General features: G+C 61.5%; 198 protein-coding genes, 6 tRNA genes and 2 pseudogenes (1 of these 206 cut by a window edge). 135 read left to right on the forward strand and 71 right to left on the reverse strand.

The window, feature by feature from the left end:
* Positions 1-81: 81 nt before the first annotated feature.
* Positions 82-636, reverse strand: a complete 555-nt coding sequence (locus BPRO_RS09465; RefSeq protein WP_011482836.1) for a PAS and helix-turn-helix domain-containing protein — start codon at positions 634-636, stop codon at positions 82-84.
* A 99-nt stretch (positions 637-735) separates the two neighbouring features.
* On the opposite strand from BPRO_RS09465, the gene BPRO_RS09470 reads away from it, so the two are divergent.
* Both BPRO_RS09470 and BPRO_RS09475 read left to right on the forward strand, forming a co-directional pair.
* A complete protein-coding gene (locus BPRO_RS09470; RefSeq protein WP_011482837.1) occupies positions 736-1,443 on the forward strand; it encodes a CoA transferase subunit A in 708 nt (235 codons plus the stop codon).
* 2 nt (positions 1,444-1,445) lie between these two features.
* Positions 1,446-2,081, forward strand: a complete 636-nt coding sequence (locus BPRO_RS09475; RefSeq protein WP_011482838.1) for a 3-oxoacid CoA-transferase subunit B — start codon at positions 1,446-1,448, stop codon at positions 2,079-2,081.
* 48 nt (positions 2,082-2,129) lie between these two features.
* Here BPRO_RS09475 and BPRO_RS09480 read toward each other — a convergent pair whose 3' ends face one another.
* Genes BPRO_RS09480 through BPRO_RS09490 form a run of 3 tightly spaced genes read right to left on the reverse strand, consistent with a single transcriptional unit; the run spans position 2,130 to position 4,902 of the window.
* Entirely contained in the window at positions 2,130-2,711 is a 582-nt protein-coding gene (locus BPRO_RS09480; RefSeq protein WP_011482839.1) for a MarR family winged helix-turn-helix transcriptional regulator, read from the reverse strand.
* Positions 2,708-3,907 carry a Gfo/Idh/MocA family protein gene (locus BPRO_RS09485; protein ID WP_011482840.1) on the reverse strand — a complete coding sequence of 400 codons (1,200 nt, stop codon included), beginning with the start codon at positions 3,905-3,907 and terminating at the stop codon, positions 2,708-2,710. The genes BPRO_RS09480 and BPRO_RS09485 overlap by 4 nt, the downstream gene beginning before the upstream one ends.
* Entirely contained in the window at positions 3,904-4,902 is a 999-nt protein-coding gene (locus BPRO_RS09490) for a PDR/VanB family oxidoreductase (RefSeq protein WP_041388666.1), read from the reverse strand. The genes BPRO_RS09485 and BPRO_RS09490 overlap by 4 nt, the downstream gene beginning before the upstream one ends.
* A 142-nt stretch (positions 4,903-5,044) precedes the next feature.
* Here BPRO_RS09490 and BPRO_RS09495 point away from each other — a divergent pair, with 142 nt between their 5' ends.
* From BPRO_RS09495 to BPRO_RS29285, 6 genes are all read left to right on the forward strand, one after another.
* The gene (locus BPRO_RS09495; RefSeq protein ID WP_011482842.1) at positions 5,045-6,361 is read left to right on the forward strand and encodes a Rieske 2Fe-2S domain-containing protein; all 1,317 of its coding nucleotides are present in this window, start codon (positions 5,045-5,047) and stop codon (positions 6,359-6,361) included.
* A 65-nt stretch (positions 6,362-6,426) separates the two neighbouring features.
* Entirely contained in the window at positions 6,427-7,410 is a 984-nt protein-coding gene (locus BPRO_RS09500; RefSeq protein ID WP_011482843.1) for a Bug family tripartite tricarboxylate transporter substrate binding protein, read from the forward strand.
* A gap of 8 nt (positions 7,411-7,418) precedes the next feature.
* Positions 7,419-8,411 (forward strand): 4,5-dihydroxyphthalate decarboxylase, encoded by a 993-nt coding sequence (locus BPRO_RS09505; protein ID WP_011482844.1) that lies wholly within the window; start codon positions 7,419-7,421, stop codon positions 8,409-8,411.
* 37 nt (positions 8,412-8,448) lie between these two features.
* Complete coding sequence (locus BPRO_RS09510) at positions 8,449-9,414, forward strand: DMT family transporter (RefSeq protein WP_011482845.1); 966 nt, start codon at positions 8,449-8,451, stop codon at positions 9,412-9,414.
* Between the two features lie 8 nt (positions 9,415-9,422).
* Complete coding sequence (locus BPRO_RS09515) at positions 9,423-10,040, forward strand: pyridoxal-phosphate dependent enzyme (protein WP_049764094.1); 618 nt, start codon at positions 9,423-9,425, stop codon at positions 10,038-10,040.
* A gap of 48 nt (positions 10,041-10,088) precedes the next feature.
* Positions 10,089-10,241: an oligopeptide/dipeptide ABC transporter ATP-binding protein gene (locus BPRO_RS29285; RefSeq protein WP_086003090.1), complete on the forward strand. Its 153-nt coding sequence runs from the start codon at positions 10,089-10,091 to the stop codon at positions 10,239-10,241.
* A 60-nt stretch (positions 10,242-10,301) separates the two neighbouring features.
* Here BPRO_RS29285 and BPRO_RS09520 read toward each other — a convergent pair whose 3' ends face one another.
* Positions 10,302-10,937 (reverse strand): class I SAM-dependent methyltransferase, encoded by a 636-nt coding sequence (locus BPRO_RS09520; protein WP_011482846.1) that lies wholly within the window; start codon positions 10,935-10,937, stop codon positions 10,302-10,304.
* Positions 10,938-11,487: 550 nt separating this feature from the next.
* Here BPRO_RS09520 and BPRO_RS09525 point away from each other — a divergent pair.
* The 4 genes from BPRO_RS09525 (at position 11,488) to BPRO_RS09540 (ending at position 16,230) form a co-directional block, all read left to right on the forward strand.
* On the forward strand, positions 11,488-12,024 hold the full coding sequence (locus BPRO_RS09525) for a hypothetical protein (protein ID WP_041388668.1): 537 nt from the start codon (positions 11,488-11,490) through the stop codon (positions 12,022-12,024).
* 81 nt (positions 12,025-12,105) lie between these two features.
* Entirely contained in the window at positions 12,106-13,176 is a 1,071-nt protein-coding gene (locus BPRO_RS09530) for a hypothetical protein (RefSeq protein ID WP_011482848.1), read from the forward strand.
* A gap of 198 nt (positions 13,177-13,374) precedes the next feature.
* On the forward strand, positions 13,375-15,219 hold the full coding sequence (locus BPRO_RS09535) for a hypothetical protein (protein WP_157045768.1): 1,845 nt from the start codon (positions 13,375-13,377) through the stop codon (positions 15,217-15,219).
* A gap of 324 nt (positions 15,220-15,543) precedes the next feature.
* Positions 15,544-16,230, forward strand: coding sequence for a DUF6988 family protein (locus tag BPRO_RS09540; protein WP_198140999.1), 687 nt, complete (start codon positions 15,544-15,546; stop codon positions 16,228-16,230).
* Between the two features lie 345 nt (positions 16,231-16,575).
* Here BPRO_RS09540 and BPRO_RS09545 read toward each other — a convergent pair whose 3' ends face one another.
* Positions 16,576-17,022 (reverse strand): hypothetical protein, encoded by a 447-nt coding sequence (locus BPRO_RS09545; protein ID WP_232291520.1) that lies wholly within the window; start codon positions 17,020-17,022, stop codon positions 16,576-16,578.
* Between the two features lie 243 nt (positions 17,023-17,265).
* On the opposite strand from BPRO_RS09545, the gene BPRO_RS09550 reads away from it, so the two are divergent.
* A complete protein-coding gene (locus BPRO_RS09550; protein ID WP_011482852.1) occupies positions 17,266-17,532 on the forward strand; it encodes a type II toxin-antitoxin system RelB/DinJ family antitoxin in 267 nt (88 codons plus the stop codon).
* A 113-nt stretch (positions 17,533-17,645) separates the two neighbouring features.
* Here the strand turns inward: BPRO_RS09550 and BPRO_RS09555 are convergent, their stop codons facing one another.
* Entirely contained in the window at positions 17,646-19,319 is a 1,674-nt protein-coding gene (locus BPRO_RS09555) for a GIY-YIG nuclease family protein (protein WP_011482853.1), read from the reverse strand.
* A 203-nt stretch (positions 19,320-19,522) separates the two neighbouring features.
* On the opposite strand from BPRO_RS09555, the gene BPRO_RS09560 reads away from it, so the two are divergent.
* Entirely contained in the window at positions 19,523-19,813 is a 291-nt protein-coding gene (locus tag BPRO_RS09560; protein ID WP_011482854.1) for a hypothetical protein, read from the forward strand.
* Between the two features lie 335 nt (positions 19,814-20,148).
* On the opposite strand, the gene BPRO_RS09565 is transcribed toward BPRO_RS09560, so the two are convergent.
* Entirely contained in the window at positions 20,149-20,631 is a 483-nt protein-coding gene (locus BPRO_RS09565) for a hypothetical protein (RefSeq protein WP_011482855.1), read from the reverse strand.
* A 629-nt stretch (positions 20,632-21,260) separates the two neighbouring features.
* On the opposite strand from BPRO_RS09565, the gene BPRO_RS09570 reads away from it, so the two are divergent.
* The 6 genes from BPRO_RS09570 to BPRO_RS29535 all read left to right on the forward strand — a co-directional run bounded on the left by BPRO_RS09570 (position 21,261) and on the right by BPRO_RS29535 (position 27,814).
* Positions 21,261-22,022 carry a 7-cyano-7-deazaguanine synthase gene (locus BPRO_RS09570; protein ID WP_041388670.1) on the forward strand — a complete coding sequence of 254 codons (762 nt, stop codon included), beginning with the start codon at positions 21,261-21,263 and terminating at the stop codon, positions 22,020-22,022.
* An 855-nt stretch (positions 22,023-22,877) separates the two neighbouring features.
* Entirely contained in the window at positions 22,878-23,609 is a 732-nt protein-coding gene (locus tag BPRO_RS09580; RefSeq protein WP_011482858.1) for a hypothetical protein, read from the forward strand.
* Positions 23,610-23,770: 161 nt separating this feature from the next.
* Positions 23,771-24,832, forward strand: a complete 1,062-nt coding sequence (locus tag BPRO_RS09585) for a transposase (RefSeq protein WP_011482859.1) — start codon at positions 23,771-23,773, stop codon at positions 24,830-24,832.
* Positions 24,832-25,374: a phospholipase D family protein gene (locus BPRO_RS09590; protein ID WP_011482860.1), complete on the forward strand. Its 543-nt coding sequence runs from the start codon at positions 24,832-24,834 to the stop codon at positions 25,372-25,374. Before BPRO_RS09585 ends, BPRO_RS09590 begins: the two co-directional genes overlap by 1 nt.
* A gap of 415 nt (positions 25,375-25,789) precedes the next feature.
* Positions 25,790-26,722 (forward strand): DUF6602 domain-containing protein, encoded by a 933-nt coding sequence (locus BPRO_RS09595; protein ID WP_011482861.1) that lies wholly within the window; start codon positions 25,790-25,792, stop codon positions 26,720-26,722.
* A gap of 648 nt (positions 26,723-27,370) precedes the next feature.
* Positions 27,371-27,814, forward strand: coding sequence for a hypothetical protein (locus tag BPRO_RS29535; protein WP_157045769.1), 444 nt, complete (start codon positions 27,371-27,373; stop codon positions 27,812-27,814).
* 292 nt (positions 27,815-28,106) lie between these two features.
* On the opposite strand, the gene BPRO_RS09605 is transcribed toward BPRO_RS29535, so the two are convergent.
* The 4 genes from BPRO_RS09605 to BPRO_RS09620 are packed head-to-tail and all read right to left on the reverse strand — an operon-like array spanning position 28,107 to position 31,813.
* Positions 28,107-28,709, reverse strand: a complete 603-nt coding sequence (locus tag BPRO_RS09605; RefSeq protein ID WP_157045770.1) for a type II toxin-antitoxin system VapC family toxin — start codon at positions 28,707-28,709, stop codon at positions 28,107-28,109.
* Positions 28,693-29,853: a helix-turn-helix domain-containing protein gene (locus tag BPRO_RS09610; protein ID WP_011482864.1), complete on the reverse strand. Its 1,161-nt coding sequence runs from the start codon at positions 29,851-29,853 to the stop codon at positions 28,693-28,695. Before BPRO_RS09610 ends, BPRO_RS09605 begins: the two co-directional genes overlap by 17 nt.
* A gap of 1 nt (position 29,854) precedes the next feature.
* Positions 29,855-31,255: a hypothetical protein gene (locus BPRO_RS09615; RefSeq protein ID WP_011482865.1), complete on the reverse strand. Its 1,401-nt coding sequence runs from the start codon at positions 31,253-31,255 to the stop codon at positions 29,855-29,857.
* A gap of 3 nt (positions 31,256-31,258) precedes the next feature.
* A complete protein-coding gene (locus tag BPRO_RS09620; protein WP_041388677.1) occupies positions 31,259-31,813 on the reverse strand; it encodes a hypothetical protein in 555 nt (184 codons plus the stop codon).
* Between the two features lie 775 nt (positions 31,814-32,588).
* On the opposite strand from BPRO_RS09620, the gene istA reads away from it, so the two are divergent.
* The 8 genes from istA to thpR all read left to right on the forward strand — a co-directional run bounded on the left by istA (position 32,589) and on the right by thpR (position 44,270).
* Complete coding sequence (gene istA, locus BPRO_RS09625; RefSeq protein ID WP_011482868.1) at positions 32,589-34,127, forward strand: IS21 family transposase; 1,539 nt, start codon at positions 32,589-32,591, stop codon at positions 34,125-34,127.
* A 36-nt stretch (positions 34,128-34,163) separates the two neighbouring features.
* Positions 34,164-34,901, forward strand: coding sequence for an IS21-like element helper ATPase IstB (gene istB, locus BPRO_RS09630; RefSeq protein ID WP_011482869.1), 738 nt, complete (start codon positions 34,164-34,166; stop codon positions 34,899-34,901).
* Between the two features lie 742 nt (positions 34,902-35,643).
* On the forward strand, positions 35,644-37,251 hold the full coding sequence (locus tag BPRO_RS09635; protein WP_011482870.1) for a type I restriction-modification system subunit M: 1,608 nt from the start codon (positions 35,644-35,646) through the stop codon (positions 37,249-37,251).
* On the forward strand, positions 37,241-38,596 hold the full coding sequence (locus tag BPRO_RS09640; protein WP_011482871.1) for a restriction endonuclease subunit S: 1,356 nt from the start codon (positions 37,241-37,243) through the stop codon (positions 38,594-38,596). Before BPRO_RS09635 ends, BPRO_RS09640 begins: the two co-directional genes overlap by 11 nt.
* A gap of 44 nt (positions 38,597-38,640) precedes the next feature.
* On the forward strand, positions 38,641-39,567 hold the full coding sequence (locus BPRO_RS09645) for a GIY-YIG nuclease family protein (protein WP_011482872.1): 927 nt from the start codon (positions 38,641-38,643) through the stop codon (positions 39,565-39,567).
* Positions 39,568-39,718: 151 nt separating this feature from the next.
* Positions 39,719-42,823: a type I restriction endonuclease subunit R gene (locus tag BPRO_RS09650; RefSeq protein ID WP_011482874.1), complete on the forward strand. Its 3,105-nt coding sequence runs from the start codon at positions 39,719-39,721 to the stop codon at positions 42,821-42,823.
* A 303-nt stretch (positions 42,824-43,126) separates the two neighbouring features.
* Positions 43,127-43,504, forward strand: coding sequence for a hypothetical protein (locus BPRO_RS09655; RefSeq protein WP_011482875.1), 378 nt, complete (start codon positions 43,127-43,129; stop codon positions 43,502-43,504).
* A 265-nt stretch (positions 43,505-43,769) separates the two neighbouring features.
* Positions 43,770-44,270 carry an RNA 2',3'-cyclic phosphodiesterase gene (thpR, locus tag BPRO_RS27975; RefSeq protein WP_011482876.1) on the forward strand — a complete coding sequence of 167 codons (501 nt, stop codon included), beginning with the start codon at positions 43,770-43,772 and terminating at the stop codon, positions 44,268-44,270.
* A gap of 4 nt (positions 44,271-44,274) precedes the next feature.
* Here thpR and BPRO_RS09665 read toward each other — a convergent pair whose 3' ends face one another.
* Positions 44,275-44,478 (reverse strand): hypothetical protein, encoded by a 204-nt coding sequence (locus tag BPRO_RS09665; protein ID WP_041388679.1) that lies wholly within the window; start codon positions 44,476-44,478, stop codon positions 44,275-44,277.
* A gap of 649 nt (positions 44,479-45,127) precedes the next feature.
* Here BPRO_RS09665 and BPRO_RS09670 point away from each other — a divergent pair.
* From BPRO_RS09670 to BPRO_RS09690, 5 genes are all read left to right on the forward strand, one after another.
* Positions 45,128-45,862 (forward strand): hypothetical protein, encoded by a 735-nt coding sequence (locus BPRO_RS09670; RefSeq protein WP_041388681.1) that lies wholly within the window; start codon positions 45,128-45,130, stop codon positions 45,860-45,862.
* Positions 45,863-46,134: 272 nt separating this feature from the next.
* Entirely contained in the window at positions 46,135-46,413 is a 279-nt protein-coding gene (locus BPRO_RS09675) for a hypothetical protein (RefSeq protein ID WP_041388683.1), read from the forward strand.
* 75 nt (positions 46,414-46,488) lie between these two features.
* Positions 46,489-47,175, forward strand: a complete 687-nt coding sequence (locus tag BPRO_RS09680) for an SOS response-associated peptidase (protein ID WP_232291521.1) — start codon at positions 46,489-46,491, stop codon at positions 47,173-47,175.
* Positions 47,176-47,199: 24 nt separating this feature from the next.
* Positions 47,200-47,664 carry a hypothetical protein gene (locus BPRO_RS09685; RefSeq protein WP_011482881.1) on the forward strand — a complete coding sequence of 155 codons (465 nt, stop codon included), beginning with the start codon at positions 47,200-47,202 and terminating at the stop codon, positions 47,662-47,664.
* 89 nt (positions 47,665-47,753) lie between these two features.
* On the forward strand, positions 47,754-54,044 hold the full coding sequence (locus BPRO_RS09690) for a DUF4011 domain-containing protein (RefSeq protein WP_011482882.1): 6,291 nt from the start codon (positions 47,754-47,756) through the stop codon (positions 54,042-54,044).
* A 30-nt stretch (positions 54,045-54,074) separates the two neighbouring features.
* Here BPRO_RS09690 and BPRO_RS09695 read toward each other — a convergent pair whose 3' ends face one another.
* From BPRO_RS09695 to BPRO_RS29540, 3 genes are all read right to left on the reverse strand, one after another.
* The gene (locus BPRO_RS09695; protein ID WP_011482883.1) at positions 54,075-56,063 is read right to left on the reverse strand and encodes a site-specific integrase; all 1,989 of its coding nucleotides are present in this window, start codon (positions 56,061-56,063) and stop codon (positions 54,075-54,077) included.
* Between the two features lie 84 nt (positions 56,064-56,147).
* Positions 56,148-56,221: transfer RNA gene (locus BPRO_RS09700), tRNA-Gly, on the reverse strand.
* Positions 56,222-56,225: 4 nt separating this feature from the next.
* Positions 56,226-56,594, reverse strand: a complete 369-nt coding sequence (locus tag BPRO_RS29540; RefSeq protein ID WP_157045771.1) for a hypothetical protein — start codon at positions 56,592-56,594, stop codon at positions 56,226-56,228.
* A 152-nt stretch (positions 56,595-56,746) separates the two neighbouring features.
* Between BPRO_RS29540 and BPRO_RS09705 the strand changes: the two genes are divergently transcribed.
* From BPRO_RS09705 to BPRO_RS09720, 4 genes are read left to right on the forward strand one after another with little or no spacing between them, the layout of a single operon-like run.
* On the forward strand, positions 56,747-57,367 hold the full coding sequence (locus BPRO_RS09705; protein WP_011482884.1) for a glycine zipper 2TM domain-containing protein: 621 nt from the start codon (positions 56,747-56,749) through the stop codon (positions 57,365-57,367).
* Between the two features lie 7 nt (positions 57,368-57,374).
* On the forward strand, positions 57,375-57,611 hold the full coding sequence (locus tag BPRO_RS09710; RefSeq protein WP_011482885.1) for a PepSY domain-containing protein: 237 nt from the start codon (positions 57,375-57,377) through the stop codon (positions 57,609-57,611).
* A gap of 25 nt (positions 57,612-57,636) precedes the next feature.
* Positions 57,637-58,308 (forward strand): response regulator transcription factor, encoded by a 672-nt coding sequence (locus BPRO_RS09715; RefSeq protein ID WP_011482886.1) that lies wholly within the window; start codon positions 57,637-57,639, stop codon positions 58,306-58,308.
* Positions 58,305-59,636 carry an ATP-binding protein gene (locus BPRO_RS09720; RefSeq protein WP_011482887.1) on the forward strand — a complete coding sequence of 444 codons (1,332 nt, stop codon included), beginning with the start codon at positions 58,305-58,307 and terminating at the stop codon, positions 59,634-59,636. Before BPRO_RS09715 ends, BPRO_RS09720 begins: the two co-directional genes overlap by 4 nt.
* Positions 59,637-59,670: 34 nt before the next feature.
* On the opposite strand, the pseudogene BPRO_RS09725 reads toward BPRO_RS09720, so the two are convergent.
* A pseudogene (locus tag BPRO_RS09725) lies at positions 59,671-60,057 on the reverse strand (amidohydrolase family protein); the annotation flags it as partial.
* A gap of 97 nt (positions 60,058-60,154) precedes the next feature.
* Between BPRO_RS09725 and BPRO_RS09730 the strand changes: the two are divergent.
* The gene (locus BPRO_RS09730; protein WP_049764098.1) at positions 60,155-61,156 is read left to right on the forward strand and encodes a nucleotidyltransferase family protein; all 1,002 of its coding nucleotides are present in this window, start codon (positions 60,155-60,157) and stop codon (positions 61,154-61,156) included.
* Here BPRO_RS09730 and BPRO_RS09735 read toward each other — a convergent pair.
* From BPRO_RS09735 to BPRO_RS09765, 7 genes are all read right to left on the reverse strand, one after another.
* Positions 61,140-62,417, reverse strand: coding sequence for an amidohydrolase family protein (locus BPRO_RS09735; RefSeq protein ID WP_011482889.1), 1,278 nt, complete (start codon positions 62,415-62,417; stop codon positions 61,140-61,142). The two genes, BPRO_RS09730 and BPRO_RS09735, sit on opposite strands and share 17 nt — an antisense overlap.
* A 210-nt stretch (positions 62,418-62,627) precedes the next feature.
* The gene (locus BPRO_RS09740) at positions 62,628-63,776 is read right to left on the reverse strand and encodes a HupE/UreJ family protein (protein ID WP_011482890.1); all 1,149 of its coding nucleotides are present in this window, start codon (positions 63,774-63,776) and stop codon (positions 62,628-62,630) included.
* Positions 63,773-64,981, reverse strand: coding sequence for a hypothetical protein (locus tag BPRO_RS09745; protein WP_011482891.1), 1,209 nt, complete (start codon positions 64,979-64,981; stop codon positions 63,773-63,775). Before BPRO_RS09745 ends, BPRO_RS09740 begins: the two co-directional genes overlap by 4 nt.
* Positions 64,982-65,040: 59 nt before the next feature.
* Positions 65,041-65,682 carry a uracil phosphoribosyltransferase gene (gene upp, locus BPRO_RS09750; protein ID WP_011482892.1) on the reverse strand — a complete coding sequence of 214 codons (642 nt, stop codon included), beginning with the start codon at positions 65,680-65,682 and terminating at the stop codon, positions 65,041-65,043.
* Between the two features lie 30 nt (positions 65,683-65,712).
* The gene (locus BPRO_RS09755) at positions 65,713-67,029 is read right to left on the reverse strand and encodes a URC4/urg3 family protein (RefSeq protein WP_011482893.1); all 1,317 of its coding nucleotides are present in this window, start codon (positions 67,027-67,029) and stop codon (positions 65,713-65,715) included.
* Between the two features lie 27 nt (positions 67,030-67,056).
* Positions 67,057-68,412, reverse strand: a complete 1,356-nt coding sequence (locus BPRO_RS09760) for a GTP cyclohydrolase II (protein ID WP_011482894.1) — start codon at positions 68,410-68,412, stop codon at positions 67,057-67,059.
* Positions 68,413-68,694: 282 nt separating this feature from the next.
* Positions 68,695-70,212, reverse strand: a complete 1,518-nt coding sequence (locus BPRO_RS09765) for a helicase HerA-like domain-containing protein (protein ID WP_011482895.1) — start codon at positions 70,210-70,212, stop codon at positions 68,695-68,697.
* Positions 70,213-70,342: 130 nt separating this feature from the next.
* Between BPRO_RS09765 and BPRO_RS09770 the strand changes: the two genes are divergently transcribed.
* From BPRO_RS09770 to BPRO_RS09820, 11 genes are all read left to right on the forward strand, one after another.
* Positions 70,343-71,074 carry a YebC/PmpR family DNA-binding transcriptional regulator gene (locus BPRO_RS09770; RefSeq protein ID WP_011482896.1) on the forward strand — a complete coding sequence of 244 codons (732 nt, stop codon included), beginning with the start codon at positions 70,343-70,345 and terminating at the stop codon, positions 71,072-71,074.
* Between the two features lie 2 nt (positions 71,075-71,076).
* Positions 71,077-71,367, forward strand: a complete 291-nt coding sequence (locus BPRO_RS09775) for a hypothetical protein (protein WP_011482897.1) — start codon at positions 71,077-71,079, stop codon at positions 71,365-71,367.
* Entirely contained in the window at positions 71,364-72,665 is a 1,302-nt protein-coding gene (purD, locus tag BPRO_RS09780) for a phosphoribosylamine--glycine ligase (RefSeq protein ID WP_011482898.1), read from the forward strand. Before BPRO_RS09775 ends, purD begins: the two co-directional genes overlap by 4 nt.
* 100 nt (positions 72,666-72,765) lie before the next feature.
* The gene (hemF, locus tag BPRO_RS09785) at positions 72,766-73,692 is read left to right on the forward strand and encodes an oxygen-dependent coproporphyrinogen oxidase (protein ID WP_011482899.1); all 927 of its coding nucleotides are present in this window, start codon (positions 72,766-72,768) and stop codon (positions 73,690-73,692) included.
* A complete protein-coding gene (gene nadD, locus BPRO_RS09790; protein ID WP_011482900.1) occupies positions 73,689-74,345 on the forward strand; it encodes a nicotinate (nicotinamide) nucleotide adenylyltransferase in 657 nt (218 codons plus the stop codon). The genes hemF and nadD overlap by 4 nt, the downstream gene beginning before the upstream one ends.
* A 28-nt stretch (positions 74,346-74,373) precedes the next feature.
* Positions 74,374-75,198: a ribosome silencing factor gene (rsfS, locus tag BPRO_RS09795; RefSeq protein WP_011482901.1), complete on the forward strand. Its 825-nt coding sequence runs from the start codon at positions 74,374-74,376 to the stop codon at positions 75,196-75,198.
* Positions 75,195-75,662, forward strand: a complete 468-nt coding sequence (rlmH, locus tag BPRO_RS09800; RefSeq protein ID WP_011482902.1) for a 23S rRNA (pseudouridine(1915)-N(3))-methyltransferase RlmH — start codon at positions 75,195-75,197, stop codon at positions 75,660-75,662. Before rsfS ends, rlmH begins: the two co-directional genes overlap by 4 nt.
* A gap of 98 nt (positions 75,663-75,760) precedes the next feature.
* Positions 75,761-76,369 carry a Maf family protein gene (locus BPRO_RS09805; RefSeq protein WP_011482903.1) on the forward strand — a complete coding sequence of 203 codons (609 nt, stop codon included), beginning with the start codon at positions 75,761-75,763 and terminating at the stop codon, positions 76,367-76,369.
* A gap of 45 nt (positions 76,370-76,414) precedes the next feature.
* Positions 76,415-77,920 carry a ribonuclease G gene (rng, locus tag BPRO_RS09810; RefSeq protein ID WP_011482904.1) on the forward strand — a complete coding sequence of 502 codons (1,506 nt, stop codon included), beginning with the start codon at positions 76,415-76,417 and terminating at the stop codon, positions 77,918-77,920.
* Positions 77,917-78,690, forward strand: a complete 774-nt coding sequence (locus tag BPRO_RS09815) for a polysaccharide deacetylase family protein (protein ID WP_011482905.1) — start codon at positions 77,917-77,919, stop codon at positions 78,688-78,690. The genes rng and BPRO_RS09815 overlap by 4 nt, the downstream gene beginning before the upstream one ends.
* The gene (locus BPRO_RS09820; RefSeq protein ID WP_011482906.1) at positions 78,687-79,901 is read left to right on the forward strand and encodes a glycosyltransferase family 4 protein; all 1,215 of its coding nucleotides are present in this window, start codon (positions 78,687-78,689) and stop codon (positions 79,899-79,901) included. The genes BPRO_RS09815 and BPRO_RS09820 overlap by 4 nt, the downstream gene beginning before the upstream one ends.
* A 30-nt stretch (positions 79,902-79,931) precedes the next feature.
* Here BPRO_RS09820 and BPRO_RS09825 read toward each other — a convergent pair whose 3' ends face one another.
* The 4 genes from BPRO_RS09825 to BPRO_RS09840 are packed head-to-tail and all read right to left on the reverse strand — an operon-like array spanning position 79,932 to position 85,104.
* Positions 79,932-80,804, reverse strand: a complete 873-nt coding sequence (locus BPRO_RS09825) for a glycosyl transferase (protein ID WP_011482907.1) — start codon at positions 80,802-80,804, stop codon at positions 79,932-79,934.
* A 58-nt stretch (positions 80,805-80,862) separates the two neighbouring features.
* Positions 80,863-82,632 (reverse strand): lipid A export permease/ATP-binding protein MsbA, encoded by a 1,770-nt coding sequence (gene msbA / locus BPRO_RS09830; RefSeq protein WP_011482908.1) that lies wholly within the window; start codon positions 82,630-82,632, stop codon positions 80,863-80,865.
* Positions 82,629-83,930, reverse strand: coding sequence for an O-antigen ligase family protein (locus BPRO_RS09835; RefSeq protein ID WP_232291522.1), 1,302 nt, complete (start codon positions 83,928-83,930; stop codon positions 82,629-82,631). The genes msbA and BPRO_RS09835 overlap by 4 nt, the downstream gene beginning before the upstream one ends.
* 58 nt (positions 83,931-83,988) lie before the next feature.
* Positions 83,989-85,104 carry a glycosyltransferase family 9 protein gene (locus BPRO_RS09840; RefSeq protein ID WP_011482910.1) on the reverse strand — a complete coding sequence of 372 codons (1,116 nt, stop codon included), beginning with the start codon at positions 85,102-85,104 and terminating at the stop codon, positions 83,989-83,991.
* Positions 85,105-85,319: 215 nt separating this feature from the next.
* On the opposite strand from BPRO_RS09840, the gene BPRO_RS09845 reads away from it, so the two are divergent.
* The 10 genes from BPRO_RS09845 to BPRO_RS09885 all read left to right on the forward strand — a co-directional run bounded on the left by BPRO_RS09845 (position 85,320) and on the right by BPRO_RS09885 (position 92,620).
* Positions 85,320-86,090 carry a glycosyltransferase family 2 protein gene (locus tag BPRO_RS09845; RefSeq protein ID WP_011482911.1) on the forward strand — a complete coding sequence of 257 codons (771 nt, stop codon included), beginning with the start codon at positions 85,320-85,322 and terminating at the stop codon, positions 86,088-86,090.
* The gene (locus BPRO_RS29545; RefSeq protein WP_157045772.1) at positions 86,080-86,577 is read left to right on the forward strand and encodes a hypothetical protein; all 498 of its coding nucleotides are present in this window, start codon (positions 86,080-86,082) and stop codon (positions 86,575-86,577) included. The genes BPRO_RS09845 and BPRO_RS29545 overlap by 11 nt, the downstream gene beginning before the upstream one ends.
* A gap of 124 nt (positions 86,578-86,701) precedes the next feature.
* A complete protein-coding gene (gene tolB / locus BPRO_RS09850; protein ID WP_011482913.1) occupies positions 86,702-87,982 on the forward strand; it encodes a Tol-Pal system beta propeller repeat protein TolB in 1,281 nt (426 codons plus the stop codon).
* 50 nt (positions 87,983-88,032) lie between these two features.
* The gene (gene pal, locus BPRO_RS09855) at positions 88,033-88,575 is read left to right on the forward strand and encodes a peptidoglycan-associated lipoprotein Pal (protein ID WP_011482914.1); all 543 of its coding nucleotides are present in this window, start codon (positions 88,033-88,035) and stop codon (positions 88,573-88,575) included.
* 21 nt (positions 88,576-88,596) lie between these two features.
* A complete protein-coding gene (gene ybgF, locus BPRO_RS09860) occupies positions 88,597-89,352 on the forward strand; it encodes a tol-pal system protein YbgF (RefSeq protein WP_049764099.1) in 756 nt (251 codons plus the stop codon).
* A 67-nt stretch (positions 89,353-89,419) separates the two neighbouring features.
* Positions 89,420-90,544 (forward strand): YeeE/YedE family protein, encoded by a 1,125-nt coding sequence (locus BPRO_RS09865; protein ID WP_011482916.1) that lies wholly within the window; start codon positions 89,420-89,422, stop codon positions 90,542-90,544.
* Positions 90,545-90,565: 21 nt separating this feature from the next.
* Positions 90,566-91,420: a tRNA threonylcarbamoyladenosine dehydratase gene (locus BPRO_RS09870; RefSeq protein WP_011482917.1), complete on the forward strand. Its 855-nt coding sequence runs from the start codon at positions 90,566-90,568 to the stop codon at positions 91,418-91,420.
* 77 nt (positions 91,421-91,497) lie between these two features.
* Positions 91,498-91,573 (forward strand) — tRNA-Lys (locus BPRO_RS09875).
* A 367-nt stretch (positions 91,574-91,940) separates the two neighbouring features.
* A complete protein-coding gene (locus tag BPRO_RS09880) occupies positions 91,941-92,237 on the forward strand; it encodes a hypothetical protein (RefSeq protein WP_011482918.1) in 297 nt (98 codons plus the stop codon).
* A gap of 173 nt (positions 92,238-92,410) precedes the next feature.
* Positions 92,411-92,620, forward strand: a complete 210-nt coding sequence (locus BPRO_RS09885) for a DUF1059 domain-containing protein (RefSeq protein ID WP_011482919.1) — start codon at positions 92,411-92,413, stop codon at positions 92,618-92,620.
* Between the two features lie 213 nt (positions 92,621-92,833).
* Here the strand turns inward: BPRO_RS09885 and BPRO_RS09890 are convergent, their stop codons facing one another.
* From BPRO_RS09890 to dapC, 7 genes are all read right to left on the reverse strand, one after another.
* The gene (locus BPRO_RS09890) at positions 92,834-93,376 is read right to left on the reverse strand and encodes a hypothetical protein (RefSeq protein WP_011482920.1); all 543 of its coding nucleotides are present in this window, start codon (positions 93,374-93,376) and stop codon (positions 92,834-92,836) included.
* A gap of 52 nt (positions 93,377-93,428) precedes the next feature.
* A complete protein-coding gene (locus BPRO_RS09895) occupies positions 93,429-95,465 on the reverse strand; it encodes an ABC-F family ATP-binding cassette domain-containing protein (protein ID WP_011482921.1) in 2,037 nt (678 codons plus the stop codon).
* Between the two features lie 96 nt (positions 95,466-95,561).
* Entirely contained in the window at positions 95,562-96,452 is an 891-nt protein-coding gene (gene prmB / locus BPRO_RS09900; protein ID WP_011482922.1) for a 50S ribosomal protein L3 N(5)-glutamine methyltransferase, read from the reverse strand.
* A complete protein-coding gene (gene dapE, locus BPRO_RS09905; RefSeq protein ID WP_011482923.1) occupies positions 96,449-97,726 on the reverse strand; it encodes a succinyl-diaminopimelate desuccinylase in 1,278 nt (425 codons plus the stop codon). The genes prmB and dapE overlap by 4 nt, the downstream gene beginning before the upstream one ends.
* Before the next feature lie 23 nt (positions 97,727-97,749).
* Positions 97,750-98,937, reverse strand: a complete 1,188-nt coding sequence (locus BPRO_RS09910) for a PilT/PilU family type 4a pilus ATPase (protein ID WP_049764100.1) — start codon at positions 98,935-98,937, stop codon at positions 97,750-97,752.
* A gap of 49 nt (positions 98,938-98,986) precedes the next feature.
* The gene (gene dapD, locus BPRO_RS09915) at positions 98,987-99,826 is read right to left on the reverse strand and encodes a 2,3,4,5-tetrahydropyridine-2,6-dicarboxylate N-succinyltransferase (protein WP_011482925.1); all 840 of its coding nucleotides are present in this window, start codon (positions 99,824-99,826) and stop codon (positions 98,987-98,989) included.
* A 24-nt stretch (positions 99,827-99,850) separates the two neighbouring features.
* A complete protein-coding gene (gene dapC / locus BPRO_RS09920) occupies positions 99,851-101,068 on the reverse strand; it encodes a succinyldiaminopimelate transaminase (RefSeq protein ID WP_011482926.1) in 1,218 nt (405 codons plus the stop codon).
* A gap of 157 nt (positions 101,069-101,225) precedes the next feature.
* Here dapC and BPRO_RS09925 point away from each other — a divergent pair, with 157 nt between their 5' ends.
* The gene (locus BPRO_RS09925; protein ID WP_011482927.1) at positions 101,226-102,125 is read left to right on the forward strand and encodes a LysR family transcriptional regulator; all 900 of its coding nucleotides are present in this window, start codon (positions 101,226-101,228) and stop codon (positions 102,123-102,125) included.
* Positions 102,126-102,181: 56 nt separating this feature from the next.
* Here BPRO_RS09925 and BPRO_RS09930 read toward each other — a convergent pair whose 3' ends face one another.
* Positions 102,182-103,393 (reverse strand): D-amino acid dehydrogenase, encoded by a 1,212-nt coding sequence (locus BPRO_RS09930; protein WP_011482928.1) that lies wholly within the window; start codon positions 103,391-103,393, stop codon positions 102,182-102,184.
* A 246-nt stretch (positions 103,394-103,639) separates the two neighbouring features.
* Here BPRO_RS09930 and BPRO_RS09935 point away from each other — a divergent pair, with 246 nt between their 5' ends.
* The 6 genes from BPRO_RS09935 (at position 103,640) to BPRO_RS09960 (ending at position 111,707) form a co-directional block, all read left to right on the forward strand.
* Positions 103,640-104,524, forward strand: coding sequence for a transporter substrate-binding domain-containing protein (locus BPRO_RS09935; RefSeq protein ID WP_011482929.1), 885 nt, complete (start codon positions 103,640-103,642; stop codon positions 104,522-104,524).
* 188 nt (positions 104,525-104,712) lie between these two features.
* Positions 104,713-105,456 (forward strand): aspartate/glutamate racemase family protein, encoded by a 744-nt coding sequence (locus tag BPRO_RS09940; protein WP_041388693.1) that lies wholly within the window; start codon positions 104,713-104,715, stop codon positions 105,454-105,456.
* Positions 105,457-105,665: 209 nt separating this feature from the next.
* Positions 105,666-106,571, forward strand: coding sequence for a MurR/RpiR family transcriptional regulator (locus BPRO_RS09945; protein WP_011482931.1), 906 nt, complete (start codon positions 105,666-105,668; stop codon positions 106,569-106,571).
* Positions 106,572-106,576: 5 nt separating this feature from the next.
* Positions 106,577-107,917, forward strand: a complete 1,341-nt coding sequence (locus tag BPRO_RS09950; RefSeq protein ID WP_011482932.1) for an aspartate aminotransferase family protein — start codon at positions 106,577-106,579, stop codon at positions 107,915-107,917.
* A 109-nt stretch (positions 107,918-108,026) separates the two neighbouring features.
* Positions 108,027-108,962: a TAXI family TRAP transporter solute-binding subunit gene (locus BPRO_RS09955; RefSeq protein ID WP_049764101.1), complete on the forward strand. Its 936-nt coding sequence runs from the start codon at positions 108,027-108,029 to the stop codon at positions 108,960-108,962.
* Between the two features lie 90 nt (positions 108,963-109,052).
* Positions 109,053-111,707 (forward strand): TRAP transporter permease, encoded by a 2,655-nt coding sequence (locus BPRO_RS09960; RefSeq protein WP_011482934.1) that lies wholly within the window; start codon positions 109,053-109,055, stop codon positions 111,705-111,707.
* A gap of 78 nt (positions 111,708-111,785) precedes the next feature.
* On the opposite strand, the gene BPRO_RS09965 is transcribed toward BPRO_RS09960, so the two are convergent.
* The 3 genes from BPRO_RS09965 to BPRO_RS09975 all read right to left on the reverse strand — a co-directional run bounded on the left by BPRO_RS09965 (position 111,786) and on the right by BPRO_RS09975 (position 114,676).
* A complete protein-coding gene (locus BPRO_RS09965; RefSeq protein ID WP_041388695.1) occupies positions 111,786-112,211 on the reverse strand; it encodes an RNA-binding S4 domain-containing protein in 426 nt (141 codons plus the stop codon).
* 144 nt (positions 112,212-112,355) lie between these two features.
* On the reverse strand, positions 112,356-113,744 hold the full coding sequence (locus tag BPRO_RS09970) for a sensor histidine kinase (RefSeq protein ID WP_011482936.1): 1,389 nt from the start codon (positions 113,742-113,744) through the stop codon (positions 112,356-112,358).
* A gap of 251 nt (positions 113,745-113,995) precedes the next feature.
* Complete coding sequence (locus tag BPRO_RS09975) at positions 113,996-114,676, reverse strand: response regulator transcription factor (protein ID WP_041389559.1); 681 nt, start codon at positions 114,674-114,676, stop codon at positions 113,996-113,998.
* Positions 114,677-114,787: 111 nt separating this feature from the next.
* Between BPRO_RS09975 and BPRO_RS09980 the strand changes: the two genes are divergently transcribed.
* From BPRO_RS09980 to BPRO_RS09995, 4 genes are all read left to right on the forward strand, one after another.
* The gene (locus BPRO_RS09980; protein ID WP_011482938.1) at positions 114,788-115,747 is read left to right on the forward strand and encodes a Bug family tripartite tricarboxylate transporter substrate binding protein; all 960 of its coding nucleotides are present in this window, start codon (positions 114,788-114,790) and stop codon (positions 115,745-115,747) included.
* A gap of 91 nt (positions 115,748-115,838) precedes the next feature.
* Complete coding sequence (locus tag BPRO_RS09985; protein WP_011482939.1) at positions 115,839-116,393, forward strand: tripartite tricarboxylate transporter TctB family protein; 555 nt, start codon at positions 115,839-115,841, stop codon at positions 116,391-116,393.
* Between the two features lies 1 nt (position 116,394).
* Complete coding sequence (locus tag BPRO_RS09990; protein WP_011482940.1) at positions 116,395-117,900, forward strand: tripartite tricarboxylate transporter permease; 1,506 nt, start codon at positions 116,395-116,397, stop codon at positions 117,898-117,900.
* Between the two features lie 41 nt (positions 117,901-117,941).
* Positions 117,942-118,967, forward strand: a complete 1,026-nt coding sequence (locus BPRO_RS09995) for a Bug family tripartite tricarboxylate transporter substrate binding protein (RefSeq protein WP_011482941.1) — start codon at positions 117,942-117,944, stop codon at positions 118,965-118,967.
* A gap of 53 nt (positions 118,968-119,020) precedes the next feature.
* Here BPRO_RS09995 and hemH read toward each other — a convergent pair whose 3' ends face one another.
* Entirely contained in the window at positions 119,021-120,124 is a 1,104-nt protein-coding gene (hemH, locus tag BPRO_RS10000) for a ferrochelatase (protein ID WP_011482942.1), read from the reverse strand.
* A 46-nt stretch (positions 120,125-120,170) separates the two neighbouring features.
* Here hemH and BPRO_RS10005 point away from each other — a divergent pair, with 46 nt between their 5' ends.
* A complete protein-coding gene (locus BPRO_RS10005) occupies positions 120,171-120,866 on the forward strand; it encodes an HAD family hydrolase (RefSeq protein ID WP_011482943.1) in 696 nt (231 codons plus the stop codon).
* A 33-nt stretch (positions 120,867-120,899) separates the two neighbouring features.
* On the forward strand, positions 120,900-121,565 hold the full coding sequence (locus BPRO_RS10010; protein WP_011482944.1) for a glutathione S-transferase family protein: 666 nt from the start codon (positions 120,900-120,902) through the stop codon (positions 121,563-121,565).
* A 54-nt stretch (positions 121,566-121,619) separates the two neighbouring features.
* On the opposite strand, the gene hpnE is transcribed toward BPRO_RS10010, so the two are convergent.
* The 4 genes from hpnE to BPRO_RS10030 all read right to left on the reverse strand — a co-directional run bounded on the left by hpnE (position 121,620) and on the right by BPRO_RS10030 (position 125,677).
* On the reverse strand, positions 121,620-122,900 hold the full coding sequence (hpnE, locus tag BPRO_RS10015; protein ID WP_011482945.1) for a hydroxysqualene dehydroxylase HpnE: 1,281 nt from the start codon (positions 122,898-122,900) through the stop codon (positions 121,620-121,622).
* Between the two features lie 95 nt (positions 122,901-122,995).
* Positions 122,996-123,838 carry a presqualene diphosphate synthase HpnD gene (gene hpnD, locus BPRO_RS10020; protein WP_011482946.1) on the reverse strand — a complete coding sequence of 281 codons (843 nt, stop codon included), beginning with the start codon at positions 123,836-123,838 and terminating at the stop codon, positions 122,996-122,998.
* An 85-nt stretch (positions 123,839-123,923) separates the two neighbouring features.
* Entirely contained in the window at positions 123,924-124,814 is an 891-nt protein-coding gene (gene hpnC, locus BPRO_RS10025) for a squalene synthase HpnC (protein ID WP_011482947.1), read from the reverse strand.
* Between the two features lie 5 nt (positions 124,815-124,819).
* Complete coding sequence (locus tag BPRO_RS10030; protein ID WP_011482948.1) at positions 124,820-125,677, reverse strand: LysR substrate-binding domain-containing protein; 858 nt, start codon at positions 125,675-125,677, stop codon at positions 124,820-124,822.
* Between the two features lie 154 nt (positions 125,678-125,831).
* On the opposite strand from BPRO_RS10030, the gene BPRO_RS10035 reads away from it, so the two are divergent.
* The 18 genes from BPRO_RS10035 to BPRO_RS10120 all read left to right on the forward strand — a co-directional run bounded on the left by BPRO_RS10035 (position 125,832) and on the right by BPRO_RS10120 (position 144,928).
* Positions 125,832-126,923 (forward strand): ABC transporter substrate-binding protein, encoded by a 1,092-nt coding sequence (locus BPRO_RS10035; protein WP_011482949.1) that lies wholly within the window; start codon positions 125,832-125,834, stop codon positions 126,921-126,923.
* A gap of 63 nt (positions 126,924-126,986) precedes the next feature.
* Entirely contained in the window at positions 126,987-127,844 is an 858-nt protein-coding gene (locus tag BPRO_RS10040) for an ABC transporter permease (RefSeq protein WP_011482950.1), read from the forward strand.
* A gap of 17 nt (positions 127,845-127,861) precedes the next feature.
* On the forward strand, positions 127,862-128,740 hold the full coding sequence (locus BPRO_RS10045) for an ABC transporter permease (protein ID WP_198141000.1): 879 nt from the start codon (positions 127,862-127,864) through the stop codon (positions 128,738-128,740).
* A gap of 38 nt (positions 128,741-128,778) precedes the next feature.
* On the forward strand, positions 128,779-129,837 hold the full coding sequence (locus tag BPRO_RS10050; RefSeq protein WP_041389565.1) for an ABC transporter ATP-binding protein: 1,059 nt from the start codon (positions 128,779-128,781) through the stop codon (positions 129,835-129,837).
* Positions 129,838-129,851: 14 nt separating this feature from the next.
* Entirely contained in the window at positions 129,852-130,850 is a 999-nt protein-coding gene (locus BPRO_RS10055) for an ornithine cyclodeaminase family protein (RefSeq protein ID WP_011482953.1), read from the forward strand.
* 47 nt (positions 130,851-130,897) lie between these two features.
* Complete coding sequence (gene speB, locus BPRO_RS10060) at positions 130,898-131,959, forward strand: agmatinase (RefSeq protein WP_011482954.1); 1,062 nt, start codon at positions 130,898-130,900, stop codon at positions 131,957-131,959.
* Between the two features lie 89 nt (positions 131,960-132,048).
* Positions 132,049-132,405 (forward strand): RidA family protein, encoded by a 357-nt coding sequence (locus BPRO_RS10065; protein WP_011482955.1) that lies wholly within the window; start codon positions 132,049-132,051, stop codon positions 132,403-132,405.
* 540 nt (positions 132,406-132,945) lie between these two features.
* A complete protein-coding gene (locus tag BPRO_RS10070) occupies positions 132,946-134,118 on the forward strand; it encodes an efflux RND transporter periplasmic adaptor subunit (RefSeq protein ID WP_011482956.1) in 1,173 nt (390 codons plus the stop codon).
* Between the two features lie 7 nt (positions 134,119-134,125).
* The gene (locus tag BPRO_RS10075) at positions 134,126-137,395 is read left to right on the forward strand and encodes an efflux RND transporter permease subunit (protein WP_011482957.1); all 3,270 of its coding nucleotides are present in this window, start codon (positions 134,126-134,128) and stop codon (positions 137,393-137,395) included.
* Positions 137,396-137,513: 118 nt separating this feature from the next.
* Positions 137,514-137,600 (forward strand) — tRNA-Leu (locus BPRO_RS10080).
* A gap of 121 nt (positions 137,601-137,721) precedes the next feature.
* On the forward strand, positions 137,722-139,032 hold the full coding sequence (gene tig, locus BPRO_RS10085; protein ID WP_011482958.1) for a trigger factor: 1,311 nt from the start codon (positions 137,722-137,724) through the stop codon (positions 139,030-139,032).
* A gap of 103 nt (positions 139,033-139,135) precedes the next feature.
* Positions 139,136-139,792, forward strand: coding sequence for an ATP-dependent Clp endopeptidase proteolytic subunit ClpP (gene clpP, locus BPRO_RS10090; RefSeq protein ID WP_011482959.1), 657 nt, complete (start codon positions 139,136-139,138; stop codon positions 139,790-139,792).
* Between the two features lie 134 nt (positions 139,793-139,926).
* On the forward strand, positions 139,927-141,192 hold the full coding sequence (clpX, locus tag BPRO_RS10095) for an ATP-dependent Clp protease ATP-binding subunit ClpX (protein ID WP_011482960.1): 1,266 nt from the start codon (positions 139,927-139,929) through the stop codon (positions 141,190-141,192).
* A gap of 115 nt (positions 141,193-141,307) precedes the next feature.
* Positions 141,308-143,737 (forward strand): endopeptidase La, encoded by a 2,430-nt coding sequence (lon, locus tag BPRO_RS10100; protein ID WP_011482961.1) that lies wholly within the window; start codon positions 141,308-141,310, stop codon positions 143,735-143,737.
* A 75-nt stretch (positions 143,738-143,812) separates the two neighbouring features.
* A tRNA-Gly gene (locus BPRO_RS10105) sits at positions 143,813-143,888 on the forward strand.
* Positions 143,889-143,992: 104 nt separating this feature from the next.
* A tRNA-Cys gene (locus BPRO_RS10110) sits at positions 143,993-144,066 on the forward strand.
* A gap of 73 nt (positions 144,067-144,139) precedes the next feature.
* Positions 144,140-144,232, forward strand: a tRNA-Leu gene (locus BPRO_RS10115).
* Positions 144,233-144,292: 60 nt separating this feature from the next.
* Positions 144,293-144,928 (forward strand): DUF6806 family protein, encoded by a 636-nt coding sequence (locus BPRO_RS10120; RefSeq protein ID WP_011482962.1) that lies wholly within the window; start codon positions 144,293-144,295, stop codon positions 144,926-144,928.
* Here BPRO_RS10120 and BPRO_RS10125 read toward each other — a convergent pair.
* The gene (locus BPRO_RS10125) at positions 144,925-145,611 is read right to left on the reverse strand and encodes a TetR family transcriptional regulator (protein ID WP_011482963.1); all 687 of its coding nucleotides are present in this window, start codon (positions 145,609-145,611) and stop codon (positions 144,925-144,927) included. The genes BPRO_RS10120 and BPRO_RS10125 overlap by 4 nt on opposite strands.
* Before the next feature lie 178 nt (positions 145,612-145,789).
* Here BPRO_RS10125 and BPRO_RS10130 point away from each other — a divergent pair, with 178 nt between their 5' ends.
* From BPRO_RS10130 to BPRO_RS10140, 3 genes are read left to right on the forward strand one after another with little or no spacing between them, the layout of a single operon-like run.
* Positions 145,790-147,082, forward strand: coding sequence for an efflux RND transporter periplasmic adaptor subunit (locus BPRO_RS10130; RefSeq protein WP_011482964.1), 1,293 nt, complete (start codon positions 145,790-145,792; stop codon positions 147,080-147,082).
* Positions 147,083-147,094: 12 nt separating this feature from the next.
* Positions 147,095-150,274, forward strand: coding sequence for an efflux RND transporter permease subunit (locus BPRO_RS10135; protein WP_011482965.1), 3,180 nt, complete (start codon positions 147,095-147,097; stop codon positions 150,272-150,274).
* Positions 150,267-151,736, forward strand: coding sequence for an efflux transporter outer membrane subunit (locus BPRO_RS10140; protein ID WP_011482966.1), 1,470 nt, complete (start codon positions 150,267-150,269; stop codon positions 151,734-151,736). Before BPRO_RS10135 ends, BPRO_RS10140 begins: the two co-directional genes overlap by 8 nt.
* A gap of 22 nt (positions 151,737-151,758) precedes the next feature.
* On the opposite strand, the gene BPRO_RS10145 is transcribed toward BPRO_RS10140, so the two are convergent.
* The 5 genes from BPRO_RS10145 to BPRO_RS10165 all read right to left on the reverse strand — a co-directional run bounded on the left by BPRO_RS10145 (position 151,759) and on the right by BPRO_RS10165 (position 157,401).
* Complete coding sequence (locus BPRO_RS10145) at positions 151,759-152,775, reverse strand: YeiH family protein (protein WP_011482967.1); 1,017 nt, start codon at positions 152,773-152,775, stop codon at positions 151,759-151,761.
* An 82-nt stretch (positions 152,776-152,857) separates the two neighbouring features.
* Positions 152,858-154,066, reverse strand: coding sequence for a cystathionine beta-lyase (metC, locus tag BPRO_RS10150; protein ID WP_041388699.1), 1,209 nt, complete (start codon positions 154,064-154,066; stop codon positions 152,858-152,860).
* Between the two features lie 36 nt (positions 154,067-154,102).
* A complete protein-coding gene (locus BPRO_RS10155) occupies positions 154,103-155,101 on the reverse strand; it encodes a Bug family tripartite tricarboxylate transporter substrate binding protein (RefSeq protein WP_011482969.1) in 999 nt (332 codons plus the stop codon).
* A 57-nt stretch (positions 155,102-155,158) separates the two neighbouring features.
* Positions 155,159-156,760, reverse strand: coding sequence for a rhodanese-like domain-containing protein (locus tag BPRO_RS10160; protein ID WP_041389574.1), 1,602 nt, complete (start codon positions 156,758-156,760; stop codon positions 155,159-155,161).
* A gap of 53 nt (positions 156,761-156,813) precedes the next feature.
* Positions 156,814-157,401, reverse strand: a complete 588-nt coding sequence (locus BPRO_RS10165) for a cysteine dioxygenase family protein (RefSeq protein ID WP_011482971.1) — start codon at positions 157,399-157,401, stop codon at positions 156,814-156,816.
* Between the two features lie 115 nt (positions 157,402-157,516).
* Here BPRO_RS10165 and BPRO_RS10170 point away from each other — a divergent pair, with 115 nt between their 5' ends.
* Together BPRO_RS10170 and BPRO_RS10175 are read left to right on the forward strand one after the other, a co-directional pair.
* Positions 157,517-158,422 (forward strand): LysR substrate-binding domain-containing protein, encoded by a 906-nt coding sequence (locus BPRO_RS10170; RefSeq protein WP_011482972.1) that lies wholly within the window; start codon positions 157,517-157,519, stop codon positions 158,420-158,422.
* A 194-nt stretch (positions 158,423-158,616) separates the two neighbouring features.
* A complete protein-coding gene (locus BPRO_RS10175) occupies positions 158,617-159,927 on the forward strand; it encodes an MFS transporter (RefSeq protein WP_011482973.1) in 1,311 nt (436 codons plus the stop codon).
* 75 nt (positions 159,928-160,002) lie between these two features.
* On the opposite strand, the gene murI is transcribed toward BPRO_RS10175, so the two are convergent.
* Positions 160,003-160,848: a glutamate racemase gene (gene murI / locus BPRO_RS10180; RefSeq protein WP_011482974.1), complete on the reverse strand. Its 846-nt coding sequence runs from the start codon at positions 160,846-160,848 to the stop codon at positions 160,003-160,005.
* Between the two features lie 31 nt (positions 160,849-160,879).
* Positions 160,880-162,433 (reverse strand): fumarate hydratase, encoded by a 1,554-nt coding sequence (locus tag BPRO_RS10185; protein WP_041388704.1) that lies wholly within the window; start codon positions 162,431-162,433, stop codon positions 160,880-160,882.
* 155 nt (positions 162,434-162,588) lie between these two features.
* Here BPRO_RS10185 and fumC point away from each other — a divergent pair, with 155 nt between their 5' ends.
* Positions 162,589-164,013, forward strand: a complete 1,425-nt coding sequence (gene fumC, locus BPRO_RS10190) for a class II fumarate hydratase (RefSeq protein ID WP_011482976.1) — start codon at positions 162,589-162,591, stop codon at positions 164,011-164,013.
* A gap of 69 nt (positions 164,014-164,082) precedes the next feature.
* Here the strand turns inward: fumC and BPRO_RS10195 are convergent, their stop codons facing one another.
* Entirely contained in the window at positions 164,083-164,685 is a 603-nt protein-coding gene (locus BPRO_RS10195; protein ID WP_011482977.1) for a YqhA family protein, read from the reverse strand.
* A 171-nt stretch (positions 164,686-164,856) separates the two neighbouring features.
* Here BPRO_RS10195 and acs point away from each other — a divergent pair, with 171 nt between their 5' ends.
* Positions 164,857-166,854: an acetate--CoA ligase gene (gene acs / locus BPRO_RS10200; protein ID WP_011482978.1), complete on the forward strand. Its 1,998-nt coding sequence runs from the start codon at positions 164,857-164,859 to the stop codon at positions 166,852-166,854.
* A 167-nt stretch (positions 166,855-167,021) separates the two neighbouring features.
* Here acs and BPRO_RS10205 read toward each other — a convergent pair whose 3' ends face one another.
* On the reverse strand, positions 167,022-167,339 hold the full coding sequence (locus BPRO_RS10205; RefSeq protein ID WP_011482979.1) for a c-type cytochrome: 318 nt from the start codon (positions 167,337-167,339) through the stop codon (positions 167,022-167,024).
* A gap of 140 nt (positions 167,340-167,479) precedes the next feature.
* Between BPRO_RS10205 and BPRO_RS10210 the strand changes: the two genes are divergently transcribed.
* Positions 167,480-167,719: a TIGR04438 family Trp-rich protein gene (locus tag BPRO_RS10210; RefSeq protein ID WP_011482980.1), complete on the forward strand. Its 240-nt coding sequence runs from the start codon at positions 167,480-167,482 to the stop codon at positions 167,717-167,719.
* A gap of 99 nt (positions 167,720-167,818) precedes the next feature.
* On the opposite strand, the gene ilvD is transcribed toward BPRO_RS10210, so the two are convergent.
* Positions 167,819-169,513, reverse strand: coding sequence for a dihydroxy-acid dehydratase (ilvD, locus tag BPRO_RS10215; protein WP_011482981.1), 1,695 nt, complete (start codon positions 169,511-169,513; stop codon positions 167,819-167,821).
* Positions 169,514-169,671: 158 nt separating this feature from the next.
* On the opposite strand from ilvD, the gene BPRO_RS10220 reads away from it, so the two are divergent.
* Positions 169,672-170,643: a LysR substrate-binding domain-containing protein gene (locus BPRO_RS10220; protein WP_011482982.1), complete on the forward strand. Its 972-nt coding sequence runs from the start codon at positions 169,672-169,674 to the stop codon at positions 170,641-170,643.
* A 51-nt stretch (positions 170,644-170,694) separates the two neighbouring features.
* Here the strand turns inward: BPRO_RS10220 and BPRO_RS10225 are convergent, their stop codons facing one another.
* From BPRO_RS10225 to BPRO_RS10245, 5 genes are all read right to left on the reverse strand, one after another.
* Positions 170,695-171,375 carry an NUDIX hydrolase gene (locus tag BPRO_RS10225; protein ID WP_011482983.1) on the reverse strand — a complete coding sequence of 227 codons (681 nt, stop codon included), beginning with the start codon at positions 171,373-171,375 and terminating at the stop codon, positions 170,695-170,697.
* Positions 171,376-171,382: 7 nt separating this feature from the next.
* Positions 171,383-172,174 (reverse strand): hydroxyacylglutathione hydrolase, encoded by a 792-nt coding sequence (locus BPRO_RS10230; protein ID WP_011482984.1) that lies wholly within the window; start codon positions 172,172-172,174, stop codon positions 171,383-171,385.
* A 282-nt stretch (positions 172,175-172,456) separates the two neighbouring features.
* Positions 172,457-173,158 (reverse strand): tetratricopeptide repeat protein, encoded by a 702-nt coding sequence (locus BPRO_RS27980; protein WP_011482985.1) that lies wholly within the window; start codon positions 173,156-173,158, stop codon positions 172,457-172,459.
* Positions 173,159-173,195: 37 nt separating this feature from the next.
* Positions 173,196-174,266, reverse strand: a complete 1,071-nt coding sequence (locus tag BPRO_RS10240; protein WP_011482986.1) for a 3-deoxy-7-phosphoheptulonate synthase — start codon at positions 174,264-174,266, stop codon at positions 173,196-173,198.
* A 120-nt stretch (positions 174,267-174,386) separates the two neighbouring features.
* A complete protein-coding gene (locus tag BPRO_RS10245; protein ID WP_232291523.1) occupies positions 174,387-174,917 on the reverse strand; it encodes a MarR family winged helix-turn-helix transcriptional regulator in 531 nt (176 codons plus the stop codon).
* 99 nt (positions 174,918-175,016) lie between these two features.
* Here BPRO_RS10245 and BPRO_RS10250 point away from each other — a divergent pair, with 99 nt between their 5' ends.
* The 6 genes from BPRO_RS10250 (at position 175,017) to BPRO_RS10275 (ending at position 181,197) form a co-directional block, all read left to right on the forward strand.
* Positions 175,017-175,529 (forward strand): flavin reductase family protein, encoded by a 513-nt coding sequence (locus tag BPRO_RS10250; protein ID WP_011482988.1) that lies wholly within the window; start codon positions 175,017-175,019, stop codon positions 175,527-175,529.
* A 41-nt stretch (positions 175,530-175,570) separates the two neighbouring features.
* Positions 175,571-176,818 carry an acyl-CoA dehydrogenase family protein gene (locus tag BPRO_RS10255; RefSeq protein ID WP_011482989.1) on the forward strand — a complete coding sequence of 416 codons (1,248 nt, stop codon included), beginning with the start codon at positions 175,571-175,573 and terminating at the stop codon, positions 176,816-176,818.
* 52 nt (positions 176,819-176,870) lie between these two features.
* Positions 176,871-177,851 (forward strand): gamma-resorcylate decarboxylase, encoded by a 981-nt coding sequence (gene tsdA / locus BPRO_RS10260; RefSeq protein WP_011482990.1) that lies wholly within the window; start codon positions 176,871-176,873, stop codon positions 177,849-177,851.
* 149 nt (positions 177,852-178,000) lie between these two features.
* Complete coding sequence (locus tag BPRO_RS10265; RefSeq protein WP_011482991.1) at positions 178,001-179,245, forward strand: MFS transporter; 1,245 nt, start codon at positions 178,001-178,003, stop codon at positions 179,243-179,245.
* 14 nt (positions 179,246-179,259) lie between these two features.
* Positions 179,260-180,318: a maleylacetate reductase gene (locus BPRO_RS10270; protein ID WP_011482992.1), complete on the forward strand. Its 1,059-nt coding sequence runs from the start codon at positions 179,260-179,262 to the stop codon at positions 180,316-180,318.
* Between the two features lie 39 nt (positions 180,319-180,357).
* Positions 180,358-181,197 (forward strand): intradiol ring-cleavage dioxygenase, encoded by an 840-nt coding sequence (locus BPRO_RS10275; RefSeq protein ID WP_011482993.1) that lies wholly within the window; start codon positions 180,358-180,360, stop codon positions 181,195-181,197.
* Between the two features lie 4 nt (positions 181,198-181,201).
* Here the strand turns inward: BPRO_RS10275 and BPRO_RS10280 are convergent, their stop codons facing one another.
* The 3 genes from BPRO_RS10280 to BPRO_RS10290 all read right to left on the reverse strand — a co-directional run bounded on the left by BPRO_RS10280 (position 181,202) and on the right by BPRO_RS10290 (position 184,481).
* A complete protein-coding gene (locus BPRO_RS10280; RefSeq protein WP_011482994.1) occupies positions 181,202-182,281 on the reverse strand; it encodes an extracellular catalytic domain type 1 short-chain-length polyhydroxyalkanoate depolymerase in 1,080 nt (359 codons plus the stop codon).
* Positions 182,282-182,333: 52 nt separating this feature from the next.
* Positions 182,334-182,759, reverse strand: coding sequence for a CopG family transcriptional regulator (locus BPRO_RS10285; protein WP_011482995.1), 426 nt, complete (start codon positions 182,757-182,759; stop codon positions 182,334-182,336).
* 846 nt (positions 182,760-183,605) lie between these two features.
* On the reverse strand, positions 183,606-184,481 hold the full coding sequence (locus tag BPRO_RS10290) for a LysR family transcriptional regulator (RefSeq protein WP_011482996.1): 876 nt from the start codon (positions 184,479-184,481) through the stop codon (positions 183,606-183,608).
* Positions 184,482-184,629: 148 nt separating this feature from the next.
* On the opposite strand from BPRO_RS10290, the gene BPRO_RS10295 reads away from it, so the two are divergent.
* From BPRO_RS10295 to BPRO_RS10310, 4 genes and pseudogenes are all read left to right on the forward strand, one after another.
* Complete coding sequence (locus tag BPRO_RS10295; protein ID WP_011482997.1) at positions 184,630-185,658, forward strand: Bug family tripartite tricarboxylate transporter substrate binding protein; 1,029 nt, start codon at positions 184,630-184,632, stop codon at positions 185,656-185,658.
* Between the two features lie 58 nt (positions 185,659-185,716).
* Positions 185,717-186,856 (forward strand): threonine aldolase family protein, encoded by a 1,140-nt coding sequence (locus BPRO_RS10300; RefSeq protein ID WP_011482998.1) that lies wholly within the window; start codon positions 185,717-185,719, stop codon positions 186,854-186,856.
* Between the two features lie 157 nt (positions 186,857-187,013).
* The gene (locus tag BPRO_RS10305) at positions 187,014-187,793 is read left to right on the forward strand and encodes a peptidase E (RefSeq protein WP_011482999.1); all 780 of its coding nucleotides are present in this window, start codon (positions 187,014-187,016) and stop codon (positions 187,791-187,793) included.
* Positions 187,794-187,797: 4 nt separating this feature from the next.
* Positions 187,798-189,539: pseudogene (locus BPRO_RS10310) on the forward strand (dipeptidase).
* Positions 189,540-190,073: 534 nt separating this feature from the next.
* On the opposite strand, the gene BPRO_RS10315 reads toward BPRO_RS10310, so the two are convergent.
* On the reverse strand, positions 190,074-193,067 hold the full coding sequence (locus BPRO_RS10315; protein ID WP_011483000.1) for a KAP family NTPase: 2,994 nt from the start codon (positions 193,065-193,067) through the stop codon (positions 190,074-190,076).
* Positions 193,068-193,681: 614 nt separating this feature from the next.
* Here BPRO_RS10315 and BPRO_RS10320 point away from each other — a divergent pair.
* Together BPRO_RS10320 and BPRO_RS10325 are read left to right on the forward strand one after the other, a co-directional pair.
* Positions 193,682-195,280, forward strand: a complete 1,599-nt coding sequence (locus tag BPRO_RS10320; RefSeq protein WP_011483001.1) for a hypothetical protein — start codon at positions 193,682-193,684, stop codon at positions 195,278-195,280.
* Positions 195,277-195,768: a tetratricopeptide repeat protein gene (locus BPRO_RS10325; RefSeq protein ID WP_011483002.1), complete on the forward strand. Its 492-nt coding sequence runs from the start codon at positions 195,277-195,279 to the stop codon at positions 195,766-195,768. The genes BPRO_RS10320 and BPRO_RS10325 overlap by 4 nt, the downstream gene beginning before the upstream one ends.
* Here BPRO_RS10325 and BPRO_RS30105 read toward each other — a convergent pair.
* The 4 genes from BPRO_RS30105 to BPRO_RS10345 form a co-directional block, all read right to left on the reverse strand.
* Positions 195,746-195,919 (reverse strand): hypothetical protein, encoded by a 174-nt coding sequence (locus BPRO_RS30105; protein ID WP_198141001.1) that lies wholly within the window; start codon positions 195,917-195,919, stop codon positions 195,746-195,748. The two genes, BPRO_RS10325 and BPRO_RS30105, sit on opposite strands and share 23 nt — an antisense overlap.
* A gap of 250 nt (positions 195,920-196,169) precedes the next feature.
* Positions 196,170-196,457, reverse strand: coding sequence for a DUF1330 domain-containing protein (locus BPRO_RS10335; RefSeq protein ID WP_011483003.1), 288 nt, complete (start codon positions 196,455-196,457; stop codon positions 196,170-196,172).
* A 182-nt stretch (positions 196,458-196,639) separates the two neighbouring features.
* Positions 196,640-197,299, reverse strand: coding sequence for a YukJ family protein (locus BPRO_RS10340; protein ID WP_011483004.1), 660 nt, complete (start codon positions 197,297-197,299; stop codon positions 196,640-196,642).
* A gap of 96 nt (positions 197,300-197,395) precedes the next feature.
* Complete coding sequence (locus BPRO_RS10345) at positions 197,396-197,719, reverse strand: hypothetical protein (protein ID WP_011483005.1); 324 nt, start codon at positions 197,717-197,719, stop codon at positions 197,396-197,398.
* A gap of 896 nt (positions 197,720-198,615) precedes the next feature.
* Between BPRO_RS10345 and BPRO_RS10350 the strand changes: the two genes are divergently transcribed.
* The 3 genes from BPRO_RS10350 (at position 198,616) to BPRO_RS10360 (ending at position 201,144) form a co-directional block, all read left to right on the forward strand.
* A complete protein-coding gene (locus tag BPRO_RS10350) occupies positions 198,616-199,188 on the forward strand; it encodes a tyrosine-type recombinase/integrase (RefSeq protein ID WP_232291554.1) in 573 nt (190 codons plus the stop codon).
* A 265-nt stretch (positions 199,189-199,453) separates the two neighbouring features.
* A complete protein-coding gene (locus BPRO_RS10355; protein WP_011483006.1) occupies positions 199,454-200,251 on the forward strand; it encodes a class I SAM-dependent methyltransferase in 798 nt (265 codons plus the stop codon).
* Positions 200,252-200,562: 311 nt separating this feature from the next.
* Positions 200,563-201,144, forward strand: a complete 582-nt coding sequence (locus BPRO_RS10360) for a DUF2889 domain-containing protein (protein WP_011483007.1) — start codon at positions 200,563-200,565, stop codon at positions 201,142-201,144.
* A 124-nt stretch (positions 201,145-201,268) separates the two neighbouring features.
* On the opposite strand, the gene BPRO_RS10365 is transcribed toward BPRO_RS10360, so the two are convergent.
* A complete protein-coding gene (locus BPRO_RS10365) occupies positions 201,269-202,969 on the reverse strand; it encodes a SpoIIE family protein phosphatase (protein ID WP_011483008.1) in 1,701 nt (566 codons plus the stop codon).
* A 526-nt stretch (positions 202,970-203,495) separates the two neighbouring features.
* Here BPRO_RS10365 and BPRO_RS10370 point away from each other — a divergent pair.
* From BPRO_RS10370 to lgt, 4 genes are all read left to right on the forward strand, one after another.
* Complete coding sequence (locus tag BPRO_RS10370) at positions 203,496-205,523, forward strand: penicillin-binding protein 1A (RefSeq protein ID WP_011483010.1); 2,028 nt, start codon at positions 203,496-203,498, stop codon at positions 205,521-205,523.
* A 198-nt stretch (positions 205,524-205,721) separates the two neighbouring features.
* Complete coding sequence (locus BPRO_RS10375) at positions 205,722-206,324, forward strand: helix-turn-helix domain-containing protein (protein ID WP_157045775.1); 603 nt, start codon at positions 205,722-205,724, stop codon at positions 206,322-206,324.
* Between the two features lies 1 nt (position 206,325).
* Positions 206,326-206,865, forward strand: coding sequence for a GNAT family N-acetyltransferase (locus BPRO_RS10380; RefSeq protein ID WP_011483012.1), 540 nt, complete (start codon positions 206,326-206,328; stop codon positions 206,863-206,865).
* A gap of 66 nt (positions 206,866-206,931) precedes the next feature.
* Positions 206,932-207,762 carry a prolipoprotein diacylglyceryl transferase gene (gene lgt, locus BPRO_RS10385; RefSeq protein WP_011483013.1) on the forward strand — a complete coding sequence of 277 codons (831 nt, stop codon included), beginning with the start codon at positions 206,932-206,934 and terminating at the stop codon, positions 207,760-207,762.
* A gap of 201 nt (positions 207,763-207,963) precedes the next feature.
* On the opposite strand, the gene BPRO_RS10390 is transcribed toward lgt, so the two are convergent.
* Entirely contained in the window at positions 207,964-208,992 is a 1,029-nt protein-coding gene (locus tag BPRO_RS10390; RefSeq protein ID WP_011483014.1) for an IS630 family transposase, read from the reverse strand.
* Positions 208,993-209,197: 205 nt separating this feature from the next.
* On the opposite strand from BPRO_RS10390, the gene BPRO_RS10395 reads away from it, so the two are divergent.
* The 10 genes from BPRO_RS10395 to BPRO_RS10440 all read left to right on the forward strand — a co-directional run bounded on the left by BPRO_RS10395 (position 209,198) and on the right by BPRO_RS10440 (position 222,429).
* Positions 209,198-211,690 carry a patatin-like protein gene (locus BPRO_RS10395; RefSeq protein WP_011483015.1) on the forward strand — a complete coding sequence of 831 codons (2,493 nt, stop codon included), beginning with the start codon at positions 209,198-209,200 and terminating at the stop codon, positions 211,688-211,690.
* Between the two features lie 287 nt (positions 211,691-211,977).
* A complete protein-coding gene (locus BPRO_RS10400) occupies positions 211,978-212,646 on the forward strand; it encodes a GntR family transcriptional regulator (RefSeq protein WP_011483016.1) in 669 nt (222 codons plus the stop codon).
* Positions 212,643-214,220: a malonyl-CoA decarboxylase gene (locus tag BPRO_RS10405; protein ID WP_011483017.1), complete on the forward strand. Its 1,578-nt coding sequence runs from the start codon at positions 212,643-212,645 to the stop codon at positions 214,218-214,220. The genes BPRO_RS10400 and BPRO_RS10405 overlap by 4 nt, the downstream gene beginning before the upstream one ends.
* A gap of 91 nt (positions 214,221-214,311) precedes the next feature.
* On the forward strand, positions 214,312-215,307 hold the full coding sequence (locus BPRO_RS10410) for a Bug family tripartite tricarboxylate transporter substrate binding protein (RefSeq protein ID WP_011483018.1): 996 nt from the start codon (positions 214,312-214,314) through the stop codon (positions 215,305-215,307).
* Between the two features lie 109 nt (positions 215,308-215,416).
* On the forward strand, positions 215,417-216,286 hold the full coding sequence (locus tag BPRO_RS10415) for an enoyl-CoA hydratase/isomerase family protein (protein ID WP_011483019.1): 870 nt from the start codon (positions 215,417-215,419) through the stop codon (positions 216,284-216,286).
* A complete protein-coding gene (locus BPRO_RS10420; protein ID WP_011483020.1) occupies positions 216,273-217,793 on the forward strand; it encodes a malonate--CoA ligase in 1,521 nt (506 codons plus the stop codon). The genes BPRO_RS10415 and BPRO_RS10420 overlap by 14 nt, the downstream gene beginning before the upstream one ends.
* A gap of 429 nt (positions 217,794-218,222) precedes the next feature.
* Positions 218,223-219,380, forward strand: coding sequence for an extracellular solute-binding protein (locus BPRO_RS10425; RefSeq protein ID WP_011483021.1), 1,158 nt, complete (start codon positions 218,223-218,225; stop codon positions 219,378-219,380).
* Between the two features lie 101 nt (positions 219,381-219,481).
* Positions 219,482-220,597 carry an ABC transporter ATP-binding protein gene (locus BPRO_RS10430; protein ID WP_011483022.1) on the forward strand — a complete coding sequence of 372 codons (1,116 nt, stop codon included), beginning with the start codon at positions 219,482-219,484 and terminating at the stop codon, positions 220,595-220,597.
* A 10-nt stretch (positions 220,598-220,607) separates the two neighbouring features.
* Positions 220,608-221,549 carry an ABC transporter permease subunit gene (locus tag BPRO_RS10435; protein ID WP_011483023.1) on the forward strand — a complete coding sequence of 314 codons (942 nt, stop codon included), beginning with the start codon at positions 220,608-220,610 and terminating at the stop codon, positions 221,547-221,549.
* A gap of 1 nt (position 221,550) precedes the next feature.
* Positions 221,551-222,429, forward strand: coding sequence for an ABC transporter permease (locus BPRO_RS10440; RefSeq protein ID WP_011483024.1), 879 nt, complete (start codon positions 221,551-221,553; stop codon positions 222,427-222,429).
* Here the strand turns inward: BPRO_RS10440 and BPRO_RS10445 are convergent.
* Positions 222,374-223,321 (reverse strand): DMT family transporter, encoded by a 948-nt coding sequence (locus tag BPRO_RS10445; RefSeq protein WP_011483025.1) that lies wholly within the window; start codon positions 223,319-223,321, stop codon positions 222,374-222,376. The genes BPRO_RS10440 and BPRO_RS10445 overlap by 56 nt on opposite strands.
* 137 nt (positions 223,322-223,458) lie before the next feature.
* Between BPRO_RS10445 and BPRO_RS10450 the strand changes: the two genes are divergently transcribed.
* The 7 genes from BPRO_RS10450 to pheS all read left to right on the forward strand — a co-directional run.
* Complete coding sequence (locus tag BPRO_RS10450) at positions 223,459-223,965, forward strand: gamma-glutamylcyclotransferase family protein (RefSeq protein ID WP_011483026.1); 507 nt, start codon at positions 223,459-223,461, stop codon at positions 223,963-223,965.
* A gap of 330 nt (positions 223,966-224,295) precedes the next feature.
* The gene (gene aceA, locus BPRO_RS10455; protein ID WP_011483027.1) at positions 224,296-225,615 is read left to right on the forward strand and encodes an isocitrate lyase; all 1,320 of its coding nucleotides are present in this window, start codon (positions 224,296-224,298) and stop codon (positions 225,613-225,615) included.
* 475 nt (positions 225,616-226,090) lie between these two features.
* Positions 226,091-227,998 (forward strand): threonine--tRNA ligase, encoded by a 1,908-nt coding sequence (thrS, locus tag BPRO_RS10460; RefSeq protein WP_011483028.1) that lies wholly within the window; start codon positions 226,091-226,093, stop codon positions 227,996-227,998.
* A 96-nt stretch (positions 227,999-228,094) separates the two neighbouring features.
* Positions 228,095-228,703 carry a translation initiation factor IF-3 gene (infC, locus tag BPRO_RS10465; protein ID WP_081430509.1) on the forward strand — a complete coding sequence of 203 codons (609 nt, stop codon included), beginning with the start codon at positions 228,095-228,097 and terminating at the stop codon, positions 228,701-228,703.
* 207 nt (positions 228,704-228,910) lie between these two features.
* Positions 228,911-229,114 carry a 50S ribosomal protein L35 gene (gene rpmI / locus BPRO_RS10470; protein ID WP_007870723.1) on the forward strand — a complete coding sequence of 68 codons (204 nt, stop codon included), beginning with the start codon at positions 228,911-228,913 and terminating at the stop codon, positions 229,112-229,114.
* 24 nt (positions 229,115-229,138) lie between these two features.
* Positions 229,139-229,498 carry a 50S ribosomal protein L20 gene (gene rplT, locus BPRO_RS10475; RefSeq protein ID WP_011483030.1) on the forward strand — a complete coding sequence of 120 codons (360 nt, stop codon included), beginning with the start codon at positions 229,139-229,141 and terminating at the stop codon, positions 229,496-229,498.
* 210 nt (positions 229,499-229,708) lie between these two features.
* Positions 229,709-230,686 carry the 5' portion of a phenylalanine--tRNA ligase subunit alpha gene (pheS, locus tag BPRO_RS10480; protein ID WP_011483031.1) on the forward strand. The gene runs 87 nt beyond the window's last position, so 978 of the gene's 1,065 nt are visible here — the first part of the coding sequence; the start codon lies at positions 229,709-229,711; its stop codon lies off the right edge, out of view.

Genomic DNA, 230,686 nt, shown 5'->3' on the forward strand with positions numbered 1-230,686 from the left:
GCCAGGCAGGAAATCCTGCTGACCGGGGTCAGCAGTCCAGGACGCTTGAGCCTTGCGCGCCTGTTGCGGCGCCCGGTGGCCTCAGCCGGCCATCAGTTTGTGCACCAGGTCGGCCGTCGTGGAGGCCTTGTACTTGCGCATCAGGCGCGCCCGGTAAATCTCTACCGTGCGGTGGCTGATGACCAGCGCGCGGCCAATTTCCTTGGAGGTCATGCCGTCCATCAGGTGGGCGGCGACTTCGCGCTCGCGCGCCGTCAGCTCTGCCGTGACGGGGCGGCGCGAACTCAGGTCTTCAAAGGTCCAGATGCCGGCTTCATGCGGTGCGCTGCGGTTCAGCGCGCGCCCGGTCACGTGGCACCAGAAGGTTTCGCCCTTGTTGTGGCCATCCACCCGCTTCATGATGCGATCGTCGGCATACAGGCCCCGGGTGTTGAGTATGGGGATCATCCTGGCGCCGATGCGCTCGTACTCGTCCACGCTCGGGTAAAGCACCAGAAAGGACTGGCCCACCAGCTGCTCGCGCGAGGCGCCAAACATCTCGCACAAATGCTGGTTGCAGTCCACAATGGAGCGGTTTCGGGACAGCACGAGCCCGACGGGTGCCAAATCGAAGGCGAGCTGGTAATCGACTTCCATGGGGGCTAACCTTTACGAAAAACTACGTATCAGAATACGTAGTATCGTACTGGATTGTTCCCCGTTGAACTACCGCTGAATTACATCAGGAGACTATTTGTGAACAAACTTTTCCCCTCCGCGGCCGAGGCCCTCAAGGGCGTGGTCAAGGACGGCCAGCTGATGGCCGTCGGCGGCTTTGGCCTTTGCGGCATTCCCGAGGCCCTGATCGACGCGCTGAAGGGCAGCGGCGTGAAGAACCTCTCGGTGATTTCCAACAATGCCGGCGTGGACGGCTTTGGCCTGGGCAAGCTGCTGGAGACGCGGCAGATCAAAAAAATGATTTCCAGCTATGTGGGCGAGAACAAGGAGTTCGAGCGCCAGTACCTGGCAGGCGAGCTGGAGCTGGAGTTCACGCCCCAGGGCACGCTGGCCGAGAAGCTGCGCGCCGGCGGCGCCGGCATTCCGGCCTTCTTCACCAAGACTGGCGTCGGTACGCTGGTGGCCGAAGGCAAGGAATTGCGCGAATTTGACGGTGAAACCTACGTGATGGAGCGCTCGCTGATGCCCGACGTCTCGCTGGTCAAGGCGCATGTGGCCGATAAGTCCGGGAACCTGCGCTTCAACCTCACGGCCCGTAATTTCAACCCGGCCGCCGCGATGGCCGGCAAGGTCTGCATCGTCGAGGTGGAGAAGGTCGTCGAAGTCGGCGAGCTGGCGCCCGACGACATCCACCTGCCGGGCATTTACGTGCACCGCATCGTGCTCAATGCGCACCCCGAGAAGCGCATTGAAAAGCGGACCATTACCGAGAAAGCAGGAGTTTGACCATGCCTTGGACCCAAGACCAGATGGCGGCACGCGCCGCCCAGGAACTCGAAGACGGTTTTTACGTGAACCTCGGCATCGGCATCCCGACCCTGGTGGCCAATTTCACCGGCGACAAGGAAGTGTGGCTGCAGTCGGAAAACGGCATGCTCGGGATCGGCGCGTTCCCCACCGAAGATCAGGTTGATGCGGACCTGATCAATGCCGGCAAGCAGACGGTTACCACCATCAAGGGGTCGTCGATTTTTGGCAGCCATGAAAGCTTCGCGATGATTCGCGGTGGAAAAATCAACCTGTCCATTCTGGGCGCCATGCAGGTCAGTGAAAAGGGCGACCTGGCCAACTGGATGATTCCGGGCAAGATGGTCAAGGGCATGGGCGGCGCCATGGACCTGGTGGCCGGTGTGAAGCGCGTGATCGTCCTGATGGAGCATGTCGCCCGCAAGAAAGACGGCACCGAGGACATGAAGATCCTGCCGCACTGCACGCTGCCCCTGACGGGTGTGGGCGTGGTCGACCGCATCATCACCGATCTGGCGGTGATGGACGTGACGCCGCAGGGCCTGAAGGTGATGGAGCTTGCGCCAGGCGTGACGAGAGAGTCGCTGCAGGCGAAAACCGGCGTCAAGCTGATTTAATCTGATCTGATCGGGCTCAGCCTGAAAGCCGCCGGCCTCGACGCAACGTCAGGCGGCGGCTTTTTTGCGTTTGACGGGCGCTGCGGTGTTGGCCGGCTTCTTCGATGGGCCGGCTGGTTTGGAGGCCGCAGCCTTTCGTCTGGTGGGCGGGTCTTGCAGGAGCTCATCCGCGGCCAGGTTTTCTATCATGGCGAGCAATACCTTGCGGGCAATCCTGATCTCCTCCGCCGCAATGCCTTCAATGCTCACGTTGTTGGTGTCCTCCGCCAGCGGCACGAGCTTTTTCTTCAGGGCCCGGCCTTCGCCGCTCAGGTAGACATACACGTTCTTCTTGTTGGTAGGCAGCTGCTTGCGAACGATGTAGCCCTGCGCTTCCATGGCTTTCATCGCCGAAAAGGTGGTGGGCTCCATCACGCCGGCACGCTCGCTGAGCTCCTTTTGCGTGAGGCCGTCGGACTCCCACAGGATGCGCAGAAAAGTCCAGTGGCCAAACGGCACCCCATGCTTCGCCAGGCGGACCTGCAAGGCCTTTTGAAAGGCGCGCGAGGCATCGCGGATCAGGTGCGCAAGGCGGTCATTGGGCACGGCTTCGCGCCAGTGGCGGATGATGCTCTGGGTGTCATTGCTCATGAATTGGTATTGTGACCGACTTGGTACCCGGGAGGGCAGTCCCTGCCCGTCCTCGCTGATTCCAGAATGGCCAGGCAGACGGCGGTGGTCGCCCGTGCCCACTCACCGCTGTGAACGGCCGGTCGGCCGTCCATCACGGTTGCAAAGAGCTCGTCAATCACTTCCTGGCGTGCAATGGCGGGGGAAGGCAGGGCTTCAAAAGATTTTTCGCTGTCGGTATAGACGGCGATGCCCAACGGACCGGGGCGCAAGTCCGCCTTGTCGCAACTGACGATGACCTGCCCGAAATGCTGGTGGGCTGCGGCGGGCGACGAGGCCGGTGCCGGCACATAGAGGCTGCCGCCATAGTTGCGCGCCGCTTTCAGCGCAGTTTCCTGGGTTGATGTGGCCGCGCCCTGCAGCCGCTTGCGCGCGGCACCGTAGTCGCTCTGGCTTTTGGCCTGGCCCATCTCGCCGATGTTGCCCATCAGCTCGTCCGAATCGTAATGGCCGTAGCCGCTGTAGGTGGCGGAGGCGAAGGCGCCCCCTTCAAATCCCAGCAGGGCGCTGTAAGCACCCTCGGTCGGGCGGGCAGGGTCCCAGGCGCCGGTATGGGCACGCACACTGTTGACCAGCCCGCCACCCAGCAGGCGGACGATGTCCATCTGGTGCGTTGCCTGGCTGTGAATCACGCCGCCACCGGCCTGGGTGTCGAGCTCTTCCGGGCGGCGCGGCCGGTAGAGGAAGTCGGTGAAGTTCAGCGCTGAAATCATCCGGACGCTGCCGTAAATTCCGCTGTCAATGATTTCCCGGGTGCGCCGGATGGGCGCGTTGAAGCTGTGGCTGTGGCCGACGATGAGATGGACGCCCGCGCTGCGGGTCGCTTCAATCATGCGCGTGCACTCATCGAGGGTGAGCGCCATCGGCTTTTCAACCAGCACGTGCTTGCCGAAGGACGCTGCCAGGCACACGTGGGCCGCATGAAACTGGTGCGGGGAGGCGATGTAGAGCACCTGAACCGCAGGGTTGGCGCACAGGGCTTCCATCGAGTCGTACGTAGGGGCGCCAAAATCCTTTTCAAATTGCGCCCGTGCGGCGGGCAGGGGATCGGTCGCAGCCACCAGCCTGACGCGGCTGTCTTGCACAAACGTGGGCAGCATGAGCGTAAAAGCCCGGCCCAGCCCGACGATGCCGATTTGCAGGGGGCGCTTTTTCATAAGTCCAGTACGAGTTCGGCAGATTTTGCGCGCGACACGCAGACCATGATCTGGTGCGTCTTGTCGTCGTCACTCAAGACCATGTCCCGGTGTTCGGCCTCGCCCGCCAGCAGTGTGGTGCGGCAGGATCCGCAGGTGCCGCTTTCACACGAACTGCTCACATGATGGCCGCAGGCCCGCAGCGCCTGCAAAATGGTTTGCCCCGCGTCCACCGGCACATTGATGCCGGTCTTATGCAGGCGCACGGTGAACGCGGTGTCGGCCGCATAGGTGCTGGCATCCACGCCAAAACTCTCGAAGTGGATCGAGCCGGATGGCCAGTGGCCCGACATGTCGGCCACGGCGTCCATCAGGCCGCGCGGACCGCAGCAATACACATGTGCGGAGCCGGGCGTCTCGAACACAGGCCACAAGTCCAGGGCCTGGCTGGCATCGCCTTGGGTATGGTGCAACTGGACGTGAGCCGCGAATTCGGGCCCGGTCAGCTCTTGCACAAACGCCGTGCTGTCAGCGTCCCGGGTGCAGTAGATCAGCTTGAAGGGGTTGCGCCCCTGCCTTTTGAGATGCCGCATCATGGACAAAACCGGCGTGATGCCGATGCCACCGGCAATGAACAGAAAGCTGGAGGCCCGCGGGTGCAACTCAAAATTGTTGCGCGGAGCGCTGACCGCCAATAACTGGCCCACCTGCACATCGTCGGCCATGCTGATAGAGCCGCCCCGGCCTGCAGCGTCGCGCTTGACGGCAATCTGGTAGCAGCCAGTGTCGGCCGGGTCGCTGCACAGGGAGTAGTTTCGCCGGGCGCCATTGGGCACCTGAACGGTGAGGTGTGACCCGGCGGTGAAAGCCGGCAAATCCAGACCCTCCGGATGGCCCAATTCGAACAGGTAAATGCCTTGCGCCACGGCTTCCTTGCGCACGACCTTGAGATTGAAAAAATCCGGCTCGGCCGGTGTGCCGCCCGCGCTTGCGGTGACGTCAGGGTTAACGCTCATCGTGGCCTTTCGTAAACAGTCTTGACAAATCCGGAAATCGCGAATAATCTTAGGCACCTAAGAATAATCTCCCTGACCGGAGTTTGCAAGCGGTTTTTTGGTTTTTAGTTGACGTCAGTCAATTGACTTGAGGAAATTTGAAATGTTGACCTTTGAAGAAAATGAGTTGTTGTGCCGCGTTGAGGGAAGCGCGCCCATGGGCCAGTTGATGCGCCGCCACTGGACGCCGGTCTGCCTGATCGAAGAGGTTAGCGAGCCCGACGGCACCCCCATCAAGGCCCAGGTGTTTGGCGAAGACCTGGTGGTGTTTCGCGACACCAATGGCCGCGTGGGCGTGATGGACGAATACTGTCCGCATCGGCGCGTGTCGCTGGTGTTCGGCCGCAACGAGGACTGCGGCCTGCGCTGCCTGTACCACGGCTGGAAAATGGACGTCGAGGGCAATGTGCTGGAGATGGTCTCGGAGCCCGCGGCCAGCGGCATGGTGCAAAAGGTCAAGCATCTGGCCTATCCCACGCGGGAGTGGGGCGGTTTTGTGTGGGCCTACATGGGCCCGCCCGACACGCTCCCCGAATTCGAGCCGCCGGCCTGGGCTCCCACTGCAGACACTCAGGTAACGATTGCCAAAGTCATCATTCCCTGCAACTGGGCGCAGATCCTGGAGGGGGCCATTGACTCGGCGCACAGCTCCAGCCTGCATTCATCAGACATGGTGCCCGCCCGCGTTGACACAGCCAAGGCAACCGACACCAACTGGCTGCGGCCGTCCACCGACAAGGCGCCCCGCCTGCAGGTGGAGCGCGGCTCTTATGGTTTCCGGTATGCGGCCATACGCCGGCCCATCAGCAACGCGGCCACGAGCGATTACGTCCGTTCAACCGTCTTCGTGGCACCAGCCACGGCCCTGATTCCGCCCAACAACCTGTACAACGTCGCCAATATCAATGTGCCTATGGACGACACCCACACGGCGTTTTACTTCATCGCCTGGGGTCATCCCTCCCAAACCCCGGAAACCGCCACCTGGCGGAAGTTCCTGGGCCAGCAGATCGGGATTGACCTCGATGAAAACTACATGCCGCTGCGCAACCGCGGCAACCATTTCTGGCAGGACCGCGCCGCCATGAAGGCGGGCAACTTCACCGGCATCACCGGTTTCCCCAACCAGGACATTGCAATGTGGGTGACCATGGGGCCCATTGCCGACCGCACCCATGAGCGGCTGGGCGCCAGCGACCTGGCTGTGGTGGAGTTTCGCAAACAGATGCTGGAGGCGGTGCGTGCATTCCAGGCCGGCGAGACCGCCATCGGTACGGGTGATGCCCGCGTTCCAGCCAGCGTCTGTGCGTTTCAGGCCATCGTTCCCAAAACCACCGATTGGCGCGCATTCCCTGCGACCCATGTCTGGGACTCCAGCGAGCCCGCACTGGAACCTTCCTATTCCACGTCCGCCCAGTAGGGCTGACGTATCCTGACCTTGCCCCTTACCATGACCCTTGCCATAAAACCAAACGGAGACATTTCATGAAACCACGGCGTATTCTTTTGCTCGCCACGGCCCTGCTGGCGGCCTGCGCGCTGGTGTTGCCCCTCGGTGCGCGCGCCCAGGGTGCTTACCCCAACAAACCCATCAAGTTCGTGGTGCCTTATTCGGCGGGCGGGCTGCCTGACACCGTGGCGCGCATTTTTGCGCAGCGCCTGGGAGACAGGCTGGGCCAGTCGGTGGTGGTGGACAACAAGCCCGGTGCCAACGGCGTGGTGGCCGCGCAGGTGCTGGCCACATCGCCCAAAGACGGTTACACCTTCCTGGTCACCGACGGTTCGATGTTCTCCATCAATCCAACGATCTACAAGAATCTGGGCTACGACTATAAGAGGGACTTCATGCCGGTGTCCCTGGCGGCGCGCGCTCCGCTGTACCTGGCGGTGCACCCCAAGGTGCCCGCCAACACCCTGCAGGAGTTCATTGCCCTGGCCAAGGCCAAACCGGGTACGCTGAACTACGGCTCTTCCGGCATCGGCAGCACGCACCACCTGACGATGGAAGCGATGAAGGCCTCGCTCGGCCTGGATATCACACACGTTCCCTTCAAGGGTTCCGGGCAGTCGGTCCCGGCGCTGATTGGCGGCCAGGTGGAGGTGCTGTTTTCGGCGCTGCCTTCACTGTCTGGTTTTGTGAAAGGGGGGCAGGTCAAACTGCTGGCCACCAATGCGGCGCAGCGCTCCAGCCAGGCCGCCGGTGTGCCCGCCATTGCCGAACTCATCCCAGGGTTTGACTTTGCGCCCATCGTGGGTGTGCTGGCCGCCACCGGCACGCCGGCCAGCATCGTTGAGCGCATCAGCGCGGAAATGGCACAGATTGCCAAAATGCCCGAGGTGATGCAGATACTCAACAATGCCGGCATCGATCCGATCGGCGGCGGACCTGCCGACTACAACAAGGCCATCCTGGGCGAAAACGAACGACTGGCCAAAGCCATCATCGCCGCAGGCATCAAATCGGAGTAGCCATCTACATGTCAAAACTCAAACTGAGCTTCGGCTGCTGGAACTATGACCGCACCCGTGCCTTGATGGACGGGAGCGTGCAGCCTGACGGCATTGATTTGAATTACCTCAACATGCCGGTCGAGGAAACCTTCTTTCGCATGCTCAGGCACAGGGAGTTCGAGGTGGCCGAGATGTCGCTGTCTTCCTACACCGTGTCGCTGTTCAGCGAGGCGCGGCCGTTTGTGGCGATTCCTGTCTTCCCTTCGCGGTTTTTCCGTCACTCCTGCATTTATGTGAATGCCAAATCGGGTATCCGCGAAGCCCGGGACCTGATTGGCAAGCGCGTCGGCAACCCCGAATACCAGATGACCGCACCGGTCTGGATTCGCGGCATTTTGTCCGACCACTATGGTGTGCCGGTAGACAGTGTGACCTACTTCACCGGCGGCGAAGAAGAGCCGGGGCGGCCTGAAAAAATCAAGCTTGATTTGCCGCCGAATATAAAAGTGGAACGTATCGGCCCTGATCAGACACTGGCGCAGATGCTGCTCGACGGCGAGATTGATGCGCTCTATACCGCGCGCATGCCTTCGAGCTTTCTGAAGGGCGGCGGCCGGGTCCTGCGCCTGTTTGAAGACTACGAGCAGGTGGAGCGCAACTACTTCAGGGAAACCGGAATATTCCCGATCATGCACACGGTGGCGATTCGTCGCGACGTGTACGAGGCCAACCGCTGGGTTGCGCGCTCCATGATGAAAGCGCTGGAAGAGTCCCAGCGCCGCACGTATGATGACCTGTACGAAACCGCTGCGCTCAAGGTCATGCTTCCCTGGTTGACCTCGCATGTGGAGCAGGTCAGGCGGGAAATGGGTGAAGACTTCTGGCCTTATGGCTTTGAGAAGAACGAGCAGACCTTGCGAACCTTTCTGCGTTATTCGTTTGAGCAGGGCTTGTCAAAGCGCCTGCTGGAGCCGCATGAGCTGTTTGCCCCCGAATCGCTTGAAGCCTTCAAGATCTGACAGGTTGTGAAACCAACACCGTCGGGTCCGGCTGCCGATGTCTGATGCTTTGGTTGGCTACCTGCTGGCGGCCGGTGCGCTGCTGCTGTTCACCACTTCGACATTGGTCACCAAGGCCGCCTCCAGCCGCATCCAGCTTGGCATTGGGTTTTTGATTGCGACGGTGGTGAATGTTGGCTTTTCCGCGCTGGTCTTCGCGGTTCAGCTGGCTGTGCAGGGCCGCAGCGTGCAATGGAACGCGCGGGCTTTCTGGCTGTTTGTGCTGGCGGGGGCGTTCTCCACCTACCTGGGGCGGTGGTTTTTTTATGAATCGGTGGTCCGTTTCGGGCCGGCCCGCGCCAGCATTTTCCAGGTGAGCAGTCCGCTATTTGCGGCCCTGATGGCATGGCTGCTGCTTGGCGAGCGTCTGACGCTGCTGGTCGCCGGTGGCATGGCCATGGCGATTGGCGGGTTGGTGCTGGTGAGTTACAAGCCGGGGTTCTTTTCCCGTCGCCAGGCTGTTGTCAACACGGTGTCCAGCCCGGGTTCGCCTCCCATGACGATCAAGCCGACCGTGCATGAGCGTCTGCTGCAATCAGCCCTGTTGCTTGGCCTGGGCAGTTCGTTGGCCTACGCGATTGGCAATGTGCTGCGTGGCGCAGCCGTGCGCGACTGGAACGAACCCATCCTCGGCGCACTGGCGGGCGCGGTGTGCGGGCTGGTTTTGCACCTGGCCTTCAGCCCCGGCAAGCGTGAGCTTGTGGCCCGCCTGCGCGCAGTCAGCCGCAGCGGCGCATGGCTGTATGCACTGATTGGCGTGTGTACGATTTCTGCGCAGATCTGCGTGATCAGCTCCATGCGCTACATCCCGCTGGCGATTGCCACCCTGGTCACGCTGTGCACTCCGCTCCTGGTCTTTCCGCTCAGCCACCTGCTGTTCAAGGACCAGGAGGAGATCACTGCCACCACGCTGCTGGGCAGTGCCTTGACCTTGCTCGGAATCTTTATCATCGTCATGCGCTGAAGCGCACGATGGCGGCGTTTCCTCCATGCGGCATCGAGCCGAAGTGGCCACCAAGCACCCGCTTCGCGCGCCACGTCGACCACCCTGGGCAGCTGGGCGGCGCTCCGAGCCACGTGTTTTCTCAGGGTGGGGTAGGTGGCCTGGCCGCCGCGGTGTGCGGCTACTTCTGGGAGCGTCTCGGCCATGCCCGACCCTGTGTCGTGGTCGTCGAGCCCGATCGCGCCGACTGCCTCATGCAGAGTGCCCGAAACGGCAAGGTCACGGCGGTGCATGGCGATCTGGATACCCAGATGACGGGACTGGCCTGTGGCGAAGTTTCCCTGCTCGCCTGGCAAATTCTGGAAGCAGGCGCCGATGCCTTCGCGGTGATCTCCGATGACGCCGCGATTGCCGCCATGCGTTTGCTCGCGTCACCGTCACCGTCAGAGGGCGAGTCGGCCGTGGCCGGACTGGCCGCCGCGATCGGTGTGGCGCAGCAGGATGATCAACGGGCCCCACTGGGCCTGAATGCGCAAAGCCGCCTGCTGTTTTTCGGCACCGAGCGCGACACTGATCCGGCGCTGTATACCCGGCTGGTGGGCCGCAGCAGCGAAGACGTGCTGGCGCCATCCAGGGCGCTGGCATGAACCAGGCGCGCACCCCTATACGAAGGCGCTACTTGCAGCGAAAAGACCGTGCTCAAGGGCGACCTGCTGAGCCCGGCCAATCCGCCGTCGGGTTGTACCTTTCGCACGCGCTGCCCGATGGCGCGAAAAGAGTGTGCGGAAAGCTCGCCGGTTCTGAAATCGCAGGGGCGAGAGCACTGGGCTGCCTGCCACTTTATTTAAAGACCGCGTTAACCTGCACGCTGCACGCTGCACGCTGCACGCTAAGGCGGACTGTGTCGCTCAGGACGCCGGCTTGCGCCACACGCTGGCCAGCCAGGGCTGCTGTTCCAGCGGCAGGCCGGCAGGGCGGTAGTAGTGGATGAGTTCGACAAATCCTGCTGCCGACATATAGTTCTGCCACGCCTGCAGGTCATGGTAGGTGCAGTAACGGTCGCCGTTCCAGCCCTCCCGTCCGTCGCCGCGGGGGTTGGAGCTGAAGAGGACACCACCAGGCTTGAGCGTGGCATGCAGCTCCCGCAGTACACGCGGCAAGGCCAGACTGGGGACGTGGAACAGCGCGGCATTGGCAAACACGCCGTCAAAATGCTCGTCTGGTAAATTCAGCTCAAGAAAATTCTGCTCCAGCACTTCACATCCGCTGTGGGCGCGTGCCATCTCGGCGAGCTGGGCCGCGCCTTCCAGGCCGGTGGGGTGGTGTCCGAGTGCCTTGAAGGTCCGGAGATCACGTCCCGGCCCGCAGCCGAAGTCGAGCAGCTCAAATGGCGGTGGTGTCTCAATGTATTGCAGCAGGGCCGCAATGTTCTGGCTGACGTCATGGTCGCGCGTGCCTTCCCAGAAGTCCTGGGCGTGATCATCGTAGTGCGCCAGCGTCAGCGCAGCAATTTGCTTGAGATCTTCATCAGGGGTGGTGTTCATGCCAGGCTGCGCCAGTGCTTGCCCATAGCTCACCACATCGTTGTATGTGCGGGCCTGGGCAGATTTGGTAGAGGATAAGGAATGCTGATTTCCCCTGAGGGAGTCATGCATTTGCAGACATGTGGAGCGGGTGAAGGGAATCGAACCCATAGTTTGCACCGCTCGCAAGTCGTTGATTAAAAAGGCAATCCTATCAAAGTTGCCGCTGCTCGGGTGAGTTTTTTGGACTACCCTTTCGTAGCTTTATTGCAGGCCGTATATTGCATGTGCCTGGGGCAGACCGACACCGCCATCAAAAGTGTGGCGTCCGTAGACAGCCACGGCCAATCAGTGTCGGTTTGAGTCGGTTTCATCGGTGGTGTCAACGAAGCGTCGAGTGAACAAGCCACCGTCACTTGCGGCCCCGGACCCGGGGGGGGGGCGCACATTCCTTTTCACGATAAACGAGCTCGTCCGTCCGGGAGCAGGCGTGTTTCAACCGCTCTGTAGGGTTAATTACAATTCAAAAAATAGAAGAATTTTCATTAAAACAACAAGTGGAAATGTTTGTATGGCGAGAAATCCGTCGGGATGGGAAGCACTGGCTCGGGCGCAGAACGCAATCGAAAATGCCGGGACGGTTGAGGAGCTTCGTGTTGCGCAGGCGGTGCTGCTGCCATTGCAGTGTGGGTTGACTCTGGAGCAGACGGGGCAGGCGGTAGGCCGGACAGCCGCTTGGGTGGCGCGGCAGCGGCATTTGTTCATTGCAGACAAGCCGATCAAGATGCCTGCTGAGCAACGATTACCCCGTGGTGGGCGTCGAAATCAGATCCTCCCCGAGGGCGAGGAAGATGCTTTCATGATTCAGGTTTGTGACGTCTACATTGATCGGCATCGACGTTGGAGGTCTGACGAGATGCGTCGAACTGTTAAATACGACGACGTCTTTCAACCCATGCGTTTTTATGTCCTGGAGGCACTGCAGGCTCGGGTGGGGAGGCCGGTGTCGATGAGCAGCGTTTACAACCTGATGAATCGCACCGGAATGCGCAAATTTGGAAAAAAGGCGCCATATCACTGGGAAAGATTCTGCAATAAATTGATTTAGAAACGCGGGCCTATTCTTAGACTTTCCAATTTCCTTTCGGGTGACGGCAGGGGTCGTGACCAAAAACTACGAAAGGAATTTATGAGCCTGTTTTCTGTGCGATTTAACTCCGTGGCTGACCAGGGGCGGATGGAGGATGCTTCATATCCGGTTGCCGGCAAAAGCGATGCCGTACTGTCGGCTTGTTCGCTGGACAGACTTCTGTTCAGCGCCAAGATCGACTACATCACGATCCACACCCCCGGAAAGTGCAAGTTGCCCGCATTGTCTGGCACGGCCATCTGGCCGCGCAAACACCACGGCAAACTTTTGACAGTCCACGACGCCAGTGCCTCGGATATTCAGGCGCTCATCGCTGTCGTCGGTCCCGCACGCATCAAGGAGCTGGAGATCGCCGTCGATTTGCGGCCAGCAAACCCTGTCCCGTCCGATGAGCGTGAATCGCTGCTTCGGTCCGTGATGGTGAATATTTTTGCGCGTCAACTGGAGCCCAGTGGGGGTGAAGGCATGAGCGAGGACTTCCGAGCCTTCTACCGTAGGCTGGAAGACGGCTACCTGGTTCGCCCATTCAATCATGGGTTGCCGTGGGCAACCGACCAGCAACTGCACGGCGGACGGCACGCTCCTGTCCAGGTCAAAGGCTACTGGAAACGCCGCGATCAGCGGCGCCCGCTGCCGCCTGAAAAACAGGTGGCCCGGGTTGAGGTCCGTTTGGGGAGTGAAGGTTTGTTCACGCACAACCTTGTCACATTGGCCGACCTTAAGGATTTTCGCTTCCGCAAGAAGCTCTTGCCTTACTTCCGGCATGTGCAGGGCACCCGGCGTTTAGTGCGTAGGGCGGACAGGCCCAACATGGAAATGCGCAAGCTGTTGGCCGCCAGGCAGCATGAGATCGATCAAGTGCATTGGCAACGGGTCGGCGCCGGCGCCTTCACGCGGGGTGGCAAGCGCGAGGGGGAAAGGGTGAGTTTCGTCCGCAATAAGCCAGTCAACAACCGCATAGGCCAGGCGCTCACACGGCTGGAGCAACAGTTCCAAAAAACCAAATTCGTGCGTTCCGACGCAGGTTCACTCTCGGGAGAGCCAAGCCTGGCGCGGCTTGTCGTCTCCCCTGAAGGCTGTCGTATGACTAACCAAGTAAGTCACCAGTGACTATCCGGTAGTCCCAACCCCAGGCTGGTCTCTGGCAGACCAGTCCTTCCATATCAGTTTTGTATTTCGCTGCCTCGCTGCATACGAGGCGGTGGGGCTGTGTTCGTTCAATTGAAGCAGCTCGTCGCCCTCCGGGTCGACTTTATGCCCCCATCAGCCAGCAGGGGTCAGTGCTGGTCTGTACTAACTGGAGAAAAAATGTTTGATGAAGTTAATGCCATGCCCATGAATGAAGTTGATTCTTTGATTTCCCCTGTATCTGCCATGGAGGTTGAAGATTCAGTCGCGCCAACCGCAGCCACCATGAAGGAATCTTTGCATGATGCTGGTCATGCCTTTCTTGCGCGGGCTGAGAAAACCGACGAAAGCGACCATGCCGATACTGGCTCCGACGCCACTGTTGATCCCGCCATCGGAGGCGATGCCGGTGCTGATCCAGTTTTTGACATCAAGGATGACCGGCCCATCGTCCACTATAGAACGGGCTACATCCGGAAGGCGCTCGCGGACGCCGAAAGGCACCTGGCTCAAACAGGCAGTTACTTCCAGCGTAGTGGCGCAATCGTGGCAGTTCGGACAGATCCTGCAACAGGGGAGACCGGGGTGCATGATCTCTCCCAGCCCGCATTAGCGCACGCTCTTAATGGGGTGGCCTCCTGGAGGCGGTTCAACCAGGCGAAGGGCACCTGGACGATGGACGATGCCCCGGACCGGATCTGCAACCTCCTGCTCAAGACGGGCGTCTACGGGCATCTGCCCGTATTGGCCGGCCTGGTGCGTCAGCCCTACCTGCGCCCGGACGGTTCCATCTGCGTTGCGTCAGGCCACGACCCGGCTACAGGCTTGTACGGGGTGTTCGAGCCCACGAAGTTCAGTGTTCCCGATCATCCGACCCGTGAACAGGCCGAGCAGGCCGTGGCGCTGCTGGCGGAGCTGGTGAACGAGTTCGCCTTTGCTTCGGAACACGATCGAAGCGCAGCCTTGGCTGCCATGCTGACGGCCGCGGTGCGACCGAGTCTGAGGCTGGCGCCGATGTTTCATGTCCGGGCGCCGCAGATCTCAGCGGGGAAGAGCTTTTTGTGCGCACTGGTCACTGCCTTTGCGACGTCCAGCCCGGGGCAGCCGGTCGGGTTTCCCGTGAGCGACGAAGAATGCACCAAGCTGCTGCTTGCGGAACTGGTGCGCGCGCCCGCGGTCATTGAGTTTGATAACCTGACCTCCGATCTCAAACCATTCAAATCTCTTTGCACCGCCTTGACCAGTGAACGCATGCAGGGCCGGGTTCTTGGCAAGTCGCGGATGTTGGGAGTGAGCACCCGGGTGTTGCTGCTAAGCAGCGGGAACAATGTTGGCCCGACAGCCGACATGACGCGCCGCTGCATCACGATCAACCTTGATCCGGGCTGCGAAACGCCGGCCACACGCTCGTTTCGACGGCCCAATCTGGTCGCCGATGTGATCAAGGACCGTGAGCGCTACGTTAGCGCGGCGCTCACCGTTGTACGGGCGTGGGTCGACGCTGGGCGGCCGATGTCAGCTTGTCAGTCGATAGCGAGCTTTGGTGAATGGTCAGACTTGTGCCGCCAGCCACTGCTTTGGCTCGGGCGTCCCGATCCGGCACATGCTGTCTTTGAGGGTATGGCCAATGATCCTGACCGGGAGCTGCTCGGGCGCGTCTTGGCTGGCTGGCATGCACACTTCGGCAGTAAACCAATGCTTGTGCGTGAAGTCGTGACTCGAACGTCCGCCGGTGGACTTGGATCGGGCCTGGAGGATTTTTACGAGTCGCTACTTGATATTGCTGGAGAACGCGAGCGGGTCAATACACGCAAGCTCGGCAAGTGGATCACCCGTAACGCCGGGCGGATCGTGGATGGGCTTCGGTTGGTAAGGGCTCCCAAGACGCGAAACGCCGAGAACTGGCTTGTCGAGTCGGTTAAGTCGGTTGTGTCGGTCCCTTCCGTGGCTAAGGCACCGAGCGAGGATCCGCATGACCATTCGGCTGAAGCCTCAGCCTCCTGTGAACTGTCCAGCCTAGGCTAGCATGGCCTACCCTACGCTGGCATGGTCCAGGGTAGGGTAGGGCAGCGCAGCATGGCGCAGCACATCACAGCACAGCACAGCACAGCACAGCACAGCACAGCACAGCACAGCACAGCACAGCACAGCATGGGCCAAGGTAGGGTAGCAGCGGCGGACGCATTCCGGGGAAACCTGGAGGCACACAGAGCCCGAAGTGCCGAGTCGGTTATGTCGGTTATGTCGATTGCGTCGGTGTCGGCTGATGCTCTTTTGCCTACTGACGAGGGAACGGTCGGAATCTGCTCCTCTCCTCGTCTTATGGCACGCCCGGCTATGCTTGCGCTTATGAACGCAAATCAGTCGGGACCAACGAACCAAAAGCCGACGGGGCCGCCAGACCTTGAAAGAACGGTCCGGCGATCCGTAGAGCTTGAGCAGGCGGTGTGGGCCATCTTGCGGCCGGAGTCTTACCAGGTCTTCGATGATTCCGACCGAATAGCGGCGAGCTTCAATGCGTGCGAGGTCGCCATCCAGCACGGCCAGGCCCTTAGGGCGCTGATGTCGGAAGGCTTTCACACCACGGCGGCATCGGTGATGCGGCTTCAATTTGAAGTGCTTGTTCGGGCGATGTGGCTGCTCTACGCCGCCGATGAGGTCGAAATCGCCAAGATTCACGCACCTCTTACCCAGGAAGCTGAGCACGCCGCGAGCAAGTTGCCCATGGTCAGCGCGATGATCAAGGCGTTGGACGGGAGGGCACCGCCCCCGGCTTTTCAGATGGTCGATCAGTTCAAGACCACGATGCTGGGGGCGTTGAACTCGTTCGTGCATGGCGGCATCCATCCCCTGAAGCGGCATCAAACTGGGTATCCAGAGCAGATCATGGATCAAATCCTCCGCAGCTCGAATGGCCTCTTCACGATGACCGCCATGATGCTGGCCATCCTGTCGGGCGATGAATCCGTCAGCCGACCCATGCGGACGATCCAGCCCGCTTTCGCCGACTGCTTGCCCGACCTTTTACGGCATTAGGCTCGTCCCCTCTTCTGCGGGCCGATGCGGATATCAAAGTGACTGCCGCAATTAGATACGGGGGTATCAATTGATGAAGGCGATGCAGATACTGTCAGCATCAATCAACTTTCAGTTCCTACAGCCGCGCGATCCGCTGTTGATTCAGGTGACCGATGGACCACCGGCTGTTGTCGCCGAGGCACGATCGGTCTGCGCAGCAGCTGACGATGCAGTCAGCGCCGAAAGTACGAGGGCGTGAATGACGTTGTGCATCTATGGTCAATGCTGAGGTAACTGGCGCCCGGAGGTAAATGGAGCCGCGAAGCGGCGCAACGCCATTTGGCGTCCGCGTTGACTGAGCTTTTAGACCTCAATGCCAGCCTCCACGTATCGCGCAAGGTGCTGCTGAAAAAGCTTACTCGTTGGATCGCTCCAGCTCGTCGGCATGCACCTCTGGAAACCTCTAGAGCAAAGTTTTAAGTCCTCGTCACGAGTAATTTCGACAATCAACAACGATGCCCGGAGGAAGTCTTCTAGCTTCTTCAGATTTTCCTGCGTAATAGGAAGCTCAGACGCTGGGAGGCGAAGCAGCTTTTCAACGATGACGATAACTGGGACCGCGTGATCGTCGACGGTGTCATCGGTTGCCCCATTTGCCACCTTGCGTGAAACAAGACGCCGGTGCCCGTTTTCACGGGTCAGCGGCTCGGAGAACTTCCGCACCAAATGATTCAGCACGACCTTACAGTCGTTTGTCGAACATATCTCTCCGTGGATTGTGTGAGCCTGAACGCTGGAGAGGATTTGCACGCAGATTCCGCGGATGGTTAGAGGCATACGGAGTGTTTATGAGGGTTGACGTCGAAAATCACCGGGCGGAGGATTGGAATTTCAGTAGTCACCGCGGTCGAGTCCCTGATTGTATTTCCACATGGTCTGCAACAACAACATCTAGTCAATCAGCCACCTTACAGCTACTGGTGTGCGGGGCGCAACAGTTCGACCTTGATGAAAGCCGTCATTGTGGCCACAATTGGCGCAAGGAATACACATATGAGCACCAGCACTGACACCTATGTTCGCGCCCGCATTGACAGCGCCAGTAAAGTGCGCGCTGCTGAAGCACTGGGAAAGATGGGATTGACTATCTCCGACGCGATTCGCTTGCTACTGCACCGCGTGGTCGAGGATGGCCGGCTGCCCTTTGACCCCGTTCCCAACGAAGTCACTCGGGCCGCCATGCTGGAGGCACGCCATGCCAAGGGGCCTGGATTTAAAACTGTTGCCGACCTGATGGCGGATTTACGTTCAGACGAGTAGGCCCGACAGGGCGGCTGAGCCTGAATGAGCACCGCGGAAAATGTCGATCTATTCAGCAAGCGGTGGAGTCATCGTTACCAGTGCATTCGCAGCGCAAGGCGCCAGAAACACGTTCACCCTATTTCCTTTTTGACAGTGCCTCCAGCCAATACTGCATTAAGTCTGCTTGATTCGCTTTTGGTCAGCCACACGCAATTCTCTGGGAAGAAGCCCTTGGACTTATCAAGTCTGGTGAAAGCCATGCCTGGCTCGGGGGGCTGACCGACATCTTTAAAGAATGTTTGAAAGTCTCGCCAAGGCTCGAAAAGACCCACGCCAGGGATGTAATCCTTTGCTTTTTGATTCAGCACTCCATGAACGATACGGCTCCAGGCTTTGTACGCAGGGGTCTTGACCAGGCTTTCCCCTTTTTTTGCCGGAGTCTTCACGTCGATGCGGCCGAACCGGAGTCTAGCTTTTGCTGCGTGAAGACTGATGCCGCGGCTCTTAGAGATCTGTATGACAGCTGCCTCAACGCTGGGGAACTGTTGTCCATCGATCGTCACAGGCTTACGGTTAGACCCGCCACTCACACCGCCGGCTGAAATGTTGTACCCGGCTGGGACGAGGGTGCCGTAAGCGTTGATCCAGTGGCGCTCCTTCTGTTCAAGATCCACCTTTGTCGTGCCGCTGTCAATCTGAACCATGGTGAATGCGTTCGATCCGTGCTCACGAATCGCAGCGTGAAGGGAGTCAGCACCCCTGACGTGGCCAGCTCGTGCTTGCTGTAGGTGATAAGTCCATCGGCGCTCCAGCGTCTGTATTGTTAGACCCACATACCGCTTGCCGCTTGCAACATGCGTCACTAGATAAATCAAGCCAGCTGCGTAGCCCGGATTTGGTATCCGTTCAAACGCCTCTTCTGGCGCCATACCACTGCGAATCCAGCGGCCGATCGTCGTTGGATTTGCAGTCGGCAGCAGCACCCTGCAAGCCAACTCAATGTTCGGGTAACTTACTCCGTACACTGTCAGCGCTGTGGGGGTTTCTCGGTCTCCGCGCACGTAGCCTTCCGCAAAGATCTTTTCATCGCTCATCCCTGCTTCACGTCTTTTTAGCGCACGCCAGTAGTCAATGCCTAGTTCTCTGCAACGCTGTTTGAAACTACCGCTGGCCTTCGTCTTCTTCGCACATGCCGGACATTTGGTTCCCCGAAGATGATTACTTGGCGCTTGAAAAAATTCTCCATGAACAGGACAGAGGATTTTTCCTTTCGTGCGCGCTGTCAGATATTTGAACTCGCTATAGTCATAGGCATTGCCGTGAACCTGTTGTGCATCCAGGATGAATTGGTTCGTCAAGTCCTTCTCTGACGTGAGCTGCCCATGGCTTCTCCGGCTACCCGACAGCTTTAGTGACTTGCACTTGGGGCAACCGACATGACCACGACTGTGATTGCGAGGCTCTTGTAGAAAATACAGGTCATGTACCTTGCATTTGATGCGAACCTTCTCGCCAGCAGCAGGCAACTCGTCAATGCTTCCATAGCCAAAGCGATTTCCAAAATGGACTTCAGCACGCGCGATGAAATCTGCTTTAGTGAGTTTTTGCCTATCGAAGTAGCATTTGCTGCATCCGACTCCCCTGAAGTGGTGCTCGGGGGTGACCTCAAAAACGCCATGGCGGGAGCAGACAACCTTGACTTTGCTCCACATGCCCGCATAACTCACCAGTTCATAGCCGTAGCGCTGGCCATGCACATTTCTAAATGCGGAGAGCACTGATTCGGCTGTTTTTCGCTTGGGCATGGGTGAATTTTGTGCCGCAGTTCTGGAAGATGCAAGATGCGTTGCCGCAGATCAACTCCAGGTCAGTCACTACTGAATTACCACTTATTGAATCAGCGCAGCTCGGTCAGTCAGACTGCCACCGCACATCCAAGACTTGCTACCTATCATGAAACTTAACAGTCGCAATTCGCTGACCATTGAACTCACTGAAGGAAGCTCTCATGAATATCACCACACCTGCCATTAATAACCACATGCTGATCAGCCTGATTTCGGAGCGCCAGATCGCATTGGGAAAATCAGATGCCGAACTCTCTACCGCACTGGGATTCGAGCGAAGCACTATCCTGACGATGACGAAATCTGGGGCCATCAAATTTCCATTGAACAAGATCCCGGCATTGGCCGAAGCGCTGGAGCTGGATGCGTCTGATCTGTTAGTGACGGCAATGAAAGAATCTGCACCCGATCTGCTGGAGTTGATTGAACAGGTCTGGGGCCACGCACTTTGACACCTGAAGAGGGACGCCTCATCCAGGCGTGCCGCAAGCTGGCCTCCGGGCGCAAGGTGGCCCCCATGGTGTTTAGTGAAGCCGTCATTGCTGTGGTCACGGTCTAACCAGACACCACCCAATGCATCGGGCCAGGCAGTCTCATCCCCTGAACTGGACGAAACGGCTGACCTTGCACCCCTTATCTGGAAAAACGATTGAGCATGGCCCTTGGTGGCGCTTTTTTCCAGGCGATGACGAAGAGTGCTTATAGGTCGGGGGCTCGCAGGACCTCACGGCCATGCCTGATTCTGACCGAGACACCTACAAGCCTTCCATGACCATGCCATGCTCTGCTACCGCCGGCGTGTCTCAGTCCAGACGGCTGCCATATCTTGCGGACTGGTGGCATCGTGCCAGCCTTCATGCCACACCTGAAAATGAAGTTCGGTCAGTGGAATGATCGCAGTGGTTGCGAACCAGTGCGCAGGGTCTGCCCCCTTTTTCTTGCCTACATTTTCCAGTATTCGTCGTGTTGCCCGTGGTGTACCGGCGACGGTGCAAGCGTCCTTCCAATTCAGCAAGCGCGGGTCGGTCGCAGAAAGGCCAAATCGAATACATCCGAAGCGTTCGGCCTGTTGCTTAAACGTCAGAGAAACCGTAGCCCCGGCATTATTTTGCAACATCTTAGTCGCGGTGGGCTCCCATTGCTGGTTTGCCGAGAACCACAACATCGGCAGTTCCCCAGCGGCACCAGCGTTGCTTCCTCTAAGGCCCCCAGATTCCACTATGGCGGGCAAGTGTGCCCACGGCGCATAGTGCCAAAACATACTCATCATGCTCCCTCATCCATCGCAATTAGGCCGCGTATGGTACCTGGTTTGATCGAGCCACCCGCATGGGCTCCCTGAGTTGTCCCCGCCGCCTGTGGCCTACGCTGTTGATAACTTTTGGGATAAGTCCCCAAAGCATCGCCAGTACTGGGTTGGCGGGCAGTGCTTATTAATTGGGCAATGAGTCCGAGCGATTAACGTCGTAACCTGGGTAGCATCCACGCGCCATTGCGGACCGTCGAATTCGGGGGCAGCCGCTGTAAAGTCGTACACAGCTAGGGCCCATACTCCGTCAAGTTCCATTCCAATTGACCAGCCTAAACCATAGCTATGCCAGGTCAACTCGGTATCGCTTGAGTAACCGAAAAGCGAAAGCGGTCTGTCGGCAGCCCCCTCAAATGGGGGATGTTCAAACCACAACGGTTGGTCGAGAATCGCTCCAATTGTGGAGCAAGCCATTTCTTGCCAGTTGCCGGGTTTGTCGCTATTTTTAATGGAGCAAACAATCCAAGTGAGGCAGGCCTAAATGCCAGTTTTTTTAGGTCAAGTTGCTACGTTATACCGCAGCACCTTGCGGTATACATTACGTAGGGTCTCAATATCCCAGCTTCCACCAACAACATAAGGAGAGAGAAGTGACCAAAGCTATCGTTGTGTTTTCTGGCGGCCCAGACTCCCTTGCGGCAGCTCTCTGGGCGAAATCAAAAAAGTACGACCCGTGGCTGCTGACTTTCCAGTTTAAGCAGAGGGAACAAGGCGGTGAAATGTTTGCTTCTATGCTCCTAGCGAAGACGCTTGGCTTCCCCCAAGAAATCATCGATTTCAAGTCGCCAATGCATTCATTTGAACCAACCGTTCATGTGCTCATGCACGCCGGGACGACAACAACCGCTGACCGTGCCCAACACCACCGCATGGAGTTCGGTGCCGGTATGGTCATGGCGACTGCATGTACGTTCGCGGTTTACCACCAAATCGATGATGTCGTTTGGGGAGCAACCAAAGATGATGTCTTTGGAGGACGGTTTGAGTACAGCCAGGAGTTCGCTGACGCTTTTGCAAATCTCGTTTCCTGTACAACTGGTAGGCCGTTTCGCATCCATGTGCCTTTTGCTTCAAAGAGCAAACACCAAGTCTTGGCTGAGTTTTCAGGGAAAGAAGACCTGTTTGCAATGTCGTGGTCCTGTAAAGTCGGCTCAAGTATCCAGTGCGGCACTTGCACGGCATGTGTCGCACGTCGGGTTGCGGCTCAAGCCTCGGGCGTCAAAGACGCCACTAGCTACCACGAACAGAATTACAAGAGCCCGCTATCCGAGGCGCAGATTGCATCACTGGATACGCTGTCCGATGAAGATCGAGCGCATATCTTCCAAAGCGAGAAGGCTCCAGTTGATTGAGACCCAACCCTGCGTTCCAGCCGACCCGCTACAGCCAGCTTCGCTGGCTTACGCGGTCGGCTGAGCTTGAACGTTATACGGCTGGTGCGTTCCTCACGTGAAACGACCTGCCCAACGCGGACTGCCTGATCAGCCCGGCGCATTCGCCAGGCAGTTCGTGCTGGATCGACTCGCGGGCTTTGAGAAGGACATGGGCATCTGTCTTACCCCTGCGCCGTCGAAAACGAGGGCCGGGCCAACCCATGCTTACTTCCCGGCTCTAGCTGCGTGCTGCGGGACGCTCGAGTATTTGTCGGCCCTGTATCGCGGACGGATCAATGGCGTGGGTTGGCCCGACGTGGCGAGATGGGCAGTGCGTTACCTTCCCCAACCGGACTATGGAGAAGACGCAGTCCGGGTTCTCGTTGATGCCTTCCGCAATGCGGTGGCGCATCGAGGAATAGCGACTGGCGTGTGGGTCGATCGCAACCCCGGGCCGGATCATGGACGCCGGCTGACGTGGAAGGTGTTAGCGGATAGCCGTCGCCCTTCCGTTCGTATCGTTTCTGAGGAGGGTAAATTGCAAAGCGATCCGCCTTGGCCCTGCGCGTACACACATAGAGTGCATATCCATCTGAAGTCTATGTCGGTGGACATCCGTGAGGGCGCCGTTCAGTACGCTGAAGATCTGCTTCGCGAGACTCAACTCTCGGACAGGTTCTACGGATGTATGCGCCAGCTATATCCCCAATGAGCCAAATGAAGGGACCGTGTAACATGTCAGTCAACGCGGACGCCCAGGGGCGTTCGGTCGTCGCGCGGCCTACCTTGAGTGGGCGCCGGTTACTTTTACGTTAGATTCCCAGGGAGACTCCTGTGACTCGTCAAAAACAACCTGATCCGGCTAGCAGCATTCTCGACGGCGCTATTCGGACACTCAAGCACTTAGGTGCGCCGGTAAAAGACTATCTTCTAGCGCAGGTTGGGCTCTCAGCGCATGATCTGCGCATCTTCGTGTCGGGTGCCCACGTTCTCAAGCTGGGCCGTCAAATCTCGCATAACCCCGAGATTCCTTTTGATTATGAATGGTCACGGAAAATGACGCCCCAACCTATTCAGATACTCAACGCTTCGAGCACGTCTCCCGCGCTCTTGGCGTGCCACCTACTAGTTGACTGGCTTGACGCAGGGAAAGACTTCGCTGCGCTGGTCAACTCACCCGGAGGAAATACGCACGGTCTCATTTGGGAAGAGGACTTCCTTTTGCCTGGCATCGAGAACGGAAAGCCGTCGCATGAAGTGCCGGTGCTCACGAAGGGGCATGTACAGACTCTTCGCTTTGCGTCCTCCCAGTACATTTACGACAAAGAGGTGCATGTTTGGGCAAATCACGAAGGCGCATACCGCGGCGAGCTGATCGTGGGAACTGTGCCCGAGCCGTTGTCAGCCCGAGCCAGAAGAGTCCTGTCTGGGTCCGTCGAGAACGCTCGCATCCAACTTCTTGTCATCCTTGACAACGAGGAGGTCTTGCCATTCCTATGGAACAACCAAAGCATGCGCTTTGTGCCGGGATTTAACTCACTTGGCATTACGACGCGTGAGCCATAGGGAATCTAACCAGCCCATGCAGCGGACAGTCGAAAGCGGCGCTTTGCTTGCTTTCTCCTGCCGCTGATGGGCAACGTTGAGGCTGTATTTTTAGTCCCGCCAGGGCGTTGATCTGGCGCGCGACTTGCATGTCCTGATGCACCCAAGCTCAGGACATCGCCATGGCCCGCTACAGACCGGTTGACCGCTCGCCCAGGTTCATCCCCGTTGTGCTGGATGCGCAAATCCAGCCCGGCAGCTTTGAGTACGCACTGGACTACCTGGTCGATCACGAGCTTGATCTGTCTGCCCTGCACGTGCGTTACAGTAACGACGCCACCGGCGCGCCCGCTTATGACCCGGCAGTCCTCCTCAAGATAGTCCTGCTGGCCTACAGCCGGGGCCTCGTCTCCAGCCGCAGCATCGAGCGCGCCTGCCGCGAGAATGTCCTCTTCATGGCCCTGTCGGGAGACAGCGCACCCCAGTTCACCACCATCGCCAGATTCATCCGCGAGTTGGCCCCCCAGATTCAGGCCCTGTTCACCCAGGTGCTGCTCACCTGCGAGGCCCAGGGCCTGATTGGCCGGCAGATGTTCGCCATCGACGGCGTCAAACTTTCCAGCAACGCCAGCAAAGAGCGCAGCGGCAGCTTTGCCGAATTGGCCCACCAGGCTGACCGCATGGAGCGTGCAGTAAAGAAGATGATTGCAGCCCATCAAAACCGTGACAGCACCAGCGTTGACGAAGACGATGTGGGGATAAATACCCAGCGCATGACCTGCCTGCAAACCGAAGCTGCCCGCATCCGCGACTTCCTGGTGCGCCACACCGAGCGCAAAAGCGGCAAAGGCGCTATCCGCAAAAGCAACGTCACCGACAACGACAGCGCCAAGATGGCCACGGCCAAAGGCGTGATCCAGGGCTACACGGCAGTTGCGGCCGTAGACAGCACCCACCAGGTCATCGTGGCGGCCCAGGCCCACGGCTCAGGCTCCGAGCAAAGCACACTGCTGCCCACCGTAGCGCAAACCGATGCGGTGCGCAGCCCCAACACCCTGATCACGGCAGATGCGGGCTATCACAGCGAAGCCAATCTCAAAGCCCTGGATGACCAGGGCATACCGGCCCTGGTGGCCGATGGCCTGATGCGCAGGCGCGATGAGCGTTTCAAAAACCAGGGCAAGTACAAGGGGCTGCCTGATCCGCTTTACGACAAGGGCGAGTCCACCCACTGTGCAAACTGATGCGCCTGCGCCTCCTCTTCGTTCTCGCCCTTGCCGTGCCGGCCGGTTGCGCGATCCAGCCGCCCGCCGTTATTCCAACTGCGCAAATCGAAGTCACATTTTCACCGGAGGCGGGCTCAGAAAAGCTGGTTCTAAAGGTCATTGGCAGCGCACGTCAGTCCATACGTTTGGCTGGTTATTCATTCACCTCTCCGGTGGTGGTCCGTGGCTTGATTGAGGCGAAGCGTCGAGGCGTTGACGTGAGGGTTCTGGTTGACGATAGAGGCAACCGGAGCCAGGCCAGCATCGCCGCGCTTAACCTGCTCCTTGGCGCAGAAATACCAACTCGGGTGATCTCGACCTATGCGATTCACCACGATAAGTACATCGTCGTCGATGGCAGGCATACGCAGACGGGCTCATTTAATTACAGCCAGGCGGCGGCAAAGTCCAACTCCGAAAACGTCTTGACAGTTTGGGACAACCCCAGCGTCGCCAGCCTATATCTTGCTCATTGGGAAAGCAGATGGGCTCAAGGTATTCTGATTGACCGGAAATACTAGCTCCAACGGGTGATGAATTAATGGAATTCTGGGCCTGCCAAGCTACCATGGGAACTGCCGCCGGTTAGCGCTCGACCCAACGGGGTAGGTCGGCGCTAAACCCGTGAATGGCCGAAATGCAGCGTATGCTGCCGATCATCGGTGTCGGCTTACCGGCAACCCCATTAAATTTCAGCCAACTTGTTGCATCGATCGGTTGAATCCGCCACCCAAAGCGGACATTTGCAGCTAGGCGGGTGGGAGCCGCAGTGTCGCTAGTCAATCCAGCCCGTGGAACATCACCCGCTAATATGACAAGCCGTATAAAGCCTGGCAGCACGGAAGAACAGGACCCCAGGTCTTCGCGCAATCGACCTCGCGATATCCAGCTGCGAATCACGGCATGACACCAATATGAGACGAAAGGGATGGATTTATGTCTGATGAAGAAGGGCGGAAGGCGCCTGGCAAGCTGAACATTGTGGGCCTGTTCGAGGCCGAGGCTGCTTCCTTGTTGCATGCTGTCGAACGCGGACGTCTACTCCATAAGACCAGGAACATCAGGGACTCGGGTGCCCTCCTGGAGAGCCGGTTCTGTGAGATCATCGGCAGCAGACTCCCGCCACAAACGCAGCTTGCCCACGGCTACCTGTTCGACGTGGACTCGACCTGCACGCCCCAGATCGATGCAATGCTACTAAGCGCCGCCGACAACCATCCCATGATGGCAGGGGAAGGTGGTGCTATCTATGCTCCTTTCACGAGCTGCAAAGCCTACGTGGAAATCAAGTCAGCCGTCGGTGATGCCGCGAAGCAATTGGGGCAAACCGCAAAGATTGCCGAACGGATCAAGGAGATGAGAACTTCACTTCTGAGTCGGCAGCCCGACTCATTCAGGTTTGAGCGCATTGCTTCAGTGCTGTTATTCGTGCAATCCGAAGGCGCGAAAGCGGCTGACTTCATCAATTGGTACAAGGAATCGCGCTGGCCCCCGACTTTGGTTGTCTTCCTTGACAAGGCACTGGTCATTGCGCAACGCCCAGCCTTGTACAATTTCGTGAAAATGTACAACGAGGAGACACTCACCTTTGAAGAGTCGCTTTCTGGCACGGATGCATGGCTTTATCGGCCCGCAGGTGATGACCCGACTGAGGCGAGAGGGCGCGTTCTTCTATGGCTCTACTATTTCCTGCTCTATTGCGCGACGGAACGTGAGGTCAAAAAAGCGTCGGAAGATGGAAACAACGACCACGGCCAAGCTAGGGCTGAGATTCCTCCGGTCAAGGCATTCATAATCGCTGCAAGTCGGCAGTTCCCCTTAGTTCCTGTTCAGGAGCTGCAAAAGGTAACGGATTTTGGGGGCTCGTGAACGCCGGCTGATGCTACTGGACGACCGGGGTTACCAACTAGACAGCCGGGCGTTTGCCCCTCCCTTTTCTCGGCAATAGGACGATGTCTGCCTCTGGCCGGGTGCGGGTGCCGCAATCATCTCAATCGGCGCCACATTGCCGACACCCAACCTACCGATGTCAACGTCGGGCATGGAGCGAGCAGCTTGGATAACCCTATGTCGTCAGTCAGTCTTTGGCAGAAGATCTCTTTTGAACGATGCGCTCACCCGCCAGCTTGCCGAGGCGACCGGCCAGACCGTAACAGGGCGGGTGCCAAGGGCCGCGTGAGTAAGATCGTTAGCCATCCCGCAGGGTAGACTCAGACAACCTCGACGGTTCAAAATGCCCGGGCTCTTTAACCCCTTTCTGATCAATCCTTGATGCGGAAGTTTAGCGAAAACATGCCCGAACACCCGAACAGCGAAGCCCTTGCTCGTCGTGTTGTGCGACGAAACCACGGAGAGGATGGCGCGGCTTCGGAGATAGCCCCCTCGGAGGGGTCACCGACCCGCTCCGAGCGCTACCCCGTCCAACTGATGAGCTGGGCGACCTCCCCCTACTTCGGGGCGCAGGAGAATGAAGACATGGTTCGGTGCATCCTAGGGGCCAGCAAGCCAGCTCGACGTATGAACTGGGATGCCGAGATCGGCAACTGGCGGGTTGAAATAAAACTCAGTACGGACAGGACGCGTCCCAAATGGAGCGGCCTCCTCAGGAAGGGAAAACTTCCCTGGCATCACATCGTGCTTGTTTGGCGCCGCCCGGTTCCAGCGCCGAACAAAGACCATCCGTTGGACGCTCGTTTCATTTTCATCGTCCTTCGGCGTCAGACGGTCGTCGCGCTGGTAGGGCACCAGACGAATAACAACAAGAATGGCGGCCAGTTCAACATCCCGGCCTACATCCTTCGGGGCGGCATGCCCAGGTTCGGCTGCAGGCCGCCTGGGCGAGAAGTCCCGTACTTGCGAGCAGGGAGGCGCAGCCTGCAGGAGTTGGAGGCGTTCGGCGCTGACCTCGCAGCCACCCCGCCTAAGCCGCCGCTGATGCGTCGTCCGCGCCCCCACCTGTGACGCTGCATCAGCGGCGTTCGACCGCAGATGGCCTCACCACAGTCCAAGAGCCATGGCCGCATGACTCAGCTCCCACGCGAGATCTCATCGAGTTAGGGAGAAATGGCCTGGAACACAAGCAGCGAAGGAGCAAGTCTCGCCCAACTAGGACGAACCACGTCTTCGTCGAAGGGGGCCAGCCCCAGGGCCTTGGCCTGCTGGTGGTCTGAGCTGAAATAGGTGTACTTGCCCATCAACCAAGGACTAGTGGACTGTAACGATTGAATCGAAAGTGCTCTACACAGGGAAAAGTTCACCACTTTCTTCCGTTACAGGTCACTAGAAGGTCTGGCTGCCAAGTAGGCTGAAGTAGGCTGGCCAACAGGGCGGCTTCTTCTTTTGGGGCGGCCATCCTCGAGTGATGAATCGCTTGTTCCACAAGGCTCTTGGCCCGAGCAGCACCCCAGCCAGCGCGATGTGCGCTCGTGAGTACAAGCCGGAGGGTGCTCACAACAATGATGTTGGGAACCGCTGCTGCCGCTCGGCGTCTCGCCCTGCGCTCATCAATGACAACGCAGGCACCGCGGCCAGCCACGGCCAGTGCGGCGCTCTCGCCGTCGTCTAGCCGTGTGCCGAGCGGAGGAGAGACGTAGCTCAAATAGACCTCGTACTCGTCGTCTGTCATCCGGACCACCTCAAGTAGGTCGCGCGATATCAAATCGGCCAGCACCGGCTCCGCGAGTAAGCCGGGAACAGGGTGCCGGCAGACTTCGCGTAACGTTCGCTGCTCGATGAGGCACTTGTGTCCAAGAGCATCGAAAATCGCAACTGGCTCCTTGGTGCCGAGCAAGTTGATGATGACGCTGGCGTCCAGGACCGGCTGGCCGCTCGGCAGATAGTCACTCAGCAAGTTCAAGCACCATCTCCCCATCCCCCTGGTGCTCCTCGAGCGCCTGGCGCACATCGACGAGGTTCAGCTCTAGCATGGAAGCAATTTGCTGCTCGGAAAGGAGTTCGCGCTCGTGGGCAATACTTGCGAGCATAAGTGCCCGAGGCGTAAATGGCCGTCCTTCCTCGATAACGCTCATCTCCTCTGCGACTCGTCGGCGGTGCTCAAGGCCGACCTTCTGCGTGCGAAGCGACTCGAAAGTTCCTAGAGGCAGCATTTCCAAGGTTTCCATGCGTCGCGTTATTGCCTCAATGGAAACGCCAAAAAAGACGGCCAGCATTAACAGCTGCCTGACCGAGAACTCCCCTGACATCTCCTTGAGTTCCTTCGCTTTGCGCCGCAACGCGGCAGCTGGCGTCAGGAAGGCAATGCCCAGGAGGTCGCAGAACCGCTCAGTGCGGTCGGAGGACGGCTGCCCGTCGAAATGAACGGAGATGCCCGTGGTGCGGGTGACAATATGGCCAGCCTCGTGGACGCCAGTTACACGCCGCCTGGGTAAAGGATGCAGTGAGTTCAACAAGACGAAGCCGCCGACCTTCGCGTCAAATGCTACTGCGCCGGAAATCCTTGAGGGTAGAGGGCGCTCGAACACACGAAGGCCCATTTCAAACTCCATCAATGCCCAGAGATTCTGGATGGGGCCCATCCCGATGCCAAAGCGAGAGCGCAAGTTGAGTGCGGCATCCTCTGCGTGCCGTTCAAGTGAACCCGTCTTTGGAACATCTACGGTTGGCAGGTCAACGTTGCGAGGGGCCTGGCCCAGCAATGCCTCAATCTGGAGGGTGGAGTTAGCCAGGCGGTTAAGCATGTTGGCCACTAGAACTTCGTCGTCAGCTTGTTTGGCCGTGGGAGAGCTGCGGAAGTGGACTCCAAGCTCAATGTGGGCTTCCCTCTCGTTGAGGAGCTCGCTCTCCGAGATGTCGTATAGCTCGGAAAACTGCCGAAGCTCTTGGCTCGATACAGGTCGTTTGCCAGCTTCAATTGCGACTAGCGTGGTGCGGGCTAAGTCGAGCTTCGTTGCGGCAACCTCCTGCGTAAGCCTGTGTATCGTGCGGGCATGCCGCAGCTTTGCTCCGAGGGTGTCGGCGCGGATGTTGAGTTCGGTAGCCATGTCAGTTCCTGGCGAGGTCCGCGACCCACGACTGTGGGCCGCATTCATCGAGAAATTGTGACCACTCAGTCTGGTGTTGTTTAAGGAATTTCTCCAACTGTGTTCTCACTTCTTGTATAGGCTCGCCTAGCGCACGAGACAGGCTGGCAGCCTCTGTGGCCACGCGAGTGTTCTGCGGGCTGTTTGCCAGGTCTGCCATACGCTGCATGGCGCGAATGCTGTTGAAAGCTACGTCGTGGTTCGACTTGTGGATGCGCGGCACGATACCTCGGAACGACCCTTCAAAGGTGGTCGCAGTTAAGTCGTCAGCACGATAGTCAGTGGTGTCTTCGATGCCTGTCCACTTCAGGGCAACACGTCGTAAAAGGCAGTTACCACACACGCCGCAGTGCATGCTCCTCTTGTCTTGACTAGAGTGGCGGGCATCGTAAGAGCACGAGCGATGGCCAGCCAGCCATGCCTCACTGGCTGACTTTTGAGAGGCCAGTTGAGCAAGCACTTGGCCTTTCGTCTGAAAGAGTGCAGGGTGCTCGAATCGTACCGTGACGTTGGTCAGCGCATTGACGAGCCTGGTCAGCCGAGAAGTGAAGCCGGGGTGGCAGCTGCGGTGTGGGGCTTCGTCACCCAGAGGCACCAGTGAGCCGCCGAGGCTACCTTGACCGTTTTCCGGGATGACTACCTTCGCAGGCTGAGCCAAGGATGCGCCGTACCCAGCCAACATGTCGTAAATGAAGGGCCTGGACCTGAAGCTCGGTTCGGTGCGATGAGGCTCATTGAAAAAGACGGCTACCTGGACGGCCTGCATGTCTTTGTCACGCGCTCGCCCCAAGTTTTTCCAGTTCGTCAGTCGGTGGGCGGCTTGAACATTGATCAGAATGAGTTCAGTCGTGGAAGAATCTCTCTGAACCTGATTGGCCAGTGCGAAGGAGTCCAGGCCGTTGCTGTACGGCATGAAGACTCGTTCCTGCGCCGGCAGGTCCACAAGGTGTGCTTGCCCAGAGTTGCCGGGGCGTTCCTTACGCTGCTTGAATTCAAAGTGCCACTGGTCGCCGGTCAAGTACCGAAGGGCGTCGGTGAGGCTGCCCATGACCTCTGCCGACTGCCACTTGCAGAGGTCATAGACGGGGACCTCGACGTTCAAGTTCCGGGCCCAGCCTTTGCTGTGCTGGCGGTTGCAGGCTCGGTCGGCCATGCGAACTCCGCTTAGGACAGCAGCGAGGTCATCTTGCAACGGGTCGCCTTCGACGAAGCAGTACCGTTGGATGTGCTCTGCCTTAATACGGACATGGTCTCCGAGCTTCAGTTTGATGGAATTGTTGGCGCGGCGCGGTGCCCTGTGCTCGTAAAGCAGCACCGAGCAGCTAGCCGCGGGTGAATGGGATTCCTGCAGTTGGGTGTTCATGGCTCAGAAGTTAGTTGGTAAGGCCATGTCGAGCGCCTGCTCGACGGACTTGCGTCGCTGGCGCGGCTTCGGTGCAGGGGGCTCCGATAAGTTGCAGCTCGGAAGCTCAGCGCGCATGCGTCGCCGTACTTCCCTTGCTTGATATTCTGGATGTTCTGCCTCGATTCGCGCAGCAACATGCTCGAAGCAGTCCTCGGCGTGGGTCTCAAGAGCGGAGTGGATGACCTGCTTATAGAGGTTGAGACTGGGCTCGGCGTTCAAGATTACCGCTCGAGCAATTTCACAGACTCGCTGTGCAGAATGGTCAGGGCTAGTGTTCTCCAGTTTCACCAGGCTCCTTTCCAGTCTTTCCTGGCCAAACATGTCGAACTCCTTGGCGGTGAGGAGAGCCCTCAGTTCCTGCTCCCATGCGGTGTCCCACCAAGCTGCGCCCGAGGCCCAGACAGCCCGCGTAATGGCATCTCTAAGGGTTCCATCCCAGCCGGGGGAGCAAGCCGCTTTCACGGCGGCTCGCCAGAGACTGGTTTGCGGTAGCGAGTGGTGAAGGTCATCGCGCATAAATGCACTCCTTACGTCGTTGGACGCAAGTTTAGTAGCATTTTCGACATTGTCAAATTTTAATAAACAAATCAATGACATTGTCAATATGCCTGCGAACGGACCAGGTCATCAGCGTGCTGGGAGGCGTCCTCGGCTGGCATTTCGGCGTTGAGAGAGGAGTTGGCTTTGGCGACTGGCAGGCGAATCCGTCGTCTCGTCATCGACTTCGTCGTCATAGGCGCACCATGCCTCGCCATCGTCAGCCTCCCTGCGCAGTGGAATGCCAGACTGGTAGAGGCTGATCTCGTACACCTGCTTCTTGACATCGTGGTCGGGGGGCGGGGCGTCGCTTAGGTACCAAGGTCTCACTGCAGGTAGTTGAGTTACGGTCTTGATTCCTGGCCTGAATCGTGACTCTAGTACCGCCGGAGTGCAGCCGTCTTTCAACATTTACAGGCTCGCTTATGTGACCGGGACGATGGCACCAGAAGCCCCAAACGCAAATTTAATGCTGGCTTTGGAAGGTCAAATTGGCGAAGTGCGTTTTAACGCTATTTTTTGGCAAAAAAGGCGCAAGCGGAGCGCGTTTGTGCGCAAATTCAGGGGTGGTTGCGTATTTCAGCCCATCGTGGACGGCGTTTCAGGCTGATGGTGGACGGCATTTCAGCATGATCGTGGACGGTGTTTCAGACTGATCGTGGACGCTGTTTCAGCGTGATCGTGGACGATTGGGGGGCGCGCAGGTGATTTTTTGAACCGGCATAGGCTTATCGTTTTTTTGCGATGGAAGCCGATGCCCACAAACAGAATCACTATGCGCCGAATCAGAGAGACATTGCGCCTGCACCTGCAGGCAGGGCTGAGCTACAACGAGGTCGGCCGAGCGCTGAAGATTTCCAAGAGCGCGGCGGGCAAGTACGTGTCGCTGGCCCGCGTTGCCGGGGTGGACTGGGCGCTCGCTCAGACCCTCACCGACGAGCAACTGGAAGCCAGGCTGTATCGTCCGGCGCTGCCGCGCTCGAGCCACCAGTTGGCCCCCGACTTTGCGCTGGTGCACCAAGAGCTCAAGCGTGCCGGCGTCACCCTGCAGCTGCTGTGGGAGGAGTACGCCCGGGGCAACGCGCTGGCCTACAAGTACACAAGCTTTTGCGTCAAGTACCGGTTGTTCGCGCAGAGCTTGAAGCTCTCGATGCGCCAGGTCCACATTGGCGGCGAGAAGCTGTTCGTCGATTACGCCGGACAGACCGTGCCGCTGATCAACGCGACCACCGGCGAGATCACCGCCGCGCAGATCTTCGTGGCCACGCTGGGGGCTTCGAACTATACCTACGCCTGTGCCACCGCGCGTCAGACCACCGCTGACTGGATCGGCGCTCAGGTGCGCGCACTCGAGTTCATCGGCGGCGTGGTGCGCCTGATCGTGCCCGACCAGACCCGCGCCTTGATCAAGTACCCCGACCGCTATGACCCCGAGCCCAATCGAACCTACGAGGAGTTTGCCGCCCACTACGGCTGCGCCCTGCTGGCCGCGCGTCCAGGTCATCCCCGTGATAAACCCAAAGTCGAAGGCTCGGTGCTCCTGGTAGAGAGGTGGATTCTGGCGCGCCTGCGCAACCGCCGATTCTTCAGCCTAGGCGAGCTCAACCGCGCCATCGCCGAGCTTCTCATCGATCTGAACCAGCGCCCCTTCAAGAAGCTGCCCGGCTGCAGGAGAAGCGCCTTCGAGGCGCTGGACGCCCCAGCGCTCAAGCCTTTGCCGGCTACCCGCTACGAGGTCAGTCGCTGGAAGAGTGCCAAGGTAAACATCGACTATCACGTCGAGTTCGACGCTCACTACTACAGCGTGCCACACGCCCTGGTGGGCACGACGGTCGAGATGCGCATCACCGACAGCCTGGTGGAGTGCTTTGCGGCCAACCAGCGCGTGGCCTGCCACGCCTTGAGCCACAAGCGTGGCGCCCACACCACGATTGCCGAGCACATGCCGGCGTCCCACCGCGCGCACCTGCAGTGGACGCCCGGCAAGCTGATCGACTGGGGCAAGCGCATCGGCGTGAGCACCGCTGCCGTGGTGACCTGGCAGCTTGAGCACCGCCCGCACCCCGAGCAGGGCTACCGCGCCTGCCTGGGGCTGCAGCGCCTGGCGCGCCAGTACACGCCCGCTCGGCTGGAGGCGGCCTGTACCCGGGCGCTGTCGATCCGCTCACCCACCTACCGCAGCGTGGCCTCGATCCTCAAGAACGGGCTGGACCGCCAGCCCTCGTTGTTCACGCCCGCGACGCCCCCGCTGCCGGTCCACGAGAACGTGCGCGGCCCCGACTACTACCACTGAGCCTTGAACCATCCACCACTGAAAGAGAGAAGACCGATGTTGAATGAACACACCCTCAACCAACTGCGCAGCCTGCGCCTGGACGGCATGGTGCGCGCCATCGAGGAGCAAGCCACCAGCACCGCCGCCACGGCGCTGGGGTTTGATGAGCGGCTGACCCTGTTGGTGCAGCGCGAGGTTGCCTGGCGTGACGACCGGCGCGTCACGCGCCTGCTCAAAGCCGCCAAGCTCAAAGTCAGCACCGCTTGCGTGGAGGACCTCAACTGGCGTGCCAGCCGCGCGCTGGACCGCTCGTTGGTGGCCGCGCTGGCCGGTGGCGACTGGTTGCGCCACGGACAGAATTTGTTGATCACGGGCGCGACCGGTTGCGGCAAGACTTGGCTTGCATGCGCTCTGGCGCATCAGGCAGCAAGATCCGGCTTCTCGGTGCTGTACACCCGCGCTGCGCGTCTGTTTGATGAACTGCAAGTGGCTCATGGCGACGGCAGCTTCGCGCGCCGCCTGACGCAGCTGGCCAAGCTCGATCTGCTGGTCATTGATGACTTTGCAATTTCTCCGATGGGCGCTGCTGAGCGCAACGACCTGCTTGAGGTGCTCGATGACCGCGTGGGAAGCCGCTCAACTTTGATCACGAGCCAGTTGCCGGTGAAGGCCTGGCACACTTACCTGGACGACCCCACACTCGCTGACGCGATCCTTGACCGCGTCGTGCACAGCAGCCACAAGATCGAGCTCAAAGGCAAATCGCTGCGCGACCAAGAGCAAACCCAATGACCCCGAGCACCACCGCCCGGGCGCCGCAGACGACTTATCCACCGCGTCGGCCGGTACGTCGCAAGCGCCGTCCGCCGCCGTGGATAAGTCTGCATCGCGCAGCTCCAACAATCGCTTCGCGACAGAGCGTTTCACACTGATCGTGGACGATTGAGATACATTAAACCCCTCGCTTGCGCGCACCCCCCGCGCGTCCACCATCAGCCTGAAACACCGTCCGCGATCAGCCTGAAACAGGCGTCCACGATCGCTGAAATCCGCAGGTGGTCGCGATTGGTCAATAGCAATGGACCTTGCACCCCCTATGGAGGAATTCGGACTTCGTGGCCCTTGGTTAGAAGTTTTTCCAGGTTTTTTTGATTGGCTCTATAAGCAGGGGCATCTGCTTTAGCCCTTCCTGCAATCAAAAAAGTCGAAGTTTTTCTGAACTTGAATTGGCGTCATGACATTTGCGCGATGCAGCGGGGGATGCCAACGTGGTTTTACCCGTCAGGTGCCCATTTCAGCCGCGGCCCCGAGGGCGCTATGCAGGACCGTAACCTGATCATTGAGGGCGACAATTTCGACGGTCTGCGCCTGCTACGCACCGCTTAAGCTGGCAAAGTGCATGGCCAGCTCGTAAGGGGCATATTTCAGCCATCCCTACATCGGGTTCCGCCAGAGCTCAACACCCTGCTATTTACTAGAACTGCATAATCCGTGGTGATATCAAAACTAGACGAAAAAGGGAGGGCGCCGCTGCATGCTTGACGACATCAAAAAAACACTCTGGGCGACCGCCGACAAGTTGCGCGCCAATATGGACGCCGCCGAATACAAGCACCTGGTGCTGGGCCTGATCTTCGTCAAGTACATCTCCGACACCTTCGCCGCCCGCCGGTCAGAAGTCGCCACCCGGCTGGCAGATCCCAAAGACGAATACTTTTTTGAAGGCGCCACGCCCAAAACCTTGGCTGTTGAGCTAGAAGACCGCGATTACTACAAGTCGGTCAACGTCTTCTGGGTACCCGAAGCTGCCCGCTGGGAAAGCCTGCGCGCCGCGGCCAAACAGCCTGACATCGGCAAGCGCATTGACGAAGCCCTGACGCTGGTCGAAGTGGAAAACCCAAAGCTCAAGGGCATCCTCGACAAGCGTTACGCCCGCGCCCAGTTGCCCGATGGCAAGCTCGGCGAGCTGGTGGACTTGATTTCGACTGTCGGGTTTGGCGACAACCCTTCGGTAGCGCGCGACATCCTGGGCCAAGTGTACGAATACTTCCTCGGCATGTTCGCCAGTGCGGAAGGCAAACGCGGCGGGCAGTTTTACACGCCGGCCAGCATCGTCAAAACCCTGGTCGCCGTGCTCAACCCGCACAGCGGCAAGGTGTACGACCCGTGCTGCGGCTCGGGTGGCATGTTTGTCCAGAGTGAAAAGTTCATTGAAGCGCACGGCGGCAAGCTGGGAGATGCATCCATCTACGGACAAGAGGCCAACCCCACCACCTGGCGCCTGGCCGCTATGAATCTGGCAATTCGCGGCATTGACTTCAACCTGGGACGCGAACCCGCCGACACCTTTGTGCGCAACCAGCACCCCGACCTGCGCGCCGACTTTATCCTGGCCAACCCGCCTTTCAACATCAGCGACTGGTGGCACGCCAGCCTCACGGGTGACGCCCGCTGGCAGTACGGCGACCCGCCGACCGGCAATGCCAACTACGCTTGGCTGCAGCACATGCTGCACCACCTCAAACCCACGGGTCGTGCCGGCATTGTGCTGGCCAATGGCAGCATGAGCTCAAGTCAGAACAGCGAGGGCCAGATCCGCGCCGCGATGGTTGAGGCCGACGTGGTTGAGGTCATGATTGCACTGCCGGGCCAACTGTTCTTCAACACGCAAATTCCTGCCTGCCTGTGGTTTCTGGTCAAGAAGAAAACCCGCAGACAAGGCGAAGTGCTGTTCATTGATGCCCGCAAGCTCGCCACCATGATCAGTCGGGTGCAGAGCGAGTTCACCGACGAGGTCATAGCCCGAATTGCCAACACAGTGGCAGCCTGGCGCGGCGAATCACTCCCTCTCCCCCTGGGACTGGGTGAGGGTGAGGGTGAGGGTGAGGGCTCCCCGGCCCCAGCTCCCTACGCCGACATCCCGGGCTTCTGCCGCAGCGTCAAGCTCAAAGAAATCGCCCAGCACGGCCATGTCCTCACCCCTGGCCGGTACGTAGGTGCAGAAGAGGTGGAAGACAACGATGAAGACTTCGCCACCAAGATGCAGCAGCTCACTGAAAAGCTGGGTGAGCAGATGGCGAAGGGGGCGGAACTGGATCAGTTGATTCGGCAAAAGCTGGGGGGGCTGGGGTATGAGTTCTGACGTTTCTTGGCAACGACAGACGTTGAAGGCGGCGGGAATTAGCCTGATTGACTGTGACCACCGCACGCCACCAGCCGCAAATGAAGGCTACCCATATATCGCCATACCTCAGTTAAAGAACGGGCATGTTTCATTGGATGGCGTCCGACGTATTTCTCCGGAGGACTATCTGGAGTGGACCAAGAAGCTCAAGCCTCAAACGCATGACGTAATTGTTGTTCGGCGATGCAATTCCGGAGATAGTGCGCTTATCCCGCCGGGCCTTGAATGCGCTATTGGTCAAAACCTTGTCATTCTTCGTTCAGATGGAAAAACCGTCCAACCACAGTTTCTGAGGTGGCTTCTCAATGGGCCAGATTGGTGGGAACAGGTCTCGAAATTTATTAACGTTGGCGCTGTTTTTGATAGTCTGCGTTGTAGAGACATTCCTAACTTTGAGCTGACCATCCCGCCGATAGACGATCAGCGAGAAATCGCAATCGTGTTGGATGCCCTCGACGACCGCATCGCTCTCCTACGCGAAATCAACACCACGCTTGAAGCCATCGCCCAGGCGCTGTTCAAGTCGTGGTTTGTCGATTTCGACCCCGTGCGCGCCAAGATGGAAGGCCGCGTCCCCGAAGGCATGGACGAAGCCACAGCGGCGCTATTTCCAGATGGGTTTGAGGAGTCAGAGCTGGGGCTGGTGCCGCGAGGATGGACGGTGGACAGGCTTGATACCTGGCTGAGTGTTCTTGAAACAGGACGGCGACCGAAGGGCGGTGTTGGCGGCATTTCCGACGGCGTACCAAGTATTGGGGCTGAAAGTATTGTGCGTATCGGTCAGTTTGACTTTGGGAAAACCAAGTATGTGTCGCATGATTTTTTTGCCAACATGAAGTCAGGCGCTTTGATTTCTCACGATGTCTTGCTGTACAAAGATGGTGGTAAGCCGGGTGTTTTTTTGCCACGTGTCTCAATGTTTGGTGATGATTTTCCGTTTGAAAGGTGTGGCATTAATGAGCATGTTTTTAGGATGAGACTCAAGGCACCTTTCAATCAACCATTTCTATATTTTTGGCTTTGGAGTGATGCCGTAATGCATGAATTGAAGCATCGGGGGGGGAAGGCGGCAATTCCAGGAATCAACCAGTCTGATGTAAGGGAGCAGGAGCTTTCAGTTCCAAATGCGTCTGTTTTGAACCGATTCGACGAACTAGTTTCTCCATTGGTCGGCCGGATATTCAGCAATGCAAAGCAAGCCCAAACCCTCGCCACCCTCCGCGACACGTTGCTCCCACGCCTGATCTCCGGGCAGTTGCGGCTACTGGAAGTTGAAGACGACATAGTTACTGCTGCCGCCTGAACACCCAGGGTTTACACGGCTCTTCGCTCAACAATAATCTGAACATGAGTCAACGCCCCCGCACCATTCAAATTTTTCTGCCAGCGGGCGATCCGCGAGGTATTCGCGTAGCGGCGCTGACGACAAGTATTGTGCAGGTGATCGAGGTACCCAGGCCGCTACTGCCGGAGTTCCTTCTGATGCCTGAATCACGGCAGGTCGGCGTCTATTACCTGATCGGCGACGACGAAGAAAAAGACCAGTTGTCTGTTTATGTCGGGCAAACTGGGGCCTTGGGCAAGCGGCTCAATGAGCACGACCTTGACCCGAAGCGCGAGTTTTGGAACCGTGCGCTGGTCGCGATATCGCTGACACACAGCCTGACACAGACGCATGCGATGTATCTGGAGTGGCGCAGCATCCTGCAAGCCAACGCGGCTCAGCGTTATTCGGTTGAAAACGGGAACGCCGGGACAAAGCCTCACACGCCAGCCTGGCTGGAAGCGGATTGCCAGGAAATTTTCGACACCATTCGCACGCTGGTCGCGACCATGGGCCAGCCGATCTTTGAGCCGTTTGCTCTTCGGCAGAGCACCCTGGAGGACAGCGGGGCCCCTGTGACTGCCATTGCGCAGGCCGATTCACCGGTTTTGCTTCGATGCAAAGGCGCTGGCAGCGACGCGACGGGCCAATACACCGAAGAGGGAATGGTGGTTCTCAAGGGCTCCCGCGGCCGATTTGAAGTTGCTAAAAGCATGATCCCGATGTCTGCAGGAAAGCACCGGCAGCGCTTGATTGATGCAGGTGATCTTAAGATCGAAGACGAGGCCTACGTGTTTCAGCGGGACGTGCTGTTCCGGTCGCCCAGTGGAGCTTCAGATGTGGTGCTTGGGCGGAGTTCCAACGGCTGGATGGAATGGAAAGACGCAGCTGGGAAAACGCTGGATGAGTTGAAGCGCCAGAAGGTTGTGGCCTCGGGCGCCTTGGCATGAAGTGCAGAAGGTGTTGGAGGATCTGGGCATCGTGACCGAGCTGACTGGACAGAAGAAAAACCGCAGCTTCAGTTATCAGCCATACATCGAACTGATGACGCGTTGACCATCGCAAATGCAACAACCCGACAGGTGACATCAGGGAGGCGTCATGACCGAAGACCAACTTGAACAGGAAACCTTAGCCTGGCTGGCCGATGTGGGATACACCCATCGCTATGGTCCCGACATCGCCCATGATGGTGCTATGCCCGAGCGCAGCAGCTACCGCCAGGTGTTGCTGCCGTTTCGCCTGCGCGAGGCCATCCAGAAGCTCAATCCCGGGATCCCTACTGCCGCCCGTGAAGATGCCCTCAAGCAGGTGCTTGATCTTGGCATACCCGCATTGCTGACGGCCAACCAGCACTTCCACCGGCTGCTGGTGGCCGGTGTGCCGGTGCGGTACCAGAAGGACGGTGAAACTCGGGGCGACTTTGTGCGCCTGATTGACTGGGCTGATCCTGAGCGCAACGAGTGGCTGGCGGTTAACCAGTTCAGCATCAAGGGCCCTCACCACACACGCCGGCCCGACATTGTCTTGTTCGTCAACGGCCTGCCGCTGGTGCTGCTAGAACTGAAGAACCCGGCGGATAAAAACGCCGACATCTGGCGAGCTTACGACCAGATTCAGACGTACAAAGAGCAGATTCCCGACGTATTTCAGACTAATGAGGTGCTGGTCATCACCGACGGTACCGAGGCGTTGATGGGGTCGTTGTCGGCCGATGCCGAGCGTTTCATGGCCTGGCGCACCATCGACGGCGTGACGCTGGATCCCTTGGGCGAGTTCAACGAACTGCAAACCCTGGTGCGCGGCGTGCTGGCGCCGGCCTATTTCCTGGACTTCCTCCGTTACTTTGTGCTGTTCGAGGACGATGGCGCCCTGGTCAAAAAGATCGCCGGTTACCACCAGTTCCACGCTGTGCGTGCTGCCATTCTCCAGGTGGTGGACGCATCGCGTCCGGGAGGCTCCCAAAAAGGCGGTGTGGTCTGGCACACCCAGGGTAGCGGCAAGAGCATCACCATGACCTGCTTTGCCGCCCGCGTCATGCAGGAACCGGCGATGGAGAACCCCACCATCGTCGTCATCACCGACCGCAACGACCTGGACGGGCAGTTGTTTGGCGTGTTCAGCCTGGCACAAGACCTGTTGCGCGAGCAGCCGGTGCAGGTGAGTACCCGTCAGGATCTACGCGCCAAATTGGCCAACCGACCTTCTGGCGGCATCGTATTTGCAACTATCCAGAAATTCATGCCTGGCGAGGACGAGGACACGTTCCCAATGCTGTCCGACAGGCACAACATCGTCGTGATCGCCGATGAGGCTCACCGCACACAATATGGCTTTGAGGCTAAGCTCAAAGGCAAACAAGGGCAGGAAAGTTACCAGGGCGGCTATGCCCAGCACTTGCGCGATGCGTTGCCTAACGCGACCTTTGTTGCATTTACCGGCACTCCCGTCAGCAGCACCGACCGCGACACCCGGGCCGTGTTCGGCGACTACATCCATATCTACGACATGCAACAGGCCAAGGACGATGGCGCCACCGTGGCCATCTACTACGAGTCGCGCCTGGCCAAACTCAGCCTGATTGAGTCCGACCTGTCGCAGATGGACGAGGAGGTCGACGAACTGGCCGAGGACGACGAGGAAAGCCAGCAGGCCGTCCTCAAAAGCCGCTGGGCCGCTCTCGAGAAGGTTGTTGGCGCGGAACCGCGCGTGGCCAGCGTGGCAGCCGATTTGGTAACTCACTTCGAGGAACGCAACAAGGCACAGCCCGGCAAGGCGATGGTTGTGGCCATGAGCCGCGACATCTGCGTCCACCTGTACAACGAGATCGTAAAGCTGCGCCCGGACTGGCACGATGCTGACCCGGAGAAGGGCGCCGTCAAGATCGTCATGACCGGCTCGGCAAGTGACAAACCACTGCTGCGTCCGCACATTTACAGCGCCCAGACCAAGAAGCGGCTGGAAAAGCGCTTCAAGGACCCGGCCGATCCGCTGCGCCTCGTGATCGTGCGTGACATGTGGCTGACTGGCTTTGACGCCCCTTGCGTGCATACCCTGTACGTGGACAAGCCCATGAAGGGCCATAACCTGATGCAGGCCATAGCCCGCGTGAATCGTGTGTTCAAGGACAAGCAAGGCGGCCTGGTGGTGGACTATATCGGCATCGGCAACGAGCTGAAGTCGGCCATGAAGGAATACACCCAATCAAAGGGCCGTGGCCGTCCCACGGTGGACGCGCATGAGGCGTATAGCGTGCTCGCGGAAAAGCTTGATGTGCTGCGCTCCATGCTGCACGGCTTTGATTACACCGGATTCTTGACTGGCGGACACAAAACCCTGGCCGGTGCCGCCAACCATGTGCTGGGCCTCAACACCGGCTCGTCCCGGGACGGCAAGAAGCGATTTGCCGACACTGCGCTGGCCATGAGCCAGGCGTTTACGCTGTGCTGCACGCTTGACGAAGCCAAGGCAGTGCGCGAGGAAGTGGCCTTTATGCAGGGCGTGAAGGTCATCTTGACGAAGAAGGAGCTGACGGCCAAGAGGCGCACGGATGAGGCGCGCGAACTGGCTATCCGGCAGATCATCAGCTCGGCGGTGGTGTCCGAGAGTGTGGTGGACATCTTTGACGCCGTGGGCCTGGACAAGCCCAACATCGGCCTGCTGGATGACGAATTCCTTGCCCAGGTCAAAAACCTGCCGGAAAAGAACCTGGCTGTGGAGCTGCTGGAGCGGCTGCTGGAGGGGGAAATCAAAAGTCGCTTCACAAGCAATGTCGTACAGGACAAGAAGTTCTCGGAGATGCTGGCCAACGTCATCACTCGCTATCAAAACCGCTCGATTGAAACAGCGCAGGTCATGGAAGAGCTGGTGGAAATGGCCAAGAAATTCCGTGAAGCGGCATCCCGCGGAGAGTCGCTGGGGCTGACCGAGGACGAGGTGCGCTTTTACGATGCGCTGGCTAACAACGAGTCAGCGGTACGCGAGCTGACCGACGAAACCCTCAAGAAGATCGCCCACGAGCTGACCGAGAACCTGCGTCAGAACCTGAGCGTGGACTGGTCAGAACGCGAGAGCGTGCGAGCCAAATTGCGCTTGATGGTCAAGCGCATTCTGCGCAAATACAAATACCCACCGGATCTGCAGGACGCTGCTGTGGAGCTGGTGCTGAAGCAGGCGCAGGTGATGGGGGAGAGTTGGTCGGTGTGATGCCAATATGACCGACAGGGACCATGGTTACGGTGCCTACTTGATCCTTGCCCCAGAGGGCACTAGGCAACACTGCGACCAGATCATCACGTGTCACACCTTTGACAGCCTGCGCCTGCCAGGCACCGCATAAGCGGGCAAGGTACGTGTGTCTCAAGTGCCTGATGATTGCCATGTGGGCCATCCACCTTGCCACCCGTTCCGCCCGACTGTGCTCCCTATAGTGAATTGCGAGGTCTGCAACGTTGCAGACCGGTTCCCCAGTTCACAAAGGAGAAAGCATTGTCAACAACCACGCCTACCATGTCAGTTCCCTTGGTCCAGCAAATCGAAGCGCGCCAGGCTGAGCTCGGCCTGACTGACCGGCAGCTTTGCGATGCCCTCGGGTTTGAGCGCGAAATCACCCTCGTGCTGATCAAGCAGGGCACGATGAAGCTACCCATCACCAAGGTGCCGGCCCTGGCCGCGGCACTGTCGCTTGAGCCCGTCGACGTGTTCCGGGCGGCTCTTCAGGGGTCCTCGCCCGACTTGATCTCGGTCATCGAGGAGGTCTTTAACCCACTGCACCTGACCACCAGCGAGATGCGCCTGATCCGCCACCTGCGCGACCTGGCAGGAGACCGACCAGCTGCGCCTATGGTCTTTGATGGCAAGGGCGTGATTGCCTTGGTGACCCCTTGAAACCAGGAGGGCAAGGATATGAGTTGAACTGACGCGGTTTTCCTTAGTGAAACCGAAGGACCCCGGCTGATGCAGGCGCTGCAGCTGTTAATAAGCGCTATGGGCATGGGACGGCCTTGTCGGATGCTGCAGGACTGGCCGGGGAGCGCCGGGTCAACACCTTCTGTCCCGATCGAAATATACGACCCTTAGATCCCAATTAAACTCATTTTGTGCCTATGCTTCTGCATCACGTCATGTTGACTTTAAGCCCTATACAGATCCGATGCCCCGACTCTTTATTGCTGCATGGCCCGACTCCGTAGTGTGCGCTCAGCTCGCTGAGTACTCGGCGAAGTGTGAATGGGCCAACCACGCCAAGCTTGTTGCAGCAACGGATTTCCACCTAACGCTGCGTTTTATTGGCGAGGTGGATTTGCCCATGCTAAACACCATTCGGGAATCCCTGGCGCTGAACTTTGAACCAATCGACATTGAGCTCGGACGCCCTCAACTATGGGAGGAGGTGGCGGTTCTTCGTCCCATCTCGACATCTACTAAGTTGACTGCATTGCACGATTCAATTGAAGAGAAATTGGGTTGCCTCGGTCTTACGGCAGACCGCCGCGGCTACCGCCCCCACGTGACACTTGCACATCGAGCAAAACACTCGCGCCTGCCACAGTCCAGCGTGATAGCCTGGCGCATCAATGCGTTTTGCCTCGTGGAGTCGATCTCTTCACCAGCTGGACGATATCGCATCCTGCAGACCTATTTGGCGCACTAGGGTGCTATGGGTTGGCCTTCGTAAACTCGTCCTTGGCCACCTCGGCGGCATCGCGCGCGCCGTGCGTCGGCCAAAGTTCATAGCCCCAGTCAATCAGGTGATGTATGTCCCCATCGCCCCCTGAGAGAGAAAGGTACATCGTGGCGAATGCCTCCGCCCAGATGATTTCGGGCGTCTGGCCAGGATGGGTGTCGGTGCTGGATTCCATAGCTAAAGTATGACCTAAACCGGGCTGCTTTGATATTCTGCGCAATTGAAGTCGTAGACACGGTTCCAGCATCCATGCGGGTTAGCGGGCCGATGGTTTATCGAGACGGGTTTCTAAAGTGGTCAATATGTGCTCAACCCAGGATGTCGATCGGACGCAATGCAGCTACTTTCGGCACCCTCCTTCAAATGGAGGATGTCCCAACCGTTGAGTTGGGGCGAGAATGTCTCCCAATGTGGAGCTAACCATGCGTCGGCTACAGCCAGCATCGACGACGCGACAGGAAAGAGGCCACAAGGCGACTATTGGCAATTGTCGGAGCCTAACAACCGGTTCAGCGGACGGCGTTCCGCCGCCGCTGAACCGGGGCGTTGAGGCTGTATTTTTAGTCCAAAAACTTGAAATGAATTCTTCAACGAGAATACTGACCTCTCAGAATCGCGCATACGGCGCGATCGGAACCTGGGGAATGGTAAAAGTACTCTCGATTTGCCCTTGTCAGAGTGAATGCGGACTAACAATACGGCCTCGTTGGGCCTCGCAAGTACACGCCTGCAGACCGTCCGAACAGTCGTGCAGAACCCGAGAAAGGAGGAGGTCTGGTTCGGCACCGTTTTTGGTTTCCATTCAAACTTTCTTGGAGCGACAAATGCAGACTTCCTTTGAACATAATCGTTCGTACAACAAACTCCCGACAGTGTTTGATGCAGACTTGGCACTTCGGCAGAGAGACCGCGACTCAGTCATCGAGGAACTTCTAATCGTAATTGAGGACCATGGCCTTCAGAACTCGGTTGGCCTACGCCTCCTACATCGGCACAACGAAATCGCCGAAAGCGAAGTAATGCTGGAGGAAGCTCGCTTCGACGAACATGGTCTTGCGTTGGTCACACTGGCAAGCCCAGTGGCGGCTGTCGATTCAACAGTTGCAGCCAACAGCTGGATGCTCGACGGAGACGAGTTCATTGCCGTCGAGTACTCACGCGCATCCCTGTTGCAGTCCCCTGGAGTTAGCCCGAAGACTCAACCACTATTCTTCAGCGCACTTCAGCGAAAGCTGCGTGAGTTCGATGTTGAAACGTGGGTTGGTCCTGCGCTGATTGAAAGCGACTTCGTATCCTCGCACTCACAAGGCCGTGAGCTACTTCTTGAACAAAGTGCGTTCGATGATCGTGCAAACGTCCTGCGATATGTATCGATCGACGAAATCGCTCCAAGTGGCGTCGTAGAAACTTTTTGGGTAGCCTCCGTAGAGGCCGCAACAAGGAAGTCACCTGCCACCAAAGCCCCAGGCGGGACAAAGACGATAAAAAAGGTCTGCAAACGAATCTGCCCGTCAGTACAGAATCCGCCTGTGCATCAAGGCACATTCATCCACACGTGAGCGAGGCCTAACCCAGCATTCCAGCGGACCGCCTTCGGCGGCCGCTGAATTCAACCGTTGAGGGTGTACTTTTAGTCCCGCCAGGGCGTTGATCTGGCGCGCGACTTCCATGGCTTGATGCACCCAACCGCAGCACATCGACGTCCAATTGAAGGTTCCGAAGATGCTTTTCAGGGTGCCCGTATGGCTGAAACCACCACCTGGGCGAGATCCTACCGACACAAAAGCGTTATGGATTTGTGACTGTAGGTGGCTGGCGTTATCCTGCGGGAATGAGCAAACCTTCAGTCAACCGCCCAGCGGCTTCTCAGCGCTTGCGTCGCATTGCCATTCTTGTCGATGAGCCAGATCCTGGTCAGTTTTACTGGGTGCTGCACGAAAGCACTGAAGATGCAACCGTGTGGCTGGATTTACAGTCGTCTGAAGCGACTTTCCCCAGCTGGCTTGCCGCCCATGATGCTGGCAACAAAGAATTGCTGAGGATGGTCAGGGACAAGAAAACAGGCCCACTTGCAGCTGGTGAAGACGAAAACACCAGCCCGGTCGGCTGACCGCACCGCGCCTACAGGTACGCCATGTGCAACCTTTACGTGCCTCCAGATTACCATCGCTTGGGCACACCCAACATGAAGGGCTTATGGGGCAGCTACGTTGCGCCGCTCAAGCCAGGGCCCTACATGCGCGGCAATGGTGACATCACAGTGGGTCAGTGGGGCATGATCCCGCCGGGCTGCAAGATTCGCGTTCCTACTGCGCCCAATGGCACGCGGCTGAGCACCAACAACGCGCGGCGTGAGGGCCTGGCTGTCGCCAACACCTTCAAGGGGCCGTGGCTGGTCGGTCAGCGCTGCCTGATCCCGGCCGAGAGCTTTCAGGAGCCCTACTACCCACCGGGCAGTGCCAAGAGCATCGCGTGGCAGTTCCAACGTGCCGATGGCGAGCTGTGGGCCTTGGCCGGGCTTTATGCCGAGTGGACAGAGCCGGAAACCGGAGACATCGTGCCCAGCTACACCATGATCACGCAAAACTGCGACGGCCACCCGCTGCTCGCGCTGATGCACAAACCCGAGGTGGACAAGACCACCAAGGGGGTGCTGCCGGCAGATAAGCAGGACAAGCGGGCCGTGGTGCCCATCGAACGGGACCGCTGGGACGAGTGGCTGAACGGTAGCATCGAGCAGGCTGAAGCCCTGATCCAGGTGCCGCCGCTGGAGATTTTCAGGCACGGCGCCGTCGACGGGGCCAAGAACATCCCTCTGCCTGGCGCAGCGCGAAATACCCAGGTTGTGACCTCGGGAGAAGGATTATTCTAGTCAGAATCACTGTATATTAAACCAGTGATTTATGACGTTTACGACCTTGGGCCACCTGGCCCCGACGCTGATCCGGTCAGCGCCCTGAATCGCGGCCGCCGCGGCGATCTGATCATTGCTAAGCGATTCCCGAATTCGCCCTGGGACAACGCGCGCGAAGCACGCCTCTATGAGCCAGGCACGCGCAATGAGTTGCTGCCCCCGCTCCTCTATGTCGACCGCATCCTGATGAACAGCCACAGCATGGTGCTTGAGGGCCAAGTCGTTGTGGCCAGGCGGCAGACTGCGAAGTCAAAAACCGAGACCCACGCCGCTCGCTGGCTGTGCAAGCTACCTGGCACGCCAGCCGTAGTAAACACCGCGAAGTTGCAGGCCCGTCAGGCGAAGCTAAAGGCCGACATGGCCGGTGACGGGTTCCATCCGGCCTATGACGACATCGCCGACCAACAAAGCACCTACGGTCCGCTGGACGATTCCATCAACCCATAGAAAACCTCGCCATACGTACATCGAACGGTGGCGAAGAGGTTGCCGGTTACCATTCTGGAATCAGGAATGTCGGCAAGACAGGGTGGGACATGGAAAACGAAAAAACAAACGGTGAATACCAAGCCAACGACGCGGACGCTCTCGTAGGAGAGCTTTTTTCGGGGGGTATAACCGTCGGTGATGCGATAGAGAGGCTCAGGACGCGCCTGCTGGATCTGTCTGCTCGGAACCGCCTGCTCAACTACCGGCACCCCAAGGGGCGGTGCGTCCAGATCGCCGAGGCGCCGAATGTCGACTTGGTGTTCGACCGCCTCTACATTGACGGCAGGGGCGTCCCCTTCAAGTACGTGCCCGAGCCGCCGCCCGACACCTACGAGGGCAGGCGACCTGAGGCGCGGCTTTACGCCCCCCGCGTTGGTATTTCGACTTCGTTCGAGTTGGCACCAAATCCGGACGGTCCCAACGGGCGCCGGCTCCACGGGATGCAGACCTTGCTCTACCCGGCCGATCTGGAACGCCAACTGCGCAAGATAGCCAGCGAGGCCAAGACGGCCGTCGAGGAAACCGGCTCCAACATGCTATTCCTCGTTTTCGGTTTTCTCGAGTTCTACGATAGCGAGGACTCGGAGCGCCCGATGCTCGCTCCGCTCCTGTCGCTACCGGCCCAACTTGTCCGGGGAGAAATCGACAAAGAAACGCGCACCTACCAGTACACCGTTCAGCACAACGGCGAGGATTTAGCCGAGAACCACACCCTACGCGAGAAACTGCGCCGCGACTTCATGCTTTCCATCCCCGAGTTCGGCGAGGAGGACGAGCCGGAAACCTATTTCGGTCGCATCGAGCAGGCGATAAGAAACAAGCGCCGATGGAAGGTTCGGCGCCAGATCACGCTCGGCATGCTCTCCTTTGGCAAGCTGGCGATATGGGCCGATTTGGACACAAAGAAGAATCCTGGCCTCACGGATCACAAGTTGATCAAGTCCGTCTTCTCCGGGGCATCCGGCGGGGGCGGGGACGGCGGACTGCACGCCGAGGACTACCGAATCGATGAGCGACCTGAGGCCGCGCAGCCGCTCATCTATGACGCCGACTCGTCCCAGCACAGCGCGATCATCGACGTCCTCTCGGGCAAGAACCTCGTGGTCAACGGGCCACCGGGCACCGGTAAGTCCCAGACCATTACGAACATCATCGCGGCGGCCCTTTCCAAGGGCAAGAAGGTCCTGTTCGTATCCGAGAAGCTGGCCGCCCTCGAAGTTGTACGGCACCGCCTAAACCACGCCGGCCTCGGTCACTTCTGCCTCGAATTGCATTCACACAAGACGCAGAAGAAGAAGTTCCTCGAGGACGTCCAAGCCCGCATCGAGGAGCGCTTTCCCGCCCCGGCCCAATTCCAGGCCAAGCTCGCGACGCTTCAGCGGCAGAAGACCGAACTTGGCCGCTACGCCGAACTGATGGGCAGCCGCGTCGGCAATGCTTTGGGGCTGACGGTCAACGAGGTGTTCTGGGCTGCCGAGCGACGCAGACAGGATCTTGGCGAGCTTTCCGCCGAGGTCAACGCCATCGGCTTCCCCGACGCGTCACAGTGGACGCACGACGACATCGAGTCCCGCAGGTCCCGGCTCGCTGGGCTCGCGGAGCTTTACGACGCGACCGGACGGTTCGACTCCGTCCATCCCTGGTGGGGTTTCCGGCCCAATCCCCTGGCCCCTTCGGACGACGAGACGATTGCCAGAACAGTGCAACAGGCCTTGGCGCACGCCCGCAGCGCCGACGCGGCAGCCGACGAGGCTGTTGAGTTCTTCGGATTCACGGAACAGCCGGACACCGCCGCTGCTGGCAAGACCAGGGTGGCGCTGGACCTTGCACCCCCAGTGCCTGAAGGCGCCGATCCGGCTCTGCTGGCCCGAATGTTCGACGCAGAGTCCGACCCGAAGGGGCAGCGCAGTTCGCGACTGCTCTCGGACGTGGCCTCCGGCGTGACCAAAACCAGGAGGCTTTTCGAGTCCGCTGCCCGCGTGCTGGCCGACGGCGAAAGACTCCCTTTGGAAGAAACGGAGGAGGCGCGGAGACTCGCCGAGAAGCGGAATCTGTCCTCCGCAGTGCTCGCCGCCGACATCGGCGACGCACTGGAAACAACGTCTAGGCTCGAGAAGGCCATTGATGTTTTCGAGGCATCGGCTCTTTCCGCCGCAGCCCCCTATGGACCTGCGGGCAAAACCGCATTGGAAGCGTTCCTCTCGAACTGTGGGAAAGCCCCGGCGTCGAGGTTGGCCCCGTTCCTGGTGCGCTCCATAGCCGACCGCGCGTCGGCGGTTCTCGCAACGGCCAAAATTATTTCCGAAGCCGCCGTGCGGGTCGGCGCCATTGCGGCACGCCGCGGCCTGGACTTCGATTCCACGCCGGATTCCGTCGCGAGGCTTGCCGATCCCGACGGTCTCCCCGGCCTCACAAATAAAACACCGATCGACGCCGCGGTGCTGGCCGAAGCCCAGCGCCTCGCCGCGCGGCCACTTGCCGAAAAGCCTACGGCCGAAATCGAGCGGCTCAAATCGCTTCTGGAAGCCGAGACTTCGGCCTGTGCCGACGCTCTGGCACGCTGCCGCCAAGCCACCGAACGACTCGGAATATCCTTCGACCGCACCGAACGAGCAGTGGCAGAGGCCGCGGCCCTCGCCAAGGTCGCCGCGGACGCCCCAGGCGATCTGCTTGATTACCGCCGATCGTCCTTCGGCCACGCGCGTGCGGGTGAACTAGTCGGAAAGATCCGCTCCGCGCTCGCCGTCGAACGGGACGGCAAAGTAGTGTTCGCTCCTCTGTTCTACCTCGATGCCCTGCCGCCCCCCGCGGAAATCAAATCCGCAGTGGCTGCCCTGCGGCGCAAGGAAGGCTTCTTCGCATTTTTCGACGGGGAGTGGCGCAAGGCAAAAAAACTGCATGCGGGTCTCTCCAAGGAAAAGCGCAAGGTTTCCGGTAGGCAGCGCGCCAATGAGTTGGTCGGCCTAGTTTCGTGGATCGAGGCACGGGAGTCCTTCGTCGCATCTCCCGAACTCAAGGAGTGTTTCGGCGGGCTGTTCCGAGGCATGGAAACCGATCCCGACAGGATCGCCCGGCTCAACGACTGGTATCTGGCCAGCCGAGCTGCTTTGGTCGAATGCCCCGGCCTTACCGATAGAGTCGACCTGACAACCATCCCTTCCGACCGGATTTCCGAACTAGCCGCCAAAGCCGCTTCAGTCCGGGCCGACGCCGAAAGGTTGGCCGGCGCAGAGGCGGCCGTGAGGGAAATCCTCGGAGCCGGCGTTGTCGGATTTCGCGAGGCCAAGGGGCGCGGATGGGACGAGGGCTTGGAGTTGCTTGGCAAGGCGGTGGAGAGCCTCGGGACCGTCTCGGGATTCTTCGCGGCCCGAGCCGAGTCGAACCTCTCACCGAAGGATGCCCTGCGTCTTATGGAGGCCCGATCCGAACTTGACGCGGCCGCGTCCGATCTGGCGCTATTGATGTGCGGCGAGAAGACTCTGCGGGACGCAGGCGGGGAGGAACTGGGCTGGCTGGCCGACCTGGCCGGAGGCCGCTGGTCCGATGCCGTTTTCGCCATCTCCGCCCAGGCGTCGCTCGCCGCGGAAACGGCATTACAGGCACTCGTTTTCACCGGGGAGAATCCTCCCCTGTCCGTAGCCGAGGCGTTCGCCAAAGCCAAATCCGGACTCGACGGCGCATGGTCGGCCGTGGCCTCCCTTCCCGCATGGAACCGTTTCGACGGTTGGACCGCGCTGATCGAATTCGCCAAGGAAGACGCGGCGGCCGCTAGGAACATCCTCGAAAAGCTTGCACCGTTTGCCAGAGGCGGGGCCTCGGTAGACGAGGTTTTCGCGGCGTCTGCCGAAGAGTCCGAGGCCCGCTCCATCCTAGAGCGCTTCGCCGTATCGGTCGAGGTGTGCCGGATGCTGGGGGACGTCTTCCAAGGCGCCGACACAAACCTAGACCGCCTTTCGCAGACCCACGGATGGGGCAACGCCGTGTGCGTGCTCGAACTTCCGATGGAGGTGCGCCGGCGCCTGCTGTCGGAAGGCGCCCGGGAAGCGCTGGATGCATCCAAACGACTTTACGGCGCGATTGATCGCGGCTGCAGTGGCGCGAGGCAGCATATGGAAAGCCTCACGTCCTACGGCTCCTTCTCGTGGGAAGAGTGGCAGAAACAGGTGAGAACCGGCTCCGGACGCGACCTGCCTTCCGAAATGGCGGCCCGGCTGAAGGCCGTGGCGGAATCCCCGGGATCGGTCCTGCCATGGTCGAAATATCTCTCGCTCCGGCAGCAGGCGCGGCAGGAGGGGCTGGCCGACTTCGTGTCCGCTCTAGAGTCCGGACGGATGCCTTCAGTGGCTCTAGCCTCGGCCTTTGAATTGGCGGGTTACCAGTCCATCGGGCGTTCCGCCTATCAGGCCTTCCCCGAACTTTCTAGGTTCAATGGTTCCGCCCACGAGAAGACGCGTTCTGACTACAGGGCGCTCGACGCCGAAATCGTGTCGCTGACAGGCAAGGACTTCGCCAGCCAAATCGAAAAGCGCACGCGCGTGCCCGAAGGCCAACGCGGGACGACAGTCGGAGACTTCACGGACATGCACCTGCTACGCCGGGAAATCAACAAGCAGCGCAGGCACATTCCGATCCGCCAGTTAGTGAAACGCGCAGGGAACGCCCTGCAAGAACTCAAACCCTGCTTCATGATGGGGCCGCTGTCCGTGGCCCAGTATCTTGAGCAGGGCGCCCTAAAGTTCGATTTGGTCGTCATGGACGAGGCGTCCCAACTGCGGCCGGAGGAAGCCCTCGGCGCCGTCGCCCGCGGCTCTCAACTGGTCGTGGTTGGCGATCCCAAGCAGCTACCGCCTACTAGCTTCTTCGATCGCATGCTCGACTCGGGGGACGACGAGGACGAAGACGAGGCACCGGCCGCCATCAGCGGCATGGAGAGCATTCTGGACATTTGCCAACAGTTGTTCACGCCTGTGCGGAGCCTTCGCTGGCACTACCGCTCGCACCACGAATCCCTCATCGCGTTCTCAAACCACCACTTCTACAAGAACCTGATCGTCTTCCCATCACCCTATGCCAAGAATCCTGGCCTCGGGGTGAAGTACCGTTACGTCAGGGGCGGCTCGTACAAGGACAGGCAGAACGTGCCCGAGGCCCAGCGTCTGGTCGACGCCGTCCTCGAACACATGATCAAGCGTCCCGACGAATCGCTTGGCGTGGTGACCCTGAACCAGACCCAGCGCGAACTCATCGAAGAACTGCTCGACAAGAAATTCAAGACCTTCGCGGAAGGGGCGGACTTCATGGGCCGCTGGGAGACCGAGGGCTGGCCATTTTTCGTTAAAAACCTCGAGAACGTGCAAGGCGACGAACGTGACGTAATCTTCATCTCCACCACGTTCGGCAAGGCCCCCGGCACGGACAAGGTCCGCCAAAACTTTGGGCCCATAAGCCGGCCGGACGGCTGGCGCCGTCTCAACGTGCTTTTCACTCGTTCCAAACGCCGCATCGAACTCTTCACGTCCATGGCACCGGAGGACATCGTCGTCGACGAACGCACCCCGCTCGGCACCAAGGCGCTACGTGACTATCTCGACTTCGCCAAGCGAGGCGTGCTGGTCACGACGGACGAAGGCGAGCGCGATCCGGACAGCGATTTCGAGGTGTCGGTGGCCAACGTGGTCACGGCCATGGGCTATGGGGTCAAGCCACAATTGGGCGTCGCGGGGTTCTTCATTGACATGGCGGTGCGCAACCCAGACCGGCCCGGCGAATTCCTGGCAGGCATCGAGTGCGATGGGGCGACCTACCACAGCGGCTTCTCGGTCCGCGATCGCGACCGTATCCGCCAGGAGATTCTCGAGTCGCTCGGATGGCGGGGACGCATCCATCGCATCTGGTCAACCGACTGGTTCTACAACCCGCGCAGGGAAATGGAACGCCTCAGAAACTTCCTTGAAGAACGCCGCCGCCTGAGCGCGGCTGAGGATCCGGGGACATGGGAGGAAGAGGACTTCGAGGCGGAAAACGAGGCGGTGGAAAAGGTTTCGGAAGAGTTGGCCGAGGTCCTGTCGGCCGTAGCAGGTGGAAACGAAGACCTGTTCGTGGAAGTCGGGGACCGCGTCACGTACTGCCTGGTAAACGAACCGAACGACAGGCACTGCGTCCTCATTGTGGACAGCCCGAGCAACGCCAAGATGGGCATCGTCAACGAGGAGACTCCGCTGGCACAGGCGCTTCTCGGGCTTTCGCCGGGAGACGTGGGCGAGTTAGAGGTAGCCGGACAGAAGAACAGACAACTGCGCGTCCTCAAAGTTCAGCGACAAGAGGAACTGCTGGCATGACCACCCGCAGGCCTTGACGGCGGCGGCCTTTCAGGACGGATACCTCTTCGTTTTTTTGTGGGATTCCTTTGTCTTCAATGCGTCCTTGATCGCCTGGATTCCGTCTTTGATATTGAAGTGGGCAATGGGCGGCAAGGCGTATTGAATTGCGTCAATGACTTTTTTTCGCTCAAGCAAATCTCCTCCCTTGTCGTAGCGGGCCTCTACCAGTGCAAGCCCGCGGGAATGTCCCATTAGGTCAGACTTTATGGTGGTAGGCGTAGCAGTGGCGCCCAGTGCTGTGGCAAAGTTGTGGCGCATCGAATGAAACGTCTTACGTCCATTTCTTGGGATACCGAGTTCTTTGCCGAGAAAACGCTCGTTGAACCAGCTCCCGGCCGCCTTGCCGTAGCCCTTAGCCTTGTTAAAACGCAACTCCGGGAAAAGTCGCTTGTAGCCGGCGTCCCGCAATGCACTCACATATTCCCGGAAGCCCAGGTCCACCAGGTGCTTGTGCATGGGGACTACGCGCTGCGAACTCACTGTTTTTAATGACTTGTCGGTGGCGGCGCTCCGGTCTGCTTCGTCGACGTCCATCTTGTCTTCGCCCAACAAATTAAAGTCGAGATAAGGAACGCCGCTTTCACTTGTCTTGATGTCGTCGAGGTAGAGTTGTGACAGCTCATTCAGTCGCCCACCGTGATAGATGGCGAGCAAGGGCAGCCAGAAGTAATGCGGCCTGTAGGTGTAGAACTTGCCTTTGGCAGTTTTTAGGCCGCTTCCCGTGGTGAACCAGACTGCAGAAAATATCTTCTGAAGGTCCACGTCGGAGAGCGGGTCGCGTTGCTCATGCGCTTTGACCTTGGTGCTTCCTGAGCGTTTTTTCAGTTCACCGCCGAGCCCCTTGGCTGGATTGCTGGTGATTAGCGTTTCTCGTTCAGCCCACGCGAAAATTTCCGAAATTCCATCGAGCATCCGTTGCTGAGCAGAGACCGTTAACCTGGGCAAGTTGTGTTTTTCGGCCAGCTCGATCAATTCTTGATAGTCTGCGTCGGGGCGCTTGAATTTACGGCGAACGTTATGTCGCTCATCGGGAATTTTTGCGATCTCGTCTGAAAATGTCCGTATCGTGGCCCGGTCTATTTTGGCGAGTTGAAGATCCCCCATCAGTTCAAGAAATGCCTCAAACTGGTCCTGGCGTCGGCGCACCTGGTCGGCCTTCCAGAAGCCCGCGTTGCGTTTCAAATATTCATCGCGGAACACCAAAAAGGTCATACCCGTTGAAGGCGTGGGTAGGGTGGTCGTTGTGTCCGGCTGGGGCAGGGTTGGATGTGCCGAGGCCAGCATATCCGGGGTGAGCTGTGCCGCCAGGTCCAGGCGCATGGCCTCAACATCGATCCGGCGGATCTGCAACATCTGGCTGTCAACCGGCTGGCCTGGTAGGTCGCATACAAAACCACGATCGGGGGATGGCCACAGCAGGAACTGACACAGTCCAGCCGGTTGATTGGTGCGCACCATCGCGATCACTTCTTCAGGAAAGCGGATCCGGAGCAGGCCACTGAACCGACGCTGTGCTGCCGGCCCGCCCATCTTGTTCGCATCGATGACGACCTCGACCTGTCCAAGCTCGTCCTGGATGTGCTCCAGAGACTCGTGGATGTCTTCTACCGCCCAGCCGAGCCAGTCGTTCGCCTCGACAAAGAAATGAGCCTGGCGGATGGTAAGCCGTTGGGCAAGAGATGAGGGGGTGGTGCCTAACGCCTCAGCCGCATCGGTTAACGGGATGTAACCGTCACCAAGCAGCTTGATGGATCCGGCCTTGATCTTCGAGATGTCCATGCGTTCCAGCGCTTGAATCGCCCGGTGCCAGTGTGCGGCAAGTTCGGCTGCCACGATCTTGGCAAGCCGGTAATCCCGGCAGCCCGTGGTTCGATGGATTTCACCTTTGCCGACCGCCACCTTCAAACGCGCTGGCACGCAAAGGCGAATATAGTAAGTGCCGCTGTCGCGGCGATATAGGTACTGAGCTCCCGACACTTTGGTCCCCACTTTCGTAGTAGACCTGCAAGCGGCGTGTCAGCCTCACAGAATCATAAGCAAGATCAATAGCTTACGAAACTATGGAGCGGGTGAAGGGAATCGAACCCTCGTATGAAGCTTGGGAAGCTGCCGTTCTGCCATTGAACTACACCCGCATATTCACTTCCATTGATTCTCAATGGATTTTCTCTGTAAGTGCTTGATTTTAATCATTGAATTTGGGTTATGAGGCTGGTGACCATTCCCATCTGCGCCCAAGATTTCATCAATAACACTTACGCCATCAGCGTAGGTTTTGGCGTGGTTTTTTGAAATCTTACGCCGCCGCCTCACTGGATCGACCTGCCGTGAATGCAGCCGAATCACAGATAGGAGTATATCGGGCATGTTCTTCGATGTGCGCGCCGCCAAGCTTGTTGGTGCCGATCCACTTTTGCCCCATGTGCAGCGTTCGTGCTGACCCATCCACCAGCCTTGCGAACCATGTACAGCATTGGGATTGCAAGGATTTAGCTTGGGCCAGCTCATCGTTGGCGCCGGCGGCCATCAGCTCGGGTACACGGGTCATGCCGCGGCGCTTGGGGTAGGTGTTGCGAAGAACCTTTTATCGATTTCGTTCAGCTTGCGTTCACCTGCCTCTTTGTAAGCTCTGCTCTACATATCAACCAAGGAGCCTCTTCATGAAACGTTCTGCCATTCTTTGCCTGACCACGCTGCTGGCAGCGGGCGCCCAGGCCCAGACCTTCAACGACACGGCCCGCGTGCGCAATGTCAACCCACAGTACGAGAACGTCTCCGTGCCGCGCAACGAGTGCACCAGCCAGTGGGTGACCGAGCAGCAACCCGTGGCGGCTTCGCGCAATTACGGCGGGCTGGCGGTTGGCGGTGTGGCCGGCGCCGTGCTGGGCAACCAGGTCGGCAAGGGGCACGGCCGCGAAGCCGCCACCGCGCTCGGTGCCGTGGTCGGCGCGCTGGCCGGCGAGCACTTTGCCAACCAGAACGGCTGGGGTGGTGGCTACCAGCAGGCAGCGCAGCCGCAGCAGCGCCAGGTGCAAACCTGCAACACCGTCAACGACGTGCAGTCCCGCCTGACGGGCTACCAGGTCGAGTACGAGTACCGCGGTCAGGTCTACAGCACGGTGACCCGCGAGAACCCGGGCCGCACCTTGCCCGTGCGCGTCTCGGTGGCCCCGGTGGAGCCGGTGGCGTCGGTGGGGCGCGAGCTCCAGGGCGCACGCGAATACCAGGGCCGGCGCGATGACCGTGGCGGTCGCGAGTACTATGGTGCTTACAACCGATGAACGCACGATGAACGCATTTGCCAAACTGCTCTGCGCCACCTTGCTGGTGGCGTCCAGCCTGGCCTGGGCCGACCTGAGCCGCGACGACGCGGCCGCGGCGGCCCAGCGGGCCAGTGGCGGCCGCGTGCTGTCCGTCGAAAAGTCCGAGTCTTCGGGCCAGCCGGTATGGCGCGTCAAGGTGGTCACGCCGGCTGGTGAGGTCCGCGTGATCCAGGTGGACGTCGCCACCGGCCAGGTCCGATAGGGCCGGCCTGCGGCAGCTTTAACCCATGCGCCTGTTACTGATCGAGGACGATGCCGCGCTGCGGCTCACACTGGCCCGCCAGCTGGAGGCCGATGGCTACCGGGTCGACCAGGCCAAGGACGGCGAAGAGGGCCTGTTCCTGGCGCGCGAGTACCCGGTCGACCTGGTCATCGTCGACCTGGGGCTGCCCAAGCTGAACGGGCTGACCATCGTGCAGCGCCTGCGCCAGGAGGGGCGTGCCATACCCATCCTGATCCTCACCGCACGCGGCAGCTGGCAAGACAAGGTTGTGGGGCTGGAGGCCGGGGCCGACGACTACCTGGTCAAGCCTTTCGAATACCCGGAGCTGGCGGCGCGGCTCAAGGCCTTGTTGCGGCGCTCGCTCAAGACTGCCTCTGACGTGCTGACGCTCGGCCCCCTCAGCATTGACCTGTCGGCGCAGGCGGCGCGGCTCAATGGCGCGGCGTTGGAGCTCACGGCGTTCGAGTACCGCCTGCTCGAGTATCTGGTGCGCCAGCGCCCGGGCATCGTCACCAAGCAGGCGCTGTCGGACTACCTGTACCCGCACGGGGAAGACCGCGACAGCAACGTGCTGGAGGTGCTGGTGGGTCGGCTGCGGCGCAAGCTCGACCCGGACGGCAGCCTCGGCCCGATCGAGACCGTGCGAGGGCGTGGCTACCGGTTCACCCTGGAATGAGAGCCAGCTATTCCATCCGTGCCCGCCTGCTTCTGGGGGCTGCGCTGGTACTGCTGGCCTTTATGGCCGGCGCCGGGCTGGCGGTGCAGCGCGCCCATGAGGACAGTGTGCGCACGGTCCACTTCGGCCGGCTGCAGAGCACTATCTACCTGCTACTGGCTGCTGCCGAACTCGATGTCGGCGGTGCGCTGGTGATGCCGCCGGAGTTTGCCGAGCCGCGCCTGTCGCTGCCGGGTTCCGGCCTGTACGCGGGTATCCATAACGTGTTGCGGGGGGAGCAGTGGCAGTCGGCCTCGACCCTGGGCTTTCAGCCACCCTTTCGGCGCAGCCTGCAACCCGGTCAATGGCGCAACGAGACGGTGGACGGGACCGGCGGGTCCTTCCTGTCGGTCAGCTATGCCGTCACCTGGAAGGCCTCCTCGCGTGAGGTACCGCTGGTGCTCACAGTGCTGGAAGACCGCGCGGCCTTCGACCGCGAGGTCGGCGCCTTTACCCGCACCCTGTGGCTCTGGCTGGGCGGCGCCGCCGTGCTGCTGTTGCTGGCCCAGCTGTGGCTGTTGCGATGGGGCCTGGCGCCGCTGCGGCACGTGGCCAGCGAGATCCGGCGTATCGAAGAGGGCGAGCAATCGCGCATTGAGGGCCGCTACCCCACCGAAATCTCGGGCCTCACGGACAACCTGAACACCCTGATCCAGCAGGAGCGCGAGCGCCAGGCCCGGCATCGCGACGCACTGAGCTTTTTGGCCCACAGCCTGAAGACTCCGCTGGCCGTGCTGCGCAGCGCCCTGGCCGAGCCGGCGCAACTGCCGGCCACCGTGGCCCAGCAGGTGAGCCGCATGGACGACATCGTGCAGCACCAGCTGGGGCGCGCCATCGCCGGGGGCGCCGCGCGCTTTGCGCCGCCGCTTCTGGTGGCGCCGATCCTGGAGCGTATTCGCGACGCGCTGGCCAAGGTGCATGCCGAGAAGGCGTTGGACTTCAGCGTCGAGTGCCCGGCCGACCTGGCCTGGCGCATCGACGAGGGCGACTTGTTCGAGATGATGGGCAACCTGCTGGATAACGCGGCCAAGTGGGCGCGCAGCCGGGTCGGGGTGCGGGTGTGGCGCGAAGCCGGGCGCTTGTGCATCCGCATCGAGGACGATGGCCCCGGGTTCAGCGACACCGAGTCCGTCCTGCGGCTCCACGTGCGGGGGGACGAGCGCGTGCCCGGGCACGGCGTCGGGCTGGCCGTGGTGAGCGACCTGGTGGCCAGCCACCAGGGGGAACTGAAGCTCACACGCGGCTCGATGGGCGGCGGGCGGGTCGACATCGTGTTGCCGGTGGCTTGAGAGGCATGCTTTTCAAGGTGAAGGCTGGAAGTTCTTAATTTGCCTTGAAGAAGGCGGTCTTGGTGGGTCGGTTTGCGACTGTCAAGCTCGCCACCACCTCCGCTGTCTCTGCCACCAGTTTGCCCTTCTTCCAGACCTTCAACCGATTCGCCCGCAACCGAATCGCCTCCACCGGGTCCCGCGCCTGCAGCAGCACAAAGCTCGCATCGCATCCCACCTCCAGCCCATAGCCTTGCAGGTGCATCACCTTCGCCGCATTGGTCGTCACCGCGTCGAAGCATTGGCGAATGCCTTTCTGGCTCGTCATCTGCGCCACATGCAGGCCCATGTGCGCCACCTCCAGCATGTCGCCCGAGCCCATGCCGTACCACGGGTCCATCACGCAGTCGTGGCCGAAGGCGACGTTGACGCCAGCGGCCAGACTTCTTCAAGGTAAAAATAGAATTCCATAGATTTACCTTGAAATTCAATGTCTTCAAGGTAAAATTTACAAATCAATATTTACATTGAAGACGCCCTTGAACTCCTTTTATGAGCTGAACGAGCAGCAAAAACGGCAACTCATCGATGCCGAGATGCTTTTCTCCGCGCTGGAGCAGGCGGAGGCGGAGGCTATTCGCCACCGGGGCTCGATGTTCTGGCGGGAGCAGGATGGCGGGCGCTACCTTATTTCGCTCTCGGCTCACTCCAGGCAGCGGTCTCACGGACCCGCTTCACCCGAGAACGAGTTGAAGTATGAGCGGTTCACCCAAAGAAAGATTGAGGTCGAGGCCCGGCTCAAGACTCTGCGAGGCAAAGCTGAGGAATACAGGCGCATGAACAAGGCGTTGCGCGTGGGTCGGACGCCGGATATTCTGATCGAGGTGCTTAACGCGATGATGCGCTATGGGGTGTCCGAGCACTTTCTTGTGGTGGGAACCCACGCACTGTTTGCTTACGAGACCGCCGCGGGCGTGCGCCTTCCGAGCGACGTGATGGCTACCCAGGACGCTGACCTGCTTTTCGACACCGCCAGGAAGGCGGCCTTCATGGAAGTGATGAAGGACCGCAAGATGTCATTCCTGGGCATCCTGAAGAAGGTCGACAAGACCTTCGAGCGTGATGAGCTTGACAACTCCACCGCGCGCAACGCCTCAGGCTACGAGATTGACCTCATCCGCCGCTTTCCGCCGGACCCGGAGGACACATTGGAGCACCCGCTTCAGCTGACGCCTGAAGAAGGGGACCTGTGGCCTGTTCGCGCGTCCATGGGGCAAAAGCTGTTGTCTGTGCCCCGCTTCGATCAGGTCGTGGTCGGCGTGAATGGGGCCATGGCGCGCATGCGCACTGTGCATCCACTGGACTTTGCCCGGATCAAGCGCCAGCTTTCCAAAGATATCAATCGCGAGCCCCTCAAGAAAGCCAAGGACCTGGCGCAGGCGGACATGGTGGAAACGCTGGTTCGGGAGTACCTGCCGCACCTGGCAAAAGATCTGGCCAACGACTCTGCGGGCAGTGAAGCCACTATCGGGAAGGCATAAAGCTGGTTGCCGGTGATCGCAGTGGCATCCGCAACTGCGCCGTGGCCGCTGGCGTCTCGGCCAGCAGCGTTCCCTTCTTCCATACCTTCAACCGATTCGCCCGCAACCGAATCGCTTCCACCGTGTCTCGCGCCTGCAGCAGCACAAAGCTCGCATCGCAACCCACTTCCAGTCCGTAGCCCTGCAGGTGCATCACCTTCGCAGCCGTGGTCGTCACCGCGTCGAAGCACGCGCGAATGCCTTTCTGGCTCGTCATCTGCGCCACATGCAGGCCCATGTGGGCCACCTCCAACATGTCGCCGCTGCCCATGCCGTACCAGGGGTCCATCACGCAGTCGTGGCCGAAGGCGACGTTGACGCCTGCGGCCATGAGTTCGGGCACGCGGGTCATGCCTCGGCGCTTGGGGTAGGTGTCGTGGCGGCCTTGCAGGGTGATGTTGATGAGTGGGTTGGCGATGACGCTGACTTGAGACTCGGCTATTAGCGGAATCAACTTGCTCACGTAGTAGTTGTCCATGCTGTGCATGGAGGTGCAGTGCGAGCCGTTGACGCGGCCCTGCAGGCCCAGTCGCTGGGTTTCAAAGGCCAGGGTTTCGATGTGGCGCGAGAGGGGGTCGTCGGACTCATCGCAGTGCATGTCTGTCAGCAGGTCGCGCTCGGCGGCGATTTCGCAGAGCAGCTTTACGCTGGCGGCACCCTGTTCAGAAGTACGCTCAAAGTGGGGGATGCCGCCGACCACGTCCACGCCCCTGTCCAGCGCGCGCTTGAGGTTGTCCACACCGCCTTTTGTGCGCAGTACGCCGTCTTGCGGGAAGGCGACGAGTTGCAGGTCGATGTAGGGCGCGACTTGTTTCTTGACCTCCAGCAGCGCGTCCACGGCCAGCAGGCTGGGGTCGCTGGTGTCCACATGGCTGCGTATGGCCAGCAGGCCCTTGGCGACGGCCCAGTCGCAGTAGGTGAGGGCGCGTTCAATGATGGCGTCGGCCGTGAGTGTGGGTTTCAGCTCGCCCCACACGGCGATGCCTTCGAGCAGTGTGCCGCTTTCGTTGACGCGCGGCAGGCCGTAGCTGAGGGTGGCGTCCATGTGGAAGTGCGGGTCCACAAAATGCGGGCTGAGCAGGTAACCGCCTGCATCTACCGTTTCATGGGCGGGGGCGCTGAGGCCAGGCTCCACCGCGGTGATGCGGCCGCCCTGCACGGCAATAGACATGTTGGTTCGGCCGTCGGGCAACGTCGCGTTGGTGATCAGTAAATCGAGCATGAAACCTCCGCGGATGGAATGCGTCAGTGGTCAGTGGTCAGTGGTCAGTGGTCAGTGGAACGGGAGCGCTGCTGCCAGCCAGCACGCCACACCGTGCCGGCTTCACCCTCACCCTCGAGGCAGGGTCTCCTCAGCGTCTGCGCCATCGCCGGGTCCGTGATCGACCTTGGCAATCGTCGCAGAAAGAGAATGCATAGCCGAAAAACAATACTACAGATCAAACAGCCTTTGCACCAGCCACCAGCTCGCGAGCAAGGCCACCAGCAGCGAGCCGACCTTGAGCACGCCCACGCGGTAGAACCGGGTGGCGCGCAGCCAGAACGCCAGCGGCAAAAACACGGCGACGATGGCCAGCTGGCCCACTTCCACGCCGGCATTGAAGCCGACCAGCGCCAGCACCAGGGCGTTTTGCGGCAGGCCCAGGTCGGCCAGCACCGAGGCAAAACCGAAGCCATGGAGCAGGCCAAACACGAAGGCCATCACCCAGCGCCGGCCCTCAATCGTGCCGCGCAAATTGTTCAGCGCCGCCACGACCACCGAGGCGGCGATGGCCGACTCCACCAGCCGCGTAGGCAGGCTGATGATCTGCAGCGCCGCCAGGCTCAGCGTGATGGAATGGGCCAGCGTGAAGGCCGTGACCACCTTGACCACCTCTTTGACAGCGCCGCTCAGCCGAGGGGCGGGTTCCCATTGACCCTGGCGCCGCATCAGTACGGACGGTAGCAGCAGCGCCAGCAGGAACAGGATATGGTCATAGCCGATCCAGATATGCCAGACACCATCGAGCAGGTACTGGCGCAGGGTCTGCCAGGCACCGGCGGGTTGCAGCGCCAGTGCCTGCTCGGCCGAGTCGGTGCCGAAGACCAGCGCCTGGGCGCTTTCGGCGCCGGGCGCTATCCATTGCACCAGGCCGCGGTGGGAAGGGTCTACATCGAACAGCAGGGAATAGCGCGCCTTGAGGGCGCTGGTGAGGCTGGCGCACTGCGCGGTGAGGCTGAGCACGGCGTAGGTGCCGTCGCTGTGTTTGTCGAGCGCGAGCGGGCCGCTGGTGACCCAAGCGCAGGGCTTGTCGGCCACGGTGAGCTCCAGCCGGCTGGTGGCCAGCCGCGTGATCTCGTCGCTGCGCTGCCTGACTTCGCCCCAGGTCAGTTCGCCATTGCCGTCGCGGTCGAGCTGCAGCACGTAGTCGAGGTCGCGCAGGGCGATGTCCCAGCGCACGGCAATATCGCTGCTGCCAGAGGCGGCGCGCAGGGTCAGGTAGCTGTCGCTGGGCTTGTGGGCCCAGGCCGTGCCTTGCAAGACTTGCAGGAGCAGGGCGGCCAGCAGTACAAGGAAGCGCTTCACAAGGCCGCGCTTCATCGTGTGGCTCCCTGGGCGGCCAGCTGCGTGGCGAGTTTGTCAAATGCCGGATCTTCGTAGCGGCTGGTGCGCAACCAGTCGAGGGCGGGCTGCGCGGCCTTGGCCTGGCCGGCGGCGAGCGCGGCACGCAGCAGGATGCCGGCATCGCGCGGCTCTTTCTGGACCTGGTAGTTGCGGGCCGCCAGTTCCAGCGCCTTGGCGGCGTTGTGTTCGATGTCTAGCTCGAAGCGTGCCGCCTCTTGCTCGTGCAGGCGGTCGCCACGCTGCGCCGCGGCCTGGAAGCGATCGCGTAGCTGCCCGGCCCAGTCGCCTGCGCGTGTGTCGCCCGCCGAAGCGCCCGCCAGCGCCAGCCGCAGCAGCAGGACGTCGGAACGTTCCCAGCCCGCCAGCAGCTTCAGCACCTCTGCCGGTCGCTGGTGTGCCAGCAGGAAATCCGCATAGGCTCCCAGCAGAAACTGGTCGGTGATGCCTTGCTTGAGCGCATCCCGGAAGTAGCCCTCCGCGGCGTCGTGACGCTGCAGCCGCCACGCCATTTCCGCCAGCCGGGTGTCAAGCCACAGCAGCAATTCAGGGGAGGTTTGCGGTGCGGCCTTGCCAGCGGCGGCCAGTTGCCCGAAGGCGGCCTCGAGCTGGCCTGTGGTGGCCCGGACGTAGGCGATGCAGCCCGCACCTAGCAGCGGCTCGGCCAGCGGCGTCAGCCGCTCGCAGTCGGCCAGGGCTTCGGCGTAGCGCGCCTGCACCATGAAGACGGCGGCCCGCCACGACAGGGGCTCGGGCGAGGCGGGGTCCAGCTGGCTGGCTTTGGCCAGGCTGGCCAGAGCGCCTTCGAAGTTGTGGCTGTATTGCTGGATCAGCCCATGCAGCAGCCAGTAGCCGGACCCGGCCGCAGCCGGCGAGGCCAGCGGAGCGATCGTCGCGGAGGCGTAACCCACGTAGCGCGGGTCGCCCTCGGCCATGGCCATGTCGAAATAGCGCCGCGCGATTTCTACCCGCAGGGTGGCGTCGTCCGGGCGGGCAGCGAGTTGCCGGCGCAGCGACTCGACACGCCTGAGCGCCGGGTCGCTGGCCCGGCCGGGCAGGCGCTCGACGACTTCTGAATCACTGGCGGGGGTATAGGGGGCGGCCTGAATGGCCGGACAAAGCAGGCTGGCAAGGCCCAGCAGCGCGGCGCCGGCGGCGCGCCGTGCATACGTAGGTAAAAACATGCGGGGAGTGTAGCGGCTGCCTACCGGTTGCCTGGCGATTGCTAGCGATTGCCTGACGGCTACTTGGTGCCGAAGATCCGGTCGCCCGCGTCACCCAGACCGGGCAGGATGTAGCCGTGGTCGTTGAGCTGGCGGTCGATGGCCGCGGTGTAGATGGCCACGTCGGGGTGGGCTTTTTGCAGGGCGGCAATGCCTTCCGGGCAGGTCAGCAGGCAGACGAACTTGATGGACTTCGGGTTGAGTTCCTTGAGCCGGTCGACGGCCGCAATGGCGGAATTGCCGGTGGCCAGCATCGGATCGACGATGACGACGTCGCGTTCCTGCATGTCGTGCGGCATCTTGAAGTAGTACTCGACCGCGGTCAGCGTTTTGGGGTCGCGGTACAGGCCCACGTGGCCGACGCGCGCGCCTGGCACCACGCTGAGCATGCCTTCCAGGATGCCGTTGCCGGCACGCAGGATGGAGACGAAGACCAGCTTTTTGCCATCGATCACCCGGGACGTCGTTGTTTCCAGCGGCGTTTCGATTTCGATCTCCTGCATCGGCATGTCGCGCGTGACCTCGTAGGCCATCAGCATGCTCAACTCGTTGAGCAGCGTGCGAAAGGTGTTGGTGGAGGCGTCCTTGCGCCGCATCAGCGTGAGCTTGTGCTGCACGAGCGGATGGTCAATGACGTGGACTTTGTCGTTGCGAGTGGTCATGTTGCGATGTGCTTTATTCAAAAGCGGTGTTCAAAAAACGGTGCCGTCGCTCTGGATGTTCAGGGGCGGCTTGCCGCCGTGCAGTTGCTGTGCCAGTGCCCGCCCGGCGGCCCAGGTGCCACCCTCGAGCACGCAGGCCAGCGGCATCTGCTCAGCGGTCAATCCTAACTGCTCGCGAACCAGTGGTGCCAGTTCGTCCAGCAGGGCGACAGTCAGCGCGCGCCACTCCACAATCAGCTCATCACTGGCCGCGTGCAGCTGGTCCGCCTGCGAGGGGTCTTTCAGGCGCAGCACGCCAGCGTCCAGGAACAGGCCGCCGTTGCGGTATTCGGGCAGCCCGGTCAAGGCGTCCAGCCCTTGCACACGAATGCCGGCCCATTCAAACGGCTCCAGCAGCGAATAGGCGAGCCACTGCGACAGTTTGTGAAACGGCATCCAGCCGTCGGTGAGGCTGGCCGCCGCGCCCTTGGCTACGCTGCCGCTGCACGCGGCAACGTGGCGCCAGCAGTCTCCCAGTGCGATGTTTTCAATGGCGTTCTGCGCGGGCCAGATGGGCGCCAGCGCCGTCAACAGCACGGACAGCAGTTCATGCGCGAGGATGGTGGGCTGCGCCTCCTGAGCGCTTTGTTCCGCAGGCGCAGGCTGAGGCGACTTGTTGACCAGCATGTCGAACAGATGGCCGGGGCGAGCGGGCCGGCCAAACACGGCGGGTTGGTCCTGCAGCGCCTGCCCGAGACGGCGCAGCAGGGCCGCACGCCCCTCCAGGCCCACCAGCGGGTTGCTCGCCGTGACCTGGAAGGCCTGGCCCAGCCGTTCGGCCGTGACGGCTTGCAGACCCTGGGCATCCGCCTGCAAGGGTCGCGATGGGTCACTGGAAAACAGGCCCGCCATGAAGGCGTGGAAGCTGGCCACGCCCAAACCTTCCGACCGGCTGTATTCGTGCCCGGGGTGTTCCGCCTGCGCGGGCTCCCGGTAGGTCCAGTCGGGGCCGGCGCCGGCATCCAGCAGCACGCTGACCAGGGCCAGGTCGATCTGGGCGCGTGCCCGTTCGGCCGCCGAAACCTGTGCCAGCGCCGCGTTTAACTGACCGGTCCGGTCCACGCCGCCAGCTTCAAAATGCCGCCACCGGCTGTGGTACGGAATCTTCAGATCGGGGTAGCGGGCGCGGGTCAGTTCGGCGACCAACACGGCGGCCGTGTCCAGCGCCCCGTCGTTGACGGTGAACCAGGCCGACTCGCCGCGGCGTGCTCGTTCGAGCAGGCCCCGGGCCCGCGTCCGTATCGTTTCTGTAGACCGTAGTTCGGCCGCAGCCGACAGCAGTTGGGCGTCACCAGCTATTTTTTTCATGGCTGATGTGTCCGTGAAATCAGGGGCTCAGGTATCAAGTTCCCGTCCCTTGGCCTTTTTGAGCTCTTCGGCGTCGGGCACCGGCCCCGGCGTGAAATAGCCCGCGGCCATCTTGGCATCCATTTCCACGCGCGCATCTTCGGGGATCAGCGCGTCCGGAATATTCACGCGCTCGCCGATCTCGATGCCGGCCTTGATGATGGCATCGAACTTCATGTTGCTCATGGACACCAGGCGGTGAATCTTGCGCACGCCCAGCCAGCTCAGCACATCGGGCATGAGCTCCTGAAAACGCATGTCCTGCACGCCCGCCACGCATTCGGTGCGGGCAAAGTACTGGTCGGCGGTGTCGCCGCCCACCTGGCGTTTGCGCGCGTTGTAGACCAGGAACTTGGTGACCTCGCCGAGCGCCCGGCCTTCCTTGCGTGAATAGGCCACCAGGCCCACGCCGCCGCGTTGCGCACCCTGGATGCACTCCTCGATGGCGTGGGTGAGGTAAGGGCGGCAGGTGCAGATGTCCGAGCCAAACACGTCCGAGCCGTTGCATTCGTCATGCACCCGGGCGGTCAGCTCGATCGCGGGGTTGGCCAGGTCTTGCGGGTTGCCGAAGATGTAGACCGTCTGCCCACCGATGGACGGTAAAAACACCTCCAGGTCGCTGCGGGTGACGAGCTCGGGGTACATGCCGCCGGTTTCCTCGAACAGCACACGGCGCAAATCGGTTTCGCTGCAGCCAAAGCGCCGGGCTACCTCGGGCAAATACCAGACGGGCTCGATGGCGGCCTTGGTGACCATGGCGGCGCCGCCATCAGTCAGGTACTTGCCGTCGGCCTTGAGGCGCCCCGACTGCAGCGCCTCGATGACTTCGGGCAGGATGACATGGGCCTTGGTGATCGCAATCGTTGGACGGATGTCGTAGCCGGCGGCCAGCTCGGCCGAAAACACGTCGGCCACCGCAGCGCCCCACGGGTCCAGTGACACGATGCGGCCGGGTTCGCTCCACTGCGGATACGGGCCGATCAGGTCGGTGGGCGAGGTGTTGGTGAGGTCTGCCCGGTGCTGGCGCGACAGCGCGCCTGACGCGATGGCCAGCGCGCGGTAGACGCTGTAGGAGCCGCTGTGCGTCCCGATGACGTTGCGGTGGCTGCGCCGTGTGGTGGTGCCCACCACCGGCCCGCGCTCGGCTGCACTGGCCGCACCCCAGTGGATGGGCAGGGCGCCCTCGCCGCTGGCGTGCGAGGTCAGGCGGATATGGCGGGGCGAGGTGGAGAAAGCGGCAGGAGCAGCGGGAACGGGCGAAATGTACGAAGGGGCGGAAGGCGCAAGGGATGAGGCTGGCGCGGACGCGGTATCGACAGATTTCGCGGCAACTTCAGAGGGCATTGCGTGTCCTTCCAAAATCCCAATGTAGCGACGGGCGTTGTGCTTGACAAGCCCGGCGCTTGTTGCCGGTCGCTAAATTGCGACAAATGACACGAAGTGGCTCGCGTCGATAACATCCCGTTGATGAAGAGGACGGCTGGCCCGTCCCTGAACGCCGGGCTGCAGACTGCCTCGACGCGCATGCCGCATGCCGCATGCCGCATGCCGCATGCCGCATGCGGGGCAGTGTGTCGCTGGTTGATGAACTTGAAAGGGAGCCGCGCTATTGCCGGCCATGCTGTTTCAGCGCCGCTTGCCGCCAAAGATACCGCCCAGCACGCCGCGGATGATCTCTCGCCCCACGGCGGAGCCCATGGTGCGGACGGCGGACTTGGCCATGCTCTGCGCCAGGCCTTCATGCCGGCCGCCGCGCGGCCCGGTGCTGCCAAAGAGTACGTCGTTCAGGCCACCCAGAATGCCGCCCGAGGCAGACTCGCCCGCCGCGCCGCCACCGGGAGCTTTTGCAGCCGCTTCGGCCGCCGCATCGGCGCGGTCCTTGATTTTTTCGTAAGCGGACTCGCGGTCGACTTCTTTTTCGTAGACGCCCGCGACCAGCGAATTTTGCAGCAGCGACTGGCGTTGTTGCGGGGTGATCGGGCCGATCTGGCTACCCGGAGGCAGCACATAGACGCGCTCGGTGATGCTGGGGCGGCCCTTGCTGTCGAGAAAGCTCACCAGCGCCTCGCCCACGGCCAGCTCGGTAATGGCGGTCTCGATGTCCAGCCCGGGCTTTTGCCGCATGGTCTGGGCGGTCGCCTTGACGGCTTTCTGGTCGCGAGGCGTGAAGGCGCGCAGGGCGTGCTGCACCCGGTTGCCCAGCTGGGCCAGGACGGAGTCGGGAATGTCCAGCGGGTTTTGCGTCACAAAATACACGCCCACGCCCTTGGAGCGCACCAGGCGCACCACCAGCTCGATGCGCTCAACCAGCACCTTGGGGGCTTCGTTGAACAGCAAATGCGCTTCGTCAAAGAAGAACACCAGCTTGGGTTTTTCAGGGTCGCCGATTTCGGGCAGTTGCTCGAACAGCTCGGACAGCATCCACAGCAGGAAGGTGGCGTACAGGCGCGGCGAATTCATCAGCCGGTCGGCCGCCAGGATGTTGATCATCCCGTGCCCGGCGCCGTCGGTCTGCATGAAGTCGCTGATGTTGAGCATGGGCTCGCCAAAGAACTTGTCTGCGCCCTGGCTTTCGATCTGCATCAGGCCACGCTGAATGGCGCCCACGCTGGCGGCGCTGACGTTGCCGTATTGCGTGGTGAACTGGCCGGCGTTGTCGCCCACATACTGCAGCATGGCCCGCAGGTCCTTCAGGTCCAGCAGCAGCAGGCCGTTGTCGTCGGCGATCTTGAACACCAGGTTGAGCACGCCGGCCTGGGTCTCGTTGAGGTTGAGCATGCGGCCCAGCAGCAGCGGGCCCATGTCGGACACGGTGGCGCGAACGGGGTGCCCCTGCTCGCCGAAGACGTCCCACAGCGTGGCGGGGCAGGCCAGGGGTTCTGGCGTCTCAATGCCGCGCTCCTTGAGGATGCCGGCCATTTTTTCACCAATGCTGCCGGCCTGGCTGATGCCGGTCAGGTCACCCTTGACGTCCGCCATGAAGACGGGCACGCCGATTTTCGAGAAATTTTCAGCCAGCGTCTGCAGCGTGACGGTCTTGCCCGTCCCGGTGGCGCCGGTAATCAGGCCGTGGCGGTTGGCAAGCCCCGGAATAAGCTCACAATGGACAGACGCGTTTCTGGCAATCAATAAGGGTTCGACCATGGCAGTGTCCTGGGGTGTAAGGAAGCTTGCAGCTCATCCCGATCCGGGCTGCAGGGCCTCGCGGGGGCTATGCAGCGCTTCCTAAAAGTAAAATGATGGACGTAGATTAAATCAATTACGAAGGATTTCCGTGGCTGGTCATAGCAAATGGGCGAATATTCAACACCGTAAGGGTCGCCAGGACGAAAAACGCCAGCGCGTCTGGACGCGCGTGATGCGGGAAATCATGGTCGCGGCCCGTATGGGTGGGGGCGACCTGGGAACCAACCCGCGACTGCGCCTGGCTGTTGACAAAGCCAAGGCTGCCAACATGCCGGCTGATAACGTGAAGTACGGTATCGCCAAAGCCACCGGCAGCCTGGAAGGCGTTCACTATGAAGAAGTCCGCTATGAAGGCTACGGCTTTGGCGGGGCGGCCATCATTGTCGACTGCATGACGGACAACCGGGTGCGCACCGTGGCGGAGGTTCGCCATGCGTTTTCCAAGCATGGCGGCCACATGGGGACCGAAGGTTCGGTGGCGTTTCAGTTCAAGCACTGCGGCCAACTGATCTTTGCGCCGGGCACCAGCGAGGACAAGGTCATGGAAGTGGCGCTGGAAGCGGGTGCCGACGATGTGATCACGCATGACGACGGTGCCATCGAGGTGCTGACGCCCTACACCGATTTTGAAGCCGTCAAAAAAGCGCTGGAGGCTGCCGGGCTCAAGCCCGAGCTGGCCGAAGTCACCATGCGTGCCGACAACATGATCGAGCTGACCGGCGAAGATGCCCGGAAGATGCAAAAGCTGCTGGATGTGCTGGAAGACCTGGACGACACGCAGGAAGTCTTTCACAATGCCGCGCTGGACGCATCTGAGTGACCATGGAGGGGAACATCGATACTGCGGAGCGGTTGGCTCGCATCGAAAACCTGCTGCAGGAAGGAAATCGTCTGCGCAGCCAGGCAATGGACCTGCAAAAGGAATCCCTTGCCATGCAGAAGTCGCTGGTTGATGAGACCCGCGCCAATATTGTGAAGGCCGGTACGGTCAATGATCAGGCGCTCGAATTGCAGCGCCGCGGTCGGGCCGTCGTCAAAGTCATTCTCGGTGTCGTCATTTTTCTTATTTTGTACCTCAGCTATTTGCTGTTTTTTAGATTGAACCTCCCGTGAAAGTTCTTGTTATTGGTGGCGGCGGCCGTGAGCACGCGCTGGCCTGGAAACTGGCCCAATCGCCCAAGGTGCAGGCGGTCTATGTGGCGCCGGGCAATGGCGGTACGGCGCTCGATGCGCGGCTGGAGAACATCAACATCACCGACGTCCAGGCGCTGCGCGAATGGGCGGTGGCCGAGAAAATAGCCCTCACCGTGGTGGGGCCGGAGCAGCCTCTGGCGGCCGGCATTGTCGACGAATTCCGCGCCCATGGCCTGAGGGTGTTTGGCCCGACGAAAGCGGCCGCCCAGCTGGAGAGCTCCAAGGCGTTTTCCAAGGCCTTCATGAAGCGCCACGGCATTCCGACGGCTGAATACGAAACCTTTACCGACGCGGTGGCGGCCCACGCCTATGTCGATGAAAAGGGCGCGCCCATCGTGGTCAAGGCCGATGGCCTGGCGGCCGGCAAGGGCGTGGTGGTGGCCATGACGCTGCATGAGGCGCATGAGGCGATCGAGTTCATGCTGGCCACCAGCCCGGACCACAACGTGCTGGGCGTCACCCACAACGAAGGGGGCGCGCGCGTCGTCATCGAGGAGTTTTTGCAGGGCGAGGAAGCCAGTTTCATTGTCATGTGCGACGGCAAAAACGTGACCCCCATGGCCACCAGCCAGGACCACAAGCGCCTGCTGGACGGCGACCAGGGCCCGAATACGGGCGGCATGGGCGCGTATTCACCGGCACCCGTGGTCACGCCGGACGTGCACGCCCGCACCATGCGCGAGATCATTCTGCCCACCATCAAGGGCATGGAAAAAGACGGGATTCCCTTCACCGGTTTCCTGTACGCCGGCCTGATGATTGATGCCCAGGGCCGGCCCAAGACGCTCGAGTTCAACTGCCGCATGGGCGACCCGGAAACCCAGCCTATCATGATGCGCCTGAAAACCGATCTGTTTGACGTGATGATGGCGGCCACGTCCGGCGCCCTCGACCAGGTCGAACTGGACTGGGACCGCCGCCCGGCCCTCGGTGTGGTGATGGCGGCGCACGGCTATCCGCTCAATCCGCGCAAGGGCGATGTCATCCACGGCCTGCTCAAACCCAGCGAAGCGGCGGACGATGCGATGGTGTTCCACGCCGGCACCCGCAAGCAGGACAACATCACGGTGACTGCTGGCGGCCGCGTGCTGTGCGTCACCGCGCTGGGCAGCACGGTCAAGGCGGCGCAGCAGCGTGCCTACGAGGTCGCCCAGTCAATTCAATTTGACGGCGCCCAATACCGCAAGGACATCGGCTACAGGGCCATCAAGTCCTGATGGGCACCTATGGGCACATGTTGGAGCCCTGGACGGGTGGTGCCGCAGGTAAATTCATCGATGAATTCATCGGCAAATTTATTGGCAAATACACGGGCAAATGAGCATGACTGAGCTTTCAGGCGTTCGCACCTTTTTGCTGGGGCTGCAGGAGCGGGTTACCGCCGCTGTGGCCGAAGTGGATGGCGGGGATTTCATTACCGACGCCTGGCAAAAGGAGCCGGGTGAGCCTTTGCAGGGCAACGGCATCACCAAAATCCTGGAGAACGGCGAAGTGTTCGAGCGCGCGGGTTGCGGGTTTTCGCACGTGCAGGGCTCTCGCTTGCCGCCGTCGGCGACGCAGCACCGGCCTGAACTGGCCGGCGCGCCCTTTGAGGCGATGGGCGTGTCGCTGGTGTTTCACCCCCGTAACCCCTACGTGCCCACAGTGCACATGAATGTGCGCATGCTGGCCGCCACACCGGTTTCCGCCGGTCCGGCCGAGGCCGTGTGCTGGTTTGGCGGCGGCATGGACTTGACGCCCTATTACGGTTTTGATGAGGATGCGGTGCATTTTCACCAGACCTGCAAGGACGCGCTGGCGCCGTTCGGCGGTGACAAATATCCGCGCTTCAAACAATGGTGTGACGAGTATTTTTACCTCAAGCACCGGCAGGAGCAGCGCGGCATCGGCGGCATATTTTTCGATGATTTCCAGGAGCTGGGCCTGGAGCAGAGTTTTGCCATGATGCAAAGCGTGGCGGACTCCTTTCTGCCAGCCTACCTCCCCATCGTCAGGCGGCGCCAGAGCCAGCCCTATGGTGCGCGCGAGCGCGATTTTCAGCTTTACCGACGTGGCCGCTATGTGGAGTTCAACCTGGTCTGGGACCGCGGCACCCACTTTGGCCTGCAATCGGGCGGTCGCACCGAGTCCATTTTGATGTCCATGCCGCCGCTGGCCAGCTGGTCCTACCAGCACCGGGCTGAAGCCGGCTCGCCTGAAGAGCGTCTGTACAAAGAGTTCCTGATCAGACGGGACTGGGTTTGAGTGCCGCGTCGCCGTCACCGCAAGAGCTTGCCGCCCCGCGGGAGGTCAAGCGCATCGGCGTGTTTGGCGGGGCATTTGACCCGCCCCACAACGCCCACGTAGCGTTGGCGCTGGTAGCCCTGGCCCAGCTGGAGCTGGACGCGCTGCACATCATTCCGACCGGGCAGGCCTGGCACAAGGCCAGGCCGCTGAGCCCGGCCGTCCACCGGCTGGCCATGGCCCGGCTGGCGTTTCAGGGCCTGCCGCGCGTGGTGCTGGATGAGCGCGAGGTGCAGCGTGCGGGCCCGACCTTCACGATTGACACGCTGGAGGCCCTGCAGGCGGAAAATCCGCAGGCCCAGCTCTACCTGATCATTGGTGCAGACCAGTTTTTGGCGTTCCGGCAATGGCACCGTTGGAGGGACATTCTGCAACTTGCTATAATTTGTATAGCTGGACGTACAGAGTCCACGCTGGATGAAGCCCAATTTGAGGCCTACACGGGGCAAAGCAGCCGCTTTTTGACGCTTGAGCTGCCCCTGATGCCCGTCAGCGCCACCCATATTCGCCATCTGATGGCCTCGGGTGCAGCCACCGGCGGGGAAATAGCGCACTTGGTCCCTGAGCCGGTTGCGCGTTATATTTCACTTCACCAGCTTTACCGCCTCCCTTAATTCCACCCACATTGAAGCAAAGCACTGCATGACCTCTACCACTGCCAAAACCTCCAGCACCGCCGACAAGAAAGATGTGCAGAAATTGCAGCGCGCCATCGTTGACGGCCTGGAAGACGTCAAGGCACAGGACATACAGGTCTTTGACACAGAACACATCACCTCGCTCTTCGAGCGCGTGATCGTTGCCTCCGGAACCTCCAACCGTCAGACCAAGGCTCTTGCGGCCAGTGTGCGCGACGCCGTGCGCGACGCGGGTTTTGCCAAGCCACGCATTGAAGGCGAAGCCAACGGAGAGTGGATCATCGTGGATTGCGGTGCTGCCGTGGCCCACATCATGCAGCCCACGATCCGCCAGTACTACCATCTTGAAGAGCTCTGGGGCGACAAGCCGGTCAAGCTGAAACTGGGCGCTCCGGCACCGCTGGTGAAGGCGTCCAAGGCCGAGCCCGCGGCGGAGCCGAAAGCGGGCGCCAAACCGAAAGCCGCGAAAGCCGGTGCAAAGTCCACCGCCGTGCGCGGTGCACGCACTGCCAAACCCGCTGTGAAAACAGCCGTCAAGGACCATGCCCCGGGGTATGTGGGCAAGGTCGGGAAAACCAGCGACTGGACCGCCAAACGGAACCAGGCGGCACCCGCCGCCGAGCCGGCAGTGAAAGCGGGCAGGGCAACGGCCAAGCCTGCGGCCGCGAAATCTGCCGCCAAGCCAGCCACCAAAACACCGATCGTGAAAGTGCCAGCGCCCAAAAGGGCACCGGCCAAGAAGGCTGCCACCAAGACCGCGGCCAGGACTACAGCCAAGACTGCAGCCGGGAAGCCGGCCGCCAGGAAATCTGTCCCCCGGAGCAAATGAGGCTGACGATCGTAGCGGTCGGCCAGAAGGTGCCCGACTGGGCGCAAACGGCTTACGACGACTACGCCAAGCGTTTTCCGCCCGAGCTGAAGGTCGAACTCAAGGCCGTTAAAACCGAGCCGCGCGCATCCAAAACCCTCGAGAACCTGCTGGCGGCTGAACGTGCGCGCATTGAAAGCGTCATCACCCGCGGTACCCGTGTGGTGGCGCTCGATGAACGCGGCACCGCGGTGACCACCGTGGCGCTGGCCGAAAAACTCAAGGCATGGCAGTTGTCGGGTGATGACGTGGCCATCGTGATCGGCGGGCCGGACGGGCTGGACCCGGCCTTCAAGCAATCGGCGCACGAACGCCTGCGCCTGTCGGACCTGACCCTGCCGCATGCGATGGTGCGGGTGTTGCTGATCGAGCAGCTTTACCGGGCCTGGAGCATCACCATCAACCATCCCTATCACCGCGAATAGCATGGTGTTCATGCTTGGCGCCGTGTCTGTTTTTTTATGGGTCAACCGCGGGCAACCGGGTAGCCATGTGAGTAGCCGTGTGAGTAATGTGAGTAGCCATGCCTGCTGCTGATTTTGTTTACCTGGCTTCGCAAAGCCCGCGGCGAGCCCAGTTGCTGGAGCAGCTCGGCGTGCGCTACCAGCGTCTGGCGCCCGCTCCCGACGAGGACACCGAAGCGCTGGAAGCCGTGCTGGGCAAGGAGTCTCCGGTGGCTTATGTCAAGCGCGTGACGCGCCTCAAGCTTGACGCCGCGAGCGAACGCGCGAAGCGCCAGGGGCTGGCCCCGGCGCCCATTCTGTGCTCGGACACCACCGTGGCCCTGGGCCGGTCGATTCTGGGTAAGCCCGCAAACGCGGCTGAAGCGACCCGCATGTTGCGACAGCTCTCCGGCGCCACCCATCGCGTGCTCACCGCAGTGGCCGTGCAGCAGGGACGCCGGCGGATTGAGGCGCTCAGCATTTCCCGCGTCACGTTTGCACCGATGACCGCGGCCCAGATCAGCTCCTACGTCGCGTCGGGCGAACCCATGGGGAAAGCCGGCGCCTACGCGGTGCAGGGCAGGGTGGCCATGTATATCTCGCATATCAGCGGCAGTTATTCCGGGATCATGGGATTGCCCCTGCATGAGACTGCATGGCTCCTGCGCGCCGCCGGCCTCAAAATCTAGCAGTGGCCAGCCAGCAGCGAAGCCACTAGCGGCTACGATAGAGCCATGCAACAAGACATACTGATCAACTGGTCGCCCCAGGAAACCCGTGTGGCCGTGGTGGAGCTCGGTGCGGTGCAGGAGTTGCAGGTCGAACGCACGCTGGAGCGCGGCCTGGTTGGCAATGTTTACCTGGGCAAGGTTGCACGCGTGTTGCCGGGCATGCAGTCGGCCTTTATCGACATTGGCCTGGACCGGGCGGCATTTCTGCATGTTGCCGATCTGATGAGCAGCATCAACAGCCGTCATGCAGAGACAGAACTCCAGGCTGCCGGCACGTCGACCTCGGCGTCGCCGGCAACGGTAGCCCTGCAGCCCATTGAAAAACAGCTGTTCGAGGGGCAGGCCGTGATGGTCCAGGTTCTCAAGGATCCGATTGGCACCAAGGGCGCACGGCTGACGGCGCAAATCAGCATCGCCGGCCGCTTGCTGGTTTTTCTGCCGCAGGACAATCACATTGGCGTGTCGCAAAAAATACCCCCGCGCCAGCGCGAGGACCTGCGCCAGCGTGTCCAGGCCCTGACCGAGGACATGGGCGGCGGCTTTATCCTCCGGACCAATGGCGAGGATGCCACCGATGCCGAACTGGGAGAGGACATTGCCTACCTGCGCAAAACCTGGTCGCGCATCAAGGAGGCCTCGCTGCGCCTGCCGCCTGCGTCTGTCCTGCACCAGGACCTCAACCTGCTGCAGCGCGTGTTGCGTGACGTGGTGGTGGAGGGCACGCAAACCATACGCATCGATTCCCGCGAGCAGTTTGACAACCTGAAGGCCTTCGCGGTGGAGTTCATGCCGGCAACCGTGCAAAAGCTTCAGCTTTATAGCGGTGAACGCCCGATCTTTGACCTTTACAACATTGACGAAGACATTGCCAGGGCGCTGGGCCGGCGTGTTGACCTCAAGTCAGGCGGCTACCTGATCATTGACCAGACCGAAGCCCTGACGACCATTGACGTCAATACGGGCGGATTTGTCGGTGCCCGGAATTTTGACGACACCATTTTCAAGACCAACCTGGAAGCCTCGCAGGCGATTGCCCGGCAGCTTCGCCTGCGCAACCTCGGCGGCATTGTGATTGTCGATTTCATTGACATGATCAAGGAAAACCACCGCGATGCGGTGCTGGCCGAGTTCCAGAAGCAGCTGGCGCGGGACCGCATCAAGACCGCAGTCAACGGCTTTTCGGCGCTGGGACTGCTGGAAATGACCCGCAAGCGAACACGCGAGTCTCTGGCCCACCAGTTGTGCGAGCCCTGCAGCGCCTGCATGGGAAAAGGGGTGGTCAAGACGGCGCGCAGTGTGGGTTACGACATCCTGCGCGAGATCCTGCGCGAAGCGCGCCAGTTCAACCCGCGGGAGTTCAGGGTGGTGGCTTCGCCCAAGGTGATCGAGCTTTTCCTTGACGAGGAAAGCCAGCACCTGGCCGGCCTGAGCGACTTCATCGGCAAGCCCATTTCGCTGCAGGCGGAAGCGGCCATGGCGCAGGAACAGTACGACATCGTTCTGCTATGAGCGCAAGCTTTCCGGCCATCCTGGCAACAGCTTGCACCGCCAACCGCAGGCCCATTCCCATTCTGGTCTATCACCAGATTGCCGAGGCGCCGCCCAAGGGTAGTCCTTTTCGCAGCCTCTATGTGTCTCCCCGGGCTTTCGCCCGGCAAATGGCCTGGCTCAAGCTGCTGGGCTACACCGGTTTGTCCATGAGCGGCCTGCAGCCCTACCTCAGTGGCGAGCGCGACGGCCGGGTTGTTGGCATCACCTTCGACGATGGCTACCAGAACAACCTCGTGCATGCCTTGCCGGCCTTGTTGAAGCAGGGCTTTTCGTCGACCTGTTATGCGGTGAGCGGGCTGCTGGGCAAGACCAATGTGTGGGATGAGGGGCTGGGTATTGCGCAGACGCCGCTGATGAACGAAGCGGAAATACGCCAATGGGTGGCCGCCGGGCAGGAGATTGGCTCACACACACACCAGCACGTGAATTTGCTGGCGATTGACGAGGCTGGGTGCCGCGTGGAGATGGCGCAGGGAAAAGCCGGGCTTGAATCGGTTATCGGGCAGCCCGTGCATCACTTTTGTTATCCGTATGGCAACTATGAGCCCAAGCACGTGGCCATGGCGCGTGAACAGGGCTTTGTGACGGCCACGACCACCGGGCGGAGCCGTTGCCATGCACAGATGGATTTGCTGCAACTGCCGCGGGTGCCGGTGCTTCGCTCGACCAGCCTGCCGGTTTTCTGGCTCAAGATCGCCACCGGCTACGAAGACCGCCGAAACAAATGAGCCTGCCTTCCTTGAGCCCGGTGGAGCATTCAGGCCTCGCCCGGCAGAAACTGCGGATCGCGGTTCTCAACCGGACTTTCTCATCTACCGGTGGTGGTGCCGAGCGCTATTCCATCGCGCTGGTCGAGCAATTGTCTGCCGCGCATGAGGTGCATGTGTTTGCCCAGGAGATCGATCACCACTGGCCGGGCGTCAGTTACCACCGTATTTCTGCGCCTTTGCGCAAGCCCCGCTGGGTCAACCAGTTGTGGTTTGCCACGGCCACCTGGTGGGCCACGCGGCGCGGCTTTGATGTGGTGCATTCCCATGAAAACACCTGGCATGGAAACGTCCAGACGGTTCACGTGTTGCCGGTCAAATACAACCTGCTCCATGGGATCAGCGGCTGGCGCCTGCTGCTGCGGTGGATCAAGGTCGTGACCAGCCCGCGTTTACTGACGTATCTAGGGCTGGAGCGCTTGCGGTATGTGGCCCGCCCCGGCCGTCAGGTAGTGGTGACCTCTGGCAGCCTGCAGGCCATCATGGCCGCCAGCTATCCGGCCTGCAAGGAAATGGTCTCTGTTGTCACGCCGGGCATCACGATGCCGGCGCAAGCTGTGACGCCCGCGCTAAAGCGGGAGGCGCGGGCGCTGCTGGGCTTGCCGGCGCAAGCGCGCTGCCTGCTGTTTGCAGGCAACGATTACCGCAAAAAAGGCTTGCAGGCCCTGCTGGAAGCGATGGTGCACCTGCCTTCCGATGTGGTGCTGGCGGTGGTCGGCAACCCGGCGCATATTCCAGCGTTCAGGGTGCAGGCCGAGGCCTGCAAGCTGGGTGCGCGGGTCTTTTTCCTGGGCTCGCTGAAGGATGTTGGGCCTGCCTACACAGCCGTGGATGGCCTGGTGCATCCAACGCTGGAAGATACCTTTGCCATGGTGGTGTTGGAGGCCATGGCATATGGCCTGCCTGTGGTGGTCAGCGGCCCTCGCTATTGCGGTATTTCCGGGCTGCTGCAGGACGGCGTTAATGCCATGATTCTTGAGGATCCCCGGGATGCCAACAAGTTGGCGCAGCTCATTCAGCAGGTGCTGGGCCAGCCAGCACTTCAAGGCCGGTTGATGCAGGGTGCCACCGAGTTCGCCAGGCATTACCAGTGGCGCGAGATCGCCTTACAGCAGGAAGCACTGTATTTTGCGGCGCTGGCCGCCTCGAAAGCGGCCGGCAGCGCGCAATAGCAGCGGGTCAACAACCGCTGCTGGCGTGAGTCAGGCCACCAGCTTGAAATGCTTGCGGCTGAAATCCAGCCCGGTCAGAGTTTCAAGCTGTCGCATGAAGTGGTACTTGTTTTCCTTGGGCGTAGGCCTGTACCCAGGGTCGATGTTCAGCTCTGGCTCGGCCTCCGTGGCCAGCCATTCCTGCACGGCCAGGGGGTGTGTGCCGGTAAACGGCCTGAGGGCACGGCGGTCAAACTGGCTGTAGGTGATTTGCGCGGCAGTCTCTTCGCCCCAGTACTTGCTCACATGGTCGAGTTTTTTCTGCATCTCCTCGTTGCGGCGTATCCACCCGTAGTGGTAGATGTGGGCATTGGCGAGTGCGGCGCGCGGGTTGCGACCGCGCTTGTGATCGGTGGTGACCAGCCAGTACTGGCCATCGGGCGCGTAGCTGCGAATGGTGTTGCGAATCAAGCGGCATTCGCGGCGGTACCAGCCCGGGCTGATGGAGATCCAGTCGGGTGAGCCGTAAAAATGAAGGTAGTCAAACACCAGCGCTTCGACGGCGGGGTTGGTGTGATGGCGCTCCACGCTGGCGCGTATGGCAGCCAGCTCACCCTCATGCACGACTTCATCGCCTTCGAGGTAGAACGCCCAGTCGCCCGTGCAAGAGTACTGGGCAATCATTTTCTGTTGTGCATAGACAAACCCGCGGTCGGCCATGCGTTCGTTCCACCGGGTCTCGACGATTCGTATCTTTGGGTCTGCAATGGCCCGCACGCGTGCCAGCGTGTCGTCGGCGCCCTGGCCAACGGCCACAACAAATTCATCGACGAGCGGCAGCAGGGAGCGTATGGACGCCTCGAAAGGGAAGCCGAGGTCTACGCCGTTGCGAATGAAGGTGAAGCCGCTGATTGAAACACTCATCTGAATTGACTCTCGGGTATTCTATGGATGGCAACGCACGGGAGCGTCACACCAGGTGTCAGGTATTCCGGAAACCAAGCCGGTAAAGGTGAGCGTAGGCCCCGTTTCTGGCCAGCAGCTCCGCATGGGTGCCGGATTCGATCATTCGACCGGCCTCCATCATGATGATGCGGTCGGCATGCTGCACCGTGGACAGTCGATGAGCAATGACCAGCGAGGTGCGGCTGGCGGTGAGCCGTTTGATCGCTTCCTGCACAGCCAGTTCTGATTCGGTATCCAGCGCCGACGTAGCCTCGTCCAGCACCAGAATGGGCGCGTTTTTATAAAGGGCGCGTGCAATAGCCAGCCGCTGGCGCTGGCCACCCGACAGCTGCATGGCGTTATGGCCAAGAATTGTGTCGATGCCGCCTGGCAATTCGGCCAGTAGCCCGGACAGATTGGCTGCGGCCAGGCATTCGGTCACCCGGGCTCGGTCAACGGGCTGGCCCAGCGCGACGTTCACGGCGATGCTGTTGTTGAGCATCACGACATGCTGGCTCACAAATGCAAACTGCGCACGCAGCGACGCCAGGTTCCACGCACGAAGGTCCTGACCATCGAGGTAGATATTGCCCGAACTCATTTCGACAAATCGGGGCAGCAGATTCACCAGGGTCGTCTTGCCGGAGCCGGATGCGCCCACGATGGCGAGCGTTTCTCCCGCCTTGATGGAAAGGCTGAACTGGTCAAGGGCTGCAGCGGCGTCGGCTTTGTAGATGACGCTGACATCGGCAAACTCAATGTCGCCATGCGCCCTGGCCTTGACAAACGAGCCGCCGCTTTCGTCAGGCGTCAGATTCATCAGGTCAAGGCCGCGCTCGAGCGCGGCCAATCCGCGGGTCACCGGCGTGGCAGCATCCGACAGGCTTTTGACGGGGGCAATCAGCAGCAGCATGGCCGTCACAAAGGCCACGAACCCGCCGACGGTCGTGGTATTTTCGGCGCTCTGCAGCAAGGCAATGGAAATGACTGCCGACAGGGCCATTGCGGCCAGCACCTGGGTGATCGCGCTCATGCCCGCATAGGCGGCGGTGGATTTCATCGAGAGACGGCGCAGCGAGTTGCTGAGATGATTGAAGCGGCTGGCCTGGCCGGCCTGCGCGCCATGCAGGCGGACATCGCGGTGCGCCATGACGTTTTCTTCGACCACATACGCGAGATCGTCCGTAGCGGTCTGGCTTTCCTTGGTGAGTCGGTAGAGGCGCTTGGACAACACCTGGATGACAAATGCCACGGCCGGAAACAGCAACGCGACTACCAGCATCAGCTTCCAGTTGAGGTAGACCAGATAGCCAATCAATGCCAGCAGGGTCAGCACATCCCGCGCCAGCTTCATGATGGCGTTGATCAACATCGAGGAGCCGTTGAAGACCTCATAGACCACTGTATTGGCGATGGCGCTGGAGCTTTGGTCGGCAAACAGGGTGAGCCGTGCGCTCAGCAGTTTGTCAAACATGGCTCCCCGCAGCTTGAGCAAGCCGTCATTGGTGACTTTGGCCAGCGCAAACTGGGCCAAAAACCCGGACAACCCGCGCACGGTGAACAGCAGCATCAGCGCAAGCGGCACCAGCCAGAGGTTGAAGGAATCCCTCTGAAAGCCACGGTCGAGCAGCGGTTTGAGCAGCGCGGGTACAAAGGGCTCGGTTGCGGAGGCAACAATGGTCGCACCAATTGCCAGCGCCCAGCCTGCCCGCGAGCCGCTGAAATAGGGCCAGACGCGCGCGACCCTTTGCCACAAGGATCGCCTGGCGGCTAAGCTAACGGGTACGGGCTCTGACAGCTGCGTCATATCGCCCCGGGTTGAGCGGACATGGCGGAGGGCTTACTTGCGTTGGCAGTGAGTCCCAGAGCCAGCAATAAGCCGAGCGTCACAGCAAAAAAATCGCCTATCAGGGCGTCGTAAATGCTTGCGTTGAAAAGGCAGGCGACGGCCAAAGCCACTACGGTGGATTGCACGACTCGCGCATAGGGTTTCTCCATAGTCCACGAATCCCGAATCATCGCCAGCATTAAACCGCAAAGAAGCAGAAGACCCGGAATTCCCAATTGAACCGCCCACAAGAGAAATTCCTGATGCGGGTTAAAGTTGCCTGCTATATCTTTATGCGCCGGATCAAGATCGCGTTGGATGCGGTTGTATTCGGTGCTCCAGCTACCAACCCCCGATCCAGCAACCGGATGCCGGGCAATCATTTGAATAGAGTTCATCCAAAAATGGAGCCGGAGACCCGACGACGTATTGGGTTGAGCGTGTGCTGAATGCGACTCCACTTCCATCTTCATCATGATTAATCGATCGCGCACTTTGTGCGAGCTAAGAAACAGAGCCCCAACCAGGACAAACGGCAACAGGACGACGGCTGCGCGGTATCGCTTCGGAAGTTCCCACATGATCGCAAGGGACAGCATGGCAATGGCGACCAAGTGTCCGCTTCGTCCGTTCAGAACAAAGAGCACATTGCACAAATAAGCCAGAGCCGCGAGAACCGCGAAGTGCGGGCCAAATCGACCCGGTGCGAGATGACGCAGATGCCAGCAGATGGCTGCAAGTACGGCACCTATGATGCCTTGATCGAGGTAGCTTGAAAACACCGCGAACTCTTTCAGCGCCATGCGGGACGTTGCCCAGGGAACCGGCAGGTGAATGAACAGCATCCATGAACTGAGCATGAGAAACAATTGGGCTAGAACAAACGCGCCAAGCGCATACATGGCCTCGCGCCGATCCTGGATCAAGGTCATCATCAGCACAATCAGGAGGAGCTTGCCGTACTTCGCTATCGATCCCATGGCATCTGCCGACGGGGCAGTCGTCCAGAACAGACTTATAGTGAATGCGAGAAGGACTACTAGAACAGCTGTAGGGGTGTATGTTCTGGCAAGCGCTGGGCTGCCCACCGACCTGCGCTCGAAAAACAGCAGAGTCGCAGCCGCAAAGATGAACAGCAAGAGTTTGGAAATGCTGATGACCGCCATTGACAAACCCACCGATGCAGCGGCCAGGCAAATCACGGCGAGTCGAACATTGGCGGTCTGCTTAATCAAATTAGTACGGGATATTTCAAGATTTGATTGGAGGAGTGTCACAAAATTTCAATTGACGTTCTAGATCTGGTAGATCTGGTAGATCTACGGATGAGAGGCCTCACCGGTCTAAAAAGCGCATGGCTTCGATCACCTGGTGTGCAATATCTGATGGGGCAATTGAATTTACGCTGTTCGTTGGGGCTTGCAGTGCGCTCGATAGTCTATCGCGGGGCAGACGCCACTGCGGATCGACAGCGGAGGTAAACAGAGAAATAAGTTTGACGTGGGTGGTAACTCCCAGATGCATCAAACCGCCATCGCAAGCAACCAACACATCTTGTTCATTGATCAACTGCCGACATTGAGCCAGGCTGGTTTGATTGACAGCGTTGTTCACAAGACCACGCCAGCTCTCTTCAAACGCTTTCGCGAATCCAAGGCCATTTTCAGATCCAACGAGTGTGATCTCCAGATCAATAAGCTTGCTGAGATGATGCGCCAGCGTATCCCAGTGCGTATAGCTTCTAAGCGGATCTACACCGCCCACCGCAAATGCAATCTTGAGCACTGAACTGGTCCGCTTTTCCGGCGTCCCCAGTGGTTTGAGCTTTTGCCGACTATGTTGAGAAAACACATCGGCGGGTAGTGCTACACCCAAAGCATCAAGCAATCGTTGAGTTGCAAACTCACCTCGATGGAATTCGGGCCCGGTGTAAAACCCATGTACTGAGATCCACGGACTCGGGCTAAAAGCATCGCTCTTATGGTGCAGAGAGCGCCTTTTGTGGCTCGGGACAATCACGAAATCGTAGTTTTGTGAATTGATTGCTTCACTCGAACTGAGCACATTTTCAAACCACGGGTCGCCATCGAACGTCGCAGCGATGTGCTCATCAGTCAACAAGTCAATAGACAAGCCCTGATCGCGCAGCAGGCTGCGCGGGGCAAGGTCCATCAATGCATCACCGATTTGCGGAATTCCTTTGTACAGCCACAAGCCACGCTTCCAATGAGCTGGAATCTTGCGGAAACATCTTTTTCCGTGGCCAGAAAGCTTGAAATATAGCGCGTGACGCAACTGGCGCCATGCTAATTTACGAACTCCGATATGTGCAAAGTAGGCCTTGTCGTTAGCACTGACAGTTTTGCTGAGCGGCTGTGTTACGCATACTTGAGCCTGCTTTTGCAGCCAATGGTCGATAAAGGCGCGCCACTTGGGAATCATTTGCAGCATTGTCGCTCATCTGCTTGCCCTGGTTCACGTGCCTGAGCTCGTAGGATCGATGCCATCCAGTTTGGCCGCTCTGTAAGGGCTGTCGGCCAAGCCCCCCCCAGCTCTGCTAGACTGAGAATATGCGGGAGTGCGACTGATCGAGAGCGCAACACGGCGAGGGTCTACTGGGCTGTCGTCGGCGCGCATCAACTCGTTTAACTGAACAAGAGAATCCTTTGGCAAGCTTGTCCATAATAGTTATAACGAAAAACGAAGCCCATAACATTGAAGCTTGCCTTCGCTCTGTTTCTTTCGCAGACCAGATCGTTGTGCTGGATTCTGGCAGTACAGACCAAACCGTCGAGATCGCGCGCGGCCTGGGGGCTACGGTGACCGTTAATTCGGACTGGCAGGGGTTCGGAATTCAGAAAAATCGAGCCCTTGCATTGGCTGGGTCCGATTGGGTGCTTTCAATTGATGCGGACGAATGGGTCCCTGAGGAGTTGGCTGCGGAAATACAGTCGGCCATGAAATCCCCACGGTTTGATGTTTATTCTTTCCCTCGCCTCTCAAGCTATTGCGGCCAGTACATGCGCCACTCTGGTTGGTATCCTGACCGTGTAACGCGTTTGTTTCGCCCTCAATTCGCCAAGTTTTCAGACGATTTGGTTCACGAAAAGATCGTGACCACAAGTCCGGTGGGGCAGCTTCACTCTGCTCTGCACCATGAAAGTTATCGTAGCCTGGAGACTGTGCTGGACAAGGCCAATCGATACTCCACGGATGGGGCTCAGATGTTGAAAAACAAAGGGCGTGCTTCGTCTTTGGGGACGGCGGTGGTGCACGGCGTATGGGCTTTTATACGAACTTACTTCTTGCGGCTCGGGTTTCTCGACGGGCAGCTGGGTCTGGTTCTTGCGATCTCCATAGCCGAAGAAACCTATTATCGATACCTCAAGTTATGGTTGTCCCAACGCCGTGAAGGTGGTAGCCCGGTTGGACGATAAAAGGAAATGTGTTGTCCCGGTGCGCGGCATGGGAAGAGGTCAGACTTTCACGGCGCATGCCGGTCGTGTCAAATTGGGAAGGGTTCAAGATGACGCGTTGGCAGAGTTTCCCGAGCAAGTGTTCCACCTGCAGCCTACCGTAAACAGTTGCTCTTGGTTGCCTTGGCTTTGCGGCATGATGGTTGTCGCAGGAGGGAGGGATAATTGCTCCAATGGGGGGCGGCAACAAACTGTTTCATCTGCATCGCTGGCCGCTACGTTGGTTCGGGGTAAAAACGCAATCTCTACCAACCTGACTTCGGGTGCTCTTATCTGGAAAACTTGGCAAGCTCTTTTCGGCGTCAACGGGCTTGAAAGAGCACCCGGGGTGCGCCAGGAATACGCGAATCCTGATTTGAAATTCTTTGTCTGGAATTTCATCGAAAATACCGGTTTTGGGCGGTGGACGCGCTTGACCTTTCATGCCGTGAGTAATCGAAGCAAATAATAATGATTAGAGTTGGGTATCCCTGCACATAGATCAAAGGTGGGTCTTGTCAACCGAGGGCTTCGTAAACTTGACTCCCAATCGCCCGTCAAAATAACCCAACTCCACTGATCCAAATTCATCCATGAGCATCACACCATCACTGAGCCGTCGCACCGTCATGAGTCTGCTGGCGGCGGGCTTGTCGCCGGCATTTGCGCAGTTCCGCGTGGAGGTGTCGGGCGTGGGCCTGACGCAATTGCCAATTGCCATCGCTTCCTTCCGGGGGGAGGTGCAGGCGCCGCAAAAAATTGGCAACATTGTCAGGGCCGATCTTGAACGCAGTGGCATGTTTCGCCCGGTCGACACCGCGGGCATCGTGGCAGACGAAAACACCCGGCCAGACCTCGCAATCTGGCGGCAAAAGGGCGCGGATGCGATGGTGACGGGCAGTGTCTCGCCCCTGGCCGACGGACGATTTGATGTGCGGCTTCGCCTGTGGGATATCGTGCGGGGCCAGGACCTCGGAGGGCAGAGCTATACCGTGGCCCAAGCTGATTTGCGCCTGTCTGCCCATCGGATTTCTGATTTTGTGTACGAGAAACTCACGGGTGAAAAAGGCATCTTTTCAACGCGAATTGCCTATGTCACCAAAACGGCCCAACGCTTTAACCTCTGGGTGGCCGATTCGGATGGCGAAGGCGCCCAGTCTGCCCTCACCAGCCCCGAGCCCATCATCTCGCCTTCCTGGTCGCCCAATGGCTCCCAGCTGGCTTATGTTTCCTTCGAATCCCGCAAGCCGGTCATTTATGCGCATGATGTCGCCACCGGAAAGCGGCGCCTGCTTGCCAATTTCAGGGGCTCCAACAGCGCACCAGCCTGGTCACCCGATGGCAAGCAACTGGTTGCCACGCTGAGCCGGGACGGCGGCTCGCAGATATACGCCCTGGGGCTCAGTGGCGGCGACCCCAAGCGCTTGACCCAGTCATCCAGCATTGATACCGAGCCGGCTTATTCGCCCGATGGGCGATATATCTATTTCGTCAGCGACCGCGGCGGCGCTCCGCAAATCTACCGCATGAGTCCCGGCGGTGGAAATCCGGAACGCGTGACGTTTACGGGCGGTTACAACATCTCCCCTGCGATCAGCCCTGATGGGCGTTGGCTGGCCTATGTTTCGAGGGTTGGCGGCGCCTTCAAGCTGCACGTGATGGAACTTGCCAGCGGAACGGCCACTCCTATTACCGACACCACGGCCGATGAAAGCCCGAGCTTCGCGCCCAACAGCCGCTTGATCGTGTACGCGACCCAGCAGCAGGGCCGGGAAGCACTGATGACCACGACGCTGGACGGCAAGATCAAGGCCAGGTTATCCGGCGCCGGCGGCGACATCCGTGAGCCCGACTGGGGACCTTTCCAGCGGTGACAGGCACTTTTTTTGAATCATCTTTTTTTGTTTTTTTGTAGAGGTACTCCATGAAGCTGAAGCGCGTTCTCTTTTCCATCTTCTCCTCCCTGGCTCTTGCTGCCACGCTGGTGGCCTGCGGCTCCAATGTCAAGCTCAGTGATGTGCCGGTGGAAGACAGGACAGCCAGTGCCAAGCCGTCTGGCGATGCGGGTGCCTCCTCCAGCAGGGGAGTCGCACCGGTGCAAATTGGCGGCACGGATGTGTCGGGCGCGGGGCCTGCCAATACGGCGAGAGTTATTTACTTTGATTTCGACAGCTACGTCATCAAACCCGAATTCCAGGGGATCGTTGAGGCCCATGCACGCTATCTGACGGCCAACAAGGCCCGCAAGATGGCCATCGAAGGACACACCGACGAGCGCGGTGGCCGCGAATACAACCTCGCGCTGGGGCAGAGACGCTCTGAAGCCGTACGCCGCGCGCTGGGACTTCTGGGTGTTGCTGATGCGCAGGTGGAGGCCGTGAGTTTTGGCAAGGAAAAACCTGCCGCCACGGGCTCGGACGAAGATTCCATGGCGAAAAATCGTCGCGCCGAGATCAACTACCGCTAAGCCGGGATCATTGTTGTGAGCATGTTCAGATTTGCGGCGTCTGTTGCGGCCTGCCTGCTGGCATTCAATGCGCACGCCGCGCTTTTCGAAGACGATGAGGCGCGCAGGGCCATCCTGGATTTGCGGCAAAAAGTCGACGCTTCGCAGCAGCGCACGGCTGATGACCTGCGCAGGGCCAATGATGACAATGCCCAGTTGCGTCGCAGCCTGCTTGAGCTTTCCAACCAGATCGAGGCCCTGCGCAACGAGATGGCCGGCATGCGCGGACAGAACGAGAGGCTGGCCCGGGACGTTGCCGATATTCAGCGCAACCAGAAGGACATTACGCAGGGCGTTGACGAGCGGCTGCGAAAGTTTGAACCCACCAAGATATCCGTGGACGGCAAGGAGTTTGTGGCGGAGCCGGCTGAAAAGCAGGAGTTCGAGGCGGCGCTTGCCACCTTGCGCAAAGGTGACTTTGCTGCCGCTCAAACCAGTTTTGTGGCCTTCATGAAACGCTACCCGCAAAGCGGCTACACCTCTTCGGCGCTGTTCTGGCTGGGTAATGCCCAGTACGCTTTGCGCAACTATCGGGATGCGGTGGCCAATTTCCGCACCCTGGTGACACTCGAACCCGGTCACATGCGTGCGCCGGAAGCGCTGTTGTCGATGGCCAATTGCCAGGTTGAACTCAAGGATGTCAAGTCAGCGCGCAAGACGCTGGAAGACCTCGTCAAGGCCTATCCGCAATCAGAAGCCGCGTCGGTTGCCAAGGAGCGCCTGGTTCGGCTCAAGTAGCCCCCACGGACTTTGGGTCGCCTGGCGGCCGGTCCGGCTGTTTTTCGTTCCCACTTAAAATTCGGGGATGGATACTTCCGGATCTGCCGTGCTCGGCACCCTCACCACCCAGGTTCTCTGGTCTGGTTTCATTCTCTCGATGCTGTTTGGTGCCATTGCGCAGCGTACCCACTTTTGCACCATGGGCGCTGTCAGCGACATCGTGAACATGGGGGACTGGACGCGCATGCGCATGTGGGGCATGGCGATCGGTGTGGCCATGATCGGTTTCTTCGGGATGGCTGCCGCGGGCCTCATTGACCCGGCTAAAACGCTGTACGCGTCCAACCGCTTTATCTGGCTCTCCGCGCTCATCGGCGGCGCCATGTTCGGTTTCGGCATGGCCCTGTCTTCCGGATGCGGCAGCAAGACACTGGTGCGGATCGGGGGCGGCAGTCTCAAATCGCTGGTGGTTTTCACCGTCATGGGCATCGCCGCTTTTGCGACGCTCAAAGGCATTACCGCTGTGGTTCGCGTGGCCACGATAGACAGAGTGGCCGTCGAGTTCACGGCCAATGCAGCTGTGCCCACCTGGGTGGCCGGCGCGTTCGGTGTGGCGCCTGCTGTGGCTGGCCTGGGGCTGGCCCTGCTGATTGGCTTGAGCCTGATTGTCTGGGCATTGCGCGGCGCAGATTTCCGCCGTCTCGACCCGCTGTTGGGCGGTCTGGGCATCGGTGCCGTCATCGCCGGCATGTGGTGGGTCAGTGGCGGCCTTGGTTATGTGGCCGAGCATCCTGACACCCTGCAGGAGGCCTTTATCGCCACCAACTCCGGCAGGGCTGAAGCCCTGAGCTTTGTCTCGCCGGTGGCTTACACGCTGGACTGGCTCATGTTTTTCAGCGACAAGAGCAAGGTCCTCACGCTGGGCATCGTGTCGGTGTTCGGCGTCGTGGTGGGCTCTGCCGTGTATTCGCTGTTTTCGCGCAACTTTCGCTGGGAAGGTTTCCGTGATGTGCGGGACACCGCCAACCATCTGGCAGGTGCCATCTTGATGGGGGTGGGGGGCGTGTGCGCCATGGGCTGCACGGTGGGGCAGGGCCTGTCGGGAATCTCGACGCTGAGTGCCACGAGTTTTGTCGCACTGGCTGCCATATTGGCTGGTTGCGCGGGCGGACTGAAGTACCAGATCTGGCAGCTTGAGCGCTCGCTCTGAACCCCATTCCTGGCCCGCACCATGACATCTGGCACTGTACTGTTTCCGCCCGACCTTGAGCGACGTTTCAGTGGCCTCGCGCGACTGTATGGCGTTGCTGGCGCCCGGCGCATTCGTGAAGCGCATATTGTGGTGGTGGGCCTGGGCGGGGTGGGCTCGTGGGCTGCTGAAGCGGCCGCCCGCAGCGGTGTGGCCCGCCTGACACTGATTGATTTTGACCACATCGCTGAATCCAACATCAACCGCCAGGTGCATGCGCTCGACAGCACGCTGGGGCAGGCCAAGGTCCTGGCAATGCGCGATCGCATCGCCGCCATCCATCCCGCCTGCCAGGTGGATTGCATCGAGGAGTTTGTCGATGAAAGCAATTGGCCAGGTCTTCTTGCGCTGGACAGCAGCTTCGACGGCAAGCAACTGGCCGTGATCGACGCATGTGACCAGGTGAGGGCCAAAACAGCCATGGCCGCCTGGGCCATCAGGAGTCGGACCACCCTGATCAGCGTGGGCGCCGCAGGCGGCAAGCGGCTCGCGCACCGTGTCGACATTGAAGACCTGTCGCTGGTCACGCACGACCCCTTGCTGGCGCAGCTGCGCTACCGCCTGCGCAAGCAGCATGGCGCATCCCGCAAGGGCAAGATCGGCGTGGCCTGTGTTTTCAGCCGTGAGCCGGTGCTGCAGCCTGCAGCCGTGAACTCGCTGGATGAGCAGGAAGACAGCAACGCAGAAGCGCTGGCAATGCAGTGCGATGCGCCCCTGCAGGGCGTCACGCAGAGTGACGGCAGCCTCAACTGCCACGGCTATGGATCGGTTGTCAGCGTCACATCCACCTTCGGGCTTTGCGCGACCGGCTGGGTACTCAGCAAAATTGCTGGGTAGTTTGCAAAGAGCTAAAAAATGACGCTATAATTTGAGGCTGTGCTGCACTAAACGCAGCATGACCAGGAGAAATCCTCGGGGCCTTAGCTCAGTTGGTAGAGCAGCGGACTTTTAATCCGTTTGTCGTGGGTTCGACCCCCGCAGGCCCCACCAGATACGCCAATACAGGCACTGAAAAGCCCGCTACTGAAAAGATAGCGGGCTTTTTTATTGGCGCTTGCATGGTTGAGGACCGGACACTTCGGACTTCAGTGCCCGTCCGGCCCCGCTGACCGTCCAGCCAGGCGTTCAGGTGCAGGCAAACAGCCAATCGGCGGTGCATTGCCGCACGAACTCCATTGGATGTGAGGCCTTCTTGAGCTGCCTTGCGAGGGGGCATGGATAAAAACACATTCCAATTATTTACATGGTCTTTTTGGATGATGAAGCCTAGTGTCTATCCGGTATCCATGCGGCCCCGTGACCGACACGGTTTGCCATCGGGGTACAGAAATTCCTCCACCCCCTTCAGGAGAAAGCCATGTCCCATGCTCATCACCCGCATCTGTTCTCCCACGAATGGATTGAACTGCACCCCACGTTTGTATTGATCATCAAGAGGATTGGCGTGCCGCTCGGCATCGGGGTTGCGCTTGCACTGGCCGCCCTGTTTGTGACCAGGCTCGAGGAGGAACTGAATGCACCGCTGAAATTTGGTGGCGCGACCCTGGAGCATGCCGCCCTGTCTGTGCTGCCGGCCAGCACGGGCTATCTGCCTGACCAGTTTTATCGGGAGCAGAAAGAAGCTCCGGCCGCAGAGTTGCCGCCCCAGTTTTAGTGGTTCTCACCTTGCCTTGTGGCCACCAAGGTCTTGCCTGAATTGGGTTTTTTCACTATAACTGGCAATGGCGGCCAGTCCGCTTTTTGCATTTCGCCCGGATAGACGCCATTCAATACCGAACTACGCCTTCATCCGAGCCTTACCATCATTTGCTTGATGAGGAGGTTGAAATGACACGCAAATATATTGATTGCCGGGAATTTCCCAGTGACATGAATTGCACGGTAGCGCTGGCTGCCGATTCCGACAAGGAACTGCTGGAGGCCGCGGTGCAGCATGCGGTGGCCATCCATCAGCATCAGGACACGCCGGAATTGCGCACACAGCTGCAGCAATTGTTCAAGGTCGGCACGCCGCCTGTTGAGGCCCCGGCCAAGTAAGCTACGGAGTCGCGTTGCCCTCTCCTGCGGGGCCGGTGGTTGCGGTCTGCGTCTTCGGAGCAATGCGCCCGCGCTCAAGTAGCGCTACGCACGACCTGTGCGGGGATTACTTTGTGCTGGCGGTATCTCAACGGAAGATGCTTCCTGGCATGGCGTTATCCCGCATCTGTCAGCCATGCGCACGGCCTCGGGCTGCTGCCGGGTGATCCGGCGTTACGACGCGTGAACCCGCTGCCGGCGGGTGCGCGCAGCGGTGGATGGGGGCGGTGGCGGCAACAGCCCGGCGGTCTGGGCCACCCGCACGCAGTCGCGGATGTGCTCCTCGCCAAAATAGCGGATGGCTGCATAGCCTATCGCGGCTGAGATGGCCTGACCCGCCAGGGGCACGAACTTCGCGACCTGTTTACTCGTCAGCCTGACACCCACGCTGCTCGCCGCCTTGATCACCAGATCGCGGCTGATGAATTTTCCGATCAGCACCGAACCCACCATGGCAACTGCCTTCTGGACTTGCTCCCGCTTGCTGGGATTGAGTTGATCCAGTTGTGCAGGTGTCAGGGCAAACTCCGCGTTGATCTCCGGGATCAGCCGTGACAGCAGGGCCGCATCGACGGCCCAGTCGAGGCCGGGAACGGGCACTGCGCTGGCAACCGCGGCAACCATGGCACGCCGGTTCAGCAACTGGCGGCTGCGTTTGACAGCGAGCTCCAGGGCGGCATCGCTGGAGGCCTTGTTGAGAAGGGAAGCAGCAGGCATTTCAGGACCCTTTCAAACAGGTGAAAAGTCGATGGGTGCCGGAGCGACCACTTTACACCGTGGCAGTCTCGATCTGCTCGGTCAGTTCCAGCCAGCGTTCTTCCAGCGTGCCTATTTCACTGTCAATGGCCTTGAGTCGCTTGCCGGCCTGGGCGATTTCTGCCGGTGCGGTGATGGTGGTCAGGGCGGTTTGCAGGCTGTCGCGCTCGGTGTTCAGGGACTGCAGCCGGCTGTCTATCTTGTCCAGTTCCTTGCGCAGCGGTTTGGTGACGTCGGATTGCTGCTGGCGGCGCTGGGCTTCGTCTTTTTTACCGGATGACTTTTTGGCATCGGAACCGGCTTTGGCTCCGGTTGAATTTACGTTCCCAGCTATGGGTTTGGTAGCGCTGGTGCTGGTGGCAGTCGCCGGTGCAGCCGCACTGCTGGTCGACTTTTTAGCCTCTTCGCGCTGTCGCTTGGCTTCATCGAGCAGGTAGCGCTGGTAGTCGTCGAGGTCGCCGTCAAACGGGGCCACGCCGCCGCGCGAGACCATCCAGAACTCGTCGCACACGGCTCGCAGCAGCGCACGGTCGTGGCTGACCAGCATCACAGTGCCTTCAAACTCGTTGAGCGCCATCGACAGCGCTTCGCGCGTGGCCAGGTCCAGGTGGTTGGTCGGTTCATCGAGCAGCAACAGGTTGGGGCGCTGCCAGACGATCATGCACAGCACCAGGCGGGCTTTTTCGCCGCCGCTCATGCTGCCCACGGCCTGCTTGACCATGTCGCCGCCAAAGTTGAAGTTGCCCAGAAAGCTGCGCAGGTCCTGCTCGCGCGTGGCCTGGCCGCTGATCTTGCCGGCGGCAGTCACCTCTTTGACCAGGCGGATCATGTGCTCCAGCGGGTTGTCGGCCGGGCGCAGCACGTCCAGTTCCTGCTGGGCAAAGTAGCCGATGTTCAGGCCCTTGCCTTCGGTCATCTCTCCTTGAATAGGTGCCAGCGCGCGTGCGATGGTTTTGACCACGGTCGATTTGCCCTGGCCGTTGGCGCCCAGAATGCCGATGCGCTGGCCGGCCAGCACCGATTTGCTGACGTTTTGCACGATGACGGTAGGCGGAGTGCCCTCCGGTGCATCTGCTGGCGGCGGATAGCCGAAGTAGACGTTCTGCATGGACAGCATGGGGTTAGGCAGGTTGGCCGGCTCCTTGAACTCGAAGGTGAAGTCGGCTTCAGCCAGCAGCGGCGCGATTTTCTCCATGCGGTCCAGTGCCTTGACCCGGCTTTGCGCCTGCTTGGCCTTGCTGGCCTTGGCCTTGAAGCGCGCAATGAATTTCTGCAGGTGGGCGATCTTGTCCTGCTGCTTGGCAAAAGCGGTCTGCTGCAAGGCCATCTGTTCCGAACGCAGGTCTTCAAACTTGCTGTAGTTGCCGCCGTAGCGTGTGAGTTTGGCGTTTTCAATGTGCACCGTGACATCGGTTACCGCATCCAGAAACTCCCGGTCATGGCTGATGACCAGCATGGTGCCCTGGTAGCGCTTGAGCCAGGCCTCCAGCCAGACCAGCGCGTCCAGGTCCAGGTGGTTTGTCGGTTCGTCCAGCAGCAGCAGGTCTGACGGGCACATCAGGGCGCGCGCCAGCTGCAGGCGCATGCGCCAGCCGCCCGAGAAGCTGTTGACGGGGTTGTCGAGCTCGCTGACCTTGAAGCCCAGGCCCAAAATCAGGGCCTGCGCGCGTGCCTGGGCGTCGTGCGCGCCCGCGTCGTAGAGCTCCATATAAGCGTGGGCCATGCGGTCGCCGTCGCCGCTGGCCTCGGAGGCCTCCACTTCAGCCTGCGCAGCCAGCAGGACCACGTCACCTTCAACCACGTAGCTGGTGGCGCTTTGCTCTGTCTCAGGCATGTCCTGCGCGACCTGGGACATGCGCCACTGTGCCGGGATGGTGTATTCACCGCCGTCTTCATGCAGCGTGCCGTTGAGCATCGCAAACAGCGAGGACTTTCCCGCGCCATTGCGGCCCACCAGGCCGATTTTTTCGCCGGGGTTGAGACTGACAGAGGCGCTGTCGAGGATAACTTTGGCGCCGCGACGCAGCACCACGTTTTTAAGGGTAATCATTTAAACCACTGACTCTAGATCCAACAGGATCAGAAAAATTATTCGGGCGGCACGCTGCACACCCATCGATCCAGGCGCAAATTCCGGGCCAGCGCTTCAGGCCAACTGTTCGCGCGTGAGAATCATCACCTGGTCACTCCCGGCACTGGTTTCAAACCAGAGCGGTTCAAGGTGAGGAAAGGCGCGTTCAAAATTCCCGCGCTCGTTGCCAATTTCCAGCACCAGGACGGCATTTTCGCTCATATGGCGGGCGGCGTTGAGAAAAAGGCTTCTGATGAAGTCCATCCCGTCGGCGCCACCGGCCAGCGCCAGCCCCGGTTCAGCCCGGAATTCAGCCGGCAGGGCTGCCATGCTGGCGGCATTGACATAGGGTGGGTTGCACAAAATCAGATCGTAAGGACCGGGGCAGGCGGCCAGCCCATCGGACTCGATCAGCGTGATGCGCTGCTGCAGCTGGTGCCTGTCCACATTGATGCGGGCCACCGCCAGCGCATCCGGGCTGATATCGGCGGCATCGACCGTGACCTCGGGGTAGGTCATGGCCGCCAGCACCGCCAGGCTGCCATTGCCGGTGCACAAATCCAGCACGCGGCGGGTGTTCTCGTCCAGCCAGGGGTCGATGCTGGCGTCGACCAGCAACTCGGCAATGAGGGAGCGCGGAATGATCACGCGCTCGTCGACATAAAAGGGAATGCCCATCAGCCAGGCTTCGCGGGTGAGGTAGGCAGCGGGTTTGCGGCTGCTGATGCGCGCTTCGAAAAGCATGGCTACCTGCTCAATATCTGCGGGGGCTACCACCTTGTTTTCCACCGAATCCAGGTCGTCCAGCGGCAGGCCCAGCTTCCACAGCACCAGCCAGGCGGCTTCATCAAAGGCATTGGTCGTGCCGTGCCCAAAGCCGTCCGAAAAGCTCAGCCCTGCGGCTTCCAGCCGGGCGGCCATCTGCTCGATCAGCGCGAGTACCGTCACAGGCGTTGCCGAACTCATGGTGAGGACGTCGAATCAGCCACTGCGGCCAGACCTGACGCACCTGCCATGCCGCTTATGCCAGCCAGCCGTTCCAGGACACCCTTGTAGATGTTTTTGAGCGGGTCGAGCGAGCTCACGTCCACACACTCGTTGATCTTGTGAATGGTTGCATTGAGCGGGCCAAATTCGATGACCTGCGGGCAGACCTTGGCGATGAACCGGCCGTCGCTGGTGCCGCCGGTTGTCGACAGCTCGGTGTCCAGGCCCGTTTCCGCGTGAATCGCGCCGCGTACCGCGTTGACCAGCTCACCCGGCGTGGTCAGAAAAGGCAGGCCGCCCACCGTCCATTTCAGGTCGTAGTCGAGTTCGTGCTGGTCCAGGATTGCCTGCAGGCGCTGCTGCAGGTTCTCGGGCGTGGATTCCGTGCAGAACCGGAAGTTGAAATCCACCACCAGTTCGCCCGGAATCACGTTGGAGGCGCCGGTGCCGCCATGCATGTTGGACACCTGCCAGCTGGTGGCGGGAAAGAAAGCGTTGCCCTGGTCCCACTCGGTGGCCACCAGTTGGGCAAGGGCGGGTGCAAACAGGTGAACCGGGTTCCTGGCCAGGTGAGGGTAGGCGATATGGCCCTGCACCCCCTTGATGGTCAGCTTGCCGCTCATGGTGCCGCGGCGGCCGTTCTTGATCATGTCGCCGAGATGGCTGACGGAAGTAGGCTCGCCCACGATGCAGTAGTCCAGCACTTCGCCGCGCGCCTTCAGTTGCTTGCACACCACCACGGTTCCGTCGGTCGCCGGACCTTCTTCGTCGCTGGTGAGCAGGAAGGCAATTGACAGCCCCGGCTGCGGGTGGGCTGCCAGAAACTCCTCGACCGCAACGACCATGGCGGCAATCGACGTTTTCATGTCGGCGGCACCGCGGCCGTACAGCACGCCGTTGCGATGGCTGGGCGTGAACGGGTGGCTGTGCCACTGCTCCAGCGGGCCGGTGGGCACCACGTCGGTGTGACCCGCGAAAACCAGCGTCTTGATGGGCGTCGTATGGGCTTCACCCTCATTTGCTGCTGATTTGGTAGCTGACTGCCCCCGGTTTTCCTGGGCCAGAGGGTTAAAACCTTCGCGTTTTGCCCACAGGTTGACAACCCGGAAGCTGTCGGGGCCGCTGTCCATGCGCTCACACACAAAGCCCAGCGCGCCCAGCCTGGCGGAAAGGAGGTCGATGCAGCCCTCGTCGAGCGGTGTGACAGACGGCCGGGAAATCAGTTGTTCGGTGAGGCGAAGGGTAGCTGACATAGAAAAGGTTGACGGGCCCGCGCTCAGAGCGAGCCGAAGCCCGTGGTGCCGTATTTCGAGCCGTGGTGAACGTCGAGGGTGATCTCCGTGAACGAGGCCTCGTCATCCGGCTCTTCTTCGGCCTCCTTCGCCTTGTCCTTGGCAGCCCCGGCAAAGTCGTTCTCAAGGCGCCACATCAGGTTGGTTGGCGAATCCGCATGCAAAATGCCTTCCTTGCGGGTAACGGTGCCTTCCACGATCATCCGGGCGATGTCCTGTTCAAAGGTTTGCGAGCCCTCGGCCATGGATTTCTCCATGGCCTCCTTGACCCCCGAGAAGTCGCCTTTTTCGATCAGCTCGGATACCAGCTTGGTGTTGAGCATGACTTCCACTGCCGGCGAGCGGTTGCCGTCCTGGGTACGCAGCAGCCGCTGCGACACGATCGCCTTCAGGGCTGCGGCCAGGTCGCCCAGCATGGTGGGGCGAACCTCCACCGGGTAAAAGCTCAGGATGCGGTTCAGCGCCTGGTAGCTGTTGTTGGCGTGCATGGTCGCCAGGCACAAATGGCCCGACTGCGCATAGGCAATGGCGGACGACATGGTTTCGCGGTCGCGGATTTCACCGATCAGAATCACATCAGGCGCCTGGCGTAGCGCGTTTCGCAGTGCCACCTGCAGGGATTGGGTGTCACTGCCCACCTCGCGCTGGTTGACCACCGATTTCTTGTTGGTGAACAGGAATTCAACCGGGTCTTCAATGGTCAGGATGTGGCCCAGCGTGGTTTCGTTGCGGTGGTCCATCATGGCTGCCAGCGTGGTGCTCTTTCCCGCGCCGGTGGAGCCCACCATCAGCAGCAGGCCGCGTTTTTCCATGATCAGGCTGGACAGGATGGCCGGCACGTTCAGGCTGTCCAGTGCAGGGATTTCGTTCGGAATGAAGCGGATCACCGCCGCATAGGTGCTGCGCTGCCGGAAGCCGCTGATGCGGAAATTGCCCAGGCCGGCAATCGGCAGCGCCATGTTGAGCTCGCCCACTTCCTCGAGTTCTTCGATCCGCTCGGGCGGCAGCACTTCGGCCAGCAGGTTGCGCGGCGCGTCGGGCGGCAGGATCTGGGCATTGATGGGAATGGCCTGGCCGTTGATCTTGATGAGGGCGGGCGAATGAGCCGACAGGTAAACATCCGATGCTTTTTTATCCGCCATCAAACGAAGGATCCTCTCCATCGTGCTCATAGTCCTGCCTTCAGTCATGATCAATTATCCTTTCAGGTCTTCAGTCAAATCAATCACGCAGCAGGTCGTTCAGGCTGGTCGTGGCGCGCGTCTTGGCATCCACCCGCTTGACGATCACGGCGCAGTACAGGCTGTACTTGCCACCGGCCTTGGGCAGGTTGCCCGACACCACGACGGAGCCGGCCGGGATGCGGCCGTAGGTGACGGTGTCCGCTTCACGGTCATAGATCGGCGTGCTCTGGCCGATGTAAACACCCATGGAAATCACCGAGTTTTCCTCAACAATCACGCCTTCAACCACCTCGGAGCGCGCGCCAATAAAGCAGTTGTCTTCAATGATGGTCGGGTTGGCCTGCAGCGGCTCCAGCACGCCGCCCAGTCCCACGCCACCGGAGAGGTGCACATTGTTGCCGACCTGCGCGCAGCTGCCCACGGTGGCCCAGGTGTCGACCATGGTGCCTTCGCCGACCCAGGCGCCGATGTTCACGTAGCTGGGCATCAAGATCGCGCCCTTGGCGATGTAGCTGCCGCGGCGGGCGACGGCGGGGGGCACCACGCGCACGCCGGTAGCGCGCATCTCATCTTCACTCAGGTGCGCAAACTTGGTTTGAACCTTGTCAAAAAAGCCGAGGTCACCAGCGCGCATGAGCTGGTTGTCCTTGAGGCGAAAGCTCAAAAGCACCGCCTTCTTGATCCATTGGTGCGTGGTCCACTGGCCTACGCCTTCGCGGGTGGCGACGCGCAGCTTGCCGCTGTTGAGCTGGGCAATGGTGTGCTCAACCGCTTCCAGCACCTCTTTGGGGGCTGATTTGGGCGACAGGTTGGCGCGATCTTCCCAGGCCGCGTCAATCGTGTTCTGGAGGGCGCTTTGCAGGTTGTCTTGTGTCATGGAGTGAGTCTTCGTTAGGGTTTTTCAGCGAGCTTTGGATTGAATGAACTGAACGATGCGCTCCGCGGCTTCCACGCATTCGGCAGTTTCCGCCACCAGTGCCATGCGGATTCTGCCGGCGCCGGGGTTATGGCCTTGGGCATCGCGCGCCAGGTAACTGCCCGGCAACACCACGACATTGTAAAGAGCGAGCAGCTCGCGCGAGAATTCGGTGTCGGAACCCCTGAATATGTCAGGTATGCCGGCCCACAGGTAAAAACCGGCATCAGGCAGGGCCACTTCCATCACAGAGGCCAGCAGGGGCGTGACCCGGGCAAATTTTTCGCGGTACAGGGCCCGGTTTTCCACCACATGCTGCTCGTCGTTCCAGGCCGCAATGCTGGCGGCCTGCACCACCGGGCTCATGGCACTGCCGTGGTAGGTGCGGTAGAGCAAAAAAGGCTTGATCAGCGCCGCGTCGCCCGCCACAAAGCCGCTGCGCAGGCCCGGCACATTGCTGCGCTTGGACAGGCTGGTCAGCGAAATCAGGTTTTTGAAGTCATGCCGGCCCAATTGCGCCGCGGCCTGCAGCCCGCCCAGCGGCGCCCCTCCAGCGTCACCTTCGCGGAAGTAGATTTCGCTGTAGCACTCGTCCGAGGCGATCACAAAGCCGTACCGGTCGCTCAGCTTGAACAGCAGTTCCCACTCCGCCAGCGACATCACCGCGCCGGTAGGGTTGCCGGGCGAGCAGACAAACACCAGCTGGGTCTTGGCCCATACGGTCTCCGGCACGCCCGCCCAGTCCACCGCAAAATTCCGTGCCGGGTCGCTGGGCGCAAACCAGGTCTGCGCGCCGCCCAGCAGCGCGGCGCCTTCGTAGATTTGGTAAAAAGGATTGGGACAGACCACGGTGGCGCCCGGCTTGCTGGCGTCCAGCACCGTCTGCGCCAGTGAAAAAAGCGCTTCCCGCGAGCCGTTCACGGGCAGGATTTGCGTGGCCGGGTCAATCGACAGGCCATAGCGGCGGGCCAGCCAGTCGCTCATGGCCTGGCGCAATTTGGGCTCGCCCAGCGTACCGGGGTAGCTCGCCAGGCCACTCAGGCTGGCCGTCAGTGCATCCTTGACGAGTTGCGGCGTCGCATGCCGGGGCTCGCCGATACCCAGGCTGATGGGCCGGTAGGCGGGGTTGGGGGTGACGCCGGCGTGCAATTGGCGCAGACGCTCAAAAGGATAGGGCTGGAGGCGGGAAAGCAGGGGATTCATGCCCCAGATTATCCAGCCTTGGCGTGGGGAAGGGGATTGTGTTGTGTCCGAGGCGCGCCAGACGTCCGCTTGAAGCCGGTTGAATGCACGCGACCGGTTGAGGGTGCCGCAGACCATAATCCGGAACTGTTCGAGAAACCGAGTCAACAGGACACCCATGCGCCTTCGCCACATCGAGGTCTTCAATGCCATCATGCTCACCGGCAGTGTCAGCGGCGCGGCGCGGCTGATCAATGTCACCCAGCCGGCCGTCAGCCGTGTCCTGCAGCATGCGGAACTGCAGCTTGGTTTCTCGCTCTTTCAGCGCAGCAAGGGCCGGCTCATCCCAACTTCCGAGGCGCTCACCCTGTACCCGCACATCGAGCGGCTGTTTGCGCAGCTCGATGAGGTGCAGCGTCTGGCGGCTAACCTCAGGACGGGCGAGAGTGCCCGGGAGTTGCGCATCCTGACCGTGCTGGCGCTGAGCTACGAAATCCTGCCGCACACCATCAAGCTGTTTCGCGTCAGGCATCCGGATGTGGCCATCACGGTCAAGGCCCTGCATTCGCCGCAAATTGTTTCGGCATTGGCGTTGCAGGAGGGGGATGTCGGCTTTTTGTTCAGCCCGGTAGTGCATTCAGCGCTGGCGCAGGAGCATCTGGCCGATGGCCGCATGGTCTGTATCGCGCCCAAAGGCATGCTGACCGCGCGCCTGATCAAACGCGGCAGCGTTACGCTGGCTGATTTGACCAAGGTGCCCGTCATCGGACTCGATGTGCTGGACCCGGTGGGCCGCAGCCTGAACCAGGCTTGTCGTGAGGCCGGGGTGGGGCTGGAGTTTTCCATTACCGTGCAGACCTATCACTCGGCGCTGGCCCTGGCGCACCACGGGCTCGGCATTGCCGTGGTGGACACCTGCACGGCGGTATCCGCCGATCTGTCGCGCGTGGATGTGTTGGCGCTGGAGCCCCTGATTCCGGTGCCCATCAAGGCTGTGCTGCCCGCGGGCAAGCCAGGCTCGGTCGTGGTGCGGGCGTTTGTGCGCTGCCTTCAGCAGGCATTGGCCCGGACAGTCTGAACGGGCTCCCGTTGTCCGCGCGGTGTCGTTCTCAGTCATGCTCAGGGGGTAAGGAGTCAGGGGCTCAGCAAGCGGTTGATGCGCTGCGCCGAACCAAATGCCAGCGTAAAGCCCAGTGCGCCGTGGCCCGTGTTGAATAGCAGGTTGCGAGGGCCTTTGGCGTGCTTGCCGATGATGGGCAAGCCGGTGGGCGTCGCCGGGCGCATGCCGGCCCAGGGGCTCAGGTCCGCCAACGCGTTGCATTGCGGGAAAAGCATTTGGGTCGTGGCCTTCAGTGAGGCGATCTGGGCGGGGCAAACCGCGGTGTCATAGCCCGACAGCTCAGCCATGCCCGCCACCCGCAGGCGCGAGCCAATGCGCGCAAACACCACTTTGCGGGCACTGTCCGTGACGCTCACGGACGGTGCCGCGTGTGGCTCGTCGCCTACCTCCACCGTGATGCTGTAGCCCTTGAGCGGGTAGACGGGAAGGTGCACACCGAGCGTGCGGGCCAGGCGCGGGGAGTGGGCGCCCAGCGCCATCACATACTGGTCGGCCTCTACCGGGCCTTGCGGCGTGGCCGCAGCCACCACCGATCCACCGCGCAGCACCAAGTGCTCAATGGGCGAGCCGAGTAAAAACCGCACACCCTGGCGGCGCAGCACAGCCAGCAGCGCACGGCAGGTTTTCAGGCAGTCGGCGGCGCATTCACTGGGCGTGTAGATGGCGCCGGCAATGTGCCGGTGGCGGCTTGCCAGCGCAGGCTCGATCTCCACGCAGCGGTCGGCGCCCACGGCTTCCTGCCTGCTGCCCAACTCGCGCTGCAGCAGCATTTGCCGGTGCGCGGCCGCGAACGACGGCTGGTCCGGATACAGCACCAGCTTGCCGGTGGTGGAAAAATCGCAGTCCAGTTGCTCCTCGTTCATCATGGCATCGAAGGTCTGCCGGCTGAGCGCCGCCAGTTCGAGCAGCCGGGCCGTGGTGCTGCGCGACGTGCTGCCCTTGCATGCGGCCAGAAACTGCGCGCCCCACAGCCATTGCCGTGGGTCCAGGCGGGGACGCAGCTTCAGCGGCGAAGTGGGCGAGAGCAGCAGGTTGGGGAGTTGCCGCCAGATGCCCGGATCAGCCAGCGGCTGAACGTAGGAATAACTCAGTTGCGCACCGTTGCCGCCGCTGGCGCCGCTGCCCGGATCGGCACGGTCAAGCACCGTGACCTCGTGGCCGGCGCGGCGCAAGCTGTAGGCCGTGGCCAGTCCGACGATTCCCGCACCGAGCACGCAGACATGCATGAAAGTCCTTTTGCTTTTGGAAAGAGCGTCACTTTACGCAGCGCTGGCAGGTTTGAACAATGCTGAATTCACCACCGCCCATGACCTGTGGTTATGCCCGTGGGCCCGACGCACCGGAATGGGTAAACCATGAGTTTTTGGCATGGGTTTGCCGTGAAAATGAATGGCACGCATCCTGCTCATGTTCCTACACTGGCAATGCCTTCTTCCTGAAATTCCCAACTCCCTGCTCCCGAAAGGACTCGCATGAAATTCTCGACCCTCATGACCGCCGTGCTGCTGACCGCAGGCCTGGCCGCCACCGCCAGCGCGCAGACGCTGAAAAAAGTGGCCGACAGCAACAAGATTACCGTGTCTTACCGCGAGGCGTCGGTGCCTTTCAGCTACCTGATTGGTTCGACCAAGGCGGTGGGCTTTTCGGTCGAGCTGACCGAAGCCATCATTGACGACGTGCGCAAGAAGGTCAAAAAGCCCAATCTGGAAGTGGCCTACATGCCCGTGACGTCCCAGAACCGTATCCCGCTGCTGGTCAACGGAACCTACGACCTGGAGTGCGGCTCGACGACGAACAATTCGGCGCGCGGCAAGGACGTGGCTTTCTCCATCAACATGTTTTACACCGGCACGCGCCTTCTGACCAAGAAGACCTCGGGCGTCAAGAACTACGCCGACCTGACCAAGAAAACCGTTGCGAGTACCACAGGCACCACGAACGCCCAGGTGATTCGCAAGTACAACACTGAAAAAAACCTGGACATGCAGCTGATCCTCGGCAAGGACCATGACGACTCGCTGCTTCTGGTGGAAAGCGATCGCGCCATGGCTTTCGCCATGGACGACATCCTGCTGTTCGGCCTGATGGCCAACTCCAAGAACCCGGCTGCCTTGCAGGTGGTGGGTGACTCGCTGCAGGTTGAGCCCTATGCCTGCATGCTGCGCAAGGACGACCCGGAGTTCAAGAAACTGGTGGATGGGACCATTACGCGCCTGATGAAGTCCGGCGAATTCACGAAGCTGTATGCCAAGTGGTTCGAGTCACCCATGCCTCCAAAAGGCACGAACCTCGGCCTGCCCATGAGTCAGCAGCTCAAGGACAACCTGAAGGCGATGAGCGACAAGCCTGCCACGTAATTCCGAATTCCGGCGAGGCGGGGTTCGCATCATGCCTTGCTGACCGCGCTGTGCTGGCCTCGCGCAAGGCCGCACAGCCCTCACATCAAACAACAAGTCGGGTTTCAGCCCCACCGGCCAAGCCGGGGGCCTTGGCGCGAGCATGCGCGCCGGTTTTCCAGGGGCGGCACCACATCATGAACGGGCTTATGCACAAGACAAGGGTTGTAGGTATTCTGGGCGGCATGGGGCCGGCCGCCGGCGCGGACTTCGCCCGGCTGTTTGTACAGGCCTGCGCGGACCGCATGCGCGAGCAGGGTATCCCGGTGTCGGACCAGGCATTTCCCGAGCACTGGCTGGCGCAGGTGCCGGTGCCGGACCGCAGCACGGCTCTCGAATCGCCCGGCCCGGGCGGGCACCAGCCGCTGGACCCGATGCTGCAGGCCATGGGCAAGCTGGCCGCGTTGGGAGCCTCCACGGTGGCGGTGGCCTGCAACACGGCGCATGCCTGGCATGCTGAACTGCAAGAGCGCTTTCCGCAGCTCGAAGTGCTGCATGTGGCACGCGAAGTGGCCCAGGCACTCGCCAGCCGCGGTGTGCGTGAAGTGGGCTTGCTGGCCACAGAAGGTACCTACCGCGCCGGGCTGTATGACCAGGCGCTGCGCCAGGCCGGACTGCAATGCCACATTCCGCTGGCCGAAGAACGCGAGCGCTTGATGGACGGTATCTACCACGGCGTCAAGGTGGGCAACATGGCGCTGGCCCGAGACTGCTTTGCCAGCGTGGCCCAGGCGCTCGCCCGGCGGCACGGGCTGTCGACGCTGGTGCTGGGGTGTACGGAAATTCCGCTGGCGCTCGGCGCTGTTCCGGAAATGGATGAGCTGGATCTGGTGGACCCGGCGGCCTTGCTGGCGCGGGCGCTGGCGCAACGGGCCTATGCGGTGCTTACCTGAATGCTCGCATAGCCGGAAAAATATAGCGAAGCAACAGTGCCTGCCCCGTGAGGCGGGCATTGGGCATCTGCAGGACTCGAAAAGCGCCAGCGTAAAACCGGACGCAACAGTCCATTCTTCGCCGCCCGGTGGCAGCGACCTCAGGCAATTGCTGATCTGGTGTTGAAACATTTGTGCTGTATATTATGAGAAATTGATTCAAATGTTTCATGACCGCCTCTTCCCTGTTTGCCAAAGTCCCGCTTGACGGCCTGAGTCCGGAGCTGCTGCGTGCCGCGCGCTGGATTGAAGCGCATCCGCGCGAGGTGGCGCTGCATTCGATGCGCGAATGTGCGCGCCGTGCCGGGCTGGCGCCAGCGACGCTGACCCGCCTTTCACAGGCGCTGGGGTTCAACGGTTTTGACGCGATCAAAAATCTTTGCCAGGAGTCTTTTGCGGCGCAGGCGGGTTACGCCGGGCGGGCCGAAGTTTTGCAGGCCAGCGCGCGGCACAGCAAGGACTGGCTGGCGGTCTTGAATGAAACCCAGCACGCCAACACGGCGTCTATCGGCGGGCTGAACCAGCGCGGGCAGCTGGAGGCCGCGGCCGATGCAATGCTTAAAGCCCGACGCATCTATTTTCTGGGTCTGCGCGCCAGCCACGGCCTGGCGCTGCACCTGCACTACACCTATGGTTTGTTGGCGTCCAACGGGGTTCTGGTGCAGGGGCTGGGCGGCACGCTGAGCGACCAGATCGGCGAGATGGGCCGCGGTGATCTGCTGGTCGCGATGTCGCTGGCGCCCTACACCCGGCAGACGGTGGATGCCGTTGCGCAGGCGCTGGGGCAGGGTGTCGACCTGATGGTGCTGACCGACAGCGCACTGTCGCCGATTGCCCGCTCAGCAGCCCATACCTTGCTGTTCCGTGCCGACAGCCCTTCGTATTTCCAGTCCATGGTCGGTGCGCTGGCGCTGGCCGAAGCACTGGCCGCCGCCGTGGCGGTGCGCGGCGGCCGCAAGGTGCTGGCGCGCCTGCAGTCCCGGCAAAACCGGCTGGACAACGAGGGCGCCTACTGGGACAAGCTGGCCGACAAGCCGGTGCCCGTCCATCCATTGAGTTTCCCGGCGAGGAAATGAGTTTTATGGCCACAGTTCCTACCCATGTATTTCACCGGAACTTGCAGAACACGCCACCGGTGGCGGTCAGCGGGCAGGGTGTTTACCTGACCGATGCACAAGGCAAAAGGTATATCGACGCTTCCGGCGGCGCAGCGGTGTCGTGCCTGGGGCATGGGCATCCGGACGTGCTGGCCGCCATGCATGCGCAGATCGACAAGCTGGCTTATGCGCACACCAGTTTTTTCACCACCGAAGTGGCCGAAGCCCTGGCCGACAAGCTGATCCAGACGGCACCGCAAGGCATGAGCCATGTGTATTTCGTCAGCGGCGGCTCGGAGGCGATGGAGGCTGCCCTCAAAATGGCGCGCCAGTATTTTGTCGAGATCGGCCAGCCGCAGCGTCAGCACTTCATCGCGCGCCGGCAGAGCTACCACGGCAATACCCTGGGTGCGCTGGCCATTGGCGGCAACCCCTGGCGGCGCGAGCCGTTTGCCCCCATCCTGATAGAGGCCACCCATCTGTCGCCCTGCTACCCCTACCGCGAGCAGCAGGCCGGCGAGACGCCCGGGCAGTATGGCTTGCGTCTGGCACAGGAGCTGGAGCAGGCTATTTTTGAAAAAGGCGCGGACCGTGTGATTGCCTTTGTTGCGGAAACCGTGGGTGGCGCAACCGCCGGCGTGTTGGCGCCCGTGCCCGGCTACTTCAAGGCGGTGCGCGAGGTCTGCGACCGCTACGGCGTGTTGCTGATACTCGATGAAGTCATGTGCGGTATGGGCCGCACCGGCACATTACATGCCTGCGAGCAGGAGGGTGTGCTGCCCGATCTGCTGGCGGTGGCCAAGGGGCTGGGCGGTGGTTACCAGCCGATTGGTGCGGTGCTGGCTCAGGCCAACATTGTCGATGCGATGCGTGATGGTTCCGGCTTTTTTCAGCACGGCCACACCTACCTGGGTCACGCGGTAGCGTGTGCGGCGGCGCTGGCCGTGCAGCAGGTGATTGAGCGGGACCAACTGCTGGCGCAGGTGCGTGTGCGCGGCGGGTTTTTGCAGCAGCTGATGCGCAGCAACTGGGGCGAACATCCCCATGTGGGGGACATCCGGGGGCGCGGCCTGTTCTGGGGCATCGAGCTGGTGCAGGAGCGTGCCAGCAAGACACCGTTTGACCCGGCACGCAAGCTGCATGCACGGATCAAGCAGGAGGCGATGGCGCGTGGCTTGATGGTTTACCCGATGGGCGGCACCGTTGATGGTCGTTATGGTGATCATGTTTTGCTGGCGCCGCCTTTCATTGCCAGCGAAGCGGAACTGACCATGATGGTTGAGCGCCTGGGTTCGGCGATGGATGCCGCGATAGCGGCAGCGTAAAGATTTTTTTACAACCTGGAGAACTGAAATGAGCAAGAAGTTCGCATTGAGCGCATTGAGCGCCTTGAGCACATCGGGCGCCGCGAGTGTCGCAAGTATTGGAATTGCGATGATCGCTGCCCTGATGTCTGCGCCGGCATTTGCCCAGCAGAAGTTTGTCACCATAGGCACCGGTGGCGTGACGGGTGTGTATTACGCGGCGGGCGGCGCCATTTGCCGCCTGGTCAACAAGGACCGCGCCAAACACGGCATCCGCTGCTCGGTCGAGTCCACCGGGGGTTCGGTGTTCAACGTCAACACCATCAAGGCCGGCGAGCTTGATTTCGGTTTTTCGCAGTCGGACGTGCAGTACAACGCCGTGAAGGGTACAGGCCAGTACAAGGATGCTGGCGCCTACGGCGATTTGCGCGCCGTGTTTGCGGTACACCCCGAACCCTTCACCGTGGTCGCCCGCAAGGAGGCCAACATCACGAAGTTCGAGGACTTCAAGGGCAAACGTTTCAACGTCGGCAACCCTGGTTCGGGTACGCGTTCCTCGATGGAGGAATTGCTGGTAGGGATGGGCTGGAAGCTCGGCGATTTTTCGCTGGCCTCCGAGCTGAAGGCCGATGAGCACGGCCCGGCCCTGTGCGACGGCAAGATCGACGGGTTCTATTACGCGGTGGGCCACCCCAGCGCCAATATCCAGGACCCGACCACTACCTGCGGCGCCAAGCTGGTGTCGCTCACCGGTCCGGTGATTGACAAGCTGGTGGCCGACAAGCCTTATTACGCCAAGGTCACGATTCCCGCCGGCCTGTACCCCAACAACCCGCAGCCCACCATGACCTACGGTGTGCTGGCCACGGTCGTCACCTCCAGCAAGACACCGGCCGAAACCGTTTACCAGGTGACCAAGGCCTTGTTTGACAACTTCGACGAGTTCAAAAAACTGCACCCGGCGCTGGCCAACCTCAACCCGCAGAACATGATCAAAGATGGCCTGAGCGCACCGCTGCATGAAGGTGCTGTGCGCTACTACAAGGAAAAAGGCTGGATCAAATAAATTCCTTCCGATGTCAACGAGCCGGGCCGGGAGCGTCATGTCTCCTGGCCTTTTTTAATAGAAGAATAAAGACGGTATGGAAGGGCGGTGATGGCGCAACTCGAAAAATACTCCCCCGAAAAACTCGATCAACTCGTCAAGGAAGTTGACCTGGGCGGGCGTGAGCCCGGCGGCAAGATCGGGCTGGGTCTGGCCGCTCTTGCGGCGGCGTGGTCACTGTTCCAGGTCTGGTATGCCTCGCCGCTGCCCTTTATCTTCGGCTTCGGCATTCTGAACGACACCGAGGCACGCGCCATCCATCTTGCATTTGCGATTTTTCTGGCCTTCTGCGCCTTTCCCGCCTTCAACCATTCGTCGCGCACCATCATTCCCTGGTCGGACTGGTTGCTCGCGCTGGTGGGTGCTTTTTGCGGTGCCTACCTTTTTCTGTTTTACAACCAGTTGGCGCTGCGGCCGGGCTCGCCGACGACGATGGACATCGTGATCGGCGTGACCGGCGTAGCCGTCATGCTGGAGGCGACGCGCCGGGCCATGGGCTTTGGCATGCTGGTGACCACGGGCCTGTTCATGGCCTTCGTGTTCCTCGGCCCCTACATGCCCGAGGTGTTGCAACACCGCGGTGCTTCGCTGTCGCGCTTCATCTCGCACATGTGGCTGACCACCGAGGGCGTCTACGGTGTGGCGCTGGGTGTGTCGGTGCAATTCATTTTCCTGTTTGTGTTGTTTGGCACCTTGCTGGACATTGCCGGCGCCGGCAATTACATGCTGCAGGTGTCGCTGGCCACCTTGGGTCACCTGCGCGGCGGCCCGGCCAAGGTGGCGGTGGTGTCGTCGGCGCTCAATGGCATTGTGTCCGGCTCGTCGGTGTCCAACGTGGTGTCGGGCGGCATCTTCACCATCCCGCTGATGAAGCGCACCGGCTACTCGGGCGTCAAGGCCGGCGCCATCGAAGCGGCCTCCTCGATCAACGGACAGATCATGCCGCCGGTGATGGGCGCGGCGGCTTTCCTGATGGTTGAGTACGTGGGGATTCCGTACGCTGAGATCATCAAACACGCAGCGCTGCCGGCCGTCATTTCTTATGTGGCCTTGTTTTACATCGTGCATCTGGAGGCGCTGAAATATGACCTGAAGCCGCTGGTGCGTGAGCGCCAGCCCACCTGGCGCCAGCGTGTGCTGGGCTGGGCGCTTGGCCTGTCGGGTACCGCAGTGGCTGTCGCGGCTGTTTACTACGCTATCACCGCCGTGCAGGCGGTGGCGGGAGGTATGGCGGGCTGGGCCCTGGCTGTGCTGGCCGGCGCGGCTTATATCGTGCTGATGGCGTATTCGTCGCGGTACCCGGGCATCGCCATCGACGACCCGCTGGCGCCGGATATCAAGCTGCCGCTGCCCTGGCCGACGGTGCGCGCCGGCTTGCACTTTTTCATTCCCATCGTGGTGCTGCTGTGGTGCCTGATGGTTGAAGAACTGTCACCCGGCCTGTCTGCCTTCTGGGCCACCGCCACCGTCATGGTGATGGTGGTGTTGCAGCCTTTCATGCTGTCCGTCTTCCGCCCGAATGCCACAGCGGAGGTCGTGGCCTCCTCGGGCCAGGCAGAAGCGATGGCGTTCGCGTTGCAGCGCCAGAACCATGTGGTCAGCGCCTTGCAGCGCGGCGTAGCCGACCTGTGGCGCGGCCTGGTGCTGGGCGCGCGCAACATGATAGGCATCGGCGTGGCCTGCGCCAGTGCCGGCCTGATTGTCGGCGTCATCACGCTGACCGGCATGGGGCTGATGATGACCGACTTTGTCGAGTTGGTGTCGGCCGGCAATGTGCTGGTTATGTTGCTGCTGACGGCGCTGATCTGCCTGATCATCGGCGCCGGTGTGCCGACCACGGCCAACTACATTCTGGTGGCTACCCTGATGGCGCCGGTGATTGTGGAACTGGGCGGACGCAGCGGGTTGGTGATTCCGCTGATCGCCGTGCACCTGTTCGTTTTTTACTTCGGCATCCTGGCCGACGTGACGCCGCCGGTGGGGCTGGCGTCTTACGCCGCCGCGGCGATCTCCGGCGACGACCCGAATGCCACCGGCTGGCAGGCCACCTGGTACAGCCTGCGCACCACCGTCCTGCCTTTCGTGTTCATCTTCAACCCGCAGATTTTGCTGATCGGCCTGGGCTCATGGGTCGATGTGGTGCTGGTGTGTGTGACGGGCGTGGCTGCGTCATTGCTGTTTGCCGCGGCCACGATGAAATGGTTTCGCACCCGCTGCACCTGGCCGGAAGTTGCCATGCTGCTGCTGGCGACCTTCCTGTTCTTCCGACCTGACTGGGTGATTAACCAGTTCTCGCCCAAATACGTCAAGGCACCGGCCGCTGACATTTACAAGGTGGCTGATGGGCTGCATGCGGATGAATGGCTGGTGGTGGGCATTGCCGGCCAGACGCTGGACGGCGAGCCACTCACCAAAACAGTGGCGTTGCCGATGGGCGAGGGCGCCACGGGCAGGGAACGCCTGCGCGATGGCGGCGTGACGCTCAGCCAGCTGGGGCCCGACCTGGAGGTGGCGGCGGTCAAGTTTGGCAGCCGCGCGAAAAAGCTGGGTGTGGAGCAGGGCTACAAGCTGGTCGAGCTGAAGCTGCCGAACCCGGCCCGGCCCTCATCGCATTGGGTGTTCATCCCGGCCGCGCTGCTGGGCTGGCTGGTGTGGTGGTTGCAGGGGCTGAGGCTGCGCCGGGGCAGGGGGTTGGCACCCGCATGAGCGCCGCCGGGCTGTCAGCCAAGTCAAGCGCAGGACTGGTCCGCGCCCCGCTGGCGCAAACAGCCACAAAACATGGCATCAGGTCTTGTTGTCCGGGTTCAGCGAGGCGCTCCAGCGGTCGCCCCAGCCGCGCCGGGCGTCATCCAGCTCGCGCCGCCCGCGCTTGGTGGGCCGGCCATGCTCGATCGACCGGGCGGGGTCGGGTGCATAGCGGCGTTGCTCGGCCGTTTGCTCGCGGGCTTTGACGCTGTCGGCCGTTTCCTCGTAGAGCCGCTGCGCCACTGGTGCCGGGCCGCGCTGGCCGCTGATGCCGCGCACCACCAGCGTGCGCGTCACCGGGCCTTGCCGCAAGTTCACGGTGTCGCCCACCTTGACCTCGCGGGCCGGTTTGGCTTCCTGGTCATTGATATGCACACGGCCCTTGTCGATCTCTTCAACCGCCAGGGAGCGGGTCTTGTAGAAACGGGCGGCCCACAGCCACTTGTCGATGCGTAATTTATCCATCACTGGTGATTTTGGACCCGCTGGACCGGTTTTCAAGGGTTCAAGCCCCCGGATACGGGTTTTCCTTCAGTCGCCCACGCCCGCCATGCCAGGACGACGCGGCGCGCCGGCACCTGGCACCTGTCTTGAGTCGCCGACGGGAGCCTACACGGCCAGCGGCAGCCGAACCGTGGCATCCAGCCCCGTTACCTGGCCGTGCACCACGCGGTTCTCGAGGGAGATGGTGCCGCCCAGCGCCTCGGTGATTTCCTTGCAAATGGCCAGGCCCAGCCCCGAGCCGTGGCGCACATTGCCGGCTGAAAAAGGCTGGTACAGGCGCGCCGACAGCTCGGCTGAAATCCCGGGGCCGCCGTCGCTGATGGTGAGGGCCGCATGCGTGGCATCGCGCACGATGCGCACGGCCAGTGTGCCGCCGGCCGGTGTGTGCTTGGTGGCGTTGTGAAGCAGGTTGCGTGACAACTCGCCCAGCATCCACTCGTGCGACAGGATGGGGGCGCAAACCGTTTCAATTTCAAAGTCGATGTCTTTTTCGGCAATCAGCGGTGAAATGTCCAGCGCCACGGAGCGTACGACCTGCGCCAGGTCGATGACCTGCAGGTCGGCCTGCTGGCGCAACTGCTCGACTTTGGCCAGCGCCAGCATCTGGTTGGCCAGCAGGGTGGCGCGGTCCACCGTCTGGTTGATTTCATCCAGCGCTTCACGCGCGTCCATGTCACCGCGCAACGCAGACTGCACCTGCACCTTGAGCACAGCCAGCGGCGTGCGCAACTGGTGGGCGGCGTCGCGCACAAAGCGTTTCTGGTGCTCCAGCAGGTGTTGCAGGCGGCCCATCACCTCATTGGTTGCGTCGACCAGCGGTTGCAGTTCGCGCGGCGCATCGGGTGCGGCGATGGCGGTCAGGTCGCCTTCCGGCCGGGCCTGCAATTGGGCGCTGAGCCGGCGCACCGGGCGGGTGGCGCGCTGCACCACGATCACGGCCACCAGGGCAATCACGGCCAGCAGAACGGCCTGCCGCCAGAGCGTATCGATCAGGATCTTGCGCGCCAGCGTCGTGCGCAGCTCCAGCGTTTCGGCCACCTGGATGACAGCCATGGCACGCCCATTGGAGCTCGCCACCGGTTGGAGCAGCACCGCCACGCGCACGGGGTCTTCCAGAAAAACGTCGTCGTAAAAATCCACCAGCGCGGAGTAGGGTGGCTTGGCCGGGATGCGGCCCCGCCAGAACGGCAATTGCGCAAAGCCCGAGACCATTTCGCCATTCAGGCTGGATACCCGGTAGAACATGCGGCTCTGGTTGTCGGCCTCGAACGCTTCAAGCGCGGCGTAGGGAACCGTCACGCGCAGCTCGGACTGCTCGTCGTAGCCCGACACATCAAGCTGCTCGCTGATGGATTTGGCCGATGCCAGCAGGGTGCGGTCGTAGGCTGTGTTGACGGCGGCCAGCGCCTGCTGGTAAAGGCTGGCGGTGTTCACCACCACCAGCAGGCCGACAGGCAGCAGGATGCCCATCAGCAAATAGCGGCGCAGGGACATGGCCCCCGCGCTTGAGGATGTAGCCCCCACGCTCGCCACTGCGTGTGCTTCGCGAGGCCTTGCAGGCCGCGGCTCGCGAGACGCTTCGCCCCTGTCGCCTGTCCAATCCTGCTCAAGCAGGATTGGAGCCGCTGGCTCCAGCCCCTCGGGGGCTATTTCGGCTTGGGGCGGCCCGGCGCCGAAATGCGGCGCCCCCAGTGTTGCCGCGCCTTGCCCTGTGCTGCTGTCTGAAGGGGTTGGCTCGCCGGTACTCACGCATCCACCTTCAGCAAATAACCCAGGCCGCGCAGGGTGACGAGGGTCACGCCGGTGTGGGCGAGTTTTTTGCGCAGGCGGTAAACCACCACTTCTACCGCTTCGTACTGCACGTCGGCCTCGCCCGGAAACACCAGTTCAAACAGCCGCTCTTTCGATACCGCATGGCCGGGCTTGACGATCAGCGTCTGCAGCAAGGCCAGTTCGCGCGGTGTGAGCTCCAGGACCTGGTCACGGTGGTAGATTGCGCCGCTCTCTTTTTCATAGCGCAGGTTGCCCACGAATTGAGGAACAGGGCCTGATTCGGTGCCCGACGCAGGACGCCTGCGGCTCAGCGCGCGCAGGCGGGCTTCCAGCTCGTCCAGGTCAAAAGGTTTGGGCAGGTAGTCGTCCGCGCCGGTGTTCAGGCCGATGATGCGGTCGCCCACGGTCCCGCGGGCCGTCAGGATGAGCACGGGTGTGGCCAGACCCTGGCGCCGAGCCTGTTCCAGCACCTGCAGGCCGTCCATTCCCGGCAGGCTGAGGTCGAGCACGACCACATCTGGCTGCACGGTGGTCCATTGAGCCAGCGCCTGCCGACCGTCGGTGCAGCTGGCGACCTCGATGCCGCGACGGCTCAGCGCGCGCTGCAGGGCGGTCTGCATGGAGGCATCGTCCTCGATTAGCAGCAATTTCATGGTCGGCGTCATGGGCAGGACATTAGCACTTTCCCCAATGCTTCCGGACAGCCGTTTGACAGGAAGGAGGCGCATGATGGCGGGGTTACCACACATCCAAGGAGACAACCCATGCGTCGCGACACCTTTTTGAAATCCCTGGCCGCGCTGGCCGCAGCGGGGGCCTTGCCCCTGCCGGCCCTGGCCGCAGCCAATGTGAAAATGATGATTCCGGCCAATCCTGGCGGCGGTTGGGACACCACCGGCCGTGCCCTGGGCAAGGCCCTGATGGATTCCGGTGCGGCAGCGACCGTGACCTATGACAACAAGGGCGGTGCCGCCGGTGCGCTGGGTCTGGCCCAGTTCGTCAATGGCAGCAAGGGCGACCCGAATGCACTGATGGTGATGGGCGCCGTGATGCTGGGCGGCCTGATCACGGGCAAGCCACCGGTCAGCCTGTCGCAGGCCACGCCGATCGCCCGCCTGACCAGCGAATACAACGTGTTTGTGCTGCCCGCCAACTCGCCGTTCAAATCGATGAAAGAGGTGATCGAGCAGCTCAAGAAGGATCCCGGCAGCGTGAAATGGGGCGGCGGCTCGCGCGGCTCCACCGAACACATTGCAGCAGCCATGATTGCCCGTGAAGTGGGCGTGGACCCTTCCAAGATCAATTACGTGGCTTTCCGCGGAGGCGGAGAGGCCACCGCTGCCATTCTGGGCGGCAACGTGACGATAGGCGGCAGCGGCTACAGCGAATTCTCGGAGTACATCAACTCCGGCAAGATGAAGGCGCTGGCAGTGACCTCCGAAACGCGCCTGAAGGGCGTCAATGTGCCCACGCTCAAGGAGCAGGGCGTGAACGTGGTGATCGGCAACTGGCGCGGCGTCTATGGCGCCCCCGGCATCACCGCCGAGCAGCGCAAGGCGCTCACCGAGATGATCCTCAAGGCTGTCAAGTCCAAGAGCTGGATGGACGCTTCCGAGAAGAACAACTGGACCCCCGCCGTACTGACGGGCCCGGCCTTTGACAAGTTCGTCGATGACGACTTTGCCAGCCTGCGTGCCACCATGGTCAAGTCCGGCATGGTCTGAGGCTCCTGCCTTCATCCTCCCACGGCGCGTTGCCTGAGCCAGGCAGCGTGCCGTTTTCACATTCAGTTCGACCTGTTGGAGAACCATAACAATGACAACCTCAGATGCCCTGGCCGACGGGCCATCCGATCAGGCAGCGCGGGCTGCGGAGGCCGTCTGGCCGCAAACCCTGGTGGGCGCCGGTGTGCTGCTCACGGGGCTGGCGCTGGGCTTCGGCGCCATCAGCATTTCTTCTGTAGCGGGGTATGGCGGTGTCGGCCCCAATTTTCTGCCGTGGCTGGTGTCGATCATGCTCACCGTTTGTGGCGCGTGGATCATCTGGGAAGCGCGCACCGGGGGCTTTCGTGAGCTGGACCTTCCTACGGGTGCCCCACGAGCCTACTGGCCGGGTTTTGTCTGGGTTTCCGCCGGCCTGCTGCTCAATGCGGCGCTTCTCACCAACATCGGCTTCATCCTGAGCTGCACGCTGTGCTATCTGCTGGCGGTGCAGGGCCTGCGGCGCGCCAGCGGCCAGCCGGCAGGCGCAGCGCGCACCTGGGTCATGGACATCGTGACCGGCCTGCTCATTTCAGCGCCGGTGTTCTGGACGTCCACGCAATTCCTGGCCATCAACCTGCCCGGCCTGACTTCGACGGGATGGTTCTGACATGGACATCTTCAACGCATTGATGGTCGGCTTTGCGGCCGCGATCACTCCAGCCAATCCTCTGTGGTGCCTCGTGGGTTGCGCCCTGGGCACGGCCGTGGGCGTGCTGCCCGGCATTGGCCCGGCCGTGGCTGTGGCCATGCTGCTGCCCATCACCGCCAAGGTCGACGTCACGGCCTCGATGATTTTCTTCTCGGGCATTTACTACGGTGCCATGTATGGTGGTTCGACGACCTCCATCCTGCTGAACACACCCGGCGAAACGGCGAGCATGGTCACTGCCATGGAGGGCAACAAGATGGCCAAGAGCGGCCGTGCGGGTGCAGCGCTGGCCACGGCGGCCATAGGCTCGTTTGTCGCCGGCACCATTGCCACCGTGATCGTCACGCTGTTCGCGCCCTTTGTGGCCGAGTTCGCGGTCAAGCTCGGCCCGCCTGAGTATTTCCTGCTCATGCTGCTGGCCTTCACCACCGTGAGTGCGGTGCTCGGCAAGAGCACGCTGCGCGGCATGACGGCGCTGTTCATCGGATTGGCGGCGGGCTGCGTCGGTCTCGACCAGATTTCAGGCCAGGGCCGTTACACCGGCGGCATTCCGGAGTTTCTCGACGGCATTGAGATCGTGCTGGTGGCGGTCGGATTGTTCGCCGTGGCGGAAGTGCTGTACGCCGTGCTGTACGAAGGCCGGGTCGTGGAGGATCAGAACAGGCTGAGCCGTGTGCACATGACGGCGCGCGACTGGAAGCGCTCTATCCCCGCCTGGCTGCGCGGAACGGCCATCGGCGCCCCGTTTGGCTGCATCCCGGCCGGTGGGACCGAAATACCCACCTTCCTGAGCTATGCGATGGAAAAAAAGCTGGCCAAGGACCCGAAGGACAGGGCGGAGTTCGGCAGCACCGGCGCCATTGAAGGCGTGGCCGGACCCGAGGCCGCCAACAACGCCACCGTGACTGCCGCGCTGATTCCGCTGCTGACGCTCGGCATTCCCACCTCCAACACCACGGCCATTCTGCTGGGCGCTTTCCAGAACTACGGCATCCAGCCCGGCCCGCAGCTGTTCACCACCTCGGCGGCGCTGGTATGGGCGCTGATCGCCTCCCTCTACATTGGCAATGTGATGCTGCTGGTGCTGAACCTGCCGATGGTCGGGCTCTGGGTCAAGCTGCTCAAGATTCCGAAGCCGCAGCTGTATGCCGGCATCCTGATCTTCGCAACGGTCGGGGCCTATGGCATGCGCCAAAGCGCGTTTGACCTGTTCCTGCTGTATGGCATCGGGCTGCTGGGTGTGGTGATGCGCCGCTTTGACTTTCCGACCGCACCGGTGGTCGTTGGCATGATTCTCGGGCCACTGGCAGAAGCGCAGTTGCGCAACGCCATGTCCATCGGCGAGGGCAGTGCCGTGGTGTTCTTCCAGCGCCCGATGTCCATCACGCTCATCGTGATCATCGTGTCTGTGCTGGTGCTGCCGCGGCTGGCCAGGTACTGGGGGCCGCGCAAGCTCGCGGCATGACTTTTTCGTTGGGAAAACCTTAAAGATCTCTGGAGGAAAGCATGCTGAAGATTCAAAGACGCACCGCCCTGGGTGGGCTGGCCATCGCCGCAGTGGGCGGCACTGCGCCGCTTTGGGCCCAACCGTCCAAACCCGGCGCAGCCAGCGCGGGGGCGGCTTCCGCCAAAAGCAAGGTGGTCAAATTGGCGCCCAAGCTGCGCATCGTCATCCCGGCCAATGCCGGCGGAGGCTGGGACCAGACCGGCCGTGCTCTCGGAACGGCATTGCTGGGCGTCGGCGCGACGGACGAGATCGAGTACGAAAACAAGGGTGGCAAGGGCGGCACGATCGGCCTGGCCCATTACGCTGAAAAATACAGCAACGACCCCAACACCCTGTTGATGGGGGGCATGGTCATGGTCGGCGCGGTGGCGCTGCAAAAGCCTGTCGTGGACATGACCCGCATCCAGCCGATTGCCCGGATGACCAGCGATTACCTGGTGGTGGTCGTGCCTGCCAGCTCACCGATTCGCAGCATCAGCGACCTCGCCCAGCGCCTGCGCGCCAACCCGAAGGAAGTGCCCATCGCCGGTGGCTCGGCCGGTGGCGTGGACCATGTATTTGCCGGTGTGTTGACGCGGGGTTCGCAGAGCAACCCGGAGGAACTCGTCTACCTGCCATTTGCGGGGGGTACCGAGGTGGTGCAGGCAGTGCTGAGTGGCAAGGCGGTGGCCGGCATTTCGGGCTTCAGCGAATTCAGTGAACAGCTGGCCAGTGGGAAATTGCGCGCCATCGGGGTGTCATCCAAGCGTTCGGTGTTTGGCATTCCCGCGATTCGCGAGCAGGGTGTGGGCGTGGACATGGCCAACTGGCGCGGCGTCTTCACCGGGCAGGGCGTGACGGCTGCGCGCCAGGCAGAGATGACTGATGCCGTGAAGGCCGCCACGCTGCATGACTCGTGGCAGAAAACGCTGAAACAAAACCACTGGGAGTCTTCCTGGCTGGCAGGCCCCGGCTTTGCCAGCTTTATCGACTTCGACATGACGACGTCACGGGTGATGGTTCACCTGCTGAAGTTGAAAGCCTGAGAAGCCCGGCGATTGTCTGATCCCGCGGGAATGCTTCGTGATTTGCGCGAACGCTAGCGAGGTGCGCCCATGGCCAGGGCACGCTCGCCTGACTTGCGCAGCGCTTCCGTATCCCGGGGGGCTTGTGTGGGCCAGCCTGCCAGTTGTCGTGCGCTGAACTCTGCCAGCGCAGCTATCCAGGTGGGGCTGTCGTTCAGGCATTCGATGTAATGGAACTCCTTGCCACCCGCCTTTAAAAAGGCGTGGCGCGCTTCCATCGCGATTTCTTCCAGCGTTTCCAGGCAGTCGCCGGTAAAGCCGGGGCACACCACATCAACCCGCTCGATGCCGGCCTGCGCCATCCTGATCAGCGTGGGTTCGGTGTAGGGTTCCAGCCATTTGGCCTTGCCAAAGCGCGACTGGAAGGTAACCTTGTAGCGGTCCTTTCCCAGCCCCAGTTTCTCGGCCAGCAGGCGCGCTGTCTTGTGGCATTCGCAGTGGTAGGGGTCACCCAGCTTGAGCGTGCGCTCGGGCACGCCGTGAAAGCTCATGACCAGTTGCCCGGCCTGGCCGTAGTGCCGCCAGTGCGTGCGAACCCGTTCGGCCAGCGCGCTGATGTAGCCCGGGTCATCGTGGTAGTTGTTGACGAAGCGAAATTCGGGAATCCGGCGTACCCGCGCGGCCCAGCTATACACCGCATCGAACACGCTGGCGGTGGTGGTGCCGCTGTACTGCGGGTAGGCCGGCAGGATGAGGATGCGGGTGGCACCGTCCGCCTTGAGCTGGTTCAACTGCGAAGCAATCGACGGGTTGCCGTAACGCATCGCGTAACGCACCTCGACAGTGTGCCCGCGCGCGCCCAGGTAGCCGCGCAGCATCAGGGCCTGCTTTTGCGTCCAGACCTTCAGCGGTGAGCCCTCTGGTGTCCAGATGCTGGCGTATTTGGTGGCGGATTTTTTGGGGCGCAGGCGCAGGATGATGCCGTGCAGGATCAGCCACCAGATGGGCCTGGGGATTTCGACCACGCGCGGGTCACTTAAAAATTCAGCGAGGTAGCGGCGCAGCGCGGGCGCGGTGGGCGCATCGGGTGTACCGAGGTTGCAGAGCAGAATGGCGGTGGCGCAGGATGCAGCCGGCGGTTTGCCGTGGCTGAAGGACGGTTCTGGTGCAAAAGACATGGTTTATTCTAGTGTGGGCTTGTGTGCCCTCACACTAAACTGCGCCATGCTTGACCTGACCCTTATCAAAGCCATTACCCTGGACCTCGACGATACCCTGTGGCCGATCTGGCCTGCCATTGAACGGGCAGAAAAGGCGCTGGACGACTGGCTCAGCCAGCATGCGCCTATGACCGCTGCGCTGTTTGCCAACCCCGCGGCGCGGCATGAGATTCGCGAGCACGTGATCCGCTCGCGCCCGGAGTTCAAGCACAACCTGAGCGCCATCCGGCGCGAGGCTATCCGGCTGGCGCTCTATCGCTCCCGGGAAAATCCCTTGCTGGCTGAAGATGCGTTTGCGGTTTTCTACGCCGAGCGCAACCGGGTCACGCTGTTTGAAGATGCCTTGCTGGCACTCGAATTCTTGTCCAGCCGCTTTCCGCTGGTGGCCCTGTCCAATGGCAATGCCGATATCCAGCGCATTGGTATCAGCAACTATTTCCGCACCAGCATCAGTGCCCAGCAATTTGGTGTGGGCAAGCCTGATCCCCGGATTTTTCATGCGGCCGCCGGGTCCGTCGAGGTGGCGCCCGCGCACGTACTGCACGTGGGTGACGACGCCGCGCTGGATGTGCTGGGTGCCCTTAACTGCGGCATGCAGACGGTGTGGGTGAACCGGACAGAGCATTTGTGGACGCACGCAGGTGAACCCCATGAAACGGTGACCTCGCTCACCGAATTGTGTGACCTGTTTCCCCGATGAAGGGGACGGCCGTCCTTCCTGGAATTGATTGACATGACCCTGAAAATCTATGGCACGGCAGCCTCGCGTGCGGCACGGCCGCTGTGGGTGGCCCAGGAGCTGGGCCTGGTGTATGAACACATTCCCCTGCCTTACCTGGGCGGTGCCACGCGCACGCCGGAATTTCTGGCGATCAACCCGAACGGCCGCATTCCCGTGGTTGACGACGACGGTGTTCTGGTCTGGGAGTCGATGGCCTGTGCGCTGTACCTGGCCGAGCGGTTCAAACCCCCTGGCGCGCGATCACTGGCGGCACAAAATGATGCAGGCACTCCCTTGTTGGCGGCGCGCAGCCATGCCGAGCTGGCCGAAATTCTGCGCTGGAGCTTCTGGGTGGTGACCGAGTGTGAAAAGGATGCGCTGGCCATCCTGATGCACCGTGTGCTGATGCCGGCGGAGCGGCGCAAGCCCCAGTTGGCCGATGAGGCCGAGCGGCGGCTGGCCGGGCCGCTGGGCGTGCTGGAGCAGCATTTGCAAACGTGCAGTTATCTGGCCGGCGAGCGTTTTACCGTGGCCGATATCTGCGTGGCTTCCGTGCTGACATGGGCGCAAAGTGCCACCCAACTGATGGCGCAGTGCCCGCGGACGGCTCAGTGGCTGCGCACCTGCCTGGCGCGCCCCGCTTTCAAGGCTGTCAGGGCCATGGCGCAAAGTGCGTGACCCCTGTGCAATATTGCCTCGCTGATCGGGACTGGTGGGATTAAGCGGAATGGTTCAGTGCAGGCGCCGTGCCACTTCGAGGCCGGAGCGCACGGCGCCTTCCAGGGTGGCTGGATATGGCCCGGCAATGTAGTCACCGCAGGCCATCAGGCCAGGAGCGACGTCGGTGCCCGGTCGCTGCACGCCGGGGGTACAGGCAAAGGTCGCTCGTTTTTCCACAATCGTCTGCACCGGCTGCAGCGGGTTCCGCGGATTCAGCCCCAACTGCCGAGCTGCTTGCGCCAGCACTTGCTGCGTCAGTGTGGCGCTGTCGCCCGAACTGGCGCTGATCACGAACGCCAGCAAGCCCGCGGGGCCACCGAGTTGGCCGCGGTCGAACACGAATTGGGCCGGCTCCGTGGCACTCGAAGGCAGCGCCAGCATGGGCTGGGCCAGACGCGCATCCGACGCATGGGCATAAACGGTGGTCAGGGCCTCGTGCTGCAAGCCGCGCGCCTGCATGAGCCACTCGCCCGCCGGCACGCCACTGCCTTCAACCAGGCGCGCGGCCTCATGGGGTGGGCAGGCAAGCACCACGCAATCAAAAGCGACGCTGCTATCGCTGGTGACGACCCAGCTTGAACCGAGGGGGACGATGGTGTGCACGCGAGCGCCCAGCCGCGCGGGGCTGCCTTGCTCATGGAGCCAGGCCAGTGCGGCATCCGGCAGCAGGGCGCTCAGATCCCTGCGGGGCAAGAGCAGGTTGGAGCCGCCGTTCTGCAGAAACAGCGCATCACGGATCACGCGCAGAAACACCTGGCCGCTGGCGCGCTGCGCCGGCGTGTTCAGCGCCGACACGCATAAAGGCTCGATCAGCGAAGCCATGGCGCCGGGTGTCAGACCCTGGCATACATCGGTCACCGACTGGCCCGCATCGCATTGAAATCCCTTGAATTTCCAGCCCAGCGTCACCTTGAGCAGCGACAGCTTGTCTGCCCAAGACCAACCGCGGGCCACAAGGATGCCGGCGAGCGCATCCAGCGGGGCCGGCCACCGGGGTAACTGCAGGCCGTTGCCATCGGGGAACTGCATGCTCAAGGGCAGGCGCAGCAATGCGGCGTTCACGTCAACCCCCACGTCGTTCATCAGGCGCAGTGTTTCGGCATACGCTCCAATCAGGATGTGCTGGCCGTTGTCGAGCGGGACTGAGCGGCCCGCCACCGTGCCGCCCAGACGCCGGGCCCGCCCGCCAGCGGTGCGGGACGCTTCAAAAAGGGTGGCCTGGTAACCCAGGCGCGTGGCCTCGACGGCCGCGGCGCAGCCCGCCCATCCGGCTCCGACAACGGCGACTCTCATGTTCCTCGCCTTCCTGAGATTCCCGGCCTTCCCGAAGACCTCAGGCGATGAATGCACCGGCGGCTAGAGCACGGGTTGCGACTGAACAGCACGTGTTAAACCACCCGTCCGAAGGCCTGCGTTTTCCACGCCAGCCAGAATTTGCGCAAGGGTGTGAGGCTGACCCGCTGGTGCAGCACCTGATAGCCGTCGGCGGCGATCTCGCGCAGCAGCGTGCGGTAAATGCTGGCCATCATGAGGCCGGGCTTCTGGGCCCGGCGATCGGCCGGGGGCAGCAGGGCCAGCGCCTCGTCATACAGCGCCAGCGCGCGCTGGGTCTGGAACTGCATGAGCGCGGTAAAGCGCTCTGAGTACTGGCGCTTCAGGATCTCGTGCGCCTTCACATCAAATTGCTGCAGCTCGTTGATGGGCAGATAGATGCGGCCGCGCATCGCATCTTCACCCACATCGCGAATGATGTTGGTGAGCTGGAAGGCCAGGCCCAGCTTGTGTGCGTAGGCGGTGGTGGCCTCGTCAGTCTGGCCAAAAATACGCGCGGCTACCTCGCCGACGATGCCCGCCACCAGGTGGCAATACTGCATGAGGCCGGGGAAGTCGAGGTAGCGGTTCTGCTCCAGGTCCATCTGGCAGCCCTCGATGACGGCCTGCAGATGGCGCGCTTCGATGCCGTAGTTCGCGGCCAGCGGCATCAGTGCCTGCATGACCGGATGCGTGGGACTGCCGGCATACGACTTGACCACCTCACTCTGCCACCAGGACAGCTTGGTCCGGGCCAGGCCGGGGTCGGTCACTTCATCGACCACATCGTCTATTTCCCGGCAAAAGGCATAAAACGCGGTGATGGCGGCACGCCGCTCGGGGGGTAAAAACAGGAAGGCGTAATAAAAACTGCTGCCGGACGCGGCGGCTTTTTGCTGGACATACTGCTCGGGATTCATGCGGCGATTGTTGCACGTGGAAATGACGCAATCAGTCCTGCGGACATGTGCATATTTCTCACATCACGCCGATCCCTCACATCCCTCACATCCACAGTGCGCGCCATCCCATCACCACCACATCCCAGGGCCCGAGTTTGGGGCGCTGCGCCAGGGTATTGAACTTCAGCGCTTCAATTTTGTCCAGGATGCGCAGGCCGCCTTGCACCACCATCCGCAGTTCCCAGCCGCCGCGTCCCGGTATCCTTTTCACCAGCGGGGAGCCTTTGAGCATGGCAGCCCTTGCGGATTGGGCGCAATCTGCTATCAAATTGGTAGTTCCCGGGTTGCTGTCCAGCGCCAGCAGTTGCGCCTCGCCGACGCCGTGGCGCGCCCAGGCATCGGCCGGCAGGTAGATGCGTCCGCGCGGAATGTCCACGCTCAGGTCCTGCCAGAAGTTGATGAGCTGCAGGGCGCTGCAGATGCAGTCGCTCATTTGCAGCGAGCTTTCGTCGTGCACACCATAAAGATGCAGCAGCAAACGGCCCACCGGGTTGGCTGAGCGGCTGCAGTAGTCGAGCAGTTCGGCCTGGCTGGCATAGCGCTGCTTCACCACGTCCTGCTCAAAGGCGCTGAGCAGGTCGGCCAGCAAATGCACCGGCAGGACAAATTGCGTGATCACCGGACCCAGGCGATCAAACACGGCGGCCCAGCGCGGGGAGGGTGAGAGACCGGCGGCGGTCGCCATCAGGTCGGCATGGTAGGCGGCCAGATCGTCCAGACGGGTCTGGGGCGGGGCATCGCCCTCGTCGGCGATGTCGTCTGCGGTGCGGGCGAACCAGTAGATGGCCGCGATGGCGGGGCGCAGGTGCGGTGGGCACAGGACGGAAGCGACCGGGAAGTTCTCGTAATGGTCGACGCCCGCCTTGCGCGCGGTACCCGTGCTTGCGTTCGTTGTGGCCAGACCTTCCGGCAACGGCGTGGACTTGACCGGCATGCCCGTCAAACCGCCAGCCTGCCCGGCATGCGGGTCATGAAATCAGCGAGGTAAGTCGCTTCCTCCGAGGCTCCGGTGCGGGCATACAGCCCAATGCCGATTTGAATCGGGTTCGGGAATTCAGGCGTTGCCGCCAGCACGCGGCAGCCGGGCGGAATGGTGGCTGAAATCATGGGTCCGATGCCAATGCCCACCTGCACGGCGGTGGCCATGGCCACCAGCGTGGAGGCCTCGCACACCATGCTCCAGCGCAACTGGGCGTCGGCCAGCGACTCCATGACCCGGGTGCGCCAGGGGCAGGCGTCGGTGAACAGGACTACCGGCAAGGCATCGTCCGGCATCAGCGTCAGGTCAGAGCGCACCACCCACAGCAGCTGCTCGGGCCATTCAACCAGGGGCTTGTGCGCCACCTCCTGGGTGTCGCAGATCAGCAAGTCGAGCTTGTCCTGCTCAAACAGCGCAGCCAGTTGCCTGTTGCCTGCGATGATCAGGTCCAGATGCACCTTGGGGTTCTGGTCGCGAAAGGACTTCAAAATCTCAATCAGCCGCGTTGCGGCAAAGTCTTCCACCACCCCCAGCTTGACGCGGCCCTCCATGCGCTGGCCGCTGATGCGTTGCCGGGCTTCTTCATTGAGGGTCAGGATTTCACGCGCATAGGGCTCCAGAACCCGCCCCTCGGCGTTGGCGGTCAGGCCCTTGGGCGAGCGTTCAAACAGCGGAGCGCCCGCAATGTCTTCCAGGCGCCGGATCTGCATGCTGACGGCCGCCTGGGTGCGATGCAGGGCGGCGGCGGCACCATTGACGGTGCCGACGTCAATCACCGACAAGAATGCACGCAACAGGTGCGGGTCCAAGTCTTGCATTCAGTTTTATTGATAGGTGCGCGACAATTTTGTGACTATCGCTACTTTAGCAGAGCCATTACGATGACTTTGAGATTTTTTGAGGGCTGCGAAGCGGGTATTCAGCAAGTCAGCAAATTATTCTTATATGTACACCCACACAGGAGAAACCGATATGACACACGATATCCAACGACGCACCTTGGTCAAGGCAGGCGCCGCGCTGGCCTCCACGGCACTGGGCTTTCCGGCACTCAATGCGCTTGCCCAAAATCGCAAGTTCTCAGGGAAAACCCTGCGTATCCTGACCTGGTCGGACGATACGGGTCTGGCGGTGCTACGCAACATTGCGCAAACCTTTGAAGCCCAAACGGGTGCCAAGGTCATTGCCGACCGCACGGGCAGCACCTCCGAGATGGTCGCCAAGCTCAAGGCTGGCGGCAATCGCCCGCAATACGATGTGATCACGCTGGCAGGTGTCGGTGCCGTCACCCTGGCCAATGCCGGCCTGCTGGAAAAGCCCGACCTGAACCAGTTGCCCAACCTGCAGAGCGTGGACGCGCGGTTTCGCACCGGGGCCGATGGGCACGGCATTGGTTACCTGCTGTGGACTGGCGGCATGCTGTACAACACGCGTACCTTCAAGGCGGCACCGACCAGCTACGAGGAAATGTGGAACCCCAAATACGCCAAGAGGGTGTTTTTGCCGCCGGCGACCTGGACGGACTCGCTGGACACCATCGTGGCCGCGGCCAAGCTGACCGGCGGCAGCGCGACCAATGTGGAAGGCGGCTTCAAGAAGCTGGCCGAGCTCAAGGATCGGGTCCTGACCTTTGGCGAGAATCCGACGCAGATCGCCGAACTGTTCCGCTCCAATTCGCTGGACATTGGTGCGGTATACGCCCCGGCCTTCTTTGCCAAGGAACTCAAGGATCCCAACTCCGGTCTGGGCGCCACGTACAACCTGAAGGAAGGCTTTTTTGCCGACCTGATGTACACCATCATGCCCAAGGCCCATCCCGGCGAATCGTCGCTGATCCATGCCTTCATCAACCACTCGCTGGACCCGGTCGTGCAAGGGAAAATGGCCGAGGATGTGCTCAACGGGCCCGTCAACCTCAAGGCCGTGCTCTCGCCTGAGGCGCAAAAGAGCCCCTTCATCATCAAGCCCGAGCAGCTCGGCTCCACGGCGGTGATTCATGACAAGGCGGTGATTGCCGCGGTGCGCGACAGCTGGATCAAGCGTTATACGCAGACCTTCTCCTGATCGCCTGCAGTTGATAAACGACCGGGCCGCGTCCTGCGGTCCGGTCGTCAGGAAAGTTTCACCATGTCCACTCTGAATTCCGGCCGCCTCCGGCTCGCCTTGCTGGCGCTGCCGGCCGTTGTACTCCTGCTGCCTTTTTTGCTGGCCGTTGTCTTTGTGCTGCGCTTTTCCTTTTCGGCGGACACGCAGGCCATTGACGGTTTCAGCCTGGAGCGTTACCTGGGCCTGCTCGACCCGTTTTTTCTTCGCTCGGTCGTCCTGACGCTGAAGCTGGCGGCGCTCAGCACGGTCATCTGTCTGGTGCTGGCGGTGCCGGTGGCCATGTTGATGGCGGTGATTACCCAACCCATCTGGCGGCGCGTCGTCACCAGCCTGATCCTGCTGCCCATGATCCTGAATCTGCTGATCCAGTCCTATGGTTGGATCATGGTGCTGGGGCCTAACGGCATCATCAATGGCGTGCTGCTCAAGCTGGGCCTGCTGGACCGCCCGGTGCAGCTGCTGTTCAATGAAATCGGTGTGCTGGTGGGCCTGGTGCAAACCGCCTTGCCGCTGGCCGTGTTTCCGATCCTCGGCTCGATGCGGGCCATCTCGGCGCAATACCTGGAGGCCAGTGCCAGTCTGGGGGCCGCGCCATGGCGCTCGTTTCGCGACATCACGCTGCCGCTGCTCAAGCCCGGGCTGATCGGGGCGGCCTCGATTGTGTTTGCCTTCAACGCCAGCGCTTTCGCCGTGCCGCTGCTGCTCGGCGGCCGCCGTGTCCAGACCATGGGCGTGGCCATCCGCGACATGATTTCACCGATGTTTGACTGGGCAGGCGCGGCGGCGGCGGGCGTCACCCTCATTGCCATCACGCTGGCAACCCTGATGGCCGCCACCTGGCTGTCCACACGCACCACCCAATGGCAGGGAGCACGATGATGGCAACGGCAACTTCAATGACCCCTTCAGTGACTTCTCCCGCTGCGTCCTCAACCACTTCCCGGGCCGGCCGCGGATCGTTTGGCTGGGTCATGGGCATCCTGGCCGGGCTGGGCCTGCTCATCGCGGCGTTGCCGGTGGTGATCATCCTGATCATGTCGTTTTCGGGCGGCACCAACCTGGATTTTCCGCCGCAGTCCCTGTCGCTGCGATGGTACGGCGCTGCTTTCGATGTGCTGTTTGGCGACAAGAGTGAGGGCACGATGTCGGCCTTCAGCGCCATGACCAGCAGCCTGATCGTGGGCCTCATCACCATGCTGGCCAGCGTCAGTGTCTGTGTGCCGCTGTCTTATGCCGTGGTGCGCAGCCACGGGCGCTGGCGCCACCTGGCCGAGCTGCTGTTCACCCTGCCCATCGTGTTTCCGCTGGTGGTGCTGGGCGTGGCCTACCTGCTCATGACCGAAGCGCTCAGCCGGGAGACTGGCGTTGACCTGGGCCTGTTCCGTCTGGCCATTCCGCACATCACGCTGGCGCTGCCTTTTGTTTTACGCAATTGCCTGAGTGCCATGAACGGGGTTGGGCTGGACCTGGAAGAAGCCGCCATGTCGCTGGGGGCCTCGCCCTTGCGCGCCATCCTGCATGTCGTCGTGCCACTGATGAAGCCGGGAATCATGGCTGGGCTGATCTTCGCCTTCATCATTTCCTTCAACGAGTTCACGGTGACTTTCTTCATGTACACGATCGACGTGCGCACGCTGCCGATCTGGATGTACAGCCGCACCGTCTCGTCGCTGGATCCCACCACGCTGGCCATTTCGACCCTGATCATTGCGCTGGACGTGGCGCTGATCGCCTGGGTCGACAAGCTCGTGGCCGGCAAGGGCAGTCTGTTTTGAGTGCTGCCTCCAACAACCTGATTAACGAAAGACTGCATATGGACAAGCATCTGGAACTGCGGGGCGTCAGCAAACGCTTCGGCACGGCGAACGTCCTCAGCGAGGTTGACCTGACCATCGCCCGCGGGGAATTTGTATGTTTGCTCGGCCCTTCGGGTTGCGGCAAGACCACGCTGCTGCGCATCATTTCCGGCTTCGAGAGTGCCAGCAGCGGTCAGCTGCTGCTGGACGGCCAGGAGATCAGCCATGTGGCTCCGCATCTGCGCGGCTTTGGCATGGTGTTTCAATCGCTGGCGCTGTTCCCGCACATGACGGTGGCCGAAAACATTGCCTACGGCATGAAGCTCAAAGGCGTGGCCCCGGCGCAGCGCGCCAACCGCGTCGAGGAGTTGCTGCACATGGTGCAACTGCCGGCGATCGCAGACCGACCGGTGTCGGCGCTCTCCGGTGGGCAGCGCCAGCGCGTGGCCATTGCCCGTGCACTGGCCGTGCCGCCCAAGCTGTTTCTGCTGGACGAACCGCTGTCGGCCCTGGATGCGCAGCTGCGCGACAGCATGCAGGTCGAGCTCAGGCAATTGCAGCAGCAGTTCGGCGTGACCACCGTCGTGGTCACGCACGACCAGCACGAAGCCATGATGTTGTCGGATCGTCTGGTCGTGCTCAAGGGTGGGCGCGTCCAGCAATGCGACACCCCTTCGCAGGTGTACCGCAAACCGGCCAATGCGTTCGTGGCCGAGTTCCTCGGGGCCGCCAACCTGCTGCCCGGCATGGTGCGTGGCCCGGGCGTGATCGAGGTGCTGGGCGGATCTCTTGCGCTGCCCACCAGCTTGCCAACTGGCAGCTCCGTGACGCTGGCGGTGCGCTCCGAAGACCTGAAGTTCGAGGCGACCCATGCCGATGCACCGGCACGGCCCAACAGCATCGCGGGTGAGATTGATTTCCTGCGCGACCTGGGTTCCAAGTCGGAATTGATCCTGCGCTGTGGCGATGAGCGCCTGCGTTGCCACGGCAGCGATGCCCAGTTTCAAAGCGCGCGCTGCGGGCAGCGTGTGAATGTGCTGATCGATGCCGAACGCTGTTCGGTGTTCGCGACTTGAGCGGGGAGGGCGCCATGGAAAATTCTGCAACCACGATTTCCCCGGTTTTTGTCGATGCCGCCAGTGTGGCCAGCCACTTGCCCTGGCCGGAACTGCTGCAGGCCCTGCACAGCGCCTTTGCCGCGACTGACCTGAGCACGCCCACGCGGGGCCATTACCACATGGAGGGCATGGGCAGCGCCGGCACACCGGTGTTGCTTTCCATGCCGGCCTGGAGCCCCGGTTTGGGGGTGGGGGTCAAGCTGGTGGCGGTTTATCCCGATAACGCCATCCTCAATTTGCCATCCATTCACGGGCTTTACGTGTTGATGGAGGGCGCCAGCGGCCGTCCGCAGGCGGTGCTGGACGCTGGCGAGCTGACGGCGCGCCGCACGGCGGCGGCCTCGGCCCTGGCCAGCCGGTTTCTCTCGCGCCCCGACAGCCGCACGCTACTGATGGTCGGGACGGGGCGACTGTCGCAGTACCTGCCCCTGGCCCATGCCCAGGTGCGACCGATTGAGCGCGTGCTGGTGTGGGGCAGGTCACCGGCCAAGGCGCAGGAGAGTGCGGACGCCTTGCGGGCGCAGGGCGTGAATGCAGAACCTGTCACCGCGCTGGAAGAGGCTAGCGCGCAGGCCGACATCATCAGCTGCGCCACGCTGTCGAAAACCTCGCTGTTGCGCGGTGAGTGGCTGCGTCCCGGCACGCATGTGGACCTGGTTGGCGCCTTCACGCCGCAGATGCGCGAGGCCGATGACCAGGTGTTCCTGCGCGCAGCCTCGGTCTGGTGCGACACCACCGCCGGCGGCCTGGCGGAGGCGGGCGACTTGATCCAGGCGCTGGCGTCCGGTGCCCTGGTGCGCAACCGTATTCGGGGCGAGTTGGCTGACCTGTGCCGGGCGGGCGCACCCATTGCGCGCCGCGACACCGATATCACCGTCTTCAAATCCGTCGGAGCGGCACTTGAAGACCTTGCCGCTGCGCGGCTGTGCCTGGACCGGCTGTCGCGCGGCAGCGCGGCGCCGCAGGCGTGAGCGGCGGCAGCCCGATTTTTTCCAACATGAACCATTCCATGCATTCCATGACTACCAACGCAGAACATTTGGCCAGGTTGCGGGCCCGTTATGCCGGCGCTTCGGGCGCCGACATGTTTGACCCGGCATTCAAGGCCGTCGCTGAACAGATCTTCAGCAGCTCGGACCGCCGCAAGTGGCCGTTTGCCGACGTCCCCACATTTCTCGATGCCCCTTATCGCGCGGATGGCTTGGCCCAGCCCGAGCCGAATCTGGCGGGCCTCGATGTGGCCTTGATCGGCGTGCCGATGGACCTGGGCGTGACCAACCGCGCCGGGGCCCGCCTGGGGCCGCGGGCCGTGCGCAATGTGGAGCGTATCGGGCCTTACGAGCATGCGCTGGGCCTGGCGCCGGTGACCCGCTTGAAGATGGCTGACGTGGGCGATGTGCCCATGCGCAGCCGTTTCAGCCTGGACGAATGCCATGCCGACATCGAGGCCTGCTTCAACCAGGTTGTGAACGCGGGTGTGATTCCGCTGGCTGTGGGCGGTGACCATTCGATCACGGGCTCCATCCTGAAAGCGGTGGGACGCGACCGGCCGGTGGGCATGGTGCATATTGATGCCCACTGTGACACCGCCGGAACCTACGAGGGCTCCAAATTTCACCACGGCGGGCCCTTTCGGGAAGCGGTGCTGGCCGGCGTGCTGGATCCGCGCCGCTGCATCCAGATTGGCATTCGGGGCGGGGCCGAGTATTTGTGGGAGTTTTCGTTTGACTCCGGAATGACCGTCATCCATGCCGAAGAGTTCTCCAAAATGGGCGTGGAAGCCGTGATCCGGCGCGCCCGCGAAGTGGTGGGCGACGGCCCGACCTATGTGACGTTTGACGTGGACAGCCTGGACCCCGCGTATGCGCCGGGCACGGGCACGCCCGAGGTCGGCGGCCTGAGCCCGCGCGAAGTGCTCACCTTGCTGCGCGGCCTGGCGGGCCTGAACATTGTCGGCGGTGACGTGATGGAGGTCGCTCCACAGAACGACCCCTCCGGCAACACGGCCCTGGTGGGCGCGCAGATGCTGTTCGAGATACTGTGCCTGGTTGCATTGTCGCCAGCCATGGCGAACCGATAAGCGGCTAGGCGTCACCTCCTTATTTATTTCTATTTCTATTTCTCTTTCTCTTTCTCTTTACTCTTTACTCTTTACTCTTCAGGAACATCATGACCATCCAGCGCATTGAAACCGGCCCCCGCATGTCGCAAGCCGTTGTGCACCAGAAAACCGTTTACCTCGCCGGCCAGGTAGCCGACCACGATGCCGGGCCCAGCGTCTACACCCAGACGCAGCAGGCCCTGGCGAGCATCGACCGCCTGCTGGCCGCTGCCGGCAGCGACAAGACCCGCATACTGAGCGCCACCATCTGGCTGACCGACATGGACACCTTTGCCGACATGAACCGTGCCTGGGAGGCCTGGGTCGTGCCCGGCAGCACCCCGGCACGCGCCACCGTGCACAGCGCCCGCCTGGCCGCGCAGGAATACCGGGTGGAGATCGGCGTGATTGCGGCGCAGGCCTGATTCTTTGTCCGGAATGCCGGCCGCCATGCCGGGTTGAGTCCCGTGGCGATGGCTCCAAAACGCCAGGCCCCAAGGCCGGGAGCGCTGTGCGGACCGCCCATCCGCTCCCCCTCAGCGCTGCCGGCGTATCAATGCGTGCAGGGGCCGGATGCTGGTCAACCGACGACCAGGACGTCCTGGCGCTGAAGCGGCCACTCAGATCGGCGGCACTTTGCTGCCGCCTTGCGCCTTGCGCCGTGCCCGGTCAACATAGCCAGGATCGGGTGCGCAGGGGGGCTTCCCCATTCGTGCAACTTCGAGGTTGCGATCGTCGCTGCACCGGCGGCGGCGTCAGCCATGCCTGACCATCCCCACTTGTCCCAACCTGTCCCCCGGCTGTCCTCAGCTGTCCCGCTCAAGGGTAAATTTCTCCCGGAATTCGGGTGATTTATGCCATTGCCGAGTGCTTGACAAGCCACTCCATTTATTTTAGATTACTAACCGGTCAGTCAGTAACTGATTGGCCCGATTTTTCACTCCCGATTTTTACCGAACCAGACCATGAAAAAAACCGTCTTTTCGCTGGTGAGTATCGCTGCCTTGCTGGCCGCCTGTACCCCATCCGCTCCGCCTGAAGAGCCGGTTCGCGCCGTGAAGGTGATGACTGTGGGGACTGATGCGTTTTCTTCCAGTCATGAATATGCGGGTGAAGTCAGGGCCCGGGTCGAGTCCCGCCTGGGTTTCAGGGTCGGGGGCAAGATCATCAAGCGGCAGGCCGAGCTGGGCCAACGCGTCAAGGCCGGCCAGGTGCTGGCCCAACTGGACCCGCAGGATTACAAGCTGGCCGTCGACGCGGCCCGCGCCCAGGTTGCAACGGCGATGACCAACCGGGATCTCGCCGCGGCTGATTTCAAGCGCTACAAAGAGCTGAAGGACCAGAGTTTCATCAGTGGCGCGGAACTGGAGCGTCGCGAAACGACCTTCAAGGCGGCCCAGGCGCAACTCGAGCAGGCCCAGTCGCAGCTGGCCGTGCAGAGCAACCAGGCCGGTTATGCCGCGCTGGTGGCCGACGTCTCGGGTGTGGTGACCGCGGTGGAGGCCGAGCCGGGTCAGGTGGTAGCCGCCGGGGTGCCGGTGGTGCGCATTGCGGCCGACGGCGTGCGTGACGTGGTGTTCTCGGTGCCCGAAGACCGGGTGGCCGGCATCAAGGTCGGTGCACCCGTCAAAATTCGCGTTTGGGCGCAACACACAGATTTACCCGGCAAGGTGCGTGAAGTGGCTGCGAGCAGCGATCCGGTGACGCGGACCTACCCTGTCAAGGTTTCTATTGATGCCAAGGAACCGCCCGTACTGGGCGCCACGGTGTCCGTGGTGCCTGAAGCGGGGGGCATTGCCGGTACGCCGGTCATCAAGCTGCCGACCACGGCCTTGCGCCAGGAAGGCAATGCCACGGCGGTGTGGGTACTCGACAAGGCCAGCATGACCGTCAAGCCACAGGTGGTCCAGGTCGCCACGGCCGATGGCAACGACGTGGTGGTGGCGTCGGGCCTGCAGCCGGGCATGCTGGTCGTCAGCGCCGGCGTGCATGTGCTGTCGCCTGGGCAGAAAGTGACCATTTACCAGCCCAGCGTGGCCATATCGACCGCCGCTCCTGCTCAATCAGCGCCTGATTCGATAGCGAGTCCTGCAACGGCTGCTGCGGCTTCCAGCGCATCCGCGTCTGCCGCGAAGTGAGGCCGGCATGACGCAGGCAGACAACGGCACCGGCAGCCAGGCCGGCAACAACTCCAGCAACAACACCAGCAACGGCGCTCTTCCTTCCCCCCGGTTCAATCTGTCCCGCTGGGCGCTGGAGCATGCGGCGCTGACGCGCTACCTGCTGGTGGTGCTGATGGCGCTGGGCTTTGCATCCTATTTCCAGCTCGGGCAGGACGAAGATCCGCCATTCACCTTCAGGGCCATGGTGGTTCGTACCTACTGGCCCGGCGCCACCGCGCAGCAGGTCGCCGAGCAGGTCACCGACAAGATAGAGCGCACGCTGCAGGAAGTGCCCTACGCCGACAAGATACGCAGCTATTCGAAGCCGGGCGAGTCGCAAATCATTTTCCAGATCAAGGATTCCTCCAAACCCGGCGACGTGGCCAACGTCTGGTATTCGGTGCGCAAGAAGGTCGGCGACATGCGTGGCACCCTGCCAGGCGGTATTCAGGGCCCTTTTTTCAATGACGATTTTGGTGACGTCTATGGCGTGATTTACGCGCTGGAATCCGATGGGTTCAACTATGCCGAGCTCAAGACCTTTGCCGACGATGTGCGCCAGCGCCTGTTGCGCGTGCCGGATGTCAGCAAGGTTGAACTGTTCGGAGTCCAGGACGAAAAGGTTTTCATTGAAATTTCCCAGAAACGCCTGGCGCAGCTGGGACTGGATTTCAACCAGGTGCTGTCGCAGCTGGGCCAGCAAAACGCGATCGAGTCAGCGGGTGCCGTGCAGACCCCGCTGGATGTGGTGCAGGTACGGGTAGCCGGACAGTTCGAAGCGGTGGAGCAGCTGCGCGCCATGCCAATTCGCGGTGCAGGCTACGGGGCGGGAACCAGTGCCGGAGGCAGCCAGCTGCGTCTGGGTGACATCGCTGAAATCAGGCGAGGCTATGTCGATCCCCCGACTGTCAAGGTTCACCACCAGGGCAAGGAAGTAATTGCGCTGGGTGTGTCCATGGTCAAGGGTGGCGACATCATCGGGCTGGGCAAGTCGCTGGAGAAATTGTCTGAAAGCATCACCAGCACCTTGCCGGCCGGTGTCAAGCTGGTCCATGTGCAGGATCAGCCCAAGGCCGTGTCGAGGTCTGTGAACGAATTTGTCGCGGTGCTGATCGAGGCCGTGGTGATTGTGCTGGCAGTCAGCTTTATCAGCCTGGGCCTGCACAAACGCCAGCATGAAGGCCCCGGCCGGCTGCCGCTGTGGAAGCTTTATTACATCGACATGCGGCCCGGACTGGTCGTGGGCATCACCATCCCGCTGGTGCTGGGCATGACCTTTCTGGCCATGTGGTACTACGGTATCGGCCTGCACAAGATATCGCTGGGATCCCTGATCATTGCGCTGGGCCTGCTGGTGGACGACGCCATCATTGCGGTGGAAATGATGGTGCGCAAGATGGAGGAGGGCTACGACAAGGTGCGCGCCGCCACCTTTGCATATGAAATCACCGCGATGCCCATGCTGACGGGCACGCTCATCACCGCGGTCGGGTTTTTGCCCATTGGCCTGGCCAAGTCGACCACGGGTGAATACACCTTTGCGATTTTTGCGGTGACTGTGATTGCGCTCGTGCTCAGCTGGATTGTGTCGGTGTACTTTGTCCCTTACCTGGGCACGCTGCTGCTCAGGGTGCCCCCGCACGTGAAGGAGGTCGCTGCCGGCCTGGACAGCCCGCACGAGATGTTCAACAGCCCCTTCTACAACACCTTCCGCAAAACCGTGAACTGGTGCGTGCAGCATCGCTGGATCACGATTGGCGCCACGGTGCTGCTGTTTGCGCTGGGCATTGTGGGCATGGGCAAGGTGCAGCAGCAGTTTTTCCCTGACTCCAGCCGTCCCGAGATCATGGTGGACATCTGGTTTCCCGAGGGGACATCGTTTGCGGCCAACGAGGCCACCGCCAAACGGGTGGAGCGGCGCCTGATGCGGGAAGAGGGCGTGACTACGGTCAGCACCTGGGTGGGCTCGGGCGTGCCGCGCTTTTATTTGCCGCTGGACCAGGTCTTTCCGCAGACCAATGTGTCGCAGATGATCGTGCTGGCCAAGGACCTGAAGGTGCGCGAGACCCTGCGCATCAAGCTGCCGGCCCTGCTGGCGACCGAGTTCCCAGAGGTGCGGGGCCGCGTCAAGTTGCTGCCCAACGGACCGCCGGTGCCTTACCCGGTGCAGTTCCGGGTCGTGGGTATTGATCCGCTGGCCCTGCGCGAGCGCGCCGACGAGGTCAAGGCGGTGATGCGGGAAAGTGCGAACACGCGCGGCGTCAATGACAACTGGAACGAATCGGTCAAGGTGTTGCGCCTGGAGGTGGACCAGTCGAAAGCACGCGCGCTGGGTGTGAGCAGCCAGTCCATTGCCCAGGCCTCCCGGACCATTCTGGCGGGCACCCCGGTGGGCCAGTTCCGCGAAGGCGACAAGCTGATCGACATCGTGCTGCGCCAGCCGCTGGACGAGCGCAACGCCATCACCGACATTGCCAATGCTTACCTGCCCACGGCTTCCGGGCGTTCGATTCCGCTGACGCAAATCGCCAAGCCGGTCTTCACCTGGGAGCCGGGGGTGATGTGGCGCGAAAACCGCGATTACGCCATCACGGTGCAAAGTGACATTGTCGAAGGGCTTCAGGGCGCAACGGTGACCCAGGAGCTGATGCCCAGGCTCAAGGCGCTGGAGACCAAATGGCACGGCAGCGGCATGACAGGCTACCGCATCGAGGTGGCGGGCGCGGTGGAAGAAAGCAGCAAGGGCTCGGCGTCCATCGCTGCGGGCATTCCCGTCATGCTGTTCCTGACCTTCACGCTGCTGATGCTGCAATTGCACAGCTTCAGCCGCGCCATGCTGGTATTTTTGACCGGCCCGCTTGGCATCGCGGGCGTGGCCGGGGCGCTGATTTTATTGGGACGACCGTTCGGATTTGTGGCTTTGCTCGGCGTGATCGCGCTCATGGGCATGATCCAGCGCAATTCCGTGATCCTCATTGATCAGATCGAGCAGGATCGTGCCCGGGGCGTACCCGCCTGGGATGCGATTGTCGAGTCAGCTGTGCGCCGGTTGCGGCCCATCGTGCTGACGGCCGCAGCTGCGGTGTTGGCCATGATTCCGCTGTCGCGCAGTGTGTTCTGGGGCCCGATGGCCGTCGCCATCATGGGCGGGTTGGTGGTGGCGACGGTGCTCACTTTATTGGCACTGCCGGCCATGTATGCGGCGTGGTTTCGTGTCAAGCGCGAGCCGGAGACACCCCTGGCCGTCTCCTGAATGGCACTAAGCGGCTCAATGCCCGTGAAATCGGGCTTCGATAACGGCTAAAATAGAGAGTTGACCGATTTCAAGCGGGGATTCGGAGGTTTTTCGGATTCCCGTTTTTATTTCAGGCGCGCGGGTGGCGAAATTGGTAGACGCACCAGGTTTAGGTCCTGACGCTGGCAACAGTGTGGGGGTTCGAGTCCCCCCCCGCGCACCATTTCTGAGGGTTTACGGGAAGCAGGTGAAGTGCTGCTTCCGGGCCTTCAGGCTTTGCGGCATTGCCGCAGCATGTCAGGTGCAAGCCCTGTTTTGAATATTTTTGATCTTAGGAAACCATCATGGCCGTGACTGTTGAAACCCTTGAAAAGCTTGAGCGCAAAATGACGCTGACGCTGCCCCTCAATACCATTCAGTCGGAAGTCGATACGCGCCTGAAGCGCTTGGCCCGCACGGTGAAGATGGACGGCTTTCGTCCCGGCAAGGTGCCCATGAATGTGGTGGCCCAGCGTTACGGCTACTCGGTGCACTATGAAGTCATGAACGACAAGGTGGGCGAGGCTTTTGCCGTGGCAGCCAACGAAGCCAAGCTGCGTGTTGCCGGCCAGCCCCGCATCAGCGAAAAAGAGGGTGCCCCTGAAGGCGAGCTGGTCTTTGACGCCGTCTTCGAGGTCTATCCCGACGTCAAGATTGCCGACCTGACCCAGGCAGAAGTCGAAAAGGTCAGCGCTGAAGTCAGCGATGCAGCCATCGACAAGACTGTGGACATCCTGCGCAAGCAGCGCCGCACGTTCGCGCAGCGCGCTGCCGATGCGCCGGCCCAGGACGGCGACCGCGCCACCATCGACTTCGAAGGCAAGATCGACGGCGAAACCTTTGCCGGGGGCAAGGCGGAAGATTTCCAGTTCCTGGTCGGTGAAGGCCAGATGCTCAAGGAATTTGAAGATGCCGTGCGCGGCATGAAAAGCGGCGAGAGCAAGACTTTCCCGCTGAACTTCCCGGCTGACTACCACGGCAAGGACGTTGCCGGCAAGCAGGCGGACTTTCTGGTGACGGTCAAGAAAATCGAAGCAGCTCACCTGCCCGAAGTCAACGAGGCACTGGCCAAGTCGCTGGGCATCGCGGATGGGACCGTGGAAGCCCTGCGCGCCGACATCAAGAAAAACCTCGAGCGTGAAGTCAAGTTCCGCTTGCTGGCCCGCAACAAAAACGCCGTGATGGACGCGCTGGTGGCCAATGCCGAACTCGAGCTGCCAAAATCCAGCGTTCAGGCCGAAGTCGACCGCATGATCGAAGGCGCGCGCGCCGACCTGAAGCAGCGCGGCATCAAGGACGCCGACAAGGCACCAATTCCTGACGACGTCTTCCGTCCCCAGGCTGAAAAGCGCGTGCGCCTGGGCCTGGTGGTGGCCGAACTGGTTCGTGCCAACGGCCTGCAGGCCAAACCCGAGCAGCTCAAGGCCCATATTGAGGAATTGGCTGCCAGCTACGAAAAGCCCCAGGACGTGGTGCGCTGGTACCTTGGCGACAACCGCCGCATGGCTGAAGTGGAAGCGGTTGTCATCGAGAACAACGTGACGGAGTTTGTCCTGGGTAAGGCCAAAGTCAACGACAAGGCCATCTCTTTCGACGACCTGATGGGCCAGAACTGACAGGGCGAAATTTCTCCTGAAGCTGGGGCTTGTGCCTGACTTGAAGTCGGGGGCACAGGCCCCAATTTATTTTAGGTACAGTACAAACATCTCTGGAGAAAACATGATGGTCCGAAACAGCATTTACGGCGGCGCCTACGCCGGTCCGCAAGCCGGCGCGCAGGATGCGCAAGGCCTGGGCATGGTGCCCATGGTGATCGAGCAGTCCGGACGGGGCGAGCGCTCGTACGATATTTACTCGCGCCTGCTCAAGGAGCGTGTCATTTTCCTGGTCGGCCCGGTCAATGACCAGACCGCCAACCTGGTGGTGGCGCAACTGCTGTTCCTGGAAAGCGAAAATCCTGACAAGGATATTTCCTTCTACATCAATTCCCCCGGGGGTTCGGTGACGGCGGGCATGGCCATTTACGACACCATGCAGTTCATCAAACCGGATGTCTCGACGCTCTGCGTGGGCATGGCGGCCAGCATGGGCGCATTTTTGCTGTCGGCAGGTGCCAAGGGCAAGCGCTTTTCGCTGCCCAATTCGCGTGTGATGATCCACCAGCCCTCGGGCGGTGCGCAGGGCCAGGCGACCGACATTGAAATCCACGCCCGTGACATTCTGAAAACGCGCGACCAGCTCAATCGCATCCTGGCGGCCAACACCGGCCAGCCGATCGAGAAAATTGAGCGCGACACCGAGCGCGACTATTTCCTGTTTGCCGAGGACGCCAAGGAGTATGGCCTGGTTGACCAGGTGATCTCCAGGCGCCCCTGAGTCAAAAGCTTCTGGTTGCCCTGCAATAACGGCGTTTTCTGTAACTGAAACGCCGTTTTTTTATTGGTTATCATTAGGTAACACTTTCCTCTAACCCCCTAGCTCTTCTAGCCATCTTTAAAGGCATCCCATCAATGGCCGAGAAAAAAGGCTCCTCCGGCGAAAAGACTCTGTACTGCTCCTTCTGCGGCAAGAGTCAGCACGAAGTTAAAAAACTGATCGCCGGTCCCTCGGTCTTTATCTGTGACGAGTGCATCGATCTTTGCAACGAGATCATCCGTGACGAGTTGCCCGCCGGCGAAGATGTCCGCGAAACGCGCACCGATTTGCCGACGCCGGCAGAAATCAAGGCGACACTGGACGGCTACGTGATTGGCCAGGAACCAGCCAAGCGCACGCTGGCCGTGGCTGTCTACAACCACTACAAGCGCCTGCGCCACAAGGAAAAAGCCAAAAAAGACGATGTGGAGCTGACGAAAAGCAATATTTTGCTGATCGGCCCCACGGGCTCCGGCAAGACCCTGCTGGCCCAAACGCTGGCACGCACGCTCAACGTTCCATTCGTCATGGCCGATGCCACCACGCTGACGGAAGCGGGTTATGTTGGTGAAGACGTTGAAAACATCATCCAGAAATTGCTGCAAAGCTGCAATTACGAGGTTGAGCGCGCCCAGCAGGGCATCGTCTACATCGACGAGATCGACAAGATCTCGCGCAAATCCGACAATCCTTCCATCACCCGTGACGTATCGGGCGAGGGAGTGCAACAGGCTTTGCTCAAGCTGATTGAAGGCACCATGGCTTCGGTGCCACCGCAGGGCGGGCGCAAGCACCCCAACCAGGATTTCCTGCAGGTCGACACGACCAATATCCTGTTTATCTGTGGGGGTGCGTTCTCCGGGCTGGAAAAAGTCATTGAGAACCGTACTGAGGCCTCGGGTATTGGCTTTGGCGCCTTGGTTAAAAGCAAAAAGACCCGTTCGCTGACGGAGTCGTTCAAGGAAGTCGAACCGGAAGACCTGATCAAGTTCGGCCTGATTCCCGAACTGGTGGGCCGCATGCCGGTTGTTGCGACGCTGGCGGAACTCACGGAAGATGCCCTCGTGCAAATCCTGACCGAGCCGAAAAATGCCGTGGTCAAGCAGTTCAGCAAGCTGCTCTCCATGGAGGGGGTGGACCTGGAAATCCGGCCCTCCGCGCTCAAGGCCATTGCCCGCAAGGCCCTGGCCCGCAAGACGGGAGCGCGGGGCCTGCGCTCCATCCTCGAGCAGTCACTGATTGACACCATGTTTGACTTGCCCAATGCCAGTAATGTCGACAAGGTTGTGGTGGACGAGTCGACAATCGAGGAAAACAAGGCACCGTTGCTCGTGTACCGCGAAACTGCCAAGAAAGCCTGATCCGGAAAGGGGCGGGCGCAAGGCTTGAAAAGCAATTCTTGCGCCCCACTTCTGGGTTGACTACGCTACTCCTGGCCATGAAACTGGTCGCCACGGCTTACGTTTAAGGTTTTATATGTCCGGACAAACTTCATTGCCTTCCACCCCCATCGATTTGCCACTGCTGCCTCTGCGGGACGTGGTGGTCTTTCCCCACATGGTCATTCCGCTGTTTGTGGGGCGGCCCAAGAGCATCAAGGCGCTTGAGTCGGCCATGGAGGCCGAACGCCGCATCATGCTGGTGGCCCAAAAGGCCGCAGCCAAGGACGAGCCCTCGGTCGAGGACATGTTCGAGGTGGGCTGTGTGGCCACTATCCTGCAGTTGCTCAAGCTGCCTGACGGTACGGTCAAGGTCCTGGTGGAAGGGCAGCAGCGCGCCAGGGTCAATAAAATCGAGGACGGCGAACAGCACTTCACCGCCAATGTCACCCCTGTTGAGCCCACCGTGGTGGTTGTGGGTGACAAGGGCAGCGAGATTGAAGCCTTGCGCCGCGCCGTGATGCAGCAGTTTGATCATTACGTCAAACTCAACAAGAAAATTCCGCCGGAAATCCTCACCTCGATTTCCAGCATCGATGACGCGGGCCGGCTGGCCGATACGATCGCGGCTCACCTGCCGCTCAAACTCGATGCCAAGCAGATCATTCTGGATCTCGACAACGTCAAGTTGCGGCTCGAAAATCTTTACGAGCAGCTTGAGCGCGAAGTGGACATCCTCAATGTGGACAAAAAAATCCGTGGCCGTGTCAAGCGCCAGATGGAAAAGAACCAGCGGGACTTCTACCTCAATGAGCAGGTGAAAGCCATCCAGAAGGAACTGGGTGAAGGCGAAGAAGGCGCTGACATCGAAGAGATCGAGAAGAAGATCAAGTCGGCCAAGATGCCGCAGGATGCACGCAAAAAAGCCGAAAGCGAGCTCAAGAAACTCAAGCTGATGTCACCGATGTCGGCTGAAGCGACTGTGGTGCGTACCTACATCGATGTACTGACCGGTTTGCCGTGGAGCAAAAAGACCAAGATCAAGCACGATCTGGTCAACGCCGAGAATGTGCTCAATGAAGACCACTATGGCCTTGAAAAAGTCAAGGACCGCATTGTGGAATACCTCGCGGTGCAACAGCGGGTTGACAAGCTCAAGGCCCCGATTCTTTGCCTGGTGGGCCCTCCTGGTGTGGGCAAGACTTCGTTGGGCCAGTCCATCGCCAAAGCGACGGGGCGCAAATACGTACGCATGGCGCTGGGCGGCATGCGTGATGAGGCGGAAATTCGTGGGCACCGCCGTACCTACATTGGCGCCTTGCCCGGCAAGGTGCTGCAAAGCCTGACCAAGGCGGGTACCCGCAACCCACTGTTCCTGCTGGATGAGATCGACAAGCTGGGCACCGACTTTCGGGGGGATCCGTCAAGCGCCTTGCTGGAAGTGCTCGATCCTGAACAGAACCACACCTTCGGCGACCATTACGTGGAGGTCGATTTCGACCTGAGCGACGTGATGTTTGTGGCAACGTCAAACTCGATGAATATTCCTCCGGCCTTGCTGGACCGCATGGAAGTGATCCGGCTTGCAGGCTACACGGAAGACGAGAAAACCAGCATTGCGATGCGCTATCTGCTGCCCAAGCAGCTGAAGAACAATGGTGTCAAGGAGGGCGAGCTGGAAGTGACGGAGCAGGCCATACGCGACATCGTGCGTTACTACACACGGGAGGCCGGTGTGCGTTCGCTGGAGCGGGATCTCTCCAAAATCTGCCGCAAGGTGGTCAAGGGCATTCAGCTCAAGAAAATGATGGCCAAGGTCGTGGTGGAGCCCGACAACCTGAACGACTTCCTGGGCGTGCGCAAATTCGACTACGGCCGTGCCGAACAGCAGAATCAGGTTGGCCAGGTGGTCGGCCTGGCCTGGACGGAAGTCGGTGGCGATTTGTTGACGATTGAGGCGGCCATCATGCCGGGCAAAGGCGTGATCACGCGTACTGGCTTGTTGGGCGACGTGATGAAGGAATCGGTGGAGGCCGCGCGTACGGTGGTTCGCAGCCGCTCCAGAATGCTGGGCATCAAGGATGAGATGTTCGAGAAGCGCGACATCCATATTCACGTGCCGGATGGTGCGACGCCCAAGGACGGGCCGAGCGCTGGCGCTGCCATGACCACGGCCTTTGTCTCGGCCCTCACCGGCATTCCGGTGCGCGGCGATGTTGCGATGACGGGTGAGATCACTTTGCGTGGTGAAGTGACCGCCATTGGTGGCTTGAAGGAAAAATTGCTGGCTGCTTTGCGCGGTGGCATCAAGACGGTATTGATCCCGGAAGAAAATGCCAAGGACCTGCAGGAAATTCCGGACAACGTGAAGAGCGGTCTGAACATCGTGCCGGTGAAGTGGATTGATCAGGTGCTGCAGGTCGCACTGGAGCGCAATCCTGTTCCGTTGAGTGATGAAGAAGTCGCTGTTGCCGCTGCGGCCGCTGTCGCTACACCTGTCGAAGTTGCAGGCACTGTGAAGCATTGAAGCAAAACAGAAGCAAACTTTTTTTCGATTTGTTGAAAAGCCTGAAAAGTTACGCTATAATTTGAGGCTGTTATCGCGGGAGTAGCTCAGTTGGTAGAGCGCAACCTTGCCAAGGTTGAGGTCGAGAGTTCGAGACTCTTCTCCCGCTCCAATTCAAAAGGGCAGCACTTTAAAATGCTGTCCTTTTTCTTTGGGACATTCGATAGTCGGTAAAGCTTCCGGGCTTTGGCGATTGAGTGAATCAGATAGAAACACGGCGCGGTAACAAAGCGGTTATGTACCGGATTGCAAATCCGAGTAGGTCGGTTCGACTCCGGCCCGCGCCTCCATCCAGTCATCAACATTGAGCCCCGTCATGGGGCTTTTTTGTTTGACAATACAGAACTGCGACGATACGTTTCGGCCTGAGTGGTGAAATAGGTAGACACAGCGGACTTAAAATCCGCCGCTTCGCGAATAGCGGGCGTACCGGTTCGATTCCGGTCTCAGGCACCAACATCACGCCAACCACCGATGCGCCGGTTGCGCCCCTGAAAACTGGGTAAGATTAATTCCATGGCCCGCTACAACACTCCTTTTGAAATTCACGTTCACGGCGAAGTGCCTTTGCGCGCGAACGTCACCTTTGAGCAACTGCAGGAGGCTCTCAAGCCCCTGTGGAAGTACGCCGGCTCAAAATCCCTGGCGGCGGGCGCTGCGAGCGCCTACGAGGAGGAGCCGGGCATCCAGTTCGACGTTCAAAAGCACCTGCTCCAGATGTGCTGGACCGTGCCCGGTGATGAGGATTTTCGCCAGGCGCTCGACGAGATGTGCATGGGGCTCAATGATCTGGCCGAGACGGGCGCGCCCATTGAAGTAACCTTTTACGACTCTGACTTCGACGAGGAAGAGGGCGCGGAGGACGAAGAGGCGCGCGATGACTTTGCCATGTACTTTGTCGGCCCCACGCCAGCGGCGATCATGCAGGTGCAGCGCGATTTGCTGGTGCAGGACATGATTGGCCTGATGGAGCGGCATTTCGACGCCTCGGAGTTGGGTGAGGTCGTGTCGGCAGTCGATAAATTATTCGAGCAGCGCTTCGATGCGCTGGTCAACTCCATGCAGCTCGGCAAGCCACCGCGCGGGCTTGGGGGGCCGCAGGGTGGGTCGGGCCACGGTGGCGGCGGGCGCAAGCCCCGGCATCTGCATTAGGAAGGCGTTGGCGCAGTCTCTCCCGGGGTGCCCGGGGGCGGCCCTTCGGTGAAGCCAAGGCCTCCCAGGTAGACGTTCATCACGCCTTGACCCACCTCGAGAAGGTCAAACGCTTGCGGATCCAATAGCCAGTTTTGTATCAGGCCGTCTATCAGGGCGTGGAATCCCTGTGCAGCCACTGAGGCAGGCACCGCCAGTTTCAAGCCGCATCGGCGCGCGGCGAGGTCAATACTCTCTTCAAAAAATTGTAAAAACCCGTTGCGCACTGCCAGATGCCGGAGACGAACGGCCTGCAGTTCTTCCACATACTCCACTTTTTGTGTCGCCACTTCGAAAACGCGCCGGGTCTGGGCGTCGTTCACGATCTGCTTGAGCGCGTTAACAGTGGCCGAGCGGATCCGGCCGAGGCCGCTGGCACCTGAGTTATCCGCGGATTCCTGCCCTCCGTTCCCCTCGAGGCCGAACGACTTTTCCATGGGCAGCGTCACCCGCTCCATCATGGCGTTGAACAGGTCGGCCTTGTCCCTGAAATGCCAATAAATGGCTCCACGCGTGGCACCGGCGCGCCGGGCAATGTCCTGCAGGCTGGTGCGTGAGACTCCCTGTGCCTGAAACAGGTGTTCGGCAGCATCAAGCAGCTTGTTGCGGGTCGCCAGTGCCTCTTCTTTGGTTCGACGGGCCACTTCGTTGTCTCCTGACGGTCATTTGCAGGGGTACTTATATACATTCATAAATGTATGTAAACTATACCACTCGTAAAAACCCTTACTCTTCCAATTTCGGTGAATTCGCCTTGCGTATGCTTTGCGCTTCATCGATGCCGCGCCACTTTCGCGCTTTCTCCAAAATCCGAGGAACAGCATGCCTATGTCCCGCGTTGCCCAGTCTTCCCAGTCTTATTTCCCCCGCCACTTCATGGGGCTTCGGCCGCTGGCGCTCATTGCCGCAGTTTCATTGCTTCTGGCCGGTTGCGGCAAAAGTGGCAACGCGCAGGGCGGTGGCTCACCACCCCCCCCACAGGTCGGCGTGGTCACTGTGACGCAGGGTGACGTTGCGCTGGTCACTGAACTGCCGGGAAGGCTTGAGGCCTCGCGGGTCGCCCAGGTGAGGGCGCGGGCGGCGGGCATTTTGCAAAAGCGGCTGTTCCGTGAGGGCAGTGACGTGAAGGCTGGCCAGCCGCTGTTCAGCATTGACCCCGCGCCTTATGCAGCGGCCGCCGCCAGTGCCAAAGCCAGCCAGGCGCGCGCTGAAGCCAATCTGGCGCAGGCCACCGCACTGGCCGAGCGCTACAAGCCCCTGGTCGAAGCCAATGCCATCAGCAAGCAGGAATATGCCAACGCCGTGGCAGCCCAGAGGCAAGCCGAAGCCGATGTGGCCATGGGCAAGGCCAGCGTGCAAACGGCCAATATCAATCTGGGTTATGCCGCGGTGACGGCGCCGATTTCGGGCCGCATAGGTCGTGCGCTGGTGACGGAAGGCGCGCTGGTCGGCCAGGGCGACGCCACACAACTCGCGGTCATCCAGCAGATCAATCCCATGTACGTCAACTTCACGCAATCCGCATCCGAAGTGATGAAGCTGCGCGCTGCCATGGAGAGCGGGCAGTTCAAGCGCGCCAGCGGAGGAGATGCGGCCAGCGTGCGCATTGTGCTGGAAGATGGCACCGAATACCCACGTCCCGGCCGCCTGCTGTTTTCCGACCAGACCGTTGATGCCACAACGGGGCAGATCACCCTGCGGGCTGAAGTTCCCAATCCGGGCAGCCAGCTGCTGCCGGGCCTGTATGTGCGCGTACGCCTGGAGCAGGCCCAGGCCGCCAACGCCATCACCTTACCCCAGCAGGCGGTGACGCGCACGGCGCAGGGCGATACGGTCATGGTGGTCGGTGCGGACGGAAAGGTCGCGTCGCGTACTGTCAAGATCGGCTCCTCGAAGGGCTCGCAATGGGTGGTGCTGGACGGCCTGAAAACAGGTGAACAGGTCATGGTGGATGGCTTCCAGAAACTGCAGCCCGGCGCATTGGTCAAGCCTGTGCCGTGGCAGCCGCCGGGTGCCAATCCGGCTGGCGCGGCTTCTGCTCCGGCTGCTGCGGCATCGTCGGCGGGCGCTGCCCAACCGGCGGCATCGGCTGCATCCGCAGCCGCGACGAAATAAGGAGCCCGGCGCATGGCCAAATTTTTTATTGATCGGCCGATCTTTGCCTGGGTGATTGCCTTGTTCATCCTGGTGGTCGGCGGTGTGTCGATCACGCAGCTGCCGATTGCCCAGTACCCACCCGTGGCACCGCCCGCGATCGTCATCAATACGGCATACCCCGGCGCGTCGGCCCAGACGCTCGAGGACAGCGTGCTGTCGGTGATTGAGCGTGAAATGAACGGCTCGCCCGGCCTGATCTACATGGAGTCGGTCGCGCAGGCCGACGGTTCCGGCAGCATCACGCTGAGCTTCCAGCCCGGCACCAATGCCGAGCTGGCGCAGGTGGACGTGCAGAACCGCCTGTCGCGCGCCTCGCCGCGGCTGCCCGCTGCTGTGGCGCAGCAGGGCGTACGCGTAGACAAGTCGCGTGCCAACTTCCTGCTGTTCACCATGTTGTCGTCCGACAACCCGGCGCACGACCCGGTCGCGCTCGGCGACTATGCCTCGCGCAACATCGTGCCCGAACTCCAGCGCCTGCCCGGCATTGGCCAGGCCCAGCTGTTCGGCAGCGAGCGCGCCATGCGCATCTGGCTCGACCCGGCCAAGCTGACCGGCTTCAGCCTTTCGGCGAACGATGTCAATACAGCGATTCGTGCGCAAAATGCCCAAGTAGCCGCCGGCAGCATCGGCGACCGGCCTAACGTGGCAGGCCAGGGCATTGCGGCCACCGTGGTGGTCAATGGGCAGCTCGCCAACGTCGGGCAGTTTGGCAATATCGTGCTGCGCGCCAACCCCGATGGCTCGTCGGTGCGCCTGAAGGATGTGGCGCGCATCGAATTGGGTGGCCAGACCTACGCGACGTCGGCGCGCCTGAACGGCAAGCCGGCCGTGGGTATCGGCGTGCAACTCGCGCCGAACGGCAATGCACTTGCCTCCGCCAAGGCTGTGCGAGAGAAGATGGCCGAACTTCAGCGCTACTTCCCGCAGGGCATGAAATGGGACATCCCCTACGACAGCTCGCGCTTCGTCAGGATATCGATTTCGCAGGTGGCCGAGACGCTGTTCGAGGCGGTGGCGCTGGTGTTCCTGGTGATGTTCCTGTTCCTGCAGAACTGGCGCTACACCATCATCCCGACCATCGTGGTGCCGATCTCGCTGCTTGGCACTTTCGCCACGCTGCTGGCGCTCGGATTTTCAATCAACGTGCTCACCATGTTCGGCATGGTGCTGGTGATTGGTATCGTGGTGGACGATGCGATCGTGGTGGTCGAGAACGTCGAGCGCATCATGACCGAAGAGGGGCTGCCGCCGCTCGAGGCCACGCGCAAGGCGATGAAGCAGATCTCCGGCGCCATCATCGGCGTGACCGTGGTGCTGATCTCCGTGTTCGTGCCGCTGGCGTTCTTCGCGGGCTCGACCGGCAATATCTATCGCCAGTTCTCGGCGGTGATGGTGTCGTCGATCGGCTTCTCGGCATTCATGGCGCTGTCGCTCACGCCGGCGCTCTGCGCCACGCTGCTCAAACCGGTAGAGGCCGGACACCACCACGAAAAGACCGGTTTCTTCGGTTGGTTCAATCGGGGCTTCACACGCACGGCCAAGGGTTATGAAAGCGTGGTTGCGCGCATCCTCAAGCGTGCAGCGCGCTATCTGGTGATCTACGCAGCGATCATCGGCGCGATCGCCGTGGTCTTCCTGCGCCTGCCAACTTCATTTTTACCCAACGAAGACCAGGGCACTCTCCTGGTGAACGTGCAGTTGCCCCCGGGTGCGACATATGAGCGCACGCTCTCGGTGATGCAGAACGTCGAGGAGTTCATCCTCAAGCAGCCCGAAGTGCAAAGCATGGTTGGCGTACTGGGTTTTAGCTTTTCGGGCCAGGGTCAAAACGCCGCGCTGGCGTTCGTGACGCTCAAGGACTGGAAAGAGCGCGCGGGTGAGCAGCATTCGGCCGGAGCGGTTGCGGGACGGGCCTTCGGTGCGCTCATGGGTGTGCGTGATGCATTCATCTTTCCGCTGAGCCCACCGCCGATTCCCGAACTGGGCACGGCGTCGGGCTTCAGCTTCCGTTTGCAGGATCGCGGCGGCGCGGGCCACGAGGCGCTCGTCAATGCCCGCAACCAGTTGCTGGGCCTGGCGTCCAAGAGCCCTGTCCTTGGGCAGGTGCGTCCCGATGGCCTGGAAGACGCGCCGCAACTGCAGATCGACATTGACCGCGACAAGGCCAATGCGCTGGGCATACCGTTCGACGCGATCAATTCGGTGTTGTCGACCTCGCTGGGCTCCAGCTACGTGAACGACTTCCCGAACCAGGGGCGCTTGCAGCGTGTGGTGGTGCAGGCCGATGCACCGGCGCGCATGCAGCCCGATGACCTTCTCAAACTGAACGCCAGCAACAGCAAGGGGCAATCGGTGCCGCTCTCGGCATTTGCCACGACGCGCTGGGTCAAGGGCGCGATGCAGACGGTGCGCTACAACGGCTATCCGGCGATGCGCATCGGCGGCAGCGCCGCACCGGGCTACAGCACCGGCGCCGCGATGGCCGAGATGGAGAAGCTGGCGGCGCAGCTGCCGCAAGGCTTCGGCTATGAGTGGACCGGCCAGTCGCGAGAGGAAAAACTCGCCGGCTCCCAGGCGACCCTTCTCTATGGTTTCGCGATCCTCGCGGTGTTCCTGTGCCTCGCCGCGCTGTACGAAAGCTGGACCATTCCGCTGGCGGTGATTCTGGTGGTGCCGCTGGGCGTGATCGGCGTGTTGCTGGCGACCCTGCTGCGCGCCTATTCGAACGACGTGTACTTTCAGGTGGGCCTGATCACCATCATCGGCCTGTCGGCGAAGAACGCCATTTTGATCATCGAGTTTGCGAAAGACCTTCAGGCGCAGGGCAAGGGCGTGATCGAGTCGGCGCTGGCCGCAGCCCATCTGCGTTTTCGCCCCATCATCATGACCTCGCTGGCTTTCGGCCTGGGCGTGATGCCTCTCGTGCTGGCTTCGGGCGCCGGCTCTGCTAGCCAGCGCGCCATCGGTACCGCCGTGATCGGCGGCATGGTGACCGGCACGGCGCTGGCGGTGATTTTTGTCCCGGTGTTCTTTGTCGTGGTGCGCGGCTTTTTCAAAGGCAGCGAGCGGCAAAACAGGATCTATTCGGAGCATGCCAAAGCGGCAGGCATCTCGGAAGATGAAGGAAATGAAGGTAAAGCCCATGCGTAAATCCAGGCTCCCCCAACTCCTGACGGCGAGCGCCGCGGCGCTGCTGGCGGGTTGTTCGATGATTCCCAAATACGAGCGGCCGGCCGCGCCGATTGCCGCAGAGTGGCCGGCCTCCAGCTGGATGGCTGAATCGGCCCAGGCGACCGCCGGTGCCAGTCCCGCCGCGGCAACGGCACCCGCCGTGCCGGCGGCCGACATTGAATGGCAGAGTTTTTTCAGTGATCCCAAGCTCAGGCTACTGATAGAGGCGGCGCTGCGCAACAATCGCGACCTGCGGATTGCGGTACTCAATATCGAGCAGGCCCGGGCCCAGTTCCAGATCCGGCGCGCCGACCAGTTTCCGACCGTCAATGCCGGGCTCACGGGCTCGCGCCAGCCCAACGCCGATGGCAACAGCATCACCAGCACCTACTCCGCCGGCTTGCTGGTGACGTCGTATGAGCTCGATTTCTTCGGCCGCGTCGCCAGCCTGAAGGAAACCGCGCTGGCGCAATACCTGGCGACTGAAGAGGGCCGCAAGACCACCCAGATCAGCCTGATCGCGGCCGTGGCCAACACCTACCTCAGCCTGCTGGCCGATGAAGAGCTGCTGGCCATCACGCAGCAAACGCTGGCGACGCGTGAAGAATCCTTCAAGCTGAGCAAGCTGCGCTTTGACAATGGCGTGACGTCCGAGCTGGATTTCCGGCAGGCCGAGTCGCTGACGGAAGCGGCCCGTGTCTCCCTGGCCCAGCTGGTCCGCCAGCGTGCTCTGGACCAGAATGCCCTGACGCTTTTGCTGGGCCAGCCCCTCACGGGCGAACTGGCGGTGGCGCTGCCGGCCGGCAAGGGGCTGGCTGATACGCCCATGATGGTCGATGTGCCTGCCGGACTGCCCTCCGACCTGCTGACCCGCCGCCCCGACATTCGCCAGGCCGAGCAGCAGCTGCTTGCCGCCAATGCGGATATCGGCGCAGCCCGCGCCGCGTTTTTCCCGCGCATTTCGCTCACGGCAAGCGCCGGCAGCGCCAGCTCGCACCTCTCGGGCCTCTTCAAGAGCGGCTCCTACGGCTGGACGCTGGCGCCCCAGTTGCTCCTGCCGATTTTTGATGCGGGGCGCAACCGGGCCGGGCTCGACTCTGCCAACGCCGGCCGCGACATCGCCGTGGCCCAGTACGAGAAATCGATCCAGACGGCCTTCCGCGAAGTTTCCGATGCGCTGGCAGGCCGCGCCACGCTGGGCGAGCAGTTGCGCGCGCAGCAGGCGCAGGCCAACGCCGAAGCCACGCGTTTCAAGCTGTCGGACCTGCGCTACCAGAACGGTATTGCCAGCTACCTCGATTTGCTCGATGCGCAGCGTTCGCTGTTCACCGCGCGGCAAGCCGTGGTGCAAACCCGTCTGGCCCAGCTGCAAAGCCAGGTCACGCTGTACAAAACGCTGGGTGGTGGCTGGAAGGAGCCCGCGGCCTCCGCCACGCCCTGAGCACGCCCTGCCCCCTGTGGACTTATCGCGTGAAGACGCATAGGTAAATGACAAAGACGGTGGCCAGCCACAGGGTCTCCACCAGCATCAGGGCCATTGGCCGCCAGCCGAGCTTGAGCAGTTCTTCAAACGAGGTCTTGATGCCCAGCGCCGAAATGGCGATCACCAGGCAGATGCGGGAGATCTGGCTCAAGGCCTCTGTGAACCGGGGCGTGAGGCCGCCCAGGCTGTTGACCAGCACCAGGGCCATGAATCCGATCAGGAAAAAAGGCAGCAGCGGTGCCTGCCGGTTCCCACTGCTGGGGGCATTGCTGCGCTGTCGCCAATACCAGGCGAGTACGGCCACCACAGGCACCAGCAGCGTGACGCGAAACAGTTTGACGATCACGGCGACGTCGCCCGCTTCATGGGAAATCATCAGGCCCGCGCCTATGACCTGCGCCACGTCATGGATGGTGCCGCCCAGGAAGATGCCGGCGCCGGTGTCGCTCCACTGCAGCGCTTTGGCCAGCAGCGGATAGGCAATCATGGCCAGCGTTGACAGGCCCGTCACGCCGACCACCGTCAGCAAGGTGTGGCGCTCGTTCTCTTCGGTTTTGGGCATGACCGCCGCCACCGCCAGCGCCGCCGATGCGCCGCAAATGGACACAGCCGCACCGCAAAGCAGGCCAAAGTCGGTCTTCAGGCCAAAGCGCCGCGCCAGCCAGGCGCCCAGCGCGATGGTGCTGACAATGCCCAGGGCCGCCGTCGCCAGCGGGCCGATACCGAGCTGCCCGATTTGCGCCAGCGTGATGCGCGCACCCAGCAGGGCCACGCCGATGCGCAGCAGGGTCCTGGCACAAAACTCGATGCCGGGCCGGCAGCGTGCATCCTGGTGCAGGAAGTGAAAGGCCAGGCCAAATAGCAGCGCGTAGAGCAGTTGCGGGCCACCGTAATGCTCGGAGAGGAAGGTGGCGCCCAGCATGATGAGCAGCGGCAATGCAAGGCCAGGCCACAAGCTGCGGGTTTGGTGGATCCAGGGGCGCGCATAGCTGAGCATGGTTGTGCAAGACCTCGGGGGAAAGAAGATAAAAAGGACCGCAAAAGGGAACGCCGGCGTGCGGCGTGAGATGGCGTTTGGCTCAGGCGGTGAGTGCGGCAAATCCCTGCAGCAAATCGCGCAGCAGGTCGGCCGGGTCTTCCAGCCCGATGTGCAGCCGGATCACCTGGCCACGGTCCGACCAGTCGGTCACGCTGCGGGCGCGGCGCATGTCGGCCAGCGTGACCAGGCTTTCATAGCCGCCCCACGAGGCACCAATGCCAAACAATTGAAGGCTGTCGATCAGCCGCTCGGCGGCTCTCTGGTCGAAGCCGGGTTGGAGTTCGAAAGAAACCAGGCCATTGCTTCCCTTGCAGTCTCTTTGCCACAGGGCATGACCCGGGTGATCGGGCAAGGCGGGGCAGAAGACCGTGGCTACTTCGCTGCGTGATTGCAGCCAGTACGCCACTTGCAAGCCATGACTCTCGTGCAGGGCCAGGCGCGCGGCCAGGCTGCGTGTGCCGCGCAGCACCAGGTAGGCATCGTCGGGGCTGACCGTCATGCCGAAGGCGTCACTGCGTTCGGCCAGTGCCTGCCAGGTATCTTTCGTGGTGGCAACGGTGCCCATCATCACGTCGGAATGGCCCGAAAGGTATTTGGTGGCAGCCATGATGGATACATCGGCGCCCAAAGCCAGCGGCCGGTATTGGCAGCCGGAGCCCCAGGTGTTGTCGGCCACCAGCAGGAGCCCTCTCACGCGCGCGATTTCGGCCAGACGCGGCAGGTCGCACATTTCGTAGACCAGCGAGCCCGGGCATTCGGCATAAATCATGCACGTGCCGGCTTCGATTTTTTCTTCCACGTCGCTGCCATCGGCCGCAAAGAAAGTGCAGCGGATGTTGTACGGCGTGAGGAAGGAGCCCACCAGCTTGCGCGCCGGCTCGTACACGCTGTCTGACATCAGCAGGTGGTCGCCGGGCTTCAGGTAAGAGAGCAGCGTCATGGCGATGGCGGCCAGGCCGGTGGGAAAGAGCCGCGTCCGGTAGGCGCCTTCGAGTTCACTGACCACATCTTCGAGTGCGAAATTGGTCGGGTTGCCACGGGCTCCGTAGGTGAACAGCCGCTCATCGCCGCGCCGCATGCGCATCTCGCGCTGCTGCGCCGTGTTGTCAAACAGCACGGTGCTGGCGCGCACCACGGGCGGGTTGACCGGCCGGCCGCCGTCGAAGGCGGGCTGCTTGCCGGCGTGGACCAGACGGGTCAGGGGCGACGCACCGGATGGTGAGGTAGCCGGCGGCGATGTTTTATTCATGCGGGGAGCGCCTGGGTGACCTTGGTGCATGACACATCAGTCCAGTTTCGCACCCGACAGCTTGACGACGCGCGACCAGCGGGCGATGTCTTCCTTGAGCTGCGCAGCAAAGGCCGCCGGCGTGTTGCCGACCACTTCGCTGCCGCCGTCGGTGATCAGTTTGTTGACTTCCGGCAATTTGAGCGCCCGCACAATGCTGTCGTGCAGATAGGCCACGCGTTCCGGCGGCGTGCCGGCCGGCGCAAAAAAGCCATACCAGTCTTCAAAGGTCGTATTGCGGTAGCCGAGCTCTTCCAGCGTCGGGACCTTTGCAAACACGCCAATGCGGCGCGGGCTGGTCACGGCGAGGGCGCGCATCTTGCCGTTCTGGATGAAGCTGGACACGGATGCCGTCGAGGTGATGAGCAAATCGACCTGACCGCCGAGCAGGTCGGTGATCGCCGGGGCGGCGCCCTTGTACGGCACATGGGTCATGCTCAGGGCGCTGTCCTTTTCAAGCACCACACCGACCAGGTGCGAGAGCGTGCCGTTGCCGGGCGTGGCATAGGTGACGCGGCCAGGCTGGCTCTTGATCTGGGTGGCCAGGTCGGCAATGGTTTTGTAGGGTGAGTTGCTGGCCACGACCAGGACCAGGGGTGCCGCATTGATCTGGGTGATGGGCATGAAATTTTTCAGCGGGTCAAAGCCCGGCGACGCATACAGCGTGGGGTTGACTGCCATCAGCGAGACCTGGCCCGTCAGCACGGTATAGCCGTCGGGCCTGGCATCGGCCACGGTCTTGGCGCCGATGTTGCCGCCGGCGCCGCCCCGGTTGTCGACGACCGCGCTTTGGCCGGTGATCTCGGACAGCCGGCTCGTCACGAAACGGGTCGTGGCGTCATTGCCGCCACCGGCGGGAAAGGGCGACACAAATCTGATCGTCTGGTTCGGGAAACCACCGACCTGGGACATCGGCTGTTGTGCGGAAGCGCCGCCGTGCACGGCGAACAGGGCCCAGCAGAGTGAGGCAGCGGTGAATTTCAGCTTGGTTAGCATGGCAGGCTCCTGAATAAAAAGTGGATGAAGCGGGTGGGGCGGATGGGATAAGTGAGGCTAGGCGGGTGCGTCGGCTGGCTCGAGCGAAGGGGTTGGCAGCCGGAAGGCCTTCAGTTCAAGCGCGTCGAGCTGCGCAATCAGGTTGACTTCCCAGGCCAGGTACTGGCGGGCCGCTTCCTTGTTGCCGTCGTGCCGGTCATGCACAAAGAACAGGAAGTCAATGCAGTCGCCGTTGGCGGGGGTGTTTTCGCTGGCTTGCAACGGCAGGCCAGCGGCACGCCAGGCGGCCAGGCCGCCTTCAAGCAGGCTGGCCGACAGGCCCAGCGCCTGAAGGTCGGTGGCAGCGCAGGCCGCCACGGCGGGTTCATCGGCAATCAGCACCACAGGTCGGTGTTCGCCGGCCAGTGTTGCCGCAAGGCGCGGCCGAATGGCCCAGCGCGCACCGGGAATATGGCCTTGGCGAAATTGCATGCTGGGGCGTAGATCGATGGCAAGCGCCGCACCGCTTGCCATCCCGGCGGCCAGGGCTTTGGCGCTGATGGTGGGTAACACCGGCAAAGGTGCCGGCTGCGCTTCAGGCAATGCCAGGCCGCTGGCCAGGCCCTGGTCCAGTACGCTGGCATCGTGGCCCAGCTGGCGTAGCCAACTGGCCACCGTCAGCGCACGGATGCCGTCGGCATCGAACAGCACCAGCCGGGCCTGGCGCACGCCCACATACTGGTCGGTGGCCTGGATCAGCTGGCCGCCCGGCGTGTGCTGGGCGCCGGGCAGGCTGCCGCGCGCATATTCTTCCGGGGTGCGGACATCGCACAAAAAGAGCGTGCGCTGCGCATCATCGGCCCAGCCGCGCACGGTTTGCGCGTTGACGACGGGTACGCCAAAACGTTCTGCCAGCGCCTGTGCCGCGGCGCGCATGCCCGCCTGGCCATCCGGTTTGCCGGGTTCACCATAGCGGCGCGTGCCGCCGTGCTCGAGTTCCAGATCGGCCAGGTACCAGCCCTGGGTGCCGTTTTCCAGCGCAGAGACGGGATTGCGCAGGCCCAGGTTGATCAGCGTCTGCGCGCCGATGATGCTGCGTGTGCGCCCCGCGCAATTGATCACGATGTGCGTTTGTTCGCTGGGCACCAGGTCCCGGATGCGCAAGGCCAGCTCGCCGTTGGGGCAACTGATGGCCGCCGGAATGTTCATTTTCTGGAATTCCGAAAAAGGCCGCCCGTCCAGCACCACCACGTCTTCCCGGCGCGCCAGCATGGCCGCCAGTTCGGTTGCGTTCACCCGGGGCGTGTGATAGACCTGCTCGGCCAGCTCGCCAAAACTCTTGGACGGTACGTTGACGCCGGCGAACAGCGGAAAACCGGCGGCCTGCCAGCCGGCGCTGCCGCCTTGCAGCACGTGCACATTGGAATAGCCCAGCGCGGCGAGGCGGAGCGCGGCCGAGGGTGCGACCTGCTGGCCATCATCGTCGTACACCACCAGCCGGACACTTTGGCGCGGCGCCAGGCGCGGCGCGTCCAGCTCCAGCCGGCTGTAGGGCAGGGGGATGCCGTAAAACAAATGGGCCTGACCGTACTGGCCGTGCTCGCGCACATCGAACAGGGCGATTTCCTCGCCGTCGTGCAGCCAGGCTTTCAGCGTGGCGGCGTCTATAAAACGTGTCATGGATTGGGAGCGCGTGGAATGTGTGAAGTGCGTGGAGTGGGAGGGCAAGGTCATCAGCGGCGGGTCTGCACGCCGATCCCCATGGTTTCGTACGTGCCCTTTTCCAGGTCGTAGCCGGTGCGCGTGTTCAGCGTTTCAAGCGCGCGGCCATACATGTGCAGGTGCCGGATGACCTGGCCGGCCGGGATTTCAACCGAATGAATGTCGTCCGGCATCAATGCAATGCCCGTGCCCGGCTCCACCACGATGGCGCTGACTTCCTTGAGCTGGGCCTTGCCGGGCACCGAGCCGTCGTCCTGGCGTTCGTAAACACGGTTGAGCTCGGTGCCTTCCACGGCGCTGATGCAGGCCCAGGTGGTGTGGTTGTGCGGCACGATGCGCTTGCCGGGGCGCATCACGTTCAGGTAAAGGGCAAAGCGCTGGTCGGCATCTTCCGCGATCAGGTAGCGGGCCTGCAGCTCATTGCCTTCGGGCGGGGCGAATTCGCTGGCGTTCCACAGGTCCTTGCGTCCGGCCAGCTGATTGAGTGCCGCCAGAACCTCGGCCAGGGATTGGCGTGTGGCATCACCATTTCCGACAATATTTTTAATGTTTTTGATGGTGTCGTTCACCACCTGGGTGCGCTGTGCTGCTGCAGTCATGAGAGTTTTCCCGAGTGAATATGAGTGGAATATCTGTTTGATGGGGCTAATATAGTGAAGTCATATTTTTGAAACAATGCGGAAATAGAGATAAATACATTAATATTTGTAATGTATGAATACGCTTGATTTGGAGTTGCTCAGGGCCCTGGTGGCCATTGAGGAGCAGGACAGCTTTGCCGGCGCCGCCATTCACCTGGGTAAAACGCAGTCGGCGGTGACGCAGCAAATGCAGCGCCTGGAAGACCAGATTGGCCACCCCTTGTTTGAAAAGCAGGGGCGCCACAAGCGGCTGACGCCGCACGGCCAAAAGCTGCTTGACTACGCGCGGCACTTGCTGGCCATCAATGACGATGCCCTGCGCAGCCTGCAGCAGGGCAACCTGGAAGGCGTGCTGCGCATCGGTGCGCCGCACGATGTAGCCGACACCATGCTGCCGACGCTGCTGGCGCAGGTGGCGCGCGCCTCACCGCTGCTGCGGCTCGACATCCACGTCGGGCGCAGCCCTTTCCTGATGGAGTCGCTCAAGCGCGGCGAGATCGATATGACCATCTCCAATCGCAATGACCCGGCGCTTGACGGCGTGGTCCTGCGCACCTCGCCCACGGTGTGGCTGTGTTCGGCCAGCTATGTGCATGACCGCGCCAAGCCCGTGCCGCTGATCCTGGTGGATGGCCCCAGCGTGTTTTACAGACTGGCGCGCGAGGCGCTTGATGCCGCGGGCATCCGGTGGTCGCCCAACTACACCGCGTCGAGCCTGATCGGCATCAAGGCTGCGCTGCGGGCGGGCCTGGGCGTGACCGCGCGTGGCATCGAGATGGCGGGCGCAGACCTGCGCGTACTGGGCGAAAACGACGGCTTGCCCCGGCTGCCCGACCTGGATTACTACCTGTTCGTTCGCAAAAACGTCATCAACCCAATCACGCGCAAGGTGTTCGACATGCTCAAGGCCAACCTGGGGCTGATTCGCAGCGCGGCCGAGCCGGTGGCGCCGCAACGCCTGTTGGCCGCAGATGAGTGATATTTTAGGGCTGCGGCCCTTGTGTGGCGGGTGAATGCAGCTATTGTTTTTGTAGCTATTCTGGCGTCAGCCGCAGCGTCAATGCCGCGCTCGATGCGGTCCGGGCAACTCCGGCCACGGCGGTGGCCGGCAACCGCGCCATCTGCACTGACATCTCCGTGGACTATGCTTGGCCCCTCTTCAGGAGCTGAACCATGGCCCTTTTTTCCCAGGATGCCCTCAACCCCGGCGTACGCAAGCGCGAGGTGTTTGGCTGGGCCATGTACGACTTTGCGAACTCGGGCTACACCACTGTCGTGATCACGGCAGTGTTTGCCGCCTATTTCGTGGGCGGCATTGCGCAGAAGGCCGAGTGGGCCACCTTTGCCTGGACGGCGGCGCTCAGCGTGTCCTACGCGATTGTCATGCTCACCATGCCCAGCATCGGTGCCTATGCCGACCTGCGCGCAGCCAAGAAACGGCTGCTGATGCTGACGACGATGGGTTGCGTGGTGACCACCGCAGCGCTCGCGCTCGCAGGGCCTGGCAGCGTGGCGTTCGCCATGTTGCTGATCATTCTGTCGAACACCTTTTTTTCGTATGGCGAATCACTGACCGCCGCCTTCCTGCCGGAGCTGGCCAGGGCCGAGGCCTTGGGCAAGGTCAGCGGCTGGGGCTGGAGTTTTGGCTATTTTGGCGGCATGCTGGCGCTGGGGCTTTGCCTGGGCTACGTGATTTGGGCCCAAGGCCAGGGCATCAGGGCCGAGCAGTTTGTTCCCGTCACCATGCTGATCACGGCGGTGATCTACGGCTTGGCATCGCTGGTCACGTTCCGCCTGCTCAATGAACGGGCCCGGCCCAACCCGGCTGCATTGCGTCAGGGCGGTATCAAGGCTTCGCTTGCGCAGCTGCACCAGACTTTTCGCCAGGCCAGGCGTTACCGGGATTTCATGTGGCTGCTGGCCTGCGCCGTGTTTTACCAGGGGGGCGTGGCCGTGGCCATCGCGCTGGCTGCGATTTACGCCGAGCAGGTGATTGGCTTCCAGCCGCAGGAAACCATGGTGCTGATCTTCGTGCTCAACCTTGCAGCCGCCGGCGGCGCGTTCGCCTTTGGTTATTTCCAGGATCGCATCGGCCACAAGCTGGCGCTAGGCATCACGCTGGTGGGCTGGATCGCCACTTGCGTGATCGCTGCCGTCACAACGACCAAAGGCGGCTTCTGGTACGCCGCCGCGATCGCGGGCCTGTGCATGGGCTCGAGCCAGTCGGCTGGCCGCGCCATGGCCGGCATGTTCGCGCCGAAAAGGCAACTGGCGGAGTTTTACGGCCTGTGGACCTTCGCGATCCGCCTGGCCAGCATCATCGGGCCGTTAAGCTACGGCGCCATCACCTGGATGACGGGAGGTAACCAGCGCATAGCCATTCTGTCGACGGCCGTGCTGTTTGCCGTGGGATTGGTGCTGCTGATTCCGGTGAATGTGCAACGCGGGCGTGAAGCCGCGCTGCAGGCTGACGCCCAGATCTGAGGAAGCGCTCAACAAGCCGTTGCGAACGAGGTCGAGGGGATGCCTGCACCTTCCCTCGGGGCGCGCAGGCAGCTATTAAAAATGTAGCGAATCCACGGTGCTGTCCAGCTGCAGCCAGTGCTGCACTGCCGCTTGCAAGGTGTTTGTCTGACCGGTGGTGAACAGCTTGACCTGACCCATGCCTGGTGCGGCGGGGGCGACAGTCTGCGGCTCAGCGGCGGGTAGCCGCAAGCGGGTCTGGCGCGCGACCGGTGCGCCGGTGTCCAGGAACTGAACGTGAGGGCCGAGCAGGGCGCGCAGGTGTTCGCTGGCGAACGGGTAGTGCGTGCAGCCGAGCACCAGCGTGTCGATCTCGCCTTCATTCAAGCCAAATGGGCCCATCGCCCTTGTATGGTGGGCACAAGCAGCCAATATTTCAGTAGCGCTTCCAGGGTCGGCTTTGTCGTCAATGCCGCGCTCAATGGCGTCTGCCAGGCCGTCGCAGGGCTGCAGGACAAACTCCGCCTGGCCTGCCAGCGAGTCCCGCAGCCGCTTGAACCTGGCGCTGGCCAAGGTGCCGCGGGTGGCCATTACCCCGATGCGCCGGGTCCGGCTCAAGAGCGTGGCGGGCTTGAGTGCCGGTTCAACGCCGATGATCGGAAGATTCGGGTGCTCTTCACGCAGCAAATGAATGGCTGCCGCCGTGGCGGTGTTGCAGGCAATCACCAGCGCCTTGACCTTGACGTGCTGTTGCGTCAACAGGTGGCGGGTGATGGCTCGGGAGCGGGCAACCACAAAACAGTCTTCGCGCTCCCCATACGGTGCATGACCACTGTCAGCAACATAAACGAAGTTTTCATGCGGCAACTCGGCCCGCAGCGCCTTGAGGATGCTCAGGCCACCGATGCCGCTGTCGAAAACCCCGATGGCCTGGCTGGTCAAGCGCGAACCTTGTGCAAGCGCCGCAAGCGACTCAAGCGCTGGTGACCGGGATTTGCTTGAACTCGCCCGTGGCAATTTTTTTCTGCCACTCGGCCGGGCCGGTGATGTGCGCGCTGGTGCCGCCGGCATCCACCGCCACCGTCACCGGCATGTCCACCACGTCGAACTCGTAAATGGCTTCCATGCCCAGGTCGGCAAAGCCCACCACTTCGGCGTGCTTGATGGCTTTGGATACCAGGTAGGCGGCGCCGCCCACGGCCATCAGGTAAGCGCTCTGGTGCTTCTTGATGGCCTCAATCGCGACGGGGCCGCGCTCGGCCTTGCCCACCATCGAGATCAAGCCGGTTTGCGCCAGCATCATTTCGGTGAAGCCGTCCATGCGGGTCGCGGTGGTTGGGCCGGCCGGGCCAACGGCCTCGCCCTTGACCGGGTCCACCGGGCCGACGTAGTAGATCACGCGGTTGGTGAAGTCGACCGGCAGCTTTTCACCCTTGAGCAGCATGTCGGCAATGCGTTTGTGCGCGGCGTCGCGACCGGTCAGCATCTTGCCATTGAGCAGCAGGGTGTCGCCGGGCTTCCAGCTGGCGACTTCTGCCTTGGTCAGGGTGTTGAGGTTGACCTTTTTGCTCTTGTTGTAGTCGGGCTCCCAGTTCACATTGGGCCAGAGGTCCAGCGAAGGCGGGTCCAGGTAGACCGGGCCGTTGCCGTCGAGCACAAAGTGTGCATGGCGCGTGGCCGCGCAGTTCGGGATCATGGCGACAGGCTTGCTGGCCGCGTGCGTCGGGTACATCTTGATCTTGATGTCGAGCACGGTGGTGAGACCACCCAGGCCCTGCGCGCCAATGCCGAGCGCGTTGACTTTCTCGAACAGTTCGAGGCGCAGCTCTTCGGTTTTGGTCAGTTTGGCACCCGCAGACGACTTGGCCTGCAGCTCGTACATGTCCAGGTCGTCCATCAGGCTTTCCTTGGCCATCAGCACGGCTTTTTCAGCGGTGCCGCCAATGCCGATGCCCAGCATGCCGGGCGGGCACCAGCCGGCGCCCATGGTGGGCACGGTTTTGAGCACCCAGTCGACCACCGAGTCGCCGGGGTTGAGCATCACCATCTTGCTCTTGTTTTCACTGCCGCCGCCTTTGGCTGCCACCGTGACTTCAACCGTGTTGCCGGTCACCAGCTCTGTAAAGATCACGGCGGGCGTATTGTCCTTGGTGTTCTTGCGGTCGAACTGCGGATCGGCCACCACGGAGGCGCGCAGCGTGTTGTCGGGGTGGTTGTAGCCGCGGCGCACGCCTTCGTTGATGGCGTCGTCGATGCTGCCGGTAAAGCCTTCCCAGCGCACGTCCATGCCGACCTTCAAAAACACGTTGACGATGCCGGTGTCCTGGCAGATTGGCCGCTGGCCCGTGGCGCTCATCTTGCTGTTGGTCAGGATTTGCGCAATGGCATCCTTGGCCGCCGGGCTTTGCTCGCGCTCGTAGGCACGGGCCAGATGGGCGATGTAGTCGGTGGGGTGGTAGTAGCTGATGTACTGCAGGGCGGCGGCAACGGATTCAATCAGGTCGGCTTGTTTGATGATGGTCGTCATGGTCAGGTCTGTCAGGTGCTTGGGTGGGGTAATGGCTTTTTCCGGGTTGCCTTTTCGGGGCGGTCTTTTCGGGGCGGTCACTCTGTGCTACGGTAGCCGCAACCCCGTATTTTGACAGGTGTGAACAGGTGGCCCAGCGCCATGAGGAAATGACCATGAAAACCCGTACCGGCACACATAGCAGCACGCATAGCAAGGCACGCATTGAGAGCGATACCTTCGGCCCGATTGAAGTGCCTGCCAACCGGCTGTGGGGTGCACAAACCCAGCGCTCCCTGCAGAATTTCGACATCTCCGGCGAGCAGCAGCCGCGCGAAATTATCCGGGCGCTGGCGGAAATCAAGCGCTCGTCCGCACGGGTGAACCACGCGCTGGGTTTGCAGGGCGAAAAAAAGACGGAGGCGATTGTGGCCGCCGCCGATGAGGTGATCGCCGGCCGGCATCCCGACGAATTCCCGCTCGTGGTCTGGCAGACCGGCTCGGGCACCCAGACCAACATGAACGTCAATGAAGTGCTGGCCAACCGCGCCAGCGAGCTGCTGGGCGGCGAGCGTGGCGAAGGCCGGCTGGTGCACCCCAATGACGACGTGAACCGCAGCCAATCCTCCAATGATGTGTTTCCCACGGCCATGCATGTCTCGGCGGTCGAGGCCATCACGCGCCGGCTGTTGCCGGCCATCGCGAAGCTGCGCGCCACGCTGGCACAGAAGGCCAGCGACTTTGATGACATTGTCAAGATTGGACGAACCCACCTGCAGGACGCCACACCGCTGACGCTGGGCCAGGAGTTCTCGGGCTATGCGGCGCAACTGGAGCAGTGTGAAAGGCACGTGGCCGCGGCTCTGCCGCACCTCTATGAACTGGCACTGGGCGGCACGGCGGTGGGTACCGGCCTGAATGCACCGAAGGGTTATGCTGAAAAGGTAGCGGACGAGCTGGCCAGCCTGACCGGGCTGCCGTTTGTGACGGCACCCAACAAATTCGAGGCGATGGCAGCTGCCGATGCGCTGGTGCACGCGCACGGTGCGCTCAAGACGCTGGCCGCCAGCCTGATGAAGATTGCCAATGACGTGCGCTGGCTGGCCAGCGGGCCGCGTAGCGGCATTGGCGAGCTGAGCATTCCGGAAAACGAGCCCGGCTCGTCCATCATGCCGGGCAAGGTCAACCCGACGCAAAGCGAGGCGGTCACCATGCTGGCCGCGCAGGTGTTCGGCAACGACGTGGCCATCAACTTTGGAGGGGCATCGGGCAACTTCGAGCTCAATGTGTTCCGGCCCATGATTGCGCACAACTTCCTGCAGAGCGTGCGCCTGCTGGCCGACGGCATGGTGAGCTTTAACGACCAGTGCGCCGCCGGCATTGAGCCCAACCGGGCGCGCATCACCGAACTGGTGGGGCGGTCATTGATGCTGGTGACGGCGCTCAACCCTCACATTGGCTACGACAAGGCGGCGTTCATTGCCAAAAAAGCGCACAAGGAGGGCAGCACGCTGCGCGATGCCGCACTCGCCTCGGGTTATGTCACGGGCGAGCAGTTTGACCAGTGGGTGGTGCCGGCCGATATGGTGGGCCGGCGTTAGTGCAGTGTTCCATCAAGCATGCAACACGGCACTAGCCCCGGTCCCGGTGGATGACGGGTCGCCCGCCGCTCAGTGTTTTTGCGCCGCAATGGCCGACATTACCTTGTCGGTGTAGGCTATGGCCAGCGCGGACAGCAGGAAGGTGATGTGGATGGCGGTTTGCGCAATCAGGACGCGGTCGGTGTAGTTGTCCGCGTTGATGAAGGTTTTGAGCAGGTGAATGGAGCTGATGCCGATGATGGCCGTGGCCAGCTTGACCTTGAGCACCGACGCATTCACATGGCTCAGCCATTCAGGCTGGTCGCGATGGCCTTCGAGATTCATGCGGCTGACAAAGGTTTCATAGCCGCCCACGATTACCATGATCAGCAGGTTGGAAATCATGACCACGTCAATCAGCGCCAGAACCACTAGCATGATGACTGTCTCGTTCAGCGAGATGATCGGGGTGGCCGTCTTGTAGCCGATGCTGGTGATCAGCGCCTGCAGGGCCGTCTGGCTGCCAAACGCAGCTTCGACCAGGTGCATGAGCTCCACCAGGAAGTGAACCACATAGACGGCCTGAGCCGCAATCAGGCCCAGGTAAAGCGGCAATTGCAGCCAGCGGCTTGCGAAAATCAGGTTGGGCAGGGGACGAAGCGGAGCTGGTTTTGTTGGTGTGGGTTCTGACATGGGACGAGAGACTGAAAAGTTGGAAAATTGTAGGGCAGTGGAAGGGATGCAAAAAAATGCCCCTCCACTTTCCGGATTTTGTAAGGTTCAAGCCAGTCAGTGGCTTGTAAGTGCGGGATATGACAGTATCGGCAGTATCACGCATCCCAATGACAAACAGGAGACAAAGTAATGAGTTCCGCCCCGTCGAACATCGAGTCCGTGCTGGTTGAAAACCGCGTATTTCCCCCCGGGCCGGCTACCGTCAAGGCCGCCCGCATTTCCGGCATGGAGGCTTACAACGCGATGTGCCGGGAGGCCGACAAGGATTTTGACCGCTTCTGGGCCAGGCTGGCCAGGGACAATCTCAGCTGGAAAAAACCTTTCAGCCAGGTTCTGGACGAGTCCAATGCACCGTTTTACCAATGGTTTGCCGATGGTGAACTGAACGCCTCCTACAACTGCCTGGACCGCCACCTGGGTACGCCGACAGAGAGCAAGAAGGCCATTATTTTCGAGAGCGATGATGGCAAGGCGACCAGCGTCACTTATAAGGAACTGCATGCCAGGGTCAGTCAGTTTGCCAGTGCGCTCAAGGGCCTGGGGGTGAAGAAGGGCGACCGCGTCATCATCTACATGCCAATGACCATTGAAGGCGTTGTTGCCATGCAGGCCTGTGCCCGCATTGGTGCCACGCACTCGGTGGTGTTCGGTGGTTTCTCGGCCAAGAGCCTGCAGGAGCGCATCCAGGACGCCGGTGCAGTCGCAGTCATTACCGCCAACTACCAGTTGCGCGGCGGCAAGGAGCTGCCGCTCAAGGCGATTGTGGACGAAGGCATCGCCATGGGCGGCTGCGAGTCGATCAAGAACGTGGTGGTCTACCAGCGCACCGCCACGCCCTGCAACATGGTGGCCGGGCGCGACAGCCTGATGCACGAGATCACCGCCAGGGCCGCAGCCACCTGCGAGCCGGAATTTGTGGGCGCCGAGCATCCGCTGTTCATCCTGTACACGTCGGGCTCCACCGGCAAGCCCAAGGGCGTGCAGCACAGCACGGGCGGCTACCTGCTGTGGGCCAAGCTCACCATGGACTGGACCTTTGACATCCAGCCCGCCGATGTGTTCTGGTGCACCGCCGACATCGGCTGGATCACCGGCCACACCTATGTGGCGTATGGCCCGCTGGCCGCTGGTGCGACGCAGGTCATCTTTGAAGGCATTCCGACTTACCCGAACGCCGGCCGGTTCTGGCAGATGATCGAGAAGCACAAGGTCACGATTTTTTACACAGCACCCACCGCCATCCGTTCACTGATCAAGGCCGCTGAAGGCGATGAAAAAATACACCCGGCCCGCTCGGATCTGAGCAGCCTGCGCATTCTGGGCACGGTGGGCGAACCCATCAACCCCGAGGCCTGGATGTGGTACTACAAAAACATTGGTGGCGAGCGCTGCCCGATTGTGGATACCTTCTGGCAAACCGAGTCGGGCGGACACATGATCACGCCGCTGCCCGGCGCGACGCCGCTGGTTCCTGGCAGCTGCACCTTGCCGCTGCCCGGCATCATGGCCGCCATCGTCGACGAAACCGGCAAGGACTTGCCCAACGGCTCGGGCGGCCTGCTGGTGGTCAAACGCCCGTGGCCGTCCATGATTCGCGGCATCTGGAATGACCCCGAGCGCTTCAAGAAGAGCTACTTTCCGGAAGAAATGGGCGGCACGATGTACCTGGCCGGCGACGGCGCGGTCCGCAATGCTGACAACGGCTATTTCCGCATCACCGGCCGGATTGACGATGTGCTGAATGTGTCGGGCCACCGCATGGGCACCATGGAAATCGAATCGGCACTGGTGGCGCACTCGACCCTGGTGGCGGAGGCTGCCGTGGTAGGCCGCCCTGATGACCTGACCGGCGAGGCGATCGTGGCGTTTGTGGTGCTCAAGCGCTCGCGGCCCACGGGCGATGAGGCCAAGGCGATTGCCAAGGAGCTGCGCGACTGGGTCGGCAAGGAGATTGGCCCGATTGCCAAGCCCAAGGACATCCGGTTTGGTGACAACCTGCCCAAGACGCGCAGCGGCAAAATCATGCGCCGCCTGTTGCGCGGCATTGCCAAGGGTGAGGCTCTTACGCAGGACACCTCGACGCTGGAGAATCCGGCGATCCTCGATCAGTTGTCTGAAAACCTCTGAGGAGGTCCTGGAGGGGCTGAAATTCACCCAACCGGGCCCCATTTCAAAACCGCAAAACCGCAAAACCGGTCAGGCCGCAGCGCCCACAAAAAAAGCCCGTCAGATGACGGGCTTTTTTTATTTTGATCTCCCTGTGCCCGCCGATGTCGGGGGTCAGGAGGTCAGGCTTACTTCTGCGTCAGGATCCAGGCCACCAGCTTTTTGGCTTCGTCAGGGGTGACCTGCGCATTGGCCGGCATGGGCACGGGGCCCCACACGCCCGAGCCACCCTTGATGACTTTGGCCGCGAGCTTGTCGGCAGCGTCCTTCTGGCCGGCGTATTTGGCGGCAACATCCTTGTACGAGGGGCCCACCAGTTTCTTGTCGATGGCGTGGCACGCCATGCAGTTTTTCGCTGTTGCCAATTGAAGGTCGGCCAGCGCGGGAGTCGATACGGCAAAAAAGCCGGTAGCCACGGAAGCGATTGCCAAAAGAATGCGTTTCATGGGTTGTCCTCGTGAGGGAGAGTTATAGATTCAGTTACAGTCAACTAACGCGATTGTAGTGATCCCGGTTGACCCCACGTTGCAGGGGAATACCCGGCCGCTTCCCCCCTCAAGACCCTCAGGACCCTCAGGAGTAACCCATGTATTTGTTATTGATCGGAATTGTTGGCCTGGCAATGAAATACCTGGAAATGGGCCCGGTCGCTGACTGGAGCTGGTGGATCGTGCTGTCGCCGTTTGCGTTGGCGGTCGCCTGGTGGGCCTGGGCGGACGCTTCGGGCTATACCAAGCAGAGGGAAATTGACAAGATGGCCAAGCGCAAGCAGGACCGCATTGACAAGCAGCGCGATGCGATGGGCATGCTCAAAAAACGAAAATAACTGCATTTCGGGCCGCCAGGAGTTGCCCTGTTACCAAAGTAAAGAGCCCGTGAAGTCTGTGACTTACGGGCTCTTTTTTGTTTTACCGGTCAGCCGGCATCAATAGTCGTCCAGCACCGCACCCTTGCTGGCACTCGACGCGTTGAAGGCAAACTTGGCCTGCACGCCGCGGTTGTAGCGCGGTGCCGGTGCTTTCCAGCCGACCTTGCGTTTTTCCAGCTCCGCGTCGCTGATGTTCAGTTGCAGCAGCAACTGTTTTGAGTCAATGGTGATGGAGTCGCCTTCGTTGATGAATGCGATATTGCCGCCGGCGGCCGCTTCGGGGGCCACATGGCCGACTACCATGCCCCAGGTGCCGCCGGAGAAGCGGCCGTCGGTGATCAGGCCCACGCTTTCGCCCAGGCCGGCGCCAATCAGCGCACCGGTAGGCGCCAGCATTTCAGGCATGCCGGGACCGCCCTTGGGGCCGAGGTAACGCAGCACCATCACGTCGCCCGCCTTGATCTTGCCGGCCAGGATGGCGGCCAGCGCCGACTGCTCGTCGTCAAATACGCGGGCCGGGCCCGTCATGACCGGGTTTTTCAGGCCGGTGATTTTGGCCACGCAGCCTTCAGGCGAGAGGTTGCCCTTCAGGATGGCCAGGTGGCCCTGGGCGTACATGGGGTTGCTGATGGGGCGAATCACGTCCTGGTCGGCGCGCGGCGCTTCGGGCACATCCTTCAGCACCTCGGCAATGGTTTGGCCGGTGATCGTCAGGCAGTCGCCATGCAGCAGGCCGGCCGCCAGCAGCATCTTCATGACCTGCGGAATGCCGCCGGCGCGGTGCAGGTCCACGGCCAGGTACTTGCCGGACGGCTTCAGGTCGCACAGCACCGGCGTTCTTTGGCGCACGCGTTCGAAGTCGTCGATTGTCCAGTCCACGCCGGCGGCATGCGCAATCGCCAGGAAGTGCAGCACGGCATTGGTGGAGCCGCCCGTGGCCATGATCACTGCCACGGCGTTTTCAATGGCTTTCTTCGTGACGAGATCGCGCGGCTTGATGTCTTTCTTGATGGCTTCGACCAGGACCTTGGCGGACTCCCTGGCCGAGTTCATTTTCTCGTCGTGCGGATTGGCCATGGTGCTGGAGTAGGGCAGCGAAATGCCGAGCGCCTCGAAGGCGCTGGACATGGTGTTGGCCGTGTACATGCCGCCGCAGCTACCGGTGCCGGGAATGGCGCGGCGCTCGATTTGCAGCAGGTCTTCATCGCTCATGCGGCCTGCTGCGTTTTCGCCGACGGCTTCAAACACGCTGACGATGTTGAGGTCTTTGCCCTTGTAGCTGCCCGGCAAAATGGTACCGCCATAGACGTAGATGGCCGGCACGTTGGCGCGCAGCATGCCCATCAGGCCGCCGGGCATGTTCTTGTCGCAGCCGCCGATCACCAGCACGCCGTCCATCCACTGGCCCTGCACGCAGGTTTCGATGCAGTCGGAGATCACTTCGCGGCTGACCAGCGAGTACTTCATGCCCTCGGTGCCCATGGCCATGCCGTCCGAGATGGTGGGCGTGCCGAACACCTGGGCGTTGCCGCCGGCTTCTTCAATGCCGGCAATGGCCGCGTCCGCCAGCTTTTGCAGGCCGCTGTTGCAGGGGGTGATGGTGCTGTGCCCGTTGGCCACACCAATCATGGGCTTCTTGAAGTCGGCCTCTTCATAGCCCATGGCGTAGTACATCGAGCGGTTGGGCGCGCGCGATTTGCCTTCGGTGATGTTTTTGCTGCGGGGGTTGAGCTGAATGGTCTTGGTTTCCATGGATGTCTCGTGAGGTTTGTTGTCGCACCGGATGTCATGCGCTTCACACGCGGGCACGGGCGGATGCATGTGGGATATTTTTACCGGAAAGCCGAGTATGCGTGTTTTGACTGATTCTTTCCAATCCATTATTTAGACTGTATTAATATGTGCAGCATATGACAGATTCGGTTCATTCCGCTCATTCCTCAGCTCATTTCGTTCCTGCGGGGGGTGGTGATCCGCGCAATCCTCCGCTGATCGAGCTTCGCCTGTGGCGCCAGTTTGCAGCTGTTGCCGACGAGCTTCATTTCGGCCGCGCCGCGCTGCGCCTGAACATGACCCAGCCGCCGCTGACGCAGGCCATTGCCCATCTGGAGGCCCTGCTTGGCCTGAAGCTGTTCGACCGCACCAAGCGCAGCGTGCAGCTGACAGCGGCGGGGGCCGCGCTGCTGCCGGAGGCGCGCGACCTGCTCGCGCGTGCCCAAGCCTTGCCCGTCTATGCGCGCGCCACTGCGGATGGCGAAGCAGGGCGCTTGCGGCTGGCCTTTGTGTCAACAGTGGGCTTTGATTTGCTGCCGGGCTGGGTCCGGACCTTTCGTGAGCGCTATCCCAAGGTGCAGCTGGAGCTGATTGAAGCCACCGGCGATGTGCAGCTCCAGGCCCTGGAGCGCGGCGAGATCGACGCCGGCTTCATGTTGCACTCGCCGGGCTTTGCGCCTCCCGGCCTGACCTGCCGGCGCATCTCGCAGGATCCGCTGGTGCTGGCCGTGCCGGAGCAAAGCGTGCTGGTCGGCAAGTCCGGGCTGGTGCTGCAGGACTTGCTGGAGCAGCCGCTGGTGATTTTTCCGCGGCACATCCTGCCTTCGCTCTATGACGCGATTTTTGCCATGTACCACGCGGCTGGCCACCTGCCGCGCGTGGCCCAGGAAGCCATCCAGATGCAAACCATCGTCAACCTGGTATCGGCAGGCCTGGGCGTGGCCTGGGTGCCCGACAGTGTGCGGCAGTTCCAGCGGCCGGGCGTGGTGTACCGGGAACTCAAAAGGGGCAAGGGGCAGGTGGTGCCGGGCTGTGAGACGAGCCTGGTGTGGGCCGCCGGGGCCGCCAGTCCTGCATTGCAGCGATTCATGGCGTTTGCACCCGGTTGACGGCGTTCGCCGGGCGGGTGGCGTGGGCCGCGTGGGTGCGGTCCTGCGCGCCTATTTCCAGGCAAACGCCGGCTGCTCGAAATGCGCCACGCGGGTGGGCCGGCCCTCGATGCAGACCTCCCGAAACTGGTAGAGGATCGCTGCCGTCGGCGCGGCAATCCAGTGGTTGCCGACCGGCATGCGCAGCACCGGGTGCCCGCCGTGCCCTTCATCGGCCAGCATGGGCGCGTCTGCGCGCAGAAACTCGGCGATGGGGATGCGGTGAATGCTGGCCACCTCGGCCGGATTGGGCCGGATGTGCTGCGCCGCGCCGGCCCACACAACCACCGGCGTGATCACAAAACCCGAGCGGGTCACAAAATCATCGAGCCGGCCCAGGATGGCGCTGACATCGAGTTCCAGGTGCACCTCCTCGGCCAACTCGCGCAGCGCGGCTTGCTCCGCCGTTTCTCCTGCGTCGATGCGTCCCCCGGGCAGGGCCCACTGCCCCGCATGCTTGCGCAGGTGGCCGGCGCGCCGCGTCAGCAGCAGGGCCGCCTGGGTGCTCCACGCCGCGTGCCGCGGGAAACCGGGCAGTTCGGCGCCATGGCCTTCATCGGTAATGACCACGGCCACCGCCGCCGCATGCTGCTGGTCGCGCTCGGCTGCCTGCAGCGTGAAGGCGCGCAGCATCTCCTCGATGCGTGCTCTGAGATGCTGGTCCTGCTGCATGTTGCGGCTCGTGTCTGTCACTCTCCGCTCACCACTGGTTGCGCAGTTCCCGCAGCTTGGCAAACACCGTTCTGGCGTCGGGCTCGTCCGGCAGGTCGGGAAAGCTCTCGCGCAGCCTGGCGATGACGCTGGGGCTGCTCAGGCGCAGGAAGGTGTTGAACTCTTTTTCGTCCTTGAGCGTGGTGACGGCCGACTTCGCGGGGTCATGGTCGGTCACGCTGGGCAGCAGGGCTTTTGCGGCGGCGTTGTCGGGTTCGCGCGCCAGGGTGAACCGGAGGTTGTTCTCGATGTAGTCGTGGCCCGGATAGACCAGGGTGTCGTCCGGCAGCCGGGCCAGCTGTTCCGCAAAGGTGGCATACAGCGCGTTGACGTCGCCGCCGTTGTGCACATTGCCGGCGCCCGCATTGAACAGCGTGTCTCCCGAAAACAGCGCCGGCTGCTCGGTGTGCGAGCGCAGGCAGATGTGGCACATCGTGTGGCCGGGCGTGTCCAGGCACTCCAGCTCGACGGTCTTGCCGACCTTGATCACATCGCCGGCCTTCACGCCCCGGTCCACACCCGCAATGCGCCCGCCGGCCTTGTGGTGGGCGATCAGTTTGGCGCCGGTGGCCGCAATCACGGCCGCGTTGCCGCCGGTGTGGTCGTGGTGCTCGTGGGTGTTGAGGACCTGCGTGATCTGCCAGCCCTTGACCCTGGCGGTGGCCAGCGTCTTTTCATGGTCGAGCGGGTCGATGGCCAGCGCTTCGCCGGTCTCGGGGCAGGCGATCAGGTAATTGAAATTGCGGTAGGCATTACCGGTCCAGATGCGTTCGACGATCATAGCGGGCTCCAGGGGCTTGTTAACGGTGAGCGGCAATACTAGTCAGTTAAGCCCTTGCCTCCTGGTTTGTCATCCCGGACCCCGGATCAAGTCCGGGGCAGGCCCGATCCGGGATCCATGGATTGCGGGTCAGACCCGCAATGACAAGTCAAGGTTTTGGTCATTCCGGCTCAGGGTGAATAACTTAACTGAATGGTATTGCGGTTAGCGGACCATTTTAGGGTGCATGCCAACAATGGATGGGCGGGTGCCAACACCACACTAGAGGTTAGAGGTCTGGATTCAGATTGTTCGGCGCCGCTTTGCTTCGCGGCGCTGCTCGATCAGCTGGATCGTCGCCGCCACACCCGCCATGTTCGGGTTCACCTTGAGCGCGCGCTCCAGGTAGGGCTGGGCGCGGTCGGGGTCACCCAGAGCAAGGTACATCTGCCCGTAACCCGCGAGCGCCCCGAAGTGGTGGCGGTTGCGTTTCATGACTTCGTCGCAGTCTTTGATTGACAGCTCGTACTGGCCGAGCAGGTAATAAACAGTGGCGCGCTTGTTCCAGCCCTCCGCGAAAGCCGGCTTTCTGCGAATGACCTCGGAAAACGTGGCCACCGCCTCGACCAGTTGGTGCGCTTCCATCTGCTGGACGCCGCGCAGGAGCAGGGCATCGATCGCGCGGTCGCCCGAGCGGCTCCAGATCTGCCACAGCGCGGCTTCGGCGAGTTCGCGCACCGGCGCGTCATCGTCTCCCAGGTGGGCAACCAGCCGGTCGGCATCGGCCATGACGCCGACTTCGCCCAGGCGCACGACGGCAGCGCGCCGGACGGCGGGCTCGGGGTGCTCGATCGCCTTGCGCGCCTGCAGCCGCGTAGTAGTGGGTGGAGTAGGTGGAGTAGGCGATCCGGCCACAGGCAGCGGCTGCGCAGCCATCATCGTGCCCGGGGCGGCCAAGGTGGCCAGGGCGACGCATAGGGTCAGCACGCGCAACATGAGGCTCATGCTGCTCATCCTATACGCCGGGAGGCACGCCGGCAAATTACCTGATGGCGCCCGCCCGGCGCTGGCGCACGGCCGCCGCCAGCTGCTCCAGCACGGCCACGGTCGCCTCCCAGCCGATGCAGGCGTCAGTCACGCTTTGCCCATAGTGCAGGCCCTTGCGGCCGTCGACGATGTCCTGCCGGCCCTCGACCAGGTGGCTTTCAATCATCAGGCCGCAGATGCCGGTCGAGCCGCTGGCGACCTGCTGCGCAATGTCGGCCGCCACCGCAGGTTGCCTCGAATAGTCCTTGTTGCTGTTGCCGTGGCTGCAGTCGATCACCAGGCGGGGCGGCAGGCCGGATTTCTCCAGGGCCTCGGTGGCGCGCCCGACGCTGGCGGCGTCGTAGTTTGGCCCGTCACTGGCGCCGCGCAATACCAGGTGACCATCGGGGTTGCCGGTGGTCGTGATGACCATGGCCCGGCCCTCGAGCGAGATGGTCGGAAAGCGGTGCGGCTGCGCAGCCACATGGATGGCGTCGATGGCCGCGCCCACGCTGCCGTTGGTGGCGTTCTTGAAGCCCACGGGCGCCGACAGGGCCGAAGCCATCTGCCGGTGCAGCGGGCTTTCTACCGTGCGGGCGCCAATCGCGCCCCAGGTCAACAGCTCGGCGTAATACTGCGGCGTCACCAAGTCCAGGATTTCAGAGGCTGCCGGCACACCCAGCCGCGCGCAATCGAGCAAAATGCGCCGCGCGTGGCGCAGGCCCTCGCCGATGTCGCCTTGGCCGTCCAGCCCCGGGTCATAAATCAGGCCCTTCCAGCCCATGCGCGTGCGCGGCTTTTCGAAGTAAACGCGCATCACCAGCAGCAGCGATTCGCCAAGGCGCACCGCTTCCTGGCGCAGCCGCGCGGCGTACTCGAGCGCCGACTCGGGCTCGTGGATAGAGCAGGGGCCCACGACCACCAGCAGCCGGTCGTCCAGGCCGCGCAAGATGTTGCGGGTGGCGGCGCGCGACGCGGCGATGAATTCGGCTTCAGCGTCGCCCGCCGGCAGTTCGTCACGCAGCAGCCGGGGTTCCGGCAGCGGGTCGGCCTGGGCGATGTGGATGTCCGAGATGGGGATGGTCATGGCGTCTCCGTGATTCGCAGGCGTTGTTCAGCCCTTCACTTTACAGCCCACTGCACCATCCATCCCGGTTTCATAAGTTCGTGTCGGGCGCCTCGGTCGGGCCGGAATGACGACAAGCATTTAGCGCGCTGACGATTCACGCTTGTACGGCGGCTCCTCCAGGGTGCGCGGATCCAGCGCGTTGAGATGATCGTAGACATCCTTCATGGCACGCTTCAGCCGTGCCACCTCACTCTTGCCAAAGCTGTGGATCGCTACCTCTTCGAACTGCACCGCCAACGGTATGAGTTCCTCGGTCAGCGCGCGACCCTGCTTCGTCAGGTTGATGGCGACGACCCGCGCGTTGTCCTCCAGGCGAGACCGGGTCACGAAGCCTCTGTCTTCCATGATCCCGATGAGCCGTGAAAGGGTAGAGGTTTCCAGGCTTGTTACATCGCTGAGTTCATTCAGGCGTTGATCGCCCTTTTCCCATAGCGAAGCCAGCACTCGGTACATCGGCAGCGTCACCTCGTAGGGCTTGAGCCGTTGGCTGAACAACTCGCCGATGCGCACACCCACCCGATTGAGCAGATAGGGAAAAGAGTCACCTAGTCGATACATAAATAAAAGGAGGCTTGAAGAAATTGGTTGGGCGCGAATTAGCGTAAACACCTACAAGAATTCAATATACAACAGTTGCGTTTGCAATTGTTGCAAGTAAAAATATAGCCAAGCAAGCGCACTCAACCCCAAAGATCGGAGAGCAACACCATGAAAACGCCAACTGTCGTAGCAGAGGTTCAGACCGCCTTTCGTGATGCCATGCGCGGCATCGCGTCGACTGTATCAATTGTCACCGCAGGAGACCGGAGCCGGGGCCATGGCATGACCGCCACCGCCATCACGTCCGTGTCGCTTGATCCGCCGGCACTGCTGGTCTGTATCAATCGCAAAACGCTGCTGCACGACATCATTTCGTCCACCGGCCGGTTTTGCGTCAATGTGCTCGCGCAGCAACACCGGGAAATATCGAACGCCTTCAGCGGCGGAGTCGCTCCGCATGAGCGATTTTCAATGGGTGACTGGTCCGAGACCGAAGACGGGCTCAAGTACCTCACCTCAGCCCAGGCGCGCATTTTCTGCGTCAAAAAACTCGCCATCCCTTTTGGTACGCACACCATTTTCGTGGGCGAAGTCGGCGATGTGCAGATTGCCGAAAACAGCGCGCCACTCCTCTATCAGAACTCGACTTACTGCAGCTCCACGCCAGTTGCTGCCCAGTAGATCGGGGAGCGCATCGACAACGACCTAACCGGGAATTTCACATGAATGATTTTGTTGACCATGCCGTTCTGGCATCACCGCGTAAAAGCGAAACTGAAAGCGAAACGTTCGACGCCACGGCGTTGATGCACAGGCTCCATGAACTCGCGCCCATGCTCAGGGCGGCAGCACGGCAGGTAGAGAGCGACGGCCGGATACCTGAAGGGCATATCGCAGCCGTGCGAGCCACGGGGTTTTTCGATCTGGTCAAGCCCGCGGCCCACGGCGGAAGCGAGGAGCACTTCGATACGCTGGTCCAGGCGAATCTGATCCTCGCAAGGTACTGTGCGTCAACGGCATGGGTGTGCGGCCTGCTGGCCGCGCATCAATGGCTGCTGGCGGGTTTTCCGGCGGCAGCTCAGGACGACGTATGGGGTGCAGACCCCAACGCGCTGATGTGCGGCTCCTATGCCCCGGCCGCCAAGGCAACGGTGCAGGCTGGTGGCTATCGACTGAGCGGCAACTGGAGCTTCGCCAGCGGATGTGAAGTTGCGCAATGGGCATTCTGCGCGGCCATCGTGCCCTCAGCGGCCGACCCTGCTGTTGGCGAGCCGGCATTTCTGCTGGTGCCGGCCTCCGACTACACGATCTCCAACACCTGGGATGTCGTCGGCCTTGCCGGAACCGGCAGCAAGACACTCGTTCTTGACGACATCTTCGTTCCGGCGCACCGGGTTCTGACATTCGCGCAGTCGACCTCCGGTGATACGCCAGGGGCCAAGGTCTACGCGGACACAGCCGGCTACCGGATTCCCATGCTCACCATGATCCCATCTTGCCTTGCATCCGTTGCCGTGGGCGCAGCGCAGGGCGCATTGGACGACTACCTTGAGGCGACCGGTGGCCGTATCACGCGCGGCGCGGTGGCCGGCGCCCACCAGAAGATGGCCGAATTTCCCACCATCCAGCTGCGCGTTGCTGACGCTGCGGCCAGTACCGATGCAGCGCAGGAGATCTTGCTGCGGGATCTGCGACGAGTGACCGACAAGGCTTACGCAGGAAGTCCTGTGACGCAGGAAGATCGGATCCTCAGCCGGCGCGGACAGGCGTTCGCGGTCTCTCTGGCGCTGCGTGCTGCGGAAGCCCTGAACGCTTCGACCGGCGGACTCGGCCTGAGCATGGCGAACCCGGTGCAGCGCGCCTGGCGCGACGCGAACGCCGTGGGGCGGCATATCAGTTTGAACTGGGACGCCGTAGGAAGCATGTACGGCCAGTTGGCCCTGGGCCTTCCGCCCAAGGGCCAGTACTGAAACACCGGCCACCCAAATCGCGTGATTTTTATTACTGAAAGGAAAGGTATCAATGAACGGAAAAATTGCCCTCGAGGAGCATTTCGCCACCGAGGAAACACTCATGGATTCGGCCGGATTCGTCCCCGACAAAGACTGGCCCGAGTTGCGCTCGCGGCTGCTGGACATCCAGGACCGGCGCGTGCGTCTGATGGACGAGCACGGTATCGAGACCATGATCCTGTCGCTCAACGCGCCAGCGGTTCAGGCCATTGCAGATTCAACGCGTGCGAACGAAACGGCGCGACGCGCCAATGACTTCCTGGCTGAACAGGTGGCGAAACAGCCCACGCGCTTCAGGGGCTTTGCCGCGCTGCCCATGCAGGACCCGGAACTGGCGGCCCGCGAACTCGAGCGGTGCGTGAAAGAACTCGGCTTCGTGGGGGCCCTGGTGAACGGCTTCTCGCAAGACAACCGCAGCGCCGTCCCGCTTTACTACGACATGGCGCAGTACTGGCCGTTCTGGGAAACAGTCCAGGCGCTCGACGTCCCGTTTTACCTGCATCCGCGCAATCCACTGCCCAGCGATGCCCGTATTTACGACGGCCATGCCTGGCTGCTCGGCCCGACCTGGGCTTTCGGTCAGGAAACTGCGGTGCATGCCCTGCGCCTGATGGGCTCGGGTCTGTTCGATAAATACCCCGCGCTGAAAATCATTCTTGGGCACATGGGAGAAGGCTTGCCCTACAGCATGTGGCGTATCGATCATCGCAACGCCTGGATCAAGACGACGCCCAAATACCCCGCCAAGAGAAAGATCGTCGACTACTTCAACGAGAACTTCTATCTGACGACCTCGGGCAACTTTCGCACCCAGACCCTGATTGACGCGATCCTGGAAATCGGCGCAGACCGAATCCTGTTCTCGACCGACTGGCCTTTCGAGAACATCGATCATGCGGCGGACTGGTTCGAAAACACGAGCATCAGCGAGGCTGACCGCAAAAAAATTGGCTGGGGCAATGCCCAGAATCTATTCAAACTGAACCGCTAACCAAACCACTAAACCACTAAACCACTAAACCACTAACTAAACCACTAACTGAACCGCTAACCAAAGCTCAAGCTGCAGTGATCGGCAATGCCGTGAATGCAGTCCCCCTGAAACGACATACAGATGGCAAAAGCCACGTGGAGAAGACAATGAAACTGAACAATCGCTGGTGGATCGTCGTGGGATCCGTCTTTGGCCTTCTGGTCGGGAACGGTCCCATCATGCAATTTACGTTTGGAGTGTTTCTTCTGCCCTTGACGAAAGAGTTCGGCTGGTCCCGCTCGACCACTTCGTTCGCACTGGTGATCGGCCTGACCATGACCGCACTGTTTGTGCCGGTCGCGGGCAGGCTGATCGACAGGTTCGGCATCCGGGCCGTGACCTTGCCTGCCATCACCCTGTTCTCGCTATCGATGGCTGCGCTCGCTGTCTTTGCCGATACGCCCTCGAAGTTCATGCTCATCTATGCGCTCATGGGTATTGCCGCGGCAGGGCAGACGCCGCTGCCCTATGCGAAAGCCATCGCGGCATGGTTTGACGACAAGCGAGGCCTGGCGCTCGGCGTGGCGATGTCGGGCGTCGGTCTCGGCGCAGCCCTGGTGCCGCAGTTCGCCCAGATGCTCGTGGCGAATGTCGGGTGGAAGGGGGCCTATCTCGGGCTCGCAGCCCTGACGTTTGTGGTGGGCGTTTGCGCCGTAGGTCTTGCGGTGCGCGAGCCCGGGAAAGACCACCGCAGCCAAGCGGGCGCCGGTAATTTACCCGGGTTGACGGGCCGTCAGGCGCTGCGCTCGTCGGTGTTCTGGAAGTTGGCAATTTCATTTGCGGCAGTTGCATTTGCCACCAACGGCGTCATCGCTCATGTCGTACCGATGCTGGTTGATCGTGGTGTTGGTCCCTCCGTTGCGACTACGGCCCTCGGATTCGCAGGCCTGGCGTTGATTGGCGGGCGCCTTCTGGCCGGCTTTCTGCTGGACCGCATTTTTGCGCCGCATGTTGCCGCATTCTTCTTCGCAATTCCCCTGATCGGCATCGGCATACTGTTCTCCAATGTGGCGCCGGGCTACGCAGCCGTTGCCGTCGTGATGGTCGGCCTGGGACTCGGCGCCGAGGTTGACCTCATTGCCTTCCTTCTATCCCGTTATCTCGGGTTGAGAAGTTTCGGTGAAATCTATGGCTATCTGTTCGCCGCATTCATGCTCGGCTCAGGTGCCGGCCCCTACATGATGGGTTTCGTGTTCGACGCCACGGGTAGCTACACTGCAGCATTGGCGGGCCTGAGCGGGGTACTGGTGATTGCATGCCTGCTGTTGCTGAGCCTTGGAAAGTACATGTATCCACAGAAGGAATCGCTCAACAACGGTCCGTCCGGCTTGTCGGTTGCCCCTCAGGGATAAAGTCAGGGATAAAAATGCAGGTTTTCGCCTACACCTCCAACCCGGCCCGTGTGGTTTTCGGCGCGGGCAGCCTTCAATACCTGGGGCGGGAGATCGACGCCCTGGGCGCCCGCAAGGTGCTGGTGCTGTGCACCCCCGGGCAACGCCCGCTGGCTGAACGTGTGGCAGCCCTGTTGGCTGAGCGTTGCGCCGGCGTGTTTGACGGCGCCGCGATGCACGTACCGATTGAGACCGCCAGGCAGGCGCGAGAGGTAGCGAGCCGGCTCGGCGCCGATTGCGCGGTCGCCGTGGGGGGCGGCTCCACCATCGGCCTGGGCAAGGCCATTGCGCTGGATTCAGGTCTGCCGATCCTGGCCATTCCCACCACCTACGCCGGCTCGGAGATGACGCCGATCTATGGCATCACCGAGGCCGGACTCAAGAAGACCGGCAAGGACGCCCGCGTGCTGCCGCGCACCGTGCTCTACGACCCCGAACTCACGACCAGCCTGCCCGTGGCGGTCAGCGTGACCAGTGGCCTCAATGCCATCGCGCACGCGGCCGAGGGGCTGTATGCCGTGGATGCGAATCCGATCATGAGTCTGATGGCCGAGGAGGGCATTGCCGCCATCGGGCGATCACTTCCTGCTATCAAAAGGAAACCGGACGATCTGCAAGCGCGCAGCGACGCGCTATACGGCGCCTGGCTGTGCGGCACGGTGCTCGGCCACGTCGGCATGGCGCTGCATCACAAGCTGTGCCACACGCTGGGCGGCAGCTTCAACCTGCCCCATGCCGAGACACACACCATCGTGCTGCCGCACGCGCTTGCCTACAACGCCAAGGCGGCGCCGGTGGCCATGCAGCGGATTGCCCGGGCCCTGAAGGCAGATTCGGCGCCGCATGCGGTGTTTGATCTGGCCAGAGACAATGGCGCGCCGGTGGCCCTGAAGGACATCGGCATGCAGCTGGCAGACCTGGATCGGGCCTGCGACATTGCCTTGCAAAACCAGTATCCGAACCCCCGCCCGCTGGAGCGCGCAGCGCTGCGGCAACTGCTGCAGGATGCGTTCGATGGTGCGCGACCGGCCTGATTCACCGAAATTGCTATCCTCAACGATCAACGAAACCCCATGCGTAACCTCCACCAAGACAACATCACCCAGGCCGTCATCGCACGCCTGGCGAATACGCCCGACCCCCGCCTCAAGGAAATCATGACGGCGCTGGTGCAGCACCTGCACGCCTTCGCCCGTGAGGTCAAGCTGACCGAGGCCGAGTGGTTGAAGGGCATCGAATTCCTCACCGCCACCGGCCACAAATGCAACGAAACGCGCCAGGAGTTCATCCTGCTGAGCGACGTGCTGGGCTTGTCGATGCTCACGGTTGCGATGAACAACGACAAGCCCCAGGGCTGCACCGAGGCCACGGTGTTCGGCCCGTTCTACGTCGAAGGCGCGCCGCACTACGAGAACGGCGACGACCTAGCCAACGGCGCCAGCGGCGAACCCTGCCAGGTGCGCGGCATTGTGCGTGGCCTGAACGGTGAACCCGTGGCCAACGCGGCCATCGAGGTCTGGCAGGCCGACGACGAGGGGCATTACGACGTGCAGAAACCTGAACTCAACCATGCGCAGGCACGCGGCGTGCTGAGATCACGTGCCGATGGCAGCTTTGACTTCAGGACCATCGTGGCCGAAGCCTATCCGATCCCGACGGATGGCCCGGTGGGCGACATGCTCAAGGCTACGAAGCGCCACCCATGGCGGCCCGCGCATTTGCATTTCATGATTACGGCCGAAGGCTACGAAACATTGATCACCCATGTCTTCCGTGACGGCGACCCATACCTCGATTCCGATGCTGTGTTCGGCGTGCGCCAGTCGCTGGTGGCAGATTGGGTGAGGCAACCCGATGGCGACTATCTGCTGGAATATGATTTTGTGCTGAACCCGGTGCGCTCGGGCCGTTAATGAGTTAGTGGGCCTGCCGGTGCGGATGCTCCAGAAAAAACCGCACCATCTCGGCGCTGGCATCTGGCCCCCGGGCGTCGGTGTACGAGCCGTTGGCGCTGCCGCCTGACCAGGCGTGCGATGTGCCGTGCACCAGCCAGTGCTCGGCCACCACCGTGCCATCGCTCGCGCGGTGCACGCGGCGCGTGGTCGCGCGGCCGTCAGCTCCTTTCAGGTGTTCGACTTCGACAGCGGCCGCCGTGCCAACGCTGGCCGTGATGACCTGCTCGCCGTTGCCCGGATGCACCGTGGTGTCGGCGTCGCCGTGAAAGACGATGGTCGCCACGCCGCTGGCGGTCGCACGGGTGGTGGTGCCACCGCCCCTCATCGCGCCCAGCGCCGACGGCAGGTCTGTCGCGATGCCGGCCGCCAGCCCCGAGTGCACGCCCACCGCGGCATACAGGTCAGGATAGGCGTCGCCCAAAATGGCGGCCATGGCGCCACCCGCGGACAGGCCGGCCACATAAACGCGCCTCGGGTCAATCGCATGGCGCGCCATCACCTCGCGCGTCATGCCCGCCAGCAGCGCCGGCTCGCCGCGTCCGCGGGCCTGGTGGGTGTGTTTGAACCAGTTCCAGCAACGCTGCGGATTCATCTGCTGCGACTGTGCCGGGTACAGCACAAAAAAGCCCTGCGCCAGCGCCGCATCGTTCATGGCGGTGCCCGCCGCAAAATCGTCCGGGTTCTGCGTGCAGCCGTGCAGCATCACAACCAGCGGCAGCGGGCGCTCGCCGGCGCCCGGCGGAATATAAAGTTTGAAGTCGCGGTGACCCGAAGCGTCGCCATGGCTGCCGGCAATGAAGCGGCCGGCGTCGGGAGCGTTGCCGGCCGGTGCGGAGGGGGACTCGTCGTCAAATGTCCGCGCAACGTCAGGCACCTCGCGCGCCGCAACATCAATCACGTCGCGCAGGTCTTGTGCGGCGGCGGCTGCGGCAGCCACACCGCCGCCCAGCGCGGCCTGGATCGCGGCGGTGGCGGCTTGCAGGTCACCGGCACGGGTGAGCTGGGCGGCATCCTTCATCAGGCGTTGGAAATCAGGGGTCATCAGCTTCTTTCAGTTCGATTCGTTGATTCGTTGACTCGCTGTATTCGCTGTATTAGCGGATACGCTGCACGAGCGCGGCTTTCACGGCGGGGCTCGCATGCAGGGCGCCCAGCACGGTCAGCGACTCAATGGTGGCGAGCGCCAGCGCGGGCGTAACTTCGGGTGCGATCGTGGCCAGCCCCAGCACGCGAATCTGCAACTTCTCCCCGGCCGCCTGCACGGCCAGCAGGTCCGCCTCGGTGTAGTGCTGGATGCCCAGCACCAGCGTCTTGCGCGACACGACCTGGCGCACTACCTCGCTGTGCGTGGTGAGCTGGTTTCGGATCGCCGTGCGGATCAGGTCGGTCCGGTTCGCATAAAGGCCTTCCTGCACCAGCAAGTCAATCTGGCCAAGGTCGACACAGCCCAAGTTGATCGTGATCTTTTCGTCGACCGGCTTGGGCGTTGCAATCTGGGAGGTTCTGCTGGGTTTTGGCATTTGACCATCTTAGCACCATCCAAGTGGATGTTATTTGGATGGTAAATCGAGGCGTCCGGGTTGCGCGGGCAATCCTCGGTTAAGTCAAAGCCTTCTGCTTGGGTACTAACGCGCTATTTCACTGGATCGATGACCCGGCGATGATCATTGGTTATGTTGACTATAAAAATGATAGCTGCTTACGCCAATTTTGTACGGGCTATAGTCTGATTTGCCCCTTAATGACAGTCAAAAAAAAACAGGCGCCACCCATCTCGGTATACAGAATTCTCCAAGTGACGGGTTTCCACTGCCGGTCAGCGCGTTGTCGTGAAGGTTTGCCAAGCGTGTGTTTAAAAATGCGTGGCGTTTGTGTCAGGGGCGCGGCTTTATGCGACCAATCCGGATGTGGTGACCTTCAGGCTCTGCTTTGCTGCGGCGAAGATGGGAACGGCTGAGGCGAGGGCGGGGCGCTTGGAAGGTAATTTAGGCAGTGGCCTTGGTATTGTTGAATGGGTCTTGAGAGTCACGGTTCGAGCCCAAAGCGGGAGGTTTCATTGGCAATCGGCTATGCGCTCAGGCGCATGGTGCTGAGTACCCGCTGGAGACTGACTGCGGCTGTAGCGGTTTCAGCACTGGTCGCTCCAAAGCAGCCACCCAACTCAGCAACTTGAACGTCGGCTATATGCCGATGGTTTCAACGATTGCGGCAGTTGCACCCGGCCAATTGCGGACGTCCCGCAATAGGTAAGCGGTCATGTTGTTAGATTAGATAGCTGTATTTCCACTGAAAGGAACCTTGGCAAGCGTAGTCTGTTCCACGGGCACCCTTGAGTAGGCGCGCAGGTCCGATGCCTGCCAGAGTATCTACTGCGTCTTGAATGCTTCGGTGAACGCCTCGGCCAGTGCGATGATGTTGCGGCTTCCGTCATCGGTTTTGCGCCAAACGCATGCGATGCGTCTAGAGGGCGCCTTGTGGCCCAGCGCCACCTCGCGCACGGAATAAGCCGCCAGCAACGGCCGTCGGGGTTGTGGCACCACCGTGATGCCCATGCCGAGCGAGACCATGGCCACGATGGCATCCATGGACCGAAGCTCGGTGGTGCAGCGCGCCTCCGGCGCCAACGCACGGACGAAGCGCGCGGCCTGCCGGCCGGCGGGCAGGCTCAGGTCGTAGCCTATCCACTCGTGGGCCTCGAAGAGCTTGCGCGGCGTGGCGACGGCCGACTCGCGCGGGGCCAGCAGCACGAAGGGCTGACGATGCAGATCCCGCCAGACCAGCCGGCTGGAGCCGCCCGCCTCGGGCCTGACCAGCAGCGCGGCATCGATGCGCCCTGCCTTGAGTTCGGCGAGCAGTTCGTCCGTGTCATTGAGGGGCGCCACGCGAATCTCCAATGCCGGGTGCAGGCCGCGCAGCCGGTGCAAGGCGCGCGGCATCACGTCGCTCTGCATGCTGGTGATGACGCCGATGCGCAGCTTGCCCGCCACGGCGATGGTGGGACGCGCACGCAGTGCATCGATCCGTCCGAGAAATTCGCCCACCGCGCCCCCCAGTTCCTTCGCCAGAGGCGTCGGGACGACGATGCGGGTCGACCGGTCGAACAGCGGTTGTCCGAAGAACAGCTCCATCTGCTTGACCTGCAGGCTCACCGCGCTGGGGCTGCAGCCCACGGCATCGGCCGCGGCGCTGAAGTTGCCGTGCTCCATGATGGCGCGCAGCGTGTTGAACATCGCCAGATTCATGAGGATTCCTCAAAGCCGGAGTTGAAATATCTCGCTTAACTGATGCAAGCATAGTGCTTAAAGTCCATGCAAGTGCACTGCAGCGCGATGCGGCGCACGGAAGTCCTTCACCGCCTACCTTCGCCCACCACCTCACTAGGAAAAGAGCATGTCCGGTCTCCATCTTTCAAACGCAGTCCCTCGCGGTGTTGCGTCCACCTCTCGGTGGATGCGCCTGGCACTCACGGTGCTTGCCCTTGGCGCCCTGGCCAGCACGGCGTCGCCGCTTGTGGCCCAGGCCCAGACCTTTCCCACGCGCCCCATCCATCTGGTCGCTCCCAGCCCGCCCGGTGGCGGCACCGATGCGGTCTCGCGCCTGGTGGCGCAAAAACTGGGTGACACCGCCAAATGGACGGTGGTCGTCGACACCATGCCCGGCGCGGGCAACAACATCGGCCTGAGGTTTGGCGCCAAGGCGCCGCCCGATGGCTACACGCTGGTCATGGGCGAGACCAGCAACCTGGCCGTCAACCAGTTCCTCTACAAGAACCTGGGGTTCGATCCGTCCAAGGACCTGGCGCCCGTGGCGCTCATCGGCAGCGGCCCGCTGGTACTGGTAGTGCGCACCGACAGCCCCTACGGCGACTTCGGCGCCGTGGTCGCCGTCGCCAAGAAAAAGCAGCTCAGTTATGCCTCGTCGGGCAACGGCACCGTGGGCCATCTCGTGGCCGAGAGCGTGCGTGCAGCCTCGGGCGGCGACATGCTACACGTGCCCTACAAGGGCGCCGGCCCTGCCATGACCGACCTGCTCGGCGGCCAGGTGGACCTGTACTACGCCTCGCTTACGGCGGCGCTGCCGATGATCAAGGGCGGCAAGCTGCGGCCGCTCGCCGTCACGTCCGGCAAGCGCCTGGATGTGCTGCCCGGCGTGCCCACCCTGATCGAAAGCGGTTTCCCGGGCTTTGCCTACAGTGTGTTCTACGGCGTGGTCGCACCGGTCGGTACGCCGCCGGCCGTCGTCGAATTGCTCAACAGGCAGATCAACAAGTCGCTCGATTCCGAGGAGACGCGGAACAACCTCGTCGAGCGGGGCATCTTCCCGCAGCCCGGCACGCAGGGCGACTTCGCAAAGTTCCTCGATGGCGAGCGCAAGAAGTGGGGCCCCATCGTCAAGGCCTCCGGCGCGAGTGCGGACTGATGCGCTCAGCCGTCCCCAATACCATCAACACGCCGCTCACTCTCTGCAAGGTATACCCATGAACAGCCATCCTGGCGACAACCACCCAGGCGGTCCTGCCCAGCCGCTGATGGACCTGCGCAGCGACACCGTGACCCGTCCGACCGAGGCCATGTATGCCGCCATGGCCACAGCCGAGCTGGGAGACGACGGCCTCGACGGTGACCCGACCGCACGCCTGCTGGAAGCCGAAACCGCCCAGTTGCTGGGCAAGGCCGCGGGCCTCTACGTACCCAGCGCCACCATGGCCAACCTGCTGGCGGTGCTCATCCAGGCCGGGCGGCAGGAAACCGTGTTGATGGAGGCCACCAGCCACCTCTACCGCGCCGAACGTGGCGCGGCGACCCTCACCGGCAGCTTCTTCGAAGGCATCACGGGCCAGGCTGGCGCGATGCACATGGACCTGCTGGCGACCGCCATCGCGCCGGGCCGCGGCAAGCTGCGGCCGGCGCTGGTCTGCATGGAAACCTCGCACAACGATGCCGGTGGCGCGGCGCTGCCCTTGACCCACATGCAGGCGGTCCAGCAACTGGCGCAGCGGCACGGAGCCGCTGTTCACCTCGACGGCGCGCGGCTCTTCAACGCCTCGGTGGCGCTGGGCCTGGCGCCCAAGGTTCTGGCCGATACGGCCTGTACGGTGTCGGTGTGCCTGTCCAAAGGCCTGAGCGCGCCCATGGGGGCGGTCCTCGTGGGACCGGCGCCGGTCATTCAGCAGGCGCGCGGCCTGCGCAAGATGCTGGGCGGCAGCCAGCGGCAGGTGGGCATCGCCGCCGCTGCGGGCCGTGTCGCCATTCACGCCATGGTCGCGCGCTTGGCCGACGACCACGAACGCGCTCGTCAACTGAGCCAGGGCCTGCACGGCGCGAAGGATTCGTCTGGCCTGCGCGTGAACTGGCCGCAGACCAACATCGTGCAGGTCGACGTGTCCGCGACCGGCCTCGACGCCGAAGGGTGGACGTCGCGCCTTCGGGAGCACGGCGTGCTGGTGCGGCCCTGGGGTCGTGCGCTGCTGCGCTGCGTGACACACCGCCACGTCGATGACATGCAAATTGCCGCCGTGATCGAAGCCTTCCGCGCCGTGGCCGCGACGCTGCCGAGCACAGGTCACAGCCGTGACATTGGAAGCGACGTTGCCCGGCCGGCCGCAGCCATCTCGTAGCCACCGCATGGCGTGCCAGGTCGGCAAACACCGAGTCCGAGCGCGCCCGATTCAGCCGCCAGCCCGTCAGCCCAACCGCCGCCGTCGAACGTCGACGTCAACAGTGGCCCTCGCCCGCTCCACCGGGCGCGAAAAATCAACGACCCGGAGTCACCCCATGAAACGCAGAGCATTCGTTCAAACCGCCGGCCTCGCCATGGCCTTGCCTTCCCTTGCCATGGCCGCTGATGCACCCGCATCGCCCTCTGCCAGAAGACGGCTGCTCGCCTTCGGCAGTGGCAATTTCGCCGCCTTCCTCAAACACATCGTGCCGATGGCAGGCAAGCCGAACCCCAAGATCTGCTATGTCCCGACGGCGACGGGCGACAGCCTAGTCAACATCACCAACTGGTATGCGGCCAGCGAGAGCCTGCCGATGCAGGCGCATGTCATGAAGTCGTTCATCAGCTCGTACACGACCAAGAAGAATTTCGAAGACAAGCTGATGGAGATGGATGCGGTCTTCATCGGCGGCGGCAACACGCTGAACATGCTGGCCGTCTGGAAGGCGCAGGGCATCGACCAGGCGCTGCGCAAGGCCTATGACAAGGGCGTCCTGATGACGGGCGGCAGTGCGGGCTCGCTGTGCTGGTTCGAAAGCGGTACCAGCGATTCGCGGCCCAGCGAGTTGTCCAAGGTCGATTGCATGGGATGGCTCAAGGGCTCCAACTGCCCGCATTTCGATGCCGAGGCATTTCGCCGCCCGCTCTACCACGACCTCATCAAGAAGGGCGAGCTGCCGCCGGGCTATGCCTGCGACAACTTGGCCGGTGTCTATTTCGAGGACGAGAAGTTCATCAGATCGGTGGCACTCAACGACAAGAGCTTTTCATACCATGTCGATCTCGTTGGCGGCAACATCTCCGAAACCAGGCTGCCCACCGACGTGCTGAAGTAACGCCATGAAAAACACACTCGCCACCTTGACCCTCGTCCTGGCAAGCACCTGCGCCTGGGGTCAGCCCGCGCTGGCCGCCACGCTGAAAAAGCCCTTCATCGACCAACTCATGGCCAACCCGCAAGCCCACCGAGCGCCGGACTTCCCGGCCTTCCTGGCCGTGGCGGCGTTGGCCGACCCGTCGTTGGCCCCGGCCGTGGCCGCTTACCAGAGCCAGCGGGCACTGGCAGGCGACGACCTCACCAACATCGCCCGCCTGCTCGGCGCCTACGGCCGGCTTCGCAACCAGCAACCGGTGATCGATGCCCTCGAGAAAATGGTGGCCCTGCCCACCGTGCGCACCGGCAACGTGCCGCAGCACGAAAGTCCGGCCATCCTCGAGTTTGGCCGGCTGGTCGAAACCATGGCCAGGGACTTCGGTCTCGGCTACCGCAACGTCGACAACCGCATCTTCGAAGTCACCTTGTGAGGAACGGGCAGCGACGAATTCGGCATCCTCACCCATGCCGACGTCGTGCCCGTGGTGCGCGACGAGTGGGTGCTTGCCGATGGCACGCGGCTGGACCCGTTCAAGGTCACACGTGTGGGCGACTACCTGTATGGCCGCGGCACCATCGACGACAAGGGCTCCATCGCTTCCGTGCTTTACGCCATGCGCGACGTCAAGGCCAGCGGCCTGCCACTGGTGCGCACCATCCGGCTCATGATCGAGACCACCGAGGAAAGCGGCGGCGACGGCATGAAGTACTACCAGGGCAAGGTCAAGGTGCCCGACTACAACATTCTGCTCGACAGCAAATACCCAGCCGTGGTCGCGGAAAAGGGCACGGGCCGCCTCGGCGTGCTCTTTCCCGCGCAGCCTGTTGCGCTCGATACCGGGGTCATCACGGTCATCACCGCCATGGCCGCAGCGGCTTCGGCCAGCACCATCTCCCAGACGGCCACGGCCACGCTGCAGGGCGGTGACGTGGCCCAGGCCGCCGAGGTGCTGCGCGCCGCGAGGGCCGGCTTCATCCAGAAGTACGAAAGGCAGGGCGGGTCGTTCAGCATCGACGTCACGCCCGATGCGGCGAACCGGCGCATCGAGGTCAAGCTCACCGGGGTTTCCGCCCACGGATCCCGGCCCGAGGAAGGCGCAACCCGCTGCCCCGCCTAGCCTTGTTCCTTCGGGAGTCCGGCCTGCACCTGGCCGACAACCACTTCGCCCGGGCCGTGCGCTACATGACCGAGCTGTATGGCACGGGCTACCTGGCCGAGGCCATGGGCGTGGGCTACCGCGACGACTTCATGGGCCCGCTGACCATGTCGCCCACCATGGCGGGCGAAAAGAACGGCAAGGCGGAGGTGGTCGTCAACGTGCGCATGCCGCGCGGCAAGACGCCGGACGAACTCACCCAGGCGGTCAAGGCCCGCATCGCGGCCTGGGGGGTGGCCAGCTGCACACCCTTGGAGATCGACTACCAGCAGGGCAACTGGATGGCGCGCGACCCCAAGGGCGCCTGGTTGTCCACCCTGCTCAACATCTTCGGCGAGACCACCGGCCTCGATGCGCAGCCCGTGCCCACGGCCGGCGGCACCACGGCCCAGCTCATGCCCAATGCCATCAACTTCGGGCCCGCCATGCCCGGGAAGAAATACACCGCGCACAACGCCAACGAATTCAAGGAGGTGCCAGACCTCGATGCCGACATGCAGATGTTCATCGAGATGCTGGTTCGAATTGGCAACCTTCCGCAGATGCAGTGAGGCGCCACGGAAACCGACCATTCCCACGGGGAGGCGCGCATCTGTGAAACCCACGTGATCGCAAATGGCCCTCATGGCCCTCATGGGCATCGAGGCACTGCTCCACCTGCCAGGTCTGCTACACCCTGAAGCGGTCGGGCGCCTTTGGTGTCGGCTTTGGGTCTTTGCGGTCACTGATGATTGGGATTCGAATGACGGGGCTGCAGCGGTAGCTGCCGATCGTCGCTGTCGGCTTACCGGCAACCCAAATGATTTCCCGTCAACGGTCGTTTATGACCGGCTCTTGACGACCCGTTGCGGTCCTTCGAGGAACTCCGTCCGATGACCGCTCAGGAGCGGTTGAGGCCAGTGGTGGACAAACCCTCAACTCACCGTTTCGGACATATTGCGGTCAGCCAGGCGCCAGCGAGCCGTCGCTACTTGCGACCGGTGTCAACGATACCGTAGACCGTACCGGCGCATTGCGAGGTTGAGGTTTCCTGAACGCCGACCGCACCTAGTCAGTGACGTGGACTCAACGCCCGTTGACCCCGCTCAAGACTGGTTTGGCGGAAGCTTCTCGGACTCCGCCTCAACCGCTGTTGCTTCGTCGGCCAATCCATCAAGTACGGCGAAGACTCCTGCCAGGCCTTCGCGATACGAAGCTATGTAGTTGGATGTGACTACGTACCGCTCTTCGACGTGCAGGACTCGTTGGCGAATGAGTTCCTGGTGCTGACTCCAGTACCGTCCCATCTCCTTCGGATCAAGACCTCCTGGAAGTTCAGCCTTGGACGCAAAGTAGCCCTGTTCATCTCCGCCCGAAAAGAAAGAGTTACTCAAATGCGACAGGCAGTGGTCGAGGAAATGAAAGACGTTGTCCTCGTGGATGTCGGGGTTGAAGCAGACGCCAAACGCGTACTCGTTCATCAGCCTTGCTATGCCACCACCATCGCCAGCCCCACACTCGTCGTAATGCCCGCAGCCCACGCCAGACCCATTTGGGGGCAGTGGATTGCTCAGCTGGTAGATCACGAAGGACTTGACGACGGAGCGCGCCGAGGAAACGCGCTGAGCAAGCGAAGCAGCACCTTGCTCGGTTTGATCGTCCCTTGAATCCTGCTGGCCAAGTTGATACGAAGCTTCGCCGAGAAACGCTCCAACTGGGGCATCACTGACTTCTGAAAGAAAGTTTCGCCGCGGATCAATGTAGGTTCGCTTGAACAGCGCGAAGACCTCCTGAGACAGTCTTCTCATTCCCATCAATGCGAGATTACTGACCAAACCAGATGTCGCAGCACTTCCATCCTGATGGACGATGAGGGCTGAATGCAGGTTGTACAGCTGTCCCTGACGATCTGCGGAGCATTGAAGCCTGAACAACATGAGATCGTTCCAGCCGAGGACGCCGCGATCGCTGCCGGCAAGGCGTTGAAGTAGGCCTTTGCCTTCGTAGGAACGTTCGCCGAAGATCCGCCAAGCGATCTCTATGACATTCTCCGCCGTATTCGGGAGACGACGCCCCGATGTCCTCCCCCAACCAGCTCGATCCAAGAGTTGCAGCAGGGAGTAGATCGACCTCTGGCGCAATCCTTGATCATCTTGCTTGATCGCTGAGTAGCACGGCAGATAGTCGACGAGCGTATCGATGGCATCTTCGGCGACAGTGCGTGTGAAGTCATGAGACTGATTGACGAGCACCCTCCAGAACTGGTCATGCGCGTGCTCCCTTCGTTCCGATCGAAAGTCAGGCGACGTAAGAACTGAAGCAATGGACGCCCCCTTCCGAACTCGTTCCACGGCCTCCTGGTACAGAACAAATGTCTCCTGCGGCTCGGGCGTGGTGAACCGCACAATGAGCTTGAGGTACCCCTCCAGATTCCTGAAGGAGTCCTGATTGAAGCAAGCACGTGACGCCAGGATCGCCTCATCTACGTCACTTCGATCACCAAGCTTTAGAGTTGTCACGTCGAAGAGCTGTGTCAAAAGGAACCCTTCGGCTCCTTGTTGCTCTGCCACCAGCGTTGAGAATTCAGCCGAGTTTTTGAACTCGTGTTCTCCGTATTTGCGACGCACCGAGAAGGTCCCGCAACGTCCCTCCGTCTCTTCGGCGTAGATGCGCCTGAACAACCCAGGGTAGTTCAGATGCAAGAGTATGAGGTTGATGAGGTCGCGTTTATTGAAGTCCGTCCGACCTAAGTTGCTCCTCTCAAGTTGCATGAGCAGCATGGCGTTGACGAAGCGTTTCACCTTGCGCAGGTCGCCAACCAGGGGTAGGTACTTCGGTGCCAAGTCACCGTCAAGAATGCTCGCCAACTCGTTGAGCACGGCGCCAAGCTTCAGCATCGTGTCGGAAGGAATCGAGCCCAGTTGGTTGTCTGAGCGATGCCAGTCCCTTCGTAAGAAGTCCCGAATGCTGGAGCTGTCGATGAACAAGCTCAGCTTGACTGTCACAAACTTCTCAAGGAACTCCCGCGCCCTCGAACCCTCTTCCTTGCTTCCAGCAAGTATCTCGGTGTCGTAGCAGAGGACGTAGGTAGCCTGAGAGAGCTTGAACGTCCGTCGCGTTGCGAACAGAACGTTGTTGGTAGTCTTCGCGTCCAATCGATCCAGATCGTCGATGACGATGATCACGCGACGGCCGATCCGCCTAAGGACCTCGTCGATATCGTCAAGCAGTTCATCAACGGTCTCCTGCGACGGTTCCAAAGAGAGTTTGAAGCCAAGGAACGACACGTCGGCCTTTCCCTTTATCAGCCGGGAGTACCGCGATGCCGCCGGCCGAAACTCTGGGGTGAAGACCTTTCGTTGAATCGCGGCGGACAAGTCGCGAATCAAGCGGTCCGCAAGGTCAGGCTCTGATGCATACCGAAGGGGTTCGAATCGACAAACAATGGCCCTGTCTTCTGCGCTTGCCCAGTAACGCTCAGCGAGGTTGATGAAGCTTGTCTTGCCGATCCCCCACGGTCCATCGACCCCAAAGACAAGCCCCGGGTGGGCACCGCTTGCGAGAACAGTCTCCGCGAACGACTTGGCTTGCGCTTCGCTCGCAAGCAGATCTTCATTCTCGTCTCCGATTTCCTCATCCGAAATGAAGTACAGCTGTGGATTCGTTCTTTTGGGCCTCGGCCAGTACTGTTGAACCAGTGGCGACAACAGCACAGCGCAGAGTAGAAGGAGGACTGCTGGGGCCCAATGAGAATCCGCATTCTTGAGTGCGGCATGGGCTCTAGCCAACCAGGGCGAGGCCAACTCGTTCGTCCAGATGCCGATGCCGATCGCGACCAGCAGATCGAGGCGGAGACTGCGACCCATTCGCGCAGCAGCGCCGTGCGCGCCCCGCTTAACTGAGTAGATCAGACACAGCAGCAGTCCGACCAGTACCCCACCGGCCTTCGCCCAGAGAGCTACGTCAGACAACGTCTGAGCGAAGTTCGCACCGAGGTAGAAGGTAGCCCGCCAAACCTCCGCACTTACGAAGCCAATGGTGAGCGCCCTGGCGAATACCAGCAACTCGGGCATCTTCATCGCTTGCTTGGTAACCGTCATCGATTTCTCCTCCTTGGTGCAGCGAGATCTCCTCGCGCACTCGCCGACGTTAACACGCTACAAACGTGCAGCTGGCCTGCTCGACCGTCACTGGCGGGCATCGACTAAAAGCTAACACTCAGACCCTTAGTCCAAACGACAGAGCCCAATCTGAAGCAGCCGTTCGGTCGAAAGACACGAGTGGCTGCTCCTGGCCGAGAGTGTGAGGTCGCTACCGCGCCCGTAAGCTGCCCTACGCGGCGAGAGCCTGATCTTCCAAAGGCTGCTTTCGGCGAACATGAGGAACCACGGCTGACGGCCAATAACCGTCCTTCGCGGACGTGCCCGGAAGCCGACGTTGGCCAGAACATTGGCGACAGATCAAACTCGGTATCGCATTAGTCTACCGAGACAGCGGGCTGAATTGATGCCGACCGCTCGCGCCAGCGCGAGCGTGCCGGCGAACTGCCGTCCTGACCTCCAAGCTGTCCAAGGAGCCGCGCCCGGCCCCTCTCTGCCAGACGCTGCTTTCGGGCGCTGCTTGCATTCGGTGGTGGCCGGGCGCACAATCGTCGCGCCAGGCGGTTCGCGGGGCCTTCCCACGAGCCGTTCTGCGCCGACACAAGGAGCCCACCATGCGCATCACGCCCGTCGCGGCTGCAGCCGCACTCACCTTGGTTCTCGCCGGTCCGTCGCTCGGCCACGAAGTGGAAGAGGGCAAAGGCCAGCTCGGCAAGGTCGCTTTTGCCAACAGTTGCGACGCCAAGGTGCAGAAGGAGTTGCAACGCGCCGTCGCGATGCTGCATTCGTTCTGGTTCTCGGCCGGCGAGAAGGCATTCCGCCACGTGCTGGAGGACGATCCCGCCTGCGGCGTCGCCACCTTCGGCATCGCGGCGATCTTGATGAACAACCCGCTCGCCGGGCAAGGCGCATCGCCGAAGGCCGCCGAGACTGCCGCGGCGGCGATCGAACAAGGCCGGCGCGTGGGCGCCAAGACGCAGCGCGAACGCGACTACATCGAGGCCGTCGCCAGCTATTACGCCGACTTTGCCAACAAGCCTGAACGAGCGCGACAGGCTGCGCGCGCTCAGGCCTTCGAGGCATTGGCAGCGAAATACCCCGACGATGACGAGGCGCAGATCTTCGCGGCTCTCTACATCGCCGGCACCCAGTCGCAGGCCGACCAGACCTACGCAGCCTACTTGAAGGCAGCCACAGTGCTGGAGAAGCAGTTAGTCAAATATCCAGACCATCCGGGCGTCGCGCATTACCTGATCCACAGCTACGACGCGCCGCCGATCGCCGCCAAGGGCCTGCCTGCCGCACGCCGCTATGCGGGCATCGCGCCCGACGCCCCGCATGCCTTACACATGCCCTCGCACATCTTCACTCGCGTGGGAGCCTGGACGGACTCGGTGAGCACGAACCGCCGATCGGCTGACGTGGCAAAGAAGGATCCCGCCGACGCCGCGAACGCCTACCATGCCGCGGACTACATGGTCTATGCCCAGCTTCAGCTCGGCCGCGACCAGGAAGCACGGCGCGTGATGGAAGAATTCAAGAGCGCCGACGGCGCCAAGGTGGCGCAGTTCGCGGGCCCTTATGCCGCGGCGGCCATGCCTGCGCGGCTGGCGCTCGAACGGGGCGACTGGGCCGCCGCGGCGCAGCTCGTGCCGCAAGGCACGGCCTTCGCTCATTGCGAGGCCATTACGAGTTTCTCGCGCGCGCTCGGCGCCGCACGTATGGGCGACGTGGCCGCGGCCGAGCAGGAGGCGCAGCGCCTGGAGGCACAGCACAAGGCGCTCGTCGAAGCCAAGAACAACTACTGGGCCACCGAGGTCGAGGTCCAGCGCATCGCCGCCGCGGCCTGGATCGCCAAGGCCAAGGGCCAGCACGACGAGGCCCTGCGACTGATGCGCGCCGCAGCCGACATGGAGGATCGCAGCGAGAAACACATCGTCACGCCCGGCCGCGTCGTGCCGGCGCGCGAACTGCTGGGCGAGATGCTGATGGATCTCAAGCAGCCGGCCGCCGCGCTCAAGGAGTTCGAGCAGTCGCAAGTGCGCGAGCCCAACCGCCTGCGCGGCTATGCCGGCGCGGCCGCCGCCGCCGACGCAGCGGGCCGGCGCGACAGGGCGCGCGCGCACTACGCCAGACTGGTCGAACTCACGCGCGACGCCGACACCCCCCTGCCCGAGATCACGCGCGCCAAGACCTACCTGGCGAGCCGATGAATCGCTTTCGGCGAGCGGGCCTCGCGGCAGCAGCCCTGGCGCTGCTGCTGCCGCTGTCGCAAAGGGGCGGCGCGGTGCAGTCGGAAGACTCCGACGACCAGGCGCTGCTGGTCGACGCCGACTACGCAGCCGGCCGCGCGGCGCTCAAGGCCGGTGACCCGGCCACCGCGTTGCGGCGTTACCAGGCCGCGCTCAAACGCTTTCCGGACGCGGCCGATGTGCACAACGAACTCGGCTTCACGCACCGCAAGCTGCGCCAGATGGACAAGGCGTTCGAGCACTACAAGCGCGCGCTGGCCATCAAGCCCGACCACCGCGGCGCCCACGAGTACATCGGCGAGGCGTATCTGATGGTCGAGGACCTGGCCGGCGCCGAGCGGCACCTGGCCGCGTTGCGCTCGCTGTGCCTGGTGCCGTGCGACGAGTTGAAGGATCTGGAGACGGCGATCGCCGAGTTCAAGTCCATCAAGGCGGCGCGGCCGCCTTGAGCTCTCCCGAAGGAATGGCCGCCGGGTCCATCCACATGGCCTCCCAGACGTGGCCGTCGGGATCCGCCAGGTTGCGGTTGTACATGAAGCCCAGATCCTGCGCGGGATTGATGTCGGCCGTGCCGCAGCTCGAGTCCGCGGCCCTGTTCATGGCATTACCGCTGTGCGGCTGTCGCGGGACAGGTCCAGCATCACTTCGCCGCCGTCTTGGGCGGAATGGGGAGGCTGGTGAACGTGCGCCACTTATTGGTACTCGCCGATTCGTCGAGCGCGGGCCTGGCGCCCCGCCCGGTCACCCGTTCATTGTGCGAGTGGCGAATTTGGAGCGCAAGAATTCGCATGCTCTCCATGCTTACATGCCTGGTTGAGCGTCGTTAAACGGCTGGTACGAAATGTTCGGGCTAGCAGCCTTCAACGGCAATGAGATGATCGGTTGCTGCCGGTTGACGCATGGCGAGCAAGGGTGCGTACTCCGGCGAGTGATACCAGTCCTTCAGTACCTGCATACTCGGAAACTCGATCACCACGAGGCGCTGCACCGGAAGACTCCCCTCGAGAAGTTCGTGGTGACCGCCGCGCACCAGAAACCTCCCGCCAAACTTTGCGATCAAAGGCGCCACTTGTCGCTTGTATTCGTCGTAGATCTGAGGGTTGGTGATGTGGGTGTCGGCAATGATGTAAGCGGACATGAATTTCTCCTCGAAGAAAACCATACATCGTGCGGCAAACCGGGCTGCCTGTCCAGCGTGGCTGCCCATGGGTTGAGGCACCGTTGAATGCTGTACCTGGTACCTGGCTCAGGGCTTGTCGACAAGCGCGGCACGTCTTTCTTGCGGCATGCCCTGCGCGCCCTACGTCATGGCTTGATGGATCATTTCGGACGCCCGAAGTCATCGGTCTTGAATGACTGTGTCTTGAACTTGTTCAGGAAGCCAATGAAGTTGCCCTGGCTTGTTTCGACGATGGTTGCACCATCCTGCCATATGGCGTTCTCGGCATCGTGGCCCCCGCCAACCGGATCACCCTGGTTCTGGTGAATGTTGTGGACACCGAGTCCGCTGGTAAAAGGCTCGCCAAAGACATAGAACCTCACGCCCTGCGAGATCACGGCTTCCAGGTCGGTCAACGCCTGAATGCCAGTACCACTCTTCCACGGCGGATTCCACCGCACAAAGTTGAGAAACCAGGCGAGGCAGCTGTCGTAACGGACATTCCAGAACAGGATCGGTGGATGAAGCACCCGTGATCTGATGTAGTCCAGGGCGCCTGAAGTTGGTGTGGATAGAAGTGCATGCCAGCCATCGGGCAGTGCCTTGAGACCTGCAAAATCAATTGGCCGGATCTGGACGACGCGCCATTGAACGCCATCCGGCATGAATTTCGGGTCCACATCGATGGCGCAGTGATAGTCGCCATTTGGTGTGTGAACGGTGACATTCCCATGGTAGTAACGCCCAAAGTTGTCGGGAGGGTCGCGGAAGTAGTTGGACTTCTGCCCGATCACAAGGCCATAGCCGTTGGTAAGTCCCACTGTGCGTTCCCCTCAGGCGATTGAAGAAACCTGACGTGCTTGCTCAGTGGCGCGGAGCCGGCCTTCCGGCGTAGCGCGACCCTGCCCAAGCGCCAATCACGACTTGGCCTTGGCGGCCTTGCAATTCTTGAACAGCACCATCTCGTCTGACTGAAAAGTGAGGACACCTTCACCGGCCACGCGATCCATCTTCAACTCCACACGCCCACCTTCCTCGTGCCATCTGAGCTCGGCGTCAGAAATCCTGCAGGGTTCCCCGTTGCAGGTCCGAGCGTCGGAATCGATCAGAAACGTCTTGTCGTCCATTTGACCCAAGCGCTTGTGCCAGAACTCACACTTGAGCTGCACAGTTTCGGCCTTCAACGCCGGTGTGCCAAATCCAAGCATTGCGACTGCAAGAAAGATGACATGAACTCTCATCGTTCGCACTCCTCTGCAAAGCATGAAACCGAAGGAAGATGGATACTTCGCCGTCACAGTCTCCGGTTTCGGTGATGGGCGTTAACGGACCGACAGTGATACGGGTAATCAAGATTGTCAAGTGCGATCAACCGATGATGGGATTAATACCATTTTCTGTTGATGACAGCGGGGCAATTGCCCTCCAGATCGCCGACCACGCCCAACAGTACGCCCGCGATGCCGCTAAGCCAACCCGCGGCCATCGACGGCTGCATCGCCGGTACTGATTCAGTCGCGTTTGACGCGAGCGACAGACGCAGACTTGCCGGCAGCTGTCCACCCGACGGAGCGTATAGCCGGTACCCGCGCGCGAACGCTCCGCGGACTCCGATTCGATTGCTTCGACGCCCGAGTGATGCGCCGCAAGTCCTCCCCAGATTCCCGTGCCGTCGGCCTCGTGCCGTGGATTCCCCCTCCTGTCGACGCGTCCGTGGTGCGCGCCGACGTTTTCCCATTCCCTCTTGATGGAGCCCTTTATGACAACCGCCACCGAAATCCTGCGCGCGATCGTTCAAGAACGGTCCACGGCTTCATTGAACCCTGCGTGATCAATGTCAGCAATGTGCCGCTGTCTTCTCGGGCAAAACGGTGGTTCAAGGAGCTGACACCAGAGCAGCTCGTCGACCAGCGATTCACGACGCACTCCTATCCATCGTTGGCTGCTGTTGAGCAGGAGGGAAGCCTACTCTCGGCGCCACAGTCTAGCCGGCTCATTCATCCGTCTGCCGTCTTGACCCACGGCAAGCGAATAGTTTCTCGTTTCGAGGCATCGTTGGTGGCCCTCAACTTAATGGGAGTCCATCATGGAAGCCGTTGCCAACACAGTTCATCGCGAGCCATGAAACAAGGGCAAGATCGTCGGCCAGAAGGCTCCGTTCAAACTCAAAGACATCTGGGCACTTCGAGTTCGCCTGCAAATGCAGAGCCGCGTGCGCGAACTCGCTCTCTTCAACCTGGGAATCGACAGCAAGCTGCGCGGTTGCGACCTTGTCAATCTCAAGGTCCGGGACATCTGCCACGGCGATCAGGTGGCAACCCGCGCCGTGGTGATGCAGCACAAGACCCAGCGCCCTGTGCAGTTCGAAATCATGCTGGCGACCCGTGAAGTCGTACAGAAGTGGATCAAGCAAGCGGGGTTGAAGTCCGAGGATTTCCTGTTCCCCAGTCGTATTCACGACTCGCCACATCTGGGAACGCGGCAGTACGCTCGAATCCTCAAGGGTTGGGTCGAGGAACTTGGACTTGATACCGCAGACTATGGTACGCACTCGATGCGACGCACCAAGGTGACGTTGATCTATCGGCGCACAAAGAACCTGCGCGCCGTGCAGCTTCTACTTGGGCATTCCAAGCTGGAGTCGACGGTACGGTATCTCGGTATCGAGGTAGACGACGCTTTGGAGATCTCCGAACAGACTGAAATCTGATCGAAGAGTAGTACAGGCCGCCCGATAGTCGACGCTGAAAAGCCAATCGGGCGGCCCAATCCGTTTCGCCTTCGCCTGAACCCGGCGACAACGCCATCGTCGGCCAAGCCCTCGCGCTCAAAGGCTGCTTTTGGAATGGCCGCGTATTCGCACTGTCGGCCATGAGCCGACCTTCGCGCGAGCAAACGAAAGCAGACCTTCACATGTCCCCGCGGGCGCGAAGCGGCGTAAAATGACCTGCATTCGATCTGCGAGGAGGGCTGACATGGCAACGTTTGTGGCGACCGACCCGGAGGCCTATGAAGGCTATGTTGGCCGAGGCAGTCAGCGTCTTGCTCCTGCATTTGTGCGGTTCGCCGGTGTCTCGGCGAGTGAGCGAGCGCTTGACGTCGGTTGCGGGACCGGGCATTTGACGCGCGCAATAGCGGCGGCGACCGCAGTAGCGACTGGCATCGACCTCTCGGCGCCGTATGTGGAATTCGCGCGGCGCGTCACCGCAGACCCTGCGATCACTTTTCTCGTTGGCGATGCTCTTGATCTTCCATATCAGGAGGGGGTGTTCGAGCGCGCGCTCTCGATGCTCGCCCTGGATGTGTTGCCCGACTCGGTACAGGGTTTGCGCGAGATGCGCAGAGTCACCCAGCCAGGGGGTGTTGTCGCGGTGGTGGTCAACAACTTCCGCAGCGGTTGGACACCGTTCAGTCTGGTTTGGGACGCTGCCGCGGTGCTCGATCCGGAGGGGGCGGCCATGCGCGACGAGATGGTCTCCAAGCCGTTGGGATGGCCGGGCGGCCTGGCGAGATTGTTCGCCACCGTGGGCTTCCACGACATCGTTGAGGAGCAACTCAGCGCGATCTTTGAGTACCAGTCGTTCGAGGACTATTGGTCCACGTTCCTCACGGGACAGGGCAAGACTGGAAGCTATGTGACAAATCTCGGGAACTCAAAACGCGGGGAATTGGAGCGTCACGTTCGAGCGGCGTATCTGTGCGGCATGGCAGATGGTCCGCGTGCCCTGACCACCTCGTTCTGGGCTGTGCGCGGCGAAGTTTCATCCCACTGAGCGGCAGCTTAACGCTGTTCTGACTCTCTGCAATGGGTCGTCAAGAGCCGGTCATGAACGACCGTGGGCTGGAAATTAATTGGGTTGCCGGTAAGCCGACACCGATGATCGGCAGCAAACGCTGCAGTCCCGTCGTTCGAAGCTCATTTCTCAGTGACCGCAAAGGGTGGACTGTTGAGCTACAGATAAATCTCCTTAAAGTAGTCCTTCTCAGCATCGCTGATCAGTTACAACCGGAATGATGGTCAACGATTTCCAGCGCCCGCAACTTGCTGGGAAAATGGTTCATCTGCCCTGAATCAATACCCCCCATGCCACTGCCTGCACCCCAAGCCCGATCCCACCTGCACACACGCGCCGTCGTCTTTCGCGGCTACCACCGCGAGGACGGCCTGTGGGACATTGAGGCCGAGTTGACCGACACCAAGACATATGCGCTGGAGCGCTTCGAGCAGGGCGAGCTGGCGCCGGGCACGCCTCTTCACGGCATGGCGATTCGGGCGACGGTGGACGACACCCTGACGATCCGCGAGATCGCCAGTTCGATGGACCACACGCCTTTTGGCGAATGCCAGCAGGGCAAGGACCCGATGCAGCAGATGGTGGGCGTGACCATGGGGCCGGGCTGGCGCCAGGCCATTGAGCGGGCGCTGGGCGGCATCAAGGGTTGCACGCACCTGCGCGAGTTGCTGTTCAACATGGCGACGGCTGCCTACCAGACCATTCCCGCTTACCGTGACCGCCTGCGCAGGCAAGCCGGCCTGCCCGAGCCTGAAAACGCCGGACCGCCTTACCACCTGGGCAAATGCATCGCCTGGGATTTCGACGGACCGGTGGTGCAGCGGCACTACCCCAAATTTGCGGGTTGGCAGCCGCTGAAGCGGCAGGGCTGAGTAAGAAGGGGGGGCCGCCGGCCCGGGTCTTGTTGAAGTCGCCGTGCCGGCCGCGCCTTGATTGATGCGCGGGTTCATCGGCACGCGCCCCGGCGCGCGGACCAGGCGGGATCTGCGCAGGCGATCATCCGCCGTCTATCTCCCCGCGCAGCGACTCGACCACCCCCCGGAACTCCTCGCGGTTGTGCTCGCTCAGCCCTGAGAGCGCCTCGTGCGCGTGCAGTATCCGCTGACGCCACGCCGCCGGGTCGTCGTGCCGGGTGCTCAGCGCGTAGAGCTCGGGCGCGGCGGTAACGTCCTCGCGGATGCTGGCCAGCACCCGATCCATGCTCAGCTCCTCGAAGAGCGCGCGCACCACAGGCGTCACCCCCGCAAGCACCACGCGGCCCCGGCCGACCAGCTCGTGCACCGTGCCGAGGCAGGTGCTGTCCAGGTAGTCGCAGCCGGAGAGGTCCAGCACCAGCGGCCGCCCCTCCTCCAGTACGGCACGCGCGGTCTCGTAGAAGGCGTCGCAGTGCATCCAGGTGGCCCGGCCGCGCAGCGCGAGGTGCACGGCGTCCTCCGTCTCTCCGTAGAAGACGACCTCGCCGCCCGGCTGCGCCGCGCCCGAGGCGGTCAGGTTGGGGCTCGCGGCGCCGTTGTCGAACGAGGAGGGGCCGGCGTGCGCGTCGATCAGGAGGAGGGTCACGTCGTCCGGGTCCGGGTCCGTGGCGGCGCCACCGCGCAACTCCCCCAACATCTCCTGCGCGCTGGAGAGCGGCATGGAGAGTACCCGCTTGAGCCGTTCCAGCTCCCGCTCCGTCCCCGACGGGAGGAGCCCATCGGTGTAGAGGAGCATTCGATCGCCCGGCGCCAGCCAGAGCCGCTCCTCGTGGAAGCGTGCATCCAGCGCCAGCCCCAGCGCCGGCCCCGTGCGCCGGATCAGGCGCGTCTCCCGGCCCTCGCGCACGTGCAGCACGGGCGGGTGCCCCGCGGATGCCAGCGTCACGCTACCCTCCACCGTGTCGAGCAGGCCAATGACGGCGGTCACAAAGAGACCCGGCGCTTCGATCGACTGGCAGAGCGAGCGGTTCACCGCGTCCAGCACCGCCGCCGGTGCCAGCGCGCGGCCCGTCTCCGGGTCCACCAGCACCAGCCGCTGCTTGAACAGCACCGAGAGCATCGCCGAGGTGACGCCGTGACCGGTGGCGTCCGCCAGGTAGAAGGCCAGGTGCCGCTCGCCGAGCCGGACCACGTCGTAGAGGTCACCGCCCACGTGCTGTCCCGGCCGGTAGACCGCCTGGACGCAGTAGCTCTCCACCGGCGGCGGGCTGCCCGGCAGAAGCGCGCGCTGGATCACCTCCGCCCGCTCCAGGTCGCGCCGCAGCAGCTCCGACTTCTCCTCCAGCTCCCGCACCTTTCGCTGCAGCTCCGCGTGCAGCCGCGCCTGCTCCGCCAGCAGCCGCCGCCGCTCCAGCGCGTTGCGCACCGAGACCTCCATCTCTTCCAGCCGCGGCGGCTTCGGCAGGAAGTCGAACGCCCCGAACCGGATCGCCGCCACCGCCGAGTCGAAGGTGTCCAGCCCGGAGAGGACGATCCAGATGGCACCCGGCACCGTCTCGCGCCCCCAGTGCAGCAGCTCCAGCCCGTCCATCCTGGGCATCATGATGTCCGTCAGAACCAGCGCGACATCCGGGTGCTCACGCAGGATCGCCTGCGCCGCGATCCCGTCGGCGGCCTCCAGTACCGGAGCGCAGCCGAAGCGCTCCAGCGCCCGCTTCACCATGAGGCGGGTCACCGGCTGGTCGTCCACCACCAGCGCGAGCGGGGCGGGGTCGGGCGTCATGGGGTGCGAGGGAAAGGGTCGCAGGCGGTGTGCCACACATGCCGTGCGTCGCCCTGTTTTTCTTCTTTTTCTTCTATACGCATCATCGGTTTTTCTCCTCGTTGATCGAGTTGCCGCTGCCGTATTGGGATTGAAGGTCCCGCGCCGTATTATTCTCTCTGCGCTGCCTGGCGGCAACTGCGGATTGATGCGCCGGTTACAGGTGATGGATCCTGGGTCTAGCCCCAATACTGTTCAGTTAAGTTATTCACCCTGAGCCGGAATGACAAAAACGTTGACTTGTCATTGCGGGCCTGACCCGCAATCCATGGATCCCGGATCAAGTCCGGGATGACAAACCAGAGGCAAGGGCTTAACTGAACAGTATTGGGTCGAGCCCGGGACTTCGGTGATTGAGTCGCAGGCGAGTTCTTCTTGCTATAAAAGAGCAGCTTATGGTGACCATTCCACGAGACTGCAGCCAGATGTAACACCGAAGGGTCGGCAAAGTTACAAACTGGGTTGACTGTCACCTTAAACTTGGTCCATGACCCCGGCCCTGCACCGCGCAGCCACTTTTACCGCTGAACAGTTCCACCGCCTCATGGGCGCCATCAGGCGGCACCCCGTGCGGGCGGCTTTGGTGCTGCCGGCGCTGATGCTGCTTTATGTACTGGTGCTGATTCCGTTCACGCCCGGCATTGGCGACTTGCGCAAGGCCAAGTCTGAAACGCCCTCGGTGCTGCTGGCTTCTGATGGCACGGTGCTGGCCGAGTACAGGCGTATCAACCGGCAGTGGGTGACGCTGGACAAGATTTCGCCCAACGTCGTTAACGCGCTGATCGCCACAGAAGACCACCGATTTTACGAGCACCACGGCATCGACTTCCGGCGTATCGCGGGGGCGGTGCTCAGTACCTTGTCGGGCGATTTGCAGGGTGGCTCGACCATCACGCAGCAGCTGGCGCGCAACTTGTACCCCGAGGAGATCGGCCGCGCCACCAGCATCACGCGCAAGGTCAAGGAGGCGATCACCGCGCTGAAGATCGAGGCGGTGTATTCCAAGCGCGAGATCCTGGAGACCTATCTCAACACCGTGCCTTTTTTGTACAACGCCTTCGGCATCGAAATGGCCGCGCGCACCTATTTCGACAAGTCGGCCTACAAGCTGGATGTGCTGGAGAGCGCCACGCTGATCGGCATGCTCAAGGGCACGAGTTATTACAACCCGGTGTTGAACCCGGAGCGCGCCGTGCAGCGCCGCAACCTGGTGCTGGCGCAGATGGCCAAGCACGGCAAGCTGGACCCGGCCCGGGTTGAGGTGCTGGCCAAACGGCCGCTCAAGCTAGACTTTGAGCGGCAGACCGAGGCGCTGGGCCCGGCGCCGCACGTGGCCCAACACTTGCGCAAATGGCTGATTGCCTGGGCCGACCACAAGGGCTTCGACATTCATTCGGACGGCCTGCGGGTGCGCACCACCCTCGACGCCAAGATCCAGAAGGCGGCCAACCAGGCGGTGGCCCGGCAGATGGCGCAATTGCAAACGCTGGCAGACGGCCGGCGCAAGGCGGGGCAGGAGCGGCCCGTGCTGCAGGCCGGCTTCCTCGCGCTCGACCCGCGCAACGGCGCCGTGCGGGCCTGGGTGGGCAGCCGCGACTTTGCGCAGGAGCAGTTTGACCATGTGAGCCAGGCGCGGCGCCAGCCGGGCTCGACCTTCAAGCCCTTTGTTTATGGCGCGGCCTTCATGCTGGGGCTGGACCCGCTGGACACCTTGATCGACCAGCCTGTGGCCATCTCGCAGCAGGGCGCCGGGGTGTGGACGCCCAGCGATGCAACGCCGCCCACTTACATGCCCACCACCCTGCGCGACGGGCTGGTGTATTCCAAAAACACCATCACGGCCCAGCTGATGCAGAAGGTGGGGCCAGCCAAAGTAGGGGCGCTGGCGCAGGCCATGGGCGTGCGGCAGAGCAAGCTGGACCTGGTGCCGTCACTCGCGCTGGGCACCAGCCCCGTCACGCTGCTGGAGATGGTCACCGCCTACGGCTCCATTGCCAATGGCGGCAGTTATATGCCGCCGGTGCTGGTGCTGCGCGTGGAAGACCGCAACGGCCGGCTGCTGGAGCAGTTCGAGCCCGTCAGGGAGCGCGAACCGGCCATGCCGCGTGCGCATGCGCTGACTTTGGTGAATGCGATGCGCGGTGTGATTGACGAGGGCACGGGCACGGCCATTCGCCAGCGCTATGGCATCCAGGCCGACGTGGCCGGCAAGACCGGCACCACGCAAGACAACACCGACGGCTGGTTCATCATGATGAACTCGCAACTGGTGGCCGGCGCCCGGGTCGGCTTTAACGACAACAGCGTGACCATGGGCACCTGGGGGCAGGGTGCCCGCAGCGCGCTGCCCATGGTGGGCGAGGTTTTTCAGCAAGGCTTTCGCAACCGCTGGCTTGACCAGAACGCTGAATTCGACATTCCGCGCCCACGGCCCGCTCCGCCGGAGCAGGCGCCGGTCATGGAGATCATGAATGGCTTGTTTGGCAGGATCTTTCGGCAGTTGCAGGGGAACTGACTGAAGACGCTACAAAAAGGGTAGTTGCTTGCCGCCCGTGTTTATTGAGCTAGAGGCTTATTTGGCTTATTTGGCTAATAAGTAAGCAACGCCTTCAAACTGCATACCCAACAACGAACAACGCCGCATGTCTGCGCGGTGAAGCGGTCGTGCCACTCGCTTGACCTGAAATCCAATATGATGGAAAATAATTCCACCATGAGAGAGCAAAAGTCAGCCAGCTTGAACGACCGCATTGCGCAACGCGTGCGGGATTTGCGGGCGGCTCGCAGCCTCTCGCTTGATGCCCTGGCCACGCACTGTGGGGTTAGCCGCTCCATGATCTCGCTGATTGAGCGGGGCGAAAGCAGTCCAACCGCCGTGCTACTTGAGAAACTGGCCACGGGTCTGAACGTTCCGCTGGCATCGCTGTTCGAGGCACCCCAGCCCACCAAAGATCCCGTGGCGCGTTTGGCTGATCAACCGTCGTGGCGGGATCCCCATTCCGGCTATGTACGAAGAAACGTATCTCCCAGCGGCGTTGCCTCGCCCATCCAGATCGTTGAAGTGTCGTTTCCTGCCAAAGCGCGTGTGGCCTACGAAACCGGCGCCCGGGAGGCACAGATTCACCAGCAGGTGTGGGTGCTCGAGGGCTCCATCGAAGTCACTGTGGGTGACGACCAGCATCGGCTTGGCACCGGTGACTGCCTGGCGCTGGTGCTGGATCGTCCTGTGAGCTACCACAACCCCACTCGCAAGACCGCGCGCTATGCCGTCGTGATCACGACCTTGCCTTCAACCGCTGCCGCCCTCTGGAGATGACATGTCAATGAACACCCCAGTCCCCACCCCCCGCATTCGCCGGCTGCTGGCCGTCACCGACGCACAGGTGCAGGCGCTGGCCGATCTGCTGATCGACTCTGTCGACGGCGGCGCATCGGTGAGCTACATGCACCCCTTGTCCAGACCCAAGGCGCTGGCGTTCTGGCGCCGCGTGGCGGATGGCGTAGCGCAGGGCGAACGTGGCCTGTTGGTGGCCGAAGATGCCGACGGCATCGTGGGGACTGTGCAACTGGTGCTGGACCAACCCGAAAACCAACCGTATCGCGCTGATGTGTCGAAGATGCTGGTGTACCGCCGGGCCCGGCGCCAGGGGCTGGGTGCGCTGTTGATGCAAGCGGCCGAGCAGCTTGCGCACGAGTGCGGCAAGTCACTGCTGGTGCTCGATACCGCGAGCGGCGATGCCGAGCGGCTGTATGCCCGGCTCGGCTGGCAGCGTTGCGGCGTGATTCCCGGCTATGCGCTGCTGCCGCACGGCGGGCTGTGCGACACCACCTACTTCTATCGGGTGCTGGGCAGCTGAGCTTCGGCTGGTGCCAATCACCCACATGCCCGACTTGTGGCCTGCTTGCGTGCACAATTGCAACCCATGCTGATCCACCCTCAAATCAATCCCGTCGCCCTGCAACTCGGCCCGCTGGCGATTCACTGGTATGGCCTGACTTACCTCGCAGCCTTCGGGTTGTTCTTTTTTCTGGCTACCCGGCGTCTCCGACATGAACCCTATGCCTCCATCACCGGCCCGGGCGCCTGGTCGCGCAAGGACATTGAAGACATCCTGTTTCTGGGCGTCATGGGTGTCGTCATCGGGGGGCGCCTGGGTTACTGCCTGTTCTACAAACCGGGCTACTACCTGGCGCACCCGCTCGAAATTCTGGCGGTCTGGCAGGGCGGCATGAGTTTTCATGGCGGCATGCTGGGTGTGCTGGCCTCGCAGTTCTGGTTTGCGCGCACGCGCCAGCGGCCGTGGCTGCAGGTCATGGACTTCGTTGCGCCCTGCGTGCCCACGGGGCTGGCGGCGGGGAGGATGGGCAACTTCATCAATGGCGAGTTGTGGGGGCGATTCAGCTCGCCTGATTTGCCGTGGGGCATGGTGTTCAGGAACAGCGGCTCCATGCTGCCGCGCCACCCGTCTCAGGTCTACCAGTTCCTGCTGGAAGGGCTGCTGCTGTTTGTGCTGCTGTGGCTGTACGCGCGCAAGCCGCGCAAGATGGGGCAGGTCTCCGGGGCCTTCCTGGTGGGCTACGGCGTGTTCCGCTTTATCGCCGAGTATTTCCGCGAACCTGATGACTTTCTCGGCATCCTGGCCTTGGGGCTGAGCATGGGCCAGTGGCTGTGCGTGCCCATGATTGTGGGTGGAGCAGGGCTGTGGTGGTGGGCTTCCCAGCGAGCTGCTTCCGCGCCGGCTGCGCGCGCCTGAGCGGGGTGAACTGCGGGGGATGACGGCTAGGAGCAATACGGTTCAGTGAAGCCCTTGCCCCTGGCTTGTCATCCGGACTTGATCCGGGATCCATGGATTGCGGGTCAGGCCCGCAATGACAAGTCAAGGTTTTGGTCATTCCGACATTCCGATTCAGGGTGAATAACTTACTGAGCCGGCCCATAAATAGTGCGTAACGAATCACGCGGCGTACCGGACATGTTTTTCTTTGAACAGATTGCGAATGATCGTGGGCTGCTTCTGGCGACGGTGCAGATGGCTGCGCACGGCCTTGATCATTTCGCTCTTGTTGGCCGGCCGGCTCTTGCCCAGCGCATTGGTCTTGACATCCTGGTTGAGCAACTCGTCCGGGTTGAGTTCGGGGCAGTAGCCCGGCAGCAAGATCAGGCGCAGCCGCTGCGCGTTGGCTTGCACAAACCTCTTGACGACGCCGGACTTGTGAACCGGATGACCGTCCACGATCAGACAGATCTTGCCTTCGACTTGCTTGAGCAATCGGCGCAGAAACTCAACGAACAGCGGTGCCCTGAACTTGCCCTCGAAGACCATGAAGGCCAAGGCCCCTTTGTTGGTGATGGCCGAGATCATGTTGCAGCCAAAGCGCTGACCGGTGGCCCGAATCAGCGGCGTCTGGCCCGCCGGCGCGTAGCTCTTGCCGCTGACGTGATCGCTGCGCAGCCCCATCTCGTCGCCCCAGTAAATCTGGGCGCCCTCGCGCTTGGCCTGCTTGGCAATCAGGGGGTATTGCTCGGCAAGCCAGGCCGCAATGGCCGCGTCGTTGCGCTCATAGGCGCGGCGCACGGGCTTTTGCGCCGTCATGCCCCAGTCCTTGAGATAGCGGCCCACGGTCGTGGGCGACAGATCGACTCCACACTCGCGCTTGGCCAGCTGCGCGACGGCTTGGCGAGTCCACAGATAGAAGGGCAGCTTGAGCTGGTCGGGCAGTTTGCCCAGGATGATGCCGCGCACCTTGGCCTGCTGCGCTTGGCTGAGCAGCGTGTGGCCCGCCGGGCGGCCCCGTGCATCGCCCTTGAGCGCTCGCAGCGAGCCTTCGCGCGCTCGCGCACAGGCCTTTTGCACCGCTCGCAGGCTCAGTCCATGCACCCGCGCGGCCTCGGCCTGCGTCATGCCACCTCGCACCGCCAGCACCACTTGTCTGCGCAAGTGCGCTTGCGTCGCCCGGTCAAGTTTGCGTCCATCGATTTTCATCAATCCTTAACGCTTTACCGCACTATTTTGTGCACAGATCAGTAACTGAACCGTATTGCGGCCAGGAGTTTGCGCGGCAGAAGGCCGGTGTGACCGGTCGACGGTTTTTACCGGCTGTTGCTTTTTTGGTCGCAGGGGGGCAGACTGATACGCGACGTAACGATTTCGCCACCCATTGCCAAGGGGGCTGAAAGCGAGCGCAGCGATGAAAGAAAAAGAACTTCGGTTGGCCGTTGTTTTCTTCGGCGGCGTATCGCTGGCGATTTACCAGCACGGTATTAATCGCGAAATCCTCAATCTGGTCAGAGCGTCAAAAATCTGCCACAGGGATAAATCCTATGAGGGCGATGAAAAATCAGCGTCCGCAGCGTCCGCAGCGTCTGGTTTTCATGACTATTACCCTGATGAGCCGGAAAGCTCGACCGGAGACGTTTACCTCGAATTTCTGGAAACCCTTGGGCGGGACGTTGATCTTCGGGTCATCGTCGACGTCATAGCGGGAGCCTCTGCGGGGGGCATCAACGGCGTGGCCCTGGCCACGGCGCTGGCCCATGACCTGAGTCTGGCGCCTGTCACGGACATGTGGCTGACCGACGCCGACATGCTCAATCTGCTGGCGCCCGAGGCCAGGGCGCGACTCTGGAGCAAGTGGTATTTTTGGCCGCTCATGCGCCCCTTGCTGACCCGGCTCGACCGCGAGGGCTTGCTACATGGGAAGGCCGACGCTGAAATGAAGGAGCGGGTCTCGGTTTTTCTGCGCTCTCGCTGGTTCAAGCCTCCGCTTGACGGTCGCCGCATGACCGCGCTGATGCTGGATGGCCTGGTGGCGATGGGGAAAACCGGCTCGGCTTCGGAGTCGCTGTTGCCCACGGGGGCAAGGCTTGACCTTCTGGTCACCGTGACCGATTTCAGAGGGCTGGACCGGCCCATCTTTATTCATGATCCGCCGGTTGCGCATGAAAGGGAGCATCGCCACGTTCTTCGCTTCAGCCTGGAGCATCGCAGAACCGGCCATCTGCAGAGCGACTTTGATGTTGATAATCTCCCGTCTCTTGCCTTTGCAGCCCGGGCATCGGCCTCGTACCCCGGGGCCTTTCCGCCAGCGCAGATCCGTGAGATCGACGACATTCTGGCCGAACGCCACAGGCCGTGGCCGGCGCGCACGCACTTCCTGGATCGCAATTTCCGGCGCTACCGTGAGCTGGGAGAAAATCCCGAAGACGCGGTACTGGTCGATGGCAGCGTTCTCGACAACAAGCCCATCATGGCCTGTGTGGAGGCCATCCGCACCCATGGCGCTTTCCGTGAAGTGGATCGCCGCCTCGTCTTCATAGACCCTCACCTCAGGCGCGAGAAAGCGGTGTCCGGCAATGGTGTTCCGGGTTTTTTCGCCACGTTGCGCGCGGCGCTCTCGGATCTGCCTCGCCACGATCCCGTTTACAACGAACTGGCAGTGATCAGCCGGTACAACCGGCAGGCCCGGCGCCTGAAGGCTGCCATCCTGGACGCGCGCTCCCATGTTGCGAAGATGATCGAGCAAGCGACCGCGGGGGGGCTCAAGGGCGAATTCACTGTCGATGACTTGCGGCACTGGCGGCTCTCATCCATCAACCTCCTGTCCGGTACAGCGATTGTCTATGACGCCTGGGTGCGTTCTCTGGTCCTTGAAGGGCTGGACTTCATCGTGCAGATCATTGTCAGCGCCTGTCAGTACGCTGCCGATTCGCGGGACGCGCGCCGGATCCAGGAGATTGTCGAGGCGTGGGCCAGAAATCAGGGGATCATCGCCGCTTCTTACTCCATGCCGGAACATGTTCATGAGTATTCCGAGTTGCCGAGCTTCGGAAAAATCATCGGGAATTTTGGCGTCATCTACAAAAAGAGGCGATTGAATTTTGTTCTGCATGAAATCAATGATCTTTATCAAAATATTTCAGGGGATGACTCCGGTGCGACCGATCCGCAGTCTCTCGATCTGTTGAAAATAAAAATACAAAAATGCATTGACGAGTTGTCGGTTTATGACGACATGAATTTTTTGAGTCGCCAGGCCGTCTCCATGTGCCGAAGGCTGTTCGTCGGCCGGTTTGCCCATGAAAAATTGAACATTGTTTCTGGCGCAGTTGATTTTCTTGGCAAGGAAGACCTTGATGAAATCTCAAAGCTGGTTGAAAGGCTGGGCCAGGAGTGCGACATGGAGCGGACAATGGACAATACGGATGCCGTGCTGGCATCCCCCTTGCTCCTGCGTATGGCTGAGCGGTGCCGTGTTGCCATACTCACCGGCTATCTCGGCTACCTTTACTGGGACATCATCCTGCGCCCAACGGCCAGTGCCCTGTCATTGGACGCAGGTCCGATCGACGAAATTCTGATCGACCGCATCAGCCCCGAAGATGCGACCACCCTCGCGCTCCCTGATCAGAAGAGTGTTCTGCAAGGCGGGTCATTCGCCGGCTTTGGCGGTTTTCTCAGCCGGTCGATCCGTGAAAATGACTATTTGTGGGGCCGGCTCCATGCGGTGGACCGGCTCTTCGATATTCTGGAGAGCACGGTTCCGGCGAACAGACGCGGCGATTTCGATATCGCCGCCCTGAAAAAACGTGCGTTCGGAAAGGTGCTTGAGGAGGAGGCCAAGCGGCTCAGGTTCGTCCCGGAGCTGCTGGCCCAACTCGGGGAGGCCGTCGCACGCCTTTGACCCGGTCCCGATCCGTGGGCGCCATCGCCACCGCTTGTCGACCGTCCCCGTCCCCGTCCCGTCTGCTGGCGCCGGGGTGACGTGAGGCGGGGACAGGGTTTGTCCGGATGAAACAAGACTTGCGGTCACGCATCGACTTGTTCATAATTACGCGTAATTACTCAAAATTATGGTGCCGGCCTTGAGGCCCCCACAGGTTCGGAGCGGCTTTTTCGCCGTATTTGGGTAGAGGTGCCGCGGCGGCCCGTCAGGGCTATTTTTCAAGTCAATTTGAGGGAGTTCCTGCCATGCGACTTGTCCAGAATTCACTGCATCATGAAGTTGCCGATACTTTGCGCGAGCAGATTTTCTCGGGCCAGTTGATGCCGGGCACGTTTCTCGATGAGGTCGCGCTGTGCGAGAGCCTGAAGATTTCCCGCACGCCGCTGCGCGAAGCGCTCAAGGTCTTGACGGCGGAGGGCTTGCTACGCCATGAGCCCAGAAGGGGCTGCTTCGTCAACGAAGTGACCGAGCAGGATCTGGACGACATTTTCCCGGTGATTGCGCTGCTGGAAGGCCGCTGCGCCTACGAGGCGGCGCGCAATGCTACCGATGCGGACCTGGCGGAACTGACGACCCTGCACGCGCGCTTGAGCAGCCATGCCAAGGCGGGCCGCATCAACGACTACTACGCCACCAATTACGCCATTCATGAAGCGATTATTTTGCTGGCCAACAACCGCTGGCTGGCGCAGGCGATTGCCGACCTGCGCAAGATACTGAAGCTGGCGCGCCTGCAGCAGTTGCGCGCGCCGGGCCGCCTGACCCAAAGCCTGTCGGAACACATGACGGTGTTTGCGGCCCTGAAAAGCCGCGACAGCGAAGGGGCGGAGGCCGCCATGCGCACCCACCTGACGCGCCAGCGTGAAGCGCTGCGCGGCCTGGCTGCCAACCAGCGTTCGAGGTTGGCATCATGAGCGCCGCCGACTGGCTCACTCGAAGTGTTTCCAAGTTGCGGGTTGTGCCCGACGCCGGAGCGAAAATGTCATCCGAAAAATCACCAAACTCCGCTGCCGAGTCCACGGCGCCAGCAACACCAAAAGCATCGACAACACCAACAGCGCCAACGGCGCCGAAGGCCTCTCCGGCGCCTGCTGCGCGGGCCGGTGTGCCGGCAGCGGGCGATGCCCGAACCCCGCCCCCGGTTGCCGGCCGTTCGACCCGAGAGCGGCTTAATGCCACGCTGCGGCACAAGGAGGAGGCACTCTCGCCGCGCGTCTTGCGCCGGACGCTGGAGGAGCTGAAGGCGATCGTGGATCCGCAGGTCAGCGAGGTTGAAGGCGGGCGCCGAGCCAAGGGTGTTGCCGGCTGGTATGCCGGCGCCGCCTTGAATGAGCGGCGCGACATGTGGCTCCTGATGAGCGAGCAGTTTGTTGCCGACGCCCAGAAGGTCAAGCTCGCACAAGCCCAGTTTGCCGCCGCCGTCGGAACGCCTGACGAGGCCGTTGCCGAGGTGCGCTATCGCCGTGCCACGGTGTCACCGCGCAGACGCCTGCTCCAGCGCTTCAGCGCGTTCCCGGAAGGCATCCGCTTTCTGGTGGATTTGCGAGCCGACATGCTGCCCTACCTGAAGGCCGACAAGCGCCTGCAGGCGCTGGATGTCGAGATGGAGTACATGTTCTCCACCTGGTTCGACGTCGGCTTCCTTGACCTGCGCCGCATCAGCTGGGATTCCCCGGCATCCCTGATTGAAAAACTGATCAAGTACGAGGCGGTGCACGACATCAAGAGCTGGGCCGATGTGAAGAACCGGCTTGACTCTGACCGCCGCTGCTATGGCTTCTTCCATCCGCGCCTGCCCGACGAGCCGCTGATATTTGTGGAAGTCGCGTTGATCGATGCCATGTCCCACAGCATCACGCCGCTGCTGGACGAGTCGGCCGACGCGGTGGACGTGAACAAGGCGACCACGGCGATTTTTTATTCCATCAGCAACACACAGGCTGGTTTGCGCGGCGTGAGCTTTGGCGACTCCCTGATCAAGCGGGTTGTGGAGACCCTGAAGGAAGAGTTTCCGCGGCTCAGGACGTTTGCCACGCTCTCGCCGATTCCGGGCTTCAGGAGCTGGCTTGCCAAGAACGCTGGCGCCATGCTGGAGAGCCTGGGCGAGAAGGATAGGGTGGCGCTGGGCCGTGCCGTGGGGTTTGAGCCGCCGGGGGTTGGGCATTTTCTCAGCGCTGCAGAGGGTGCCCTGACCTTGCATGAAAAATCACCGGTGCGACTGATGCTGCTGCGATGCGCTGCGCATTACCTGGGCCGTGCTCTGGATGACGGCAAACCGCTCGATGCGGTAGCGCGCTTTCACCTCGGCAATGGCGCCCGTATTGAACGGCTCAACTGGGCAGGAGATCCTTCGCCCAAAGGGCTCAAGCAGTCGTATGGCCTGATGGTGAATTACCTCTACGACCTCAAGCGCCTGGACAAGCACCGCGCCATGCTGGCACAGGGGAAAATCCCCGTATCAGGGGAGGTCGAAGATTTGTACATTTGAATGTGTACTTAACATCGATTCCGCACGTCGATTCAGCACATCGATTCCGTATTTTCAGATTCAACAACGTTCAACAACGACAGGAGACAAAATGACATTCAGCCTTGGAAAGGGTTCGCGGCGCGACGTGCTGCGCGCCACCGCCGCCAGTGTTGCCTTATTTGCCATCAACAGCCATGCCCAGTCGGGCTGGCCCACCAAGCCGGTAACGGTGGTGGTGCCTTTTCCCGCCGGTGGTGGAACCGATGCATTTGCCCGGCCGCTCTCGGGGCAGTTTGCCAAGCTGACAGGCAAACAGCTGATCGTTGACAACCGCGGTGGCGCCGGTGGCACGCTGGGTGCCAGCATTGCGGCGAAGGCCGCGCCTGATGGTTACACCCTGTTCATGGGCGCCGTCCATCACACCATTGCGCCTTCCATGTACCCGAAGCTGGACTACGACCTTGAGAAGGATTTTGTGCCGCTGGCCCTGATGGCCAATGTGCCGCAGGTGGTGGTGATCAATCCGAAGCGGGCGGAAACGCAGAACATCAAGGCGTTCATAGAGTACGCACGCAAGAACCCCGGCAAGCTCAACTACGGCTCTGCCGGCGCGGGCACCTCGCATCACCTGGCCGGCGAGTTGTTCAAGCAGCAGACCAAGACTTTCATCACGCACATTCCTTACCGTGGTGCAGGCCCGGCCCTGCAAGACCTGATCTCCGGCAATGTGGACGTGATGTTTGACGGCCTGGGTTCCTCTGCAGCCCACATCAAGGGAGGCCGCATCAAGGCGTTGATGGTCTCTGGCAGCAAGCGCAACCCGGCCTTTCCGGATGTGCCCAGCGCCGCCGAGGTCGGCCTGCCGGATTACACCGTGACCACCTGGTACGGTCTGTGGGCGCCGAAAGGCACGCCCGCCGATATTCAGGCGCGCATCGTTGAAGAATTGCGCAAGGCCGCAGCCAGCGACGAACTCAAGGCCATCTGGGCCAGCAATGGTGCGGAGTTCGGCAACCTGACACCGCAGCAGTTCGGTGCTTTTGTTCATGCGGAAATCCAGCGCTGGGCGGCCGTGGTCAAGACATCGGGCGCCAAGCTCGAATAGATATGGCCCCCACGCTTTTCACTTCGTGTAATGCGCTGCCCCCCGAGGGGGCTAATTTTCCTAGGGGCTGCCCGTCGGAAAATTGCATACTTCCCACACTTTTCATACGATGAGCGGCGCCATTTTGCTGGAAAGGCTGGGCCCGGTTGCGACAGTAACCCTGTCGCACCCTGGCAAGCTCAATGCCATGTCGCGAGCGATGTGGCGTGAGTTGCGGACTGCGTTCGAGCAGCTCCAGTGCGGTGGCGACGTGACCTGCGTGCTGGTACGCGGCGACCGTGCGCCCGCCAGCGCAGAGGGTGTCGGCCACTTTTGCGCCGGGGGCGATATCTCCGAATATGCTGATTTCCGCTTCGACGAAGCCAGCTTGCGCAACTTCCATGAAAACGAGGTCTGGGGCGGCCTGCAGGCGATGCTTGACTGCGACATTCCCATCGTTGCCCAGATCGAGGGCAACTGCATGGGGGCCGGCATGGAGATCGCCAGTTGCTGCGACATCCGCATTGCCAGCGAGACGGCCCGTTTTGGTGCGCCAATTGCCAAACTGGGCTTTCCCATGGCCCCGCGCGAGGCGGCGTTGGTGATGCGCGCTGCCGGCGAGCTGACGGCACGTGAAATGCTGCTGTCGGCAGCGGTGCTGGACGCGGCTGAGATGAAGCAGCGCGGTTTTCTCAGCCAGGTCGTGCCGGCGGGTGAGGTCGCCCATGCGGCGCTGGCGTATGCGGGCCGCATCAGCCAGCTGGCTCCTCAGGCGGCGCGTCTGAACAAGCAGACTTTCAGGGCGTTGACTCCCAGCCTCGCTGCGCAACCCATTGCAGAATTAATAGCGGGCGCCTATGACTACGCGAACGCAGCCGAACACCGCGAGGGCGTGATGGCCTTTGTTGAAAAACGCCAGCCCCGTTTTTGTCAGCCCCGTTTAATGGCTGCACTTTCCGAATTCCCAACCTTCGACAGCCCGATCCATGAAAAACCATAACCTGTTTGCGGCACTGCGTGCCGCCTTTCCTGCCTCGCTGGATGACGTCGCCGTTGAAACCGACCATGGCCTGTTCTATACATGGCGCGACCTCGACCGCGCCACGGCCATGGTGGCCAATCTTCTGCAGTCGCTGGGCCTGCCCGAGGGCTCGCGCGTGGCGGTCCAGGTTGAAAAATCGGTCGAAGCGCTGGTGCTGTACCTGGCGACCTTGCGCGCGGGCTATGTGTTTTTGCCGCTGAACACCGCCTACCAGAGCGCCGAAATTGAATACTTCATCGGCAATGCAGAGCCGGCTGTGGTGGTGTGCAGCAGCAAGAATTTTGGCTGGGTCAGCAAGATCGCCTTCAAGGCGGGCACGCAGAATGTCTTCACACTGGACGACGACCGCACGGGCTCCCTGCTGGAGCGTGCAGCGCACTGCAGCGACCGGCATGACATCGCCATAAAAAAGCCGGACGACCTGGCCGCCATTCTCTACACCAGCGGCACCACCGGCCGTAGCAAGGGCGCCATGCTGTCGCATGGCAACATGCTCAGCAATGCGCTGGTCCTGAAGGACTACTGGGGCTGGAAGAAGGGCGATGTGCTGATCCATGCCTTGCCCATTTTTCACGTGCATGGCCTCTTTGTCGCCATCCACGGCGCGCTGGTCAACGGCAGCAAGATGATCTGGCTGTCGAAGTTCGACCCGAAGCTGGTCGTGAAAAAGCTGCCCGAGGCCACGGTGTTCATGGGCGTGCCCACGCTCTATGTGCGCTTGCTCGCCGAGCCCGGGCTGGACCGCGAGGCCTGCCGCAACATGCGCCTCTTCGTTGCGGGCTCGGCGCCGCTGCTCATTGAAACCTTCAACGCGTGGCAGCAGCGCACCGGGCATACCATTCTCGAGCGCTACGGCATGTCTGAGACGGCCATGCTGACTTCCAACCCCTACGAGGGCGGCGAGCGGCGAGGCGGCACCGTGGGGCTGGCGCTGCCGGGTGTGAGCCTGCGGGTGCAGGGCGACGATGGCAAGCCACTGCCCGTGGGGGAAATCGGTGACATCCAGGTCAAGGGGCCGAATGTCTTTCAGGGCTACTGGCGCATGCCCGAGAAAACGAAGGAAGAGTTCACGCCCGACGGTTACTTCAAGACCGGTGATGTGGGCAAGATTGACGAGCGCGGCTACATCACCATCGTCGGGCGCAGCAAGGACCTGATCATCAGCGGTGGCTACAACGTCTATCCGGCCGAGATTGAAGGCTATATCAACGACATGCCGGGTGTGGCCGAAAGCGCGCTGGTCGGTGTGCCGCATCCCGACTTCGGGGAGGTCGGCATCGCCATCGTCGTGCCCAAGCCTGGTGCCTCGCTGGACGCCGGCGAGATCATTGCCGGGCTGAAGTCGCGGCTGGCCAATTTCAAGATTCCAAAACGCTGTTTCATTGCCAGTGAACTGCCCCGCAACACCATGGGAAAAGTCCAGAAAAACGTCTTGCGCGACCAGCAAAAAGGCCTGTTTGCCTGAAGTCTGCCGGGTTCCGGCTGCCCCCGTGACCTGCGCATCCGGATCCTTGCACCGAACATCGATGCCGATGTTGCGCCGATAGCGCGGTAGCAGGGGCGGCCGGTTCTACGTCCGGGCAAGCCCAACTGGCGGATGTTGACGCGATCCATGCCCGGGGTGGCCTGGCTGTCAATCGGAGGCGGCGCTGCCGTGCGGTGGCTCGTGCAAGGCCGTTGCCGGGCCATGCGCATGGTGCAGCTGGTACGGGTTTTGCGTCACGCTGGGGAGGAGTTCAGAGCGGGGCGGGCACTGCGGTGAAAGGCCTGGATTTGGTTTACCCGACAAAACCACTCTTATACAATCTGCGGCTGGCTGGCCTTTGCGTCCTGCAGTGCCACCTGCCGCGTGTGTTTGCCCTTTTGTTGTTACCTTTCCTGACGGAGCCCGGACATGATAAGAAAGCATTTGTGGATTTTTGCCTTTTCTGCGGTGGCACTGAGTGCCTGCGGCAAAAAGGAGGAGGCACCTGCGGTTGCAACGCCGGCCGCCCCGGCCAGCGCGGCTGTGGCGGTGAACACCGAAGAGAAGGTGCTCAACGTCTACAACTGGCCGGACTACGTCGCCAAGGACATGGTGGCTAACTTCGAGAAGGAAACGGGCATCAAGGTCAATTACCAGACCTTTGAGAACAACGAAGCCCTGCACGCCAAGCTGGTGGCCGGCAATACCGGCTACGACATCGTCGTGCCCGGCGCCGTGTTTGCCAAGCCGCAAATTGATGGCGGGCTGCTGATGAAGCTGGACAAGTCCAAGATCAGCAACTATGGCAACCTCGACTCGCCCATCATGGAAAAGTTGGCCACCATTGACCCGGGCAACGCCTACCTGGTGCCCTGGGCCTGGAGTTTCACCACGGTGGGCATCAACAAGGCCAAGGTCGCCAAGGCGTTGGGCTCAACACCCATGCCTGAAAACGCCTGGGAGCTGGTGTTCAACCCGGTCTATACGGCCAAACTGAAGTCCTGCGGTATCGCCTTCCTGGATTCGCCGACCGAGGTGATTCCACCGGCCATGCACTACCTGGGCAAGAACGCCTATTCGAACGATCCGGCCGACCACAAGGCCGCGGCCGCCATGCTGGCCAAGGTACGCCCGCACATCCGCATGTTCTCCAGCACCATGATTGATGACCTGGCCGGTGGCAAGGCTTGCGTGGCGCTGGCTTGGGCCGGGGACATCAACATTGCCCGTGGCCGCGCGATTGAAAACAAGAGTGGCAACGACGTCCAGGCGCTGTTGCCCAGCACCGGTGGCCTGATTTTCTTTGACACCCTGGCTATTCCCAAAGATGCCAAGCACCCGAACAACGCTTTGGCGTTCATCAACTACTCCCTGCGCCCCGAAGTGTCTGCCTCGCTGACCAATGAACTGGGCTACGCCACGGCCAACAAGGCCAGCCTGGCCAGCGTCAAGCCGGAAATCGCCCAGGACAAAGCCGTGTTCCCCGATGCAGCCAACCTGCAGAAAATGGTCTCTCCCGCCAGCTTCAGCAACGAAGCGCGGGAATCCATGAGCAACGTCTTTACCCTGTTCAAAAAAGGCAGTTGAGTTTTCGGGCCATGCCCCGTGGGCTGGCTGATCAGGCTGTGCACGCGATCCAGCGTGCACAGCCTTTTTGATGTGGTTTTGCTACCTGGGAACTACGCCTCATGAATCTACCCGCGTCACCTGGCGATGGCTACCTACGGACTGACCAGTTGGTCAAGCGCTTTGACGGCGTGGTGGCCGTGGACGACGTCTCGCTGTTCATTCAAAAAGGCGAAATTTTTGCGCTGCTCGGTAGCTCCGGCTGCGGAAAATCAACGCTGCTGCGCATGCTGGCCGGCTTTGAGAAACCGACCTCCGGTTCGGTCATCCTGGATGGGGTGGACATCGCCTCGTTTCCGCCCTACGAGCGGCCCATCAACATGATGTTCCAGTCGTACGCGCTGTTTCCTCACCTCAACATCTGGGACAACATTGCCTTTGGCCTGAAGCGAGAGGGAATGCCCAAGGCAGAGATCGAAGCACGTGTGCAGGAGATGCTCAAGCTGGTGCAACTGGAAGCTTTTGCCAAACGCAAGCCGCACCAGCTCTCGGGCGGCCAGCAGCAGCGCGTGGCCCTGGCGCGCAGCCTGGCCAAGAAACCGCAACTGCTGCTCCTGGACGAGCCGCTGGGCGCGCTCGACAAGAAGCTGCGGGAGCGCACGCAATTTGAACTCGTCAACATCCTGGAGTCGGTGGGCGTCACCTGCGTCATGGTGACCCATGACCAGGAGGAAGCCATGGCCATGGCTTCCCGTATTGCCGTCATGAGCCACGGCCGGGTGCTGCAGGTGGGTACGCCGAAGGAGATCTACGAGCACCCGAACTGCCGTTTTGTGGCCGACTTCATTGGCAACGTCAATTTGATGGAGGGTGAACTCACGGCGGATGAAGCGGACCATTGCGAGGTAACGACCGGGTACGGCGTGGTGAACGTGGGACATGGCATCAGCGGTACCCAGGGCATGTTGGTTGCCGTTGCCGTGCGTCCCGAGAAAATCCACATCTCCAAAACCCGGCCTGACGTCACCGTCAACCTGTTCAGCGGCAAGGTGCGCGAAATCGCCTATTTCGGCAGCTACAACACGTTTATTGTGGACATGAAGGGGGAGGGCGGCCAAAGCCGCACCATCAAGATCACGGAAACCAACACCACGCGGCATGAAGGCAGCGTGATCACCTGGGATGACCCGGTCTTTTTCTGGTGGGATGACTCGGCACCGGTGGTGCTGACCCAATAAAGCCGCCGTGATGAAAATCCCCTCCTGGCTCCAGTTCAACCCCGGGCGGCGCTTTGTCATCGGCGTGCCCTACGTCTGGCTGCTGCTGTTTTTTGTGCTGCCTTTCCTGATCATGCTGCGCATCAGCGTGACGGACATGGGCAATGGCGTGGATCCTTTTGCGCCGCTGGTGGAGGCCGTGTCGGGCTCCTGGCGTGTCATGCTGCGTTATGCAAATTACGTTTCCATCTTTCACGACGCAGGGCAGGGGGCCGATAGCGGATGGGGTAACACCATCTACATGGAGGGCTACGAGACCTCCCTGAAATACGCCTTGTTCACCACAGTGTCGTGCCTGGTGATTGGCTATCCGTTTGCCTATTTCATTGCCCGGTCGCGGCCCTCCATTCGCCCGGCCTTGCTGATGCTGGTCATGCTGCCTTTCTGGACCTCGTTCCTGCTGCGCGTCTATGCGTGGAAGGGGATCCTGGCCGACCAGGGCGTGCTCAACAACCTGCTGCTGGCGCTGGGCATCATCGATGAACCCATGGTGATGCTCTACACCAATGTGTCCATGCTGGTCGGCATGACCTATGTGTATTGCCCCTTCATGATCCTGCCGCTCTATGCCAACCTGGTGAAGATGGATTTCCGCCTGCTGGAAGCGGCCCATGACCTGGGGGCCAGCGCCTGGAAGGCGTTCTGGCTGATCACCGTGCCGTTGAGCAAATCCGGCATCATTGCCGGCTCCATGCTGGTCTTCATTCCCAGTGTGGGTGAGTTCGTCATTCCCTCGCTGCTGGGCGGCGCCGAAAACATCATGATCGGCCGCGTGGTCTGGGACGAAATGTTCAGCAGCAACAACTGGCCGCGCGCGGCGGCCCTGGCCGTCGTGATGATTCTGCTCATCCTGGTGCCTTTGGCCTTTTACTACCGTGCAAGCGCCGCGCGCGATGCTCACGGAGAATCGTGACATGAGAAGCCTGTGGCGCTTTGCAGAAAACCAGGTGGGCCGGCTCTGGCTGGGCGCGGTCTATCTGTTCCTCTACATCCCGCTGTTCTTCCTCATCGTCTTTTCTTTCAACAGCACCCGTCAGGATGGCGTGTTCACCGGCTTTTCCTTGCGCTGGTATGAGGCCCTGCTGGCAGACTCCCGTCTGGTCGAGGGATTTTTCCTGTCGCTCAAGGTGGCGCTGATTACCGGCACGCTGTCGGTGGTACTGGGCAGCTTTGCCGCGTTTGTATTGGTGCGCTACCTCCGCTTCACGGGGCGCACGCTGTTTTACGGCATGGTGAATGCGCCGCTGGTGATGCCCGAAGTCATTATTGGGCTGTCTTTGTTGCTGCTGATGGTGGCTGTGCAGCGCGCGGTGGGTTGGCCCGACCGGGGCTTCATCACCATCGTGACCGGCCACACGCTGCTCGGCATGGCTTATGCCACGGTCGTGATCCAGTCGCGCCTGAGCGAGATGGACCGCTCGCTGGAGGAGGCCGCCATGGACCTGGGATGCCGGCCCATGCAGGTTTTTTTCCTGGTGACCCTGCCCAATATTGCACCGGCCCTGGTCTCGGCCTGGCTGCTGACCTTTACCCTGTCATTTGACGACGTGGTGATCTCGGAGTTTTTGTCAGGCCCGGGCGTGACGACCTTGCCCCAGGTGATTTTCAGCTACGCGCGCCGTGGCGTGAACCCGTCCATCTATGCGGCTGCGACTATCCTGATTGCCGTGGTTTCGCTGGGCATCATCACGTACAGCATCTATGTGATGCGCCGGCAGAAACGGCTGGACCGTGAAATCAGTGCGGCGGCTCGACTTGAACAGAGCTTCCCCGACCCCGCCCGGGCAGGGTAGCCAGCACCACGCCGGCCAATGCAATGGCGAATGCGCCCATCTGGGTGCCGTTCAGTGTTTCGCCCAGCACGATGACACCCACTGCTGCGGCGCTGACGGGCAGCATCACCGTGAATACACCGGCCTGGTTGGCGGGGATGGTCTTCAGCCCGGTCATCCACAGCCACACCGTCCACACGCTGGCCGCCAGTGAATAAAACAGCAGCAGCAGCCAGCTGGAGGTCTCCACACGGGCAAAGTCGAAGCTCCAGGCCATCCACAGCCCCAGCGGCGTGATCAGGGCAAAGCCCCACAGGTTGATGAGTGCGGTGATGCGCTTGGGGCTGAGCACGCCGGTGAGTTTTTTTCCGATCACGGCATAGGCCGCCTCGCACAGCACGGCGCCTACCAGCAGCAGGTTGCCCAGCCACGATGTTTTTGATGCAATATCGCCTGCTGACCCAATATGCCCGGGTGCAGGAAGCTCATTTTTTGATAGCGAAACCAGGCCGATGCCGATCACCGCGCAGGCCACCGCGCTCCACACCCGCAGGCCAATGCGCTCGCGCAGGAACAGCCAGCTCATCAGGGCCACGGCCGCGGGGATGGAGGCCATGATGACGCCTGCCGCGACCGCGCTGGTCATGCTGACGCCAAACAGCATGCAGATGGAAAACATGAAGTTACCCAGGAAGGACTCCAGAAATAGCAGGCGTCGCGTCTGGCTGCTCATGGGTGTTTCTTCAATCGGTTTTTTGAGCCAGTGCAGCATGGCGGTGCCGCCGATGCCAAAGCGCAGCCAGGCCAGCAGGAAGACCGGCAGGACGACCACCAAGGGTTTGGAAAGCGCCACATAGCTGCCCACGAGAGACATGCTGAGCGCGAGGCAGGTGTAGGCCACAAGGCGATTCATTAAACTGGGGTTTCCTGTTGTACCGGCCTTGCGGCCAGTCGGGTTGAGTTGCTGACCTGACTGTCATGCGGCTGGCATGCGCAGGTTGAAATGATGCCTTACTTTCAGCCGCTTAAGCCGCCCTGATCCGATCAACCATGTCACCACAGCCTCTGCGTCATGTCTTTGTTTACGGCACCCTGCGCCGGGGTGAAGAGCGCGATATCAATTGCCTGAAGCCTGCGCCGCGATGGGTGGGGCACGCGAGTGTGGCGGGCATCTTGCACCATCTGGGCGCCTATCCTGGTCTGGTCCTGGGCGGTCAGGGCCTGGTTAGGGGGGAGGTGTATGAAATCACGCCTGAGCTGGAACGGCAACTCGATGAAATCGAGGAGGTCTGGCCCCAACAGAGTGGCGAGTACATCCGGCGCGAGGTGCTGGTGGCGCTTGATCCCCCACCGGACCATCGACCGCCCGATGAATTGGCGGATCAATCGAGCGATCAATTGGCCGATCAATCGGGGCATCACCTGTCGCAGCCACGGCAAGACGGCCCGGGCACGGTGGTCTGCCTTCTTTATGAAATTGCCCCCGGGCGCATCCATGGCAAGCCGGTGATTGTGGGCGGCGACTGGACGCAGGCCCGGGCTGAGCGCAAGCGCTGAATCACCGCGGCAGGGCGTGTTGCGGCCAATCGGCCCGTGCCTTGCCGATCAATTCCCGGCGGAAGCTGCTGCCAGGTGCCCTTTGAGCGCTCGAATTTCATAATCCGGCAAATGTATTTCTCAATATGAAATTCAGCATTGCTGCACTGCAAAAAAATTTCTCAATACAAGAAATTAAATTTCACAATGCGGGAAATATACAAAATAGCATTGATTTTATTTAAGTTAATTTTTGTCTTATATAAGACATAAGAGCTTCACAAGGTCTTGTAGAAGACTTAAAGTAGACCTACGTTGTCAGTCACTTTTCTTCAACCTACGGAGCCCACCATGCCACAGACCCTCACTGAACAATTGAGCCGCGACCAGCAGATTTCCGCCCTCGAAAAAGACTGGGCCACCAACCCGCGCTGGAAAGGCATCAAGCGCGGCTACAGCGCCGCCGACGTGGTTCGCCTGCGTGGCTCGTTCCCGATCGAACACACGCTGGCCCGCCGTGGTGCCGAAAAGCTGTGGAACATCCTGCACAGCGAGCCTTATGTCAACTGCCTGGGCGCGCTCACCGGCGGTCAGGCCATGCAGCAGGTCAAGGCCGGCGTGAAGGCCATCTACCTGTCGGGCTGGCAGGTTGCCGCTGACAACAACACCTACTCGGCCATGTACCCGGACCAGTCGCTGTACCCGGTGGACTCGGTGCCCAAGGTGGTGGAAACCATCAACAACACTTTCCGCCGTGCCGACGAAATTCAGCACTCCAAAGGCATTGATGCCGGCGACAAAGGCTACATCGACTATTTCGCCCCCATCGTTGCAGACGCTGAAGCCGGGTTTGGCGGCGTGCTCAATGCTTTTGAGCTGATGAAGGCCATGATCAAGGCCGGGGCCGGCGGCGTGCATTGGGAAGACCAGCTGGCGTCCGTCAAGAAGTGCGGCCACATGGGCGGCAAGGTGCTGCTGCCGACGCGCGAGTCCTGCCAGAAACTGATCGCCGCGCGCATGGCGGCCGACGTGTGCGGCGTGCCTACCCTGGTGATTGCACGTACCGACGCCGAGGCAGCCGACCTGCTGACCTCCGACTATGACGAGATCGACAAGCCTTTCCTGACGGGTGAGCGCACCGCCGAAGGTTTCTACAAGACCCGCAAGGGCCTGGAGCAGGCTGTTGCCCGCGCCAACGCCTATGCGCATTACGCCGATCTGGTGTGGTGTGAAACCGGCACGCCTGACCTTGACTTCGCCAGGAAGTTTGCCGATGCCGTGCACAAGGTCCACCCCGGCAAGATGCTGGCCTACAACTGCTCGCCTTCGTTCAACTGGAAGAAGAACCTGGACGATGCCACCATCGCCAAGTTCCAGCGCGAACTCGGCGCGATGGGCTACAAGTACCAGTTCATCACGCTGGCTGGCATTCACTCCATGTGGTACAACATGTACGACCTGTCGCAAGACTACGTCAAGCGCGGCATGACGGCCTACATCGAGAAGGTGCAGGAACCCGAGTTCGCAGCGCGTGACCGCGGCTACACCTTTGTGTCGCACCAGCAGGAAGTGGGCACCGGTTATTTCGATGAAGTGACCACGGCGATCCAGGGCGGCAAGTCCAGCGTGACCGCATTGACCGGCTCTACCGAAGAAGAGCAGTTCCATTGAGCATTCACCGAGCCTTTACTGAGTTTGCGCTGGGGTATTCCCGGCTCCGACCCTGAGCGCATGGTCCGTATGTCTGGTTCCTGCCGGATGCGGATTTCAGCCCGGACAAGCCTTCAGGGGTTTGTCCGGGCTTTTTCGTCTGGCGCCTGGCGCCCTGAGGCTTGAGGCTTGAGGCTTGAGGCTTGAGGCTTGAGGCGGGTGCCATCCGGTATCGACAGACAGGTGGGTCGACCTGCCGTAAAATAGCGCCATGCAATCAATCAAACTGGAAACAGGAAGGATCGCCCGGGTTATGACACCGCGAACTAGCCCTGCGTCCGCTTCATGGAGTCATCCGGGGCGCTAGTCCGCATCCCCTGGTGATTGATAGCTACAAATTTAATAGCTTAAATTCATAGCAAAAATCCATTTCCCTTATCAAAAGCGCGGCCGGTTCCGCGCTTTTTGTTTGACAGTCCACTTTCAAAGCCTTCCCATGATTCAAATAACGCTTCCCGATGCATCCAAACGCGAATATCCCCAAGCCGTCACCGTGGCCGAAGTGGCCGCGTCCATCGGTGCTGGCCTGGCCAAGGCTGCCCTGGGTGGCAAGGTCGATGGCAAGGTGGTCGACACGAGCTACCTGATCGAGAAAGACAGCGCGCTGTCCATCATCACGGCCAAGGATGCCGATGGGCTGGAGCTGATCCGCCACTCGACGGCGCACTTGCTGGCGTATGCGGTCAAGGAGCTGTTTTCCGAGGCGCAGGTCACCATCGGGCCGGTGATTGAAAACGGGTTTTATTACGACTTTGCCTACAAGCGTCCTTTCACGCCGGAAGACCTGGCGGCCATTGAAAAACGCATGACCGAGTTGGCGGCCAAAGACGAACCGGTGACGCGCCGTGTGCTGCCGCGCGATGAAGCCGTGGCGCACTTCAAGAGCATTGGAGAGCATTACAAGGCCGAAATCATTGCCAGCATCCCTGCCAATGAAGATGTGTCGCTGTACCGGGAGGGGACGTTTGAAGACCTGTGCCGCGGCCCCCACGTACCCAGCACCGGCAAGCTGAAATTCTTCAAGCTCATGAAAGTGGCTGGCGCCTACTGGCGCGGCGACCATCGCAACGAGATGCTGCAGCGTGTCTACGGAACGGCGTGGGCCACCAAGGACGAACTGCAGCAGTACCTGACGATGCTGGAGGAAGCCGAAAAGCGCGACCACCGCAAGCTGGGCAAGGAGCTGGACCTGTTCCATATCGATGACCATGCGCCTGGCCTCGTGTTCTGGCACCCCAAGGGCTGGACGATCTGGCAGGGCGTGGAGCAGTACATGCGCAAGGTCTACCAGGACAACGGCTACCAGGAGGTCAAGGGCCCGCAGGTCATCGACAAGACCCTGTGGGAAAAGACCGGCCACTGGGACAAGTACCGCGACAACATGTTCACGACCGAGAGCGAGAAGCGCGAGTACGCGCTCAAGCCGATGAACTGCCCCGGCCACATCCTGATTTTCAAGCAGGGTATCAAGAGCTACCGCGACCTGCCGCTGCGCTACGGTGAATTCGGCCAGTGCCACCGCAATGAACCCTCGGGCGGGTTGCACGGCATCATGCGGGTGCGCGGCTTCACGCAGGATGACGGCCATATTTTTTGCACGGAAGAGCAGATCCTCAAGGAATGCGTGGACTACACGACCTTGCTGCAAAAGGTCTACACCGACTTCGGCTTTAAAAACATCATCTACAAGGTCGCTACCCGGCCCGACGCCCGCATTGGCTCTGACGAGAGCTGGGACAAGGCCGAGCAGGCCCTGATCGAAAGCCTGCGCGCTTCAGGCTGTGAATTTGAAATCTCCCCGGGCGAGGGCGCGTTTTACGGCCCCAAGATCGAGTACACGCTGAAAGATGCGATTGGCCGGCAGTGGCAGTGCGGCACCATGCAGGTCGATTTCTCCATGCCGGAGCGTCTGGATGCCGAGTATGTGGGCGAGGATGGCGCCCGCCATCGCCCGGTGATGCTGCACCGCGCGATTGTGGGCAGCCTGGAGCGATTCATCGGGATTTTGATCGAGGAACACGCTGGTGCGCTGCCAACCTGGCTGGCGCCGATTCAGGTTTCGGTGCTCAATATCACCGATTCCCAGGCTGAATATGCCCGGGAAGTTGCCAAAACGCTGCAAAATCAAGGGCTTAGGGTCAACCTTGACCTGCGCAATGAGAAAATTACGTATAAAATACGGGAGCACTCCTTGCAAAAGCTGCCTTACATCCTTGTCGTTGGCGACAAAGAGAAGGCGGCTGGAGCCGTAGCAGTGCGCGCCCGGGGTAACAAAGACCTTGGAGTAATGTCCATCGAAGCGTTTGCCCAGCAAATTGCCTCCGACATTGCACAAAAAGCCTGAACCGCTGACAAGCTGGATAAGTCTGTCGGCATTAAAGCTTCTCGTCCTTGTGGGACGGGCGCAAGCCGCTATAGCTTTTATAGCAAGCATTGAAGGATTAGAACCATCGCTACTGAATTTCGTGACCGCCGTCACCGCGAAGAACGCAAGCATCGCTTGAACCGTGAAATCATGGCCCCTGAGGTGCGCCTCACAGGGCCCGACAATGAGCCGCTGGGCATTGTCAGCATCATGGAGGCCTTGCGCCTGGCCGGTGAGGCCGACGTAGACCTGGTCGAGATATCGCCTACGGCGGTGCCGCCGGTGTGCCGGTTGATGGACTATGGCAAGTTCAAGTACGCCGAGCAGAAGAAGGCGGCTGAAGCGAAGTCCAAGCAAAAAGTGATCGAGATCAAGGAAATCAAATTCCGGCCCGGCACTGACGATGGGGACTACAACATCAAATTGCGCAACATCAAGCGCTTTTTGGAAGAGGGCGACAAGTGCAAGATTACCCTGCGCTTTCGCGGTCGCGAGATCACGCACCAAGAGCTGGGCCTGGCCCTGTTGGCGCGTATTCGCGATGAGCTGGCAGATTTGATTGTGGTGGAGCAGTTCCCCAAGCTTGAAGGCAGGCAGATGGTCATGATGATCGCGCCAGGCCGCAAGAAGCCCGGTGCGGGCAAACCGGCAGCTGAAACGGCTTCGACGCCGTCCGTAGCCTGAGGCTGGCGGGCAGAAGATATGGATAAGGGGCGCTTTGCGGCGTTCCGGTGAAAGCTGGCGCAAGCCGGCTTTCCGAAAGTAAAAGGGTCAAACCTTTTGCGACCAGTGAAAAGTCGAAAGATTTTTCACTTAACAAGTGGCTCGGGGCCATCAAGTCTGCGGAAGGTTCGCAGCGCCTCACGAGCACAAATGAAAAGGAGCATTAATATGCCCAAAATGAAGACCAAGAGCGGCGCTAAAAAGCGTTTCCGCGTTCGTCCTGGTGGCACCGTCAAGCGCGGCCAAGCCTTCAAGCGTCACATCCTGACCAAGAAGACCACCAAAAACAAACGCCATCTGCGTGGTGCGGTGACTGTTCATGAGACCAATATGGGTCACATGGCACAGATGCTGCCAGGCCAGGGCATTTAATTAACGACGAACAAGGAGTAACACATGCCTCGCGTCAAACGTGGTGTAACGGCTCGCGCCCGCCACAAAAAAGTTTTAGCCCTTGCAAAAGGTTTCCGCGGCCGCCGCGGTAATGTCTTCCGCATCGCTAAAGAAGCGGTGATGAAGGCCGGGCAATATGCCTACCGTGACCGCCGTACCAAAAAGCGCGTGTTCCGCCAGTTGTGGATCGCCCGTATCAATGCTGCCAGCCGTTCATTCGGCATGACGTACAGCCAGTTCGCCAATGGCCTGAAAAAAGCCGGCATCGAGATTGACCGCAAGGTTCTGTCCGATATGGCCATTCACGACAGCGCCGCTTTCGGCGCCATCGTCGAGCAGGTGAAAGCCAAGCTGGCTGCCTGATTTTCAGGGCAGTATGCTATTGAATAAATAGCTGCTTGCGCACGAAAATAAAGGGCTGGAGCTTGAAAAGGCTCTGGCCCTTTTTTTCATGGTCTTTTCTACAGCGCTCACGGGTTCAGGGATTGGCCGGTCTGCTTGACCGGTTGCCCGCCTGGTGAGAGTGTTGTTGAAAACGCCTGAGCTGTTTCCTTAAGTCGAACAAGAGAATGTATGAATCATCCTGATGCCCTCCACGAACTGGTCAGCAGCGCCCAAGCCAGTTTTGCGCAGGCCACCACGCCCGCCGACCTGGAAAACGCCAAGGCGCAGTTTCTCGGTAAATCGGGCCGCGTCACCGAGTTGATGAAAGGCATGGCCGCCCTCAGCGTGGAAGAAAAGAAATCCCGCGGTGCCGCCATCAACCTGGCCAAGCAGGCCATTGAAGCGGCTCTCAATGATCGCCGGCAAGCGCTCGCCAACGCCGAACTCGAAAAGCAGCTCAAGGCTGAAGCCTTGGACGTGAGCCTGCCGGGCCGCCAGCGCGCACAGGGCGGGCTGCATCCGGTGTCGCTCACGCTCGAGCGCATCGAGGCCATTTTTGGCTCCATGGGGTTTGACGTGGCGCAGGGCCCGGAGATTGAGACCGACTGGTTCAATTTCACCGCACTCAACACGCCGGAAGATCATCCGGCGCGCTCCATGCACGACACGTTTTATGTCGAAGGCGGCACCGAAGCCGCGCCCAATTTGTTGCGTACCCACACCAGCCCCATGCAGATCCGCTATGCGGTCCAGCATGTCAAGAAGCACCGCGCGCTCATTGACGCGGGCGGCCGGATGCCGGAGATTCGTGTCATTGCGCCGGGCCGCACCTACCGCGTGGACAGCGACGCCACGCATTCGCCGATGTTCCACCAGTGCGAAGGCCTGTGGATCGGCGAAAACGTGAGCTTCAAGGACCTGAAGTTCGTGTTCACCGATTTTTGCCGCACCTTCTTTGAGAGCAACGACCTGGTGCTGCGCTTTCGCCCCAGCTTTTTCCCGTTCACCGAACCCAGCGCTGAAATCGACATCCAGTTCCAGACAGGCCCGCTGGCCGGCCGCTGGCTGGAAGTGGCCGGCTCCGGCCAGGTGCACCCGAACGTGGTGCGCAACATGGGGCTGGATCCCGAGAAATACATCGGCTTTGCCTTTGGCATGGGCCCGGAC

The sequence above is a fragment of the Polaromonas sp. JS666 genome (assembly GCF_000013865.1).
Taxonomy (GTDB): domain Bacteria; phylum Pseudomonadota; class Gammaproteobacteria; order Burkholderiales; family Burkholderiaceae_C; genus Polaromonas.

Coding starts and splice junctions, on each gene's coding strand:
- BPRO_RS09465 (WP_011482836.1), bottom strand. CDS start 636: ATGGAAGTCGATTACCAGCTCGCCTTCGATTTGGCACCCGTCGGGCTC.
- BPRO_RS09475 (WP_011482838.1), top strand. CDS start 1,446: ATGCCTTGGACCCAAGACCAGATGGCGGCACGCGCCGCCCAGGAACTC.
- BPRO_RS09480 (WP_011482839.1), bottom strand. CDS start 2,711: ATGAGCAATGACACCCAGAGCATCATCCGCCACTGGCGCGAAGCCGTG.
- BPRO_RS09485 (WP_011482840.1), bottom strand. CDS start 3,907: ATGAAAAAGCGCCCCCTGCAAATCGGCATCGTCGGGCTGGGCCGGGCT.
- BPRO_RS09490 (WP_041388666.1), bottom strand. CDS start 4,902: ATGAGCGTTAACCCTGACGTCACCGCAAGCGCGGGCGGCACACCGGCC.
- BPRO_RS09495 (WP_011482842.1), top strand. CDS start 5,045: ATGTTGACCTTTGAAGAAAATGAGTTGTTGTGCCGCGTTGAGGGAAGC.
- BPRO_RS09500 (WP_011482843.1), top strand. CDS start 6,427: ATGAAACCACGGCGTATTCTTTTGCTCGCCACGGCCCTGCTGGCGGCC.
- BPRO_RS09505 (WP_011482844.1), top strand. CDS start 7,419: ATGTCAAAACTCAAACTGAGCTTCGGCTGCTGGAACTATGACCGCACC.
- BPRO_RS09510 (WP_011482845.1), top strand. CDS start 8,449: ATGTCTGATGCTTTGGTTGGCTACCTGCTGGCGGCCGGTGCGCTGCTG.
- BPRO_RS09515 (WP_049764094.1), top strand. CDS start 9,423: ATGGCGGCGTTTCCTCCATGCGGCATCGAGCCGAAGTGGCCACCAAGC.
- BPRO_RS09520 (WP_011482846.1), bottom strand. CDS start 10,937: ATGAACACCACCCCTGATGAAGATCTCAAGCAAATTGCTGCGCTGACG.
- BPRO_RS09525 (WP_041388668.1), top strand. CDS start 11,488: ATGGCGAGAAATCCGTCGGGATGGGAAGCACTGGCTCGGGCGCAGAAC.
- BPRO_RS09530 (WP_011482848.1), top strand. CDS start 12,106: ATGAGCCTGTTTTCTGTGCGATTTAACTCCGTGGCTGACCAGGGGCGG.
- BPRO_RS09535 (WP_157045768.1), top strand. CDS start 13,375: ATGTTTGATGAAGTTAATGCCATGCCCATGAATGAAGTTGATTCTTTG.
- BPRO_RS09540 (WP_198140999.1), top strand. CDS start 15,544: ATGAACGCAAATCAGTCGGGACCAACGAACCAAAAGCCGACGGGGCCG.
- BPRO_RS09550 (WP_011482852.1), top strand. CDS start 17,266: ATGAGCACCAGCACTGACACCTATGTTCGCGCCCGCATTGACAGCGCC.
- BPRO_RS09555 (WP_011482853.1), bottom strand. CDS start 19,319: ATGCCCAAGCGAAAAACAGCCGAATCAGTGCTCTCCGCATTTAGAAAT.
- BPRO_RS09560 (WP_011482854.1), top strand. CDS start 19,523: ATGAATATCACCACACCTGCCATTAATAACCACATGCTGATCAGCCTG.
- BPRO_RS09565 (WP_011482855.1), bottom strand. CDS start 20,631: ATGATGAGTATGTTTTGGCACTATGCGCCGTGGGCACACTTGCCCGCC.
- BPRO_RS09585 (WP_011482859.1), top strand. CDS start 23,771: ATGGCCCGCTACAGACCGGTTGACCGCTCGCCCAGGTTCATCCCCGTT.
- BPRO_RS09590 (WP_011482860.1), top strand. CDS start 24,832: ATGCGCCTGCGCCTCCTCTTCGTTCTCGCCCTTGCCGTGCCGGCCGGT.
- BPRO_RS09595 (WP_011482861.1), top strand. CDS start 25,790: ATGTCTGATGAAGAAGGGCGGAAGGCGCCTGGCAAGCTGAACATTGTG.
- BPRO_RS29535 (WP_157045769.1), top strand. CDS start 27,371: ATGAACTGGGATGCCGAGATCGGCAACTGGCGGGTTGAAATAAAACTC.
- BPRO_RS09610 (WP_011482864.1), bottom strand. CDS start 29,853: ATGGCTACCGAACTCAACATCCGCGCCGACACCCTCGGAGCAAAGCTG.
- BPRO_RS09615 (WP_011482865.1), bottom strand. CDS start 31,255: ATGAACACCCAACTGCAGGAATCCCATTCACCCGCGGCTAGCTGCTCG.
- BPRO_RS09620 (WP_041388677.1), bottom strand. CDS start 31,813: ATGCGCGATGACCTTCACCACTCGCTACCGCAAACCAGTCTCTGGCGA.
- istA (WP_011482868.1), top strand. CDS start 32,589: ATGCCCACAAACAGAATCACTATGCGCCGAATCAGAGAGACATTGCGC.
- istB (WP_011482869.1), top strand. CDS start 34,164: ATGTTGAATGAACACACCCTCAACCAACTGCGCAGCCTGCGCCTGGAC.
- BPRO_RS09635 (WP_011482870.1), top strand. CDS start 35,644: ATGCTTGACGACATCAAAAAAACACTCTGGGCGACCGCCGACAAGTTG.
- BPRO_RS09640 (WP_011482871.1), top strand. CDS start 37,241: ATGAGTTCTGACGTTTCTTGGCAACGACAGACGTTGAAGGCGGCGGGA.
- BPRO_RS09645 (WP_011482872.1), top strand. CDS start 38,641: ATGAGTCAACGCCCCCGCACCATTCAAATTTTTCTGCCAGCGGGCGAT.
- BPRO_RS09650 (WP_011482874.1), top strand. CDS start 39,719: ATGACCGAAGACCAACTTGAACAGGAAACCTTAGCCTGGCTGGCCGAT.
- BPRO_RS09655 (WP_011482875.1), top strand. CDS start 43,127: ATGTCAGTTCCCTTGGTCCAGCAAATCGAAGCGCGCCAGGCTGAGCTC.
- thpR (WP_011482876.1), top strand. CDS start 43,770: ATGCCCCGACTCTTTATTGCTGCATGGCCCGACTCCGTAGTGTGCGCT.
- BPRO_RS09665 (WP_041388679.1), bottom strand. CDS start 44,478: ATGGAATCCAGCACCGACACCCATCCTGGCCAGACGCCCGAAATCATC.
- BPRO_RS09670 (WP_041388681.1), top strand. CDS start 45,128: ATGCAGACTTCCTTTGAACATAATCGTTCGTACAACAAACTCCCGACA.
- BPRO_RS09675 (WP_041388683.1), top strand. CDS start 46,135: ATGAGCAAACCTTCAGTCAACCGCCCAGCGGCTTCTCAGCGCTTGCGT.
- BPRO_RS09680 (WP_232291521.1), top strand. CDS start 46,489: ATGAAGGGCTTATGGGGCAGCTACGTTGCGCCGCTCAAGCCAGGGCCC.
- BPRO_RS09690 (WP_011482882.1), top strand. CDS start 47,754: ATGGAAAACGAAAAAACAAACGGTGAATACCAAGCCAACGACGCGGAC.
- BPRO_RS29540 (WP_157045771.1), bottom strand. CDS start 56,594: ATGAGCTGGCCCAAGCTAAATCCTTGCAATCCCAATGCTGTACATGGT.
- BPRO_RS09705 (WP_011482884.1), top strand. CDS start 56,747: ATGAAACGTTCTGCCATTCTTTGCCTGACCACGCTGCTGGCAGCGGGC.
- BPRO_RS09710 (WP_011482885.1), top strand. CDS start 57,375: ATGAACGCATTTGCCAAACTGCTCTGCGCCACCTTGCTGGTGGCGTCC.
- BPRO_RS09715 (WP_011482886.1), top strand. CDS start 57,637: ATGCGCCTGTTACTGATCGAGGACGATGCCGCGCTGCGGCTCACACTG.
- BPRO_RS09720 (WP_011482887.1), top strand. CDS start 58,305: ATGAGAGCCAGCTATTCCATCCGTGCCCGCCTGCTTCTGGGGGCTGCG.
- BPRO_RS09735 (WP_011482889.1), bottom strand. CDS start 62,417: ATGCTCGATTTACTGATCACCAACGCGACGTTGCCCGACGGCCGAACC.
- BPRO_RS09740 (WP_011482890.1), bottom strand. CDS start 63,776: ATGAAGCGCGGCCTTGTGAAGCGCTTCCTTGTACTGCTGGCCGCCCTG.
- BPRO_RS09745 (WP_011482891.1), bottom strand. CDS start 64,981: ATGTTTTTACCTACGTATGCACGGCGCGCCGCCGGCGCCGCGCTGCTG.
- upp (WP_011482892.1), bottom strand. CDS start 65,682: ATGACCACTCGCAACGACAAAGTCCACGTCATTGACCATCCGCTCGTG.
- BPRO_RS09755 (WP_011482893.1), bottom strand. CDS start 67,029: ATGAAAAAAATAGCTGGTGACGCCCAACTGCTGTCGGCTGCGGCCGAA.
- BPRO_RS09760 (WP_011482894.1), bottom strand. CDS start 68,412: ATGCCCTCTGAAGTTGCCGCGAAATCTGTCGATACCGCGTCCGCGCCA.
- BPRO_RS09765 (WP_011482895.1), bottom strand. CDS start 70,212: ATGGTCGAACCCTTATTGATTGCCAGAAACGCGTCTGTCCATTGTGAG.
- BPRO_RS09775 (WP_011482897.1), top strand. CDS start 71,077: ATGGAGGGGAACATCGATACTGCGGAGCGGTTGGCTCGCATCGAAAAC.
- hemF (WP_011482899.1), top strand. CDS start 72,766: ATGAGCATGACTGAGCTTTCAGGCGTTCGCACCTTTTTGCTGGGGCTG.
- rsfS (WP_011482901.1), top strand. CDS start 74,374: ATGACCTCTACCACTGCCAAAACCTCCAGCACCGCCGACAAGAAAGAT.
- rlmH (WP_011482902.1), top strand. CDS start 75,195: ATGAGGCTGACGATCGTAGCGGTCGGCCAGAAGGTGCCCGACTGGGCG.
- BPRO_RS09805 (WP_011482903.1), top strand. CDS start 75,761: ATGCCTGCTGCTGATTTTGTTTACCTGGCTTCGCAAAGCCCGCGGCGA.
- rng (WP_011482904.1), top strand. CDS start 76,415: ATGCAACAAGACATACTGATCAACTGGTCGCCCCAGGAAACCCGTGTG.
- BPRO_RS09815 (WP_011482905.1), top strand. CDS start 77,917: ATGAGCGCAAGCTTTCCGGCCATCCTGGCAACAGCTTGCACCGCCAAC.
- BPRO_RS09820 (WP_011482906.1), top strand. CDS start 78,687: ATGAGCCTGCCTTCCTTGAGCCCGGTGGAGCATTCAGGCCTCGCCCGG.
- BPRO_RS09825 (WP_011482907.1), bottom strand. CDS start 80,804: ATGAGTGTTTCAATCAGCGGCTTCACCTTCATTCGCAACGGCGTAGAC.
- msbA (WP_011482908.1), bottom strand. CDS start 82,632: ATGACGCAGCTGTCAGAGCCCGTACCCGTTAGCTTAGCCGCCAGGCGA.
- BPRO_RS09840 (WP_011482910.1), bottom strand. CDS start 85,104: ATGCTGCAAATGATTCCCAAGTGGCGCGCCTTTATCGACCATTGGCTG.
- tolB (WP_011482913.1), top strand. CDS start 86,702: ATGAGCATCACACCATCACTGAGCCGTCGCACCGTCATGAGTCTGCTG.
- pal (WP_011482914.1), top strand. CDS start 88,033: ATGAAGCTGAAGCGCGTTCTCTTTTCCATCTTCTCCTCCCTGGCTCTT.
- ybgF (WP_049764099.1), top strand. CDS start 88,597: ATGTTCAGATTTGCGGCGTCTGTTGCGGCCTGCCTGCTGGCATTCAAT.
- BPRO_RS09865 (WP_011482916.1), top strand. CDS start 89,420: ATGGATACTTCCGGATCTGCCGTGCTCGGCACCCTCACCACCCAGGTT.
- BPRO_RS09870 (WP_011482917.1), top strand. CDS start 90,566: ATGACATCTGGCACTGTACTGTTTCCGCCCGACCTTGAGCGACGTTTC.
- BPRO_RS09880 (WP_011482918.1), top strand. CDS start 91,941: ATGTCCCATGCTCATCACCCGCATCTGTTCTCCCACGAATGGATTGAA.
- BPRO_RS09885 (WP_011482919.1), top strand. CDS start 92,411: ATGACACGCAAATATATTGATTGCCGGGAATTTCCCAGTGACATGAAT.
- BPRO_RS09890 (WP_011482920.1), bottom strand. CDS start 93,376: ATGCCTGCTGCTTCCCTTCTCAACAAGGCCTCCAGCGATGCCGCCCTG.
- BPRO_RS09895 (WP_011482921.1), bottom strand. CDS start 95,465: ATGATTACCCTTAAAAACGTGGTGCTGCGTCGCGGCGCCAAAGTTATC.
- prmB (WP_011482922.1), bottom strand. CDS start 96,452: ATGAGTTCGGCAACGCCTGTGACGGTACTCGCGCTGATCGAGCAGATG.
- dapE (WP_011482923.1), bottom strand. CDS start 97,726: ATGTCAGCTACCCTTCGCCTCACCGAACAACTGATTTCCCGGCCGTCT.
- BPRO_RS09910 (WP_049764100.1), bottom strand. CDS start 98,937: ATGAGCACGATGGAGAGGATCCTTCGTTTGATGGCGGATAAAAAAGCA.
- dapD (WP_011482925.1), bottom strand. CDS start 99,826: ATGACACAAGACAACCTGCAAAGCGCCCTCCAGAACACGATTGACGCG.
- dapC (WP_011482926.1), bottom strand. CDS start 101,068: ATGAATCCCCTGCTTTCCCGCCTCCAGCCCTATCCTTTTGAGCGTCTG.
- BPRO_RS09925 (WP_011482927.1), top strand. CDS start 101,226: ATGCGCCTTCGCCACATCGAGGTCTTCAATGCCATCATGCTCACCGGC.
- BPRO_RS09930 (WP_011482928.1), bottom strand. CDS start 103,393: ATGCATGTCTGCGTGCTCGGTGCGGGAATCGTCGGACTGGCCACGGCC.
- BPRO_RS09935 (WP_011482929.1), top strand. CDS start 103,640: ATGAAATTCTCGACCCTCATGACCGCCGTGCTGCTGACCGCAGGCCTG.
- BPRO_RS09940 (WP_041388693.1), top strand. CDS start 104,713: ATGCACAAGACAAGGGTTGTAGGTATTCTGGGCGGCATGGGGCCGGCC.
- BPRO_RS09945 (WP_011482931.1), top strand. CDS start 105,666: ATGACCGCCTCTTCCCTGTTTGCCAAAGTCCCGCTTGACGGCCTGAGT.
- BPRO_RS09950 (WP_011482932.1), top strand. CDS start 106,577: ATGGCCACAGTTCCTACCCATGTATTTCACCGGAACTTGCAGAACACG.
- BPRO_RS09955 (WP_049764101.1), top strand. CDS start 108,027: ATGATCGCTGCCCTGATGTCTGCGCCGGCATTTGCCCAGCAGAAGTTT.
- BPRO_RS09960 (WP_011482934.1), top strand. CDS start 109,053: ATGGCGCAACTCGAAAAATACTCCCCCGAAAAACTCGATCAACTCGTC.
- BPRO_RS09965 (WP_041388695.1), bottom strand. CDS start 112,211: ATGGATAAATTACGCATCGACAAGTGGCTGTGGGCCGCCCGTTTCTAC.
- BPRO_RS09970 (WP_011482936.1), bottom strand. CDS start 113,744: ATGTCCCTGCGCCGCTATTTGCTGATGGGCATCCTGCTGCCTGTCGGC.
- BPRO_RS09975 (WP_041389559.1), bottom strand. CDS start 114,676: ATGAAATTGCTGCTAATCGAGGACGATGCCTCCATGCAGACCGCCCTG.
- BPRO_RS09980 (WP_011482938.1), top strand. CDS start 114,788: ATGCGTCGCGACACCTTTTTGAAATCCCTGGCCGCGCTGGCCGCAGCG.
- BPRO_RS09985 (WP_011482939.1), top strand. CDS start 115,839: ATGACAACCTCAGATGCCCTGGCCGACGGGCCATCCGATCAGGCAGCG.
- BPRO_RS09990 (WP_011482940.1), top strand. CDS start 116,395: ATGGACATCTTCAACGCATTGATGGTCGGCTTTGCGGCCGCGATCACT.
- BPRO_RS09995 (WP_011482941.1), top strand. CDS start 117,942: ATGCTGAAGATTCAAAGACGCACCGCCCTGGGTGGGCTGGCCATCGCC.
- hemH (WP_011482942.1), bottom strand. CDS start 120,124: ATGTCTTTTGCACCAGAACCGTCCTTCAGCCACGGCAAACCGCCGGCT.
- BPRO_RS10005 (WP_011482943.1), top strand. CDS start 120,171: ATGCTTGACCTGACCCTTATCAAAGCCATTACCCTGGACCTCGACGAT.
- BPRO_RS10010 (WP_011482944.1), top strand. CDS start 120,900: ATGACCCTGAAAATCTATGGCACGGCAGCCTCGCGTGCGGCACGGCCG.
- hpnE (WP_011482945.1), bottom strand. CDS start 122,900: ATGAGAGTCGCCGTTGTCGGAGCCGGATGGGCGGGCTGCGCCGCGGCC.
- hpnD (WP_011482946.1), bottom strand. CDS start 123,838: ATGAATCCCGAGCAGTATGTCCAGCAAAAAGCCGCCGCGTCCGGCAGC.
- hpnC (WP_011482947.1), bottom strand. CDS start 124,814: ATGCCGGTCAAGTCCACGCCGTTGCCGGAAGGTCTGGCCACAACGAAC.
- BPRO_RS10030 (WP_011482948.1), bottom strand. CDS start 125,677: ATGCAAGACTTGGACCCGCACCTGTTGCGTGCATTCTTGTCGGTGATT.
- BPRO_RS10035 (WP_011482949.1), top strand. CDS start 125,832: ATGACACACGATATCCAACGACGCACCTTGGTCAAGGCAGGCGCCGCG.
- BPRO_RS10040 (WP_011482950.1), top strand. CDS start 126,987: ATGTCCACTCTGAATTCCGGCCGCCTCCGGCTCGCCTTGCTGGCGCTG.
- BPRO_RS10045 (WP_198141000.1), top strand. CDS start 127,862: ATGACCCCTTCAGTGACTTCTCCCGCTGCGTCCTCAACCACTTCCCGG.
- BPRO_RS10050 (WP_041389565.1), top strand. CDS start 128,779: ATGGACAAGCATCTGGAACTGCGGGGCGTCAGCAAACGCTTCGGCACG.
- BPRO_RS10055 (WP_011482953.1), top strand. CDS start 129,852: ATGGAAAATTCTGCAACCACGATTTCCCCGGTTTTTGTCGATGCCGCC.
- speB (WP_011482954.1), top strand. CDS start 130,898: ATGACTACCAACGCAGAACATTTGGCCAGGTTGCGGGCCCGTTATGCC.
- BPRO_RS10065 (WP_011482955.1), top strand. CDS start 132,049: ATGACCATCCAGCGCATTGAAACCGGCCCCCGCATGTCGCAAGCCGTT.
- BPRO_RS10070 (WP_011482956.1), top strand. CDS start 132,946: ATGAAAAAAACCGTCTTTTCGCTGGTGAGTATCGCTGCCTTGCTGGCC.
- BPRO_RS10075 (WP_011482957.1), top strand. CDS start 134,126: ATGACGCAGGCAGACAACGGCACCGGCAGCCAGGCCGGCAACAACTCC.
- tig (WP_011482958.1), top strand. CDS start 137,722: ATGGCCGTGACTGTTGAAACCCTTGAAAAGCTTGAGCGCAAAATGACG.
- clpP (WP_011482959.1), top strand. CDS start 139,136: ATGATGGTCCGAAACAGCATTTACGGCGGCGCCTACGCCGGTCCGCAA.
- clpX (WP_011482960.1), top strand. CDS start 139,927: ATGGCCGAGAAAAAAGGCTCCTCCGGCGAAAAGACTCTGTACTGCTCC.
- lon (WP_011482961.1), top strand. CDS start 141,308: ATGTCCGGACAAACTTCATTGCCTTCCACCCCCATCGATTTGCCACTG.
- BPRO_RS10120 (WP_011482962.1), top strand. CDS start 144,293: ATGGCCCGCTACAACACTCCTTTTGAAATTCACGTTCACGGCGAAGTG.
- BPRO_RS10130 (WP_011482964.1), top strand. CDS start 145,790: ATGCCTATGTCCCGCGTTGCCCAGTCTTCCCAGTCTTATTTCCCCCGC.
- BPRO_RS10135 (WP_011482965.1), top strand. CDS start 147,095: ATGGCCAAATTTTTTATTGATCGGCCGATCTTTGCCTGGGTGATTGCC.
- BPRO_RS10140 (WP_011482966.1), top strand. CDS start 150,267: ATGCGTAAATCCAGGCTCCCCCAACTCCTGACGGCGAGCGCCGCGGCG.
- BPRO_RS10145 (WP_011482967.1), bottom strand. CDS start 152,775: ATGCTCAGCTATGCGCGCCCCTGGATCCACCAAACCCGCAGCTTGTGG.
- metC (WP_041388699.1), bottom strand. CDS start 154,066: ATGAATAAAACATCGCCGCCGGCTACCTCACCATCCGGTGCGTCGCCC.
- BPRO_RS10155 (WP_011482969.1), bottom strand. CDS start 155,101: ATGCTAACCAAGCTGAAATTCACCGCTGCCTCACTCTGCTGGGCCCTG.
- BPRO_RS10160 (WP_041389574.1), bottom strand. CDS start 156,760: ATGACACGTTTTATAGACGCCGCCACGCTGAAAGCCTGGCTGCACGAC.
- BPRO_RS10165 (WP_011482971.1), bottom strand. CDS start 157,401: ATGACTGCAGCAGCACAGCGCACCCAGGTGGTGAACGACACCATCAAA.
- BPRO_RS10170 (WP_011482972.1), top strand. CDS start 157,517: ATGAATACGCTTGATTTGGAGTTGCTCAGGGCCCTGGTGGCCATTGAG.
- BPRO_RS10175 (WP_011482973.1), top strand. CDS start 158,617: ATGGCCCTTTTTTCCCAGGATGCCCTCAACCCCGGCGTACGCAAGCGC.
- BPRO_RS10185 (WP_041388704.1), bottom strand. CDS start 162,433: ATGACGACCATCATCAAACAAGCCGACCTGATTGAATCCGTTGCCGCC.
- fumC (WP_011482976.1), top strand. CDS start 162,589: ATGAAAACCCGTACCGGCACACATAGCAGCACGCATAGCAAGGCACGC.
- BPRO_RS10195 (WP_011482977.1), bottom strand. CDS start 164,685: ATGTCAGAACCCACACCAACAAAACCAGCTCCGCTTCGTCCCCTGCCC.
- acs (WP_011482978.1), top strand. CDS start 164,857: ATGAGTTCCGCCCCGTCGAACATCGAGTCCGTGCTGGTTGAAAACCGC.
- BPRO_RS10205 (WP_011482979.1), bottom strand. CDS start 167,339: ATGAAACGCATTCTTTTGGCAATCGCTTCCGTGGCTACCGGCTTTTTT.
- BPRO_RS10210 (WP_011482980.1), top strand. CDS start 167,480: ATGTATTTGTTATTGATCGGAATTGTTGGCCTGGCAATGAAATACCTG.
- ilvD (WP_011482981.1), bottom strand. CDS start 169,513: ATGGAAACCAAGACCATTCAGCTCAACCCCCGCAGCAAAAACATCACC.
- BPRO_RS10220 (WP_011482982.1), top strand. CDS start 169,672: ATGACAGATTCGGTTCATTCCGCTCATTCCTCAGCTCATTTCGTTCCT.
- BPRO_RS10230 (WP_011482984.1), bottom strand. CDS start 172,174: ATGATCGTCGAACGCATCTGGACCGGTAATGCCTACCGCAATTTCAAT.
- BPRO_RS27980 (WP_011482985.1), bottom strand. CDS start 173,158: ATGAGCCTCATGTTGCGCGTGCTGACCCTATGCGTCGCCCTGGCCACC.
- BPRO_RS10240 (WP_011482986.1), bottom strand. CDS start 174,266: ATGACCATCCCCATCTCGGACATCCACATCGCCCAGGCCGACCCGCTG.
- BPRO_RS10250 (WP_011482988.1), top strand. CDS start 175,017: ATGAAAACGCCAACTGTCGTAGCAGAGGTTCAGACCGCCTTTCGTGAT.
- BPRO_RS10255 (WP_011482989.1), top strand. CDS start 175,571: ATGAATGATTTTGTTGACCATGCCGTTCTGGCATCACCGCGTAAAAGC.
- tsdA (WP_011482990.1), top strand. CDS start 176,871: ATGAACGGAAAAATTGCCCTCGAGGAGCATTTCGCCACCGAGGAAACA.
- BPRO_RS10265 (WP_011482991.1), top strand. CDS start 178,001: ATGAAACTGAACAATCGCTGGTGGATCGTCGTGGGATCCGTCTTTGGC.
- BPRO_RS10270 (WP_011482992.1), top strand. CDS start 179,260: ATGCAGGTTTTCGCCTACACCTCCAACCCGGCCCGTGTGGTTTTCGGC.
- BPRO_RS10275 (WP_011482993.1), top strand. CDS start 180,358: ATGCGTAACCTCCACCAAGACAACATCACCCAGGCCGTCATCGCACGC.
- BPRO_RS10280 (WP_011482994.1), bottom strand. CDS start 182,281: ATGACCCCTGATTTCCAACGCCTGATGAAGGATGCCGCCCAGCTCACC.
- BPRO_RS10285 (WP_011482995.1), bottom strand. CDS start 182,759: ATGCCAAAACCCAGCAGAACCTCCCAGATTGCAACGCCCAAGCCGGTC.
- BPRO_RS10290 (WP_011482996.1), bottom strand. CDS start 184,481: ATGAATCTGGCGATGTTCAACACGCTGCGCGCCATCATGGAGCACGGC.
- BPRO_RS10295 (WP_011482997.1), top strand. CDS start 184,630: ATGTCCGGTCTCCATCTTTCAAACGCAGTCCCTCGCGGTGTTGCGTCC.
- BPRO_RS10300 (WP_011482998.1), top strand. CDS start 185,717: ATGAACAGCCATCCTGGCGACAACCACCCAGGCGGTCCTGCCCAGCCG.
- BPRO_RS10305 (WP_011482999.1), top strand. CDS start 187,014: ATGAAACGCAGAGCATTCGTTCAAACCGCCGGCCTCGCCATGGCCTTG.
- BPRO_RS10315 (WP_011483000.1), bottom strand. CDS start 193,067: ATGACGGTTACCAAGCAAGCGATGAAGATGCCCGAGTTGCTGGTATTC.
- BPRO_RS10320 (WP_011483001.1), top strand. CDS start 193,682: ATGCGCATCACGCCCGTCGCGGCTGCAGCCGCACTCACCTTGGTTCTC.
- BPRO_RS10325 (WP_011483002.1), top strand. CDS start 195,277: ATGAATCGCTTTCGGCGAGCGGGCCTCGCGGCAGCAGCCCTGGCGCTG.
- BPRO_RS30105 (WP_198141001.1), bottom strand. CDS start 195,919: ATGAACAGGGCCGCGGACTCGAGCTGCGGCACGGCCGACATCAATCCC.
- BPRO_RS10335 (WP_011483003.1), bottom strand. CDS start 196,457: ATGTCCGCTTACATCATTGCCGACACCCACATCACCAACCCTCAGATC.
- BPRO_RS10345 (WP_011483005.1), bottom strand. CDS start 197,719: ATGAGAGTTCATGTCATCTTTCTTGCAGTCGCAATGCTTGGATTTGGC.
- BPRO_RS10355 (WP_011483006.1), top strand. CDS start 199,454: ATGGCAACGTTTGTGGCGACCGACCCGGAGGCCTATGAAGGCTATGTT.
- BPRO_RS10360 (WP_011483007.1), top strand. CDS start 200,563: ATGCCACTGCCTGCACCCCAAGCCCGATCCCACCTGCACACACGCGCC.
- BPRO_RS10365 (WP_011483008.1), bottom strand. CDS start 202,969: ATGACGCCCGACCCCGCCCCGCTCGCGCTGGTGGTGGACGACCAGCCG.
- BPRO_RS10370 (WP_011483010.1), top strand. CDS start 203,496: ATGACCCCGGCCCTGCACCGCGCAGCCACTTTTACCGCTGAACAGTTC.
- BPRO_RS10375 (WP_157045775.1), top strand. CDS start 205,722: ATGAGAGAGCAAAAGTCAGCCAGCTTGAACGACCGCATTGCGCAACGC.
- BPRO_RS10380 (WP_011483012.1), top strand. CDS start 206,326: ATGTCAATGAACACCCCAGTCCCCACCCCCCGCATTCGCCGGCTGCTG.
- lgt (WP_011483013.1), top strand. CDS start 206,932: ATGCTGATCCACCCTCAAATCAATCCCGTCGCCCTGCAACTCGGCCCG.
- BPRO_RS10390 (WP_011483014.1), bottom strand. CDS start 208,992: ATGAAAATCGATGGACGCAAACTTGACCGGGCGACGCAAGCGCACTTG.
- BPRO_RS10395 (WP_011483015.1), top strand. CDS start 209,198: ATGAAAGAAAAAGAACTTCGGTTGGCCGTTGTTTTCTTCGGCGGCGTA.
- BPRO_RS10400 (WP_011483016.1), top strand. CDS start 211,978: ATGCGACTTGTCCAGAATTCACTGCATCATGAAGTTGCCGATACTTTG.
- BPRO_RS10405 (WP_011483017.1), top strand. CDS start 212,643: ATGAGCGCCGCCGACTGGCTCACTCGAAGTGTTTCCAAGTTGCGGGTT.
- BPRO_RS10410 (WP_011483018.1), top strand. CDS start 214,312: ATGACATTCAGCCTTGGAAAGGGTTCGCGGCGCGACGTGCTGCGCGCC.
- BPRO_RS10415 (WP_011483019.1), top strand. CDS start 215,417: ATGAGCGGCGCCATTTTGCTGGAAAGGCTGGGCCCGGTTGCGACAGTA.
- BPRO_RS10420 (WP_011483020.1), top strand. CDS start 216,273: ATGAAAAACCATAACCTGTTTGCGGCACTGCGTGCCGCCTTTCCTGCC.
- BPRO_RS10425 (WP_011483021.1), top strand. CDS start 218,223: ATGATAAGAAAGCATTTGTGGATTTTTGCCTTTTCTGCGGTGGCACTG.
- BPRO_RS10430 (WP_011483022.1), top strand. CDS start 219,482: ATGAATCTACCCGCGTCACCTGGCGATGGCTACCTACGGACTGACCAG.
- BPRO_RS10435 (WP_011483023.1), top strand. CDS start 220,608: ATGAAAATCCCCTCCTGGCTCCAGTTCAACCCCGGGCGGCGCTTTGTC.
- BPRO_RS10440 (WP_011483024.1), top strand. CDS start 221,551: ATGAGAAGCCTGTGGCGCTTTGCAGAAAACCAGGTGGGCCGGCTCTGG.
- BPRO_RS10445 (WP_011483025.1), bottom strand. CDS start 223,321: ATGAATCGCCTTGTGGCCTACACCTGCCTCGCGCTCAGCATGTCTCTC.
- BPRO_RS10450 (WP_011483026.1), top strand. CDS start 223,459: ATGTCACCACAGCCTCTGCGTCATGTCTTTGTTTACGGCACCCTGCGC.
- aceA (WP_011483027.1), top strand. CDS start 224,296: ATGCCACAGACCCTCACTGAACAATTGAGCCGCGACCAGCAGATTTCC.
- thrS (WP_011483028.1), top strand. CDS start 226,091: ATGATTCAAATAACGCTTCCCGATGCATCCAAACGCGAATATCCCCAA.
- rpmI (WP_007870723.1), top strand. CDS start 228,911: ATGCCCAAAATGAAGACCAAGAGCGGCGCTAAAAAGCGTTTCCGCGTT.
- rplT (WP_011483030.1), top strand. CDS start 229,139: ATGCCTCGCGTCAAACGTGGTGTAACGGCTCGCGCCCGCCACAAAAAA.